The following is a 230,686-nucleotide window of genomic DNA, read 5'->3' as shown; positions in this document are numbered from 1 at the left end:
GGTGAGCGACAGGCCGCGCAGCGTGCCCTCCCGGGTGCCATGGACGAGCGACTCCTCCCGCACCCGGGTCATGAGGAAGATGTTGTAGTCGATCCCCAGAGCGACGAGGAACACGAAGGCGTAGAGCGGCACCGACGGGTCGGAGCGCTCCTGGCCGATGAGGTGGAACACGACCGCGCTGACGCCGAGCGCCGTGCCGAAGCTGAGCACGGTGGTCAGCAGCAGCACCACGGGCGCGATCAGGGATCGCAGCAGCAGGGCGAGCATGAGGGTGATCGCGACGAGGACGATCGGGATGATGAGGGCGCGGTCGTGGGCGGAGGTCGCGTTCGTGTCGAGGTCCACCGCGGTGGAGCCGCCCACCTGGGCGCCGTCGGGGCCGACGGCGTCGCGCAGGGCGGTGACCACCTGCTCGGCCGCGAGGGAGTCCGAGGGCGCGTCGAGGGTGACGGAGAAGAGCAGCTGTCCGTCGATCTCGGTGGGCTCGACTCCGGCGAAGGGTCCGGCGGTCGCCTCGGGGGTGACCTCCCCGTCGGCGCCGACGGGGATGCTCCCCGACGGCGTGTCCTGGGAGACGAGGGCGAGCGCGTCGACGCCGTCGGTCGCCGTGATCCCCTGGGCGACCTCGGCGCGGCTCTCCGCCGGGGCGAGGACGTAGGTGGGCGAGCCGGAGCCTCCCGCGAAGTGGCGGTCGAGGGCCTGCTGACCGTCGCGGGCCTGGCTCGCGCCGAGCACGAACTCGCTCTGGGGCACACCGTCGGCCTGGAGGAGCGTGAGCCCGCCGCAGCCGATGACGAGCAGCGCGACGACCGTGGCGGCGACCCGGCGCGGGGCGGCGGCGACGAGGCGGCCGGCGCGGGCGAAGGGTCCCCGGGCGTCGGCTCCGATGAGCTGGGGGTGGGGGCTCCCATGGCGGGGAGCGCGGGGCCAGAAGGCGGCCCGCCCGACGAGCGCGAGCAGCGCCGGGAGGAAGGTGAGCGAGGTGAGCATCGCGCACAGGATGCCGATCGCGGCCACCGGCCCGAGGGCGGCGTTCGAGCCGAGGTCGGAGAGCAGCAGGCAGAGCAGGCCGACGATGACCGTGCCGCCCGAGGCGAGGATCGGTTCGAGCACTCCGCGCAGTGCGCGCCAGGAGGCGCGGGCAGCAGAGGCGTGGTCGCGCAGCTCCTCACGGAATCGGGTGACGAACAGCAGCGAGTAGTCGGTGGCCGCGCCGATCACGAGGATGAACAGGATGCCCTGCACCTGGCCGTTGATGGTCACCAGGCCGGCCTCCGCGAGGCTCACGTTGAGGAGGATCGCTGCGCACAGCGCGGTCATCGAGCTGAGGAGCACGAGCAGCGGCAGCAGCGGCGAGCGGTAGACGATCACGAGGATCAGCAGCACCACGGCGAGCGCGACGACCAGCAGGATCCCGTCGATGCCGGCGAAGGCCGCCTGGAGGTCAGCGGTGAAGCCGGCGGGGCCGCTCACCCAGGCGCCGAGGCCCGGCAGGAGATCCTCGAGACCTGCCTCGAGGGCCTCGACGGCCTCGCCGGCGTCCTGGCCGGACGGGATGGACACCACGACCTGGGCGGCCTCACCGTCCTCGGCGGGGATGACCGGGGAGGCGGTGGCGCCGGGCACGACGTCGCCGGCGTCCCCGACGAGATCCTCGAGCGCGGTGAGATCCGCGTCCTCGAGACCGCCGTCCCGCTCGATCACGAGGATCGCGGGGACCGCGTCCGAGCCGGTGAACTCCGCGATGCGGTCCTGGACCGCGGTGGACTCGGCGCTCGCGGGGAGGAACGAGGCCCGGTCCTCGGTGGCGACGTCGCCGATCCGGCCGAAGCTGGCGCCTCCGGCGCCGAACACCGCGATCCAGAGCACGACGAGCAGGGCGGGCAGCAGGGTTCGCAGCAGGAGCGGAGGGCGGAGGACGGGTTCTCGAGTGGCCACGAGCCAACTCTCTCTTCAGGAAAGAAGAAAATCAAGTGAGAGATTGCCGCGCGCCCGGCGCGGGGCATCGGCGAGCGCCCGATCCGGCGACGCCGGAGGGGGCGGCGGAGCGGCCGTCCACCTGCCGGGGGAGGCGTCAGCCCTCGCCCTCCGTCGAAAGTCGGATCCCACGCCCGCCGGTCGTCGACGACCTGCTTTTTTGGTGCCCCCTTGACCCCGCATTGGTCGTAGGCTGACTCAGGCGCGGCACGAGCCCGCCGTTCCGGGCGGAGAGGGCAGATCGACTGATGCGGCAGGACCACGAGGGGCGCACCCGCCACCGTCACCTCAGCAGGGCGGAGCTGCGGCGCCGCCGATTCCTCGCCGGCTCGCTCGCGGCGCTCGGGCTGGGGGGCCTGGGCGTGGGCGGCGCCGCCCTCCTGCATCCGAGCGGCCCGCAGGGGCCCACGGGTGGCGGGCGGGATCGCGGGCACCGTGCGCACGGCCCGCTCACCGACCTCCCGGACCTCGCCGCGCACGTCCCGCAGGCGGCGATGCAGAAGCTCCCGGCGCTCGCGCCGGCCACCGTGGAGATCCCGCACCTGCCCACCGCGCCGGGCCTCGACGCGGCGATCGGCGTGAGCGTCGCGAAGCTGCTGCGCGAGCGTGCCGTGCGCGGGGAGGACGCGACGCTGCAGGTCACCGGGCGGATCATCGCGAGCTCCCCGCAGGCGCTCGGGGTGCTGCTGGACGTGCACGAGGAGGAGGGGATCTCCACGGCGCTGCTCTGGTACCGGGCCGAGGGCGACCGCGCCTTCACCTCCCCCGGCCTCGTGGATGCCGAGCAGTGGCCGGCGTTCGTGAGCGCCGTCCGCGACCTCGCGGGGAAGGAGCGGGGCGTGGACATCGAGGAGGTGACGGCGCTGCTGCAGGAGCAGCCGCGGCCGTGGGGCAACGGTCCCGCGCTGCTGCCGCGGGCCGACGGCACCCTCGACGTGCTCCTGCCGACGGTGGGCCGCGGGGACGGGGCCCGCGAGCTGCTGCTCACCGTGCCCGAGGAACAGGCGGGCGCGCTGCTGGCCGAGGACGGCCTCGCCGTGCGCGCGGCGATCGCGGAGCCCTCCGGCCACGACCCCGAGGCCGTCACCGTCCCCGATCCCGGCGGCTCCGTGACGACGACCGAGCACCCGGGCACGGGCGGCGCGGCCCGGGAGGCGGCCGCCCGCGGGCCGCGCACCCAGCTCGCCCCGCTCGCCCCGGAGGGCGAGCGCCCCTCCCCCGTGACCGCCCCGGACGCGCGGCTGCTGCGCTCGATCGCGCTGACCTTCGACGACGGCCCCAGCCCGAGACTGAACGCGACCCTGCGCGAGCACCTGCTCGCGGAGCGCGCGGCGGCGACCTTCTTCATGATCGGCCGCAGCGCGCACGGCTCCCCCGCGCTCGTCGCGGCGACCGCGGCGGCGGGCCACGAAATCGGCAGCCACTCCTGGTCCCACCGTGAGCTCTCGAAGCTGGACGGCTCCGCCCTGGGCGACGAGGTGGACAAGCCGGCGGCAGTGCTCGAGCAGGCGATCGGGAGGGCGCCCTCGATCATGCGGCCGCCCTTCGGCGCCCGGAACCGCACCACGGACCGCGCCGCCGGGGCCCTCGGCGAGGGCGTGGTGCTGTGGGACGTGGACACGCTGGACTGGAAGACCCGCGACGCCGCGAAGACCCTCGCCGCCGTGCAGGACACCGCGCACCGCGGCTCGATCATCCTCATGCACGAGATCCACGAGCAGTCCGTCGCGGCGGTGCCGAGCGTGCTCGCCTGGATCCGGCAGTCGGGGCTGACGACGCTCACCTGCCAGGAGATCGCGCAGAACAGGCTGCACCCGGGGCAGCGGATCTCGCACGGCGCGGAGCGGGACGGCGCCGCGCCCCGGAAGGACGCGGGGACGCCGACGGCGACCTCGGGCGCGGCGGCGCAGCTGCGGGGCGCCGCCCGCTGACACGGCCCCTCGGGGCGTGGGCGCCCGCCCCTACGGTGGGGCGATGACCCCTCCCCCGCCGATGCTCCCCGCTGATCCCCCGCCCGCCGATCCGTCCCGCCGCGTGGACCTCGTGCTCGAGGGCGGCGGGGTGAAGGGCATCGCGATCGCGGGCGCCCTCGAGGTGCTCGCCGAGCGCGGATACACCGTGAACCGGGTGGCGGGATCCTCCGCCGGGGCGATGGCCGGGGCGCTCGCGGCGGCCGGGGTGCCGGCGACGACGCTCGTGGAGATCCTGCGCGGCACCGACTACCGCGCCTTCCAGGACGGCGGCTGGTGGACCCGGACCCTCCCGGGGATGACGCTCGCGATCGCCCTGCGCAACGGCGTGCACCCCGGGAAGCGGCTCGAGTCCTGGACGCGGGAGCAGCTCGAGGCGCACGCCCCGTCACCGGTGCGCACGTTCGCGGATCTCGCCTATGCCGATCCGGACGGCGAGGAGATCGCCGGCCCCGCCACCCGGCTCACGGTGACCGCCTCGGACCTCTCCGCGGGGCGCCTGCGCTTCCTGCCGGAGGACGCCGCCGCCTACGGCCAGGAGCCCGGGGCGATGGACGTGGCGCAGGCGGTGCGGGCCTCGGCCTCGATCCCGTTCGTATTCCGCCCCGCCCGCTTCACCGATGCGCTCGGCCGGGCGGCGTGGCTCGTGGACGGCGGGCTGCTCTCGAACTTCCCCGTCGAGGTGTTCGACCGTCCCGGCGGCCGCGCGCCGCGCTGGCCCACCTTCGCCGTGAAGCTCTCCGAGCGGCCCACCGAGGCGGCGGGGCCCGTGCACCGGATCCGCGGGCCGCTGAGCTTCGCCAGGGCCGTGGCGGGCACCGTCACGGGCTTCTACGACCGGATGCACATCGAGTCCTCGCACGCGGTGGCGCGCACGATCTTCATCGACACCTCCGCCGTGAAGCCCACCGAGTTCGACCTCTCCGACGAGCAGCGGGAGGCGCTTTACGCGGAGGGCCGGGAGGCGGCGATCCAGTTCCTGGACGGGGACGCGACCCACGAGGCCTGGGACTTCGCGCGGTACGTGGAGCGGTTCCGCTCCTGAGCCGGGGAGACGGTGGCCGACGGCGCGCGATCACGGTGGCGGAGCCGGCTTGCCAGACCCGTCTGACGGCACCAGACTGCAGTCGGTGGAGCACAGCGGGGGCCTTGCTCCTCTGCCCCCCCCAGTCGTCGGAGGCCCCGGAGAAGGATGTGGCCGTGGACGTCGCCGCTTCGCTGTCCCGTCAGCTCGCGAAGGTGGTGTCCCCAGCCTTCGGCACTGCGGAGAAGCAGATCTACTTCCTCGCCTTCTTCCTGACGTTCACCGTCGTCGTGGCGATCTCCGGGGCGTCGCTGGTCCTGGCGCCGGCCTATCTCGCAGCGCTCGGGCTGCTGCTGGTCGCGACCCTCCTCGCCTACGTCGTGCCGTGGGACCGGGCCTCTCCCCTCGGCGTCGCGATCGTCCCGCTGCTCGACATCGCGGCGATCGGTCTGGTGCGCGACCTCATGCGGGAGATCGCGACGGCCACCTCGCTCCTCGCGCTCATCCCGGCGCTCTGGCTCGCCGCTCGCCTGAGGACCCGCGGAGCCGTCCTCGCGACCGTGAGCGTGGCGGCGGCGTTCACGGTGCCGACGCTTCTCCGCGCGCACCCCCTCGATTCCGTCACCCTCGCCCAGGCGGCGCTGCTCCCGTTCACGGTGCTGCAGGTGGGGCTCCTCGTCACCGGCGGGCTGGCGGTGCACGATCGACAGACCGAGCGGGTCACCACCGCTCTCGCGGAGAAGGAGGCTCTGCTCGACGCGGCCGACATGTGGAAGCGGCGTCTCGAGAACATCATCGACAGCGTCGACACGGGCATCGTGGTGGTCGATCGGGACGGGCACGATCTTCTGATGAACCGCACGCAGCGGACCATCCACAGGAGCGCCTCACCGCCCGGTCCCGGTGACCCGGACGAGTCGCAGCTGCTGCTGCACTACCCGGGGACGAACCGACCCATCCACCCTGACCGCAGGCCGGTGCGTCGCGCGGTGCAGCAGGAGTCCTTCAGCAACTACGTGATCTCCGTGGGGCCGGCGGGGCCCGGGAGCGCCGCCTACTCGACCTCCGCGCGGCAGATCATCGACGCCCACGGGGAGCGGGACGGCGCCGTGGTGGTGTTCACCGATGTCACGCAGTACATCGAGTCCGCACGGAAGCAGGAGCAGTTCGTCGCCACCGTCTCCCACGAGCTGCGCACGCCGCTCACGTCGGTGCTCGGCTACCTGGAGATCGCCCGGGACGACCCCGACCTGCCCCGCGAGACCGGATCCTTCCTCGACGTTGCGCACCGCAACGCCGAGCAGCTGCTCTCGATCGTCGAGGAGCTGCTGCGGGACCAGGCCTCGAGATCCGGCACCGACGCCCTCACCCTGCGCCCGACCCGCATCTCGGATCTCCTGCGCGAGACGGTCGAGTCCGTCGCCCTCCGCGCCGGTGAGCTCGGGCTGACCATCGAGCAGGACCTCGTGGAGACGCCGCTGCAGCCGATCGATGCCTCTCGGATGAGGCAGGCCATCGGGAACCTGGTGTCGAACGCACTGAAGTACACCCCGCGCGGCGGGACCGTGCGCGTGCACACGTGCTTCGCCGAGAGCAGCGTCGAGCTGGCCGTGACGGACACGGGGATCGGCATGTCGGATCAGGAGCAGACGGATCTGTTCACCGACTACTACCGCACCCGGACCGCGCTGGAGAGCGACATCCCGGGCCACGGGATCGGCCTGGCCCTCACGCTCCGCATCGTCCGGGCCCACGGCGGCCAGATCAGCGTGGTGTCGAGCCCGGGAGCGGGGTCCACCTTCACGATCAGGCTTCCGATCGGCGAGATCGCCGACGGTCTCCGTGCGTCCGCTCCCTCCACGTCCGGCGGGAGCGCCTCGGCCTGAGCCACCTCGACCCGGGGCGGGATGCGCGTCGCACGCATGCACCGGACACGCAGAACGGTTCAGGCGAGGTGCTCCCCGATCGCAGCGGTGAACTGCTCGAGGTCCTCCGGCGTGCGTGAGGTGATGAGGGTGAAGGACCCCGTGTCATCCACCGCGACCGGCTCGTCCACCCAGCTGCCGCCCGCGTTGGAGATGTCGGTGCGGAGGGAGGCGTAGGAGGTGAGGGTCCGCCCTTCGACGAGGTCGGCCTCGACGGCGAGCCAGGGCCCATGGCAGATCGCGGCGATCGGGGTCCCCGCCTCGGCGAAGCCCTTCACGAGACGGAGCGCGTCGGCGTCGAGTCGGAGGGAATCCGCGTTGAGGGTGCCGCCGGGGACGACGAGCACCGCGTGCCCTTCCACGTCGACGTCCGCGAGGGTCGAGGTCGCAGGGACGGTGGGCCCGGGGTCCTTGTCCGAGACGAGGGTCCGGATGTCCTCCGCGTCGGGGGTCGCGACCGTGACGGCGTATCCGGCGCCTTCGAGGTACCGCTGCGGGGCGAGGAGCTCATCCGCCTCCACCCCGTAGGACGTCGCGATGATGAGGGCGCTCTTCTGGTCAGCGTTCTGCTCGTTCATGACAGGGCCTTCCTTCCGGTTCGATGTCCGTCGACTCTAGGAGAGCGCCCCGATCGCGCAACCCCCGGCCTGCACCGAACGCACGGCGGCCCGCTCTGGGCTACCATCGCGCGAGGGCACAGGGCCCTCTCGGCGGAAGGGATCCCCCCGTGAGGTCTGCTCTGATCATCGTGCTGGCGTCGGCGTACGGCCTTCTCGCCGTCTTCGTGTTCGGCATGTCCGGGGCGTTCACGCAGTTCGGCACCATGCTGTGGAAGGACGTCGCCGTCCTGCTGCTGACGGTCGTCGCCGCCTGCGCTCTCACCTACGTGTCCTTGCTGCTCATGACCTTCCTGCGCGAGATCCGCGCACCCCGCAGCACGGCCGGCGATCCGGATGCGCTCTCCTGGCACCTGCTGGTGCCGTGCCGCGACGAGGAGAACGTCATCGCGGAGACCGTCTCCGCCGCGCGGACCTCCTTCCCGGGCGCCCACGTGTGGGTCATCGACGACGCGAGTGAGGACTCCACCGCCGCGGTGGTCCGCGATCTGATGGTGTTCGACCCGAAGGTCCACCTCATCTCCCGGGTCGCGCCCGAGGCACGCACGGGCAAGGGCGACGCCCTGAATGCCGCCTACCGGATCGTCTCCGAGCACGTCGGCGATTCCCCCGCGGACCGTCACCGGACGATCGTGGGCGTGCTGGACGCCGACGGCTTCCTCTCCGACAACACGCTGACGCTCCTGGCCGGGCCGGAGTCCTTCGGCGATGACGAGATCGGCGCGGTGCAGCTCGAGGTGTGGATGAAGAACCGCGGCGACCGCCGCCCGCGCCCCGAGGACGGGCGGCTGCTGAACCTCGTGGGCCGGATGCTCGTGCGCATGCAGGATCTCGAGTTCCGCACCACCAACTCGGCGATGCAGGTGCTGCGCGTGCGCACGGGGACCGTCGGCATGGGGGGCAACGGACAGTTCACCCGGCTCACGGTCCTGGACACCATCGCCGAGGAGCAGGGGCGGCCGTGGGGCAAGAAGCTCTGCGAGGACTACGAGCTGGGCCTGAACATCCTCGTGATGGGGATGCGGAACCACTATGTGCGGGATGCGCACGTCTCCCAGGAGGCGCTCCCGTACACGCGCCGGCTCATCCGGCAGCGCACCCGCTGGGCGCAGGGCAACATGGAGTGCGCCTCGGCGCTGCCCGCGCTGCGGAGGAGCCGGGAGCTGAGCGCGGCCGGGCTGCTGGAGATCCACTACTTCATGCTGCAGCCGCTGGTGATGATGCTGAACCTGGTGCTGGTGCCGCTGCTGCTCGCCGTGGGTGCCGCCCAGCACGGAGCGGACTTCTGGCGGGGGCTGGACCCGCTGCTCGTCCTCGGCGCGGCGCTGCTCTTCCTGGTGCTGCCCTACGCGGTGTGGGGGCTCGTCTACCGACGGGTGAGCGGCGGCGAGGTCTCGATCCCGGCGGCGGTGGGCCTGGGCCTGCTGAACCTCGTGTACGTGTACCTGACGTACGTCTACTACGCACGCGCGGCGTGGCGGGCCGTGACCGGGCGGACGGGGTGGGCGAAGACGCAGCGCAACGCCGATGGCCGGGTGCTCGCACCGGTCGAGCTGAGCCCGGAGCTGCAGGCGCTCGCGCTGATCCTCCCCTCCCGGATCGAGGATCTCGTCGAGGAGCTCGAGGGTCGCTCGGACCTCGGGATGGACTTCGTCTCGGGCTGGGCGATCATGTGGCCGACTCGGCAGTCACGTCTCGAGCGCGCCGTGGCGGCGGAGGTCCTGGCTCCCGCGCGGGACGCGATCGGCTCGATCAAGGTGTCCTCCGCGATGGTGGGCGCCGAACGTCTGGAGCGCGCCGCCGCGCAGCTGGAGGCGGCCCTCGTCGACCGCGACATGGAGGCGGCGCGCGCGCTCGTGCCCGTGGTCACGGCGATCGGCCGGGACAGCGTGGACGTGGTCCGTCAGGAGATCTCGGTGCGCCGTGCGCTGCAGAGCACGGCGCACACGGTGGCGCCGGAGACCGTCACCGAGACGCGGATGGTGCCCGTGCGGCGCCGGTGATCGGGCGTGGGCTAGGCGGGGTCGCCGCCCTCGAGGATCCGGCGGAGGTCCGTGCGCAGCTGCTGGGGGCGGAACGGCTTGGTGAGGTACGCGTCAGCCCCGGCCTCCAGGCCTGATCGGATGTCGGCGTCCTGGGTGCGGGCGCTGAGCATGACGATGCGGCCGGTGGTCTCCGCACGGGAGCGGCGCACCACCTCGTAGCCCTCCATGTCCGGCAGGCCCACGTCGACCAGGGCGAGGTCCGGGGGCTCCGCCTCGAGCGCCGCGATCCCGTCGGCCCCGTTCGCGGCGGCGCGCACGGTGAAGCCCTCCTGCTGGAGCACCACCTCCAGGAGCCGACGGATGTCGTCATCGTCCTCGATCACGAGCGCAGTGGGCACGGGCGTCCTCCCCCGGAAGTCGGCATCGGTCGGGATCGACCGTCTGGTCACAGCCTAGTTGCCGGGTCCGTCCCCGCGGGCCGCTCCGTGCGGTCCACGATCTCAGCCAGGGCGTCCCGGGCCTGCGCCTCCTGCCCCGCGATGATCGCGCGGGCGACCTCGCGGTGCAGGGCGAGGTCGTGGGGATCGGGCGGGAGGTCCGCCCGCTCGTGGAGGGCGCGGCTGCGCAGGGCCTCCTCGATCACGCCGCCCAGGCGCACGAACATGCCGTTGCCGGAGAGGGCGAGCACGGCGGCGTGGAGGGCGCGGTCCGCTGCGAGGAAGGCGCCGGGGTCGCCGGCCGCGGCCGCCGCCGTCATCGCCCCCGCGGCGCCGGCGAGCGCCGCGACCCGCTCCTCGTCGCGGTGGCCGACGGCGCCTGCGGCGGGCTCCGCCCCGTCGCGGCCGACGGCACGTGCGGCGGCGGCCGCGGCCTCCGGCTCCACCGCGCGGCGCAGGGCCCGCAGCTCGTCCACCTGGACGGCGCGGTCCGGCCCGTCGAGCCGCCAGCGGATGACATGCGGGTCCAGCAGCTCCCAGTGCTCCTGGCCGAGCACGCGCAGGCCCACGCGCCGGCCGGCGCTGAGCATGCCGAGCGCGGTGAGCACGCGCGTCACCTCGCGCACCACGCTGCGGGAGGCGCCGGTGCGGGTGACGAAGCCGTCCACGGTGTCCGCGTGGCCGGTGGGCAGGTCGCCGCGGGCGATCGCCCCGCCCAGCTGGTCGAGCGCGCGGGCGAAGGCGGTGCTCATGCCTGGGAGACGGGCGAGATCACGAGCTCGTCCACGCGCACGTGGGCAGGGGCGTCGAGCACGTGGAGCACGGCGGCGGCCACGTCCTCCGGGGAGAGCATGACGGCTCGGGCCTCGGCGCCAGGGACCTCGGGGCGCTGCTCGAGGAAGTCGGTGGCGACGTCGCCCGGGCACAGGTGGCAGGCGCGCACGCCGTGGTGGGCCTCCTGCTGGTTCAGGGTGCGCACGAGGGAGCCGAGCGCCGTCTTGCTCGCGGAGTAGGCGACTCCCGCGCCGGGCTGGAAGGACCATCCGGCGTAGGAGGAGATGACCACCGCGATCCCCGCGCCCGCGGCGCGCAGGTGCGGCAGCGCCGCGTGCAGCGCGCTCGTGACGGCGCCGAGGTTCGTGGTGAGCACGGCCTCGACCTCGCCGAGGTCCTGGTCCTCCCAGCGGCGACGGGGCGTGTTGAGCCCGGCGGCGAGCACCACGCCGTCGAGGCGGCCGCAGCGCTCCACGACCTCCTCCGCGGCGCGGGCCACGGCGGCGGTATCGGTGACGTCGAGCGGGAGGGCGATCGCGCGCCCGCCGGCCGCCTCGATCGCGGAGACGACCCCGGCGAGCTTCTCCTCGCGGCGGCCGGAGACCGCGAGGGTCCAGCCGCTGCGGGCCGCGGCGATCGCGGCCGCGGCGCCCATGCCGCTGCCGCCGCCGGTCACCCAGAGCACGCGGGCGGGGGTATCGCCGGCGGAGTGTGCGGCGGGTGCGGCGTCGGACTCGGGGGCGGGGCTGCTCGTCATCACGCGGTCAATAGTATGCTTTTTCCGCGGGGCGGCCACCAGGGCGCTCCGACTCATTCGACGGAGGGTGGAGCGATGGAGCTGGATCTGCGGGACCGGGTCGTGGTGGTGACGGGCGCGGCCCGCGGGATCGGCGCCGTGATCGCCGGGCGCTTCGCCGCCGAGGGCGCACGGGTCGTGGCCCTCGACCTCGCCTTCCCCGAGCCCGCCGCCGGCGCGGAGCCCCCCGACGAGGCGGGCGCGGATCCCGCGCGCATCGAGAACCTCACCGTGGACGTCACCTCGCCGGAGTCGGTGCAGGCCGCCGTCGGCACGATCCTCGAGCGCCACGGCACCATCGACGTGCTGATCAACAACGCCGGCATCAACGTCGACGGCCCCGTCGCCGAGCTCGAGTGGGACCGCTGGCGCGCCTGCTTCGACGTCAACGTGGGCGGCGTGTTCCTCATGAGCCAGGCCGTCGCGGAGGTCATGAAGACCGCCCGGCGCGGCCGCATCATCAACGCCGCCTCGTTCGCCGCGATCGTGCCGAGCGTGGGCAGCGCCGCCTACGCGGCGTCGAAGGCCGCCGTGGTGCAGCTGACCCGCGTGCTCGCCTCGGAGCTCGGCCCGTACGACGTCACCGTCAACGCCTATGCGCCCGGCATGGTCCCCACCGCCATGAACGGCTTCGCGGAGATGCCGCCCGAGGCGCAGGACCGCCTCCTGGACACCCTGTCCCTGCGGCGCTGGGAATCGGCCGACGACGTCGCCGACCTGCTGATCTTCCTCGCGAGCGACCAGGCGGGCTACATCACCGGCACCCTCGTGGACGTCTCCGGCGGCAAGCTCGCCACCCAGATCCCCGCGCGGGCGTACGGGCGGTGAGCGGGGCTGCGCCGCGACGACTCAGACTGTCGACGACCGCTCGATGACCTTCTGCATGATCTCGTCGTAGACGCTCTGCGCGTAGTGGAAGGGGGCGGAGCCCCATCGATGCTGGGGGTCGGCGATGACGTGCTCGTCATCGATCTCGATGAACCCGAACCCGAGTTCGGCGAGCTTCTTGTAGTAGCGCTCGAACTTCTCGTTCGCCTCGACGGCGTTGATGCCCATGCTCGGAGGCGTCGGCTCTCCGTCCAGGCCGATCAGTGCCCAGGGAAGACGGATGACCACGGACCTCGAGAAGAGGTCGAGCTCGACAAGGAGATCTTTGAACTTCGAGGCACGAGCAGACCAGGCTTCGAAGTGCTCCTCTGCCCCGAAGGGGAGGTGCTGCCCGCCCTCGGTCACCGCCAGCGCCTGCGGAACAGAGATGAGGTCGATGCTGCGTGTGATGACGGAGCCGTCGTCGAGGACGTAGACCCCGTGGCGCTCGTCGGTGAGGTCCCACATGAGCACGTCCGTGGTGGGGGCAGCGCGCCGCAGTCGGGCTTCAAGATCCCCGGCGAAATCTGCTTCGAGCATGCGGCGCTGGAACCGATGCGCCACGTCCGCGTCGACCGGGAATCTGTCGGAGGCGTCGTGTCCGGAGGAGAGGAGTGACTGACGGGCGACGTAGTCGGCCACCGTGACGGCGTTGCCACCGGAAAGATCCACGGAATCTCGCGCCACGCAGCTCCCGTACACGGTGACGCGAAGCGTCTCTCCGCGGGTCGGCTCCTCGGCCACAGGTCTCCTCCGGGTGCAGTGCTGGACGACTCCGGTGCGAAGCCATCGGTCACTCTAATGCGATGACGACCCTCGGAAGTCCCGAGCGTGGCCCGCACGACAGCGCCCAGCCGTCAGCCCCCGTCACACCGGACCCACCACGACCTACGATGAGTCGACCCCGGCCCCTTCCTCCTGGAGACCTCAATGCCTGGAATCGGCACGTCATTGCAGACCCTGCGCACAGGCCTCTGGCACCTGCGCACCGGTGGGGTCTCGCAGCTCCGCACCTGGAACTCCCGACGGAAGATCGTGCGTCATGGCGTGGGGGACGGCCTCGGCAGCAGAGATGCGGAGGGGCGCCTCAGCTTCCCCCCGAAGCGCCTGATGGCGGCCGCACCTCACCTGCCCGAGATGCGCGCCGCGGTGATCCTCGACGACTTCTCGATGCTCGCCTGGTCCCACGAGATGTTCACCGTCGCCGTGACCCCGCAGGGGTGGCAAGAGCAGCTCGCTGCCGCTCCGGTGGACCTGCTGCTCGTCGAATCCGCGTGGCACGGGAACAGCGACGCCTGGCAGTACCAGCTCACCGGATCGGCCGCACCGAGCGCGCCCCTACGGGAGCTCGTCGACCACTGCCGAGAGCAGGGCATCCCGACGGTGTTCTGGAACAAGGAGGACCCGCCGCACTTCGAGGACTTCCTCGAGACCGCCAAGCTCTTCGACCAGGTCTTCACCTCGGACGTCACCCTTCTCCCCCGTTATCGCGAGGAGCTGGGCCACGAGGGCGTCGCCGTACTCCCGTTCGCCGCGCAGAGCGCCGTGCACAACCCCGTCCGTCCCCATCATGGCCACCAGGTGCGGGATGTCGCCTTCGCGGGGATGTACTTCGCTCACAAGTTCCCCGAGCGCCGTGCACAGATGGACCTCCTCCTGGGTGGAGCGTTGGACGCCTCACGCACGATGAGAACCGGTCTCGAGATCTTCTCGCGCTTCCTCGGTGACGACGAGCGCTACCAGTTCCCCGGCGAGCTCGGTGAGCGGGTCGTCGGATCGCTCTCCTACGACCGCATGCTCACGGCGTATCAGGCGTACAAGGTCTTCCTCAACGTGAACTCGGTGGTCACGAGCCCCTCCATGTGCGCGCGGCGGATCTTCGAGATCACTGCCTCGGGCACTCCCGTGGTCTCGACCCCGTCGCCGGCCATCGAGCAGTTCTTCCCCCCGGACGAGGTACCCGTCGTCACCGACCGCGATGACGCCGCGCACGTGGTCCGAGCACTGGTCCGCTCCCCCGAGCTCCGCGATCGCACTGTGCATCGCGCTCAGCGGAGGATCTGGAACGAGCACACGTACACGCATCGGACGCGACAGGTGCTGGAGTCGGTGGGACTCGGTGAGCGCGCCGGCAGGCTTGGACTCTCCGGCGCAGCCGGCCTCCCCAGCGTCTCCGCTCTTGCGGCGACGAATCGCCCGGGACAGATCGACCACCTCCTCACGCAGTTCGCGGGACAGACGGGCGTTCAGCGACAGCTGATCGTCACGACGCACGGCTTCGGGGCGGAGCGGAGCATCCTGGACCGGGCGCGCGAGCTCGGGATCGAAGACGTCTCGGTGCGCGAGGCCCCGCAGAGCTGGACCCTCGGCGCCTGTCTCAACGCGGCGGTCGAGCGAGCGGACGGTGATGTGCTCTCGAAGATGGACGACGACGACATCTACGGCCCTCACTACCTCCATGACCTGCTCCACGCGCGGGCGTTCTCCGGCGCCGACGTGGTCGGCAAGCACGCTCACTACATGTATCTCGCCGGCACGGACGCGACGCTGCTCCGATTCCCCTGGATGGAGCATCGGTTCACCGACCGCGTCATGGGTCCGACGATCACCGCCGGGCGCGACGTGTTCGGGGCACATCCCTTCGCGGACATCTCGCGGGGCGAGGACTCGACGTTCCTCTCCGATGTCGTGGCCGCCGGCGGCAAGGTGTATTCCGCTGACAGGTTCAGTTTCACCCAGATGCGCCATGGCGAGAGCGGCGGGCACGCGTGGTCGGCGAGCGACAGAGAGCTGCTGGCGAGCGCGGACGTCGCCTGGTTCGGCCGCAACGACGCCCACGTGATGGTCTGAGGTCGCTGCGTGACCGCGCAGAAGGTTCGCCGACGCTCCCCCTGGATACTCGTCGCTGCGGTGGGAGCTGTGCTCGCACTTCTGGTCGGCGTCGCGGTCATCGTGCCCCAGATTCAACACAGGCTCGCCCCCGATGGGTCGAACCACGCCTCGGCGACGACGACCACCCCACCACCGGCGGAGAGGCTCGACGTCCCCGGCTTCGACCCTGCCCCCGAGAGCCTGACGCTCGACCTTCCGGATGACGACGGCTCCGAGCCGGTGACCGTCTCCTTCGACCTCCCCGAGAATGCCGTGCGCTCCGGAGGCGCCATCGGGCTCAGCTTCGATGCCACCGAACTCGCCAACCCTCAGTGGGGATCCGCCGATTCGAACCTGACGCTCACACTCGGAGAGCTCGACGCCCCCGTGCTCCGGTTCGGCGGGAACGGAGTCGACCGCCGAATGTGGTGGACGTCCTCCGAGGAAGACGCCCCCGACTGGGCGGAAGCGACCGTCACCCCGGAGTCCCTCCGCGCCGTGGAGCGCACGGCGGAGACCATCGACGCGAAGGTGACACTGACCCTCGATCTCGGACATGACGATCCGGCGCGGGCGGCGGACATGGCGTCCTACGCCCAGGACATCTTCGGCGATCGCCTCCTGGCTGTCTCCATCGGCAATGAGCCGAACGGGTACTTCCACGAGAATCAGCCACAGCTCGCCGTCAGGGACTCGGACTGGGACCCCGAGGCGTACCAGGATTCTCTCCGCGACTACGCCGAGGCCGTCGAGCAGACTGCCCCCGAGCTCCCCATCGCCGGCCCAGGAGCTTATGACGCCCCGTGGTGGCGGGCGTTCGCCGAGGCCGGCATCAGCGATGAAGCAGCATTGACGATGCACTGGTATCCGTTGTGGGACTGCTCCGGCCCTCAAGGCTCGATCGCGAATCCCACCGTCGAGGACCTCACGTCTCCCGCACTGCGTCAGCAGGCGAAGATAATCATCGGAATGGGCAAGGACGTGGCCGATGAGCACGATCTGCCCCTGTGGATGGAGGAGACCGGCCCCACCTCGTGCCCGGGGACGAACGAGACCTCGAGGACGCACGCCCAGGCACTGTGGACCGTCGACTATGCCTTCAGCGCGATGGAGTCCGGTGTCTCCAGGCTCGCCTTCCACTCGACGCTGCAATCGTGCAGCGGTGGCGCTCCGATGAGCTCGATCTGCGCCACCGGAAGCTTGGACTCCCCCGGCCTCATCGTCGAAGGACGTTCCAGCTACCTCGCCTTGATGCAGCTCGCGCAGATGCCGGAGGGTCAGGTCCTTTCCCCCTCCACGAGCGGGGATGGTCAGATCAGCGTGCACGGCGTCCTCACCGACGACGGGGCACTGAGCATCGCGATCGTCGACATGCGCGATCCGACTGAGGATTCGAGCACCCGCACGGTGCAGGTCAGTGCTCCCGGGGGACTGCCGGAAGGCGCCCCTCGGGCATGGGCGCTCTCGACTGGATCGAAGCTTGGTGCCGCGTCGCTCTCCGCCGAGGAGAGCAGTCTCGCGGCTCCGGCTCCGATCGCAGGGGATCTTGCTGCGGCCTCCCTGGCTCCGGCAGAGCCCGCCACCATCCCGAGCAGCCCGGGGGAAGTGGCCCTGCTCCGATTCGATCAGGTCACGACGACCAGTGATGGCACGTGAACGTCAAGCAACCACCACACCAACATCAAGGTCCTGCCACAGCATTATTCGGGGCATGTGACAAAAACCGTGTCCCACGGCGTCACGGCAGGTGACCATCCGTCGCGTGCGATTGGTCGCACCCGCTACCGTAGGACCGACCTCTACAACCAGGTCGCAAACTTTCCCCCTCCCCCTTAGAGGAGTCCCCGGATGAGCCCCAACGTCCCCCTCGACACCGTCGCCGTCATCGGCCTCGGCTACATCGGACTGCCTACCGCCGCCGTGCTCGCCCAGGCGGGCAAGACCGTCATCGGCGTGGACGTGAAGCAGGCCAACGTCGACGCGATCAACGCGGGCAAGGTCCCCTTCGTCGAGGAGGGCCTGGAGACCGTGGTCGCCGGCTGCGTCGCGCAGGGCAAGCTCTCCGCGCAGATTGAGACCCCGGAGGCGGATGCGTACATCGTCTCCGTCCCCACCCCGTTCAAGGGCGACCACGACGCGGACCTCTCCTACATCGAGGCGGCCGCGAAGGGCATCGCCCCGAAGCTCTCCGGCGGCGAGCTCGTGGTCCTCGAGTCCACCTCTCCCCCCGGCGCCACCGAGTTCATGGCGGACGTGATCCTCGGGATCCGACCGGAGTTCACCAAGGAGCCGAACCTCCCGAACTCCCTGTACTTCTCCCACGCCCCCGAGCGCGTGCTCCCGGGCCGCATCATGATCGAGATGGTCGAGAACGACCGCATCATCGGCGGCCTGTCGGCCGAGGCCGGCGAGCTGAACCGCGACCTCTACGCGAGCTTCTGCAAGGGTGAGCTGCTCGTCACCGACGCCCGCACCGCGGAGATGGCCAAGCTCACCGAAAACGCCTTCCGCGACGTGAACATCGCCTTCGCCAACGAGCTCTCGATCATCTCCGAGCGCCAGGGCATCGACGTGTGGGAGCTCATCGAGCTCGCCAACCACCACCCGCGCGTGAACATCCTCCAGCCCGGCCCGGGCGTGGGCGGCCACTGCATCGCGGTGGACCCGTGGTTCATCGTCTCCGCGGACCGTGAGTACTCGAACCTCATCCGCACCGCCCGCGAGGTCAACGACTCCAAGCCCGAGCTGGTGCTCGAGAAGGTGCTGGCGAAGGCCGACAAGCTCAAGAGCCCCGTCGTCGCGGCGCTCGGCATCGCGTTCAAGGCGAACATCGACGATCTGCGCGAGTCCCCCTCGAAGGACATCGCGGTGGCGCTCACGGACCGTCTGGACCATGGCACGGTGCTGGTCGTGGAGCCGAACATCGAGGAGCTCCCCAAGGAGTTCGCCGGCAAGGACAACGTCGAGCTCGCCGAGCTCGAGGACGCCGTGGAGCGCGCGGACATCGTGCTGCTCATGGTGGATCACGATCCGTTCAAGACCTTCGACCGCGAGAAGCTGCAGGAGAAGGTCGTCATCGACACCAAGGGGCTGTGGCGGTGACCGTCGGCGCGGAGTCGGGCTCCTCGTTCCGGTGGTTCCGGGGAGGCCAGTCGAACTCCTCGCGGGCCGCTGACGAGGCCGAGGCCTCTCGACGGCTTCAGGTCGAGCAGCTGCTCGACGACGCTCGTCAGGCGGCGGTGTCGGAGGACGGCACCGAGGTTGCTCTGTCCCGGTTCCGCGAGGCGGGGGCTCGGTCCGGCTTCGATGGTGCCGTGCTCCTGGAGTACGCGCGTTATCTCATCTCGGTGAACCACGGCAGCACCGCGGAGGAGGTGCTGGCGCTCTCCCTCGCCGGGAACGGCGCACAGGTCGACGCGCTCGAGCTCTACCTGGAGCTCGTGCGGGAGCTGGAGCTCCCCACCGAGCGGGCAGGCTGGTCACTGGGCCGGCTCTCGGCCGACATCGCCGCCCATCCGCAGGAGCATCGGGGCGCGCTCGACTACGCGATCCCGCATCGGCTCTCTCCCGTCCTCGACACGGTCGAGGCCGGATCGGACAAGGTCAGCCGAGCCATCGTCGGGATCAACCGTGCCTATGTGGAGAAGTCCGTGTCGGACGAGGTGCTGGCCGAGCTCACTTCTGAGCTCGGGGAGAACGACCGGACTCGCGCACATCTCACCGTGGTCCTCGCTCGCGGCAACCGTGGCGTGGCCGCCGAGCTGCTGAAGACTGCCGCGCCGCAGGCCGTCCCGATCAATGCCCTGCGGCGAGCGATCCGACGAGCCCGGACGGCCGGCAAGCAGAAGCAGCTCGTGCAGTACCTGGAGTCCTACCGCGCCCTGAAGCCGGACGACGCGTGGGCCAAGCGTCTGCAGCACGAGGTGCAGCGGAGCGCGGTCAGCAACTACCAGCTCGGGAAGACCGGCTTCCCCTTCCCCAAGATGAAGAAGGAGCCGGCCTACGAGGCGAAGCAGGACCACGTCTTCTACCTGCTCCACAACTCTCTCCCCCACAACTCCGCCGGGTACGCCACGCGTACTCACGGTCTGCTCTCCGAGCTCAACCGCATCGGGTGGGACGTGGACGGCGTCACGCGGCTGGGCTATCCCTACGACATGCCCGGCAAGGGCGATCTCCCCGATGTCCCCCTCCACGAGGTGGTCGGCGAGGTCGATTACCGCCGGCTGCTCAAGGGCCGTGAGATCGAGAAGAAGAATCCGCTCTACGACTACACCGAGCGGTACTCGAAGTCTCTGCTCGAGCTTGCGAAGCAGGAGCGCCCTGCGATCATCCACGCGGCGTCGAACCACTGGAACGGGCTCACCGCGGTGAAGACCGCTCGCCAGCTCGGACTGCCCTCGATCTACGAGGTCCGCGGCCTCTGGGAGGTCACGCGAGGGTCCCGCAATCCCGAGTGGGCGAAGAGCAACATGTTCCAGTACATCGCTCGCATGGAGGCCGACGCCGCGAAGGGTGCCACCAGGGTCTTCGCGATCACGGAGGCCCTACGCGCCGAGATGATCGATCGCGGTGTCGAGGCCGAGAAGATCAGCGTGGTCCCGAACGGCGTCGACACGTCCCGCTTCACGCCGATCCCCCGTGACGAGGAGCTCGCCAGCGAGCTCGGCGTCTCGGGGAAGACGGTGATCGGCTACGTCGGTTCTGTGCTCGACTACGAAGGCATCGAGCTCATGCTCGAGGCGGCCGAAGTTCTCAACCGCTCGCGCGAGGACTTCCACGTGCTCATCGTCGGCGACGGCGCGGAGCTGGAACGATTCCAGAACCATGTCCAGGAGCACGACCTCGAGCACGTCGTCACCTTCACCGGCCGCGTGCCGCACGAGGACGTGGAGCGCTACTACTCGCTCGTCGACATCACGCCCTTCCCGCGGCTCCCCCTGCCGGTGTGCGAAATGGTCTCCCCGCTCAAGCCCTTCGAGGCGATGGCAATGGGCAAGGCGGTCGTCGCCTCCGACGTCTCCGCGCTCAAGGAGATCGTCACGCCGGGCCTGAACGGCTACCTCCACGAGAAGGGCAGCGCCGAGTCGCTCATCGAGCAGCTCACGATCCTCCTCGACGATCCCGAGCACACGCGCCGCATCGGCGACCAGGCACGGGAGTGGGTCGTGGAGAACCGCGACTGGATGCAGCTCGCCCAGCTCATCGCCCGGACGTATGCAGAGCTGACTGACTGATCGCCCCGCGCCTCGGTCCGCTCGGCCCTCGCGGAGAACGCAAATGTGCGAGGATCGAGCGGATCATCCCTTGAAGGCACCTGCAAGCACCCTTTCCCAATTCTTAGATGCCGGGTCGATGAAGACTCGCTCCGCCACGAGGTAGTCCATGAGCACCCATATTTCCGTCGCCGCAGCGGAACGCCAGGCTTTCGGCGTTCACTTCAATCACTCCTCAAGAGACGCCACCCTTGCACGGAGCCTTAAGGAACGCGACCTCGAGCTCAAGCCGCACCCAATCTGGAATATTCCAGAAGTCATCGACTGGAATGCGGACCCCTTCGGCGACCTTAATTGGCGTGCGCAGTTCCATATGCTGCGCTGGATCGACCCACTCCGTCGCCGTGCAGAAAAAGGAGACACCGGAGCTGGCGCCGCGTGGCAATCGATCGCGAAATCCTGGGTGGATTGGGACAGCCGTAACAGTGCACGACTCAAGCCAGCATGGATGGACATGGTGGACGGCATTCGGGCGCTCGCCCTTTGCGCAGGCATCCCGTTCATGTCACGAAGGCAATCGACTACCCCCACATGGCTGACAGACAGCATCCGCACCCATGCCGACTGGCTGTCCGATGCCTCCCATCTGGGGCATTCGAATCACGCTCTCCATCAGCATCAGGGATTACTCGTCTGTGGCGCTGTCCTCGGCGACCAGGCGGCCATCGCACTCGCACAGAGCAGACTTGAAGAGCTCTACTCGACTGCTTACGACGACCAGGCGATCAATTCCGAAGGGGCCATCGCCTACCATCTGTCGAACTACAACTGGTGGAAGGACGCCCGCCGCCGACTCGAAGTCGAGGGGATCGAGGTCCCCGCCAAGATGGAAATGCTTGACTCTGTTCCCGTCGAGCTAGCACATGCGACGAAACCGGACGGCCGCTTCGTCGGCATCGGAGACACCGACGGCGGCTCACCGAAATATATCGACCATCCTGCGACCAGGTGGGTCAGCACTGCTGGCGCAGACGGAGAGCCACCGGAAGATTTGATCCGGATCTACGATGCTGGCTACCTCTTCGCGCGCAGTGGTTGGGGCGACCAGGAACGGGACTACGCCGACGAGACCTACTGGTCGGCTTCCTTTGGCTCCGCGAAACGGGTTCACGGTCACCCTGACGGGGGATCGATCACTTATAGCTCGATGGGCACCGAGTGGATCACCGACCCCGGCAAGTTCCAATACGGCTCCAGCGAGATGCGAGACTTCTGCGTCTCCCGTGCATCCCATAGCCTCCCGGCCATCGATCGACCGTACGATCCTGCATCGTTTGTCGCCTGCACCCGACGCGAGATCACCGACAGCTACTACGACGTGACCTTCACGGACTCCGGGTATCAGGGCGTCACAGTGACCCGAAGGGTCGTCTACTCGGTCACCGGGGAGTACCTCGTGGTCATCGACAACGTCGCATCCACAGACGAATGCACAGCGGTTCAGAACTGGCAGTGCGGTCCCGGCGTGAGCGCCACTCCCGTCCCCCGCGGCTACGCACTGAGCGCGGGCGATGCTCATGCAGCGGTTCTCTTCGCAGGGTCCGCTCCACGTCGGGAAGCGGTCAGCGCGCAAGAGCGCCCGACAGCAGGCTGGGTCTCGACGGGTTGGAAGCAGAGGGAAGCAGCACCTGCACTTCGTTTCACGAAGACGGGTCGGCGGTTCCGATTCATCACCCTGGTCGCCGCCGGATTCAAGGGGCATCAGCCGACCCTGGAGACGGTCGAAGGAACCCCAGCGGGTCAGATCCGTCTCCGCGTGGACTCCGGTAGGGTCGCCGAGCAGATCGTCATAGCGAAAGATGGCGTTAGTTTTGCTCCGTATACCGCGGACACGAATGTCAACGTGAAGGCGCCAACAGAGGCGAGCGATCTTCCTGAGCTTGACGCTCTGGACCATGAGACCCGCGCACGGGTTTTCACACTCACCCGACGCGCCCGGAAAACGGCATGGGACTCACCGGATGCCGCTACGCGAGGATCACTCGCGCGCGATCTGGAGAACTACCTTGGAAAGTATTCCGTCCCCCGCGGGATTGATCTCGGTCTCCGCGCGACGATCAGTGACCTTCGGTGCATCTCGCACGCCAAGGTCGATCGTCGCGAGGTGCTCAAGCATCGGCCGGGTCTCATCAACTGGGAAGCGAAGGACTCATTCCGAACCTCGCACGTCAATGCCCCGACGGCAAGCGTCTATGGGGCGATCAGTGATCTTCCGCCGCTGAACCGGCCCACCATGGTGACGTACGCACTCGGATCGCTCGTACTGCCTGCGCTGGTGACGCCTGCCTCCGGAGACACCCTCACAGTGATGCTGCAGACCGCTGTCGACCGGGCCAGGACTCATCTCCCCCTTTTCCAGCGGGTTCGCTTCCAGGGGGAGCTCGGCGCCGGCCCGTTTGTCGCATTCGCGGATCCCACGCTGGATCTCTCATCGGAGCTGCGGCTCGGATGGTACCTCGGGGACGAGGAGATCGACCTCCCCAAGTCAATCGCCAAAGCGATCGTTAAGCTCGGCCAGCATCTCGGGACAGAAAAGGTCGTCATCCAAGGCGGCTCGGGGGGTGGCTTCGCCGCACTTCAGATCGGCGCACATATCCCTGGAGCGCACGTCGTCGCGGCGAACCCTCAGACTGATCTTCGTCGATACAACGCCAAGGCGTACCGAGCGGCGATGGTCTCAGCTCTCGGCCGGAAGGATGTTGGCAACAAAAGTGAACTGATCCCACGGATCAGCGTCATGCGCCGCTTGCAGGACCTGAGCTCGCAGCTCGATGTCACACTTGTCATGAACAGCGGCGACGTCTACCACGAGCGAAACCATGCGGCCCCCCTTCGAGAGGCCGCGGAGCACCTCGACGGCGTCACCATACGGGACGTGTCGTTCGACTTGGGCCCCGGCCACAAGGGCCTCTCGAACGATCTCTACGGGCAGGTCATGCTCGCCGTGTACGAGAGGATCGGCACCGTTTCACCGGCCCTCAGTTCCCGTGCGGATGGATGAAGACTCCCCACTGCTTCAAGGGTTCACCACTAGGTCGTACCGAATCTCGTTGACCGCGTTCCCTGCGATGACCTGACGGATCTCGATCTTCCAGTTCGTCGATGCGGCGATCTTGAAGGTGACCGCCCAAGACCCCGACTCTGCGTCACAGATCGAAGTTCCGATCAACCGAGGCTCGCCTGCGCCGGACAGCCAGATCTCTATCGTCGATCCGGGGGTACCGGTACCGGTGAACTGAACCGATCCTGCAGTCAGTTCCGCTCGCGGCAAGGGGCGTCGCAAGTAGAAGAATGGGGTGCTTCGGTCGAAGATGTTGCTGTTAATCTTCACCATCTCGCGCTTCACCCGTGCGACATCTAGCCGGGCATCGGCGAGCCGGAGGATCTGGGGCTGAGTACGGCGCCACGTCAATCCGAGAGTGGGAGGGGCTTCACGAAGAAGCTCCACTGCAGAGACGAACTCCTGATGATCAATCCCGAATCGTGCGAGCTGATCGCTCGCAAGAGGGGCCAGGTCACCCGCCGCACCGATATCGCGACTCCGTTCCGCATAGCCTCCGTCTGCCTGCTCATGAACGAGATACAGCCAGGACGGGTGGGCGCTATCGGCAACTTCGTACGCACGGCCTCCGATCGAAGGTGCCCGTGACAGCCATTGCGTGTGAGAGGTCCGCATGGCTCGAAGGACGGATGCTGCAGTCCCGTAGAAGGTTGTGTTCACCGGGTAACTGGGCATCTTCCGCGACCCCATGCGGAGGCGCGGCGCATCGACAGCCAGGCCGATCAGGGTGCTCGCGATCTGAGGACCGGCGAACTCCTCGTCAAAGACGTCAAGGTGCGCGTCGTGAAGGTCCGTGGTGATCGCATCGTCATCATCCAAGAGCTGGACGTGAAGGCGAGCACTCGATGGCGCCGCCGTGATCAGAGCCTGGCGCATACCTCGAGAGATCTGTGTCGAGTCGGCGACGAAGATGAAGGTCGCGATGCCGCCCAGCCCTCGACGGCTAATGATCTCGTGCAGAGAGTCAAGAGCCTCTCCGGGCACGTCCTCATCGAGAATCAGGTACCAGACGATCGATCTTCCCCGCATTGCGGAGACGCTTGACGCCGTGACGACGTCAAAGATACTGAGACGCACCCGCCACCATTCCAGGTCGTAGACGCCTACGCCCATGCGGGTCAAGATGACGGTCTGCTGGGGAACGACAGGCATGAATAAACCCTTCGGAAGCACCGCAGAGCGGGCTGAATCGGAAGCGGACGTCGCATTCAACTAATGAGGACCAGGAGTGATCGCGGTCGGAGCGCTCACCCAGCGTAGCCAGCGCATCGCGTTGGTCGCGCACCCGTCCGGATGGCCGCCGTGCCCACGGCCAGCGTCCTGGTCGGCGCCGCAGTAGTAGACAAGAACAGTTCGCGGCCGATGCCGAGCTCCGTAGAACCGCTGCACCCACAAATCAAGGCAGGCGATCAGAACGCTGAGGCAGCAACCTCTCACTGTCCCCACTGACGAGCGACCGTTCATCGGCGTGGCGGGATAGCTCAGGAACGGGTCGATACTCACTCGTCCGCAAGAACCGCGATGAACGTCGAGCTCGTCCCGTGGACGAGCAGCGGCGCCGGGCCCTGGTTGTCGACCGCCAGGACGAACTGCACCCTGTCGCCGCAAGGCTCCTCGGGGAGGGTCTGCACCTTGTTCAGGGATCGAACGGCGTGATGGGTCGTCTGGTCCACGTGGGTGGCGTCGCGGATGAGATCAAGGCTGTCGCAGAGGTTCCCGTCCTCGTCGAGCAGGTCCGCGCGGAGGTCGATGTCGAACGAGCTCCCCCGCTCGTCGGTCTGGGACTCGGGGCACAAGGTCTGTCCACCTTCACGGGATCCGTTCACGATGGTGCAGGTCGTCACGCGTAGTGTGCTCATCACTCGCAGCACCTCACGGGAGTCGGCGGGCAGAGGCATGACATAGCGGAACGTGGCGCGACGTTCACCCGGTTGGATCACAACCGGGAGACGATCCTCGCTCGGCACACTGACCGCCTCGTCCACCGGCTTGGCGGTCCAGGTCACCTCCGCGTCAACTGTGGTGCCCGCAGCAGCTGCCGACTCATTCGGTGAGCTGAGCGCCACTTTGCATCGACGATCTCCTGTCTCCTCCGCAGCGAGCAGGAACTGATTACTCAACTCCACCGGCTCGCCGGAGACTAGGTTCTGTGTCCCTCCTACGCCTCTTGCCGTCTTCGGCTCGGGCCCGGTGCAATTGAGCGAGAAGCCGAAGTACATCGCGTCCCCCGGAGATCCGGACGGCTTCTCCGTCTTGATGTCGATGGTGAAGAGGTACTTCTTCCCCGACTCCACAGGCACTGCCTTCGCCGGCAAGTCGATCGTGTTCGGCACCGTCAGGCTGACTGAGTCCTCGACGACGACGGGCTCCTCCGAGGGGGAAGGAACCGTCGGGCTCGGAGTCGGAGGCTCCGGGGAATCCGGTCGTATCAGCACGAGCGATCCCACGATGAGCGCCACGACCGCGAAGGCACCCACCCACACCCATTTCCAGCGCACAGTGCGGGTTCGCTCGCTTCTCGGGCTCATTTCTTCCTTCCTGCGCGCGAGCCATGGCATTCGCCACGGGCTGTTGTCTACCGAGGGGAAGTATCGGCAGATGTCGGTACCTGAGCGTTCGCCAGCAGGAGCTCGTAGGGCGAGAGCGTCACGAGCCGCCCCTGGTCACGCAGCTCGACGATGTGGTCGAGAATCGCGATGACCTCGTCGAGCGTGATCTTGCCGTCCATCCCCAAGCGCGACGGATGCATCATCAGCTGGAGCCCGCGGCGCTTGCGGACCACGGCATCGATGCGCCGACAGATCTCGTCCACGCTCCGGGTGTCGAGGGTGACGTGCGCGAGACCGTCACGAACCTGGCCGTCCAGGATCCGTTGGGAGGTCCCGGCGACGTGCCCCGAGGCGACGGCATGGTGCGCGAGGATCATCCGCCCCGCCTCCGTCATCCAGTTCTCCGGCGTGGACCCCTTGTCGAAGCCGGCGTAGTCCTCGCCAGGAATGCCGGGAGGGTTGAAGCCCCACAGCTTCCCCTGCGCGCTCGGCAGCTGCTCTCCGATCTCGCCGATCGCCGCGACGATCTCGTCGTGCAGATCAGCCGTGGTCGTCACGCCTCGATGGGACGAGCTGTGGTTCCAGATCTCGACATGACCCTGACGGATCCAGTCGTCGATCTCCGAGTGGAGCACGCCCCGGTTCTCCTTGAGATCTCCGTTGCGCGGGTTGTACGCCTGCGACACGGTGATCCCGCGGTCCACGGCCAGCGGGAGGAGATGCTCCGCGAAGTTGACGAGTCCGTGATCGAAGCGAAGTGCCACCGCCGCGAGACCACCGGTGTCGATCGCGCCGCCGAAGGCATGGACGAAGGCCGTCCGGTGGATCTCGTGGCCGATGGCGGCAGTAGCAGCGTCGTACGCGCCCGTGGGCACCATTCGATCAGCGCTCCGCCCAGATCGAGCGCCGGATCGTCTCGAGATTCGCCACGTGGTCGGGGATCCCATCGAGGACGTAGGCCTTGTTCAGAGTCGATTCGTGACCGCCGTTCCCCTCCCCCGAGTGGACGATCCGCTCGAGATCGGCCATCACGCTCGGCTCGAACCACTGCTGCCACGCGGTGCGCTCGTGCAGCAGACGCTCCATCGCGCCGGGCGAGGTGTCCCAGGTGCGGATACCCCGCTGGCGGTTCGTCGTCGTGGACTCGGCGAGCGTCGCCTTGTAGTACGGCACCTCCTCCCATTGCGGAACGAGAGCACGGGACAGAGCCTTCTGCATCACCTTCCCGAGGCGCTGCTCCGGCGTGAGATCGAGCGAGGCGCGCACGAAGACAGGGTTGAGCAGGAGCACGAACGAGCCGTAGGTCAGCTGCGCGTTGATCCAACGGCGGAACTTCGAATGCATCTGGAACACGTTCAGCGCCGTCGCATCGGTATGCCCGAGACCGCGGGTGAAGTCGACCTGATGTGCAAGGAACTCCAGGACCGCGGGACGCGAGCGTTCGGTGTTGGAGCGACCGTTGAACGCGGTGCCCACACGATCAATGGGATGCGGGAGACCCCGCACGATCTTGAGGATCTGCTCCGTCGAGTAGTAGATGCCGTGCATCACCTCGCCGTTCGCCCCGCCGATGGTCAGCCGTGCCCGGGCCGGAGGCCGCCGGACAGCCGCCTTGAGATTGCCCGGCGCGAAATCGCCGTCCCACATCAGCATCGCCTGGGAGAGACGGTCCTCGATCGAGAACGTGGAGAGTCTGGTCGGGCTCGGCTCCGTCACCCTGTGGGTGAGCCCGCGCTCCTCCAGCGAGCGCTCCTCCTCGAGCGATGCGACGAGCTGCCGGGCGATGTCGACCTCGCCCTGCAGGGTCCCCACTGTTTGCACCATCGCCGGTTTGCCTCCCGCCGCCCAGGCGGCGGCGGTAACTCGGGAGTCCTGTCCACCGGACAGGTGGACCACCGGGGACTGGACGGCGATCTCTCCTCCGTTGGCGGTGAGCACAGCGAGGGAGTCGGCGACAGCTGCGACGTCCGGCTCGGTTTCTCGGTAGCCGTAGAACTCCTCGTCCGTCGCGTAACGGTGACGGTGCACAGCACCGCTCTCGGTCACCGTGATGACGTCCGCGGGCCCGAGGCGCCGCACTGCTGAGATCGGTGACGCGTCCTCCGGCCAGAAGCCGACCTGCGACAGCACGTCGCAGCCGTACATGTCGACCTCGAGAGGCAGATCCACGAACAGCGAGACCATCCCGATGTGGTTGCCGACGGCGAGGAAGTGCTGATTCTGGACGACGTAGGAACGGCCGAAACCGAACAGGTCGTTCCACGCCTGGAAGGTGCCGTCCCTACGCATCTCCATCCCGAAATACCCGGGCTGGACGGAGGCCCGCCCCCCGTCCGTGCGCAGGGTCCGGCGTGCCCACTCCTCCCACGCCGGCTCCTTGACCTCTTCGGTGAAGGAGACCGGGGGCTGGGAGAGGGAGATCGTCCCCTGATCGTCGTCGATCCAGGTCGGGGCCTTCCACGTCCCGGCCGCCGCCTGAGCGTTGACCATCGCGCGACCGTCGTCGACGTGCGTGACGGCACCGGTCATGTCATAGGCGTCACCGCCCAGTTCCAGAGCCTCCTCCCACAGCGACGGGAGCAGGTGCTTCCCTCGAGGAGACAGGGCGACGACCCCACAGTTGATGTTCACAGCGCGACACTCTCCGAATCCGTACTCGACGTTCTGCGCAGCAGATCCGCGCGCTCAGCACCCTGATGGGCCGGCCCTGTCACGGCATGTCCCGCCGTCCCCGAAGACTCCACGTCGACTCCGTGTGCGCAGCGGCAGCATCGCGCACGAAGTCGAGGTACTCGTCGGAGGGCGGCACCCGGTGGCCAGGTCCAAGATACGGCGTATGCGTGACCAGCCGGCTCGCCTTGTCCGAGGACTCGAAGGCCTTCACGAACGGCAGGAAGTGCTCCTGGTGGTGGTGGTCGTCGCCCGGATTCTGGATCAGCACCACGTCCTGATCGAACCCGATGCGCCGGTAGCGCTCGATGAGATCCATGCGGGGGGCGTTCACCGGATCGTCGCTGACCGTCTCTCGTCCGAAGAGCGCCCAGTGGGCTGTCTGCGCGATACGCGGTACGTAGTCGTCGATCCGGATCTGAGGATTGAAGCTCACCACCCGGGTGCCCTCGAGATACGCACCCTGCTGCAGCGCCGCGAATCCTCCGCCGGAGTTTCCGACGAGGAGGACCTTCTCGATCCCCTTGCTCCGGGCGTACGCCTCGATCATGCAGGCGATCTCCCGATGGACGTCGACCTCCTCGGTTCCGACGTACCAGGAGAGCATCATCCGTGAGTCCAGGTCCAGGCACGGATCGGAGAAGAACATCATCGGTCCGAGTCCCAGGCCTGCGAACGACCGCATGCGCTCGTACCGGGGCATCGACAGGCGCGAACGGTCGGTGGCGCCGTGGAAGTACACGGTCAGGATGTCCCCCGGGCCGTCCGTGAGGAACGCCGACGGGACGAGCTGTCCCAGATCGACGCTCCACACCGATCGCTCCTCGAGACCATCGGGCACGGTGGTGGAGTCGGTCGTGGTCCTCACGCGGACGCCGTACGCGGGCTGGACGAGGTCCTGACCCGGCCAGTCCACGAGAGCGGTGCGGCGGAGGTTCCCCACCTGGGGGTTCCCGGCGATCCTGTCCGCGAGATCGGTCCCGGCCACGTCGACCAGCGCCGCGCCGTAGCCATGGTCGCGAAGGCCCCGCACCTTCAGCTCGCCGCCCGCGGCCAGCAGCAGGTCCAGCCCCTGCACTCTGGCGAATACTCCGCCGCCCGCTTCACGAATCTGGCTCTTTACCTGGCTGATGACGTCCCGGACAGCTCGACGCTGTGCGAGCTGCTCCTCCTCGCTCAGGTCACCGGCAGCACCGAGCGCGATGGTCCTCTCGACAGCCTCGTCCGGATCCAGCCCGGCCGGGACGATTGCGGAGAGCTCCGGCGTGACGACCAAGGTCTCGTCGAGCTGCTTGTCCTTGATGTCGACGGTGAACTCCTTGCCCGTCCGCGGCACGCGCCGGGCACGGAAGACGCGAGGGTCCACGACGTCGGCGATCACGGCGACGGCACGATTGCTCGACCCCACCATGGGGACGCTGATCCTCTTGGCGACGACGTTCCCCGCGTCATCGTGGAGGTCGTCGATCGAGTGGTCCTTGAGCCCGAGCGTCGAGACGTTGAGCGCGACGGTCTTGCCATCGGCATGGAGGCGGAAGCCCTGCAGGGTGGGCTCGATCTCGACGTCGGGTGCGACGATCCACCGCTGCGCGGCGACGTACTCGGTCGAGGCTCGTGTCGTGTCGTCCACGACCAGGTAGTTTCCCGTCCGCGCGAACACCACGTGCCGCTGCCACTGGAACGCCTGGTGCACCGAGCACTTCACCATGAACCCGTCGACGCGATCGTCGCCGTACTGCCGCACGAGCTCCGCGTCCCCGTGGATGCGGTAGCGGACGTCGTCGACAGAGATCACCGAGTGCCCCTCGGGACCGGTCTCGACGGCGAGGGCAGGATCAATGAGCCAGGGGCGCCCCTGGGAGTGGTAGGTCACGCGCGCCACGTCGCCGTGGGCCTCCCGTCCACGGACTGGCCCCAGAAGCATTGTGACCAGGGTTTCCTCGCGAGCATCGCGCTCGGTCTCCCCCCAGCCGCTCCGGAGCGAGACGAGCCCTTCCGGATCCACACTCCTCACCTGCGTAGGAGGAGACCCCTCTTCGCCGCCGGTGAGGATGTAACGCATCCGCGGGTTCTCTGCCCCCGGGACGGAACGTGGGACACCCGAACCGATCGGCACGAGCTCCCCGTCCGGCGCCGTCACGTGCAGCCAGAACAGCTCCGAGCGGAGTCGATCGAACACGGCATCATCCGAGGGCACCTCGAGCGACTCCAGTCGTCCGATCCACTGCTCGGTGGCCTCCACAACTCCTGCGAGGTCCTCGGCGACGGTGTAGCCGGACTCGTGGAAAGCATTCTCCGCCGCGGCGATCGCCGCGGCGCGCAGGGCCTCGTCCGGATCGCCTCGCCGGACAAGCAGCCCCAGCTGGACGTCGAGGAGTCGCAGACGGCGAAGCGAGCTGACGGCCTCGACCGCATGAGAGACCACGGCGGTCACGTGCCGGTCGAGGATCCCCGGGGTCCCGGAGAGATCGCCGGTGCCGAGGGCGAGCGCGACACAGCGCTGCTCGAGCGGGGTGATGCCCCAAGCCACGGAGTTCCTGTCCGCTGCAGCCTCGGAGGCCGCCCAGGCGTTGACGATCCCCTCCCATGCCTGTTGAGCCCCAGGGACGGAATCTGCACGTCGCAGCACGTCAGCCCACCGCAGGGAGTGGAGCTCGAGCAGGTTGTTCCGCGGCAGGGGACCGGGCGCATCGAAGCTCCGGGGAACCCGCACGTCCAGGACCGCCTCGCCGAACTTCCGACGACCGGCGATCAAGCGGTCGGCGACCGCTCCATCATTGTCACGGGGAGCGAAGAACCCGATCTGAAGTCGCGAGAGGATGCGCTCTCTCGAGATCATGCCGCCACCTCGCGCACCCTGCGGTTCAAGGAGTCGGCGTGGGACTCCAGGTGGTCGACCCACATCGCGCGGTTGATCCACGACTCGTGCACGGGCAGTCCCTGGTCGCCGCGCGCGGTCTCCAGGAACTCGCGGATCTTCTCCTCGCGGAAGAACTCCGGCCAGCGACGAGGGTTCTCCAGGACGGCCGCGACATAGTCCGGGTCGGTGTCGTACGTCCCGAGCTTGCGCTTCATGCTGCGCCGGGAGTCGGTGACGACCGCCTTGTAGTAGGGGATCTCCGTCCACTCCGGGATCGCCCTGCGCACGATCTGGTCCGGGAAGATCTTGTCGATCCGATCCTGCGGGGTCAGGTCGAAGCAGGCCCGGACGTATGCCGGTCCGGAGAGCATGATCGCCGCCATCGACCCCAAGGCCTGGTTCCCCCACCGACGGAACTTCTCCGTCAGGTAGAGGTAGTCGAGCGATGCGACGTCAGGCCGGCCGTGGCGCACCGCACGCTCGTAGTTCAGATCGAAGAACCCCTCCATGGCGCCGGCCGCCTGCTCGGTGACGACAGCCCCGCGGAAGCTGCGCGCTGCGTACGCGACCGGATGGGGCTCCTTCGCCAGCCGCTCGAGATCTCCGTCCCGGTGGTAGTAGTAGCCGTGCATGATCTCACCGCCGACGCCGCCGATGCTAAGCCCTCCCCTGCCGCCGGGGATCCTCACGTTCGACTTGATGTTCGTCGGCGCCGCGTCGCCGTCCCACATGGCGAAGGCGTTGCGGAATCGTTCCTCGAGGGACATCGTGATCGAGGAGGGCTTCGGGATGACGACGTTGTGCTCGACCTCCTGTCCCTCCTGCTCGGATCCGGCGAACGCCCCGATCAGCTCGGTCGCGATCTCCGCCTCGGCCTCGAGCGTCCCCAAGGTCATCACCTTCGCGCTGCCCCCGCCCGAGAGCCAGACCGATGCGGTCATGCGCGAGTCCCGGCCGCCGCTGAGGTAGACGGTCGACGTGCGTACGCTCAGCGCATCGAGGTTGTGCGCGATCGTCCGGGTCTGCTCGACGACCGCGTCGTAGTTCGGCATCGAGCGCCGTGCCCCCACCAGCTCGGTGAGATCGGTGTGCTCTCGATGGGTCACCGACCCGTCCGCGCCGATGTCGAGGCAGCAGGACTCCCGCAGCCTCCGGATCCCCACGTACGGGGAGTCATCGAGGGTGAACCACCCGGCGTGCACGTATCGGCTGACTGCCGCCACGTCGACGCGGACCTCCTCTCCGAGGAAGTGGGCGAGCACTCCGATGTGGTTCGACGCGGCGACGAAGTCGTCGTTCTCGACGTAGTAGCACCGACCCAGCCCCAGGGTGTCCGCCCAGACGCGAACGGATCCGTCCGGGCGACGATGCACGCCGAAATGGTTGGGCAGGAAGCTCTTCAGGTCACCGTGACGCACCTTGCCGGCGACGTCGGGCCAGTAGGTCTCCGGTTCGCAGTGATCGTCGACAGGCACCGGCGGCTGGGACACCGCGAAGATGTCGCCGCCGTCCTCGTGCCAGGTGGGCACCGTCCAGGCGCCGTGCATGCGATCGGCGTTGAAGAGCGCCACCCGCCCGTCGCTCCAGCGATGGTCCTCCGCCTCGCCGAAGACGGATTGCGCATCCTCGACCGCAGCGTCCATGAGGCGGGGCAGTCGCTCTCGGGCGGAGGCCGTACGTGCGACGCAGACAAGATTGATGTTCACGGTCAGATCCTCTCGGGAAGGGGGAGGTCGGCCAGCTTCAGGACAGGCGAAGAGTGGTGTCGACAGAGGCGCGCGTATCGATGGAGAAGGCGAAACCGATCGACCACGTGGGCTCGAGAGAGCGGTCCTGCCGCGAGCGCCATCCGCGCAGCGGATTCTCCTGTCCGCGGACCGGCTCGAGGAGCCTCCCCTGGCCGATGATCGTGAGCCGCGTCGGCTCGTCACCGCTCTCGGAGACGAACACGAGGCCCTCTTCGCCGTTGTCCTCGAGCTCGAAATGGCCCGAGACGTTGAGCCAGAGGATGCCCTCCCTCGTCTCGGCGGACTGCGAGAAGACCGAGTCCTTCAGGAGCAGCTCCTCCCCGGGCCGGTAGACGACCCGGCGGCGATGGATGTAGTCCGCATGGTGCACCCGGGCGGAGAGGTCGAAGACGCCGTCGGCCTCCGTGCACTCCCCCAGACCGCTTCCGTACGGGGCGCGGGACCGGCGCTCCTGGTCCACGCCGTCCATCATCAGCGTGTTGTGCGCCATCGTCCCCTCGACGTACTGGCGCTCCGGCGCGGCGTAGTAGAAGCCCTCGGCCCGCTGCGGAGAGTCCGCGGCGAGGAGCTCGCCGTATCCGAAACGACCACCGTCGGTCAGGATCTGCTGTCCGCGGTCGAACCACACCACGTTCAGATCGTCCGCGTGCTTGTGTGCGCGGGAGTGGAACGCCGCGCTGAATGCGAGATAGCCGCTCTTCGCGAGCTCGCCGGGGCCCTTCGGCTGCGGGGACCGCACGAACGCATAGCCGCCGTCGCGGTAGGCCGCGAGTTCCTTCGTCTCCGGGGTCCCTTGGGCACCGTCGGAGAGCAGGAACTGCGTCGCCGGGTCGATGGAGACCGCGTCCGGCTTCACGATCCGGGTCTCGGGGGAGTCGCCGAACTGCACCAGTGCCCCATCGGGCTGGATCATCCAGCCCAGCACGTGCGCGGCGCGGTGGATCCGCCCCTTGACGTCCTCGTCCTCGATGAGGCCGTCGTTCACGGCGAGCTCGAAGGAGTTCAGGAGCATGCGGTGGTAGTCGGGCGAATGCTCAAGATGGACACCGTCGCGGGCGAACTGCGACGTCGCCATCTCTGCGAGCCGCTGCCGGCCCTCGACCGCCGTCGCCTCGGCGTCCGGGAACATCCAGCCGTACTTGGCGGCGTGCACCTGTGAGACCGCGGTGTAGAAGCCGTGGTTGTTGTTCGGGTTGTACGCACGGGGCTTGTGCAGCTCATCGAGATGCCAGGCGAATGCCTCGGCGAGGATCACGGCCTCGTCCCGCATGCTGTCGATCTCCGCGGCTCGACGCAGGAGCGAGAAGAGGCGAGGCGTCCGCAGGGACTGGGACATGTCGTACCACGCCATCGGGTCGGACTCGTCGTCCGCACCACGATGGATCGCGATCCACCCCAGGGCGATGCGCACGCCCTCGCGCAGCCAGTGCTCGTCGCGCGTCTCGTCGAAGGCCCGCAGCAGCGGGTCCATGAACTCCCAGGCGTGCAGATGGAATCCCCACGACCGGTGCTCGCTCCCGTAGTGCGCCCAGTCCTCGATGGAAGCCACCTTGACCGGCTCGAAGCTCGCGAAGCGCCAGCCGTCCTCCAGGATCGATGCTCCCGACTGTCGGATGTCCTGGATGGTGAACCAGCCCTTGAGGCCCGGTGCCGTCGCCGATCGCAGGCTCTCCAGGAGCTCACCGGGATTGGTACCCCGGTCGTCCAGAGCGAGCTCGGACTCGACCAGGAGGTTGTCCTCCCCCGCGAATCCGAGCTTCTTGTAGACGCGGTAGTACTCGTTCACGTTCCCGTCCCACGATCGATGGTTGCGGACCCAGCGCGCCGCACGTCGGCTCAGGTCGGCACGACGCTCGGGATCGTCGACCAGTGCGGCGATGCGACGTGCGAGGTCCTCGGCGTCTCCGGCCCGGAACAGCTCCACGGCATCGGACTGTCGCGCGATCTCCTTCAGGGCACCGACGTCGGAGAGGACGACGGCGCGTCCCGTCGAGAAGGCCTCGAAAGGCTTCAGCGGGGTCACGAGGTCCGAGACCTGCGATGCCTTCCGGGGAACGACGAAGAGGTCGATGAGCCCGTAGTAGTCGAGCACCTGCTCGTGCGGAACGCGCCCGGTGAAGAACACGTCCTGGATTCCCTGGGATTCCGCATGCGCCTTGAGCGTCGGGAGATAGTCGCCGTCCCCGACGAGGAGGAGGCAGATGGATCGCCCGGTGTGCGCCCTGGCCATGTGGTACGCGTCGAGCAGCGTGTCGATGCCCTCGTACTCGACGATGGAGGAGATGTAGCCGATGACGACTGCGTCGTCGGGGATCCCGATCTCTCGCTTGAGGTCGTCGTTCGGCGCCTGGACCGGGAAGTTCTCGGCCTCGACGGCATTGGGCACGATCGACACCCCGTCCCCGGGGATGAGGCCGTCGGCGGAGGTCAGGATGTGGTCGCGCATGACCTCGGCGAGCGTGAAGACGTGGTCGGGCTGGAGCCGTGCCACCTCCTCCGCGTGCTTCCGGAGCGTGTACGCGGCGGGCAGACCGTACATGGAGAAGAGGGAGTCCGCCTTCTCGCCCCACTGGTTGGCCGTGATGGTCCTGGAGAGCCAGGACTCCTCCCAGAAACCTCGGGATTCGTACACCGTGGGGATCCCGTATGCCTTGCCGACGACGTCGATGATCAGGGCATTGAAGAAGTCCGACTGGGCGTGCAGGATGCTGGGCTTCAACTCGCGCACGAGCTCCGCCAGCTCGAGCATGTTGCGCGCCAACCACTCGTCGATGAGCATCGTGTTCCGCGCCGGACCGGGCAGCAGGTAGTAGTCGATCCCCTGGAACTCATAGTGCTCCACGGACTCGACGGCGTTCTCCGTGATCCCGGCCTGGCCGACGATCGCAACGGGCAGGCCCTTCCGAGCCTGCGCCAGAGCCGTGTACTGGGTTCGGAGCGTGTAACCGGTCTGCGTCTCCGGCAGCACCCTGCCCACCATGTGGAGGATCGGGCCCGACGGATCGTAGGCGTCGCCCGGAGGAAGCGTCGGCCGCACGAGGGCCGGCCGAGAGAAGAGCTCGATCTCGTGCTCGATCTTCGCCACGGCCAGGGCGTCGTTCTCCCGCTTCGACTTGGCGTGCACCTGCGCGACAGCGAGCGCGGCCAGATCCCAATATCCGGACGAGCGGAAGAATCGGTACACAGCCCTCAGCGTCGTGAGGCTCTGCTTCTCCAGGACGTCGAAGTTCTCGATGAGCGGTCGCAGCCGGAGGAACTCCTCGCGATCGAGGTAGTCCTTGAACAGCCGATGCGCCAACCGCTCGGAGATCACCTCGCGGGGATCCCGTCCAAGCTGGACAGCGGACTCGAACGTCGACCGCAGGGCCTCACGCGACGTGCCGCGCAGGTCCATCAGCTGCTTCTCGACGGGATCGAGGAAACCAGCGGGCACTCGGGAGCGCAGGATCTGGACGTCCTTGCGGCTCCGCTCAGTCGTTGCCTCCTGCGCGTCGAGGCGGCCGGAGAGCTGGTCGAGGTCGCCGCGAGTTCCCGTGAGGCGCTCCTCCACGCTGTCGAGCAGGGCACGAGTGCCCTTCTCCCTCGCGGAGACCGTGCCCACCGTCCGAACCGCCCTGCCGATGCGCTCGTGCTGCTGATCAGCACGCCGCTCGAGGACCTGTGCCTGCGCGTCGAGAGTGCCGAGCCTTTCCCCGAGCTCGTCCGCCTTCCCGTCGATGCTCGCCGCGAAATCTTCCAGCGTTCCTGTGCGCGCTTCCCCGGCATCAGCGCGTTCCGCGAGCGTCCCGGTCCGTGCCTCGAGGTTCTTCGCCCGCGTCGACAGTCGATCGGTCGCCGCGGTGAAGGATTCGAGGATCCGGGGAAGGACGATGCATCCGGCGACGATGCCGATGAGTCCGAGGACCCCTGCGATCACGGCGACCGCGGCCGCGCCCGTCGCTGCTGCGATCACCAGCAGGACGAGCACGATCGCAGCGCCCGCTCCTGCCACCAGGGTCAATGTCCGAAGTCTTGCTCGCATGGGTCCTCGTTCTGCAGTTCGATCGTGTCTCGGCGGTCTCGGTCAGGCGATTCCGTCGCCGAAGTCCTCCGGTCGCTCACCACCGGTGAACTTCCAACGGATCGCGGCGACGGTGCGCTCCGATGCCTTGCCGTCGCCGTAAGGATTCACGGCGTTGGCCATGCCCGCGTACGCCTCCTCGGAGTCCAGCAGCAGAGAGACCTCGTCGACGAGACGCTGCTTGTGGGTGCCGATGAGCTTCACCGTGCCGGCGACGACGGCCTCCGGGCGCTCGGTGTTCTCACGCATGACCAGCACGGGCTTGCCGAGGCTCGGCGCCTCCTCCTGCACGCCGCCCGAGTCGGTGAGGACCACATCGGCGAGGCTGAGGGCGCGGGTGAACTCCGCGTAGGCCAGCGGTTCGATGAGCACGACGTTGTCGAGGCCCTCGACGGCGGGACGGATCGCGGCACGGACCTTCGGGTTCTTGTGGATCGGGAACACGATGGTGAGATCCGGGTACTTGCGCGCGATCTCCGCGATGGCCGCCCCGATGTCCTCCATGGCCGAGCCCAGGTTCTCGCGGCGGTGAGCAGTCACGAGGAGCACCCGACCGGCAGCACCCGCCTCCTTGTCCTTCTGCAGCCGCTCGAGGCGCAAATCCTCGAAGTGCACCTCGAGGTTCTCGGTCGCGAACATCAGCGTGTCGATGACCGAGTTGCCGGTGATGACGACGTCGTTCTCGCTCACGGCCTCGCGGGTGAGATTCGACTTCGAGGTGTCCGTGGGGGCGAGGTGGAGCGCCGCGATCTGGCTGGTGAGCTTGCGGTTCGCCTCCTCCGGGAAGGGAGAGTTGATGTCACCCGACCGGAGCCCGGCCTCGAGGTGGATGACCGGGATCTGGCGGTTGAAGGAGGCCACGGCGGCACCCATCACGGTGGACGTGTCGCCCTGGACGATCACCGCGTCGGGCTTCTCGGCCTCGAGGATCTCGTCGACACCGGCGATCACCTTGGCGACGATCGTGTTGAGGGACTGGCCCGCACTCATGATGTTCATGTCGTGGTCGGGGACGATCTCGAACATGGTGTTGACCTGGTCCAGCATCTCGCGGTGCTGGCCGGTGACGACGGTGACGGACTCGAGGTCGTCAGCGGCCTCGATCGCCTTGATGATCGGCGCCACCTTGATCGCCTCGGGGCGGGTGCCGTAGATGGTCATGATGCGGAGGGTCATGAAGAACTCCTGGGTCGCTGATGGGGGGAGGGATTGTCGTCGGGAAGGATGGTGGAGGGGAAGGTCCGTCTGGGCGACAGTGACTTCTTGTCGTAGACCTTGGTGAAGGGGTCGGGCTCCAGCTCGGGGACTCCGGCTGCGGACGGGCTCTCGTCAGACGGGGCGACGAGCAGCTGTGTGGCGCGCCGCTGTTCCTCCCCTTCGAGCACCGCATCCCTCAGGAGGGAGGCCGCCTTGTCCTCGTCACCCTGAGCGAGGTTGTGGGCGAACCAGCGGTACTTGCGGGCGACCTCCACCGCGTCGCCGTCGATGACCACCTGACCTCGTTCCATCCAGATGGCCCGCGAGCACATGTTCTCGATGGTCTGAGCGGCGTGATTGACGAGGAACACGGTTCCCGCACGTTCGAGCAGCCCGTCCATGGCACGGCGAGATCGCTCGGTGAACGTGGCGTCGCCTGTCGCGAGCGCCTCGTCGATCATGAGGATCGACGGATCAGCAGCGAGCGAGATCGCGAACTTCAGTCGCGCGCCCATCCCGGAGGAATACGTCTTCATCGGGAGATCGATGGATTCGCCGAGGGCCGAGAGCTCGACGACCGACTCGAAGATCTCATCGGCCCTGGCCGGCGAGAGGCCCATGGCGAGAGCCCCGAGCTTCACGTTCTCCGCCCCGGTCAGCTCCGGGATGAGAGCCGCGCTAACGCCGAGCAGCGCAGGCTTCGCGGAGGTCAGGACTGTGCCGGAGCTCGGTGCTTCCAACCCGGCGAGGGTGCGCAGGAGCGTGGACTTCCCCGAACCGTTCCGTCCGATGATCCCGATGAACTCGCCGGATCGCGCGACGAAGGAAACCCCTCGGAGTGCGGAGACGCTGACCCTCTGACGCCGGGTCAGAAGACCTCTCACCCCAGGACGCGGGGTGCGATCCGTGCGCAGAACCCGGTATCGCATCCGAAGATTCTGGGCGACCACTGTCACCGGCGTGTGATCCGGAGCGTGCCACCTCTCTTCAGGCGCCTCCGTCTGCTCACTGTCCGGAGCCATAGCTCTCCTCCCCCTGCCAGAAGAACAGGAAGCCGATCACCGTCAGCCCACATGCCCAGCCGCCCAGAATGGCCCAGTGCTCGGCGGGGGGAATGACGTGATCCATGAGCAGCCCCCGGTAGAGAGCGAGCATGTGATAGATCGGATTGGCCGTGATCAGCGCCATCGCGATCGGATGCGTCAGGAAGCGCTCGACGGGGAAGAGCACCCCCGACCCGTACATGAGGAATCGACCCGCGAACGTCATGAGTTGCGTCGTGTCGGGGAAGAGCTGCCCGATCCTCGCCATGCAGAAGGTGATCCCCAAATTCAGGAAGAACTGCATCAGGAAGACGACCGGCACCAGCAGCCAGGTGACCGCAGGGAAGACGTGCGGGGGGATGATCACGATCATCACGAGCATCGTCGCGACGGCATATGTCATCTGCAGCGCGTCCCTGATCTCCGCGGAGATCGCCAACGACGCGCGGGGGAACGAGAATGCTCTGATCATCGCCTTGCCGGACTGGAGGGTGTTCGCTCCCTGGCCGATGCTCCTCATCGTCGAGCGGAACATCATGACGCCGATGATCACGTATGCGGCGTAGTTCTCCATGTTGCGTGTGACGCCCAGGATCAGGACGAAGACGACGAAGTACATGACCGCGTCGAGCATCGGCTTGAGAACGAGCCACAGACTCCCCAGCCGGTTCCTGCTGTTCTGAGTCGCCACCCGGTGCCGGGCGTCCATCCAGATGAAGTGTCGACGTTCCCAGAGCTGGGCGAGATACTCGCCGATCCCGGGTCGGACACCGACCGGCGACAGGTTCTCGACCAGCATCCCTCTCGACTCGAGGGCGCCGGTGATCTGTTCAGCGGCTCGTGTGTCACCGCGCATCGGCCACACCTCCCGCTCTCATCAGCTCTGAATACAGCACGCCGTATCGTCCCATCAACGACGACCAGGTCCGAGAAGATGCCACCCGTTGGCCTTCCGCGGCAAGTGTCGCGCGGAGGTCCGAATCCTCGAGGAGCGTCAGGATCACCGCGGCCAAGGACTCCGGGTCCCCGGGAGGGACCATCATCGCGGCAAGAGCGCCGTCGCCGTCCGTCACCGTCTCTCGCAGAGCCGGCAGATCGCTCACGACGACAGGGCGGGGAATCGACATCGCTTCGACCGGCTTCTGCGGCGTGACGGATCGGGTCACCTCGCGATCGACGCGAGGGACGACGACCACGTCGAGGGCCTCGACCCATGCGCGTGCCTCCGCTCGCGGGATCCGGCCCGGCAGATGAACCCTCTCCGCAACGCCGAGGCGCGCCGACAGCTCGGCCAGTCCCGGGGCAGCGGTTCCGTCCCCGGCGATCATGACGTGCAGACGATCGACGACCTCGCGCGGAGCCGAGGACGAGTGGAGGAGCGAGGCGACAGCACGGATGAGCACGTCGAAGCCTTCGTAGTCGACGACGGCGCTCACCGCGCCGACGACGAGTGCATCGGCAGGGAACGGCACCTCGATCAGTCGACGCGCCTCCTGAGGGCTCGACGCGCCTCGCTCCGGAGACAGGTCGATACCGTTCGGGACCACCGAGATCTTCTCCGCGGGCACCCCCCGCTCCACGAGCACGTCCGCCATGGTCCGGCTGAGCGTCACCACGGCGCCGGCCTCGCGGGCGAGCGACGCCTCGGTCTCGGCGATGCGGCGCACCTTCTGCGAGCGGGCGGCCACGGCGCGGGTCCCCTCGCTGCGGTGGGAGGCGATCCAGGTCTGCTCCATGAGGCCGCGGACCTCGAAGATCCACGGGAGCCCGGTGGTCGCGCTGACGGCCTGGGCGACCAGGGCGTTGCGGTAGTCGGTGGTCGCGTGCAGCACGTGGGGTCGGAACTCGGCGACGAGGCGCAGCGCCTCGGCGACCTCCTGGTCCAGGCGCTCCTCCGGGGTGGTGCCGAGAGTCGCCGGCAGCGTGCGGCGGTAGCGGATCCCGTCGATCACGTCTTCGTCCTCGCACAGCGGCTTGCCCACCATGACGGGGTATCCGGTGCGGGTCAGGGCGAGCGACTCGATCCCCTGAGCGGCGAGGGCGGTGAGGATGTTGTGGGTGCGCAGGGCGTAGCCGGACTGCGTGTGCGGCAGGGAGTTCGTGATGAGGTGCAGCACCCGGAGGGGCTCACCCTGAGGGGAGAGGTCCTGATCGCCCAGGCAGGGAGCGTGGAGGCGGTGGCCGTCCTCGAGGAGCTCGAGCTCGCTGCGCAGGCGCCGCGCCTGGGGCGTGCCCCCACGACCTGCCGCATCGAGGGACTCCACGGCGCCGCTGAGGTCGCCCTCGGCCCACAGGGCGCGGGCTCGGGTGCTCGCGGGGGCGCTCGCGGGGAGCAGATCGGTGCGGTCCAGGAGCACCGCGACCTCGCCGGCGGTGCGGGATCCCTCGGCTCGGGCGGCGGTGAGGTGCTGCAGCGCGGCGGTCTCGTCCCCAGCCATGAAGGCTCCCAGGGCGGCCACGCCGTCACCGCGCGGCACCCGGGCGGCGGTGCTGCGAAGGCCCTGGCCGATCCGGCGCCGCGCTCCCATGGGGAGTCTCCGGCTCACCTGGATCGCGAGGAGGGCCGGGTCGTCGAGCAGATGCTGCGCCGCGGCCTGCACGAGGAGTCGTGCATTCCGAAGAAGGTGGCGCGAGCTCGGCACGGTCCTCCGATCCGGTGGGAAGTTTGCATACAAGGGCCTCCGGAAGCATACCTATCGCTCCCAGGCTCAACTCAGGCCCGGCGGCGGGGAGAGAGTATGACCACCCGGGTCACGCCATGTTTTACCTGGTCATGCCTCGTTGTCCATCCGGCGTTCACGCTCCCGCCGGCGAAGGCCCTCAGTGCTCGATCGCGCCGGCGATGCGCTCCCGCAGCTCGATGAAATCCGGCAGGCGTCGCATCTCCTCCCCCAGCTGGTGCCCGGCCTGGGCGGAGAGGCTGATCTCCTGGTCCAACACGACCCGGCCGGGGCGCGCGCTCATGACGAGCACGCGGTCGCCGAGGAACACGGCCTCGTCCACGTCGTGCGTGATGAAGAAGACCGTCCGGTGCTGCTCCCGCTGCAGGGTGAGCAGGTCCGCCTGCAGCCGGGCGCGGGTGATCGCGTCGAGCGCGCCGAACGGCTCGTCCATGAGCACCAGGTCGGAGTCGTTCGCGAGCACACGGGCGATCTGGGCGCGCTGCTGCATGCCGCCGGAGAGCTCGTACGGCTTCGCGTCGCCGAAGTCGCCGAGGCCCACGAGGTCCAGGTACTCCTGCGCCTTTTCGGCGCGGTCCCGCTTCTTCATGCCGCGGATCCGCATGCCCAGCGCGACGTTCTCGCGCACGGAGAACCAGGGGTAGAGGTTCGGCTGCTGGAACACGACGCCGCGCTCCGCGCCGGGCCGCGTGATCTCGGTCCCGCGGTAGGTCGCGCGGCCGCCGCTCGGGGTGAGGAACCCGGCGAGGATCTTCAGCAGGGTCGTCTTGCCGCAGCCCGAGGGGCCGACGACGCAGACGAACTGGCCGGCGGGGATCTCGAGGTCGGTCTCGGCGAGCGCGTGGACCACGTCCCCGGAGTCGGTGACGTAGCGCTGGGAGACCTGGTCGAGGGTGACCAGCGGGGCGGTGTCCTGGGCGGTCACTTCGCCGCCTCCTCGATCGCATCGGCGTAGGGCATGTCGGCGTAGACCTTCGGGTCGGCGACGGCATCGATCTCGCCCTGGTCGGCGAGGAACTCGGCGGTGCCCTGCAGGCTCGTCGCCATCCCGCCGCCGAAGTAGTCCTCACCGGCCTGCTCGGCGGCGGTCGGGTAGGTGTATCCCGCCAGGAGCGCCTTCGCGTCCTCGGTCCCCACCCCGAGCTGGACGGCCAGCGAGGTGGCGGCGGCGTCGGGATCCTCGCGGATGATCCGGGTCCCCTCCGCCTCGGCGATCGTCCACATCCTCATGAAATCGGGGTTGTCCTCCACGAAGCTCCCCGTCCCGGCGACGAGGTCGAAAGTCGGAGCGCCGGCCTTCGCGGTCTCCTCGCTCGAGGTGATCGTGTGACCGTCCTTGAGGAGCTGGGAGAGGGTCGGCTCCCAGATCCAGGCGCCGTCGATCTCGCCCTGGTTCCAGGACGCGAGGATCGCATCGGGTGCGAGGTTGATGACCTGGACCTTGCCGTCCAGGCCAGCCTCGCCGAGCGCGGTGAGCAGGGAGTAATGGCTGGTCGACCCGAAGGGGACGGCGATGGTGCCGCCCTCGAGGTCCTTCAGCTCGGTGACGTTCTCGTCCTTGACGACGAGCGACTCCGCCTCGCCGATCACGTCGCTGATCCACACAACCTTGAGGTCGCTGTTCAGCGGCGGGGACGCGGCCTTCACCGTGGGGCTCGACCCGACCTGCGAGATGTCCAGGGAGTTCGAGCCGAAGGCCTGGATCACGTCACCGCCGGAGTTCATCTTCGACCAGGCGATCTTGGCGTTCGGCATGCAGGTCTCGAGCAGCTCGAGGTCCTTCACGACGAGGTCGCCGTTGGGTATGGCCTGCCAGCCGATCCGCACGGACGTGGTGATCGACGGATCGGGATCCACCGGACAGGAGACCGTCCCCTCGAAGTTGTCGGGATGGCTGGTGCGGCCCGACTGCACGCAGCCGGTCACGAGCAGGGCGAGTCCGAGGGCCGCGGCGGCGGCGCGGAGGGTCGGGCGTGGGCGCTGAGGAGTCATGGGGCTCAGACCTTTCCGTGCCAGGGGGTCAGACGGTCACCGATCCAGCGGATGCAGCCGTCCAATGCCACGGCGACGAGGCCGATGACGATGATGCACGCGATGGTCAGGGAGGTGTGCAGCTGGGTGCCGGAGAGATAGGCGAGACCGCCGATGCCGGGGATGCCGTTGTTCAGCTCCGCCGCCACCACGGTGGTCCACGCGAAGCCGACGGCGAGGCGTATCCCCGAGAGGATCGGGGCGGCGGCGCCGGGCAGGACCACGTAGCGCAGCACGTGGGAGGTGCTCGCGCCCATGGACCGGGCGGCCGAGATGTAGTCCCCGCGGATGCCGCGCACCCCGTCGACGGTGGCGACGACTATGGGTGGGAACGCGGCGAGGAACAGCAGCAGCACCTTGGAGAGGTCCCCGATGCCGACCCACACGATGATCAGGCCGATGTAGCCCAGCGGCGGCAGCGCGCGGAGGAAGTTCAGGTAGGGCGCGAGCGCCGTGTTCGCCGGCTCCCACATGCTCATGAGGAAGCCCAGGACGATCCCGGCGACGGCCGCGAGGGCGACGCCGATGCCGATCCGCTGGAGGGAGGCGACGAGGTGCTCCCACAGGTAGTAGTTCTGGACGCCGCACACGGTGCGCCCGCTCGCCTCGTCGACCACGAGGCACCGGTTCGCGTCGATGAAGGCCGTCAGCACCGCCTGGGGGCTCGGCAGGTAGAGCGGGTCCACGAGCTTCACGGCGGTGATCAGCCACCACACCGCCAGGAGTGCCACGAGCACCCCGAGCTGGAGCGCGAGGTTCCGGCGGCGGCGTCGGGAGCGACCCTGACGGGCGCGGCGGGCGACGTTCCGGGACTGCTCGTCGGCGGGAGGTGAGGCGGTCGTCGCCGAGGTGTCTGTGCCGCTCATGGTTCCTTCCCCACGCGCACTGTGCGCCGAGTCACTGCAGGGGAGGGTACCCGAGCGGACGCGAGCCCCGCCTGCCCGGAGCGCCCGGGATGGGCGGAAGCGTCGGCTCCTGTTCACCTCGGCGACCGTGAGATCGCCGTCACGGGACGTCGGATGACCGATAGCCTGCTGCGCACCCCGCACTCCTGTCCCGTCGCGTCCCCACGGTCCACCACCCACCGCCGCCCCGGGTCCCTCCCCCTCGAGGAGCACTCCGTGCCCGCACTCTTCGGCCTCGCGCTCATCGGCGCCTTCTGCCTGCTGGGCATGGCGATCCGGCGCTGGATCCCGGCCTTCCGCACCAACATGGTCCCCGCCTTCGTGATCGCCGGGTTCCTCGGCATGACCGCGATGAACATCGGTCTCGACGGCCTGCTGCCGGGCGTCGACGCCGGCCTGTTCACGACGATCACCGCGCAGATGTTCACCCTGTCGTTCATCTCGATCGGCCTCACCCCGGCCCCGCCCCGGGCATCCGACGACTCGGGCCAGGGCGGCGGTCTGCTCCGCGGCGCCTGGACGATGGGCCTGACCTGGACCCTGGTGTTCGCCCTTCAGGCGTTGCTGGGGATCGGCCTTGTCGCCGTGGCGGGGCCGGCCGTGGGCATGGACCCGGTCTACGGGCTCATGCTCCCCTTCGCCTTCGCCCAGGGCCCTGGGCAGGCCGTGACCTTCGCCGGCATCTTCGAGACCCAGGGGTGGGGGGACGCGACCGCCGTGGGGCTCGCCTTCGCAGCCGCCGGCTTCGCCGCCGCCTTCCTCGTGGGCGTCCCGCTCGCACGCTGGGGGATGCGCCGCGGGCTCGCGACCCACTCCGTCCCGATCTCCGACTCCGTCGCGAAGGGCTTCTACCGGAACGACGAGGAGACCGACTCGATGGGCCGGGAGACCTCCTACGCCGGCAACATCGACACCCTCACCGTGCACGTCGCGCTCATGGGCATCGCCTACGTCCTCGCACACGGCATCGCCTGGGTGCTCTCCTTCATCCCCGGGTTCTTCGGCGACACCATCAGCGGCATGATGTTCATGAACGGCCTGCTCGCCGCCTACTTCGTGCGGTGGGCGATGCGCCGGGCCCGCATCGAGCACCTCATCGACCGCCGCCTGCAGACCAAGATCACCGGCTTCGCGACGGACTACGTCGTCGTCGCCTCCTTCCTCGCGGTGCAGCTCGCCGTGGTCGTCCAGTGGCTGTTCCCGATCCTGCTCACGATCCTCGTCGCCACCGTCGTCACGGCCGCCGCGACGATCCTCATCGGGCAGCGCTACGGCAGCGACCACGACTTCGAGCGCACGCTCGGCATGTACGGCACTCTCACCGGCACCACGCCCACGGGCCTCGCCCTGGTGCGGATCGTGGACCCTCGCTCGCGCACCACGACCATGGCGGAGATGGGGCTCATGAACCTCCCCGAGATGCTCTACCTGCCGGCGATGCTCACCATCTCCGCGGCATTCGCCGGCACCTACGGGCTCGGCGCCGCCGTCGGCATCCTCGCCGCGCTCACCGTCGGCTACGCGGCGATCATGCTGGTCACCCGCGGTGTGGGACGCCGCCGCACATGGACCCTTCGGGGCGACGACCTCGCATCGACCGACGGCGCCGAGGCCGCGGTCCCCGTCACCGACTGATCCCTGCCGCACCTCACCCCCGACCCCAGGAGTCCCCGTGGCCACCCTCTTCCACAGCGGCACCGTCCTCACGATGATCGACCAGGACGGCCGGCCCGAGGCCGTCGTCGTCGCCGACGGCGTCATCACCTTCGTCGGCGATCTCGAGACTGCCCGCGCGCGCCTCACCCCGACCGACGAGGAGGTCGACCTCGCGGGCCGCACGCTGATGCCCGCGTTCATCGACGCGCACGGCCATTTCCTCCAGCACGGAATGCTCCAGGCGCTCGTCGATCTCGAGCATGCCCGCAGTATCGAGGAGGTCGTCGCCGCGTTCCGGACCCGTCTGAACGAGCGGGATCCCGAGGACCGCTCCCCGCTGATCGGCGCCAAGTACGACCCGGCCCTGCTCGCCGAGCACCGTCACCCCACGCGCGACGACCTCGACACCGTGAGCACGGAGATCCCCGTCTTCGCCCTGCACCGCAGCATGCACGTCGCCGTCGGCAACTCGTTCCTCGTCGAGGCAGCCGGTCTCGACGCGAGCACGTCGGATCCCGACGGCGGCCGGTTCGGACGGCGCGCCGACGGCACCCCCGACGGCTACGTGGAGGAGCATCCCGCCATGGCGGCCTTCGCGACCGTCCTGGATCCGGACGGCAGTGGCGGTCTCGTCCCGGGCGCCGCGGCCGATCCCTCGCGGGCCGTGCGGCTCGCCGCCGAGGACTACCTCCGCCACGGCATCACCACCGTCCAGGAGGGGGCCGCGGACCCGGCGACCGTCGCCGGGCTCGTCTCCGCCGCCGATGCAGGAGAGCTGCCACTGGACGTCGTCGTGTACCCGGTGGTGCAGTGGGGCTCCCGGGCGTTCGCCGAGCACCCGGAGCTCGCCGGCGGATATCGCGATCGACTGCGCCTGGGCGGCTACAAGATGATCCTGGACGGCTCCCCGCAGGCGCGGTCGGCGTGGATGAGCGAGCCCTACGAGCCGGTGCCCGGCGACGACTGCCCCGGCTGCGCCTACCCGATCCACTCCCCCGCCGAGGTGGAGGAGCACGTCCGCCGAGTGGCCGAGGAGAACCGGCAGCTGATTGTGCACTGCAACGGCGACGCCGCCGCCGAGCTCTGGGTCACCACCGCGCAGAAGGTCGGCGAGGAGCATCCTGAGTGGTGGGCGACCCGGCCGGTGATGATCCACGCGCAGACCGTGCGCGACGACCAGCTCGACCGGATGGCGCAGATGGCGATGATCGCCTCGATCTTCGCCGTGCACACCTGGTTCTGGGGCGACACCCACATGACGAACTTCGGACCCGTGCGCGGCCGGCGGATCTCCCCCGCCCGCTCGGCCCTGGACCGGGGCGTGCGGGTGACCCTCCATCAGGACACCCCGGTGACGCCCCCGGACATGCTGCTCACGATCTGGGCCGCCGTGAACCGGATCAGCCGCACCGGCGCACCCATCGGCCTCGAGCAGCGGATCTCCACCTGGGAGGCGTTGCGCGCGGTGACCACGGAGGCCGCGTACCAGTACGGCGAGGAGGAGACCAAGGGTCAGCTGCGCCCGGGGATGCGCGCCGATCTCGTGATTCTCTCCGGGGACCCGCTGGCGACGCGCCCCCAGGACCTGCGGGACATCGAGGTGCTCGCGACGTACAAGGACGGCGAGGCGGTCTTCACCGCCTGACCCCCGCCCTCAGCCCTCCAGGTACTCCCGCAGCGCCTCGTCCTGGTCGCGGGCCGTGAAGCCGGTCGCCTCGATCTTCGCGAGGTCGAGCACGGAGCCGCGGGGGCGGGGTGCGATCGTGCCGTCGCCCTCGGCCCTGTCCTGGCCGGCGTAGTAGTCCGCGGTCGTCACGGGGGTGACGCGGGCGGGGTCGTGGCCCCTCAGCGCGAACACGGCCTTCGCCACATCCGCCCAGGAGAGCGGCTCCCCGCTGCAGGAGAGGTGGTAGACGCCGGGCGCGGGCCGCACGGTGAGCAGGTGCTCGATCGCGGCAGCGAGGTCGCTCGTGAAGGTGAGGCGGCCGGTCTGGTCGTCCACGACGCTCGGGTCGATGCCGCGCTCGGCGAGGCTCGCCATGGTGCGCACGAAGTTGCCGCCCTCGCCCACGACCCAGCTGGTGCGGAGGATGTAGTGGTCGGGCAGGGTCGCGACGATCCGGTCGCCGGCGGCCTTGGTCTGCCCGTACACGCCGAGCGGGCTCACCGGCTCGTCCTCGGTGTGCTGCGCGGCGGTGCCGTCGTAGACGTAGTCGCTCGAGACGTGCACGAGCGTCGCACGCTGGGCGCGGGCGCGCTCCACGAGCCGGGCCACGCCGTCGACGTTCACGGCCCAGGCCTGCGCGCGGCCCTCGGGCGTCTCCGCCGTGTCCACCGCGGTGTACGCGGCGGCGTTGACGATGGTCCCGTAGGGCGTGAAGTCGAAGGCCTCGACGGAGGCGGCGTCGGCCAGGTCGAGCCGGTCGCGGGCCACGAGGTCCACGTCGGCCCGCTCCGCCCAGCGCGCAGCGAGGGCGCGGCCCAGCTGGCCGTTCGCGCCCACCACGAGGGTGCGGCGCGGCGGCACGGGGGTGACGTCCGCGAGGCGCGGATGCGCCACGTCCTTCGCCGAGAGCTCCGCCTGCTCGAGCGGGATGGGCCACGGGATGGCGACCGTCTCGTCGGCCAGGTTGAGGAAGGTGTACTGCGCCTGCGCCCCCTCGGACCAGTGGTCATTGACGAGGTAGGTGTACGCGGCGGGCGCGCTGATCGTCTGGAAGGCGTTGCCCACGCCCCGGGGCACGAAGATCGCCGTCTCCGGCGTGATCTCGTGCCAGTACGCGGTGCCGAAGCTGGGCCCCTCACGCAGGTCCACCCAGGCGCCGAACACGGCGCCCGTCGCGACGGAGATGTACTTGTCCCACGGCTCGGCGTGGATGCCGCGGGTGACGCCCTCCGCCTGGTTGAAGGAGATGTTGTTCTGCACGGGGCCGAAGTCCGGCAGCCCCGCGGCGGTCATCTTGGCCCGCTGCCAGTTCTCCTTGAACCAGCCGCGGTTGTCCCCGGGCACGGGCAGGTCGATGGCGAGCAGCCCCGGGATCGGGGTCTCATGGACGGCGAGCGTGCGCTTCTGCGCCTGGTCGGTCACTGGCCCGCCTTCGCGTACTTCGCCTCGGTGGCGGCCTTCTGCGGGCGCCACCAGGCCTCGTTCTCGCGGTACCAGTCGATGGTCGCGGCGAGGCCCGCCTCGAAGTCCTGGAAGGAGGGCTTCCAGCCCAGCTCCTCGCGCAGCTTCGTCGAGTCGATCGCGTAGCGCATGTCGTGGCCGGGGCGGTCGTTGACGTGGTCGTAGTCGCCGGCGTCGTGACCCATGAGCCGCAGGATCGTCTCGACGACGTCCTTGTTGGACTCCTCGCCGTCCGCCCCGATGAGGTAGGTCTCGCCGATCTGGCCGGAGTCGAGGATCGTGAGCACGGCGGAGGAGTGGTCGTCCGCGTGGATCCAGTCGCGCACGTTCAGGCCCGCGCCGTACAGCCGGGGCCGCACCCCGTCGATGAGGTTCGTGATCTGCCGCGGGATGAACTTCTCCACGTGCTGGCGGGGCCCGTAGTTGTTCGAGCAGTTCGAGATCGTCGCCTGCACACCGAAGGACCGCGCCCACGCCCGCACCAGCAGGTCCGAGCCCGCCTTGGTGGAGGAGTAGGGGCTGGAGGGGTTGTACGGGGTGTGCTCGGTGAAGCGCTCCGGATCGTCCAGCTCGAGGTCGCCGTACACCTCGTCGGTCGAGATGTGGTGGTACCGGGTCCCGTGCTTGCGCACCGCCTCGAGCAGCGTGAACGTGCCGAAGAGGTTGGTCTGCAGGAACGGGCTCGGGTCCTCGAGGGAGTTGTCGTTGTGCGACTCCGCGGCGTAGTGCACGACGGCGTCCGCCTGCTCCACGAGCGGATCCACCGTCGCGGCGTCCGCGATGTCGCCCACGACGAGCTTGACGCGGTCCTCGGGCAGGCCGGCGAGGCTCGCCTCGTTGCCCGCGTAGGTCATCTTGTCCAGCACGGTGACGGTGTCATCCGTGTGCTCGACGACGTGGTGGACGAAGTTGCTGCCGATGAAGCCGGCGCCGCCGGTGACGAGAAGGTGACGGGACATCAGTGGGTTCCTCCGGGGGTGGTCTCACGGTCGAGGACGTCGAGCAGGTAGCGGCCGTAGCCGGACTTCACGAGGGGCTCCGCGCGCTCGCGCAGCTCGTCGTCGGAGAGGTAGCCCATGCGCCAGGCGATCTCCTCCGGCGCGCCGACGGACAGGCCCTGGCGCTTCTGCACGGTGCGGATGAACTCGCTCGCCGCGGCGAGGTCGTCGAAGGTGCCCGTGTCCAGCCACGCGGTGCCGCGGGTGAGCACCTCGACCTGGAGCGTGCCGTCCTCGAGGTAGGTGCGGTTCAGGTCGGTGATCTCGAGCTCGCCGCGGGGCGAGGGCGTCAGGGCCTTCGCGCGCTCGGGGACGGTCTCGTCGTAGAAGTACAGGCCGGGGATCGCGAGGTTCGAGCGCGGCTTCTCCGGCTTCTCCTCGAGGGACACGGCGCGACCGTCCTCCCCCATCTGGACGACGCCGTAGGCGCGCGGGTCGCTGACCCAGTAGCCGAACACGGCCGCGCCCTCGACGTCGGTGTAGCGCCGCAGCTGCGAGCCCATGCCCTGCCCGTAGAACAGGTTGTCGCCGAGCACGAGCGCCGCCTTCTCGCCGTCCAGGAACTCCTCACCCAGCACGAAGGCCTGGGCGAGACCGTCCGGCGAGGGCTGGACCTTGTACTGCAGGCTCACCCCGAACCGCGACCCGTCGCCCAGCACGCGCTGGAAGGCGGACTGGTCCTCCGGGGTCGTGATGACGAGGATGTCCTTGATCCCCGCGAGCATCAGCGTGCTCAGCGGGTAGTAGATCATCGGCTTGTCGTAGACCGGCATCAGCTGCTTGGAGACGCCGATGGTCAACGGATGCAGTCGCGAGCCCGTGCCGCCCGCCAGGATGATTCCGCGCATGCTGGTCATTATGGCAGTGCGTGGGGGAGAACCCCCGCCCGGACTCTGCAGGGCGCCCCGTCGCCCGCCCCTCCCCCGGCCTCGTACCCTCGAGCCCATGACCTTCGCCGGGATCCTCGCCTTCCTCGGGCTCGCCGTGGTGACGATGGACGTGCTCGGCGGCGTCATCGCCACCGGCGTGCTCCTGCGCGGCGGCGCCGTGCGCCACCTCCTCGCCTTCCTCGGCGGGTACACCGTCGTCGTCACCGCCGCGACCCTCGCGCTGCACCCCCTCCTCGCCTGGCTGAGCTCCGTGCTGCGGCCCGTGCTCGACTCGAACAACGCGATCGGCACCGTCGAGATCGTCGTGGGCCTCGCCCTCGCCGGCATCAGCGTCCACCAGTTCCGCGCCGTGACCCGGCCGCAGCAGAAGCACGGCCGCATCGAGGAGCGCTCCACCCCCACCCGCCTCGCCGCGACCCCGCTCGCCCTCGCCGGCGTCGCCTTCTCCGTCACCGCCCTCGCCGATCCCTCCTTCACGATCGCCGTGGGCATGGCCTCCCAGGAGCGGCACCTGTGGGCGCACATCGCCCTGCTGCTGCTGTGGAACGTCGTCTATCAGCTGCCGCTCGTCGCCGTGACGATCGCCGCCGCCTTCGGCAAGCACGAGCAGCTCGTGGAGCGGGTCATGGCGGTGGTCGGCCCGCGCCGCCACGCCCTGCAGACGGCCCTCGCGATCCTGCTCGCCCTCATCGGCCTCGCCGTCCTCGGTGACGGCGTCTATGCGCTGATCAGCGGGCACGTGCCCTGGCTGCGGCAGCTGATCATGCTGCGCTGAGAGAGGGGAGGGCGCCGCCGCGTCGCACAATGGTGCCCTTCCCCGTCGCTCGACCCGCACCCCAGGATTCCGGAGTCACCATGCCGCTCACCCCCGCGCAGATCCGCTCGCTCCCCACGGCGGTCCTCCACGACCACCTCGACGGCGGCCTGCGCCCCTCGACCGTGCTCGAGCTGTGCGCGGAGCTCGGCATCGACCCGCCCGCCGCCACCGCGGGCGCCGTCGCCGACTGGTTCTTCGACGCCGCGGACTCCGGCTCCCTCCCCCGCTACCTCGCGACCTTCGACCGCACCATCGCGCTCATGCAGCGGCCCGAGGACCTCCGGCGCGTGGCCCGCGAGTTCGTCGAGGACATGGCGGCCGACGGCGCCTGCTACGCCGAGACCCGCTGGGCGCCCCACCAGCACCTCGAGGGCGGGCTCAGCCTCGCCGAGGCCGTCGACGCCGTCCAGGCGGGCCTCGAGGAGGGCATGGCGATCGCCGCCGAGGCCGGCCGCCCGATCCTCGCCGGCCAGCTCCTGTGCCACCTCCGCCACCTCCCGCCCACCGAGGAGCTCGTGCGCCTCGCCGCCGACCGCCGCGACGCCGGCGTGTGGGGCGTGGACCTCGCCGGCCCCGAGGCCGGCTTCCCCGCCTCCCGCTACGCGGGCCCCTTCGCCCTCGCCCACGAGCTCGGCGTGCACGTCACCATCCACGCCGGGGAGGCCGACGGCCCCGCCTCGATCGCCGGCGCCCTCGAGCAGGGCGCGGAGCGGATCGGCCACGGCGTGCGCCTCATCGAGGACCTCGGGGCCGACGGCGCCCGCGGCCCCGTCGCCGAGGAGGTCCACGCCCGGCAGATCTGCCTCGAGGTGTGCCCCAGCTCCAACCTGCAGACGGGCGCCGCCGCCTCCCTCGCCGCGCACCCCGCGGGGCGCCTCCTCGCCGGCGGCTTCGCCGTCGCCATCAGCAGCGACAACCGCCTCATGTCCCGCACCTGCACGAGCCGCGAGCTCGAGCTCCTCGCCGACGCCCACCGCTGGGAGCTCCCCGAGCTCGAGCGGATCACCGTCAGCGCGCTCGGCAACGGCTTCGCCCCCGCGGAGCAGCGCGAACGGATCCTCGAGGAGATCGTGCGGCCCGCCTACGCCGCCGCGCGCGACGCCGGCTGAGCACGCCGCCCGGGGCGGTGACGGAGCAGACAGTCCACCGCGCCGCCGGGGGCTTGCGCCGGGAGCGAACAGTGGCAGGATTGCCGCTCGTGTCGAAGCACGCCCAGGGCGCCTCCCCCGTCGGAGAACCCGCACCGACCCCGTCGGACCCCTCCTCGGAGCAGCCCACCCCGGCCCCCTCCCCCGCGCACCACGTCCACGGCGAGCACGCCGCCGGCGGCCGCGCCGCCCTGGCCGGCACCACGCTCTCCCACCTCCAGCCGCGCTCCGCCCCCGGGCACGACCACGACGCGCACACCCACCGCGGCCTCGGACCCGGCGGCACCCCGCGCGGCCACAAGCCGCTGCCGCTGCTCATGCTCGGCGCGCTCGGCGTCGTCTTCGGGGACATCGGCACGAGCCCCCTGTACTCCCTGCAGACGGTCTTCTCCACCCACCACAACGCCGTCGCCCCCACCGAGGGGGACGTGCTCGGCGTGATCTCCATGGTGCTGTGGTGCCTCATCATCATCGTCACCGTCAGCTACATCGGCCTCATCATGCGCGCCGACAACCAGGGCGAGGGCGGCATCCTCTCCCTCACCGCCCTGATCCTGCGCAAGCTCGACTCCGGCCACCGCCGCGAGATCGCCGTCGCCCTCGTGCTCGGCGTGATCGGCGCGAGCCTGTTCTACGGCGACTCCGTCATCACCCCCGCGATCTCCGTGCTCTCCGCCTTCGAGGGCATCGAGGTCACCGGCTCCGTGCCCAACGAGGTGATCATCCCCGGCGCCGTCATCGTCCTCACCGCGCTCTTCGCCGTGCAGCGCTGGGGCACCGGGCGGATCGGCGGCGCGTTCGGCCCGATCATGGTGCTCTGGTTCCTCACCCTCGCCGCGATGGGCCTGCCGCAGATCCTCGGCAACCCCGCGATCCTGCGCGCCGTCTCCCCGCACTACGCGCTCGCCTTCATGATCGACCGCCCGCTCGTCGCGTTCATCGCCATGGGCGCCGTGGTCCTCACCATCACCGGCGCGGAGGCGCTCTACGCCGACATGGGGCACTTCGGCCGACGCCCGATCTTCCTCGCCTGGACCTGCCTCGTGCTGCCCGCCCTCGCCATCAACTACTTCGGCCAGGGCGCGCTGATCCTCGCGGACCCGACCGCCGTCGTGAACCCCTTCTTCTCCCTCGTGCCGGACGCCCTGCGCCTCCCGCTCGTGGTGCTCGCCGCCGCCGCGACCGTCATCGCCTCCCAGGCCGTGATCTCCGGGGCCTTCTCCGTGTCCCGCCAGGCGACCCGGCTGTCCCTCCTGCCGCGCCTGAAGGTCACGCAGACCGACAAGGAGCACGGCGGTCAGATCTACATCGGCCGGATCAACACGCTGCTGTTCCTCGGCGTGCTCGCGCTCGTGCTGATCTTCCAGCACTCCTCGCGCCTCGCCGCCGCCTACGGCCTCGCCGTCACCGCGACGATCATCCTCGTGCTCGCGCTGTTCCTGCTGCTCGCCCTGCGCATCTGGCACTGGCCGCTGTGGCGCGTGGTGCTCATGGCCGTCATCGTGGGCGGCCTCGAGCTGGTGCTGCTCGCCGCGAACATCGTCAAGGTCCCCGCGGGCGGCTGGCTGCCGCTGCTCATCGCCGCCGTGCTGACGACGATCATGCTCACCTGGAAGAAGGGCTCGAAGCTGCTCTTCGGGCGCCGCCGCGCCATGGAGGGCCCGATCGACGAGTTCGTCGGCGGTCCCGCCCGCGAGGCCCGTCGCGTGCCCGGCCTCGCCGTCTACCCGCACGGCGACCCCACCACCGTGCCCCTCGCCCTGCGCACCAACGTCGCGATGAACCACGTCATCCACGAGCACGTCGTCATCGTGACGATGAAGCACCGCGGCGTGCCCCACGTGCACCGCGACGACCGCGTCTTCGTCGACGCCCTCGGCGACGAGTCCGACGGCATCGTCCACGTCTCGTATCAGGTGGGATTCCACGACAGCCAGGACGTCCCCGAGGCCCTGCGCACCGCCGTCGAGCAGCTCGGCCGGCCCCATGCGCCGGACGAGGTCGACTGCTCCACCTGCACCGCCCACGCCCCGGAGCTCGCCGTCGACCCCGAGCAGGCGGTCTACTTCCTCTCCGTGTTCCGCATCGAGCCGGGGGCCGACGACTCCCTTCCCCGCTGGCAGAAGGGGCTGTTCCGCATGCTCGAGCGGGCCTCCGCGAACCGCACCCAGGTGCTGCACCTCCCGCCCTCCCGCACCGTCGTGATGGGCGCCGAGACCGAGCTCTGACCGGCCGGGGTGGCCAGTCGGGCCAGCCGACGGGGCGGGGCCGGGCGGGTCAGGCGGGGCGGCGGGCGGTGACGCGGTCGAGGATCTGGAGGTAGCGCTCGGCGAGGAGGTCGTCGTCGGCGTTGGCGGCGACCCAGGCGCGGCCCGAGTCGCGGACGGCGACCAGCGAGCGGTCCGCGGCGAGGCGGCGCCACAGCGTGACCAGCGCGGCGGTGTCCTCCGGGGCGAGGACGTCCCCGGCCTCGGCCGCGCGCACGACGTCCGCCGCCTCGCCCGCGACGAGCGCGGTGATGTGGCGGCCGGTGGCGAGCAGCTCGTAGAGCTTCGAGGGGATCGTCCAGGCGAAGGGCTCCCAGTCGCGCAGGGAGACGACGACCGTGTCCGCCCAGCGGTACTGCTCCCCCACCTCGTGGTGGCCGATGCGCGGCAGCACCTCGACGGGGGCGCCGAGCTCCGCGGCGAGCAGGGTCAGCCGCCGTGCCTCGACGCCGTGGCCGATCATCCGCACGCGCAGCGGCACGCCCTCCTCGCGGAGCACGAGCGCGGCGCGCACGAGGGTCTCGAGGCCCTGCGAGCGGCCCATGTTGCCGAGGTACAGCACCCGCAGCTCCGGATGGTCGCCCTCGGGGTGGTCCGTCATGCGGGGCACCCGGGCGAGGTTCGTGCCGTTGCGCACCACCTCGCTGTCCTCCACGCCCCGCTCGCGGAGGACGTCCGCGAAGCGGGAGGTGGTCGTGACGACGACGGCGGCCTGCCGCTGCCACAGGGTCACCCCGCGGTGCACGCGCCCCTTGGCCCGCGCGACCCCCCAGCCGACGATCTCCCGCGTCGTGCCCGGGTCCGGGGAGTGGGCGACGTCCTCGGGCAGCGCCGCCTTGGGCCCCACATGGGTGACGAGGTCGGGCCAGGCGTCGCGCATCTCGGCGACGAGCGGGACCTTCCACTTCGCGGCGAGCATGCGGCCCACCATGAGGGTGGGGATCGCGGGCGCCGTCGCGATGACGACGTCGGGGCGGTCCCCGGGGCGGCGGAACCGGTCCAGGGACCGGCGCAGGGTGTCCCCCGCGGTGACGAGGTGGTCGGCGGTGCGGGAGGCGATGTCCGCCCCGTGGAGCAGGTAGGCGGTGCGCACCACGGTCTCGCCGTGCGCGCCGCGCTCGACGGCGCCCACGCGATGGGCGCGGCGCTGCTCCGGCGTGGGCCGGCCGTCCGGGTAGTGCGGGACGGGGGCCATCACGGTGACCTCGTGGCCGGCCGCGAGGAAGCGCTCCACGAGCGCGCCCCATCGGCGCTGCGGGGCCCCGAACTCCGGGCCGTAGTAGTGGCTGAGCAGCAGGATCCTCATCCCTGCGGTGCCTCCTCGGAGCCGGTGGGCAGGAGGGCGAGCTCGGCGCGGCGCAGATCCTCCGGGGAGAGGTGCCCCGTGGCGGGCGGCTCCTCCGCGGCGCGCGCGGAGCGGGCGGGGACGCTCAGGCGGATCGGCGCCGTGTGCTCGTACTCGCCGGAGTGCGGCCGCAGCGTCTCCTCGAGGACGACGGCGGCGGGCACGAGCACGGTCGTCGTGGACAGGCGCCCGCGGGTCACGCCGAGCGCGGCGATCGAGCGGTCGCGGTCCATGAGGTACACATCGCGCACCCGGCCCACGGCGGCTCCGTCGGAGCCGACGACGTCGACCCCGCTGAGGGAGGCCGCCTCCGCGGCCGTCAGCATCACGCTGCCCATCGTGTCCTGTCCTCCCGGTGGGCGCCGAGGAGCACCGGGACCGGATGGTCGGGCACGACACGACGCAGCGGCCCCACTGATGGTCAGCCGTTCAGGAAGTGTTGCACAAAGGTGCGGACATCCTCCACCGGTTCGCCGCCGGATGAGGACTGCAGCGCCCGCACGGACCTCTCCCGCACAGCGAGGCTCAGGAGCAGCGAGAACACGGCGCGGGACAGGAACACCGGATCTGTGCCGGGCGTCAGCAGGCCGCGCTCCGCGTAGGCGGCGAGGACCTGCTTGAGGATGTGCTCGTGCACGAGGCGCAGCCGCGACATGCGGTAGCGACCTGGGTGCTCGGGGTCCACGATCTCCGCGCTCAACGTCGCGATGAGCGTGATCGGCGGGCGACCCGGGTGCCACGGTCCCGCGAGCGCGGCGAGCAGCTGGGCCGGTGAGGTGGACAGTGCCTCCACCGAGTCGAGCAGGCCCTGGGCATGCGCCTCGAGCCGGTCGATCACGGCGTCCAGGAGGGCGGACTTCGAGGAGAAGTGGTGCAGCATCCCCGGGTGGGAGATGGCCGCACTGCGGGAGATCTCCCGCAGGCTCGAGCCGTGGTAACCGCGCTCCGCGAAGAGCACTGAGGCGCCGTCGAGGATCTGCTCGCGGCGGGCGGCGCCCTGGGCGGTCTCGGCCGTGGCCTTCGCCTCGGGCTCTTCCGCCGCAGGATCGAGCGACGCGACGGTCTTCACGGCGGGGCCGTGCTCGTCACCCGCGGCGTCGGAGTCGACGGCGGCGTCGTCGGCCTCGGTGCGCGGGGCCTCCTGCACGGCGGCGTCGAGCGAGTCGAGCGAGCGGACCGCGTCCCACAGGGGGCCCGGGGCCACGGCGGCCGCGGTCGAGCGGGCGTCGGGGGACTCCTCGCCGGCGCGGTCGGAGAGGCTCAGCGCGAGCGGCGCCGGACCCTGCCCGGACACGCCGCCCTCGGGGCTCAGCATCTTCACGCCTCCGCGCCTGCCACGAGCAGCTCCGCGATCTGCACGGCGTTCAGCGCCGCGCCCTTGCGCAGGTTGTCCGCGACGGCGAAGAGCACGAGGCCCTTGCCGTCGGGCACGGACTGGTCCTGGCGGATCCGGCCCACGAAGGTGCCGTCCTTGCCGGCCGCGTCGAGCGGGGTGGGGACGTCCACGACGGTCACGCCGTCCGCCTGCTCGAGCAGCTCACGGGCGCGCTCCGGCGTGATCGGCCGATCGAACTCGGCGTGGATCGCGAGGGAGTGCCCGGACATGACGGGCACGCGCACGCAGGTGCCGGCGACGGCGAGGTCCGGCAGGCCCAGGATCTTGCGGGACTCGTGGCGCAGCTTCTGCTCCTCGTCGGTCTCGCCGGAGCCGTCGTCCACGAAGTTCCCGGCGTGGGCGAGCACGTTGAAGGCGATCGGCGCGGCGTAGACGCCCGGCTCGCCGAGGTCCACGGCGCTGCCGTCGAGGGCGAGCTCCTCCATCGAGTCGGCGCCCGCGCGCACCTGCTCCGCGAGCTCCTTCACGCCGGCGACGCCGGAGCCGGAGACCGCCTGGTAGGTGGCGACCTTGAGGCGGGTCAGGCCCGCCTCGGCGTGCAGCGCGCGCAGCGTGGGCATCGCGGCCATCGTGGTGCAGTTCGGGTTCGCGATGATGCCCTTGGGACGCTCGGCGGCGGCCTCCGGGTTCACCTCGGAGACCACGAGCGGCACCTCCGGGTCGCGGCGCCAGGCCGAGGAGTTGTCGACGACCACGGCGCCCGCCGCCGCGAAGCGCGGGGCGAGGGCCTTCGAGGTGGAGCCGCCGGCGGAGAATACGGCGACGTCGATCCCGCGGCCCTCGGAGGTGAGGTCCGCGGTCTCTGCGTCCTCGACGACGATCTCGAGGCCCGCGTAGCGCACGGTGCTGCCGGCGGAGCGGGCGCTCGCGAAGGCGCGCACCGCGGAATGGGCGACGGCGCGCTCGGCGAGCAGCGCGAGCATCACGCGGCCCACCTGGCCGGTCGCGCCGACGACGGCGATCACGGGGCCGCCCTCGACGTAGCCGGGGGTGCCGCTGAAGTCGACGGTGCTGGTGGTGCCGGTGCTCATCGTCCCGTTCCTCCGTAGACGACGGCCTCGGTCTGCTCGGCGTCCAGGCCGAAGGCCGTGTGGATCGCGCGGACGGCGGCCTCGAGGTCGCTCTGTGCGGTGACGACGGAGATGCGGATCTCCGAGGTCGAGATCATGTCGATGTTGATGCCCGCCTCGCCGAGCGAGCGGAACAGCAGCGCGGAGACGCCCGGGTGGGACTTCATGCCCGCGCCGATCAGGGACACCTTGCCGATCTGGTCGTTGTAGCGCACCTCCTTGTAGCCGATCGCCTCGTGCGCCTTCTCGATCGCGGCGAGGGCGGCGGGGGCGTCGGACTCCGGGAGGGTCAGCGAGATCGCGACCGTGTCATCGGTCGTCGAGGTGTTCTGCACGATCATGTCGATGTTCGCGCCGGAGTCGGCGACGACGTCGAACAGGAGCGCGGCGCGGCCGGGGACGTCCGGCACCTCGACGACGGTGATCTTGCCCTCGCTGCGGTCATGGGCGACGCCGGAGATGATCGGGGCCTCGAGGCCGGGGTCAGCGTGCTCGTCCACGGGGAGCTCCTTCGTGGGATCGGCCGCGTCGCGACGGGCGACGTCGGCGGCGGGGATGGTGACGGTCGGGTCGACGGGGACCACGCGGGTGGGATCGTCGGTGACGATCGTGCCCAGGCGGCCCGAGTAGGAGCTGCGCACGTGCAGCGGTACCCCGTAGCGGCGCGCGTACTCGACGCTGCGCACCATGAGGATCTTCGCGCCGTTCGCGGCCATGTCCAGCATCTCCTCGCAGGTGATGAGCGGGACGCGGCGGGCGGAGGGGACGATCCGGGGGTCTGCGGTGAACACGCCGTCCACGTCGGAGTAGATCTCGCAGACGTCCGCCTCGAGGGCGGCGGCGAGGGCGACGGCGGTCGTGTCCGAGCCGCCGCGGCCCAGGGTGGTGATGTCCTTGGTGCTCGCGGAGACGCCCTGGAAGCCGGCGACGATCGCGACGGCGCCCTCCTCCAGCGCGGTGCGCACGCGGCCCGGCGTCACCTTGAGGATGTGGGCGCGGCCGTGCTCGCCGTCCGTGATGAGGCCGGCCTGGGAGCCGGTGTAGGCGCGCGCCTCGACGCCGACGGCGTTCAGCGCCATCGACAGCACGGCCATGGAGATCCGCTCGCCGGCGGTGAGCAGCATGTCGAGCTCGCGGGGCGGCGGGGCGTCGGTGATCTGCTCGGCGAGGTCGATGAGCTCGTCCGTCGTGTCGCCCATCGCGGAGACGACGACGACCACCTGGTGCCCGGCCTTCGCGTACAGGGAGATGCGCTCGGCGACGCGCTTGATCGACGCGGCATCGGCCACGGACGATCCCCCGTACTTCTGGACGACCAGGCTCATCTGACGGACTCCTCGGGTTCGGGCGGCGCCCCGGGGGCGCGCCGCTCGGTCGGTGCGGCGGATAGCGTCGCACGGCGCGCGACGCCCCCTCGACCGTCCGTTCGGGACTGGACAGGGGCCGGTCCACATTGTATGGACGATGCGCCCTGCGCGCCGTGACGTCCGTCGCGACGCCGATCCCGGACGGGGGTGGTGACGGACGGCTCAGCCGACCACGGGGACGACGAGGGTCGCCCCCGCGAGCTCGGCGCCCACCTCGAGCGGCGCACCGCCCGGCGCCCGCACCGCGCGCGTGCCGTCCGGGCCGCCGCCGGGCCCGATCTCGAGCTCAGCACCGGGGACGACGCCCAGCTCCCGCGCCCGCTGGAGCACGGCCGGATCCGCGTCGCTCACCCGCAGCACCCGGTACGCGCCCGCGGCCTGCACGGCGGCGAGGGTCAGGGCGTCCTCGGGATGGGAGGAGCGGTGCCCGGCATCCGGGATCGGGTCGCCGTGGGGATCCGCCGTCGGATGGCCCAGCGCCTCGTCGATGCGGGTCACGAAATCGTCGCTCACGGCGTGCTCGAGGCGCTCGGCTTCGTCGTGCACCTCGTGCCAGCCGTAGCCGAGCTTCTCGACGAGATAGGTCTCCAGCAGGCGGTGCCGGCGCACCATGGCGACCGCGCAGCGCAGCCCCACCTCGGTGAGGGCGACCGGCTTGTAGGGGACGCGCTCGACGAGGCCCTGCGCGTCGAGGCGCTTGAGGGTCTCGGTGACGTTGGCGGCGCTCGTGCCGAAGTGCTCGGCGAGATCGCCGGTGGTCATCGGGTCCGCGCCCCACTCGGTGCGGGTCCAGATCACCTTGAGGTAGTCCTGGGCCACGGGGCTCAGCTGGTCCGGATGCACCCCGGCATCGTAGCCGGGGCGCCGGCGAGCGGGGACGGCACGGGCTCAGGCCCCGCCCGCGCCGAGCACCACGAGCGCGACGTTCAGGGCGACGATCAGCGCGACGACCACCCAGGCGATGATCGCGAGCGGCAGCGGGTTCGCCCGCTCGCCCAGCAGGGAGCGGCGCGAGGTGAGCACCACCAGCGGGATCAGCGCGAAGGGCAGGCAGAGGCTCAGCACGACCTGGCTCATGACGAGCGCGCCGGTGGGCTCGGCGCCCGCGGCGAGGACGAGCAGCGCGGGGATCAGGGTGAGGGCGCGGCCCAGCATGAGCGGCACGCGCACCTTCAGCAGGCCGCGGATGATCTCCGCCCCGGCGTACGCGCCCACCGAGGAGGAGGCGAGGCCGGAGGCGAGCAGGCCGATGCCGAACAGCACGCCGATCACGGGGCCCTGCGCGGCGGCTATCGCGGCATGGGCGCCCTCGATCGTGTCCGTCCCGGGGATGCCGGGGAGGGCCTCCGCGGCGAGGACGAGCATCGCGATGTTCACGAGCCCCGCGACGCACAGCGAGAGGACCACGTCGAGCCGGGCGCCGCGCAGCAGCAGCCCCACCCGCTGCGGGGACCCGCCGCCGCCGTGGCGGTCGCGCACGAGGCCCGAGTGCAGGTAGATCGCGTGGGGCATGACGGTCGCGCCGAGCATGGAGGCGGCGAGGAGCACGGTGCCGGGGCCGTCGAAGCGGGGCACGAGGCCGGAGGCGACGGCAGCGGGCTCCGGCGGGTCGACGACGAGGCCCGCGAGGAAGCCGACGGTGATCACGGCGAGCAGGCCGATGACGACCGCCTCGAAGGGGCGCTGCCCGCGCCGGGACTGCACGGCGAGCAGGGACAGGGAGACGAGGCCGACGATGACGCCGCCCAGCAGCAGCGGCAGGTCGAAGAGGATGTGCAGGGCGATCGCACCGCCCACGACCTCGGCGACGTCGGTCGCGATGGCCATGGCGGCGGCCTGCGCGAAGTAGAGCAGGCGGGCGCGGCGGCCCAGGGAGGCACCGAGCAGCTGCGGGAGGGTGCGGCCGGTGACGGCGCCGAGCTTCGCGGAGAGGTACTGCACGAGCATCGCCATGAGGTTCGCGGCGACGAGCACCCACAGCAGGAGGTAGCCGTGGCGGGCGCCCGCGGTGATGTTGGCGGCGATGTTGCCGGGGTCCACGTAGGCGATCGCGGCGACGAAGGCGGGGCCCAGCAGGCGCAGGACATGACCCCGTCGCGGCGCGGCGGCCGCACCGTCGGCGGGACCGACGGCGGCGGTCGCGGGGGCAGGCTCGACCGGGCGCGCGGCCCTCTCGACGGGGGCGGCGGGCGCGGGGGTGCGGGTCTCGTCGGCCATGCGGTTTAACGTACCTTAAACCTCTCCCGGGCGGGAGTCGCGACACGGCGCAGAACGCCCGCCCGGCGCAGGGCCGGACGGGCGTGGTGGTCGAGCGGACGTGCGGGGCTCAGCCCCGCCGGTGCGCGTGATGCGCGCTCAGAGCGCGGCGTCCTCGCGCTCCGCCTCGAGCTCCTCGGGCATGCGGGAGGCGCGCATCCTGCGGCGCAGCGCCTCGAGCGCCATCGGCAGCACGGAGACCGCGACGAGCAGCAGCACGGCCGCCTCGAGGTGGTCGCGGATCAGCGCCACGCCGCCCAGGCCGTAGCCGAGCATCGTGATCAGCACGACCCACAGCACGGCGCCCACCGCGGACCACGTGTAGAACACGCGGCGCGGCATCTGGCCCACGCCCGCGACGACCGTGATGAAGGTGCGCACGATCGGCACGAAGCGGCCCAGCACGAGGGCGCGGCGGCCGTAGCGCTCGAAGAACTCGATGGTCTGGTCGAAGTACTTGCGCTTGAGGAAGCGGCCGTCGCGCTCGTAGAGCGAATGGCCCACCCCGCGGCCGATCTCGTAGCCCACCACGTTGCCGGCGAAGGCGGCGACGATCAGGGTGATCAGCGAGATGCCCAGCGGCGTCGTGAGCTCCCCGCCGTGGGAGAACATGCCGATCGCGAAGAGCAGCGAGTCGCCCGGAAGGATCGGGAAGAACAGCCCGCACTCGATGAAGACGATGAGGTGCGCGACCCACCAGAAGGCGGTCCCGAACTGCGCGAGCAGCTGGGCGGGGTCCATCAGCATGTGGATCAGATCCATGGGGGCGTGGCCTTCGTTCGACGGGACGGGCGACGGGCGCGGGCGCCTGCCGGGCACGTCGGGTCGCGCCCTTCTCATCATCGCCCGGCGATCCCGATTCTGCGAGGACGCGTGGTGCAGACATCATGCGAGGCCTGTGGAGGTGCTGTGCGCGCGGGGCCGACGGGCCGCCGTCGGCCCCGCGCACGTCCGGATCAGGCGCCCGGGACGTCCCGCTCGATCTCCGCGAGCCACGCCTTCGAGGCGGCGTCCGAGGGCATCCGCCAGTCCCCGCGCGGCGAGAGCGATCCGCCCGCGAGGACCTTCGGCGCGTTGGGCAGGGCGGAGCGCTTGAACTGGTTGGAGAAGAAGCGCCTCGTGAACACCGTGAGCCAGTGCTTGATCTCCTCGCGGGAGTAGGCGCGATGGTCCTCCGCCTTGTAGCCCGCGGGCCACTCCCCTGCCTCCTGGTCGCCCCAGGCCTGATGGGCGAGGTAGGCGATCTTGCCGGGGCCGTAGCCGCGGCGCAGCACGTGGTAGAGCGTGAAGTCGTGCAGCGCGTAGGGGCCGATGGAGTCCTCCGTGGACTGCGCCTTCTCCCCCGCCTTGGTGGGGATGAGCTCCGGGGAGATCTCGGTGTCGAGCACCGCCTGGAGCACGTCGGCCGTCGAGGAGTCGAACAGCCCTTCCGCGATCACCCAGCGGATGAGGTGCTGGATGAGGGTCTTCGGGACGCCGGCGTTCACGCCGTAGTGGGACATGTGGTCGCCCACCCCGTAGGTGCACCAGCCGAGCGCGAGCTCGGAGAGGTCACCGGTGCCCACGACGATGCCGCCGTGATGATTGGCGAGGCGGAACAGGTAGTCGTAGCGCATGCCGGCCTGGACGTTCTCGAAGGTCACGTCGTAGACCTCCTCGCCCGCGCCGAAGGGGTGGCCCATGTCCTTCAGCATCTGCGTGGAGGCGGGGCGGATGTCGATCGTCTCGAAGGTCGCGCCGATCGCCGTGGAGAGCAGCTCCGCGTTCGAGCGGGTGTGCTCCGTCGTCGCGAAGCCCGGCATCGTGTAGGCGAGGATCTCGGAGCGGTCCCGGCCCAGGCGGTCCATGGCCTGCGCGCACACGATCAGCGCATGCGTGGAGTCGAGGCCGCCGGAGACGCCGATGACGGGCCGTGCGCCGCCGGGCTTGTCCCCGCCGATCGCGCTGAGCCGGCGCACGAGCCCCGCGACCTGGATGTTGTACGCCTCGTAGCAGTCCTGGGCGAGGCGGGCCGGGTCGTCGGGCACGAAGGGGAAGCGGTCCTGGTGGCGGCGCAGCGGGCCGGTCGCGGGCCGCGGGCCCGGCTCCCAGGCCCCCTCGGGGAAGACGCCCCCGGTGAGCGGGGCGTACGCGAACCAGCCCTGTCCATGGCCGCCCTCGACCTCGGCATCGTCGTCGGCGTCGGCCTCCTCGAGGTCACCCTCGAACGGGCCGAAGAGACGCACCTCGGGCCAGGTCGTGAACGTCTCGATCACCCCGGCATGCGTGCGGCGGTTGTCGTCGAAGGTGTTCTGGCGCCGACGCTCCGCGACGATCCGGTCGAGGTCGACGTCCACGATCGTGTGCCGCACGCCCTGCGGGAAGCGCTCGGACTCCCCCAGCAGGTCACCGCACTCGTAGACGAAGGTCTGGCCGTCCCAGGCGAGGTCGGTCGTCGACTCCCCCTCGCCCGCGGCTGCGTAGACGTACGCCGCCTGGCAGCGGGCGGAGGCGGAGCGGGCGAGCAGCTTGCGGTCCTCGGCGCGGCCGATCGTGATCGGCGAGCCCGAGAGGTTCACGAGCAGGGTCGCGCCGGCGAGCGCGGCCTGGGCCGAGGGCGGCACAGGCACCCACATGTCCTCACAGATCTCGACGTACAGGCGCAGACCCGGGACGTCCTCGACGGTGATGATGCCGTGCGGGGTGAGCGCGTGCTCGGTGCCGCCCAGGCGGACGGTCTCCCCCTCGGCGTCGTCCCCCGGCGCGAACCAGCGGCGCTCGTAGAACTCGCGGTAGGTGGGGAGGTTCTGCTTCGGGGAGATGCCGAGGACCTCGCCGCGGTGGATCGTCACGGCGCAGTTGAAGATCCGCGAGCGGTCCCGGGCGCGCAGCGGCACCCCGACCACGATGATCGGGAACAGCTCACGGCTCGCCTCGAGCAGCGTGAGCACGGCCCGCTCCGCGGCGTCCAGCAGCGGCTCCTGCAGCACGAGGTCGTCGAGCGAGTAGCCGGTGAGCGAGAGCTCGGGGAACACGGCGACGCCCACCTGCTGCTCGTGCAGGTCGCGCAGCACCTCGAGGTGGCGCTCGGCGTTGGTCGCCGGATCCGCGAGGGCGACCGGGAGGGTCACCGCGGCCACGCGCACGAAGCCGTGGTCGTAGATGCTCGCGTGGGGATCGCGGGCCCCGTCGGGCTCGGCGTCGGGGACCTCGATGGCGGGCACAGCACTCATGCGCCCGAGCGTAATGGACCTGCGGTGCTGCTGGACGGCGTCGTCGCCCCATGCGCGACGCTCGACTCTCGACGCTCGCGACGCTTTGTGCAATCATCTGCGCATGAACGCAGACAAGAAGATGTGCGGACTGGATCCGCAGAGCCCGTACGTCGAGCTCGCCGTGGAGGTCTTCGGGCTGCTCGCGGACGCCACCCGCGTGCGGATCATCCTCGCCCTGCGCGAGCAGGACGAGCTCTCCGTCAACCATCTGGCGGAACTGTTGGAGAAGTCCCCCGCCGCGGTCTCCCAGCACCTGGCGAAGCTGCGCATGGCCCGGATCGTCGCGACCCGGCAGCAGGGACAGCGGGTGTTCTACCGGCTCGAGAACGAGCACGCCTCCCAGCTCGTCTCCGACGCGATCTTCCAGGCCGAGCACTCCGTCGCCGGCGGCCGCACGCCCGCGCACCACCACGAGGAGGAGGCGTGATCGCGCAGCCCCACGAGCACGAGCACGGGCACGGGCACGGGCACGACCACGGCGAGCACGGCCACTCCCACCCGACCGGGCTCAAGGGCGTGCTGTACGGGATCTTCGTCCCACACTCCCACGACGCCGCCGACTCGATCGACGACGCGATGGAAGCCCATTCCGAGGGCATCCGAGCGCTCAAGATCAGCCTCGTGCTCATGCTCGCCACGACCGTCGTGCAGGCGGTCATCGTCGCGTTCTCCGGCTCGGTCGCGCTCCTCGCCGACACGATCCACAACCTCTCCGACGCCCTCACCGCCGTCCCGCTGTGGATCGCGTTCGTCCTGTCCCGCCGGGTCGCCACCCGGAAGTTCACCTACGGGTACAACCGCGCCGAGGACCTCGCCGGCCTCTTCATCGTCCTCATGATCGCGCTGTCCGCGGTCATCGCGGCCTACGAGGCCATCGACCGCATGATCACACCGAGGCCGATGGAGAACGTCGGCCTCGTGATCGCTGCCGGCATCGTCGGGTTCCTCGGCAACGAGGCGGTCGCGGAGTACCGGATCCGTGTGGGCCGCAGGATCGGCTCCGCCGCGCTGGTCGCCGACGGGGTGCACGCCCGCACCGACGGCTTCACCTCGCTCGCCGTGGTCGCGGGCAGCGTGGGTGTGCTGCTCGGATTCCCGCTCGCGGACCCGATCATCGGCCTGCTGATCTCCGCGATGATCGCCGTGCTGCTCATCGGTACGGTGCGCTCCGTCGGCCTCCGCCTCATGGACGGCATCGAGCCCGAGATCGTGGACCGCGCCGAGCACGCCCTCGCCCATGCCCCCGGCGTGACGTCGGTGGAGCGCGTGCGACTGCGCTGGGTCGGGCACCGCCTGCACGGGGACGCGGTCGTCCGCACCTCCGCGACGACGCTCGAGGCGGCGGACCGCCTCGCCGCGGAGGCCGAGGCCTCGGTGCAGGGGCACATGCCCAACGTCGACGAGATGGTCGTGCGCGTCGCCCGCGTCGCGCCCTGACAGGATGACTCCGCTCGGTCTCCCCGGCCCCGCCGGGGGGGACCGGCGCCCGTCGGCCCTGCTGGGATACGTTGTGGCGGTGAGAACCCGGACCGTGAGCGCCCCCGCGAGGGCCCGATGAGACCGCGCCGCTCCCTGCTGGGCTGGATGCTCGTGGCGCCCGCGACGATCGGCGTGGCCTGTTTCCTGATCCTGCCCGTGCTGCTCGCGCTCGGCGTCTCCTTCTTCGACTGGGACCTGCTGGGCACCCGCGACTTCGTGGGGCTCGAGAACTACCGCTCCCTGCTGGCCGACGGCGCGCTCCTGAACTCCCTGCTGGTCACGGCCGTGTTCACGCTTCTCTCGGTACCGCTGTCCCTCGCGCTGGGGCTGATCCTCGCGACCCAGCTCGTGCGCGCGCTGCCCGGCTCCGCCGTGGTGCGGGTGATCGTCGTGATCCCGTGGGTGTGCGCGCCGCTCGCGCTCGGCGTCGTCTGGACCTGGATCTTCCAGCCCTCCACGGGCGCGCTGAACACGCTGCTCGGCATCCGCGTCGAATGGCTCACCGACCCGACGCTCGCGCTGCCCGCGGTCGCCTTCGTCGCGATCTGGCAGAACGTCGGCTACATCAGCCTGTTCTTCCAGGCGGGCCTGGGCCGGATCCCCGACTCGATCTACGAGGCCGCGCGGCTCGACGGCGCCGGTCCGTTCCAGACGCTCCGGCACATGACGATCCCGCTGCTGCGCCCCACCACCTTCTTCCTCGCGATCACCCAGGTCGTCGCGAGCTTCCAGGTGTTCGACATGGTCTACGCGCTCACCGGCGGCGGCCCCCGGCACCGCACCGAGGTCATCGCCTCCCTCGTCTACCACGAGGCGTTCCAGAACTCCCACCTGGGCCGCGCGAGCGCCGTCGCCGTCATCCTGTTCCTCCTCCTCGTGGTGATCACGGTGGTCCAGCAGCGCTGGTTCTCCTCCCGCATCACCTACGACATGAGCTGAGCGGAAGCCCCGTGAAGAAGAACCTCGCCCGCCGCGCGCTCGGCCACGGCGCCACCTATCTGGTGCTGCTCGCCGCGGCCCTGCTCACGCTCGCCCCGTTCACGGTCTCCGTGCTCACCTCGCTCACCTCGCCGCGCCAGCTCGCCCAGCAGGGTCCCCTGCACCTGCCCGCCCCGCCCACGCTCGAGAGCTTCTCGACGCTGCTCTCCTCGGTGGACGGCTTCGTCACCCCGGTGGCGGTGACCGTGCAGATGGTCGCCGTGATCCTCGTGGGGCAGATCGTGTTCTCGGTGCTCGCCGCCTACGCCTTCGCGCACCTCCGCTTCCCCGGCCGCGACCTGCTGTTCTGGGTGTTCGTGGCGACGCTCATGGTGCCGCAGGTGGTCGTCGTGGTGCCGCTGTACCTGATGCTCAGCGAGGCGGGGCTGCGCAACACCTTCTGGGCGCTCGTGCTGCCCTTCGTGCTCGGCTCGCCCTACGCGATCTTCCTGCTGCGCGAGAACTTCCGGCAGATGCCGAGCGAGCTCATGGACGCCATGCGCATCGACGGCGCCGGCACCCTGCGCCTGCTGTGGAACCTCGTGGTGCCGCTGAACCGGCCGATCATCGTCACGCTCGTGCTGATCACGGTCGTCACCCACTGGAACAGCTTCATGTGGCCGATGGTCATCACCTCCGGCCCCGAGTGGCGCACGATCACCGTCGCGACCTCGGCGCTGCAGTCGCAGTACTCGAGCAACTGGACGCTCGTCATGGCCGGGACGACCCTCGCGATGCTCCCGCTCATGCTGCTGATGATCGTCTTCCAGAAGCAGATCACCCGCTCCGTGGGCGGCACCGGGCTGCGCTGAACCCTCCCGGGCGCCTCGCCCGTTCACACCCGCCCCGGCCGGGGGCGAGGCGACCATAATGGACAGGAGCCTCCCCGCGGTCCCCGTGGCCGCCTCCGTCGGACGAAGGAATCCCCCGTGAAGCGTCGCAGCCTCCTCACCTCCCTCGCCGTGACCGGCACCGTCGGTGCCCTCGCGGCCTGCTCGCCGTCCTCCTCCGGCGGCGGTTCCGGATCCGGGTCCGACGGCGGCGGCGACGGGAAGACCCTCACCTTCCGCCTCTGGGACGAGACCGCGGTGGACGCCTACACCGAGTCCTTCGCCGCCTTCGAGAAGGAGTCCGGCTGGACGGTCTCGATCGATCTCGTGCCGTGGGCCGACTACTGGACCCGCCTGCCGCTGGACGTCGCGAGCGGCGACGCGGCGGACGTCTACTGGATGAACTCCGCCAACTACGTGCTCTACAAGGACTCCGGCGACCTGCTCGACATCACCGACGTCGTCACCGAGGGCCGTGACAGGTGGGAGAAGGCGGTGGTGGACCTCTACACGCGCGACGGCGGCCTGTGGGGCGTGCCGCAGCTGTGGGACTCGATCGCCCTGTTCAGCAACTCCGACCTGCTCGAGAAGGCCGGCGTCGATCCCACGACGCTGAGCTTCGACCCGGCCGCGGACTCCGACCCGCTGCGCGAGGCCGGCCGCGCCCTCACCCTCGACAAGGCCGGCAAGCACCCCGGCGACGACGGCTTCGACGCGGACTCCCGCACCCAGTTCGGCGTGAACTCGCAGGCGGACCGGCAGGCGATCATCGGCCCGATGCTCGCCGCGAACGGCGCCCAGTGGCAGAAGGACGACGAGTACGTCTTCGCCTCGGAGCAGGGCATCGCCGCCTTCGACTACATGCAGGGCCTGGTCAACGACGCGCAGATCGCCCCCAGCGCCGCGGACACCAACGCGAACGGCGACGTCTCCCGGGACCTGTTCACGCAGGGCAAGCTCGCCCTGTTCCAGTCAGGCCCGTACAGCCTGAAGACGGTCTTCGAGGGCGTCGGCGACTCCTTCTCCTGGATCCTCTCCGCCCCGGTCGCCGGCCCCGAGGGCCCGAAGTCGCTCGTGCACGGCGTGGTCGCCGTCGGCAACGCGAAGGCCGACGACGCGAAGCAGGAGGGCATCGCGAAGCTGCTCACCTGGCTGGGCTCCGCGGAGGGCCAGAAGCCGATCGGCGCGCAGGGCGTCGCCTTCCCCGCCCACCAGGACGCGCAGGGCGAGTTCGTGGACTACTGGGACGGCCAGGGCGTGGACGTCAGCCCCTTCGTCGAGGCGGCGAAGGACGCCGCCGAGGCGGACACCGGCGCCAAGGCCAACGCGGGCCTCGAGGCCGCGATGCCGATCTTCCAGGAGATCTTCATCGGCCGCACCACCGCGGCCGAGGGCGTGCCGCAGGCCCAGGAGGAGGGCAACGCGGCGATGGCCTGATCCCTCCACCGGATCCGCCCGCCCGTTCGGGATCTTCACAGGGCGCACACGGGATACGTCCGGAACGTGCGCGCAGAAGCACTGGCCAGGACCCCGCGACCGGGGAAGATGGTGCCATGAGCGAGAACAGCAGCCTGGACCCCGCGGCGCCGGGGCAGCCGCAGCCACCGGATCCGTCGACACCCGCCGGACTCCCGCCGCTCGGGGGTGGGACGACGCCGGGGCCCGCCCCGCGGCGGCCCGAGGGCCCCGGGATCGTCGCCGAGGGCGTGAGCCGCGCGTTCGGCAGCGTGCAGGCGGTGCACGGCCTCGACCTCACCGCGCCGCGCGGCGCGGTGACCGCGCTCGTGGGCCCCAACGGCTGCGGCAAGTCCACGCTCATGCTCATGCTCGCCTCGCTGCTCGCCCCGGACTCGGGCCGCGTGCTCGTGGACGGCGTGGACCCGGCGGTCGACTCCCCCGCCGTGCGGGCGGCCGTCGGCTGGATGCCGGACCAGTTCGGTGCCTGGGACTCGCTGCGGGTCGCCGAGGTGCTCGAGACGATGGGCCGCGCCTACTTCCTGCCGACCGCGCAGCTGCGGGAGCGGGTAGCGCACCTGCTCGAGCTGCTCGACCTCGTGCCGCTCGCGCAGCAGCCCGCGCACGTCCTCTCCCGCGGGCAGAAGCAGCGCCTGGGCCTCGCCCGTGCGCTCGTGCACTCCCCGCGCGTGCTGATCCTCGACGAGCCCGCCTCCGGTCTCGATCCCGCCTCCCGCCGCCGCCTGCTGAGCGTGGTGCGGCAGGTCGCCGCGGAGGGCGCGACCGTGCTGGTCTCCAGCCACATCCTCGGCGAGCTCGAGGAGATGGCCGATCACGTGGTGTTCATGGACGCCGGCCGCGTCGTCGACGCCTCGAGCGTGCGCGAGCTCGCGCAGCGGCCCCGCCCCTGGCGGATCACGTCGCTGGACGAGGGAGCCCTGCGCGCCGCGCTCGGCACGCTCGGCGTGCGCCACGGCGACGTGGTGCCCGCGAGCGCGAGCACGAGCGGTCACGCGGAGGTCCTCGTGCACCTGCCGGACGAGTCCCGCGCCGCCCGCCTGCTCACGGACCTCGTCGCCCAGGACGCCCGCGTGGCCTCCTTCGCCCCTGCCACCGGCCGCCTCGAGGCCGCCTACCTCGCCTCGGACGCCGCGCGCCGGGAAGGAGCCCTCTGATGAACGCCACCCGCAAGAACGGCACCCTGCGACTGCGCGGCCGCGGGCTGTGGCTCGTCGCCTCCCTCGAGCTCAAGCAGCGCCTCCGCTCCCGCGCCTGGGTGGTCGCCCTCGCCGTGTGGATGATCGTGCTTCTGGGCATCGGCGCCCTGGGCCTCGCCCCGGTGCTGCTCACCGCCCAGTACGACGGCGTCGAGCAGGTCTCCTCGATGATCTTCAGCGCCCAGATCGTCTTCGTCATGTTCGCGATGCTGCTCGTGGTGCCCGCGCTCTCCGCGGGGGCGATCAACGGCGACCGCAGCGCGGGGACCCTCGCGACGCTCCAGGCGAGCCTGCTCTCCCCGGCGGAGATCGTGCTCGGCAAGCTCCTCGCCGGCTGGTCCACGGGCCTCGCGTTCCTCGTGCTCGCCCTGCCCTCGCTCGTGCCGATCGCGGTGCTGGGGCACGTGGACCCGCTGTACATGCTGCGCCTGCTCGCGGTGATCGTCGTGCTCACCGCCTGCGTGACCGCGCTGGGCCTGGGGCTCTCCGCGCTCACGCGGCGCACGCTGAGCTCGGTGGTCCTCGCCTATGTGCTGGTGATCGGTGTGACGGTCGTGCTGCCCGTCGCCTGGGGCGTCTCCGGCCTCGTCATCACCGATCAGAAGGAGGTCACGGTCTACTCCACGGCGTATCCGGCGGACGAGGACGTGGAGGCCGACAGCCCGATGACGTGCGAGGCCCGCAGGGAGACCCGGCAGATCTCGCGCCTGGACCTCACGATGCCGCTCATGTGGGGCAACCCGGTCGTGCTGCTCGCGGAGACCGCGCCGACGGTCACCGCGGACCGCTGGAGGACCGGGGAGGACGAGGGCCTCGACCTGCTCAGCACGCTGAAGTTCGGGATGCGCACGGCCGCGCACCCCCTCGCCCCGTCGAACTTCAACGAGTGCTGGATCGACGACCGGGGCTACCCGGCGCATCTCGACGACGGCTCCGACGGCGCCCCGCTGTGGCCGATGGGCCTGGGGCTGTGGGCGATCGTGGGCGTCGCCGCGGTGACCCTCGCGATCCGGCGCGTCGCCGTGCCGGTGCGCCACCTGGGGCGCGGCGAGCGCATCGCCTGACCGCGGCCGCGCTCCGACCTCCGCCCCCAACACCGGCCCCGGCCCCGATCACCGCGATCGGGGCCGGGGCCGACGGCCGCTCAGGGCCTCGGGAGGCGGGTGACGGTCTCGGGGATCTCGTAGGCGTCCTCGCCGGGCGCGGAGAACGGCGAGCCCTCGCCACCGAAGTCCGGGAGCAGCCCCTGCTCGACGTCCCCCGGCCGCACCTCCGCGGCCCGGGCGCCGGGCTGGGAGTCGTCCACCCAGAGCCGGTCCCCGGCCTCGGCGTCGAGGTCGCGCAGACCGAAGGGGTCCCCGCCCTCCGCCGCGATCCGTCGGCGCATCTCCGCCCGCACCGCGGGATCCGCGGCACGCTGGGCCCGCGTGCCGCGGGAGGGGGCGACGAGCCGGAACGGCGTGGCGCGCCGCGTGTACCGGCCCGCGGGGCCGTAGAGCACGGTACGGGCGTCACGGCGCAGGGCCGCGGCGACCGTCAGCCCCGCCATCGGCACCGCGAGCAGGAGCAGCACGACGGCGCCGGACCACGTCAGGGCGCTGTGAAGCCCCGTCACCGCGAGGATCGTCGTCGCGACGGCGATGCCCGCGGCCACGACGCCCGCGCCGAGCCAGCCGCCGACCGCGACGAGCCCGGACTCCCAGGGGTTCACGCGCGCGCGGTGCGACCAGTCCTCGTAGGTGCGCAGGTCGCTCACCGCGCCGCGCCGGCCCTCGACGAGCCGCGCCGCGAGGCCCGGCACAGGGGCGAGCGCGAGCGCCGTGAGCAGCGAGACGGGCAGCATCACGGCGGCCTGCACGGGGCCGAGCGGCGAGGGCACCGCGGTGAGCTCGGTCGCGGCGAGGCCGGAGAAGGTGAGGACCAGATCGGCGACGGAGAAGGTGAGCCAGCCGCCGGCCAGCAGCGCCGGCCAGAACCAGCGCCGGGACGCCCCACCGATCGCGACGAGGGCGCGCAGCATCCCGGCCCGGGTGAGCCCGGCGCCGTCGGCCTCCGAGCCCGGGGTGGGCGGGAGGTGGCGACGGTCCGTGGCGAGCAGCTGCGCCGCCGCCTCCCGGCGGGCATCGGGGTCCTGGCCGATGAGCGCGGTGCGCCGCAGCTCGCCGACGGGGTTCACGCCCAGCAGACGCGGGGCGCTCAGCCAGCGCCGCAGCCCCGCACCGGTCGCCTGCACGGCGAGGAGGGCCAGGCAGACGGCCATCAGCGGGCCGGCACCCAGGCCGTTCCACGGGATCGGACCGTCCACGGCGCCGAGCACCGCGGTGAGGGCGATGACGACGAGCACGGGGGCGAGCAGCGTCGAGCTGATCCGGGAGGCGACGGCGCGCTGGAAGTCCTGCTCGGAGAGCTGGGCGGCCGGGTCGAGCGCGGCGACCCGCCAGGCGGCGAGCGGCAGGGTCGCGAGGCTCAGCAGCGGGGCGAGCAGCGGGACCAGCAGCACGGAGAGCCCGAGCGCGCCGCGAGAGAAGCCGAGCGCGGCGACGGTCTGGCTCAGCAGCAGCGGCTCCGCGAGGCCGAACAGCAGCGAGAGGGTCCACATGGTCGGGGCGGAGCCCAGCACGAACAGGCACCACAGCACCAGCCACAGCGCCACGAGCAGCAGGGCGGGCACCCACGCGGCGCGCAGCAGGCGCAGGGTCAGCTCACGCCGGGAGTCGAGCATGATCTGCGCGGGCGGGACCAGCTCCGGGTCCTCGAGCGGGAGGCGCGGCGGGGCGGGGAGGTCCCTCAGCGGGGGCAGGGTCCGGGCGTAGGGGCTGGTCACGTCGGCTCCTGGTGGCGGGTCCGGCTGCTGGGCTCAGACGCTGCGACGGCCCAGGAAGGCGCGGCCCAGGGTCATCTCGTCGGCGTAGTCGAGGTCGCCGCCCACGGGCAGGCCGGAGGCGAGGCGGGTCACGGAGATCTCGAGGGAGGAGAGCAGACGCGAGAGGTACGCGGAGGTCGCCTCGCCCTCGATGTTCGGGTCCAGGGCGAGGATGACCTCCTGGGTCTCCCCCGTCCCGAGGCGGGTCATGAGCTCGGTGATGCGCAGGTCATTGGGGCCCACGCCGCCGATCGGGTCGATCGCCCCGCCGAGCACGTGGTACCGGCCCTTGAACTCGCGGATCCGCTCGATCGCGACGATGTCCTTGGACTCCTCGACCACGCAGATGACCTCGTCGGTGCGGCGCGGGTCCGCGCAGATCCGGCAGGTGGTCTCCGCGGAGACGTTCCCGCAGGTCTCGCAGAACGTCACGGTCTCCTTGACGGTCACGAGGACCTCGGCGAGACGGCGCACGTCGGACTCGTCCGCGTCGAGCAGATGGAACGCGATCCGCTGCGCTGACTTGGGGCCGATCCCGGGAAGCTTCCCGAGCTCGTCGATGAGGTCCTGGACGATGCCTTCGTACACCCCTCCACTGTAGTGGCCAGGCAGGACGCGCAGAGGTGAGGGCGGCGTGCGCTCGGGCACGCCGGATGGTCGGACTCAGGCGAGCTCGAGGTGCAGCGCGGGCCTGTCGCCGAAGATCTCGAGCACGGTGTCCATGTAGGTGGGGCCGCCCTCCGCGTCGAGCCGCTCGAGCCGGCGCGCGATGAGCGCGGTGTCGTAGCGCCCCGGCTGCGCGAGCTTCTCGAGCAGCTGGTCACGGGTGGCCTGCACGCCCAGCGCCGCGGCGGAGCAGGCGTGGTCGTGCCAGACGACGCGCGCCTCGTCGTGGCCGTGCAGGGCGCCGAACCCGCCGCGCAGCATGTCCTCGAGCGCGTCGAGGCTCGGCCCCAGCTGCCAGTCCATGCCGGTCATGAACACGCGGTTGATCTCGTCGTAGAAGCTGGGGATGTCGTGGACGCGGGAGCCGTCGATCTCGAGGGTGAGCACGCCGGGCACGCTATACCCGCCGGCGAGCGCGCCCCGGGCCCGCGACTCCCGGGCGGGTCACGGCCCCGTGGGTTAGCGTCGGCGCCGAGCAGGGGCCTCCAACCGGGCCCCCGGCACCACCACCGCTCCCAGGAGGATCCGACGATGACGACCCTGCCCCCGCCCTACGACGCCGCCGAGCCGATCTGCACGGGCACCGTCGCCGACGCGCCGCTCGTGCACACGGCCGTCGTCTCCCGCACCGACTTCCCCATGTACGAGATGCCCTCGCTCATGGACGGCACCTTCTCCCATCTGGTGCCCGCGCTGGAGGAGGTGGGGATCGCGCCGATCGGCCCGGCCTTCTCGCTGCACCGTCGGATGCCCGTGGACACCGCGGATCTCGAGGTGGGCTTCCCGGTGGACGGTCACCTCACGCAGACCCTCACCCTCCCCAGCGGCTTCGAGGTGCGCGCCTCGGTGCTGCCGGCGGGACGCGTCGCGGCGGCGAGCCACGTGGGCGGCTACGACGGGCTCGCGGAGGCGTGGGGCGCGTTCACCGCGCAGCTCGGCGAGGCGGGCGAGCAGATGGCGTTCCCGTTCTGGGAGTTCTACGTGACGGCGCCGACGCCGGACATCGATCCGGCCACGCTGCGCACGGACCTGTTCACCCTGCTCGCGCCGCGGGAGGACTGAGCGGCGCGAGGTGGCCAGGCGCCGCGGGAGGACGGAGCCCCGCGAGGCGGCCGGGCACCGCGGAGGGGCTCGGCGGCGCGGAGCCGGTGTGCTCCGCGGCGGGGCTCAGCGCCGGTCGCCGGTCTCGTCGATGACCTCGAGGACCCGGCCGCCGAGCACGGCCTCGATGACCTGGCGGCCCGAGCGGGTCGCGACCACGGCGTCCTCGTCGTCACGGGAGGCGCCGCCGGTGGGGTCGACCTCGGCCTCCGGCACGGGGGCCTCGTCGGGCCTGCGGCTCTGTGCCTGCTGGCGACGGTCGGCGGCCGCGGCGCGCGCCGCCTGCGAGGCATGCCGGGCGAGGGCCGCGCCGGTGCGCGGGGCGGAGTCGTCGACCGCCTGCTCGGCGGACGGCGCGAATCCTGCTGCAGGAGCGGCGGGAGCGGTGGTCGACTGCGGGCGCGGGGCCGACGGGGCGGCTGCGGGAGCGGCGTCACCCCAGGCGGTGGCCGGGCGGACGGCCTGCGAGGCGCCGGGTGCGAGCGGTGCCGCGACCCGGGTCCCTGCACCCTCGGACGGCCCGCCCGACGAGAACGCGTCGCCCATCGCCCCGGCAGGGCCGTCCGCGTCGGAGGCCGATGCGGGCGACGGCGCGGAGCCCGACGAGAGGGCAGAACCGGCGGACGGGGCACCCGGGTCGGAGGCCGACGGGTCCGACAGGGCGAAAGGGTCGTCCGCCGACGGGGCGGACGGCGCGGGACCTGACGGGGCGGACGGGTCGATGCCCGATGGGCCGCCCGGGGCGGGCGTCGACGAGGCGCCGACGTCGGTCGAGTCGCCGGCACCGGTCGTGGCGGCGACGATGTGCGCGGCCGGGCGGGAGCGCACCACGCGGCCCTCGGCGATGGCGCGCCGGATCGCGGCCTGACCGTAGGTGCGGGGCTCGCCCTCGGGCACGCTGTCCCGACCCTCGTCCTCGACGACCGGGGCCTCATCGGCGCTGCCACCGGGCGCGCTCGCCCCGGTGGTCGGTGCGTCGGCTCCTCCCGCGGAGGGCAGGGCATCGGACCAGCGACGGGAGGAGCTCCCGCCGCCGTTGCCGCTGCCGCTGCTGTGCGAGGCGTCGGGCGTGGACGCGGCGGACGCCGCAGCGGCGCCGCGGCTCGCGGACGGCGCGGCGGCCCGGGGCGCCGACGACGGGGCAGTGGACCGCTGGTCCTGAGGATCCGGCGGGAACGAGTCCTCCGGGTCCGGCGGGAATTCGTCGTCGTCGGGCTCCGGCGGGAGGTCGTGGTCGTCGACGGCGGGACGCTGTCGCCCGGACGGCGCGGCGGCCCCGCGCGAGGTCGACCCGGCGGAGGCGGCGAGGTCGCCCCACGGTCGGCTCCCGCCCCGGGCGGAGCCGGCGGGATCACTCTGCGCACGGGTGCCCTGCGGCCCGCCGGAGGTCGACTGCCCGGCGTTCCCGCCCTGAGCAGCGGCACCGCCCCGGCCGCCGTATCCGGCGTTGCTGCCGGCGCCTGCCTGACCATCGAGGCCCGCCTGGCGACCGGCGCCCACCTGGCCTCCGGACCCGCCCTGCCCGCTGGGGCCGCTCTGACCGCCGGGGCCGCGCTGACCGCCGGGCCCACCCGGACCGCCGGAGGGACCGGGCCCGCCGGAACCGCCGGGCCCGTCTCCCACGACAGCCTGGACGGTGACCTCGACGTGCATGATGCGGCGCACGGCGTCGGCGAGGTTCTCCGCCGCGGTGCCGCGATGGAAGGCCGCCACGAGCCCGTCGGTGCGGAACCCGATCACCAGGTTCGTCCCGTTCATGGCGTTGAGCTGGGCGTTCTGCGCGATCAGCGCCCAGCTGGGACGGCGGATCTGGGCGAGCTCGTCCATGATCGCGGACCAGTTGCCCTGCACGTCGGCCGTCGACGGGCCGCCCGCTGGGGCCGCAGGCGACGGAGCATCCTCCACGGGTGCCTGCGCCGCCGGGGCCTGTGCCGCGGACTCCTCGGCGACAGCCCCCTGGGCCGCGCCCTGGCCGGGATCCTCCTCGACGGGTGCGGCGCCGCCCCTGGCGGGAGCCCGGTCATGGTCCGCCGCCGGCGTCGGGTCCCAGGTCGTGGCGGGGCGGCTGCCGGTCGACGCCGCGAGGGCCTGGCCCGCCGACTGCTCCGCCGCGGCAGGCTGCTGCTGCGCGGGCGCCTGCGGCGCGGCAGGCGCCTGCGGCGCGGCAGGCTCCTCCCGCGCGGCGGGTGCCTGCTGGGGCGCGGGTGCCTGCGGCGCCGCGGTGCCGGTGGCCTCCCGCCGATCGTCGGGCCTGGTCGCCGCGGCGCTGCCGCGCGTGCGACGCGAGGCCTCCGCGCGCTCCTGCGCGATACGACGCGCCTCCTCCCGGCCGCTCCCGGCCGTCGGCGCGGCGTCGGCGCCCGGCGCGCCCTGACCGTTCTGCGGCGCCGGGGCGCCCTGACCGCGCCCGTTCGCCTGCTGGCCACCCCGGGGTGCGCCCTGACCGGGCTGCCCCGCCGGGCCGCCCTGGCCGCCCGGAGCCGGTGCGGCGGCGGCCCGCTCGTCCCGCAGCACCAGGCGCGCGGCGAGCAGCTCGAGGTGCAGCCGCGGGGAGGTGGCGCCGCTCATCGTGGAGAGCGTCTCGTGGATGAGGTCGCCGCAGCGGGAGAGATCCGCCGGGGCGATCGAGGCGGCCTGCTCCCGCATCGACGCGAGCTCGTCCGCGGGGACCTGGGGCAGGAGGTCCTCGGCGCGCTCGGGCACCGCGGCGAGCACGATGAGGTCGCGCACCCGCTCCAGGAGGTCCTCGACGAAGCGGCGCGGCTCGTGGCCGGTGGCGAGCACCTGCTCGACCGCGTCGTACAGGCTCGCGGCGTCCCGCGCGGAGATCGCGGTGATCGCCTGGTCCAGGAGCGCGGTGTCCGTGAAGCCCAGCAGCGCGATCGCGGTCGCGTGGTCGAGGCCGTCGTCCCCGGCGCCGGCCATGAGCTGGTCGAGCACGCTCATCGTGTCGCGCGCGGAGCCGCCGCCCGCCCGGACCACGAGCGGCAGCACGCCGTCGCCCACGTGCACGTCCTCCGCGGCGCACACCTGCTCGAGGTACGGGGTGAGGACCTGCGGCGGGATCAGGCGGAACGGGTAGTGGTGCGTGCGGGAGCGGATGGTGCCGATGACCTTGTCCGGCTCCGTGGTCGCGAAGACGAACTTCACGTGCTCGGGCGGCTCCTCGACGAGCTTGAGCAGCGCGTTGAAGCCTGCGGAGGTGACCATGTGCGCCTCGTCGATGATGAACACCTTGAAGCGGTCGCGCACCGGGGCGAAGGAGGCGCGCTCGCGCAGCTCACGGGCGTCGTCCACACCGCCGTGGCTCGCGGCGTCGATCTCGACGACGTCGAGGCTGCCGGCCCCTCCGCGGGCGAGGTCGCGGCACGAGTCGCAGGTCCCGCAGGGAGTGTCCGTGGGTCCTTCCGCGCAGTTCAGGCAGCGCGCGAGGATGCGCGCGGAGGTCGTCTTGCCACAGCCGCGCGGCCCGGAGAAGAGGTAGGCATGCCCGATGCGGCCGTTGCGCAGCGCGCGCCGCAGGGGCGTGGTGACGTGGTCCTGGCCGATCACCTCGGCGAAGGACTCCGGGCGGTATCGACGGTACAGAGCGGTGGCCACCCCCACAGGCTAGTGGAGGCGGCTGACGTCCACCGCCCCGAGCGGTGGACGAGCAGGCCGCGGGGAGGGATCGGCGACATCCCCTCCCCCGGGCGCCGCGGTCCACAACCTCCCGCTAACGGTTCACGGCGGGACGGGCAGCTGCAAGGATCGCGGGGGTGAGCACGAACCAGCCCCCGGACCGCGGGACCGGTGCGCCCTCTGCCCTCGGTTCCCGCTCCGGCTCCGACGTCGGCACGGTCACCGGCACCGGTGCGCCGTCGGAGGCCGCGACCGGCCCGGTCATGGTGCAGCGCACCGTGGTCGCCGCGCTCGTGCTGCTCGTGGTCCCGCTGCTCACCTTCGCGATCGCGGTGACGCTGGGGGACGAGACCGCGCTCGCCTTCGCGCTGATCTGCGTGGTCCACGTGCTCCTGCTGGTCTATGCAGGCATCGTGACCGCGGGCCAGCTGCGGGCGCGCACCCCGCCGCGACTGGTCGAGGCGGTGCCCCCGCTCGCCGCGTTCCTCGCCGCGCTCGCGACGCTCGGCCTCGCGCAGGTCCTCGCCGATGCCGAGGGGATCCGCACGAGCGCCGTGCCCCGGCTGCGGCACGGCATCCCACTGCCGGAGGACCTCCCGTTCGTGCTCTCGGTGCACCTCGCCGCTCTCGCCGCCCTGGTCGCGATCGCGGCGCTGCCGCTGATGATGCGGCGCACCCGCACGGTGCGGGCGCTGCCCGGGCGGATCGGCGAGGTCGCCGGGAAGCTCGGGGACACCGCCGACGACGCCGACTCCCCTCGCACCCCGAGACCCCCGGTGACGTCCGCGAAGGACCCGCTGCTGCGACGGCTGCTCTCCCCGGCATCGAGGGTGCTGCTCGTGCTCGGCTCGCTCGCCGCCCTCGCCGGGACCCTCGTGTTCGCCCTCGCGGAGCTTCCGCAGCCGACGGCCGAGGCGATGACCTTCGTGATCGTGCTGTGCCCCGCCCCCGCGATGCTGTGGGCGGTGCTCTCCTCGCTGTGGCGGCGCGACGCGGAGCTCGGCATCCTCATGGCGGCGCTCTACCGCACGATGGCGGTGCCGGTGCTCGGCGCGATCGTGGGACTGCTCCCGGCGTTCCTCGCGTTCCTCGTGCCGCCGGTCGGCCACGGGTTCGCGGAGCAGTACCGCGCGGCCGTCGGCGACAGCGGGATCGTCCCCGAGGGCTCGCCCCTGGTCATGTTCTTCGTCCTCGGCGCGCTGCTGTCCCTGCTGGTGGGCATGCTCGGCGGGCTCGCCCTGAGCATCGCGGTGATCATGCCGCTGCTCACGCTCTTCCGGCCCGAGCAGCTGGTCGGCGAGAACGGGCTCAGCACGAACCGCGCGGACCGCCGCCAGAACGTCGCGGCGATGCGCCTGATGTCGCTGCTCGTGATCCTGATCTTCGTCTTCGCCATCCTCATCGCCGACGCGGACGCGGGCGAGCCCCGCTTCACCTGGGCGATGGTCACGCTCGCGGTGCTCGTCGGCCTGACCGTCGCGATCAAGCGGCTCCAGCGGAAGAAGGGCGACCGCCGCCCCGACGTCCCCTCCCCCGAGGACGATTCCCGTTGACCGACGGGCCGCTCCCGATGAGACTCGCCTGACGAGCGTCCTCATCTCGCACACCACGATCGACTGCCACGACGCGTTCGCGCTCTCGGAATGGTGGCGGGCGGTGCTCGACTACGAGATGGATCCCGAGGACCCGAACCTCCCCGGCCACGAGGAGTGCCCGATCCACGCCCCGGCGACCGGGCACACGATCCTGTTCCTCGAGGTGCCCGATCCGGAGCTGCCCGAGAAGCGGATCCACTTCGACGTGCTCCCGCGCGAGCGCACCCCGGCGGAGGAGGTCGCGTGGCTGCAGGAGCGCGGGGCGAGGATCATCGCCGACCACCGCGGAATCCACGGTCCGGGAAGCGGCTGGGTGACCTTCGCTGATCCCGAGGGCAATCAGTTCTGCGTGCTCCTCTCCCCCGCGGAGCGCGAGGCGTACCTCTCCGCCCACCCGCGATGATCGGAACTGGCTGACCGGCGAGCTGGAACCGCCGTACGGCCGCGGGCTGAACCTGCAGATCTCCGTGGCGGATCTCGATCCGATCCTCGCCGAGCTCCGCGCGCACGGCGTCCCGCTGTTCATGGAGCCGGAGACCCGCTGGTACCGGATCGACGAGGAGGAGGCGGGCGTGCGCCAGTTCCTCGTCACGGATCCCGACGGATACCTGCTGCGATTCCAGCAGCCGCTCGGCCGCGGTCCCCTCGGCTCCCGGGACGCGTAGAGGACGCGCAGAGATGCGTGGAGGACCGGAGCAGGCGGCTGTCCATGTTCAAGAAACGCTGGTCATCATGTACATGATGACCAGCCTTTTCCCGGGAGGCCCTGTCCCCAGCGCGCTCTGCCCGTTCGCGCCGACGGGCCGACGGGCCGACCGATCGACGGGCGGGCGGTTCCTCCCGATGCCCCTCGCGTCCACATTCCTCAGCCTGCCCTCGTGAGCCCCGGGCCCCGGTGCGAGGCTCCGCGCATGGCCACCGTCTCTTGCTCCCGCTTCCGCACCCGGCTCAGCGAGCACCTCGAGCTCTCGCGTCGCGAACCCGTCACGATCTCGAGCCGCGGGGTGCGCCGGCGAGCGGTCCTCGTCTCCGCCGACTTCTACGATCGAGCGCTGGCCGCCCTCGGTGACGAGTCCTACGCCCCGCCGGCGAGGACACCGGAGCAGGAGCTCCGTGACGAGACCGACCGCTATCTGGGATTCTTCTGATCGTGTGCCGCGTCGGCGGATCGCTCCGGCGGCCGACGGGCCGTGGGAACCTCGGAGCCCGCCTCGGTCGACGCGCCGACGCGCCGGCGTCGCGAGCGAGCCGTCCGCGAGCATCGACGGTCAGGCGAACCGTTCGAACACCACGTACTCCTCGGTGCTCGGGTCGATGCAGGCCAGCAGCACGTCCTCGCCGTCCTGGACGAGCTTCTCCCGGCAGGTGAGCGACTCGAGGTCGAGATCGCCGTCGGGCACGGCCGCGCCCACGGCGACGGACTCCGCGGTGATGCGGTCCGCGCCGACGAGAGGGGCGGCGAGCTCCTCGGGGAGCCAGAAGCCCGTGCGCTCCGCGGCCGGCAGATCCAGCTCCCAGACCTCGTCCCTCTCACCGTGCGGACCGACCTCGCCATAGCGATGGGACACCACCCGGGCGTCGTGAGGCACGCCGATGCCCCAGGACTCGTGCAGCTCCTGCGGGTCGTCGCTGAGGGCCGGGGACCGCTCCTCCCGGGCCAGCTCCTCGACCACCTCTCTCGCACCCCGCACCGCTCCGACCACGACGGCGGCGATGACGAGGACGAGCACCCCCGTGACCACCGCTGCGACCCGCGTCGCCCTGACCTCCGACCTCACGATCCCCTCCCCCTGGCGCCCGACGGGCTCCCCGGGAACGACGCTACGCAGCCCCGCGCGGCGACGAGGCCGGCTTCACGGTGTCTCCACGGGATCCTCGCCATCGGGAGCATCGTCGCCGCCGTCCTTCTGCGAGGCCGCGGCCTTCTTCTCGCGCTCGTCCGGGGCATCGGTGGGCCCGCCGGGCTGCTTCCTCGCCTCCTCGAGCGCGGCGCTGCGCCGTCGGATGCCGCTGAGCGTCGCGCTGAACACCAGCAGGACCACGATCAGCGGGACCACGACGTCGGGCACCCAGTCCGGCACGGAGAAGGGCAGGGACAGATCCGGGATCCAGCCCAGCAGCAGGTCACGGAGCCAGTGAAGCGCACGGGCGACAGGACGCAGCACCGCGGCCAGCAGGTCCCGCACCGGGCGGAGGAGGTCGCCGATCACCTCGAGCACCGGGTTCACGACAGCGCCGATGGCCTCCACCACTGGTCGCAGCAACGACGCCACCCACTCGCGCACGGGGCGCAGGAGGTTCGAGAACAGGGCGCCGAGCCCCAGCAGCGGGATCAGGTAGCCGGCCGCCCGCCGCACCGCGGCGAGCGCCGCGAACCGCGTGGGGTGCGCGGCACGCTTCTCGTCCCGCAGCGCCGACGGGCTCCCCTCGGCCGGGATCAGCGGATCGGTGCGCAGCCCTCGCGAGACCTCCACCTCGCCCGCGCCGCCGAGGCCCGCGGTGCGGACGGTGACCAGCTCATGGTCGGTGTGCTCCCCGTCGGAGTCCCGACGGAGGACGGTGCAGCGCAGGGTCGCGAAGCCGTCGTCGATCCGGAAGCGGAGGTCGTCGGCGCCCGTCGGCCCGTCGTCCCCTTCCGCCGCCTCGTCCCCCTCGGGCCCGTCGGTCTTCTCCGTGGCCTTGAGGGCCTTCTCCTCGGCGGCGGGGTCGTGCGGCACGCCGTCGATCTCGAGGAGCAGGCTCGTGTCCAGCAGCCGGTGGCGCACCCGGGCCACGTACTCGTGCCCCTGGGCGCGGCCGCGGTACTCGACGTCCGCGCCGAAGCGGTTCGGCTCGCGCTCCCCGAATGCCGCCTCGCCCTCCGCGTCGGGGTCGCGGGGTGCGGCGTCGGCGGCGGTGCTGGCGGTCATGGGCCCAGCCTTCCAGGCCGTACGCGCCGCGCCCCTCCGCCTTCGGTGGACGTTCCTCTCCTCCGCTGGTCGGAGGGTCCCGGCGCCGCACGACCTATGACCCGCCACCGATGCCCTACGCATACTTATGTGACCGCATAGCCATCCTGTTGAAACCTCAACGGAGCCGCGCGTAGCGTCGAGACACGTGAGCACCTCGACCCCCTCCTCCCCCACCCGCAACCCGTTGCGCGCGCTGGGCCGGATCCCCTTCGGCTGGCAGGTCCTCATCGGCCTCGTGCTCGGTGTGGTCCTCGGCCTCGTCGCCGCGCAGATCGGCCCAGTCGCCGTCACCGAGGCGAACCCGGACGGCGCCAACTGGCTGACGACCATCCTCCACACCATCGGCACGATCTTCGTGACCCTGCTGAAGGCCCTGGTCCCGCCGCTGATCTTCCTCGCGATCGTCACCTCGATCGCGAACCTGCGCGGCGTCACCAACGCCGCCCGCCTCGCCGGCAAGACCCTGCTCTGGTTCGCGATCACCTCGCTCATCGCGGTCTCCATCGGCATCACGCTGGGCGCGCTGACCAGCCCGGGCGCGAACTCCGGCGTGGACGCCGGCACCGCCGAGGCCTCCTCCACCCAGGGCGGCTGGCTCGACTTCCTCGTGGGCCTCGTGCCCGCGAACTTCCTGGGCCTCGAGGGCTCCGCCGGGGACGACGGCTCGATCTCCCTGACCTTCAACGCCCTGCAGATCCTCGTCATCTCGATCGCCGTGGGCATCGCCGTGCTCTCCGTGGGCGAGAAGGCGGAGCCGTTCCTGCGCTTCACCGGCTCCGCACTCGAGATCGTGCAGAAGCTGCTGTGGTGGGTCATCCGCCTCGCCCCGATCGGCACCATCGGCCTGCTCGGCAACGCGGTCGCCTCCTACGGCTGGTCCGCGATCGGCCAGCTCGGCGTCTTCACCGCGGACGTCTACATCGGCATGCTGCTCGTGCTGCTCGTCGTGTACCCGGTGCTGCTGAAGATCAACGGCCTGGGCGTCGGCTCCTTCTTCCGCGGCGTGTGGCCGGCGACCTCGCTGGGCTTCGTGTCCCGCAGCTCGCTGGGCACCATGCCGATGACGCAGACCGTCACCGAGCGCATGGGCGTCCCGCGCCACTACGCCTCCTTCGCGATCCCGCTGGGCGCGACGACCAAGATGGACGGCTGCGCCGCGATCTACCCCTCGCTCGCCGCGATCTTCGTCGCGAACTTCTACGGCGTGCCGCTGAGCGTCACGGACTACCTGCTCATCGTGCTGGTCTCCGTGCTGGGCTCCGCCGCGACCGCCGGCATGACCGGTGCGACCGTCATGCTCACGCTGACCCTCTCCACCCTGGGCCTCCCGCTCGAGGGTGTGGGCCTGCTGCTCGCGATCGACCCGATCCTCGACATGGGCCGCACCGCCCTGAACGTCACCGGCCAGTCGCTGGTCGCCGTGATCGTCGCGAAGCGGGAGAAGATCCTGGACCGCGCGACCTACGACGCCGCGAGCCGCACCTCGTTCCAGGCCATCCAGGCCGAGCAGGCGGACACCGCGGCGGATGCCGCCGGCCCCGCGCCGGCCGGTGAGCGCGAGAAGGCCGGCGCCACCGCCTGACCTGCGCCGCCCTCCTCCTCGAGGCCCGCCCCGGATCCGTCCGGGGCGGGCCTCGCCCGCACGGGCAGGGGACGGCGACGTGTGAGGTCCGCGCCGTCACCGAGCGGAACGCTGGCACACCTGCGCGGGGATCGCTAGGCTCCAGGCGTCCCATCCCGCAGTGCATCTACCTCGGGTCCTCTCACGGATCGTCCAAGGCGGCACCACCCGTCCCGGAGGATCCCCATGACCTCATCGCATCTGGACCGGCAGCGCACCGGCGCCCACACCGACCAGGGGACGACGCCGGCCCCCTCACTGCTGCGGCTCGCGGGCCCCGCGTACTTCCCGATCGCCTTCATCGCCCGCTTCCCCTTCGCGATGATGGTCGTGGGCACCCTGACGCTCGTCGTCGCCGCGCGCGACTCGATCGCGCTGGGCGGGCTGAACTCCGCCGTCGTGGGCCTCGGCTCCGCGCTCGTGGGCCCGCTGCTGGGCGCCGCGGCGGACAGGATCGGCCAGCGCCCCGTGCTGCTCGCCTCCGGCCTCGTCAACTCGCTCGCCCTGCTCGCCCTCGCGGTCGTCGCCTTCAGCGATCTGCCCGACGTGGCGGTGCTCGCCGTGGGCTTCGTGCTCGGCGCGTCCTCGCCGCAGATCGGTCCGCTCTCCCGCAGCCGGCTCGTGCAGCTGATCCTGCACCGCATGCCGGCCGATCGCCGCGCCCGCAGCATGAACGGGACGATGGGCTACGAGTCCGCGGCCGACGAGACCGCCTTCGTCTTCGGCCCCGTCGTGGTGGGTCTGCTCGCGACGACGATGAGCCCGGCCGCCCCGATGATCGGCGCCGCGGTGCTCACGCTCGTGTTCGTCACCGCCTTCGCGCTGCACCCCACGGCGAGGGTCGAGGCGCCTGCCTCCCACGAGTCCGTGGTCCAGGCGCCCGCCCGGGAGCTGCGCGCCCCCGGCGTGCTCGTCATCGTCGCGGGCGCTCTCGGGGTGGGCCTGTTCTTCGGCACGGTCCTCACCTCGCTCACGGCCGTGCTCTCCGAGGCGGGCCACGGGGAGTCCGCGGGACTGGTCTACGGGGTGATGGGCGTCGGCTCCACGATCCTCGCGCTCAGCACCTCCCTGTTCCCGTCGCGGTTCTCGCTGCGCGCCCGCTGGCTGGTCTTCGGCACGCTCATGCTCGCCGCGATGCTCGCCTTCGGTCTCGCGGGCGGCGCGCTGCCCGTGATGGTCGGGGCGATGGCGGTCGCGGGGATCGGCGTGGGGCCGACGGTCGTCACGCTCTACAGCCTCGCGGCGGAGCGCTCCCCGCAGGGCCGCTCGGCGACCCTGATGACGATGCTCGGCTCGGCGACGATCGTCGGGCAGTCCGCGGCCTCCGCGCTGACCGGGTCGGTCGCGGAGAGCACCGGGGCGGGGACGGCCGTGCTGCTGCCGATCGCGGCCGCGTCGCTCGTGGTGCTCGCGGCGCTCGGCAACGCCCTGCTCGGTCGCGGGCCGCTCGCCGTCGAGGACGCCGTGACCTCCACCGAGGCACCTCCGGCCGCGCTCTGATCCGGGGCGCTCCGCTCAGGGAGGCACGGGTCCGGGACGCTCAGCGCCACAGCACGTGGTGCAGCGCCTCCTCGACCCGCGGGTGCTCGAACCGGGCGCCGGCCTGCTGCAGCCGCGTCGCGTCCACGCGCTGATCCGCGCGGACGAGCTCGCGCGCCGCCTCCGTGCCCAGCAGCAGGGCGGGGCCCGCCGCCGGCACGGGCACGACCGCGGGCCGGTGCAGGGTGCGACCCAGGGCGCGCACGAGCTCCGCCTGGGTGACGGGATGCGGGGCGACCGCGTTCAGCGGGCCCTCCGCGCTCGAGGCGAGGGCCACGGTCGCGTAGGCGCGCACGAGGTCGTCGAGCGTGATCCACGAGGTCACGGCATCGGGCGGGGCGAGGCGGCCGCCCACCCCGGCGAGCAGCAGGGGAAGCTGCGGGAGCAGGGACCCGCCGCCGTCGGAGAGCACCACGCCCGTGCGCAGCTGCGCGACCCGCACGCCGGCGCGGGAGGCGGGTGCGGTCGCGGCTTCCCAGTCCCGCACGAGGTCCGCGAGGAACCCGGTGCCGGCGGTGTCCTCCTCGGTGAGCACCTCCCCGGGCCGCTGCGGTCCGTAGACGCCGATCGCGGAGGCGGTCACGAGGGTGCGCGGGCCGTCCGTCATCCCGGCGAGCGTGCGGGCGATCAGCGCCGTGCCCTCCACCCGGGAGTCGCGGATCTCGCGCTTCGCGGCGTCCGTCCAGCGGGTCGCGATCGAGCGGCCGGCGAGGTGGACGACCACGTCGACGCCCTCGAGGTCCCCGGGGTCCAGCTCCCCCGCGCGCGGGTCCCAGCGGATCTCCCCGGGACCGGGGCGGTCCTTGCGCACGAGCCGGCGCACCGTGTGGCCGCCGCTCTCGAGGAGCGCCGCGAGCTGGGTGCCCACGAGTCCCGAGGCGCCGGTGATCGCGATCGTGCGGCGCGGGACGGCGGCGAGCGCGGTGTGCAGGGCGAGGTCCTCGCGCAGCTGACGTGCGCGGAAGGCGAGCAGGCGACGCACGCGGCGCTCGAGGGCCGCGCCCACGGGCGTCGATCTCTCGACCCCGCCGGGCAGCTCGACCTCGATGGTGTCGGTGAGCAGGGTGGCCGACGGATCCGCGGGATCGACGACGATGCCGTGCTCGTGCTGCCAGCTGCGCCACGGGCCGCTGACCTGCTGATCCACGAAGCGACCGGCCTCGGTGGCCTCCGCGTGCCGGAGCACCCAGGCGGGCCGCAGCGGCAGGGCGGTGGGGCCCATATGGGCGCCGACCACCCGTCCCGCACGCATGCCGCCCGCGGTGGGGTCGTCGATCGTGGCGACCCCGGGCGGGGTCAGGCGCACGAGGGCGCCGGGCCGCTCATGCCAGGCGAGCACGTCGGCGTGCGGGCTCTCGATGCGATGCGTGGCGACGATCCTCATGGCGGGCCCCTTCCGGTGGGTTCGCCTCGATCGTACCGACGCCCGTGGGGAGCGGGGCCGGTGCGCAGCCGGCTCGCCAGGCATCCGGGATCCGGGGGCTTCCCTCCTCGCGGGCATGAGACGACCCCTCGTGCACCTGCCAGAGCCCACCTGCCCTTGCTGCCGTCAGGCCCTGGGGGAGTTCAGCGAGATGACACCGCACGAGGGGTCGCGGACGAGTCTAGCGAAGTCCGGGCGCTCTGCCGAACCGCGGAGCGGTGATGTCACGGGCCTCACCCAGGGCGACACGCCGCATGGCGACAGCCGATCGAGCACGAGCGGCGCAGGGGCGTCGGGCCCGGCGGGGGCACCCTCCGCGCGGCCGGCGGGGTTGCGGTCGGATAACGGACGGCCCTCGACGGGGCGGGGAGGGCCGCTCCGCGCGCTACTGTTCCCCCCACGGCGTCGCGGGTGACCGTACTCACACCGCCGCGCCCCGACATCCGCTCCTCCTCGTTCCCTTCCCCGCTGGAGACCCCATGTTCTTCGACAACCTGATCACCGGGGCCAACAACCTCGTGTGGTCGCTCCCGCTGGTGGGCCTGCTGCTGCTCACCGGCCTCTACTTCTCACTGCGCACCGTGTTCCTCCAGGTGCGCTGCATCCCCGACATGCTCTCCCAGCTGAAGAAGGGCGAGTCCTCCCCGGACGGCACCTCCTCCTTCCAGTCGCTCATGATGTCGCTGGCCGGCCGCGTCGGCATGGGCAACATCGGCGGCGTCGCGACCGCGATCGCGCTCGGCGGCCCGGGCGCCGTGTTCTGGATGTGGCTGATCGCCTTCCTCGGCGCGGCCACCTCGTTCATCGAGTGCACCCTGGGCCAGATCTACAAGGAGAAGGACAAGGACACCGGCGAGTACCGCGGCGGTCCCGCGTACTACATCGAGAAGGCGTACAAGCACACCGCCGCCGCCCCCGCGTTCCTCGTCTACGCGATCGTCTTCGCGATCGTCACCGTCTTCGCGATGTGCTTCTTCCTCCCGGGCGTGCAGGCCAACGGCATCTCCTCCGCGGTGAACAACGCCTGGGGCGTGCCCCACTGGGTCTCCGCCGTCGCCGTCGTCATCGTGCTCGCCTTCATCATCATCGGCGGCGTGAAGCGCATCGCCCAGTTCGCGGTGATCGTGGTGCCGGTGATGGCGATCCTCTACATCGTCTTCGCGCTCATCGTGTTCTTCGTGAACTTCGACCAGATCGGCCACGTGTTCGGCCTGATCTTCTCGAGCGCCTTCGGCGCCCACGCGGTGTTCGGCGCGATCGTCGGCAAGGCGATCGAGATGGGCGTCAAGCGCGGTCTCTACTCGAACGAGGCCGGCCAGGGCACGGGCCCCCACGCGGCGGCCGCCGCGGAGGTCTCCCACCCGGCCAAGCAGGGCTTCGCGCAGTCCTTCGCGGTCTACATCGACACCCTGTTCGTCTGCACCGCGACCGCCTTCCTCATCATCTCCACGAACATGTACCAGGTGTTCGCGCTCGACGAGGAGACCGTCATCTACCAGGGCGACATCCCCGAGGGCACGGACTACGGCCCCGAGTTCGCTCAGTTCGGCTTCGAGACCGTCTTCCACGGCCTGGGCCCCACCTTCGTGGCTCTCGCGCTGTTCTTCTTCGCCTTCACCACGATCGTCGCCTACTACTACATGGCCGAGGTCAACCTGACCTACCTCTCGCGCTGGATCCCGAACGCGTTCGTGCGACGCACCCTCAAGCGCGCGCTCCAGGCGCTGATCCTCGTCGCGGTGGTCTACGGCTCGGTCACCACGACCGGCAACGCCTGGGCCCTGGGCGACATCGGCGTCGGCACGATGGCGTGGCTGAACGTCGTCGCGATCCTCATCCTCCAGAAGCCCGCCCTGAAGGCCTTCAAGGACTACCAGCGGCAGAAGAAGGCCGGGAAGGACCCGCAGTTCGACCCGCGCGAGCTGGGGATCAAGAACGCCGAGTTCTGGGAGCTGCGGGCCGACGGCCGCATCCGCCAGGGCGAGACCGGCGAGGAGCTGGCCGGCAAGATCGGCTGATCCCCGCCTCCCCGGAGCCTCTCCCCCAGGGACGACGAACGCCCGACCTCCTCGGAGGTCGGGCGTTCGTCGTGAGCGGCCCGTCGGCCGCGGCGGATCTCAGGCCAGGCGCCGCGCCGGGGAGAGCGTGAGCGCCGGGTCGGTCTCGGGGAGGTCGCCGAGCACCTCGTCGATCCGCGCCTTCACGTCGGCGTCGAGGGTGACGCCGGCGGCCTTGACGTTCTCGGTGACCTGCTCGGGGCGGGAGGCGCCGATGATCGCGCCCGCCACGTTGTCGTTGCCGAGCACCCACGCCACGGCGAGCTGCGCCGGGGTGAGGCCGAGCTCGTCGGCGATCGGCAGCAGCCCCTGCACGGCAGTGAGGGTCTCGTCGTCCAGGAAGCGCTTGATCATGTCCGCGCCGCCCTTCTCGTCCCGGGCGCGGGAGCCCTCGGGGACCTCGGCGCCGGGCTTGTACTTGCCGGTGAGGATGCCCTGCGCGACCGGGGACCACACGATCTGGGAGACGCCCAGCTCCTGGGAGGTGGGGACCACGCGCTCCTCGATGACCCGCCACAGCATCGAGTACTGGGGCTGGTTGGAGACCAGCTGGATGCCGAGCTCACGGGCGAGCTGGTGGCCGGCGCGGATCTGGTCCGCGTTCCACTCGGAGACGCCGATGTAGAGGGCCTTGCCGGCGCGGACGACCTCCGCGAAGGCCTGCATGGTCTCCTCGAGCGGCGTCGCGTAGTCGTAGCGGTGCGCCTGGTAGAGGTCGACGTAGTCCGTCTGCAGGCGGCGCAGGGAGCCGTCGATCGACTCGCGGATGTGCTTGCGGGAGAGGCCGGTGTCGTTGTGGCCCTTGGGGCCGGTCGGGAAGTAGACCTTGGTGAGGATCTCGAGGGATTCGCGGCGCTCGCCCTTCAGCGCCTCGCCGAGCACGACCTCCGCGGCCGTGTTCGCGTAGGTGTCCGCGGTGTCGAAGGTGCTGATGCCGGCGTCGAGGGCGGCGCGCACGCAGGCGCGGGCCCGGTCGTCCTCGACCTGCGAGGCATGGGTGAGCCAGTTGCCGTAGATGATCTCGCTGATCTTGAGTCCGCTGCGTCCCAGGTGGCGATGTTCCATGCGGTGGAGCCTAGGCCCGCCACCTCGGCGTCGTCTGCGGGGCGGGGGTATCGTGGTGACGCGCGCCACATGGCCGTGGCGCCTCGCCGCGCTCACCGCGCGGGAAGGAGGAGGACCCATGACCCAGCTCCCCACGAGCCCCGCCCGGCAGGGAGGACAGCCGCCGGCCCCGGCCCTGCCCGAGCCGACCGAGAAGGACGACGTCCTCGAGCTCGAGCCCACCGTCGAGGGCGAGGACTTCTCCCGCGTCGCCTTCACGCAGGCGGCGGTGGGCATGCTGCAGCGGCTCATCGACCGCAACGGCCCGCTCATGTTCCACCAGTCCGGCGGCTGCTGCGACGGCTCCTCCCCCATGTGCTACCCGGAGGGCGACTTCATCACCGGCGACGCGGACGTCCGCATGGGGCACGCGGAGGTGCCGCTGCCCCAAGGCGGCACGAGTCCGCTCGACTTCTGGATGAGCCGCGAGCAGTTCACCTACTGGCGCCACACGCACCTGACGATCGACCTCGTCGACGGGCGCGGCGGCGGCTTCAGCCTCGAGTCGCCCGACGGCAAGCGGTTCCTCACCCGGTCGCGGATGCTCGAGGGCTGAGCCCGAGCCCGGCAGCAGTCCCTCGACGGGATCCACCACGAGCGCCCGCGAGCCGCGATCAAAATCCGTGGCGCGGCGTCGCGTCCCCTGGCATCGTCGGGGCCCCAGGCGTCGTGGCCCCGTCGCGACGCTCCGCACCGGAGCAGGGAGTGACATGCGAGAGCTCGTGTACTACGTGGCCGTGAGCCTGGACGGCTGCATCGCCGGCCCCCAGGACCAGTTCGACGCCTTCCTCGTCGAGGGCGACCACATGGAGGGCATCAACGAGGAGTTCGGGGACGCGATCCCCACCGACATCGCCGCCCACCTCGGCATCCCCCAGAGCGGCGAGCGGTTCGGGACGGTGCTCATGGGGGCGACCACCCACGCGATGGGCCTGCCGGCCATGCCGAGCCCCTACCGCCACCTCGAGCAGATCGTGTTCACGCACCGCGAGCTCCCACCCGCGGAGAACCTCCGCACCACTACGGAGGACCCGGTCGCCGTGGTGCGCGCGCTCAAGGAGCAGCCCGGCGCGGACATCTGGCTGTGCGGCGGCGCGCAGCTCGCGACCCAGCTGCGCGGTGAGATCGACCGGCTCGTGCTCAAGCGCCAGCCGCTGCTGTTCGGCGCCGGCGTCCCGCTGTTCGCCCCGGGGGACTACGAGCCCGAGCCCTTCGCGCACGTGCGCACCCGGACCTTCGACTCCGGGGTGTCGCTGACGGAGTACGTGCGGGAGCGCTGAGCGCGAGCGCGCGGGGCGTCCGTCCGGCGAACCTCCGCGTCCGCCCCGCGCATGGTGGGGGCCGACGGCGGCTCCGTAGTGTCGAGCGCAGCCATGAGCTGATCGCCGCCCTGGACCGCGGCGACGACCCCACCTGGGACGCCGCCTCCGAGATCGCCATGGGCCGGGCGACCAGCGTCCAGCACCTGCACGACGCCCAGTTCCACGACGCCGCCTTCACCCGGCTGCTCGTCGACCCGCGCTTCACGGACGTCGCCGCGGCCGTCCTGCGCACCCCGAACGTGCAGCTGCACCAGACGAAGATGTTCATCAAGCCGCCGGAGAACGGCTCCCCGTTCCCGCCCCATCAGGACCACCCGTTCTTCCCTCACACCCATCACCGGGTGGCCGCCGCGATCTTCCACTTCGACGACGCCCCCGACGCGAAGGGCTGCGTGCGCATCGCGCCGGGCAGCCACCTCGCGGGACCGCGCGAGCACGACCCGAAGGGCAGCTTCAACCTCCCGGGCTTCCCCGTCGAGGAGCTCGTGCCGGTGGAGGCCGAGGCCGGCGACGTCCTGTTCTTCACCTACCTCACCGTGCACAGCTCCGGCGTCAACGTGAGCGACGAGGCCCGCACCACGTGGCTCGTGCAGTTCCGCGACCCGGCGGACCTCCCGCTCACGGACCACCACACGCACTCCCTGGGCCAGGGGCTCATCCTCGCCGGCCGTCTGGCGCAACACCCCCCACACCCACTCCTTCCACGAGGTGTGCCTGGCCTACGCGGGCTCCGGCACGTTCACCGTGGAGGGCGAGGTGCACGAGATCGTCTCCCGTCCCGAGGCCGGCCTCGGCATCGCCTTCTGGGGGTTCGCCCTGGACACCACCGCCCTGCCCGAGGGCCCCGGCTGGTGGGACGGCCTGCTGCGCCGCGAGCGCCCGCTCGTCTCGCCCCGCCTCGGCTCGCTGCCCGCGATCGTCTCCGCGCTCGCCGCGGAGGCCGCCAGTCCGCGCTCCGGTGTGGACGCGCAGGTCAGGGCGCTCGGCTCGGCGCTCGTGATCGAGACGGCACGGGCCTTCGCCGCCCCCGAGGACCTCGCGGTCACCCTCGACCCCGGGGCGCGCGCCACCTCCGCCGTCGCCGCCATGCGCGGCTATCTCGCGGACAACCTCGCCCGACCGATCCGCGTGGAGGACGTCGCCGCGGTCGCGCACCTCTCCGACCGTCACGCCGCGCGGCTGTTCGGGCAGGAGACCGGCACCCCGATGATCGCGGAGCTGCGGCGGCTGCGGCTCGAGCACGCGGCGCGGCTGCTGGAGTCGGAGCGGCCCGTGGCGCAGGTGGCCCGGGAGTGCAGCTACCCCGAGTCGCGGCCCTTCATCACCGCGTTCCGCGCCCTCGGCGGCACCCTGCACCTGTGAGCAGGGTGCCGCCGGGCATCACTCCGCGGCAGGTCGCTCCGGGGCCGGGAGATCGTCCCCGCTCACCGCGGCGAGTTCGCCGGTCACGGTCGCGGAGGCCTCGAGCACGGCCGCCTCCTCGTCGGGGTCGGTGCCCTCGGAGAACTGCGACCAGTACAGGCGGTGGTAGGCGCCCTCCGCCGCGAGCAGCGCCTCGTGGGAGCCCTGCTCGACGATGTCGCCGTGCTCCATCACGAGGATGACGTCGGCGTCGCGGATCGTGGAGAGCCGGTGCGCGATGACGAAGCTCGTGCGGTCGGTGCGCAGCGCCGCCATCGCCTCCTGCACGAGGACCTCGGTGCGGGTGTCCACGCTCGAGGTGGCCTCGTCGAGGATCAGCAGCGCCGGATCGGCGAGGAAGGCGCGGGCGATCGTGATGAGCTGCCGCTCGCCGGCGGAGACGTTCGCGCCCTCGTCCTCGATGACCGTGTCGTAGCCCTCGGGGAGGGTGCGCACGAAGCGGTCGACGTAGGTCGCGCGGGCCGCCTCGACCACCTCCTCGTCGCTCGCCCCGAGGCGCCCGTAGCGGATGTTCTCGCGGATCGTGCCGCCGAACAGCACGGCGTCCTGGAGCACCATGCCCACCCGGCTGCGCACCGCGCCGCGGTCCAGCGCCCGGATGTCCACGCCGTCGAGGCGGATCTCGCCGCGGTCGATCTCGTAGAAGCGCATCACGAGGTTCACGAGCGTGGTCTTGCCGGCGCCCGTCGGCCCGACGATCGCGATCGTCTGGCCGGGCTCCGCGACGAGCGAGAGATCCGTGATGAGCGGCTTGTCCGGGCTGTAGGAGAAGGCGACGTGCGCGAACTCGACGCGGCCGCGCACCTCGGCGGGTGCCGCCGCGGGGGCGATCGCCCGCTCGGCGACGGTGCCGTCGGCCTGCGCCTCGGCGACGGTGATCCCGCCGTCGGGCTGCTCCTCCTCCGCGTCGAGCAGCTCGAAGATGCGCTCGGCGGAGGCGACGCCGGAGATCAGCATGTTCGCCATGCCGGCGACCTCGCCGAGCGGCGCGTTGAACTCGCGGGAGTACTGGATGAACGCGACGACCGCACCGAGGGACATCTGGCCGCTCGCGACGCGCAGGCCGCCCACGACCGCGATGCCGACGTAGCCGAGGTAGGTCACCCACTGCATGATCGGCATGATCATCCCGGAGAAGAACTGGGCCTTGAAGGCGGCCTCGAACAGCTCCTCGTTGCGCTCGTCGAAGGTCTCCCGCATCGCGTCCTGGCGGTCGAAGACGGTGACCAGGTCGTGCCCGGTGAAGGACTCCTCGACGTGGCCGTTGAGGCGGCCGGTGTTGCGCCACTGGGCGGTGAAGAGCTTCTGCGAGCGGGAGCCGATGATCCCGACGACCACGCCGGAGATCGGCAGCGCCACGAGGGCGATGAGCGCGAGCTGCCAGGACAGCCAGAACATCATCACGGTGATGCCGATGATCGTCAGCACCGCGTAGACGAGGGAGGCGAAGGCCTGCTGGAGCGCCGTCTGCACGTTGTCGACGTCGTTCGTGGTGCGGGAGAGCAGGTCGCCGCGCTGGCGGGTGTCGAAGTAGCGCAGCGGCAGGCGGTTGATCTTGGTCTCGATGCGCTCGCGCAGGCGGAACACGATCCGCATGACGATGTCGTTGAGCACGCGACCCTGCAGCCAGTTGAACAGGGACGCGACGACGTACATCGCGAGGACGACCACGAGCAGGCGGCCGAGCGCCCCGAAGTCCACGCCGTTCCCGGAGGCGACGCCGTCGACGATGACGTCGATCGCGTCGCCGAGGATCGTGGGCGCCCACACGGTGAGCACGGTCGCGATGAGGCCGAAGGTGAGCACGACGGCGAGGCCGAGCTTGTGGTCGCTGAAGGTGGAGAACAGTCGCTTCGCGGTGGGCCAGAAGGCCTTCGCCTTACGGGGCGGGCCGCCGCCCCATTCGCTCTCCATGGAGCCCTGCATCTGGACGATCTCGTCGTCGGTGAGGTCCTGGGTCGCGGCGTCGGCCGGGGTGGGGGTCTTCTCGCTCATGCCGGCTCCTCCACGGTGATCTGGGAGTCGACGATCTCCCGGTAGGTCTCCGACGAGCCGAGCAGCTCCTCGTGGGTGCCGCGGCCGACGATCCGCCCCTGGTCCAGGACGAGGATCTGATCGGCGTCGGTGATGGTCGAGATGCGCTGGGCGACGATGAGCACCGTCGCGCCCGCGGTGTGCTCGGCGAGCGCCGCGCGGACCTTCGCATCGGTCGTGACGTCGAGCGCGGAGAACGAGTCGTCGAAGACGTACACGCGCGGCGCGGCGACGAGGGTGCGGGCGATGCACAGGCGCTGGCGCTGGCCGCCCGAGACGTCGGTGCCGCCCTGCGAGATCGTCGAGTCCAGGCCCGTCGCGGCGGCGTCCCCGCTGCCGGTGGTGCGATCGCGGACGAAGCCGGAGGCCTGCGCGACCTCGAGCGCCGCGTGCAGGGTCTCCTCGCTCGCCGCGGGGTCGCCGAAGCGGAGGTTCTCCGCGACGGTGCCGGAGAACAGGTAGGGACGCTGCGGGACGAGGCCGACGGCGGCGCTGAGCGAGGCCCGGGAGAGGTCCGTGACGGGCACGCCCTCGATGAGGACCTGGCCGGAGGTCGCGTCGTGCAGGCGCGGGACGAGGCTGACGAGGCTCGTCTTGCCGGAGCCGGTCGCGCCGATGATGGCGGTGGTGCGACCGGCGGGGGCGGTGAAGGAGACGCCGTCGAGCACCGGGGACTCGGCGCCGGGGTAGGAGAAGCTCACGTCGCGGAACTCGACGCTCGCGCCGACGGCGGCGCCGGGGGCGGGCACGGGCAGCTCGCGCGGGGCGGTGGGCTCGGCGAGGGTGGGCGTGGTCTGGAGCACCTCGCCGATGCGGCGCCCGCCGACGACCGCGCGCGGGAACATCATGACCATGAAGGTGCCCATCATGACGGCCATGAGGATCTGCAGGAGGTACTGCATGAAGGCGGTCAGCGAACCGACCTGCACGAGGCCCGCGTCCACGCGGTGACCGCCGAACCACAGCACGGCGGCGGTCGCGAGGTGGAGGACGACGGTGATCGCGGGGCCCATGAGCACGAACAGCCGGCCGATCCGGACGGAGGTGTCGGTGAGCAGCTGGTTGGCGTCGGTGAAGCGGGAGGACTCGTGCTGCTCGCGCACGAAGGCGCGGACGACGCGGATGCCCATGAGCTGCTCGCGCATGACGCCGTTGATGCCGTCGATGTTGTCCTGCATGCGCTGGAACAGCGGCATGAGGCGCACGACGAGCAGGCCGACGATGACGAGCAGGACGGGCACGGAGACCCACACGAGCCAGGACAGGCCCGGGTCCTCGCGCACGGCCATGACGATGCCGCCGATCGACATGATCGGCACCATGACCATGAAGTTCAGGCCCATGAGCACGAGCATCTGGACCTGCTGGACGTCGTTCGTGGCGCGGGTGATGAGGGTCGGGGCGCCGAAGCGGCCCATCTCCTCGGTGGAGAAGCGGTCCACGCGCGTGTAGACCGCACGGCGGAGGTCCCGGCCGATGCCCATGGCGGCGCGGGCGCCGAACCAGACGGAGGCGATCGCGGTGACGACCTGGACGAGGGCGACGACGAGCATCACGCCGCCCACGCGCCAGATGTAGTCGGTGTCCCCGGTCGCGACGCCGTGGTCGATGATGTCCGCGTTGAGGCTGGGCAGGTACAGGGTGGCGAGCACGGTCGCGAGCTGCAGCACGAGCACGGCGCCGACGTGCGGGAGGTAGGGCCGGCCGTATCGGCGCAGGAGGGTCCAGAGCATGAGGATCCTTGGGGTGGAGGGTCCGAGTGAGGGGTGTTCGGGGGCGTGGGAGAGAGCGGTGGGCCGTCCCGCCGTCCCGAGCGTAGGAGGGGCTGAGGACAGGTCCTGTCCTCGAAGCCGTGGGCGCCGCGCGGGGCGCGCGACAAGGCGTCCCATCCTGCACCGGGCAGGGCGCGGGGCGCACCCGACTTTCGGTGGAGATCGGGCGTCCGCCGCGGCGCCGCTTCGAGGGCGCGGCCGTCCCGTTCTCCTGATGACGGGGCAGTAGCGTTTCGACGAACAGTCCCCGATGTGCTGTCGGTGGGAGCGATCGTCGACCGAGGCTTCAGGAGTTCACGCATCGAGGTCCGATCACGGTTCGCCCTAACCGGTCGACGGCCCGATCACGACATCGACGGAGACCCCGCCATGACGAAGTCCCCCCTCCCTGCGCTCGACCGCCGCGCCCTGCTCCGCGGCGTCGGCGCCGCCGGCCTGCTCACCGCCGGCGGGCTGATCGTCCCCACGTCGGCCCACGCGCTGTCCACCTCCGGCGTCCAGAAGTCGCTGTGGGGCCTCTACTACTACAGCGGTGCGATCGACGGTCGACTCGGTGCGATGTCCATCGCCGCGGTCAAGTCCTTCCAGGCCGACCGCGCCCTCGTGGTCGACGGGAACGCCGGATCGATCACCCAGGCCGAGCTCGTGAAGGTCGTCAAGGCCGTGCAGAAGGCGCTGGGCCTCGTCGTCGACGGCGACTACGGCAGCGTCACGGTCGCCGCCGTGAAGAAGTACCAGTCCTCCAAGGGTCTCGTCGCCGACGGTCGATCCGGAGCGCTGACCATGTCGAAGCTCGGCGTGCGCCGCGTGGTCGGGACCTCCTCCTCGTCGGGGAAGCTCGTGGTGATCGACCAGATGGACACGGGACATTTCAGCGCCGAGAACTGCGGCCCGACGGCCGCGGTCATCGCGCTGGTCGCCGTCGGAAAGACCCCGAGCGGATACCGGGCATCGGTCACCGGCAACGCGAAGGTCGTGCAGAACATGCGCGTCTCCTGCGGTCTCTCCCCCGCCGGGCAGCCGATGAAGAAGAGCGTCAGCTACGTCGGCTCCGACCTCACCGACCTGGCCCGCGGTATCAAGGCCAACAAGGGGTCCGCCTCGCAGGTCACCTTCGCCGCCGCGGTCGACGCCGCAGCCGCCGGGAAGACGACCATCCTGCACGTCAACCACGGGAAGCTGCTCGGCATCTCCGGGGCGAACTACGGGCACTACGTCGTGGCGAAGGGGAAGGACTCCTCCGGGAGGATCCTGGTCTCCGATCCTGGCCGCGCCAAGAGCATCGGGATCAAGGGATACAGCCGCGCCGCGCTGCTGAAGGCGCTGCAGAAGGACCGGGGCCTGATCGTCGGCTGATCCCCGGGGTGCCGGGACGGGACCACGGTGGTCCCGTCCCGGCACGACCTGATCAGGGCGTTCGGGAACCCGAGAAGAACCTGCTCGTCCGCAGGGACCTCCACCGGCGATACTGACCCCATGAGCCTGAGCTTCCCCCTCCGCACCGCGCGCCTCGAGCTGCGCCCCTTCACGGTGCAGGACGTGCCCGCCGCGGCTGCCGTCTACGGGGACGCCGAGGTCATGCGGCATGTGGGTGAGGGCGGAGCGGTCGACGCCGACGAGGCGGCCGCGATGGTGGCCGCCTACATCGCTCATCAGCGCGAGCACGGCCTCGGATTCTGGGCGGTGGTCGACAGGGCCGATGGCGCACTGATCGGGGATGCAGGTTTCGAGCTCACCGAGCACGGGCTCGAGCTGGGCTACACGCTGCGTCGGGACCGCTGGGGCCAGGGGCTCGCGACCGAGGCCGCCCGGGCCTGCCTCGAGGCGGCAAGGGAGCTGGGCCATCGCGAGGTGGTGGCCCTCGTGGATGCGGCGAACCCCGCCTCCGCGCACGTGCTTCAGAAGCTCGGCTTCACCGAGGGCGCTGCCGACGGCGGGGGCATCGGCACCGTCGTGTCCTACGGCCGGCCCCACCGGCTCCTCCGCCTCACCCTGCGCTGACCGCGGGCGACCTCGGCACCGCCCGTCGGCCCCTCCAGCTCTCCCGCCTCACTCCCCGAGCATGATCCCGGTGCCGGGGCCCAGCGGGAGGCCGGTGAAGAAGAAGATCGCGAGGATCGCCGTCCACACCACCCAGAACGGGACCACGAAGGGCAGCATGCGCGCGAACATCGTGCCGAGGCCCGCGGCGGGCTCGTACTTCCGCAGCATGCCCAGCAGCACGACCATGTACGGGTTCATCGGGGTGATGACCTGGGTGGCGGAGTCGCCCACGCGGAACGCGGCCTGCGTGAACGCCGGCTCGTAGCCGAGCAGCGCGAACATCGGCACGAACACCGCGGCCATGATCGTCCACATGCCCGAGCCGGAGATGATGAAGAGGTTCAGGCAGCTCGCCAGCAGGATGAACCCGATGATCGCGGGGAAGCCCGTCAGGCCGATCCCCTCGAGGCCAGCGGCGCCCGTCACGGCGATCCAGGAGCCGATGCCGGACCAGTTGAACAGGGCGATGAACTGCCCCAGCACGAACGCGAGCACGATGAAGGGGAGCATCTCCTTCAGGGCGTCGGTCATCATCCGCACGCCGTCGGCGCTCGAGCGGATCGTGCCGACGACGATCCCGTAGGCGAGCCCCACCACCACGAAGTACGCGAAGACGAGGAACACGATCGAGTCCAGCAGCGGCGAGGAGGGCAGGAATCCGCCCTCCTCGTTGCGCCACGGGGAGGCGGGGACCAGCGTCGCCACGAGCACCACGGCCGTGAGCACCACGGCGGCGAGGACGGCGACGAGCAGGCCCTTGTTCTCCTGCGGGCTGAGGGCGGCGCGCATCTGCTCGGCGTCGGTCCCGCCGCTCCCGGACTCGCCGTCCTCCACGGTCTCGTCGCGCGGGACGTCGGTGCGCACGAGCCGCGGCTCGAGCACCCGGTCGATGACGAAGCCCGCGACGAGGCCCAGCACGAGCGAGGAGGCGATGTTGAACCACCAGTTCGAGACCGGGTTCACCGGGGTCGCGCCGAGGCCCGGCAGCGCCTCCATCACGGAGGTGGTGATGCCCGCGAAGAGCGCGTCGAGGCTGGTGGGGAAGATGTTCGTGGAGTAGCCGGCGCCCGCCGCGGCGAAGCCGCCGAGCAGGCCCGCGACCGGGTGACGTCCCGCGGCCTTGAACACGAGCGCCGCGAGCGGCGGGACGACCACGAAGGCGGAGTCCGCCATGATCGAGGAGATGACGCCGACGAAGCCCACGACGTACGGCAGCATCCAGCGCGGCGAGGAGCCGAAGGTCTTGCGGATGATCGCGGCGAGCATGCCGGAGTGCTGGGCCACGCCGATCGCGAGCAGGATCGGCATGACCGTCTTCAGCGGCGGGAAGCCGATGTAGTTCTCCCCGAGGTTGCTCGTGAGCCAGGTGAGTCCCTCCGCGGTGAACAGCCCCTTGATGACCGTGGCCTCCTCCGCGCCGGGCACGGAGACGGTCACCCCGGCCGCGGCCATCGCGGTCGAGACGATCCCGGTGATCGCGAACAGGATGAGGAACAGCATGAACGGCTCGGGGAGCTTGTTCCCGAGCCGCTCCACCCCGCCGAGGAAGCGGTCGGTGAGGGGCGGGCGGCCGGTGGGCGTCGTGGCGGTGCTCATGAGGGGGGCTCCAGACGGGCGTCGGGGACGGGGAGAGGAGAGGAGAGGGACGGGGAGAGGAGAGGGACGGGGTCAGTCGAAGTAGGAGGGCACGTCGATCGCGCCGCCGGCCGCCGCGAACTCGCCGGCGACCTCCGCCGCGAGCGCCGGGTCGTGGAGCACGTCGAGCAGCGTCGCGGCGAGGCCGTAGGCGCCGTCGGCCGCGGCGGCGCGCGCGATCGACCCCGTGGACTGGGCGGCGAACTCGCGCGTGTGCAGGGCGGCCTCGGCGTCGGAGGTCTGGATCAGCGGGTGCATGCCGGGCAGGCGGTAGCTGACGTTGCCGAAGTCCGTGGAGGCGGCGAGCGAGGGGGACACCACGCCGAGCGGCAGCGGGTCGCGGCCGCGGCGGCGCTGCGACTCGACCCAGCGGCCGGTGAGCGCCTGGTTGGTGCGCACGGGCAGCGAGGGCGGGTGCTCGTCCCAGTCGATGCTCACGCCCACGCCGGCCATGAGCGCGGCGCCGCGGGCGACGTCCTCGACGCGGCGCGAGAGGTCCTTGAGGGTCTCGGGCCGCTGCGAGCGCACGTACATCTCGACCACGGCGACATCCGGGATGACGCTCGCGCGGTCCCCGCCCTCGGTGATGATCGCGTGGAGGCGGTCCGACGGCGGCGTCTGCTGCCGCAGCAGCCCCACACCCTGGTACATGAGGCTCGCGCCGTCCAGGGCGTTGCGCCCCATGAAGGGCTGCGCGGAGGCGTGGGCGGTGTGCCCGTGGAAGGTGACCTTGAGGGTTCGCCGGCCGAGCCACACCTGGTCGGCGAGGTCGTAGGCGGGGTAGCCGTGCGCCATGACCGCGGCGTCGAGGCCGTCGAAGGCGCCCTCGCGGGCCATGTACTCCTTGCCGGTGTGGCCCTCCTCGGCGGGCGTGCCGAGGTAGACGACGGTGCCAGGGACGGCCGACGGATCCTCCTGTGCGAGCGCATGGATCGCGAGGAAGGCCCCGAGCCCCATGACGGCGATGACGTTGTGGCCGCAGCCGTGGCCCACGCCGGGCAGGGCGTCGTACTCGGAGAGCACGGCGAGCGTGGGCCCCTCGCCCTCGCCGTGGATCTCCGCGCGGATCGCGGTGTCCAGGCCGTGCACGCCGAGCTGCGCCTCGATCCCGTGCTCGGCGAGGATCGCGACGATCGCGGCGGCGGAGCGGTGCTCCTCGAAGGCGACCTCGGGGTGCGCGGCGAGGTCGAGCATGAGGTCCACCATCGCGCCGGAATCCGCCTCGACTGCCTGCTCGAGGCGGGTCAGCAGCGCCGCGGGCGCGCCGGCGAAGGCGGAGCCGGGGTGGCGCTCGGTGGCGACGGCCGCGGCCTGCTCCTCGTGGAGCTGGTCGAGGTAGGCGTGCGAGGGCGTGGTGGGGGTCGCCTCGTCGTGGGGCGCGCGATGGGAGGACATGCGCTCCAACGTATCGGTTCCCGGCCAGGTCACGCGCCGTTCCCGAGAGGTTCCCTGGACGGGGGCCGCGGAGCTGGGCGGATGCGCTCGCGGGGCCCGCGCGGGCGGGCCGTCCGTCGGGTCGGTCTCCTCCCCCGGCACCGCCGACGACGCGGGCCGCGGCGCGGTCCTACACTCGGCGCGGGCGTCCCCCAGGGCCGGTCCCCTCGACCCGCCGCCCGTCCCGCTCCGTCCCCGAGGAGAGTCCCGTGTCCCAGCTGAGCGATCTCGTCGACCCCGCCGCGATCAGCCTCCAGAACCCCGCCGCGACCTGGCGCGATGTGATCACCGCCGCCGGCGCCCTGCTCGAGTCCACGGGCGCCGTGGATCCCGCGTACACCGCGGCGATGATCCGCAGCGTCGAGGAGCACGGCCCGTACATCGTCATCGCCCCGGGCTTCGCGCTCGCCCATGCCCGGCCCGACGCCTCCGTGCACCGCACCGCGATGTCGGTGCTGCGCCCGCAGGCCCCGATCGTCTTCGGACACGAGAGCAACGATCCGGTCACGCTGGTCGTCGCCCTCGCCGCCGCGGACCCCTCCGCCCACCAGCAGGCGCTCGCGGCCCTCGCGGGGATCCTCGCGGATCCCGCGCGCCGCGCGGCGCTCGACGAGGCCGCGACCCCGGAGCAGGTTCTCGCGGTGCTCGGCGCGGAGCGCCCCACCGCCTCGGCCCCGTCGGCCGCGGCCGCCACGACCGCCACCGAGTCGGCCACGGTCGACCCCGACGAGCCGACGGTCCCCTCGAAGAACCTGCTGCTCACCGTGTGCGGCAACGGTCTGGGCACGAGCCTGTTCCTCAAGAACACGGCGGAGACCGTGCTCGGCACCTGGGGCTGGGGCTCGCTGCTCTCCGTCGAGGCGACGGACACGATCTCCGCGAAGGGCCGCGCCAAGGAGGCGGACGCGATCCTCACCTCCGGCGCGATCGCCCAGACCCTCGGCGAGGTCGGCGTGCCCGTCCACGTCATCGAGAACTTCACCTCGACCGCGGAGGTCGACGCCGCGCTGCGCCGCCTCTACGCCGTCTGACCCCTCCCTCTCCCCCGTCCCCACCGCAGCATCGGAGGCTCCCTCGTGACCGTCCTCGTCGCGATCGCCCAGTTCCTCGTCAACGAGATCCTCAGCGTCCCCGCGTATCTCATCGGCATCATCACCGCCATCGGCCTCATCGCCCTGCGCCGCAGCGTCGGCCAGGTCGCGGGCGGTGCCATCAAGGCCGTCCTCGGCTTCCTGCTCATCGGCGCCGGAGCGACCCTCGTCAGCGCCTCCCTCACCCCGCTCGGGGCGATGATCCAGGGCGCGCTCGGCGCCCAGGGCGTCGTCCCCACGAACGAGGCGATCGCCGGCATCGCCCAGGAGGAGTTCGGGGCGCAGGTCTCCTGGCTCATGATCCTGGGCTTCGTGGTCGCGATCCTGCTGGCCCGCTTCACGCCCCTGCGCTACGTCTTCCTCACCGGCCACCACCTGCTGTTCATGGCCACCCTCATCACGATCGTCATGGCCTCCGCGGGCATGCCCTCGCCCGTGGTGGTCGTGCTCGGCGCGGTGCTGCTGGGCGTGCTCATGGTGTCCCTGCCCGCGCTCGCCCAGCCCTGGACCCGCCGCGTCTCCGGCGACGACTCGATCGCGATCGGCCACTTCGGCACCGCCGGCTACATCGCCGCGGGCGCCGTCGGCCGGCTCGTGGACCCGAAGGGGAGGAGCCGCTCCACGGAGGACATCCACGTCCCCGAGGGGCTGCGCTTCCTGCGTGACTCGATGGTCGCGACGGCCCTGTCGATGGTGCTCATGTACGTCGTGGTCGCCGTGCTGTACGTGGTGCGCGCCGGCCAGGAGACCGCCTTCGGCGCCTTCGAGAACGGCGCGACCGGCATCGGCAACTACCTCATGCAGTCCGTGACCCAGGGCCTCCAGTTCGGCATCGCGGTCGCCGTGATCCTCTTCGGCGTGCGCACGATCCTCGGCGAGCTCGTCCCCGCCTTCCAGGGCATCGCCGCGAAGGTCGTCCCCGGGGCGATCCCCGCGCTCGACGCCCCGATCGTGTTCCCGTACGCGCAGAACGCCGTGCTCATCGGCTTCCTCTCGAGCTTCGCGGGCGGCCTGCTGGGCCTGCTGCTGCTCGGCGTGTGGCTCGGCCCGGCCCTGGGCCTCGCGCTCGTGCTGCCGGGCCTCGTGCCCCACTTCTTCACGGGCGGCGCGGCCGGCGTGTACGGCAACGCGACCGGCGGCCAGCGCGGCGCGGTCGCGGGTGGCCTGGTCAACGGCCTGCTCGTGACCTTCCTGCCCGCGCTGCTGCTCAAGGTGCTCGGCAGCTTCGGCTCGGCGAACACGACCTTCGGCGACACGGACTTCGGCTGGTTCGGCATCCTCATCGGCTACGGCGCCCGCACGGGTGTGGTGAGCGGCGTCGTGCTGCTCGTGCTCATCGGCGCCGCGATCCTCGGCGCCGCCCTGCTCGTGCAGCGTCGTGTGGTGGACGCCGGCTGGGACCCCGCCCCGGCGCGCGGCGCGGCCGGCGAGGGTGCGACCTCCGGCGCTCAGGCCGCGCCGAGCGACCGGTCGACGGGCTCCGCCACCGCCGGCGCCACCGCCCACCCGCGGGTCGCGCCGCCCGTCGGCGCACCCGTCCCGCCCCCGCCGCCGGAGTCCTGACCGGGCGGCGGGCGCGCCGGGGCACTAGCATTCCCCCACGGCCACACCCCGGCCGCCCGCCGCTCCCCCGTCCGGACCACACCCCGGCCCGACGGTCCCCGCGGCCCGCCGACGCCCCCGTCGGCCCACGACCCTGCCCCCGGGCAGGGCCCGCGCGATCCGCGAGAGCGGCGCCGCATCCCCGTCCCTGTTCCTCCTGCGCCCGCGGGCGCAGATCCTCCGGAGGCGATCTCCTTGAGCGCACACTCCCCCGCACCCGCCGAGGCCGGCGCCCGCCGCGCCGACCGCGGCGCCTTCTCGGGGCGCACCTCGTTCATCTTCGCGGCCATCGGCTCCGCCGTGGGCCTCGGCAACATCTGGCGCTTCCCCGCCGTGGCCTACGAGAACGGCGGCGGCGCGTTCATCCTGCCGTACCTCGTCGCCCTGCTCACGGCCGGCATCCCGCTGCTCTTCCTCGACTACGCGATCGGCCACCGCTGGCGCGGATCCGCCCCCGCGGCCTGGCGCCGGTTCCGCCGCTGGACCGAGTTCATCGGCTGGTGGCAGGTGCTCATCGCCCTGGTCATCGCGCTGTACTACGCGCTGATCCTCGCGTGGGCCACGAACTACATGATCTTCTCGCTGGACCAGCGCTGGGGCGATGACCCGAACGCCTTCTTCGGCCAGTACACGCAGGCCCTCTCCGGCACGGACGTGCACATCTCCTTCGACGTGGTGCCCGCGGTGCTGGTGTCGATGGTCGTCGTGTGGATCGCGACGATCGTCGTCATGGCGCTCGGCGTGCAGAAGGGCATCTCCGCGAGCTCGGTCGTGTTCATCCCGCTGCTCGTGATCATGTTCGTCATCCTCGTGATCCGGGCACTGTTCCTGCCCGGCGCGATCGACGGCCTCGAGGCGCTGTTCCGCCCGCACTGGGCCGCGCTGCTCTCCCCGGGCGTGTGGGTCGCCGCCTACGGCCAGATCTTCTTCTCGCTGTCCGTCGCCTTCGGCATCATGCTCACCTACTCCTCGTACCTCAAGAAGAAGACCGACCTCACCGGCTCCGGCCTCGTGGTGGGCTTCGCGAACTCGGGCTTCGAGATCCTGTGCGGCATCGGCGTGTTCTCCGCGCTCGGCTTCATGGCGCAGGCACAGGGCGTGCAGGTCTCCGAGGTGGTCTCCTCGGGGATCGGCCTCGCGTTCATCGCCTTCCCGACGATCATCTCCGAGGCGCCCGCCGGCGCCCTGATCGGCGTGCTGTTCTTCGGCTCGCTCGTGCTCGCCGGCTTCACCTCGCTGATCTCGATCGTCGAGGTCGTCATCGCCGCGATCCAGGACAAGTTCGGGCTCTCCCGCATCTCCTCCACGCTGTGGGTGTGCGTGCCGCTCGCGGTGGTCTCCACGGCCCTGTTCTCCACGACCATGGGCATGCCCCTGCTGGACGTGCTGGACAAGTGGGCCAACGAGTACGGCATCGTCGCGGCGGCACTGGTCTCCACCATCGTGGTCACCTACGTGGTGCGCGGCCTGCCCACCCTGCGCGACCACCTCAACCATCGGGGCACCTTCCCGATCGGCCGCTGGTGGCTCGTGTGCGTGGGCCTGATCGCACCGGTCGTCCTGGGCGTCTCGCTGGTCTCCTCGACGATCGACCTGATCACCTCGCCCACCACCTACTCGGGGTACCCGGGCTGGTTCATCGTGGTGTTCGGCTGGCTGATGGCGCTCGCGCTGCTCGTGGCGGGCATCGCCCTGTCGCTGCTGCCATGGCCCGCGACCTCGAACCTGTTCAAGGACGACTCCGACGGCGACCCGATCGCCCCGGAGGTCGTGGCCGGGCAGGGCCTCGAGACCCGGGCCGACGCCACCACCCCGCACGAGCTGCGCTCCGCGGCCCGTCGCTGATCGTCCCGCTCCGCCCGCTCTCGCCGCTCCGACCGAAGGAGGACCCCGTGTCCGCATCCGCCGTCGTCATGATGATCGTCGCGATCGTCACCGTCTGGGGCGGCCTCGTCGCCGCCGTGATCAACATCGTGCGCCACCCCGAGGCGACCGAGGACTGACCCTCGGCGGCGACCGGTTCCGGCGCCGCCGCCCCACGGAGGACGTGAGGAGCACCTGCCCTGTGCATGACAGGGCGCGTGCTCCTCACGTCCTTCTCGTGTGTCAGGACCGCGCACGGGCCGACCAGGCCGTATGAACCCCGTGGGGCCTTCTGCCGTCACAGACGTGACGCCACCCCACCCACCCCCTAGGGTTCCTTATGTCGCCCAAAAGCCTGACCATTGTCCGGGCGGCCCGTCCCCGAGGAACCCGATGAGCAGACGACACCCGTCCCCCGCCGGCCCACCGCTCCACCCGACCCGCCGCCACGCCCTCGCGCTCGGCGGGGTGATGCTGTCCCTCGCCGGCTGTGCCTCCTCCAGCTCGGACGCCGCCGGGTACTCCACCTCCGCGCCGATCCCCACCGGCGCACCGTCGGCCGACACCGTGCTGCGCATCGCCGGCCGCACCACCCAGCTGCAGCTCGAGGCCGCCGGGGATGCGATCGATGGCCCCGCCTTCACGATCGGCGAGTGGGTCAACGGGGGGGGCCGGCCCGGACGTCATCCAGGCGTTCCGCGCCCAGTCCCTCGACCTCGCCTCCAACGCGATCATCCCGCCGATCACGGCGCGCGAGATCGGCTTCGAGGCCCAGATCGTCGCCGTGCTCGAGCGGCCAGACCCCTCCTACGTGTTCGCCACCGCCACCGGCAGCGGCATCGCCGAGGTCGCCGACTTCACCGGGAGGCGCATCGCCTTCTCCCAGGGCCAGTCCCAGGGCGACACCGTGCTGCGCACCCTGCAGGAGGCCGGGATCGCCTACGCCGACGTGGAGCTCGTGGACCTCCCGAGCACGCAGTTCCTCACCGCCCTCCAGGGCGGGCAGGTGGACGTGGCCCCGCTCAGCGAGCCCCAGGTCACCAAGTACATCGACCAGTACGGGGCCGACGGCGCGATCGCGCTGCCCTCCGAGGTCCCCGATCTCCTCACCGTTCTGTGGGCGCCCACCACCGTGCTCGCCGACGAGGCGAACGTGCTCGCGATCCGCGACTACGTACGGGTCTGGGCGCAGAGCCAGGTGTGGGCCTGGGAGCACGCGGAGGACTGGAAGCAGTTCTACTACGTCGACACCGAGGGCGTGACCGCCGAGGACGCCGAGCGGATCTGGTCCCGGATCGGCGCCCCGCGCTTCCCGCGCAGCTGGGATATCGCCGTGGAGTGGGCCCGCTCCTCCCAGCAGCTGCTGATCGACGGCGGGTTCATCACGGGTGACTTCGACGCGGAGGACCTCTTCGATCGTCGCTTCGAGGACGTCGCGGTCCAGGCCGTCGGCGCCGACTACGTGGAGGACGCGTCATGACCGGCACGCTGATCCCCGCCCTCGCCCGCGGGCGCGCCGCCGCGCCGGCGGTCGCGGGCCCCGACCGGGTGGCGGAGGCCTCCGCCCCCGCGGCGCTCGAGGCCCCGCGCATCTCCCCGCAGTCCCGCCGGCGACGGCTCGGCCGCGGCCGCCTGTTCCCCGGCGCGCGGCTCGCCGGCCCGCTGCTCGTGCTGCTCGTGTGGCAGGTCGCCGCGAGCGCCGGGCTGCTCGACCCGCGCCTGCTCACGGGGCCCGACGTCGTCGCGGTCAGCGGCTGGGGGCTGCTGCAGGACGGCACCCTCGCCACCCACGTCGGCGCCTCCCTGGGCCGGGCGGTGCTGGGGCTCGCGCTGGGCACCGTCGCGGGCGTGGTGCTCGCCGTCGTCGCGGGCCTGACCCGCGTCGGCGAGTCCCTCGTGGACGGCACCCTGCAGGTCAAGCGCGCCATCCCGAACCTCGCCCTGATCCCGCTGCTGATCCTCTGGCTCGGCATCGGCGAGGAGTTCAAGGTGACGATCGTCGCGCTGGGCGTGCTCATCCCGATCTACATCAACACCTACAGCGCCCTGACCGGCATCGACACCAAGCACATCGAGCTCGCGGAGTCGTTGGGCCTGACCCGCTGGCAGTACGTGCGCTCGGTGCTGCTGCCCGGTGCGCTGCCCGGCTTCTTCGTGGGCTTCCGCCTCGCGGTCGTCGGCTCCTGGATGGCGCTGATCGTCGTCGAGACCATCAACGCCACCTCCGGGATCGGCTACATGATGTCGCAGGCCCAGCTGTACGCGCAGTCCGACATCATCCTCGTGGGGCTCGTGGTCTACGGGATCTTCGGCTTCACCTCCGACGCCCTGGTGCGTCTGCTCGAGAGGAGGGTCCTCTCATGGCGACGCACCCTCGCGAGCTGACCGCGCCCCCCGCCGTGCTGCGCACCACCGCCCTGCGCCGCTCCTTCGGCGAGCGCCACGTGCTCGACGGCGTGAACCTCGAGATCGGCCGCGGCGAGTTCGTCGCGCTGATCGGGCGCAGCGGCTCGGGGAAGTCGACCCTGCTGCGCGCCGTCGCCGGGCTCGACGACACCGTCGACGGCTCCGGGGAGGTGCTCGTCCCCGAGCGGGTCTCCCTCGTGTTCCAGGACTCCCGGCTGCTGCCGTGGCTGCGGCTGCTGGACAACGTGGTGCTGGGCCAGTCCGGCGCCGCCGCCCGGGAGCGCGGCCGGGCGATGCTCGCGGAGGTGGGGCTCGCCGGCCGCGAGCGCGCCTGGCCCCATGAGCTCTCCGGCGGCGAGCAGCAGCGCGCGGCCCTCGCCCGCTCCCTCGTGGGCGAGCCGCAGCTGCTGCTGGCCGACGAGCCCTTCGGGGCCCTCGACGCGCTCACCCGGATCCGGATGCACGCGCTCCTGCGCGCCCTGCTGCGTACCCACGGACCGGCCGTGCTGCTGGTCACCCACGACGTCGACGAGGCCGTGCTGCTCGCCGACCGGGTGCTCGTCATCGAGGACGGCGCGTTCTCGCTGGACCTGCGGATCGACCTGCCCGCCGAGCGCACCGCGGAGCATCCCGACGTGTCCCGGTACCGGGCGAGGCTGCTCGCCGCCCTCGGCATCGGCGCCCCCGTCACCTCCCCCGCCTCCCTCTCCGGAAGGACCTCGTCATGACCGCCTCACCCCGCCGACCCCGTTCGACCGGTTCACCCCGCCGGCTCCACCTCAACGCCTTCCTCATGACCGGCGGCCACCACGAGGCCGCCTGGCGGCTCCCGGGGGCGGATCCCCGCGCCGGAACCGACGTGGACCACTTCATCGACCTCGCCCGCACCGCCGAGCGCGGCACCTTCGACGCGATCTTCTTCGCCGACTCCCCGGTGCTCGGCGGGGAGGTGGGGCGCCGGCCCTCCGGCGGTCTCGAGCCGCTCACCCTGCTCAGCGCGATCGCCGTCGCGACCGAGCGGATCGGGCTCATCGCCACCGCCTCGACCAGCTACAACAGCCCCTACAACCTCGCCCGGCGCTTCGCCTCCCTCGACCACATCAGCCACGGCCGGGTGGGGTGGAACATCGTCACCACCGCGACCCTCGACGCGGCGCGCAACTTCGGTCTCGAGGAGCTGCCCGCGCACGAGGACCGCTACCGGCGCGCCGAGGAGTTCCTCGACGTGGTGCGCTCGCTCTGGTCCGGCTGGGAGGCCGACGCCGTGCTCGCGGACCAGGAGGCCGCCGTCTGGGGCGACGCCGCGAAGGTGCACGCCACGGACCACGTCGGGACCTACTACCGGGTCGCGGGCCCGCTGAACGTGCAGCGCAGCCCGCAGGTGCATCCGGTGCTCGTGCAGGCCGGCTCCTCCGAGGCGGGCCGCGACCTCGCCGCCCGCACCGCCGAGGCGGTGTTCACCGCCCACCAGCGGCTCGAGGACGCCGTCGACTTCGCCGCCGATGTGCGCCGCCGGGCGGTCGCCCACGGGCGGGACCCCGAGGGGGTGAAGATCCTGCCGGGGCTGGTGCCGGTGATCGGCGCGACCGAGGCGGAGGCGCGGGAGAAGGAGCGGGAGCTCGACGACCTGGTCCACCCCCGCTACGCCCTCACGCAGCTCACCCGCACCCTGCGCCTGCCCGAGGGGTCGCTCGGCCTGGACGACCGTCTCCCGGAGGACCTGCCGACCGAGGATCAGATCGAGGGCGCGAAGTCCCGCTACACCCTGATCGTCGACCTCGCCCGCCGCGAGGAGCTCACGGTGCGCGAGCTGATCGGCCGCCTCGCCGGCGGCCGTGGCCACCGCACCCTCGCCGGCACCCCGGAGCAGATCGCGGACGCCCTGCAGTCCTGGTTCGAGGCCGGCGCGGCCGACGGCTTCAACATCATGCCCGCCGTGCTCCCCTCGGGCCTGACCGAGTTCGTGGACCAGGTGGTGCCGATCCTGCGGGAGCGTGGCCTGTTCCGCACCGAGTACGAGGCCACCACCCTGCGCGGGCATTACGGCCTGGGACTGCCCGCGGAGCCCGAGCGCCGCGCCGCCCCGTCCGCCGCGCCCGCCGCACCTGGGTTCGGACGCCCGCTCGCCGAGGCCGGGACGCGGTGACGGCGATGTCCGAGGAGACCTACCTCTGGTACGTGCCCAACCAGATCGACCCGGGCCACCGCGGGGACGAGGTGCGCGAGGACCACGACAGCCTCGACACCCTCACGGAGCACGCCCTCGCCGTGGAGCGGGCGGGGTTCGGCGGCGCCCTGATCGGCACCGGCTGGCACCGTCCCGACACGCTCACGGTGGCGACCGCCCTCGCGGCCCGCACCCGGACGTTCCGCCCGCTCGCCGCCGTGCGCCCCGGCTACTGGGACCCCGCGCACCTCGCGGCGTCGGCCGCGACGCTCGACCATCTCTCCGAGGGGCGGGCGCTGCTGAACATCGTCTCCGGCACGGACTCCGTCGCCGAGTACGGCGACCCCGTGACCGCCCGGGCGGACCGCTACGCCCGCACCGAGGAGTTCCTGCAGGTGCTGCGCCGCCTGTGGACCGAGCCGTCCGTCACCCACCACGGCCGCTTCTACTCCCTGGACGGGGCGCGGCTGTCGCGGCGGCCCGTCGTCCGCGGCGAGCGCACCCACCCGACCCTGTACTTCGGCGGGGCCTCCGCCGAGGCCGAGCGGGTCGCCGCCGCGCAGGCCGACGTGCAGCTGTTCTGGGGCGAGCCCTACGACGCGATCTCCGCGCGGATCGAGCGGCTGCGGGCGCTCGGCGAGGAGGTGGGCCGCGAGCACGCCCCGCTCGAGTTCGGGCTGCGGATCACGGTGCTCGCACGCGACACCGCCGAGGAGGCCTGGCAGGAGGCGCGCCGCCGTGTGCGCGGGATGGAGGCCGCCGCGACGGTCGACGGCCACGACGGCGGCGGGACCGATGCCCTGTCCCAGGAGGCGTCGGTGGGCCAGTCCCGCCTCCACGCCCTCGGCGCCGGCGAGGACGTGCTCGACGACAACCTCTTCACCGCCCCGTCCCGGGTGGGCGGCCGCGGCGCCGCGACCACCTGGCTCGTCGGCTCGCACCAGGAGATCGCCGCGGCCCTGACCACCTACCGCTCCCGGGGGATCACCCACTTCATCCTCTCGGACACCCCGTACCTGCAGGAGGTCGCGCGCCTCGGCGAGCACCTGCTGCCGCTCCTGCCCGGGCGCTCCACCGCCACCACCACCGCATCGAGGAGGACCCTCCATGTCGCCTGAGACCACCACCATCACCACCGCACCGACCACGGCCCCCGCCGCCCGTCGGCCGACGGACGCCGACGGGCTCCTGGACCGCGAGACCTTCGCGGCCCTGTTCCGCCGGCACCCCGCGGGGGTCGCCGTCATCACCCTCACCGACGGGATCCGCCCGATCGGGTTCACCGCCACCTCGGTGATCTCCGTGTCCGCGCAGCCCGCGGTGCTCGCCTTCTCCATCAACGACACCTCCTCCGCGTGGCCCGCGCTGTCCCGCTCGGCGACGGTCACGGTGAACCTGCTCGCCGCGGACCAGCGGCAGCTCTCGACCGTCTTCGCGACCTCCGGCATCGACCGCTTCGCCCAGGTGGACTGGCACCAGCTGCCCACCGGGGAGCCGGTGCTCTACGGCACCGCCGGCTGGATCAGCGGCCGGATCCTGGAGCGGGTCCCCGCGGGCGGCAGCCACGTCGTGATCGTCGCCGCAGACAGGGCGCAGCTGTCCCACGAGGAGCCGCTGGTGTACCGCAACCGCACGTACCACCATCTCCTCGAGTACGAGATCTGAGGGAGCCGGGCGCCGGTCCCCGCCTGCCGGCTCGGGCTCAGAGGGGCAGCAGCGCCCCGAGCCGGTAGGCGGCGAGCACCGCCACGACGCTCACCACGAGCACCACCCAGTCGAGGCCTGCGGTGCGCAGGGAGGCCAGGCGCAGGCGCCGGCCCACAGGGTTCGCGGCGGCGTAGGTGAAGCCGCGGGTCTCGAGGGCCTCGACCGTGGTGCGCACGTTCTTCGCCGTGTTGAGCATGATCGGGTAGAACGCGGTGACCGCGAGCGTGCACCACTGCAGGATCACGCGCCATCCCAGCAGGCCCGGTCGCTCCACGGGGGCGTGGCGCAGGCGCTGCCCCTCGAAGACCGTCACGTACTCGTCCACGAGGATCGGCAGCATGCGGTAGCCGTAGGAGACGCCGAAGGCGAGCAGCTCCGGGGCGCGGAACCACAGCAGCGCGTCGGAGAGCTTCTCCGGGTCCAGGGACACGAACGCCGCCATCGAGGCCATGGACACGGCGCCGAGCTTGAGGTTCAGCTCCGCGAGCGCCACGAGGGTGCCCAGGTCGCCGCCGAACAGGAACGAGGCGGCGAACAGCCCCACGACGTTGCCCAGCAGACCGATGAGGAACAGGCCCAGCACGAGCGGGCCCACCCGGGCGAGGGCCACGGAGACCGCGCCGAGCGCGAACAGCAGGGCGAGCACCCCGGTGGAGTGGGTGAACCAGGGGGCGAGCGCCATGAGCAGGTACCAGGCGAGGACCACGCGCGGGTCCATGCGGGAGAAGAGGCCGCCGCGGGTGGAGTAGGCGGTGCGCAGCAGCTCCAGGCGCACCCATTCCACGCTGAGGACGTCGTGGGTCGTGCGGGCCATCAGTGCTCCTGGGTGGGGTCGGGGCCGACGGTGCGCAGGTGCTCGCGCAGCGCCGTCGCGGTGAGCGGCAGCGGGTCCAGGCCCAGCTCGAGGGCGATCCGGGCGGCCTGCGGCGGGGTGAGGCGAGCGCGGCCGGTGATCTCGCGCCGGGCGAACAGCGCCTGCGGGGCGGCGTCGGCGAGCACGCGCCCCTGGTCCAGGACGATCACGCGGGTCGCCCAGGCGGCGACGAGGTCCATGTCGTGGGTCGCGACGACGGCGCAGCGCACGGTCTCCGCGAGCGCGGCGAGCATGGCGGTGACGTCGTCGCGGGAGCGGATGTCGAGGCTCGAGGTGGGCTCGTCGAGCAGCAGCAGGCGGGGCCGCATGGCGAGGCCGATGCCGAGGGTCGAGCGGCGCTGCTGCCCGCCGGAGAGGGTGCGGCCGTCCCGCCCGGCGAGCTCGGTGAGCCCCACCTCGGTGAGGATGCGGTCCACGATCGCCTCGGCGTCGGGCACCTTGCGACCGCGCGGGAAGAGCGCGACGTCCTCGCGCACGGTGTCCTTGAGGAACATGCGCTGGGGGTGCTGGTCGAGGTAGGAGACGTGGTCCGCGAGGAGGGAGGCGGAGCGGGTGCGGGTGTCGATGCCGTCCACGGCGACGGTGCCGGCGCGGGGCACGATCAGCCCGGTCAGCAGGCGCATGAGCGTGGACTTGCCGGCGCCGTTGGTGCCCACGAGCGCGACCCGCTCCCCCGCGCGGAGCTCGAGGGAGAGGTCGTCGAGGACGGTCGAGAGGGAGCCGTCCACGCCCCGGTAGCCGTGGCTGACCCCGCGCAGGGACGCGACAACCTCTGCGGGGGCGGGCTCGGGAGCCGGGCCCGGGACGGGGGCCGACGGGCCGCTCCGCTCGGCCGCGGGCCGGAGGTGCTCGCGCAGCACGGTGACCGCGGAGGGGACGTCGAGGGCGACCCGCTCCGCGCCGACGGCCGCGGTGAGCGCGACCGCATCGGGGGCGGGGATGCCGTGGGCGCGGAGGTCGCCGTGGCGGTCCATCGCCTCCTGCACGGGGAGGTGCCAGACGGGGGCGCCGTCGGCCATGAGCACCACCGAGCGGGCGAAATCGGCGACGAACTCGGCGTGGTGCTCGATGGTGACGACGGTGATGCCGTGGCGCGTGTTCAGCTCCCGCAGGCGCAGGTAGATCTCGCGGGCGCGGGCGGGGTCGAGCTCCGCGACGGGCTCGTCGACGACGATCACCTCGGGGCGCAGGGCGAGCACCGCGGCGAGCGCGACGAGGTGGGCCTGACCGCCGGAGAGCTGCCAGACGAAGCGGTCCGCGAGGTGGGCGATGCCGAGCGCCGCGAGGGCCTCCTCGGTGCGCTCGCGGTGGTCGGCGTGGCCGAAGTTCAGGGGCCCGAAGGCGACCTCCTCCCGCACGGTGGGGCGCACGAGCTGGTTCTGGAAGTCCTGGTAGACGTAGCCGACGCGGCTCGAGAGCTCCGCGACGGAGGAGTCCCAGGTGTCCACGCCGTCCACGTGCACGACGCCGGCGAAGTCGCCGTTCCAGTAGTGCGGGACGAGGCCGTTGAAGGTCTTGCACAGGGTGGTCTTGGCGGAGCCGTTGCCCCCGACCACCGCGACGAAGTCGCCGCGCTCGATCGTGAGATCGACGTTGCGCAGGGCGTCGCGGTCCGTGCCGGGATACCGGAAGGACAGGTCCTTCACGACGATCGCGGGCGGCGCGGCGTCGGCCGATGGGGCGGCGGGGGCCGGCACGGCGAGGGTCGGGGGCAGGGCGGTCATGGCGCTCCGGGGTCGATGGCGAGGGGTCGAGCGCATCAGGAGCCGGCGGTCTCGGCGGCCCGGCGCGAGAGCCGGAACAGGAGCACGGCGACGGTGAGCACCACGGCGATCGCGGCGACGGCGACGAGCAGGAAGCCGCTGCCGAAGCGGTCGATGAAGTCCGGCTCGAAGGCCCCGGCGGAGATGTCGAAGGCCTCGAGGAAGGCGAAGCCGAAGCTCGCGACGCTCAGCAGCAGCGCGCCGCCCACGAAGAGCGGGGTGCGCGGGGCGGCGCCGGGGATCGGCTCCCCGGGGACGCGGGGGCGCATGCCCATGAGCGGCTCGATCTTCCCGTGCAGGGCGGGGATCAGCCACATGGCGGGGATCGCGCCGAGCAGCACGCCGCTCATGATCACGTCCACGCCGAGGCCGATCGTCTCGAGGGCGAGCATCGACTGCGGCAGGCCCTCGACGAGCTCGGCGTCCTCGACGCCGATCCACACCTTGGAGAGGTCCACGACGGCGGAGAGCACCTTGTCCACGAGCACCAGCACGACCGAGGCGATCGCGATCTGCACGCGGGAGCGGGGGTTGCGCACGAGGGAGCCGGCGATGAACACGGCGAGGAACATCTGCAGGAAGCCCTCGACCTCGGCGAGGCCGGAGAAGTCGCCCATGAGCAGGTCGGTGAAGACGATCTCGCCGAGCGGCGCACCGAGCGCCGCCCAGAACGGGGAGAACAGGGCGGCGACCGTGAGCGGCACGAACACCATGTAGGAGACGGAGACGTCGACAGGGCCGATGGAGGGGTCCGGGATGATCTCGAGGATGATGTTCGAGAGCCCGAACAGCGACATCGAGAGCACGAAGATCATGAGCTTCTGCGAGGTGGACAGCTCGGTGCGGCGGATGCCGTCGATGGTGCCGCGGAGGGCGCCGCGGCGCTCGTCCTCGGCGGGACGCGGGGGGACCTGGGTGGACATGGGGTGCTCCTCGGGGGTGGGGCGGACCGGATGCGGGGAGGGGAAGCTCAGGGGGCGGTGGCGGTGGTGAGGGCGAGGCGCGCGGCGAGCACGTCGATCACCTGCGCCGGGGAGTCGAGGACGTGGTCGGCGTGGCCGACGGCGAGGGCCCGGGCGAGGGCGGGCTCCTCGTCCTTCCCGCCGCGCAGCAGGCACACGGCGCCGATGCCGGCCTCGGTGCCGCCGCGGCCGTCGTTGACGGCCTTGTCCCCCACGTAGACGACGTCGGCGGGGAGGGTCTCGAGGCCGGCGAGCGCGGCCTCGAAGATCGCGCGGCCGGGCTTGCGCACGCCGACCTCGTCCGAGTACGCGGCGGGGCCGATCATCGCGGCGACCCCGTGGCGCTCGAGGATCTCCCGCACGCCGCGGCCGGAGATCGTGTTCGAGACGATGCCGACGACGATCCCGTGGTCGCGTGCCCAGGTGATGAGCTCGAGGGCGCCGGGGCGCAGGGCGGGCTCGGACTTCGCGCGGTGCAGCGCGAGGGAGAGCTCCGCGGCCTCGAGCCGCAGCGCGGGGCGGAGGGCCGCGGGGAGGTCCTGGCCCACGAGGTCGCCCCAGAGCTCGGCGGCGGGGATCTCGGTGTGGGTGCCGTCGCCTCCTGCGTCCCGCTCGTGCTTGCGGGCCCGGTGGCGGTCCCAGCCGGCCTCGACGGCGGCCGTCGCCTCGGACGGCTCGAGCGGCACGCCCACCTGCGCGGCGAGGGCGGCGATCCGCTCCCCCATCCGGGTGAAGCGGTCGGGGGCGGGGGTGGAGAGGGTGATGACGCCGCCGTGGTCGAGCAGCAGCGCGGGCCGGCCCGGCGACGGGGCGAGGGCGGACGGGGCGCCGGCCGACGGGGCGGCGGAGGCGGAGGGCGCGACGGAGGCGGAGCCGCCGTCGGCCGCGTCGCGCAGCGCCCGCAGCATCGGCGCGAGCAGCTCCTCGGGGCTGTCGAGCTCGAGGTCCGGGCGGTCCGTGACGGCGAAGGGCGGGTGGTCGGTGCGGTGGTCGCGCGTGATGACGAGGGCGCCGATCCCGGCGCGGCGGCCCGCCGCGACGTCGCGGTCGTAGGTGTCCCCCACGTACCAGGCCTGCTCGGGCCGCACGCCGAGGGCCTCGGCGGCGAGGAGGAGCATGCCCGGGTGCGGCTTGCGGATGCCGACCTCGTCGGAGTAGATCTGCACCGCGAACGCGTCCGCGAGACCGGCCTCGGCGAGGATCGCCCGGTGGGCGCGGCCGGAGTGGGCGTTGGAGACGATCGCGAGGCGCACGCCGTGCTCGCGCGCGGCCTCGAGCAGGGCGGGGATGCCGGGGCGCACGTGGTGGTCCGCGACGATCGGCGCCATGGCCTCGAGCAGCTCCCCCGCCTCGAGGGCGAGTCCGTGGCGGAGCGCGTCGGGGAGATCCGCGAGCAGCATCTCGGCGACGATCTCGCGGGCGGTGAGCTCCCGCGGCTCGGGGCGGCGGGAGGAGGCGTTCTTCCACAGCGAGAGCGCGGTGCGCCCCGCCCGCAGCGAGGCCTCGACCTCGCCCTGCTCCGCCGGGAGGCCCATCGCCTGGGCACGCCGGACCACCTCGGCGGCGAGCTCGCGCGCCCAGCCGGCCCGCGGGGCCGTCGTCACGACCACGCCGCCGAAGTCGAGCAGCAGGGCGCGGGGCGCGGGCAGGGCGGTCGCGGGATCGGCGGCGGCGAGCGCGGCGGCGTCCGTCGGGTCGGCGTCGGTCGCGGCGGGTCGGGTCGTAGTGGACACGGGGCTCCTCGGGGCGGGGCCGAGGGGCGGGTCCCCGATCGGCATGCCCGACGCTACGGAGGCCTCGCGGTCCCATCGTGAACAGCGGATGAACCGTCGCCCACCGTTCGGCCAGGAGATCTGAAACTCTTCAGACCCGGCTCTGACCTGGGCTCCCGCGGGTGTGGGATCGGGGCATGACCCATGGTCCCCACTCCTCCCGGCCCACGCTCGCGCAGGTCGCCCGGGCCGCGGGCGTCTCCCCCGGCTCCGCGTCGATGGCGCTCAACGACCGCCCCGGCGTCTCCCGGGGGACGCGGCTGCGGGTGCTCGAGGCGGCGCGGCACCTGGGCTATCGCCGGCGCGGGCGGGGCAGCGGGCTGATCGGCGTGCTCCCCACGGACCTCGGGAACCCGTACCACACGGACGTCATCGCGGGCATCGAGGGTCAGGCCGATGCGCTGGGCCTCGGTGTCGTCATCGCGCACGGGCGGCGGGACCCCGAGCACCTCGAGGCGCAGCTGCAGCGCCTGCTGGACCTCGGCGTGGACGGCATCGTCGCGGTGACCACGTGGCTGCGGCCGTCGGCCCTCGACCGGGCCGTGCAGGTGGTCCCCGTGACGGTGATCGGGCGGATGCAGGACGCGGTGCCCGGCACGGACGCGGTGCGCACGCACGACGAGGCCGGTGCGGCGCTCGCGGTGCGCCACCTCGTCGAGCTCGGGCACCGCCGCCTCGCGCACGTGACCCTCTCCTCGCGCCCGGGACCGGCGGGCCGCCGCACCGGCTTCCTCGCCGAGACGGAGCGGCGGGGGCTGAGGGGCACGGCGACGGTGATCGGCCCGGACCGTGCGGAGGACGGCATCACCACGCTGCTGCGCTCCGTGCGCCGCGGCGACGCGGACGCCCCCACCGCGGTGTTCACCGCGAACGACATGGCCGCGGTCTCCGTGCTGCACCGCGCGGCGGACCTCGGGGTGGAGGTCCCCGGACGCCTGAGCGTCGTGGGCTACGACGGCTCCGCGGTCGCGCTCACCGTGCGCCCGCACCTCACGAGCGTCCACCAGCCGCGCGGCGAGATGGGGCGGCTCGCCGCACGGATGCTGCGGGAGCGCTTCGAGGGCCGCAGCCACGACACCTCGAGCGTCGTGGACCCCGTGCTGCACGTGCGGGCGTCGACCGGTCCGGTGCACGCCTGAGCGGAGGGCCCCAGGACGCATGTGGTCATCTGGCGTCACGAACATGACGGCGGCGCGGCGCCGCTCCTACTGTCGACGGAACGCCCCCTGTCGACGGGTCCCGTGTCGACCCCTGCATCTCGCGTCCGCACGGCACCCGATTCCACGGAGCACCCGAGGAGAACCGATGACCACCGCGCCCCATCCGTCCGAGCCGGACCGCGACGTCGCCCATCCCGCCGAGGCCGCGTCGCTGGACGGCGCCCTGGACCGGGAGAGCTTCGGCGCCCTGTTCCGCCGTCACCCGGCGGGCGTCGCCGTCGTCACCCTGCTGGACGACGGCGTGCCCGTCGGCTTCACCGCGACCTCCGTCATCTCGGTCTCCGCGCAGCCGGCGGTGCTCGCCTTCTCGATCAACGACACGTCCTCCTCGTGGCCCGCGGTCTCCCGGGCGGAGTCGGTGACGATCAACCTGCTCGCGGCGGACCAGCGTCAGGTCTCCACCGTGTTCGCGACCTCCGGCGTGGACCGCTTCGCCCAGGCGGACTGGCAGCAGCTGCCCACCGGGGAGCCCGTGCTGCGCGGCACCTCCGGCTGGATCAGCGGGCACGTGCTGCAGCGCGTCCCGGCGGGCGGCAGCCACCTGGTGCTCGTCGCCGCGGATCGCGCGCAGGTGTTCGACGCGGAGCCGCTCGTGTACCGCAACCGCGCCTACCACCAGCTGATCGAGTATGAGATCTGAGCGCGGGGCGGCGCGAGCGGCGGCCGACGGCGGCGCGGATGTGACCTGCGCCCGCCCGGTTCGCCCCCGCCCCGGGCTTCGGGTACGCTGATGCCTGCTCTTACGAGCACTGGAGGATTCGCCTAGCGGCCTATGGCGCACGCCTGGAACGCGTGTTGGGTGCAAGCCCTCGGGGGTTCAAATCCCCCATCCTCCGCCGAATGATCGCCCTGGACCCGCACTGCGGATCCGGGGCGATCTGCATGTCCGCCCCGCCTGCGCACATGCGCGGCGATGGTCCGATTCCGTTCCGGATCGGTGCTTGCGAGGGAACGGAATCGGACCATCGCCCGCGGGGGGCACCACGTCCCCGGGTCACCATCCGGTCTCCATCTGCGCGGCGACGGTGACCTGCGCGACAGGCCCGGATATCCTTCCGCGAACGCCGGAATCGACGAATCACGGGGGCAAGGATGTCGCAGTCGGGCTGGGGCGGCCAAGGGCCGTCCTCTCAGGACGGATCGTCGCAGCAGGGCTGGGGCCAGAACCCGCAGGGCCAGCAGGGCTGGTCCCAGCAGCCGGGCCAGCAGCCCGGCCAGCAGGGCGGGTGGGGTCCCGCGCCGCAGCAGCCGTCCCCGCAGCAGCCACCGACATGGGGGCAGCCGTCCCCGGGCGGGGCGCCGCAGGGCGGCCCGTACGGCGGCTCCCCCGCCTACGGTGCGCCGCAGCCGCCCACGCCGCCGCGCAAGAAGTGGCCGCTGATCCTCGTGGCGATCGGCTGCGTGCTCGCGCTGTTCCTCGGGATCGGCATCATCACCGCGACCGTGCTGCTGAACCGCAGCGGCGGGGGCGACGATCCCACGGCCGCTCCGACCACCTCCGGGAGCCCCACGGAGGAGCCCACCACGGAGGCGACGACGGAGGCCCCCACGGTCTCCGGATCCTCCGAGGGCGCCGCCTTCGAGCCGGCCGATCCCTACGGCGAGTCGCTCAAGACCCCGGACGAGATCTGGTCGATCCTCGAGGACAACCCGATGACCTCCGGCACCGTGAGCACGATCGGCAGCTGTGAGCTGCCGGGCACGCCGAAGGAGCCCTCCGACGAGCAGCTGCAGGCCACGCTCGACGCCGCGGGCGGCTGCCTGAGCTCGGTGTGGTCCACGGCGAGCTCGGACCGCGAGCTCCCGTGGTCGAACCGCTCGCTCGTGGTCTACAAGCACCCGGACGTCCCCTCGAGCGCCGTTTGCGAGCCGGACACCTTCGACGCGGAGACCCCGCGCGTGTGCAACATCGACGGGACGATCTACTGGCCCTCCGGCTCCGGCATCGCCCACGAGATGGGCGCCTCGGGCGCGGTGGGTGACGAGGCGGAGCTCTCCACCGCCTACCTGTGGGACCTCTCCTACAGCTACGTGAACGCGGGCTGGTGGGACAGCACGATCGGCATCTACTACAGCCAGATGTCCCAGGGCCTCGAGGACGATCCCGACCGCCAGGCGGAGGCGAAGCGCCGCTACGCCTCGCAGAACATCTGCGTGGCGAGCCTGATGTCGATGCGCGTCCCGACCGCCGCGCAGCCCAGCGAGACGGTGCGCGGCATCCTCTCCGACCCGAAGACCTGGCAGGACGGCCCCGCGGTCACCGCGGAGACCCACGCCCGCTGGATCAAGAAGGGCCTCGAGGCCGACGGCGACCTGGCCGCGTGCAACGCCTGGAAGGCCCCGCTCGACGAGGTCGCCTGAGCTCGATCCGCAGGGGTGCCCCGGCCTCGTCCGCGAGGTCCCGGGCACCCCTGCGGGCGACCGGCGCCACAGGGGCTTGCGCACACCCTCAAAGTAGTTTAATTTCGAACTATCAGTCGGAGGGGCGCCGCCCACGGCACCGCAGACCCGCGGCACCGCGGCACGGCCCTCCCGCCGACGGCACACGACGAGTCGTCAGGAGCGCATCATGCAGTTCGGAATCTTCACCATCGCCGACATCACCCCGGACCCCACCACCGGGCGCGTCCCCACCGAGCACGAGCGGCTCGCGCTCATGGTCGAGGAGGCGACCCTCGCCGAGCAGGTGGGCCTGGACGTCTTCGCCCTCGGCGAGCACCACAACCCGCCCTTCGTGACCTCCTCCCCCACCACGACGCTCGCGTACATCGGCGCGAAGACCCGCGAGATCATCCTCTCCACCGCGACCACGCTGATCACCACCAACGACCCGGTGAAGATCGCCGAGGACTACGCGATGCTCCAGCACCTCACGGACGGGCGCGTGGACCTCGTCATGGGCCGCGGCAACACCGGCCCGGTCTACCCCTGGTTCGGCCAGGACATCCGCAAGGGCATCGAGCTCGCCGTGGAGAACTACGAGCTGCTGCACCGCCTGTGGCGCGAGGACGTCGTGAACTGGGAGGGTCAGTTCCGCACCCCGCTGCAGCAGTTCACCTCGACACCGCGCCCGCTCGACGGCGTCGCCCCCTTCGTGTGGCACGGCTCGATCCGCTCCCCGCAGATCGCCGAGCAGGCCGCGTACTACGGCGACGGCTTCTTCCACAACAACATCTTCTGGCCCATCACCCACACGAAGCAGATGGTCCAGCTCTACCGCGAGCGCTTCGAGCACTACGGCCACGGCACCGCCGACCAGGCGATCGTGGGCCTCGGCGGCCAGGCGTTCATGCGGAAGAACTCGCAGGACGCGATCACCGAGTTCCGCCCCTACTTCGACAACGCCCCCGTCTACGGCGGCGGCCCCTCGATGGAGGACTTCACGCGGCAGACCCCGCTCGTCGTCGGCTCCCCGGAGCAGGTGATCGAGCGCTACCTGACCATGGCGGACCACGTGGGCGACTACCAGCGCCAGCTGTTCCTGCTCGACCACGCGGGCCTGCCGCGGAAGACCGTCCTCGAGCAGATCGAGCTGCTGGGCACCGAGGTGGTGCCCGTGCTGCGCAAGGAGCTCGACGCCCGCCGCCCCGCGACCGTGCCCGACGCCCCCACCCACGCCTCGCTCGTCGCGGCGGCGGAGGCCGAGCGCGGTGCGTTCGACGCGACCTACAAGTTCGAGACCGGCGACAACTGGACCGGCCTGCGCGCCGAGGACGCGAAGGAGGGACGTCGATGACCACCCCGACCAGCACCGCTCCTGACTCCACCGTCGAGCCGCTGCGGCTCGTGGTGCTCTCCGCCGGGCTCTCCACGCCCAGCTCGACCCGCATGCTCGCGGACGAGCTCACCCGCGCCGTCACCGCGGAGGCCGGCCATCGCCCCGTCTCCACCGTCGTCGTGGAGCTGCGCGAGCACGCCCACGAGATCACCGACCTGATGCTCACCCGCTTCCCCGGGAAGCGGCTGTCCCCGGTGATCGACGCGGTGCGCCGGGCGGACGCCGTCATCGCCGTGACCCCGGTGTTCAACATCGGCCCGTCGGGCCTGTTCAAGATGTTCGTCGACGCCGTCGACAAGGAGATCTGGAACGGCCGGCCCGTGCTGCTCGGCGCGACCGCCGGCACCGCCCGCCACTCCCTCGCGATCGACTACGCCCTGCGCCCGATGTTCGCCTCCCTCAAGGCGGAGCTCGCGCCGACGGCCGTGTTCGCGGCCTCCGCGGACTTCGGCGCGGACACCGAGGGCCAGGGCGACGAGCAGCCGCTCGCCGCGCGGATCCGCCGCGCCGCCCGGGAGCTGCTGCTGCTGGTCGCGGGGACCTCCGGGGCCGACGGCGGTGACGCGGCCGACGCCGCCGGGACCCCCGCGGGCCCCGCCGCCCCCGCGCGCACCGTCGCGGTGGGCCTGGACGACGAGTTCGCTGACTTCGTGCCGATGGGCTCGCTGCTGGGGCGCTGATCCGCTGACGGCGACGGGCGCACCGCCTACGCTGGGCGCGGGACCCGCGGGGTCCCGCGCCCGGGGCCGTCCCGGGGCCCGCTCCAGGAGGAGATCCCCATGAAGTACATGCTGATCATGCGCGCGACCGATGCCGCCCTCGCCGCCTCCCAGGAGGTCGACTTCGAGGAGGTCGTCAACGCGATGGGCGCCTTCAACGAGGCGCTCCACGACGCGGGCGTGCTCACCGCCGGCGAGGGCCTCACCGACGCCGCCGCCCCGGAGAACTTCGTCCTGGACTTCGACCAGGACCCGCCGGCCGTCTCCACCGCGCCCTACGGTCCCACCGAGGCGCTCTTCAACGGCTTCTGGATCCTCACGGTCGCCTCGCGCGACGAGGCGCTGCAGTGGGCGAGCCGCTGCCCGCTCGGGAAGGGCATGAAGCTCGAGGTGCGCCGCATCCACGGCGACGAGGAGATCGCCTCGCTCGTCTCCGAGGACAACGAGTACGTCGCCAAGGAGAAGGTCTGGCGCGCCGAGCAGGCGCAGCGCGACGAGGCCCGATGATCCGCCCCGGCCTGTGCTCGGTGACGCTGCGCGCACTCGAGCCCCCCGCCGTCGTCGAGCTCGCCGCCGCGGCGGGCCTCGAGGCGATCGAATGGGGCGGTGACGTGCACGTCCCGCCCGGGGACGCGGAGCACGCCGCGCAGGTGCGCGCCCTCACGGAGGGGGCGGGCCTCGCGGTCGCCTCCTACGGCTCCTACCTGCGCTGCGAGGGCCCCGCCGCGGCCGCCGAGCAGGAGACCCGGGCGGTGCTCGACGCCGCCGCCGCCCTCGGCGCCTCGCGGGTGCGGGTGTGGGCCGGGACGGCGGGCTCCGCCGACGCCACCCCGGACGCCCGCGCGGACGTGGCGCGGAACCTGCGCCGGGCCTGCGAGCTCGCCGCCGCGCAGGGCATCGGCCTGGGCCTCGAGTTCCACGGCGGGACGCTCACCGACGAGGTCGGCTCGACCCTGCGCCTGCTGGAGGAGGTCGCCCACCCCGCGCTCACCACCTACTGGCAGCCCCACCAGGACATGCCGCGCGAGGAGGCGCTCGCGACGCTGCGCGCGGTGCTCCCCCGCACCTCGAGCATCCACGTCTTCTCCTGGTGGCCGGGCGCGCAGCGGCTCGCGCTGTCCGCGCGGTCGGACCTGTGGCGCGAGGCCTTCGCCACGCTCGCCGCGCACGGCGGGGACCACGACGCGCTGCTCGAGTTCGTGCCCGGGGACGATCCGGCGCTGCTGGCTCGCGAGGCGGGGACCCTGCGCGAGCTGCTCGCCGTATCCTGAGGCTCCCGGGACAGCGGTTGCCGTCCCGCGACCCGCGCCTGTCCCCGACCCCCGAGGAGCTCCCATGCCGGCGATCCGGCTCAGCGACGTCGCCGCGGATGCGGGCGTCTCCCTCGCGACCGCCTCCCGCGTGCTCAACGGCTCCTCCCGGGTGCCCGGCAAGGACGTCGCCGAGAAGGTGAAGGCCTCCGCCGCGAAGCTCGGCTACGTGCCGAACGCCCAGGCGCAGGCCCTCGCCCGCTCCCGCTCGGGGCTCATCGGCCTCGTCGTCCACGACATCGCGGACCCCTACTTCGCCGCGATCGCACGCGCCGTGCAGCAGCAGATCTTCGCCTCGGACTCGCAGGTGCTGCTCACGCAGACCGACCGCGACCACGAGACCGAGGTGCGGGCGCTGCGCTCGCTCATCGCCCAGCAGGTCGACGCCCTCGTGCTCGTGGGTTCGCACCGCTACGGCGGCGACGCGGACGCCGCGATCTCGACCCTGCTCGAGGGCTTCAGCCGCAACGGCGGCACCGTCGTGGGCCTCGGCCAGTCCCTCGGCGTGGGCCGCACGATCGTCCCGGACAACGCGGAGGCCGCGGAGGAGCTCGCGACCTCGCTCGTCGTCGAGGGCCACCGTCGCTTCGCGGTCGTCGAGGGCATCGCGGGGATCCCCTCCGCCGGGGACCGCACCGGCGGCTTCGTGCGCGGCCTGACCCGCGCGGGCATCGAGCCGGAGCTCACCCTGCGCGCCGAGCTCACCCGCAGCGGCGGGCACGACGCCGCCGCCCGGGTCGCGGACCATCTCGCCGCGGCGCCGTCGTCCTCGTCGGCCCCGTCGGACCCGCTGCCGCTGTGCCTCTTCGCCCCGGCGGACGTCATGGCCCTCGGCGCGCTCGGCGAGCTGCGCCGCCGCGGGCTCGACGTCCCCGGTCAGGTGGCCGTCGCCGGGTTCGGCGGCGTGCCCGACGCGGCCGACGTCGCCCCCACCCTCTCGACGATCGCGCTGCCGCTGGACGACATGGCCCGCACGGCCGTGGACTGGGTCCTCGCGCGCGGCGACGCGGGGCAGGAGGCACCCGCCGCGGCGGAGGTCCACGTGAGCGGCGAGGTGCTGCTGCGCGAGTCCACGCAGCTGACCGCCGCCTCCTGAGGGCGGCCTCTCAGACGCTCCCGCGCTCGACGACCCGGAAGCGCGGGGCGGCGCCGTCGAGCACGGCGCTCCCCCGCAGCGCGGACGGTTCGATCATCGCGAGCCCCTCGGCGAACACCGCACGGGCGAGGCCGGCGGGGTCGTGGTCGATCGTGGTGAGCGGCGGGTCGAGGTGCGCGGCCATCGGCTCGTCGTCGATCCCGATCACCGCGATCTCCCCGGGCACGGCCACGCCCTCCTCCCGGGCGGCGTGCAGAAGCGCGGCGGCCCAGAGGTCGTTGTAGCAGGCCACGGCCGTGACAGGCGGCTCCGCGGCGCGCCACTCGCGCAGCAGGGCGCGCAGGTCCGACAGCGGCGCCGCGGCGGCGATCCGTGCGCTCCGGGGCGCGGGCAGGGCCGCCGCCGCGCACGCGCGCTCGATGCCGGTGCGGCGCTGCGCGTCGAGCTCGGCGAGCTCCGGGTCCTCCGCGCCGAGGTGGGCGAGGTGCGCGTGCCCGGCCGTGCGGAGGTGCCGCACCTGGAGGTGCGCGACGGGGTCGCCGTCCTCACCTCCGGGGCACGCACCGGTGTCCGGCGTGGTGGGCGTGCGGGCCGCGTCGAGCACGGTCCGCTCGGGGGCGGTGAGCACGGCGAGGGCGAGCACGAGCTGCGGCTGGAGGTGCTGGAGCGCCGCCTCGAGCGCGCCCGCGTCCCCCGCGCGCAGCGACACCAGCGAGTAGCCGTGCTCGCGGGCGAGGGCGGTCAGCGTGTCCGTCAGGACGGCGAGGTTCCGCCCGTGCGGCAGCGCGGGGGAAAGCGCGAGGATCACGGGCGGGAGCTTGCCGCGCAGGGCCCGGGCGCTCGGGTTCGGCACGTAGCCGAGCGCCCGGGCGGCGTCGAGCACCTTGCGGCGCGTGGCCTCGGGCAGGGGCCGGTCGGGCCGGTCGTTGAGCACGTAGCTCACCGTCGCCCGCGAGACCCCGGCGTGCTGGGCGACGTCCGCGCTGGTCACGCGCCGGCCGCGCTCCGGGGCGCCCGGCCACTGCCCGTCGGTCACGACCGGCCGTCGCCCGCGTTGACGCGGTCCAGGAACTCCTGGATCTGCTCCGGGGCGAGCCCCGCGAAGCCGGTGAGGCGGCCCACCGGGATCTGCTCGAACATCTTCACCATCTCCGGGTCCTGGAAGAGCGGGCTGTCGCCCACGAGCTCCTGGAGGGCCTCGGTGCCGCCGGGGATCGCGGAGAGCTCGAGCGGGGTGGTGGAGAAGGTCGCGGGGATCCGCGGCTCGGTCCCCTCGAGCGCGACCTCGGCGGAGAGGGGCAGGTCCCGGCTCGAGGCGCCCACCTCGACGCGGTAGGTGCCGGCCTCGACAGCCCACTGCCCGGCGCGCGCGTCCCAGTACTGCAGCTCGGTCTCGGGGATGTCGATGCGCACGGCGGCGGAGGCGCCGGGGGCGAGGGTGACCTCGGCGAAGCCCTTGAGCTCGCGCGGGGCGCGGGAGATGGCGCTTCCGGGAACGGCGACGTAGGCCTGCACGACCTCGCGGCCCTCCCGCTCGCCGGTGTTGGTGACCTGCACGGTGACCACGAGGCCTCCATCCTGCTCGGCGACCTCGAGGCCCTCGTGGGAGAAGGTCGTGTAGCTCAGGCCGTGGCCGAAGGGGAAGGCGACCTCGGTGCCGCGCTGGTCGAAGCCGCGGTAGCCCACGAAGAGGCCCTCGCCGTAGGTGACGCGGCCGTGCTCGCCCGGGAAGTACGGGGTGGAGGGGACGTCCGCGAGGCGCAGCGGGATGGTCTCGGCGAGGCGGCCCGAGGGGTTCGTGCGGCCCAGCAGGACCTCCGCGGTGGCCTCGCCGCCGGCCTGGCCCAGCAGCCAGGCCTCGAGGATCGCGGGTGCCGAGCGGAGGGTCTCGGAGAGGCGGATCGCGGAGCCGTGGGTGAGGACGACGGCGGTGCGCGGGTTCGCGGCGAGGACCTCCTCGAGCAGGCGCTCCTGCTCCGCGGGCAGCTCCATGTCGGCGCGGTCGAAGCCCTCGGACTCGACGTCCTCGCCGAGGCCCAGGAAGAGGACGACGGTGCCGGCGGTGCGGGCGAGCTCGACGGCCTCGGCGCGCAGGGCGTCGGGATCCGCGGCCTCGTCGGCCCCGGCGGAGAAGCCGCGGGCGAAGGGCACCTCGCCGAGCTCCGTGCGCAGCGCCTCGAGGGCGGAGGTCACGCGGGTGGCGTTGACGTGGGAGGAGCCGGCGCCTTGGTAGCGCGGGGTCCGGGCGAAGTCGCCGATGACGGCGAGGCCCGCGGCGGCGTCGCCCTCGAGAGGCAGCAGGCCACCCTCGTTGCGCAGCAGCACGATCGCGCGGCGGGCGGCCTCGAGGGCCACCTCGTGGTGGGCGTCCGCGTCGTAGGTCGCGGCGGGGTCGCGGTGCGCGGCGCCCTGGCGCAGGAGCCGGGCGACCTTGCCGGCGGCGCGATCCACGGCGGCCTCGTCGACCGTACCCTCCGCGAGGGCGGCGGCGAGGGCCTGCTCGGCGCCCGGATCCGCGGGCATCTGCAGGTCCAGCCCGGCGGCGACGGCGGCGGGGCGGTCCACGACGGCGCCCCAGTCGGAGACGACGGCGCCCTCGAAACCCCACTGCTCGCGGAGCACCTCGGTGAGCAGGAAGCGGTTCTGGGAGACGAGGGTGCCCAGCACCGAGTTGTAGGAGCACATGATCGTCCAGGGCTGCGCGCGGGTGACGACGGAGCGGAAGGCGCGCAGGTAGATCTCGTGCAGGGTGCGCTCGTCGACGGAGACGTCCACGCGCATGCGGTCCGTCTCCTGGTTGTTCAGCGCGAAGTGCTTCACGGAGGTGCCGACGCCGCGGTCCTGCATGCCGTCGACGTAGGCGACGGCGAGCTCGCCGGCGAGGTGGGGGTCCTCGGAGAAGTACTCGAAGTTGCGGCCGCACAGGGGCGAGCGCTTGATGTTCATGCCGGGGCCGAGGACGACGGAGACGCCCTCGGCGAGGGCCTCCTCGGCGATCGCCGCGGCGACGGCGGCGGCGGTCTCGCGGCTCCAGGTGGCGGCGAGGCCGACGGCGGGCGGGAAGCACGTGGCGGGCACGGAGTCGTTCAGGCCCAGGTGGTCCGCCTCCGCCTTCTGGGTGCGCAGGCCGTGCGGGCCGTCGCTCGTCATGATCGGCTCGAGGCCCAGGCCGGGGGCGCCGTGGGTGCACCAGAAGTCCTGGCCGCCGGTGAGCGCGACCTTCTCCGCTGCGGGCAGCGGGGCGACCTCCGCCGCGTCGACCGTCGTGCTCGTGCCGTCCTGGCCCATGTCGTGCTCCTCTGCGAGATCCGTGCCTGCTCCGGGCAGGTTACTCGTGTCAGCTGGGTCGCGGGAGGACCTCCGGCGGCGATGCGCGGGCCCGCCCGGGGAGCAGGTCCACGCGCTCGCCTACTGGAAGCGCGGCTGAGTCAGGCGGAGGGCAGCACCAGCTGCTCGAAGCGCTCGCGGACGATCCGCACGGCGTCGTCCACCGGGGTCGCCCAGACGTCCTCGTTGAAGATCTCCACCTCGATCGGGCCGGTGTAGCCCGCGCCCGCGACGAGCCGGGTCACGGCGGGGAAGTCGACGAAGCCGTCGCCCATGTAGCCGCGGGAGTGCAGGGTCTCCGCAGCGAGCGGCAGGTTCCAGTCGCACACCTGGTAGCCCATCAGCCGCCCGCTCTCCCCCGCGCGCGCCACGGACGCGGCGAGCTGCGGGTCCCACCACACGTGGTACGTGTCCACGATGGTGCCGACGGCGGCCGATCCCACCGCCTCGGCGATGTCGAGCGCCTGCGCGGTGGTCGAGACGACCCCGCGATCGGCCGCGAAGATCGGGTGCATGGGCTCGATCGCGAGTCTCACGCCGGCCTGCTCCGCGTGCGGGGCGAGCGCGGTGATGTTCTCGACGACGCGCTCGCGGGCCGCGACGAGGTCCTTGTCCTCCCGGGTGAGCCCGCCGACGACGAGCACGAGCACGTCCGTGCCGAGGCCCACGGCCTCGTCGATCGCGCGGCGGTTGTCCTCGAGCGCGGCGGCGCGGTCGGTCGGGTCCGCGGCGGTGAAGAACCCGCCGCGGCACAGGCTCGTCACCGCGAGACCGGCGTCGTCCACACGCCGGCGCAGGGCGTCCAGGCCGATCTCCGCGACGTCCTGGCGCCACAGGCCGATCCCGCCGATCCCCTCGGCGACGCACGCCTCGAGCAGGTCCTGCAGCGGGGTGGTGCGGCAGGTCCAGCGGTTGATCGAGAGCCGCGGGACGGCGACGGGGGCGCTCATCGCGCGGCTCCGTCGACGGCAGTGACCTCGAACCCGTGCAGGGACAGCAGCGCATGCCAGCGCGCGGCCGCGAGCGGCGGGTCCTCGAGGTTGCCGGTCGCCGCGGCCAGCTCGACCGTGCGGGAGAGGTGGGGCAGGCTGCGGGCGGCGTGCATGCCGCCGACCATCGAGAACGCCTGCTGGTGGCCGTTCAGCCAGGACAGGAAGGCGACGCCGGTCTTGTAGTGGAAGGTGGGCGCGGAGAACACGTGCCGGGCGAGCCGCTCTGCGTCGTCGAGGATGCGGCGGGCCTCGGCGCGGCCCCCGCGGTCCAGGGCCTGCACGGCCGCGGAGGCCGCCGGGGCGGTCGCCGCGAAGGCGCCGAGCAAGGCGTGGGAGAAGGCCCCGTCCTCGCCGACGATGAGGTGGGAGAAGTGGAAGTCGTCCCCCGTGAGCATGCGGACCCCCTCGGGGAGCCGCTCGCGCACGGCGACCTCGGCGGCATCGTCGAGCAGGCTCATCTTCACTCCGCGCACGCGCGAGGGGTCCTCGCCGATGATCCGCAGCAGGGTCGCGGAGGCCTCGGCGGCGTCGGTGCTGCCGAAGTACCCCTCGAGCTGCGGGTCGAAGGCCGTGCCCAGCCAGTGCAGGACGACGGGTGCGGTCGCGGCGTCGAGCACCCGGCGGTAGACGCTCTCGTAGTCCGCGGCGGAGCGGGCCGCGCGGGCGAGGTGCCGGGAGGCCATGAGCACGGCGCCCGCGCCGGTGGCCTCGGTGGCCGCGAGCTGCTCGCGGTAGGCGTCGACGATCTCGTCGAGGCTCAGCTCCACCTCGGGGCGCTGGTCGGTGGAGACCCCGGCGACGACGAGGTCGCGCACCTCGGCGCCCGCGGGGAACAGCCGCGCGATCGTGGGATTGGCGAGGGCCTCGCGGGCGGCGCCCGCGGTGCGGGTGATGAGCTCGCGGGTCGCCGCGGGGTCCAGTCCCATGCCCCGCTGCGCGGTGTCCATGGCGTCGGCGACGCCGAGGCCGCGCCGCCACATGCTGCGACGGAAGGCGAGGGTCGCCTCCCAGTCGAGGTCCGCGGGGGCGCCGGGGGCGGTGTCCGAGGCGGGGCGGGGGATGACGTGCACGGCGGCGTAGACGGTGCGCGAGCGCAGCGGGCCGCACGGCGGGGCGAAGGCCGCCGCGGCGCCGAGCTCGACGGTGCGCAGGGAGCCGTCCTCGTCCAGGAGGTGGAGGTCCATGCCGCTCACGCCTCCGTGAGCGGGTCGAGGGCGATCCGGCGGCCCTCGGCCGCGCTCGCGAGTCCCGTCTCCGCGAGTCGCACGCCGCGCGCGCCGGCGAGCAGGTCGTAGGGGTACTCCGCCCCGCGGCCCTCGCCGACGTGGCGCAGGAAGTCCTCCCACTGGACCTTGAAGCCGTTGTCGAAGCCGGCGGGGCCCTGGTTGTCCGGGACCTCGATCCAGTCGTCGTGGTAGTTGTGCTCGTCCTTGACGTCGGGGTTCCACACGGGCTTCGGGGTCGCCTCGCGGGGCTGGATCCATGCCCCGTGCAGGCCCACCACGGCGGAGCCGTCGGTGCCGTCGATCTGGAACTCGACGAGCTCGTCGCGGTGCACGCGCACGTCCCAGCTCGAGTTCATCTGGACGACGGTCCCGCCCTCGAGGCGGAACACGCCGTAGGCGGCGTCGTCGGCTGTCGCGGTGTACTTCTCGCCGTTCTCGTCCCAACGCTCGGTGATGTGGGTGGCGGTCTGGGCGTAGACGTCCTCGATACGGCCGAACAGCTCCTCGATGACGTAGTTCCAGTGGGGGAACATGTCCGCGACGATGCCGCCGCCGTCCTCCGCGCGGTAGTTCCAGGAGGGGCGCTGGGCGGGCTGCCAGTCCCCCTCGTAGACCCAGTAGCCGAACTCGCCGCGCACGGAGAGGATCCGGCCGAAGAAGCCGGAGTCGATCAGGCGGCGCAGCTTGAGCAGGCCGGGCAGGTAGAGCTTGTCGTGGACCACGCCGGAGACGGCGCCGGCGGCCTTCGCGAGGCGGGCCAGCTCGAGGGCGTCCTCGAAGGTCTCCGCGGTGGGCTTCTCGGTGTAGATCGCCTTGCCGGCGGCGATGGCCTGCTTGAGGTTGTCCAGGCGCCTGCTGGTGACGAGAGCGTCGAAGTAGACCTCGTAGTCGTCGTCGGCGAGGGCGGCGTCGAGGTCGGTGGTCCAGTTCTGCAGGCCGTGGCGCTCGGCGATCTCCGCGAGCTTCTCCTCGTTGCGGCCCACGAGCAGCAGCTCGGGCAGCAGGCGGTCGCCGCCCGCGAGCTCGACGCCGCCCTGCTCGCGGATCGCGAGGAGGGAGCGGACGAGGTGCTGGCGGTAGCCCATGCGGCCGGTGGCCCCGTTGACGATGATGCCGATGCGTCGAGTGGCCATCGGTGACTCTCCTTCGAGTGCGTGGTGCGTGGTGCGTGATGCGAGGTGCGTGTGTGCGGTCGCGGTCGCGGCCGGCCCCATGGCCGGTAACCGCTTTCCGTGGGGCTCAGTAGAGCACGCGGACGGCGCATCTTTCAAGCACGGGTCATCGACGCGCCCCGGACGACCGCCCGGACGCCGCCTCCCCTAGGGTGGCGCCCATGCGCCGACCCTCCCGCCGTTCCCTGCTGCGCGGCACCGCCCTCGCGGCGGGCGCCGGCATGACCACCGCCGGCCTCGGCGCCTGCTCGCTGCTGCGCGGGGACGGGACCGTCCGCACGGTCGGCGACGTCCCCGCCTCGACGGTCCTGCCCGCGGGGGACGCCTCCGCGGGGACCCTCACGCTCTCCTCCGCGCTGCTCGAGGCGGCGGACGTCGTCGTCCTCGCCGACGAGGACTCCGCCCCCGCCCTCGCCGCGCTCACCGGCCCCGCCGGGATCCCGCTGCTGATCGGCACGGGCGAGGCCGTCGCGGCCGAGCTGGACCGGCTCGGCGCCGGCACGATCGGCGCGCCCGCCGGCCTGAACACCGGCACCCTCGCCGAGGGCCGCACCCTCCACGAGATCGACCTCGCCGCCGAGGACCCCCTCGAGGACCTCCCCACCCCGCGGCTCGAGCAGCCGCCCGAGGGGCTCACCGTGCTCGTGGACCCCGAGCAGTCCCCCGCCCTCGCCGCCGCCGCGGGGGCGCTCGCGCGCGCTGCCGGCGCCAGGACGCTCCGCACCCCCGGCGGGGACCCCGGCCGCAGCGCGCAGAGCGTCGCCGCCGTGAAGGAGGTCGCGGGCGAGGACCCGTCCACCGGACTGCTCGCCCTCGGGCCGGGCTTCGGCGCGGCCGACGCCTGGGAGGCCCGACTGCAGCGCGTGCTCACCGTGCCCGAGCTGCCCGGCGGCGGGCAGACCGTCTTCCCCGGCCGCCGCATGGTCGCCGCCTACGGCACCCCCGGGGTCCCGTCGCTGGGGATCCTCGGCGAGCAGGACGTCCAGGCGACCATCACCCGGGTCCAGGAGCTCACCGCGCAGTACCAGGCGCTCACCGACGAGGTCGTCGTCCCCGCCCTCGAGATCATCGCGACGCTCGCCTCCTCCCAGCCGGGGGCCGACGGCGACTACTCGCGCGAGCTCGGCATCGACGGCCTGCGCGAGTGGGTCGACGCCGCCGGCGAGGCCGGGGTGTACGTGGTGCTCGACCTGCAGCCCGGCACCGAGTCCTTCCCCTCCCAGGCGCAGCTCGTCGAGGAGCTGCTCACGGCGCCGCACGTGGGCCTCGCCCTCGACGCCGAGTGGCGGCTGGAGCCCGGCCAGAAGCACCTCGAGCAGATCGGCTCGGTGAGCGCCGCCGAGGTCAACGGGACCGCGCAGTGGCTCGCCGAGCTCACCGCCCGCCACGACCTCCCCCAGAAGGCGTTCGTGCTCCACCAGTTCACCCGCTCGATGATCACCGACCGGCAGGACCTGGACACCTCGCATCCCGAGCTCGCGATGATCGTCCACGCCGACGGCGCCGGCACCCCCGATGACAAGCTCACGACCTGGCGCGCCCTCCAGAAGGATCTGCCCGCCGGGATCGTCATGGCGTGGAAGAACTTCTACGACGAGGACGCCCCGATGTTCACCCCCGAGCAGACCTACGACGTCGAGCCGCGCCCCTGGTTCGTCTCCTACCAGTAGCCCGCCGGATTGAGCGCCCCCGCGGTCAGAGCCGCGCGGCGAGCAGCTCGAGGGAGCGCGCGCCTCGGAAGGCGTGGCCGCCCTCCTCGACGACGAGCTGCGGGGCGGGCCCGCCGGTCGCCTCCCACACGGGGCCCAGCGCGGCGAAGGCCTCCCGGGTCGCCTTGATCGGGAAGATCGGGTCCTGCTCGCCCGCCTCGATGACGAGCGGGCGCGGGGCGATGAGGGCGGCGATGTCGGCCATCTCGAGCTCCGGCAGCAGCCCGGGGACGATGTTGCAGGGGCAGTGCCGGATCGAGGCGATCGACGCCGCGAAGCTCGAGAAGTAGGTCGCGACCAGGGATGCTGCGATGCTCGGCTCCACGGCGGCGAGCAGCAGCGCGACCGCTCCCCCGCCGGAGCCGCCTGCCACGCCCACCCGCTGCGGGTCCACGCCGGGCAGGGTGCGCAGGGCCTGCGCGGCGGCGCGGGCGTCGGCCACGCGGGCCCCCATGACGGGGGCGCCGTGCAGCAGGTGTCGGGCGGCGTCGATCCCGCAGGTGCTCTCCGCCGGGTCCTCCGGCACCGCGCCGCCGGGGCGCGCGAAGCGGCGCCGGCCGAAGCTGATCATCTCCGGGCACAGCACCGTCATCCCGGCCGCGACGAGCTTGCGGGCGAGCGCGTCGTGGTAGCCGTCGGGCTCGACCAGGTCGTCGATGCCGCGGCCGTGACCGGCGACGAGCACCACGGCGGCGCCGCTCGCACGCGCCGGCTCGGGGCGCAGCAGGAAGGCGGGCACGCCCTCCTCCTCGCCGGGCACGCGGATCTCCACGGACTCCGCGCCGTCGGGCGTCCGGTCGTCGGGGCGGGGCGCGAGGTGCGCCGCGCCGGGGGTCCCCTCGGTCAGGCCGAGCAGCGCGCGCAGGCGGTCCCGGGAGGCGTCGGCTGCAGTCATGACCGAAGACTAGGCGTCAGTGGTTGCTCGGGATCCACCCCTCGCCGCAGGTGCCGCCCATCTCCGCGGCGTCGATGCGCACCTCCTCGCCGCGGGCGTCGAGCAGCGGCTGGTAGCTCGAGGCGACCTCGCGGCTGCCCTCGGGGATGTAGTGGAGGATCAGCGAGCGGCGGAACCGGTCCGTGCTCGTGTTCGGCTTCGAGCCGTGCACGAGGCTGCCGTGGAAGATCAGCATGTCGCCGGCGCGCATGTCCGTCTGCACCACGCGCAGGTGCTCGGGGATGGAGACGGTGATGGTCGTGAACGATTCGGCGGCGTCGGCCTCCTCGGGGCACTCGATGTCGTAGCGGTGGGTGCCGGGGACCACGCCCAGGGCGTCGTTCTCGCCGTCGCAGTCGTCCACCGCGATCCAGGCGGCGATGCAGGTCTCGGGGTGGGACTGCAGGAAGTAGTTGTCCTGGTGCATGGCCTGGCCGCGGGCGCCCGGGGGCTTGAAGTAGAACATCGACTGCGCGGCCCAGACGGGTCCGACGGCCTCCTCGACGCGGCCCATGACGCGCCGCTCGAGCAGCCACCGCCGGGCGAGGCGGCCGGGGGCGTGGTCGTCACGGTGCGGCTGGATCATGCGGGGGTAGGCGTGGAGGGGGTCGTCCTCGGGGGTCTCGTGGAAGGCGCCGCCGGTGCCGTCCTCCTCGATGTGGCGCGTGTACGTCTCCCGCAGCTCGGCGATCTCCTCGGCGTCGAGCACGCGGCGCAGGTGCACGGCGCCGCTGCGCTCGTAGGCCTCGGCGAGGACGGCGGGGTCGAGGCCGGCCGCGTCGAGGATCAGGAGATCGACGTCGGGGGCCGGGGTGCCTGTGCTGATGTCTGAAGGGCTGTCGGAGAGGGTCGTCATGGTGCGAGTCTTGTCATGGCGACCGTCGGCGACCAGGTGATCGGAGGGTGGGGACATGGATGATCCTGCTGCGCGCGCCCAGGCGCCTGCTGTCGAGGTGCCTCCGCCGGAGTTCGGCCGGGTCGTCGCCGGGGAGCACGACGAGGGCGCCGGGTACCACGTACGCCGTTCGCGGGGGACGCAGGACTGGCTGCTGCTGCACACCGTCGCCGGGGCGGGACTGCTGCGCCCGTCGGCCGGTCCGCCGCTGCGCCTGGGCCCAGGTGCCGCGGCGCTGATCGCGCCGGGCACCGTCCACGACTACGGCACGGATCCCGCGGGCGGGCGCTGGCGGCTGCTGTACGCCCACGTCCATCCGCCGGCGAGCTGGACGGCGCTTCTGGACTGGCCGGAGGCCGCGCCGGGGACGGGGCTCATCACGCTCGGGGCGGAGGTGGAGGCGCGCGTGCTGCCCTCGCTGCGCTCCGCCGCGCGGGCTACGCGCCTCGAGGTGGGGCGCCCGGAGCTGTTCGCGCTGAACGGGCTCGAGGCGGCGCTACTCTGGTACGACACGCAGAACCCGCGCCGGCACCGGATCGACGAGCGCCTGCTGCGCGTGCTCGAGCACATCGACGCGCACCTCGCGGAGGACCTCTCGCTGCGCCGGCTCGCCGAGGTGGCGCACCTGTCCCCGTCGCGGTTCTCGCACCTGTTCTCCGCGCAGGTGGGGTCGGCGCCCGCCGCGTACGTGGAGGCGCAGCGCCTCGAGCTCGCCGCGCACCTGCTCGAGCTCACCCCGGATCCGGTCGCCCGGATCGCGAGACGCGTGGGCTACGCGGACCCGCTGTACTTCTCGCGGCGGTTCCGCGCCCGGCACGGGGTGAGCCCGCGCGAGCACCAGTCGCGCCGACGCGCTTGACCCACGGCGCATTCCCGCGCATCCGTGCATCCGGTCAGAAGGGCGGTTCCTGGAACTCGGGGAACTCCGGTGGTGGAGGGTCGACACCGGGCGGACCGTCCCAGGCCGTGTAGTGCTCCTCGTGGAAGGCGTACCAACGCTGCCACATCGCCTCCTCCTCGGGGGTGGCGAAGCAGCACTCGCGCTCCATGCGCTCCCACACCGGGGCGTATCTCTTCTCGTCCAGGTAGAGGTCCCAGAGCCGCTGATACTCGGCGGCGAGGGTTGCGGTGACGAGGTCCCGGTTCGTGGTGACCTCACTCCAGGCGGTCCCGTCGACGGACCAGCGCGTGGCGCGGCCGCCGTCCGTGCGCTCGGGGTCGAGCCGGCCCTGCGTCTTCGCCGCATGGTGGCGCCGGCACAGGCCGTGGAGGTTCGCGGGGGTGGTGGGGCCGCCGCGGCACGGGTGGAGGTGGTCGAACTCCTCGATGTGGTCGACCTCCCCCGCGTCGACGAGGGTGCGGGTGCAGCCGGGGACGGCGCAGACGGTGTCGACGAGCTTCACGTGCTCGAGCATCGCCCGTGAGGGCCGGTACTGCTGCGCCGCGACGGGCAGGAACTCCCCGCTGATCGGATCGGTCAGCACGCGGTGCCACACCGGTGCGTCCCCGCACAGGGCCCGCGCCATCTCGGCGGGGATCGGGATCGTGCCGTCGAGCGTGCCGGGCGCATCGCTCACGCCGAGGAGGGACAGGACGGGGACGACGAGGTGCAGCCGCAGCGGCATCCGCGGCACGGGCACTCCCCCGGTGGCGATCGTCGAGCGGGTGAGGAGGAGATAGCGGATCGCGCCGAGCGTCATGTGCCGCCCCGCGGCGGCGGCGTCGCCGTCCACGTCCCAGGGGATCTCGACGTCCTGCGCCCCGGCGGCGATCCGTTCGAGGGCGTGGCGCTGCGCGTCCTGCACCGCACGGGCCGCCTTGTCCAGGCGCCGGCCGAGGCCCAGGATCTCTGGGATCGGCCCCGTCACGCTCAGGCATGCGGTCGCATCGGCGTTCACGTCGATCCGCACGTCCCGCTTCGACTCGGGGGAGCCGTCCGCTGCGGTGCGACCGAACCAGAGCACGAGTGTGCGCAGCAGGGTCCAGAAGCGGTCCGGGGACAGGGAGTCCAGCTGCCAGCCCGCGACCTGCTCGTCCACCAGATGCCGCTGCTCGGCGGTCAGATCCCGGACCGAGCGCAGGACGTGGTCGAACCATTCCGCGGGGAGCGCGCCGGCCTCGACCTCGGCGAGGCAGCGGGGCAGGTCGGTGACGCCGACGAAGGCATCGCGCTGACGGGTCGTGGCGCGGCCGATCCTGGCGCGCAGCACCATCCCCACCGCCGCCGCGTTCACGTCGCCGTCCTCCTCCCCCGCCTTCGCGTCCCACAGGGCGGCGAGGTCCCGCAGCTCAGCGACGTAGAGCGCCGCGAGCACGGTGCGCCGCCGGTCCAGGAGCCGACGGAGGACCACGGCCTCCTCGGACTCCTCCTCCACGAGCGCGAGGCCGGCGATGGTCCCCGCCGTCACCTCGCTCCGGCCCTTCACCGTTCCCCGCAGGACGCGCGGGAGCGCCTGCTCCGGCTCCCCCGGCCGGCGCGCAGCGGAAGCAGCCGACTCCTCAGGGAGGAGCGCGGGAGTGGGAGTGGGAGGCGGCGAGCCCTCCTCGCCGCGCGGCACGGGCTCGCGCGAGAGCGTCGACATCACCCACCACCTCCCTCGCACCGACCGGGATCTGCATGCGGAAGGACGGGGAAGCGTCAGCGATTCCCGCCCGTCACGTTCCCTCCATTTTAGAACAGTTGATCGATGATCACCAGGGCCCGTCGAGAACTGCCGAAGAATGTGGACAACCCTGCGCTGGGGAGGAACGATCGACATCACGACCTGCACAGATGCGCACACTCACCCGCCCACCATCGAGACGCAGGAAATCCCTGACGAGAAGAGGTCACGATCCGCGCCGATCACGATTCTCGGGAAGTACAAGATGTACATGATGTACGCGATTTTCTGGAGGGACCGTCGGCCGGTGCGCCACAGGAGCGAGAGACGGGGGCGCCGTCGACCGACGCGCCGCCGGCGAGGGGGGCGAGGTGGCGGGCAGAGGCGCTCCCCCACCGCCCTCACATGTCCGCGTAGCGGGAGCGCAGGATCGAGAAGACGCCGAAGAGGATGAGACCCACGCCCACGAGGATCAGCAACACGGTCCCGGCCGGGAGGGACGCCATCGTGGAGAGAGCGGCGTCGAGGCCGCCGGCCTTGTCGGGATCCGCGGTGATCGCCGCCCAGCCGAACAGGGCGCCCACGGCCACGAGCGCCACGCCCTTGGCGACGTACCCGGCGGTGCCGCTCACGGTCACGGCCCGGGAGACCGTGCGGTGGCGTCGGCCCTCGAGCTGCTTCTCGAAGCGGCGCGTCACCCCGGCGACGACGTGATAGATCCCGATCCCGATGATGACGAGGGCGACGACGCCCACGAGCAGCCGCCCGGCGGGGGCGGTCATGAGGGCGGCGGTCACCGAGTCCGTCTGCTGCTCGGAGGAGCTGCCGCTGCCGATCGCGAAGCGCAGGGCGGTCGAGGCGAGCGCCGCATAGACGATCGCCTTGCCGAGGGTCTTCACGACGTGCTGGGCGGCGTCCGCTCGACCGTCGGCCTGCCGGGCGCCGAACCAGGCCTCCGCGACGTGCCACAGGGCGAGGGCGATCATCGCGACACCGCCGGTCCACAGCAGCACGGGACCACCGGGGGCGGAGGCGATGGAGCGCAGGGCGCCGGACTGGTCCGCCTCACCGCCGGAGCCGAGGGCGATCCGCAGCGCGATCGCGCCGATGAGCAGGTGCACGAGCCCACTGACGATGAAGCCGGCGCGGGCGAGGCCCTCGAAGACGGGGTGCTCGGCGACCTCCTCGGCGGCGTCCTCGGCACGGCGCGCGGTGTCCTCCGCACGGCGGGCGGCGCGGCGGGCGTCCTCGGGCTGGGGCATGTCCATGGCGGCAGGATAGGGGCCCCGGACGGCGACGCGCCCCGCCACCGGGGACGGTGACGGGGCGCGTCGGGAACGTGGGGATCGTTCCCCAGGCCGCGGCGGTGCGGCGGGCGGTCAGGCGCCCGTGCGGATCTCCGCGACCGCCTGGTCGAGCTCGTCGATGGCCTCCTGCGGGGGCTTCGGCGTCACGAGGCTCACGAGCACCGCGACGGCGAGGCCCACGGCGAAGCCGGGGATGATCTCGTAGAGGCGGTCCGGCAGCAGCCCGAACAGGGTGCCGAGCTCCGTCTGCCCCCAGACGAAGGCGACGACGGCGCCGCTGACCATGCCGGCGAGGGCGCCCATCGCGGAGAGGCCGCGCCAGAAGAGGCTCAGCAGAACGACGGGGCCGAAGGCGGAGCCGAAGCCGGCCCAGGCGAAGCCCACGAGGTCCAGCACGGAGGCGTTCGGGTTCAATGCGAGCAGCAGCGCGAACACGGCGACGGCGAGCACGGCCGCACGGCCCCACCACAGCTTCGCCTTGGGCGAGGTGGCCTTGCCGGCGGCGCCGAGGAGGTCCTCGACGAGCGCGGAGCTCGTGACGATGAGCTGCGAGGAGATCGTGGACATGATCGCGGCGAGCACCGCGGCCAGCAGGAACCCGGCGATCAGCGGGTGGAAGAGGATCTGGGCCATGTCCAGGAACACCGACTCGGCGTTCTTGGTGTCCGTGAGGGACTGGCCCGGGTTCTGCTGCATGTAGGCGAGGCCCGCGATCGCGGTGAGGATCGCACCGATCACGCAGATGACCATCCAGCCGATGCCCACGGTCGCGCCGTACTTCGCATCGCGGGCGGAGCGCAGCGCCATGAAGCGCACGATGATGTGCGGCTGGCCGAAGTAGCCGAGGCCCCAGGCCACGTTGCCGACGATCGCGACGATGCTCGCCCCCGCGACGAGGGAGCCGAACTCGGGGTTCTCCGCGAAGGCGGAGTGGAACATCTGCGCGGGGCCGCCCGTGACGACCATCGCGACGATCGGCACGGCGATGAGGGAGACCATCATGATCAGGCCCTGGACGACGTCGGTGTAGCTCGCGCCGAGGAACCCGCCGAAGAGGGTGTAGACGATGGTCACGCCCGCCACGAGGAGCATGCCGACCACGTAGGAGCCGCCGAAGGTGGACTCGAAGAAGAGGCCGCCCGCGACCATGCCGGAGGAGACGTAGAAGGCGAAGAACACGAGGATCACGAGGCCCGCAGCGATGCGCAGCAGGCGCGTGCGGTCCCGCAGGCGGCTCTCGAAGAAGCTGGGGAGCGTGATCGAGTTGCCGGCGATCTGCGTGTGCTGACGCAGCCGCGGGGCGACGACGATCCAGTTCACGGCCGCGCCGACGGTGAGGCCGATCGCGATCCAGACCTCGACGAGGCCGGAGAGGTAGAGAGCGCCGGGCAGACCCATCATGAGCCAGCCGGACATGTCCGAGGCGCCGGCGGAGAGCGCTGCGGTGAACGGGTGCAGGTTGCGCCCGCCGAGCATGTAGTCCTCGCCGTCATCGGTCTTGCGGTACGCGTAGAGACCGATCGCGAGCATGGCCAGGAAGTAGATCCCGACCGCGATGAGCTTGAACGTCAGGTCCATGGGTCCTCCGAGGAGCGGGGTGGGGGAAGGGCGGGGAGAGAGGGGTGGAGCGCGGGGGGCCCGTCGACCGTAACGATCAGCGAGACGGGGCGCACATCGGCGCGGAGGGTTCAGACGGCGCCGATCGCACGGTCCGTGCGCTCCCGGATATCCGTGAGGACCTGCGCGATCGGCTGCTCGGCAAGCTCCTTCATGAAGGGCTCGACCTTGACCGGCCCGGTGTAACCGGCGTCACGCACAGCGTCCATGAATCCGTCGAGATCGATGACCCCGGTCGCGAAGGGCAGGCGCCGGTCGAGGTCCATCTGCTCGTCACGCTCGCGGTCGTCGCGGGCGTCATTGATGTCCACGGAGACGACGTCGGCGTCGGTGAGCCCGGCGAGGTCCTCGGCGCTCTCGCCGGCGGTGTACCAGTGGTAGCTGTCGAGGATGAGGCCGACGTTGCCGGCGCCGGTCTCCGCGATGAGCTCGCGGGCCTCGCGGATGCCGTGGATGAAGGGGAAGCGCTCGGTGGACCAGAAGGTCTTGGGGCCGATGTACTCCAGGCCCAGGCGGAGGCCGGAATCCGCGAGGAGCTCGGCGACGAGGGCGAGGCGGCCCACGTGGAGTCGCCAGTTCTCGCGGTGGTCGCGGTCCTCGTGCATGGGGCGGATCCAGGTGCCGACGGCGCTCACGCCCGCGGCGGTGAGCAGGTCGAGGGCGTCGGGGAGCTGGGCGAGGGCCTGGCGGAACTCCTCCGCGGGGGCGTCGAGGCCGATGGGCAGGCCCGCGATCCCCCAGCGCAGCCCCTTCTCGCGCACCGCGTCGCCGTGCTCGACGACGGCCTGACGGCTGGGGAGGGAGGAGAAGTACGAGGGATCGGGGTCGACGCCGCCGAATCCGAGGCTGGAGGCGAGGTCGACCGCGTCCGTGTGGTCGAGGGTCAGCCCGAGGGCACCGGGCGAGAGGCAGGAGAACATGCGCTCGAGCCTACGGGGCCCTGTGGCCGCGGTCACGTCTTCCGGAGGGAGAGGTCTTCGCTCGGAGGTCCGCACCCCACGGCGCCGCGGTCAGCACGCCGTTCCCGCACGAGCCGGCCGGGTACCGTCGTCGGCATCGACGTCGGCGCGCCACCCGCGCCGTCGACCACCCGCCCCCGGGTCCCGGTGATACCAGGGGCCCCGATCCCAGGAGCCCTCATGAGCATCCCCCGCCTGCTCGACCACGTCGTCATCGCCGGCCCCGACCTCGCCCAGCTCGTGGACTGGTTCCACGAGCTCACGGGGGTCACCGCCGCCCCCGGCGGCACCCACCCCACCGGGACCGCGAACGCGCTGGTCGCCCTCACGGTCGACGGCGAGCAGGGCCCGCGCTACCTCGAGCTGATCGGCCCCGATCCGGAGCGCGAGGGCGAGGAGCTGCCGAAGACCTTCAGCATCAACCGGCTGAGGAAGCCCACCCTCATCACCTACGCCGTGCACCCCGAGAGGATCGACGAGGTCGCCCGGCACGCCCGGGCCGGGGGCGTCGACCCCGGCGACGTGCAGGACCTCTCCCGCCGCACCGCGGACGGCGCCGAGCTGCGCTGGAGGCTGACCCAGGCGAAGGCCCCGCGCAACTACGCGATCCCCTTCCTCATCGACTGGGGCGACACACCCCACCCGGGGCTCGGCTCCGATCTGCCCGCGGTCGAGCTGGTCTCCTTCGAGCGCATCGAGGTGAACCCCGCACCCCAGCAGAAGGCGCTCGACGCCCTCGGTCTCGGGGACGGCGTCGCCGCGATCCGCGAGGCCCCGGGCTCCCGCTTCGTGCTGCACCTGCGCACCGCCGTGGGCCGCGACGTCGAGATCTGAGGCGGCGGCCCGCTCCGGCGCCACGATCCCGGCCGGCGCCTACCGCTCTCCGGTACCCTGCGCTGAGGTCACCGGCCCGGGCAGGAGGTGCGCGATGGCGCAGCGGATCACGATGGCGGCCGTCGCACGACGGGCCGACGTCTCGCCGATGACCGTCTCGAACGTCCTGCGGGGGAAGGCCAGCGTCGCCCCCGAGCTGCGGGCCCGCGTCGAGGAGGCCGTGCGGGAGACGGGCTACCACGTGAACGTCTCCGCGCGCACCCTGCGCTCCGGCCGCAGCGGCGTGATCGGCCTGCTCGCCCCGGGCACCGACTCCCCCTTCTCCTACTACGGGATGCTCGGCGGCCTCATCGCGCAGGAGGCCCGGCGCCACGGCCTCTCGCTCGTCACGGAGGCGCCCGAGGCGGATCTGCTCGCGGAGGTCGCCGCCGTGGAGCGCGCCCGCACGCTCGCCTACGACGGTCTGATCATCACCCCGCTCGCGCTGCGCCCGGAGGACGCGAGCCTGCTGCCCGCGGAGCTCCCCGTCGTCGTGCTCGGCGAGCGGCCCGCGCCGACGGGCACCGCCCACATCTCCCTCTCCAACCAGGAGGGCATGTTCGCCGCGACCACGCACCTGCTCGAGCGCGGCTGCCGGTCGATCGCCCTGCTGTGCGGGGACGGCCGGCCGGAGACGGATCCGCTGGCCCGGCGCATAGACGGCTACCGCGACGCTCTCGCCGCCTGGGGCGGGGTGGCCGACGAGCCGATGCTGATCCCGGTCACGGGCCTCACCGCGCAGTCCGGGCGCGAGGCCGCGCGGGACTCCGTGGACCGGGGGCTGCGCCCGGACGGCTACGTGGGCGTGACCGACTCGGTCATGCTGGGCGCCGTGCGCGGCCTCGCGGACAGGGGGCTGCGGGTGCCGGAGGACGCGCTCGCGATCGGCTTCGACGGCCTGCCCGAGGGCGAGTTCTCCCTCCCCTCGCTCTCGACGATCAGCCCCGATCACCGCTGGATCGCGCGCCGCGCCGTGGAGCTGCTGCGGGAGCGGATCGACTCCCCCGCCCCGGCGGAGCTCGGCGGCCTCGAGATCCGGGCGCCCTTCACCCTCGTCGAGCGCGAGTCCACGCGACGCTGAGGCGCGATGCCGCGCCGAGCCGCGCACCGACCACGCCCCGTCACCCCCTTGACTCTGCTCGTGTATCGATAAACGATGGTGCCGACGCGCGCGGGCCACCGTCGGCCCCGCGCTCCCGCAGCAGGCAGACCACCCCTTCAGACCGGCCCCGGCCGCCCTCCCAGGAGCCCCCATGACCAGCAATCGCCGCCGCTCGCTGTCCACAGCGCTGACCTCCGCGCTCGCCGCGCCCGCCGCCTCGGAGGTTCCCGCCCCGAGCGCCGCCGGCGCATCGGGCACCGCGACCCCGCCGCCCGCGCCAGCCGGCCCCGCGCAGGTGACCGTCGACCTCGACCAGGGCGGGGACACGATCAGCCGCCACGTCTACGGCCACTTCGCCGAGCACCTGGGCCGCTGCATCTACGAGGGCTTCTTCGTGGGCGAGGACTCCGACCTGCCGAACACCCGCGGCATCCGCGACGACGTCGTCGCCGCCCTGCGCGCCCTGCAGATCCCCAACCTGCGCTGGCCCGGAGGCTGCTTCGCGGACGAGTACCACTGGAAGAACGGGATCGGCCCCCGTGAGGAGCGGCCGCGCATGGTCAACTCCCACTGGGGCGACGTCGTCGAGGACAACTCCTTCGGCACCCACGAGTTCATGGACCTCGTGGAGCTGCTGGGCACCGAGGCCTACGTCAACGGCAACGTCGGCTCCGGCACCGTGCAGGAGATGTCCGAGTGGATCGAGTACCTCACCCGCTCCGACGACTCCCCCATGGCCGCCCTGCGCCGCAGCAACGGCCGCGACGAGCCCTGGACGGTGCCCTTCTTCGGCATCGGCAACGAGGCCTGGGGCTGCGGCGGCAACATGTCCGCCGAGGCCTACGCCGACCTCGCCCGCCAGTACTCGACGTACGTGCGCGACCACGCCGGCAACGAGGTCACCCGCATCGCGGCCGGCGCCCACGACGGCGACACCCACTGGACCGAGGTGCTCATGCGCGCCCTCGGCGAGGACCTCGGCCGGCAGGCCGACGGCGACCCCGCGCCCTTCCAGGCCGTCTCGCTGCACTACTACACGATGACCGGCCCCTGGACGGACAAGGGGTCGGCCACCGAGTTCACCGAGGACGAGTGGTATCGGGCGCTCTCCCGCGCCTCGTACATCGACGAGCTGCTCGCCCGCCACAGCACCGTGATGGACCGCTACGACCCGTACCGCAAGGTGGGCCTCGTGCTCGACGAGTGGGGCACCTGGTGGAACGTCGAGCCGGGCACCAACCCGGGGTTCCTGTACCAGCAGAACACCCTGCGGGACGCGCTCGTCGCCTCGATCCACTTCGACGCCTTCCACCGCCATGCGGGACGCCTGCTCATGGCGAACATCGCGCAGACGGTCAACGTCCTCCAGGCCATGATCCTCACGGACCCGGAGACCGGGGAGCTCGTGCTCACGCCCACGTACCACGTGTTCGCGATGAACGCGGGGCACCACGACGCCGCCGCCCTCCCGGTGCACGTGACCCTGCCGGAGGCCGCGGCGAGCGTGGACGGCCGCGACCTGCCGCTGCTCTCGGCGAGCGCCTCGACGAAGGACGGCTCGGCGCTCATCTCGCTGTCGAACCTCCACGCGACCGAGGCCCGCACCGTGGTCCTCGACCTGCGCGGCGCCGAGGTCACCGCGCGCCGCGGGCAGGTGCTCGCGGCGGAGTCCACCGCGGCGCACAACACGCCCGCCGCGCCGGATGCCGTCGCGCCGCGCGAGCTGACGACGATCCGCCCGCACGCGCGCGGCCTCGAGGTCGAGCTGCCCGCGGCGTCCTACGCGACGATCAGCCTCGACCTGGCCTGACCCCGCCCGGAGCACGCAGCGGCCGCCCCTCGCAGGAGGGGCGGCCGCTGTGCGTCAGGGGGTCGGCCCGGCCGGGGGACGCTCACCCGGCCGGACCGCGTCGGGGGTCAGGCCCGGCGGGCGAGCCGGACCAGGGTCCAGGAGATCGCGGGCAGGTCACCGGTGAGGTGGCCGTCCGTGAGGGTCACCGAGCCGTTGGCCGCGGGGACCACGGTCTCGGGGGCGTCCTGGGTGTTGGCCGCGTAGGGGTCCTCGTGGTGCAGGGTGAGGGCCTCGACGAGCTCGAGGTCGCCGAAGCCGGTGAGGTCGGCGTCCAGGGCGAGGGAGTCCTCCGCACCGCGGTTGACGACGAAGAGGGAGAGCGCGCCGCTCTCCTCGTCCCAGGTGGCGACGGAATCCGCGGTCGAGCTCTCGCCGAACCGGGGGTTCTCGAAGTTCGGCGCGGTCAGGCGCACGTCGAGCACCTGGCCCACCGCGTGCTTCGAGGTGAGGGCGAAGGGGTGGAAGGTGGTCTGCTTCCAGGCGGGGCCGCCGGGCGCGGTCATGATCGGGGCGATCACGTTGACGAGCTGGGCGAGCGAGGCGGAGGCCACGCGGTCGCTGTGGCGCAGCAGGGAGATCAGCAGGTTGCCGAACACCACGGCGTCCATCGCGTTGTAGGTGTCCTCGAGCAGCACGGGGGCGACGGGCCAGTCGTCGCCCTGCGGCGGGCGGGACTCGGCGCGGTGCTGGTACCAGATGTTCCACTCGTCGAAGCTGATCATGATGCGCTTGTCCTTCTTGAGCTTCGCGCGCACGTGATCGGCGGTGGCCACGACGGAGTCGATGAAGTGGTCCATGTCGTCGGCCGAGGCGAGGTAGGAGGCCTGGTCGCCGTCCTTCTCCGCGTAGTAGGCGTGCGCGGAGATCATGTCGACGTAGTCGTAGGCGTCGGTGAGGACGATGTTCTCCCACGCGCCGAAGGTCTCCATCGAGGAGCTCGAGGAGCCGCACGCGACGAGCTCGAGGTCCGGGTCCTCCTGGCGCAGCAGGCGCGCGGTCTCGGTCGCGATCCGCGCGTACTCCTCGGGCGTCTTGTGGCCGGCCTGCCAGGGGCCGTCCATCTCGTTGCCGAGGCACCACATGCGGATGCCGTAGGGGTCGGGGTGGCCGTTGGCGGCGCGCTGGTCGGAGAGGGCGATGCCCTGCGGGGCGTTCGCGTACTGGAGGACGTCGAGCGCCTCCTCGATGCCGCGGGTGCCGAGGTTCACGGCGTACATCGGCTCGACCTGGGCCTTCTCCGCCCAGGTCATGAACTCGTCGAGGCCCACGGTGTTGGGCTCGGTGGAGTGCCAGGCGAGGTCGTGGCGGGCGGGGCGCTCCTCGACGGGGCCCACGCCGTCCTCCCAGCGGTAGCCGGAGACGAAGTTGCCGCCGGGGTAGCGGACGCTGCTCACGCCGAGCTCGCGGGTCAGCTCGAGCACGTCGCCGCGGAACCCGTCGGCGTCGGCCGTGGGATGGCCGGGCTCGTGGATGCCCGTGTAGACGCAGCGGCCGAGGTGCTCGACGAAGGCGCCGAAGGTGCGCCGGCGCACGGGGGCGACCGAGAACGCGGGGTGGAGGGTCAGGGTGACGGTGGCGGACATCGGTGTGCGCATCCTGTCTGCAGTGGGGTGGGGGCACAGGGGTGCCGTCCGCGGGTGCGGAGCGTTTCTACAACGTTGCAGATATCCCACCACGTCCGCCCCCGCACGTCAATGCACGCCGGTCGGTGCAAGAATCTGCCCATGCCGACGCCGCCCCGACCGCTCCCGCAGCGTCCCCCGACCCTGCGCGACGTCGCCGAGATCGCCCAGGTCTCCATCAAGACCGTCTCCAACGTGGTCAACGACTACCCCTACGTGAAGCAGGCGACCCGCGATCGGGTGCTCGCCGCGATCGCCCAGGTGGGCTACCGCCCCCAGGCCGCCGCCCAGCAGCTGCGCACGGGCGCGAGCGGGCTCATCACCCTCGCCCTGCCCTCGCTCACCTTCACCTACTACTCCGACATCGCCCAGGCCTTCATCGACGAGGCCCAGCGCCGCGGGCGCACCGTCGTCCTGCACACGACCTCCGCCGGGCCGGAGGCGGAGCGCACCGTGCTCCAGGGCTTCGAGCGGGTGCTCGGCGACGGCGTCATCTTCAACCCGCTGCAGCTCTGGGAGGAGGAGCTCGCGCGCATGGAGCGCACGAGCCAGCCCACCGTCTTCATCGGCGAGCACCTCCCCGAGCAGCTGCCCCGTGGCTGCGACTACGTGAAGATCGACAACGAGGGCGCCTCCTTCGAGGCCACCTCGCTGCTGCTGGACCAGGGGCGCCGGCGCCTCGCCTTCCTCGGCGCGATCCCCTCCGCGCACGGCGTGCAGCCCCACAGCTCCGGCACGCTGCGCCGCGACGGCTTCCTGCGCGCGCTCGCCGCCCACGGCCTCGACCCCTCCGCGGCGACGATCCAGGAGGTGGGCGACTGGCACCGCCAGGACGGGGCCGACGGCGCCGAGGCCCTGCTCGAGCGCCTGCCCGAGGTCGACGGGATCGTGTGCGGCAACGACGACCTCGCGATCGGCGTGCTCTCCCGGCTGCGCCGCCACGGCCGCCGGGTGCCCGAGGACGTCGCGGTGATCGGCTACGACGACACGCCCGACGCCCCCTTCACCTCTCCCCCGCTCACCACCGTCTCCCCGGACAAGCAGGCCCTCGCCACCACGGTGCTGGACCTCCTCATCGAGCGGATCGGCGGCTACGACGGCCCGCCCCGCACCGTCATGACGCCCTACGACCTCGTGGTGCGCGAGAGCACTGCCCTGCTCCCCGCCTGAGGGGAGAGAATGGACCCGATGAACATCGCGACCCCGTACGAGGACCTCCTGCGCGACGTGCTGGCCACCGGCACGCACAAGTCGGACCGCACCGGCACCGGCACGCGCAGCGTGTTCGGCCGTCAGATCCGCTTCGACCTCTCCGAGGGGTTCCCGCTGATCACCACCAAGCGCGTGCACTTCCGCTCGCTCGCGATCGAGCTGCTGTGGTTCCTGCGCGGCGACACGAACGTGCGCTGGCTGCAGGAGCGCGGCGTGAGCATCTGGGACGAGTGGGCGGATGCCGACGGCGAGCTGGGCCCCGTCTACGGCGCGCAGTGGCGCAGCTGGCCCACCCGCGACGGCGGCGTCATCGACCAGATCACGCAGGTCGTCGAGCAGATCCGCACGAACCCCGATTCGCGCCGGCACATCGTCACCGCCTGGAACCCGGCCGACGTCCCCGACATGGCGCTCGCCCCCTGCCACGCCCTGTTCCAGTTCGAGGTGCACGAGGGGAAGCTGTCCTGCCAGCTCTACCAGCGCAGCGCGGACATGTTCCTCGGGGTCCCCTTCAACATCGCCTCCTACGCCCTGCTCACCCATATGGTCGCCCAGCAGGCGGATCTCGAGGTGGGCGACTTCGTGTGGACCGGTGGGGACGTGCACATCTACGACAACCACGTCGAGCAGGTGGAGCGGCAGCTGGCGCGCGAGCCCTTCGCCCCGCCGCAGCTGCGGATCACCCGCCGCCCGGACTCGATCCTCGACTACGAGTTCGAGGACTTCGAGGTGGTGGGCTACGAGCACCACCCGGGGATCAAGGCCCCGGTCGCCGTCTGATGGCGGAGCACGCGCCGCGCATCGGCATGATCTGGGCGCAGGCCCGGGGGGGCGTGATCGGCGCCGGCGGCACCATGCCCTGGCACCTCCCGGAGGACCTCCAGCACTTCTCGCGCACCACCGCGGGCGCCCCCGTCGTCATGGGCCGCCGCACCTGGGAGTCCTTCCCGCCGCGCTTCCGGCCCCTGCCGGGGCGCACGAACATCGTCATCACCTCCGATCCCGGCTTCGCGGCCGACGGCGCGCTGCGCGCGGGCTCGCTGGACAAGGCGCTCGACCTCGCCCGGGAGGACCTCGCGGCGCGGGCCTCCGCGGCCGAGGGCACGGCCGCCGAGGAGCCCAGCACGATCTGGGTGATCGGCGGCGGTCGCGTGTACCGCGAGGCGATGGACCGCGCGGACCTCCTCGTCGTCACCGAGATCGACCTGGACGTCGAGGGCGACACCCTCGCCCCCGCGATCCCCGCGGGCCTCACCCTGCGCGCCTCCGAGCCCGCGGAGGGCTGGTCCGTCGGCGCGTCGGGACTGCGCTACCGGGTGCTCACGCTCCGCCGCTGAGCACGGCCCCGGCCACCTCGGGCGACCCGGGCGAGCACCTCGGCGAGCAGCCCCAGGACCGCGCCGAGCACGATCCCCGTCACCAGGCTCGAGACGATCGCCGCCGAGCGCAGCACGAGCTCCTGCACGAGGGGATCGAGCCCTGCGAGCCGCCCGCCGAGCCGCGGGGCTGCGCCCGCGAAGGCCGCGCCCCACAGCAGCTGGTGCACGAGGGCCAGGAGCAGCGCGTGGACCACCCCGATCGCGAGGAGCGTGACGAACGGCCGCCGCACGCCGGCGAGCAGCGCGGTCGCCACCCACACGAACGGCGGGGCCACGACCAGCACGAGGTTCAGCGCCGTCCCCGGAGTGAGCACCCCCAGGTCGTGGAGCACCACCCGGGGGACGGCGAGCAGGGCGAGGCCCACGACGGCGATCACCGGCAGGCCGAGGGCACGACGGCCCCCCGGGGGCGCGGACGTCGGCTCTCGGGGGCGACGCGGCCGTACGTCGGGAGGCGACGTCGGCCCCCGGCCGGATGCCACTGGCCGTGACTTCTGCAACGTTGTAGATTGCTCGTGGCAGCGACGCCGACGTCCTGCCGCAGTGCCCCGTGCGACCACTCGCACGCACCCCTCCCCCGGGCCCGCAGCACCGGCGACCCCGTCACCGGCGCCGGCCCGGACCGACGAAGGAGTCACCATGAGCACGCTCTCCCGCCGCACCCTGATCGGCTCGACCGCCGCCCTCACCGCCGCCGGGGCCGCGGCCCTGACCGCCCCGGGCGCGACCGCCGCCCCACCACGGCGCACGCTCCCCGACCCCACGTTCGCCGAGATCTCCGTGCACGACCCCTCGATCGTCGCCGCCGGCGACGAGCTGTACGTCTTCGGCTCCCACCTCGCGGCCGCCCGCACGCCGGACCTCCTGCGCTGGACCGGCGTCGCGGATCTCGTCACCCCGGAGAACCCGCTCTTCGAGGACGTCACCGTCGAGCTCGCCGAGGCCTTCGCATGGGCGAACACCACCACGCTCTGGGCACCGGACGTGCACCGGGCCGACGACGGCCGCTTCCGCATGTACTACTGCGCGTGCGAGGGCAGCTCCCCGCGCTCCGCGCTCGGATCCGCCGTGGCCGACGAGATCACCGGCCCCTACCGCGACGAGGGCATCTTCCTGCGCTCGGGCCAGTGGGACCAGGAGAGCGAGGACGGCACGATCTACGACGCGCTCGTGCACCCCAACGTCGTGGACCCGCAGGCCTTCGTCGACGCCGAGGGCGTGCTGCGCCTCGTCTACGGCTCCTACTCCGGCGGGATCTTCCTGCTCGAGCTGGACCCCGCGACCGGCCGGCCCGTCCCCGGCCAGGGCTACGGCGTGCACCTCGTGGGCGGGAACCACTCCCGCATCGAGGCGCCGTACATCCTGCGCTCCGAGGAGAGCGGCTACTACTACCTCTTCGTCACCTTCGGCGGGCTCGACGCCGATGGCGGCTACAACGTGCGCGTGGGCCGCTCCCGCTCCGTCGAGGGCCCCTACCTCGACCATGCCGGGCACGACCTGCGCGAGTGCCGCTCCGACCCCTCCCTGCCGCTGTTCGACGACGCCTCGATCGAGCCCTACGCCGTGAAGCTCCTCGGGAACCACCGCTTCACGCAGCGCGACGGCGCCGAGGGCCAGGGCTACGTCTCCCCCGGCCACGTCTCCGCCTGGACCCGGCCGGGGACCGACGAGTCCTTCCTGATCCTCCACACGCGATTCCCGGGCCGCGGCGAGGAGCACGAGGTGCGCGTGCACCGCCTCCACCTCACCCGCACGGGCTGGCTCGTCCCCTCCCCGCACCGCTACGCCGGGGAGCCCGCCGCGACCGCCCGCGAGGCCCGCCTGCGCCGCGACGAGATCGTGGGCGACTGGCAGCTCGTGGACCACGGCCGCGCGATCTCCGCGGAGGTCACCGACTCGGTCCCCGTGACCCTCGGGGCCGACGGCACCGTCACCGGCGCCGTGCAGGGCCGCTGGCGCGCGGAGGGCTCCGGGCGAGCCGTGATCGAGCTGGACGGCGCGCGCTTCGACGGGACCTTCACCCGCGGCTGGCACGACGGCCTCGACGCCTGGACCCCGACCTTCACCGTGCTCGGGCCCGACGGCCGCGCCCTCTGGGGCAGCCGCGAGGTCTGAGCGGGCCGGACGCACGGCGGCGGCGCTCCCCGCGTGGGGAGCGCCGCCGCCGCATGGGAGGACCGGGGATCAGGTGCCGGCGATGCCGGTCGTCGAGATGCCCTTGATGATCTGACGCTGGAAGAACAGGAACACGATGATCAGCGGCAGCGCCGCGAGCATCGCCTGGGCCATGTTCTGCGCGTACTGGATGCCGTAGGCGCTGATGACCGTCTGCAGGCCCGTCGGCAGGGTCATGAGGTCTGCGTCGTTGACGACGATGAACGGCCACAGGAAGTTGTTCCAGGCGCCGATGAACACGAAGATCGAGACGGCGCCGAGGATCGGCCGCGACAGCGGGAGCACGATGCTCCACAGGATCCGCAGGCGGCTCGCGCCGTCCATGAGGGCGGCTTCCTCGAGCTCGCGCGGGATCTGGTCGAAGAACTTCATGAGGATGAAGACCATCGGCGCCGCGACCACCTGCGGGAGGATGATCCCCCAGTAGGTGTCCACGAGGTTCAGCCCGAGCATGAGCTGGAACAGCGGGACGATGAGGATCTGCCCCGGGATCATGATCGAGGCGAGGATCAGCGCGACGATCGCCTTGCGGCCCACGAACTCCATGCGGGAGAGCGCGTAGCCGGCGAGCGCCGAGATCACGACCGTGATGAACGTGATCGCGGTGGAGGTCAGAAGGCTGTTCCACGCCCACCGCGGCACCTGGCCGGAGGTCAGCGTGGTGATGTACGCGTCGAGCGTGAAGCCGCTCTCCGGCACGATCGTCACCGGCAGCGCGGCCGCCTCGGCCTCCGTCTTGAAGGAGGTCAGCGCCGCCCACAGGACCGGCACGAGCCACGCCAGGGCGAGGACCAGCAGGATCACGAAGGCGACCACGCGGGCGGGGTCGGTGCGGCGCCGTCGTCGGCCGGCGGCGGTGGTCGCCGCGGTGCGCTCGGCGGCGTCGGCGCGGCGCTTCCCGCGGGTCGCGGGGAGGGCGGGGCTGGTGGTGGGGTTCGCGGCGCTCATGCCTTCACGCTCCGTCGGGAGGAGATCACCATGTACGCGAGCGAGACGATGATGATCATGAAGAAGAAGATGTAGGAGATGGCGGAGGCGTAGCCCAGGCGGTAGCCCGTGAAGCCCACCTCGTAGATGTACAGCAGGACCGGGCGGGTATCGCCGCCGGGGCCGCCGGAGGTCATCTGGTAGATCTGGTCGAAGACCTTCAGCGAGGAGAGCAGCTGCAGCACGAGCACCAGCACGGTGGTCGGGGCGAGCTGCGGCACCGTGATCGAGCGGAACTTCCGCCAGCGGCCCGCGCCGTCGAGGCTCGCGGCCTCGTAGAGCTGGTCGGGGATGTTCTGCAGCGCGGCGAGGTAGAGCAGGAAGTTGAAGCCGATGGTCCACCACACGGTCGTGATGACCACGGAGATCATCGCGGTGCTCGGATCCTGCAGCCAGGCCGGGCCGGTGATCCCGAACCAGCCCAGCACCGTGTTCACGAGGCCCAGCTGCGGGTTGTACATCCAGTTCCAGAACTTCGAGACCACCGTCGAGGCGAGCAGGAACGGCAGGAAGAACGCGAGGCGCCAGAACCACTGCCCCGGCAGGCCCACGTTGACCAGGATCGCGAGCCCCATGGCGATGAGCACGAGCGGGATCGAGGAGAGCACGGTGAACACGGCGGTGTTGGCGAGCGACGTCCACACGTTCGCGTCGCCGAGCGCCTCGGTCCAGTTCGCGAGGCCCACGAAGCCGGTCTTGGTGCCGGCGAGGCTCGTGCCCGTGAAGCTCATCCAGAGCCCGTAGATCGTGGGCCAGATGAGGAAGAGCCCGAAGGCGATGAGGAAGGGCAGGCAGTAGACCCAGCCCCGGATGTTCTCGGCGCGGCGGCGCCGGCGGCGCCCCTCGCTGATCGGGCCGCCCGTGAGGGCGGCGTTCGGGCGGGGGCTGGTGCGGGGGACGGTCACGCCGTCAGCGGTCGTCATCTCACGTCTCCTTCGACGAGGCGGATCACATCGGGCTCGGCTTGGCGAGCAGGTCGTTGATGCGGGCGACGAAGGCGTTCCAGCCCTCGAGCGGGGAGGTGCGGCGCGCCCACACGTTCTGCATGTCGTTGCCGAAGTAGGTGTGGAAGTCGCTGCCCGAGCCGGTGAACCAGGCGGGCGGGTCGTAGACGAGGTGGTCGATCGCGTCCGCGTAGTGCGACTGCGGGATCAGCTTCGCGTAGGCCGGGTCCTGCACGACCGGGGAGTACGCCGGGATGTGACCGGCGCCCGCCCAGGAGATCGAGTTCTTCAGGAGGTAGGCGACCATCTCGTGCACGGAGCGGCGCTTGGCCTCGTCCGGGCTGCTCTGGTGGGGCAGCACGAAGGAGTGGGAGTCGGCGTAGGCCGCGGGCTCGCCGAACACGCCGGGGATGACGGTCATGTCGAAGGGGACGCCCTCGTTGCGGTAGCTGCCGGACTCCCAGACGCCGCCGTAGAAGGCGCCGGTGCTGCCGGTCGCGAACTCGGAGATCGCGGTGCCGCCGTCGTTGCCGGGGTTGCCGACCTCGCCGTCGATGAGCGAGAGGATCCACTCCGCCGTCTGCACGACGAGCTCCTCCTGGTACTGCATGGTCCCGCCCTCGGGAAGCTCGATCGTGCCGCCGAGCTGCGTGTAGTAGGTCGAGAACATGCGCCACTGGTTGGAGCCGTCACCGAGGTAGCCCCAGGAGAGGCCGTAGCCGCTGGGGGACTTCGCGCCGAGCTCGAGGGCGAGCTCGCGGAAGTCCTCCGGGGTGTTCGTCGGCAGCAGCAGGCCGTCGCTGCCGAGCACGCCGGCGGCGTCCGCGATGTCGGTGTTGTAGTAGAGGACGAACGGGTGGGAGTCCAGGGCGATGCAGGTGAGCTTGTCGTCCACGACCATCTTGTCCCAGATGAGCTCGGGGAAGTCCTCCTTCTTCACCCCGAACTCGCCGAGCAGGTCGAGGTCCCACTCGTCGAGCAGGCCGCCGGGCGCGTAGCCGGGCACGCGCGCGGCGTGCATGACGGCGAGGTCCGGGGCGCGGCCGCCGGAGGAGGCCATGGCGAGCTTCGTGTAGTACGGCGCGCCCCAGGCGAGCACGGTCTGCTTGACGCCGGGGGCGCCGTCGGTCGCCGTGTAGCCGTCGACGAGCTCGGTCATGGTGACGCCGTCCGGCCCGGAGAGCAGGTGCCAGTAGGCGAGGTCGCCGACGCCCTGCGCGCCGGCGCTGCCGCAAGCGGCGAGGGAGCCGGTCGCGCCGAGGGCGCCCAGGCCGCCGAGGCCCTGGAGCATCGAGCGGCGGGTCATGCGAGGACGAGGTCCTCCTGCGGCCCTCCGTGGGGAGCCTTGGTTCATCGTGTCCACCTCTTCGTGGGGCGCCGTGGGGGAGCGAGCTGCTCCGCCCGGTCGACGCGGGGTGTCAGGTGCGGCGTGTCGAGCGGGGAGCCGCGCGCGGTCGTCGTGCACGGCGGTCCCTGCACCGCGTGCGAGAATCTACATCGTTGTAAAGTGACGGTCAACACCCGCGCGGATCTCCCGCACGGGCCAGCGGCGACCCCGCGGGCGGGCCGTCACCCGGCCGCGCCCGTCGGGGCGCCGACGGGCCCGCCCACGCGCAGCCCCGGACCCACCGGGTCCACCTCGAGCTCGCGCAGGTGCATGAAGCGCGCCGTGCCCGCCGCGTCCCACGCGTGGAACGCGATGACCGCGGCGCCGTCCGGCCCCACGGTGCACGAGTCGTGACCGGGGCCGATGAGCTCGGCGTCGGTCGCGAGGAGCACGTCCTCCCCCGCCGGGGGCACCGTCCACGGTCCCTCCGGCCCGGAGGCCCAGGCCCACGCGGTGCGATAGCCGGGGCCCTGCCACGACCCGCCCGAGAAGGTGAGCAGCAGCCGCTCCCCCGCGAGCACCGCATGCGGCCCCTCGAGCGTGTGCCAGTCCAGCACCTGCCCGTACATCTCGCGGTCGTGGGCGAAGACCTGCCAGTCCGCGTACGGGGCGAGCACCTCGCGCACGGGGCCGAGGGTCGTCGGCGTCAGCAGCTCCGCACCCGCGAGGTGCGTGCCGGGCCGCTCGTGGTCCAGCACGTCCCGCGCGAACCACAGCCACCAGCGGCCGTCGGGCAGGCGGCACGGGGAGGCGTCGATCGCGAAGCGCTCGTGCGGGGTGAGCACGAGGCCCTGGTCCCGGAACGGCCCCTGCGGGACCTCCGCCCGCGCCACCCGGATCAGGTGGCCGCGGTCGCCGTGGCCCACGGAGTAGTACATCCACCAGGCGCCGTCGCGCTCGCACACCTCCGGCGCCCAGTAGGACTCCCCCGCCTCCGGCGCGAGCGCCTCGAGGACGTTCCCGATCCCGCGCCAGGTGACGAGGTCCGTGCTGACGGCCGCGGGCACGGCGCGGCCGTCCTCGACGGGTCCGGTGCCGTAGGCGATCCAGCCGCCGGGCACGCGGACCACGTCGGGGTCGGCGAGCGGCACGTCCCAGGCGGGGACGGCCGCGCTCATCCCTTCAGCCCGGTGGCCGCGATGCCGGCCACGAGGAAGCGCTGCAGGATGAAGAACACCAGCAGCACCGGCAGCAGGCTGATCGTCGCGGCCATGAACAACCCGCCGTAGTCGAAGGTCTGCGCCGTGAGGAACGAGGACAGGTAGATCTGCACCGTCATCGCGCCCTGCCCGTTGCCCGCGACTACGAGCGGCCACAGGAACGCGTTCCACGAGCCGATCAGCCCGAGCACGGTGAGCGCGGAGGCGAAGGGCAGCGTGTTGGGGAAGACCACCGTGAAGAAGGTGCGGAAGAAGCCCGCGCCGTCGATGTACGCCGCCTCCTCCACCTCGCGCGGGAAGCCCAGGTAGAACTGCCGGAACAGGAATACGTTGAACGCGCTGAACAGGCCCGGGATGATGAGGCCGCGCAGGGTGCCGATCCAGCCCAGGCTCGCCACGATGATGAAGTTCGGGACGAAGGCCGTGGTCGCCGGCACCAGCAGCACGATGATCACCAGCATGAACATGGGCTTCGCGGCCCGGTGCGGGATCCGCGCGAGGGCGTACCCGGCGAGCGCCGCGATGAGGATCGACAGCGAGGTCGAGACCGCCGCCATGATCGCGGAGTTCCGCAGCGCCGCGAGGAACAGCGGATCGGCGAACAGCTCCGGGATCCGCTGCCACTGGGGGTGCGCGGGCCAGAGCGTGAACTCGCTCGTGTAGATCTCCTCGTTCGTGGACAGCGCCGTCTTCACCATCGCGTAGAACGGGATGAGGAAGACGAGCGCGAGCACCGAGGCGACCACGTAGCGCAGCACGAGGCCCGTGCTGCGGCGGCCGGAGCCGACGATGTGCATCTGGGCGGTCATCGTGAGCTCCTCCCGCCGCGGCGCAGCCGCAGGGCGAACCGCCGGCGGCCCTCGTCGTTGCTGCCGAAGCCCAGGAGGCCCGTCTGCAGCAGGCCGGCGACGACCATGATCGCGGTGAGCACGAGCGCGCCCGCCGAGCCGGTGCCGAAGTCCTGCTGGGACCCGAGCGCGATGTTGTAGAGGTACACGAGCGGGGGCCTCGTCTCGGGGTTGTTGCCGGTGAGGTTGTAGAACTCGTCGAAGGCCTGGAAGGCGGCGATGAGCAGGAGCAGCAGCACCGCCGCGAAGGTCGTGCGCAGCTGCGGGAGGGTGATGAGGCGGAACATCCGGAAGCCGCCGGGGCTCAGGCCGTCCACCGCGGCGGCCTCGTAGAGCTGCGAGGGGATCGCCTGCAGCCCCGCGAGGAACAGCAGCATGTAGAAGCCCACCTGCAGCCACAGGCGCACCGAGACCAGCACGATCCACCAGTACGGCGAGGCGGAGAGCCACTGCGAGATCGCGTCCAGGCCGAACGCGCCGAGGATCTGGTTGACGATCCCGGACTCGAGCCCGTTGAACAGCGACAGCCGCCACACCACGCAGGCCACGACGTAGCTGCACGCCGTGGGCAGGAAGAACACCGAGCGGTAGAAGGACTGGAAGCGCGGCAGCCCGTTGACGAGCACCGCGAGGCCCAGGGAGCAGACCATCGTCACCGGCACGATGAACAGCGCGAAGACGGTGAAGGTGCGCAGGGACTTCAGGAAGGCCGTGTCCACGAGGAAGTGGCGGAAGTTCGCGAGGCCCACGAAGTCCGTGGGCAGCACGGTGCCCTTCGCCTCGAACAGGCTCAGCGTGGCGCCCCAGATCAGGGGCACGATCGTGAAGACCACGAGGCCCACGAGGAAGGGCGTGAAGAACAGCCAGAAGGCGAGGCCGTTGCCCTTGATGCGCGTGGGGCCGGTGCGGTCCGGCGCGCGCCCGCGGGCGCGCGCCGGGGCCTGGACGCTCACGACGCCATCGCCTCGTTGCTCGCCTTCTCGGCCTTCGCGAGCTCCTCGGCGGGGTCGGCGCCGTTCTTGAGGATGTTCGAGACGGCGTCGAGGCGCGGGGTGTCCATGGCGCCCGTCCACTCGGGGGTGCCGGTCACGCCGATCTCCTTGGCCATGGTCGCGATCTCGAGACCGTTGCCGGTCTTGAGCGCCTCCGCCTGGTCCGCGGTCGCGGTGACCGGCGGGATGTGGAAGCCGTAGCTGAGCGACCAGTCCGTCTGGTGCTCGGTCTGGTCGATCCACAGCCACTTCACGAACTCCTTGGCCGCCTCGATGTTCTCCGAGTTGCCCGCGACCTGCGCGTTCCAGCCGCCCATGAAGGCGACCTCCTTGCCGCCGGAGCCGACGGCCGGATGCGGGAACACGCCGATGTCGTCGTGCGCGGCCTCGAGGGCCGGCAGCGCCCAGCAGCCGCCCCAGGTGATCGCGGAGAGACCGGAGGAGAAGGCCGCCGGGTCGGTCCAGTCCGAGGGGGCGCCGGTGAGGAGCACGCCGTCCTTCTGCATGGTGTGGATCGAGCCCAGGCCCTCGGCGTAGCCGGGGGTGTTGTAGGCGACGGCGTCCTTCGCCTCGTTCAGCGGAGAGCCGCCCGCGGCCCAGACCATCGCCCAGGCGTTCGCGTCGAAGTTGTTCCCGAGGAACAGGCCCTTCTGCTTGTCCGTGGTGAGCTCGGTGGCCGCGGCGACGAGGTCCTCCCAGGTCGTGGGGACCTCGATGCCGGCGGCCTCGAAGAGCGACTTGCGGTAGTAGAAGTGCTGCGGGTCCACGATCATCGGGACGCCCCAGATCTTGTCCCCGATGGTCACGGGGCCCAGCGAGGCCTCGTTGAAGGAGCCCTTGGCCGGCTCCATGATGTCGGTGAGGTCCACGTAGCGGCCCTGCTCGGCCTGGTCCACGGCGATGCCGTTGTTCTCGAAGACGTCGACCCCGCCGCCGGAGAGCAGGGCGGTGGAGAGCTTCGTGGCGTAGTCGCCGGTCACCCAGTTCACGGTGACCTTCGCGTCGGGGTAGTCCGCGGCGTAGGAGTTCGCGGCCTGCTGCGTGCCCTCCTCGCCGTACTGGTGGTACCACTGCGAGAGCGCCCCGCCCCCGCCGTCGCTGCCGCCGCCCCCGGTGAGGCCACCGGTGTTGCCGCCGCAGGCCGCGAGGCCCGCCGCCGCCATGGTCGCGCCGCCCAGGGCGAACGCGCTGCGTCGGGTGATCCGGTTCTTCGTGGACATGGCCATCTCCTTTGATGAGTTCCCACTGCCGCGACCCCGCGGCTGGGGCGAGTTTCTCACGTTGTCATCGCTTCTGCCGTCACGATCGGATCACGGTGCGTCGCGCCTGGTCACCGGCCACTCCGGCGCGTCATCCGCGCACGACGGAGCCCGCCCGTCGGCACCGGGGGTCCGATGCCGGCGAGCGGGCTCCGAGGGGACCGTGCGGGGAGTGCTCCCCGCACGGGTCACGCACCGCTCTGCGAGCGCTTCTTGTTCCAGACGTCGAAGGCCACGGCGATCAGCAGCACCACGCCGCGCACCACGGACTGCGTGGACTGGTCGATGCCCATGATCTGCATGCCGTTGGACATGACGGCCATGATCAGGCCGCCGATGATCGCGCCGTGGACCTTGCCCACGCCGCCCGTGACCGCCGCGCCGCCGATGAACGCGGCCGCGATCGCGTCGAGCTCGAACATGTTCCCCGCGCCCGGCTGGGCGCTGTTCGAGCGGGCCGAGTAGACGATGCCCGCGACCGCGGAGAGCAGGCCCATGTTGACGAACAGCCACATGTTCACCCGCCGCGTCTTCACGCCGGAGAGCTGCGCGGCCTGCAGGTTGCCGCCCATCGCGTAGATGTGCCGGCCGAAGATCGTGCGCTGGCTGACGAAGCCGTAGATGAGGATCAGCGCGGCGAGCAGGATCAGCACCACCGGCAGACCGCGCGAGTGCGCGAGCTGCCAGGCGAAGGCCATGACCACGAGCGCCACGGCCGCGGTCTTGATCCAGAAGAGGAACTGCGCCTCGACCTGCTGCTTGTACGTGAGCTTCGCGAGGCGGCCCCGGTACTGCTGGACCGCGTAGACGACGATCAGCGCGGCCGCGAGGAACAGGGTGAAGGCGTCGAAGCCGTTGCCGCCCAGCAGCCCGTTGAGGAAGCCGCCGGAGATGTACTGGTACTCGCGCGGGAACGGCGAGAGCGAGACGTTGCCGAGCACCTGCATCGTGAGGCCCCGGAAGATCAGCATGCCGGCGAGGGTGACGATGAACGCGGGGATGCCCACGAACGCGACCCAGAAGCCCTGCCACAGGCCCACGAGGGCGCCCGTGCCGAGCGCGGCGAGCACGCCCACCCACCAGGGCAGGCCGTTCCCGATCACGACGACGGCGGCGACGGCGCCCGTCAGCGCGACCACGGAGCCCACCGAGAGGTCGATGTGCCCGGCCACGATGATCAGCACCATGCCGATCGCGAGGATGAGGATGTAGGAGTACTGCAGCACGAGGTTCGTGAGGTTGCCCGGGCTCAGCAGCTGGCCGCCCGTGAGGATCGTGAACAGCACGATGATGAACACGAACGCGATGTAGATGCCGCTCGAGCGCATGTTGCGCGTCAGCAGCTCCCTGATGTCAGAAGTTCCGGCCATGAGGCGCGCTCACTCCCTCTCCATGGTCATGAGCTCCATGAGGCGCTCCTGGGTGGCGTCGCGGGCGGCGACCTCTCCGGTGATCCGGCCCGCGGACAAGGTGTAGATGCGATCGGCCAGGCCCATCACCTCGGGGAGCTCCGAGGAGATGACGAGGATGGCCTTCCCGGCGGCGGCGAGCTCGTTGATGATCGTGTAGATCTCGAACTTGGCGCCCACGTCGACGCCGCGCGTGGGCTCGTCGAGGATGAGGACGTCGGGCTCCGTGTAGAGCCACCTGCTCAGCACGACCTTCTGCTGGTTGCCGCCGGAGAGCTTGCCGACGGTGGCCATCACCGTCGGGGTCTTGATGTTGAGCGAGGAGCGGTAGCGCTCGGCGATCGCGATCTCCTCGTTGCCGTCGATCCAGCCGCCCCGGGTGACCTTGTCCAGGGCCGCCGCGGTGACGTTGGTGCGGATGTCCTGGATGAGGTTCAGCCCGTACTGCTTGCGGTCCTCGGAGACGTAGGCGATGCCGGCGTCGATCGCGTCGGCGACGCTGCGCAGGGCCACCTCCCTGCCGTGCACGAAGGCGCGGCCGGTGATGTCGCGGCCGTAGGAGCGGCCGAACACGCTCATGGCGAGCTCGGTGCGCCCGGCGCCCATGAGCCCCGCGATGCCCACGACCTCGCCGGCGCGCACGTGCAGCGAGGCGCCGTCGACGACCGTGCGGCCGGCCTGCGTGGGATGGCCGACGTGCCAGTCCTCGATCCGGAGGACCTCCTCGCCGATCTCCGCGGTGCGCTCGGGGTAGAGGTTCCCGATGTCGCGGCCCACCATGCCCTTGATGATGCGGGGGACGAGCGTGGAGCGCTGCTCGTCAGGGACGTGCATGTCGATGGTCTCGATGGTCGAGCCGTCGCGGATGACGGTCGTGGCGTCCGCGACCGCGGCGATCTCCCCGAGCTTGTGGGAGATGATGATGCTGGTGACGCCCTCGTCGCGGAGCCCGCGGATGAGACCGAGCAGGTGCTCGGAGTCGTCGTCGTTCAGGGCCGCGGTGGGCTCGTCGAGGATCAGCAGGCTCACGTTCTTCGTGAGCGCCTTCGCGATCTCGACGAGCTGCTGCTTGCCCACTCCGAGCTGGCCCACGGGGGTCACGGGCTTCTCGCGCAGGCCCACGCGCTCGAGCAGCTCCGCCGCGCGCGCGTTGGTCTCGTGCCAGCTGATGATGCCGCCCCGGGCCTGCTCGTTGCCGAGGAAGATGTTCTCCGCGATCGAGAGGTGGGGCACCAGGGCGAGCTCCTGGTGGATGATGACGATCCCCTCGGCCTCGGAGTCGTTGACGCCGGAGAAGCTGACGGGACGGCCGCGGTAGCGGATCTCGCCGTCGAAGCTGCCGGCCGGCTCGACGCCGGAGAGCACCTTCATGAGGGTGGACTTGCCGGCGCCGTTCTCGCCGCAGATGGCGTGGATCTCGCCTTCGTCGACGGTGAGGGAGACGTCCTTGAGGGCGACGACGCCGGGGAATCGTTTGGTGATGGACCGCATCTCGAGGATGTGCTCGGCCACGGGACCTCCTGGGGTCGGGGGTCCCGGCGCGGGGCGCGCCGGGACCCCGTCGGATATCGCGGGGCTGCGGCTCAGAGCTGGCCGGAGCTCACCTGCTCCTCGGTGTAGTAGCCGGAGTCGACGAGGATCTCCTTGTAGTTGCTCTCGAGCACCATCTGGACCTCGAGCAGGTACGAGGGCACGACCTTCACGCCGTTGTCGTAGGTCTCGGTGTCGTTGGCCTCGGGGTCCTCGCCCTTGAGGATGGACTCCGCGGCGACGATGGCCTGCTCGGCGAGCTGGCGGGTGTCCTTGAAGATCGTCGAGGACTGCACGCCGTCGGCGATGAGCTTGATCGAGGCGATCTCCGCGTCCTGGCCGGTGACGACGGGCAGGCCGTCCTCGAGGGTGGGGCCCAGGCCCGCGTTCTGCAGGGCGTTGATGATGCCGCGGGAGAGCGGATCAGCGGGGGCGAGCACGCCGGCCAGCTCCTGGCCGCCGTTGTAGTGCGTGGTCAGCAGGTTCTCCATGCGCTTCTGGGCGGTCTCCTGCTCCCAGCGCTGGGTGGCGGCCTGCTCGATGTCCATCTGCCCCGAGAGGACCGTGAGGGTCTTGTCGTCGAAGTAGGGCTGGAGGGTGTCGATCGCGCCCTTCCAGAACAGGTGGGCGTTGTTGTCGTCGAGGGAGCCGGCGAAGAGCTCGACGTTGAGCGGGCCCTTCGGGGCGTCGGCGGCCTTCTCGAACTTCTCGTCGAGCAGCCCCAGGCCGAACAGCAGCGCGTTGGCCTGGTTCACGCCCACCTTGTAGTTGTCGAAGGTGACGTAGAAGTCGACGTTCTCGCTGTCGGTGAGCAGGCGGTCGTAGGCGATGACCGGGATCCCGGCCGCGGCCGCGGCGTCGAGCTGCGAGGACAGCGAGGCGCCGTCGATCGAGGCGATGAGCAGGGCGCTCACGCCCTTGTTCACCATCTGGTCGATCTGCTGCTGCTGGGTGGGGATGTCGTCGTCGGCGTACTGCATGTCGACGGTGAACCCCTTCTCCTCGAGGCCCTTCTTGATGTTGTTGCCGTCGGCGACCCAGCGCTCGTAGGTCTGGGTGGGCATCGCGACGCCCACGGTCTGGTCGCTCGGGGCGGCGTCGGTGTCGGGGCCGCCGGAGCCGGCTCCGCTGCCGCCGCACGCGGCCAGTCCCAGGACGGCCGCCGCGGCCGTCGCCCCCACCAGGAAGTCTCTGCGGTTGTACATGGCTTCTCCTCGTTGATTCGCCGTGTGCTGCTGTCAGCAGGTCCGTCCCTCCGCCGCTGCGCGGTTGTTGCGCGGCGCCTGTGCCGGGGCGGGGAACGCCTGAATGCTAACGTTCACATCGACGCACGTGTCAAGAATCGCCGCCCCGGTCGGTCACGGGTCGGCAACGGTTCCTGGTGCCGACGACGGCGCCGCCACCGGGCACGGCTCGCTGTCCGCACAGGTCAGCGGTATCTTTGCGGGGTTCCCGCAGCCCGAGGATTCGCCCTGGACGAGGAGGACTCCCCATGAGCACTGCCCCGCGCCGCCCCTCGATGGGCGATGTCGCCGCACGCGCCGGCGTCTCCTACCAGACCGTCTCGCGGGTGCTCAACGAGCCCGGGATCGTCCGCCCGGACACCCGCGACCGCGTGCTCGCGGCGATCGCGGACCTGGGCTACGCGCGCAACCGGGCGGCGCGGGCGCTGAAGACCTCCCGCTCCTCGCTGATCGGCGTGCTGACCGACGGCTCCTCGCTGTTCGGCCCGGCGGAGACGACAACGGCCGTCGAGATCGCCGCCCGCGAGGCGGGCTACTCGGTGCTGCTGACCTCGATGCCGCCCGGGGGTCAGGGCGCGGACCAGGTCGGCGCGGAGCTGCTGGGGTCCGGGGTCGACGGCATCCTCGTCATCGCCGCCCACGCGGGGATGGACCCGGCGGTCGGGGCCGTCGCGCAGGCGGCGCCGGTGGTCGCGATCTCCGCGCAGACCTCGGCGGAGGCCGGCGTCGAGGTGGTCGGCATCGACCAGGGCCGCGGAGCCTGCGAGGTGGTCGCGCACCTGCGACGCACGGGGGTGCGCTCGGTGGTCCACCTCGCCGGGCCGCCCGACTGGTTCGACGCGCGGGCCCGCCGCTGCGGGTTCGAGGCGGCCGTCACCGCCGAGGGTCTGGACGCCGAGGTGCTGGGCTCGGAGGACTGGACCCCGCGCTCGGGCTACGAGCTCACGTTGCAGGTGCTGGAGCGCGGCCGGCCGGAGGCGATCTTCGCGGCGAACGACATGATGGCGATCGGGGTGCTCCACGCCCTGCACGAGCGGGGTCTCCGCATCCCCGAGGACGTGGCCGTGGTGGGCTTCGACAACACGCTCGGCGCGGAGTTCCTGCTCCCCTCTCTCACCACGGTCGCCCAGCCCTTCGCCGAGGTCGGGCGCGCCGCGCTGGGCCACCTGGTGGAGCTGATGGACGGGGCGACCGAGGCCGCGGAGACCCCGCGGGCGCTGCCGCCGCGGCTCGTGGTGCGTCGCTCCACGCGGCCCGAGCGCACGCACTGAGCACCGTCGTCGGGCACTCTCATCGGGCACCCGGGAGCACCATCGGGAATCCCGATGTGAACGTTGACATCACCGTGGCGGGATGATGGGATGACTCTATGACGCACGACGCCGTGACCTCTGCCGACCATGCCGCGCCGGCCGCCCTCATCGCCGACGGGCGCGCCCATCTCGGCATCGAGCTCGGCTCTACCCGCATCAAGGCCGCCCTCGTGGACGACGCCGGCACGGTCCTCGCCACCGGCTCCCACGCCTGGGAGAACGCCCTGGTCGAGGACAACTGGACCTACGCCCTCGAGGACGCCGAGGCCGGGCTGCAGGCCTGCTACGCGGACCTCGCCGAGGCGGTGCGCCGCGAGCACGGCACGGAGCTCACGCAGCTCGCCTCGATCGGCATCTCCGGCATGATGCACGGCTACCTGGCCCTCGACGCGGAGGGCGAGCAGCTCGTCCCCTTCCGCACCTGGCGCAACACCTACACCGAGGACGCCGCCTCGCTGCTCTCCTCCACGCTCGGGCTGAACATCCCCCTGCGCTGGAGCGTCTCCCACCTGCTGCACGCGGCGCTCGGCGACGAGGAGCACGTGGACCGCCTCGGCGCGATCACGACGCTCGCCGGCTGGGTGCACCGCCGCCTCACGGGCCGCCACGCGCTCGGCGTGGGCGACGCCTCCGGCATGTTCCCCATCGCCGCCGACGGCAGCGACTACGACGCGGACCTGCTCGAGAAGGCGCAGGCGCTCCCTGCCCTCTCCTCCCGTCCCTGGACCCTGCGCGATCTGCTCCCCGAGGTGCTCGGCGCGGGCGAGGAGGCGGGAGAGCTCACCGAGGAGGGCGCGCGGCTGCTCGACCCGAGCGGCACCCTGCGCCCCGGCGCCGTCGCCGCCCCGCCCGAGGGGGACGCCGGCACCGGCATGGTCGCCACGAACGCGGTGGGCCCGCGCACCGGCAACGTCAGCGCCGGCACGAGCGCCTTCGCGATGGTCGTGCTCGAGGGGCCGCTCTCCGGTCCCCGCGAGGAGATCGACCTGGTCACGACGCCCGCCGGGGACCCGGTCGCGATGATCCACACGAACAACTGCACGGGCGACCTCGACGCCTGGCTGGGCGTCTTCGCGCGCTTCGCGGAGCTCTCCGGCTCTCCGGTCCCCGCGGAGGAGCTCTACTCCACGCTGTTCCGCGCGGGCGCCGAGGGCGAGGCCGACGCGGGCGGCGTGCTGAGCTACAACTACCTCGCCGGCGAGCACCAGACCGGCGTGCCCTCGGGCCGCCCGCTGCTCGTGCGCGAGCAGTCCGCCCGCTTCACGCTCGAGAACCTCATGCGTGCCCAGCTGCACGGCGCCTTCGGGGCGCTCGCGGTGGGCATGCGCGCCCTGCTCGTGGACGAGGGCGTGCAGCTCGACGTCATGCACGCCCACGGCGGCATCTTCCGCACCGCGGGCGTGGCCCAGCAGGTCCTCGCCGACTCGATCGACACCCCCGTCGCGGTCGGCGCCTCCGCCGGCGAGGGCGGCGCCTGGGGCATGGCCCTGCTCGCCGCCTATGCCCGCCGCCGCCGACACGGCGACGGGGACCTCTCCCTCGCGGACTTCCTGGATCAGGAGGTCTTCGCCGGCGCGGACCAGAGCGTGCTCGAGCCCTCCCCCGAGGGCGTAGCCGGCTACGCCCGCTGGCTCGAGGCGTACACCGCCGCGCTGCCCGTCGAGCGGCTCGCCGGCGAGACGCTCGGCTAAACCTCCCCTCCCCCGACGGGCGCTCCGCGCGCCCGTCGGATCCCCCGCACGTCCTGCTACAACGTTGAAGGAGAGCCCCGTGCCCCTCGTCCTCGCCGACCTCCCTGCGCCCGTGCGCGAGGCCGTCGCCGCCACCCGTGAGCGCGTCGCCGCCCTCCACGCCGAGCTGCCCCGCAACGGGCTCGTCGTCTGGACCGCCGGCAATGTCTCCGAGCGCGTGCCCGACCTCCCTGCCGATCTCCCGGGCCTGTTCGCCATCAAGCCCTCCGGCGTCTCCTACGACGACCTCACCCCGGAGTCGATGGTCGTGTGCACCCTCGACGGCGCGAAGATCCAGGACGGCACGCCCGACTCCCTCTCACCCTCGTCGGACACCGCCGCCCACGCCTACGTCTACGAGCACCTCGACCACGTGGGCGGGGTCGTCCACACGCACTCCACCTACGCGACCGCCTGGGCGGCGCGCGGCGAGGAGATCCCCTGCGTGCTCACGATGATGGGCGACGAGTTCGGCGGCCCGATCCCCGTCGGCCCCTTCGCCGTGATCGGCGACGACTCGATCGGCCGCGGCATCGTCGAGACCCTCCGCGGCTCCCGCTCCCGCGCCGTGCTCATGCAGAACCACGGCCCCTTCACGATCGGCTCCGACGCGAAGGACGCGGTCAAGGCCGCCGTCATGTGCGAGGAGGTCGCCCGCACCGTGCACGTCTCCCGCCAGCTCGGGGAGCCGCTGCCGATCCCCCAGGATCTCGTCGACTCCCTCTTCGACCGCTACCAGAACGTCTACGGCCAGAGCGCCGCGACCCCCGCCGACGACCAGCCCCAGGAGGCCTGAGCACCATGCAGAACCCCTTCGAGACCCGCGAGATCTGGTTCCTCACCGGCAGCCAGGGGCTGTACGGCCCCGAGACCCTCGACCAGGTCGCCGAGCAGTCCCGCACGATCGCCGAGACCCTCGACGCCGCCTCCGACATCCCCGTGAAGGTCGTCTGGAAGCCCGTCCTCACCGACCGCGACGCGATCCGCGAGGTCGCGCTGGCCGCGAACGCGGACCCGGCCTGCGTCGGCGTCATCACCTGGATGCACACCTTCTCCCCCGCCAAGATGTGGATCCAGGGCCTCGACGCCCTGCGCACCCCGCTGCTGCACCTGCACACGCAGGCGAACCTCGCCCTCCCCTGGGGCACGATCGACATGGACTTCATGAACCTCAACCAGGCCGCCCACGGCGACCGCGAGTTCGGGTACATCGCCACGCGGCTCGGCGTGGACCGCAAGACCGTCGTCGGCCACGCGAGCGACGCGGGCGTGCAGGCGAAGGTGGGCCGCTGGGCCCGCGCCGCGACCGGCTGGGCGGAGATGCACTCCCTGCGGCTCGCGCGCTTCGGCGACAACATGCGGGGCGTCGCCGTCACCGAGGGCGACAAGACCGAGGCGGAGCTGCGGCTCGGCGTCTCCGTGAACACCTGGGGCGTCAACGACCTCGTCGCCGTGGTCGACGCGATCGAGGACTCCGCGGTCGACGCCCTCGTCGCCGAGTACGAGGAGCTCTACGACGTCGTCCCCGAGCTGCGTGCCGGCGGCGTGCGCCACGAGTCGCTGCGCTACGGCGCCCGCCAGGAGCTGGGCCTGCGCCGCTTCCTCGAGGAGGGCGGCTTCGGCGCCTTCACCACGAACTTCGAGGACCTCGGCGGGCTGCGCCAGCTGCCCGGCCTCGCCGTGCAGCGCCTCATGGCCGAGGGCTACGGCTTCGGCGCGGAGGGCGACTGGAAGACGGCGATCCTCGTGCGGGTCGCCGCCGTCATGGGTCACGGCCTGCCCGGCGGCGCCTCCCTCATGGAGGACTACACCTACGAGCTCACCCCCGGGAAGGAGAAGATCCTCGGCGCGCACATGCTCGAGGTCTCCCCCTCCCTCACGACCGCCCGCCCCTCGCTCGAGATCCACCCGCTCGGGATCGGGGACCGCGAGGACCCGGTGCGCCTGACGTTCTCCGCCGACCCCGGCCCCGCGGTCGTCGTCGCGCTGTCCGACATGCGCGAGCGGTTCCGCCTCGTCGCGAACGTCGTGGAGGTCGTCGAGCCCGACGAGGAGCTCCCGAACCTGCCCGTGGCCTGCGCGGTGTGGGAGCCCGCCCCGGACTTCGCGACCTCCGCCGAGTGCTGGCTGACGGCCGGCGCCGCCCACCACACGGTCATGAGCTCCGCGGTGGACCTCGAGACCTGGGAGGACCTCGCGACCATCGGCGACCTCGAGCTCGCGATCATCGACGAGACCACCACGGTGCGCTCCTTCGCCCAGGAGCTGCGCACTAACCAGGTCTACCACCGCCTCGCTCAGGGCTTCTGACATGGCCTTCTCCGCACCGGGCCGCAGCTGGTCCGGGACCGTCGACTACGGCCCCGGCCCGCTGCACTCCCCCGCCTCCGTCGCCGAGCTGCAGCAGCTCGTGGCCGCCTCGCCGCGACTCCGGGCGCTCGGCACCCGCCACTCGTTCTCCGAGGTCGCGGTCTCGAGCGGTCCGCTCGTCACCCTCGCCCGGATGCCGGCGGACATCGAGGTCGACACCGCCGCGCGCACCGTGCGCGTGGGGGCGGGGGTCCGGTACGGGGAGGTCGCCGTCGCCGCCCACGAGGCGGGGCTCGCGCTCGGCAACATGGGCTCGCTGCCGCACATCTCCGTGGGCGGCGCGAGCGCGACCGGCACCCACGGCTCCGGCGACGGCCACCGCTCGCTCGCGAACGCGGTGCGCCGCATCGAGCTGGTCACCGCGGGCGGGGACCTGCTCACCCTGGACCGCGAGGCGGATCCGGAGGTGTTCGGCGGGGCCGTGCTCGCGCTCGGCCTGCTCGGCGTCGCCACGCACCTCACCCTCGACCTGGTCCCCGCCCACGACATGGCGCAGACGGTCCACCTCGACCTCCCGGCCCCGGCGCTCGCACAGGAGGAGCTCTCCGCGATCCTCGGCGCGGGGGACAGCGTGAGCCTCTTCCACCACTGGGACGGGACGATCGCGCAGGCCTGGGTGAAGCGTCGGCTCGGCCCGGACGGACAGCCCGCGCTGCCCGAGCGCTGGCACGGCGGGACCCGGGCCCCGCGGCCCGTGCACCCGCTGCCCGGCATCGGCGCGGAGCCCTGCACCGACCAGAGCGGCGAGCCGGGGCCCGCGCACGAGCGGCTGCCGCACTTCCGTCTCGCCTTCACCCCCTCGAGCGGGGAGGAGATCCAGTCGGAGTACTTCGTGGCCCGGGAGGACCTCGCGGCCGCGCTCTCGGCGGTCATGCCGCTCGGCGAGCGGATCCGGCCGCTGCTGCACGCCTCCGAGGTGCGCACCGTCGCCGCGGACGAGCTCTGGCTCTCCCCCGCCCATCACCGCGACAGCGCCTGCGTCCACTTCACGTGGAAGCAGATGCCGCGCGCGGTCGACGCGCTCCTGCCGGAGATCGAGGAGCGCCTCGCGCCCTTCGCCCCGCGCCCGCACTGGGGCAAGGTCTTCACGACCGACCCGGCTGTGGTGCGCGTCCAGTACCCGCGGCTCGCGGACTTCCTGGCGCTGCGCGACCGCCTGGATCCCGGCCGCACCTTCGCCAACGACTTTGCCGACCGTCTGCTCGGGGAGTGACATGACCGTATCGACCGCCGCCGTCCCGCCCCGCGGCTGGAACTCCTGGGACTCCTACGGGACCACCGTCACCGAGGAGGAGGTGCTCAAGAACGCCCGCTTCCTCGCCGAGCACCTGCTCCCCCACGGCTGGGACACCGTCGTCGTCGACATCGACTGGGCGGATCCGTCGGCCCGCTCCCACGGCTACAACGCGGACGCCCCGCTGGTCATGGACGGCCACGGCCGTCTCCAGCCGGACCCGGGCCGCTTCCCGAGCGCCGCGGGCGGCGCCGGCTTCGGCCCGCTCGCCGAGCAGATCCACGCACTCGGCCTGCGGCTCGGCATCCACGTGATGCGCGGGATCCCCCGCCGCGCCGTCGCCGCGGACCTCCCCGTGGCCGGCTCCGCGCTCACCGCCGCGCAGATCGCGGATCCGACGAACGCCTGCGAGTGGAACCCGGACATGGTCGGCATCGACCACTCGGTGCCCGGCGCGGGCGCCTACTACGACTCCGTGCTCGCCCAGTACGCCGCGTGGGGCGTCGACTTCCTCAAGGTCGACGACATGCTCTGGCCCTACCAGGCCTCGGAGATCGAGGCCTTCGCCGGGGCGATCGCGCGCAGCGGCCGGCCGATGCAGCTGAGCCTCTCCCCCGGCCGGGACCTGTCCCTCACCCGCCTCCCGCACCTGCGTGAGCACGCGACCATGTGGCGGATCTGCGACGACCTCTGGGATTCGTGGGAGGACGTCGAGGCGAACCTCGCGCGCTTCGCCCGCTGGGCCCCGCACGCCGGCCCGGACGGCTGGCCCGACGGCGACATGCTGCCGCTGGGCCGGATCGGACTCCGCGCCGAGCGCGGGGAGCCCCGCGACGACCTGCTCACCCCGGAGGAGCGCCGCACCCTGCTGACCCTTTGGGTGATCGCCCGCTCCCCGCTCATGGTGGGCGGGGACCTGCCCACCTCCGATCCCGCGACGATCGCCCTGCTCAGCAATGCCGAGGTGCTCGCCGTGCAGACGGAGGCGACCGCGAGCCGGGAGGTGTTCCGCGAGGACCCGCTCGTGCTGTGGACGGCCGACGCCGCCGACGGCCGCACCTGGATCGCCGCGTTCAACGTGGGCGAGGAGGAGCTCGAGGTGTCGATCGACAGCCAGGACGTGGGCCTGCCCCGTCGCGGCCTCGGCGAGGTCACCGAGCTGTGGAGCGGGGAGCCGGCGCCCCTGCGGGAGGTGGCCGTGCAGTCCGACGACGCCCGCGGCGTCGCCCCCGGCTCCACCGCGATCGACGTGCGGATCCCCCGCCACGGAGCGGTGCTGCTGCGGCACGTGCCGCGGGGCTGAGGCGAGGCGGGTCGGGCGGAGGTCCGACACCGCCCCTTCCCCTGCGCACGATCCTCGTCTACGGTAGATGAAACCCCTTTACCTAAGGGGTGAGAAAAGGGTGACCGGAGCACGCGGACGTGCCCGGCGCCCGTCGGCCCCGCGACAGCGCGGGCCGCTCCCGCACGACTCGACGAGGAGTCCCCGTGCCCGCTCCCCTACCTCCCCTCCCCCGCCGCCGCATGCTCCCCCGCCGGCGCAGCGTCCTGACCGCCGCCCTCGCGGCGCCGCCCCTGGCCGCGCTCGCCTCCGCCCCTGCTCTCGCCGAGGGCACGACCGCTGAGGAGGACGCCGACGCTCGCACCGCGTTCACGCCCGGCGAGCCCTGGCTCGACACCGCCGGCAACGTCATCCAGGCGCACGGCGGCCAGGTCGTCGTCTCCGAGGACGCGGAGGGCCCGCTCTACCTCTGGTACGGCGAGGACCGGACCAACGGCTACGGCTCCTCCCCCGGCGTGCACGTCTACACCTCCCGCGACCTCTACTCCTGGACCGACGAGGGCCTCGCCCTGCGCGCCCTCACCACCGCGGAGGAGATCGACACCGACCCGTACTTCACGGCGCTCTACGAGGGGTACACCGAGGAGCAGAAGGCCGCCGTCGTGCGCGACCTGCAGACCACCGCGACCCCCGGCAGCAGCGCCTCCGCTGCGATCCTCGAGCGTCCCAAGGTGCTCCGCAACGCCGCGAAGGGCACCTGGGTCATGTGGGTCCACGCCGACGGCCCCTCGGAGACCTCCACCGCCCAGTACGCGAAGGCCCGCGCCGGCGTCGCCGTCTCCGACTCCCCCACCGGCCCGTTCCGCTGGATCGACAGCTACCGCCTGCACCACGCCCCCGAGGGCGAGCCCGACTGGCAGCCGGACAACCCCGGCATGGCCCGGGACATGACCCTCTTCCTCGACGACGACGGCACCGCCTACATCATCTACTCGAGCGAGGAGAACTACTCCCTGTTCATCTCGAGGCTCGACGCGGACTTCACCCAGCTCGCGACCCCCGCGGAGGACGCCGTCAAGGGCGTGGACTTCATCCGCCCCTACATCGGCGCCCACCGCGAGGCCCCGGCCCTGTTCAAGCGCGCGGGGACCTACTACCTCATCACCTCCGGCGCCACCGGCTGGGACCCCAACCCCGCGAGCTACGCGACCGCGACGGAGATCCTCGGCGAGTGGACCGACCACGGCAACCCCGTCACCGGGGACGGCGCCGCAACCACCTTCCGCTCCCAGTCCACGAACGTCATCCCCGTGGACCCCGAGCGCGGCACCTACATCTACATGGGAGACCGCTGGACCCCCTCCGACCTCAGGAACGCGCCGTACATCTGGCTGCCGCTGCGCTTCGGCGAGGGCACGCAGACCTCGCTCGTGTGGGAGGACTCCTGGCGCTGGGAGGACCAGCCCGCCCAGCCCGCCTTCACCGTCGACGTCGCCCTGCCGGGGTCCGTGCGGATCGGCGAGACGCAGCGCCTCCCCCGCCACGGCACCCTCCGCCTCGCGGGCGGCACGAGTGAGAAGCGCAAGGTCACGTGGGAAGCGAGCCTCGACCGCCCCGGGAAGGTCGCCGTCACGGGCACCCTCTCCGGGTCCGAGGGCCTCACCGTGCGCCGCGAGGTGCTCGTGGTCCCGCAGCACATGGTCTACCTCGTGAACGCGGGCGGCGAGGAGACGAGCGACTACCTCGCCCTGCGCGAGCACGCCCGGGGTCGCGGCCTGCGGAACTCCGTCGCGGACCAGCCCTACGGCGCGGATCCGGCCACGGGGAGCGTGTGGGGCTACGAGGGCCGCTCGAAGAGCGCCGGCAGCGGCACCGACTCGATCGACCGCACGCTGCGCTACGCCACGGACCACGACGACCTCACGTACCGCTTCGCGAACCTGCCCGCCGGCTCGTACACGGTGCACGTGGGCTACTACGACCCGTGGCCCTGGGCGAACCGCGCCGCGCAGGTGAGCATCAACGACGAGGTCGTCGCGGCCCAGCAGCTGTTCACCGCGACCCCGGAGGCCGCGGCCTACGGCGGGGTCGAGGTGGGCGACGCCGGGGAGATCCGCCTCGTCCTGCATCCCACGCGCTCGCCCGACGTGCAGGTCAGCCGGGTGGCGGTCGTCGCCGAGTGACGGGAGCGGGCGGCCGACGGGGACCCCGTCGGCCGCTCAGCCCTCGCGCTGCGGGACCGCCCAGCCGGTGCGCGGGCCGCGCCCGGCGGCGGGCACCACGGGGGTCGGGGGGCTCGACGGGCTCGGCAGGCCCACCCGCTCGAGGAAGCCCTCGAGGGCGAGCACCGCCATGCCGAGGCTCACGCCCTCGCCGTCCGCCTCGGTGAACTCGATGCTCAGCGCGGCGGAGGGGCCCGGCAGGCACTCCTGCGCGATGCGCTCGCGCACCCGCTCCTGCAGCTCCCAGCCCGCGTACCGGGTGATCCAGCCGAGCACCGAGACGTGCTCGGGGTTCAGCAGGTTCACGAGGTTGCCGACGGCCGCCGCGAGGTAGTCGCCCGTGCGCAGCAGCGCCTCGCGCGCCGTCGGGTCCCCTGCGGCCTCGGCCCGCATGAGCCGCTCGACGAAGTCCCGGTGATGGGGCACGGCGAGCAGCTCGTGCTCGGGGTCGATCTCCGCGACCGTGGCGCGGATGCCCTCGACGCCCACGTACGCCTCGACGCAGCCGGAGCGGCCGCAGCGGCAGGCGCGCCCGCCCCAGACGAGGGTCGTGTGCCCCCATTCGCCGGCGGAGTTCCCGGGGCCGCGCAGCAGCTGGCCGTCGACGATGATCCCCGCCCCCACACCGGTCCCGAGGTTCACGGCGACGAAGTGGCGGAAGCGCCGCCCGGCCCCGAACCACAGCTCACCGGTCGCGAGCGCCATGAGCGGGTTGTCGATGCGGACGGGCACGGGGACGGCCTTCTCGAGCTCCTCCATGAGCGGCACCTCGTGCCAGTCCCAGTTGGGGGCGAAGACGTCCACCCCGCGCGCCGGGTCCACCTGCCCGGGCAGCGAGATGCCCGCGCCGAGCACCTCCCCCTCGAGCTCCGGGTGCCGCGCGAGGATCACGGTGATGCAGACGCCGATCCGCTCCGCGATGGTGGCGATGCTCTGCGTCCCCGGGGCGAGGTCCACGCGCTCCTGGTCCACCCGCACGAGGGACGCGTCGAAGAGGTCGACGCGCACGTAGGTCTCCGCGACGTCGACCGCGAGCAGCGCGCCGCGCGCGGGATTCGCCTGGAACGTCGAGGTGGGCCGCCCACCCTGGGAGGAGATCCGGCCCGCCTCACGCAGCACGCCCTCCTCGACGAGCTCGCCGACGAGGGTCGTGACCGTCGCCGGGCTGAGCCCCGTCTCGGCGCTCACCTGGGCACGGGTGACCGTGCCGCGCGCGTAGACCGTGCGCAGCACCATGAAGCGGCTCTCGCTGCGGATGTCCTTGGACGTCTTCGTGGCCACGGCTTCCCTCCCGGTCGTGGGGCCTGCGGGGCGACCCGCTCGTGGCCGTCCGGTGACCGCTCAGCGCGGGACGGCGGCGCGGCGGGCGCCCCCGAACATACCGCCTCCCGCACCGAGCGCCTCGACGAGCAGGAGCACGTCGTCGGGATCACCGTCGGACCATCCCGCGGGGATCCACGACCGGTGCGCGTCGCCGCCGGAGACGGCCGGGGCGCCGAGCACGTGGCGGGAGACCCGTCGGCCGCCGACGAGGACGGTCACCTCCACGTCCTCGCCGGCGAGCTCGAGGAGGCGCCCCGGTCCCGCGGTCGCCGGGGCGGCGTCGAGGCGCACGAGCAGCCGCTCCCCCGCGTCGAGCCGCAGCCCCTCCCGCGGCAGGGGCGCGCCGGCGCCCGCCGCGGGCGCCCGTTCGGTGAGGCGGGCGGCGAGATCCTCCTCGCGCACGGTGCGCAGGGCGGTCACGCGCGGCGGCCGCACCGCGAGCAGCTCGACCCGCTCGAGCAGGCCGCCCGGCACGTGCGGGGCGAGGACCTCGACCTCCGCGGGAGCGCCGGTGGGCAGGAGGACGACGGGCGATCCCGGCGTCACGAGCTGCTCCGCCGCACCCCCGACGGCGACCCGCACCGGCTCGGTGAGCCCGTGCAGGACGAGCACCTGCGCGCTCCCCCCGTCCGGGGCCGGGACGGTGCGGCCGTAGCGGACGGGACGGCCGGGGTTCGCGCTCGACCAGCCGCCGAGGCCGCGCAGGGGCGGCTGGTCGAGGCGGCCCCGGGCGCGACGGTCCGGCAGCTCCCGCACCTCCCAGAGGTCGGTGAGGTCGGTGCTCCCGTGGATCGCGAGCACCGTGCCGAGGCCGCGGCCCGCGCCGAGGCGGAGGGCGGGCAGGCGGGCGTCGTCGAAGTTCGCGCGGCCCCAGATCTCGGCCGTGACCTGCACCCGGTGCGCAGAGGCGGGGCCGAGGGGCACCCGGATCGGGGCGCCGTGGGTGCCGTGCACGCCGCGATGACCGCCGGCGCCGTCGGCGCTGTCGACCGAGACGCGCACGAGGTCCGCGGCGCCGAGCAGCAGCAGCCCGCTCGCCCCGGCGGGCACCTCGAGCTCCGCGGCGACGCGGCCGTCGGCCAGTCCGAGCGCCTCGGCGCCGGGCAGCGCCCCCTCCGGCACGGGGCGCGCGTCGAGGAGGTCCTCGACCGCGGGCGCCGGGAGCAGCTCCCCGCCCGCGGCGTGCAGGACGGGCTCGGGATCGGCGAGGCGCGGACCGGGCTCGCCGATGCGGATGCTCACCGCGGTCGCGGCCTGCAGGGTCGCGGCGCGGCCGGGGCCCCGCAGCTCCAGCAGCTCCTCGCCGCCGCCCGCGGTGGGCACGGCGAGACGGACCTCCGAGGAGTCGCCGCCGGTGAAGGTGAGGGAGAGGCCCTCGGGGCCGGACTCGACCCCGGTGAGCTCTGCGGTCGCGACGCGCAGGGTGCCGGGGGCGCCCCACGGGTCCAGGGGCACGTCGAGCGACCAGAACGGGCAGGCCCCCGCGGGGACGCTCGCCGCCAGCTCGATCCCGCTCGCGGAGCGCAGGCGCACGGGCAGCTCCTCGGCGCCGAGGGCCGCGGGGCCCACGATCGTGCCGCCGCCGGGCAGGGCGAGCGCACCGCCCACGACCGGCCCGCCGGTCGTGTCGGCGACGGCGGCGGGGTCGAGCGGCACCGGCGCGGCGGCCGCGAGGCGCCCGCCCCAGGCGGTCAGGGTCGCGGTGAGGTCCCGGGCCTCGTCGTACTCGGGGCGGCGGCGGCCGTCGGGCGTGAGGTAGCCGTCGAAGTCGTAGTCGTGGGTCATGAGGTTGCCGGGATCGCCCCAGTTCCCGGCGGAGGGCAGCACGAGGTGGTCGAAGCCGGAGGTCTGCAGGTACGGGGCGACGAGCCGGGCGCCGGCGAGGATCTCGCGGCGCAGCGTGCGATGCACGCGGTTGGTCTCCGTGACCAGCAGCGGGAGGTCGCGGTCCCCGAGCTCGCGGGCGTAGTGGCGGGTCTCCTCGTCGAAGGTCGTCGAGGAGTCCGCGGGGTAGAGGTTCACGGTCGGCACCACGCCCGGAGCGTCGCCGGAGGCGCCCGCGAGGTCGCCCTGGCCGGCGCAGGCGATGAGCGGCACCTCGATGCCGGCTCCGCGGGCGCGCTCGGCGAGGTGGGTCATGTACGCCTCGGGGTCGGGGCAGTCGAAGAAGTCCAGCTCGTTCTCGATCTGCACGAGCGCCACCGGGCCACCCCGGGTGGTCTGGGCGTCGGCGAGCACGGGCATGACCGCCGTGAACCAGCGGTCCACCGCGGCGAGGTAGTCCGGGTCGGTCGTCCGCAGGGCCGACGGCGCCGTCGGCGCGTCCCCGTGCAGCCACCAGGGCAGGCCGCCGCCGTCGGTCTCCGAGCAGATGTACGGCCCCGGTCGCGCCATGACGAGCAGCTCCCGCTCCTGGGCGAGGGCGAGGAAGCGGCGCAGGTCCCGCTGCTCGGAGTCGAGGTCGATGACGCCCGGCTCCTGCTCGTGGAAGCCCCAGTGCACGTAGAGGTCGATCATCCGGTAGCCGGAGTCGCGGACGAGGTCCAGGCGGTGGGCCCACTGGTCCGCGGGGAGGCGGAAGGGGAACACCGAGGAGCACAGGAGCACCGCGGGCGTGCCGTCGAGCTCGAGCCGCGACGAGGAGAGGTCGATCCGGGAGGTCATCACTTGACCCCCGCGCTGCCGGCGGAGAGGTTCATCTCGTACATGTATTTCTGCCCGAAGTAGTAGATGACGATCATCGGCAGCGACAGGAAGATCGAGCCGACCATGATGAGGTTCCACGGGGGCGTCTGCAGCTCCTGGCTGGTGGAGGTCAGGTACTGCACGCCGAGGGCGAGCGGCATCTTCTCCTCGGAGTTGATGTAGATGAGCGGCCCCATGAAATCACCCCACATCGCGGTGAGGGTGAAGATGGCGATGGCGATCAGGATCGGAGACATCATCGGCAGGATGAGCCGGACGTAGATGCCGAAGAACCCCAGGCCGTCGATCGACGCCGCCTCGTCCATCTCGTAGGGGATGCGCGTGACGAACTGGCGCACCAAAAAGATGTTGAAGGCGTTGGAGAAGAACTGCGGGACGATGAGCGGGAGGAACGTGTCCACCCAACCCAGCTCACTGAAGATCCAGAACTGCGGGATCATCGTGATCTGGGCGGGGACCATCATCGTCGCGATGACGATGAGGAAGAGCCCCTTCTTGCCCGGTGCCCGCAGCCTCGCGAACGCGTAGCCCACGAGGGAGCTCGAGAGCACCTGGCCGATCGCCGAGGTCACGGCGATGATCACGGAGTTGATCATGAAACGGCCCACGGGGAGGCTCGTCCGGAAGATCTCGACGAAGTTCGAGAACTGCCAGTCCCTCGGCAGGATCGTCAGCTGACCGGTGGACACCGTGGAGTCCGAGGCCAGGGCGATCGAGACGACGAACACCAGCGGCACCATGAAGATCGCCGAGAGGATCACGAGCATCCCGTAGGTGAACGGGCCGCCGCGGAACGCGCTGAGGGTGCGCGGCCGCGTACGCCGGGCGGCGCCGCTCGCCGCGGGAAGAGTGGTCGTGGCGCTCATGAGCGCACCTCCGATTCGTAGAAGACCCAGCGTCCGGAGGTCGCGAAGGCGATCGCGGTGAAGATCATGATGACGACGAAGAGGATCCAGGCGATCGCCGAGCCGTAGCCCATGTGGTAGAAGCGGAACGCCTCGTCGAACAGCATGGGGACGGCCATCTGGCTCGCGTTGTCCGGCCCGCCGCCGGTGAGGATGAAGACCTGGGCGAAGACCTGGAACGACCCGATGATCCCCATGATGAGGTTGAAGAAGATCACCGGGGTGAGCTGCGGGAAGGTCACCGACCAGAACTGCCGGAACCCGGATGCGCCGTCGATCTCCGCCGCCTCGTACAGCTCCTTGGGGATGCCGTTCATGCCGGCGAGCAGCAGGATCGTGCCGCCTCCGGCCTGCCACAGCGACATGAGGATCAGAGCCGGCTTCACCCAGCGCGCGTCCATGAGCCAGTTGGGCCCCTCGATGCCGATGAGGGCGAGCGCCTGGTTCAGCGGCCCCGCCTCCGGGGCGAACACCATCTGGAAGATGAGTGCGACGGCCACGATCGGGATCAGGTGGGGCAGATAGACGAGCGTGCGGAACAGCTTTCGGAAACGCACCTTCTTGTTGAGCAGGTTCGCGATGAAGAGAGAGACCACCATGCCGAGCGGCACCGAGATCAGCGAGTAGAACGCGGTGTTGCCCATGACCTTGAGGAAGATCGGGTCGTCCGTGAGCAGGGTGATGTAGTTGTCCAGGCCCACCCACACGGGAGCGGTGAACGAGTCCCAGTCGGTGAACGAGAGATAGAACGAGAAGATCATCGGGCCGAGCAGGAAGACCAGGAACCCGATCGCCCACGGTGAGATGAACAGGTAGAAGAAGAGGGCCTCGCGACGACGGTGCGGAGCCAGACGGGGACGGGGCCGGCGCCGGCCGGGAGCGGACTCCCGACCGGCGGCATCAGCGGCCACAGGGACGACGGCGGTGGTCACAGGGTGCTCACTTCGTCGGCTTGATGACGCGCTCGAGGCGTCCCTGCAGGTCGTCGGCCGTGGCCTGGGCGTCGGACTCGCCGAGCCAGAAGGAGGCCATCGCGTCCTCGATCGCCTTCTGCATCTCGTTCCACTCGGGGATGAACTTCGGGGTGAAGATCATGTCGGCGGAGTCAGGGAACGCCTGGAGGTCGACGTCGGCCTCGAGCCATTCGGGGTCCAGGAAGGTGTCGCTCTCCTGGAGCTCGAGGTTCGCTGGGACGTCCTGGCCCTTGTCCGCGATCGGTGCCTGCCCCTCGGCGGAGGTCAGGAACTGGATGATCTCGAAGGAGCCCTGGGGGTTCTTCGCGGCCGTGGGGATGACCAGCGCGGAGCCGAAGGCGCTCACGGCCTGCTGCGCGCCGTGGAAGAACGGCGCGATGTCCCAGTTGAGGCCCTCGATGGCGGCGTTTCCGCCCACGCCCCAGAACCCGGTCGCGTTCATCGCGACGAGACCCTGCTGGAACGCGCCGTCGGCGCCCATGTCGGGGCCCATGTTCGAGTAGTCCACGGAGGTCGGGGCGACCTTGTGGGTGAAGTAGAGGTCGTAGGCGAACTGCAGCGCCTCGACGGCCTCCGGCGAATTCACACCCGGTGCGCCGGACTCGGGGTCCAGGACGTTCCCGCCGTTCTGAGCGACGAGGGAGAACCACTGAGGCCACCAGCCCACCCCGCCGAAGCCGAACTGGCCCTTGGCGGGATCGGTGAGCTTCTTCGCGGCGTCGAGGAACGCGTCCCAGTCCCAGTCCGCGCTGGGGTAGTCCACTCCGGCCTCATCGAAGAGGTCCTTGTTGTAGTAGAGGACCATCGCCCCTGACCGGTCCGGCACGCCATAGGTCGCACCGTCCCAGGCATAGTTCGCGCCGACGGGACCGAAGGTGCTCTCGAGATCGAGCCCGCCCTGGCTCAGGTAGTCGTCGATCGGGACGAGCTGCTTCTTGGAGGCGTAGACGTTCACGTTCTCCGCGACCTGCATGATGTCCGGCCCGGTCTTCGACGAGATCATCGTCTGGACCTTCTGCTCGTAGTTCTCCGAGGGGATGAGCTGGAGCGTGATCGTGTAGTCGGGGAACTTCTCCTTGGCCAGGTCGATGCGCGCCTGGTAGGCGGCCTTGTCCGCCTCGCCGCCCCAGACGGTCATGACGAAATCCTTGTGGCTCTCGTCGGACTTCGGGGTCGCACCGGATTCGCTTCCGGACCCGCAAGCGGCCAGGCCGAGCGCTGCGCCGGCGGCACCCATGCCGGCGAGGAGTCCACGACGGGGGAACGGGGAGGAGGTGAGGCTCATCATCGCGCCTTTCATCTGGTCACGGCTTCAGCCCTGCTCGACATCAGTGATCGGAGAGGTGGCGGGCTCCGCTGCCCGCCGTTCGTGACTCACTTACCGTAACCCTTGCAATAAGAGGTGTCGAGATCTGCTCCGGACACGGAACGGTCACGTTGCGCCGCCGCGACCCTCCTGCCGCGGCCGAGGCCTGGCCGCGTTGCCCCGTGCTGGGCTAGCGTTTTCCCACCTGGCCCCGCTCCCCAGCGCCGCGGCCCGGATGCACAGCACCGTCGCTCATCCACCGGGAGGCCCCATGTTCACCCGTCGTCAGACGCTCGCCCTGCTCGTCGCCGCCGGCGCCGTGCCCGCCCTCGCCGCCTGCGGCCCCAACGCCTCCCGCGGCGGCTCCGGGGAGGACGGCGCGGGAGGCGCCGTGCGCATCTACTGGTGGGGCGGCGACCTCCGACTGGGCCTCACCCAGGATGCCCTCGCCCTCTTCGAGAAGGCCCACGCGGACATCCCCGTCGAGCAGGAGTACAGCGAGTGGACGGGCTACTGGGACAAGCTCGCCACCCAGACCTCCGGCGGCGACTCCCCGGACCTGCTGCAGATGGACGAGGCCTACATCGACTCCTACGGCACCCGCGGGGCGCTGCTGGACCTCGAGACGATCTCCGACGTCCTGGACCTCTCCGCGATGGACGCGAAGGTGCTGGACACGGGCCGCCTCGCGGACGGCACCCTCGTCGGCGCCCCGCTCGGCATCGGCATCTTCTCCGTGGGCGTGAACGAGGACCTCCTGAAGGAGTCCGGCGTCGAGCTGCCCGAGGACACCGCCTGGACCTGGGAGCAGTTCCAGGAGGCGGCCACTGAGATCAGCACCTGGGGCAAGGACCAGGGGATCGTGGGCCTGGACGGCTTCGGCCAGGGCGCCGCGGAGCTCGCCGCCTGGGCGCGGCAGGCAGGCCAGCAGCTCTTCCCGCGCGAGGACGAGACCCTCGTGGACGTCGCCACCATCCAGAAGTACCTCGAGTTCAGCGCCTCCCTCATCGAGTCCGGTGCCGCCCCCGGCCCGGACGCCCAGATCGAGGACGCGGGCGCCGGCGTCGAGCAGGGCCGCTTCGGCACGGGGAAGTCCGTCTTCCACTTCCAGTTCCACACCCAGCTGCAGACCTTCGCGAGCGCCGCGGGCGCGACGATGACCCTGCGGCGGCTGCCCGCGATCACGAGCGGCGACCACCAGATGGTCAACAAGGCCTCGATGTACTGGTCGATCGCCGCGAAGACCGCGGTCGCACAGAACGCGGGCACCCTCATGAGCTTCCTGCTCACCGACCCCGAGGCCGCGAAGGTGCTGAAGATCGAGCGCGGCGTGACCGCCTTCCCCGAGGTGCAGACCGCGATCGAGGGCGAGCTCGACGATGTCGAGACGATCTGCCTCGACTTCGCCCGCGACATGCAGGCCGAGGTCGCCCCGGCCCCGCGCGTCACCCCCGCGGAGGGCGTCGGCTTCGGCGACGAGCTCACGCGCATCGCCCAGGACGTCTACTTCGGCAAGAAGGAGGCGGCGGCCGCCGCGCAGGAGATCCTCACGGCGCTCGAGGGCATGCAGCCGGCGCAGTGACACCGCGGACCGGCCCGCGGTCGGGCCGGCCCGTCCCGACCCCGGTCGACCGCGGCAAACCACGGCAACTGTGAGCGGCGTCACCGGGCGCGGGCTTTCCTGACGGGACCCTGCAGCCGACGCCCTGACATGCGATGGCCACCCCCTCGGCCCGGTGCCGGAGGCGCGCCCCCGCGCGACCTCCCCACCGGCCGGGGAGGGCGGGCCCGGTCGCGACGAGGCGACCGGGGACCGTCGAGAGGACAACGATGCCCGTCTCCCGCCGTACCCTCCTCACCGCCTCCGGGGCGATCGCCGCGGGCGCCGCGACGCTCACCGCCGCCGCCTGCGGCTCCGGGGGCGAGATGGACCCCGAGGAGCCCGTGGACCTCGACGTCCCCGACTCCGCGTTGACCGGCTCCATCGGCCTGCTCACCCCGGACTTCGTCGGCGACGCCCGCGCCCCGCTCGACGAGGAGATCATCGCCCCGTTCACCGAGCGCACCGGCGTCTCCGTCTCCGTGGACCAGGTGGACTGGAACAAGCTCAACGAGAAGATCTCCACCGGCATCGCCGGCGGGATCATCGCCGACGTCATCATGACCGGCGTCGGCTGGACCCAGCCCTTCGCGGAGAAGGGCATCTTCGCGGAGATCCCCGCGGACTTCATCGAGAGCCTCGGCTTCGACGAGAGCGTCCTGGTCTCCACCCGCTTCGAGGGGAAGTACTACTCCCTCCCCCAGGCCCTGGACCTGCGGTTCCTGGGCACCCACCCGGACCTGCTCGCCGCCCGCGGCATCACCGAAAGACCTGCCTCCCTCGACGAGCTCGCCGCGATGGCGCTCGAGCTCACCGGCGACGGCGTGGTGGGCCTCGACTACCTCTCCGGCAGCGCCGGCAGCGCCCGCCAGGCCTTCGTGTTCCTGCTCTACGCGTTCGGCGGCTGCATGTTCAGCGAGGACGGTCTCACCCCGATGCTCCACGAGGAGCCCGGGCGCCTCGCCCTGCAGTGGATGCTCGACCGGATCTCCGAGGGCTCCATCGACTACGACCTGCAGGCCGCGGAGGGTCAGCCCTCCCCCTTCCAGCAGAGGAAGGCCGCCATCTCCCTGGTGTCCACCGGGAACTGGGTGACCTGGACGCAGATGACCCCCGAGCTGTGCGAGGAGGGCGCTGTCGACCTCCACCTCATGCCGTCCGGGGCGGGCGGCGACCCCGTCATGTTCCAGGGCGGCACCTTCCTCTCCCTCTCCAGCCTCTCCAAGAACAAGGACGCCGCAGGAGCCTTCATGAAGCACATGCTCGACCCCGAGATCCTCGGCATCGCGAACGCCGCCACCGGCAAGGTGCCGCCCACACCGGACGTGCCGCCGAACGAGCAGATCGAGTCCAGCCTGCTCACACAGTTCGGCCTGCAGAACCTGCCCTACGCGGGCGCGACGGAGGGCGGCTCCGCAGCGTACATGGAGGTGCGCACGAACCTCGACGGCATCGTCGAGACCTGCCTGACCGGCCGCGCGAGCGTCCAGCAGACCCTCGACGACATGAAAGCGCTGTGCGACGGCGCGATCAGCAGGATCTGAGCCGATGACCACCACCGACCGTCTCCCCGCCGCCGCGCCCGCCGGCCGCACCGCCCCGCGCGGGACCCGCCGCCGCGCCTCCGTCCGCACCGCCGAGCGGCGCTGGGGCCTGCTCCTCGCCGCCCCCGCGACCCTGCACACGCTGCTCTGGATCGGCGTGCCGATCGTCGTCGCGTTCGTCCTCAGCTTCACCGCCTACGACATCATCCACACGCCCGAGTTCGCGGGCCTGGACAACTACGCCACCATCCTCGGCGACGGCCTGTTCTGGCGGTCCGTGCTGCACAACGTGATCATCGCGGCGATCGGCATCCCGGTCTCGATGTTCCTTGCGCTCGTGCTCGCGGTGATGCTCAACCGCGCCGTGCCCGGCCGCGGGATCTTCCGCGTCATGGTGTTCCTGCCCCACATCACCGCGACCGTCGCCGTCGCGATGATCTGGCTGTGGATCTACAACCCCTCGGAGAACGGGCTGCTGAACATCGTCCTCGGCGTCGTGGGGATCGGTCCGCTGCCCTTCCTCACGAACCCGGACCTCGCCCTGGGTTCCGTCATCCTCGTGACGATCTGGCAGGGCATCGGGCTGAAGATGCTCATCTACCTCGCCGCGCTGCAGGGGGTCGACGGCCAGCTCTACGAGGCGGCGGACCTCGACGGCGCGGGCGTCGTCCAGAAGTTCCGCCACGTGACCGTGCCGATGCTGCGCCCGGCGACCTTCTTCATCCTCATCACGTCGCTGATCGGCAACTTCCAGACCTTCGACCTCATCTACATCCTCACCGAGGGCGGCCCCGCGAACTCGACGTCCGTGGTCACCTACCGCATCTACCAGACGGCCTTCCAGGAGTTCCGCGTGGGGCTGGCGAACGCCCAGTCCGTCGTCCTGCTGCTGATCCTGGTGGTCCTCGCATTCCTCTCCCGCCGGATCGTCGGAGGCACCGATGGCGACTGACACCCTCTCCCCGCGCACCCCGGCCGCCCCGGCCGCGCGCCCGCCCCGCAGCACGAGCCTGCGGCGCCAGAAGCGCCTCGCCTCCGGCGGTGTGCTCGCCGTGCTGATCATCGCCTCGCTGCTCATGGCGGCGCCGTTCCTGTGGATGGCGCTGTCCTCGATCCGCGACCCCACGGAGCTCGCGAAGGTGCCGATGCCGCTGATCCCGCAGGACCTCCGGCTCGAGAACTACACCGAGGCGCTCTCCCGGGCCCCGTTCGGCATCTACGCGCGCAACAGCCTCATCCTCGCGACGGCCGCGGCGGTCCTCAACGTCGTCTTCGGCTCGGCGTGCGGCTACGCGCTCGCGAAGATGCGCTTCCCGCTCGCCCCCGCGGTGTTCGGCTGGATGGTCGCGTGCATCATGATCCCGTTCTACGCGACGGTCATCCCGGTGTTCCTCATGGTGCGGCACATGCCGCTGTTCGGCGGGAACACGATCCTCGGCGCGGGCGGCACCGGCTGGATCGACACCTGGTGGGCGCTCATCGTCCCCGGGGCGATCTCCCCGTTCATGGTGTTCCTCTTCCGCCAGTTCTACGTCGCGACCCCCACGGAGCTCATCGAGGCCGCGCGGCTTGACGGCGTGAGCGAGTTCGGGATCTACACCCGGATCGTCACCCCGCTCATCAAGCCCGGGCTGCTCACGGTCGCCCTGCTGAGCTTCGAGGCCGGCTGGAACAACTTCCTGTGGCCGCTGCTCGTGACGACGTCGGACAGCCTCCGCGTCATCCAGGTGGGCATCTCCTCGTTCCGCCAGGAGGCGGCGACGGACTGGCACCTGCTGATGGCGGGGACGACCCTCGCGGCGGTGCCGATGATCATCCTGTTCCTCGTGTTCCAGCGGTACTTCGTCGAGGGCTTCGCGGCCTCGGGGATCAAGTGACCGCGGACCGGGCGGAGCGCCCCGCCGGCATCCTGCGCTTCTTCGTGGTGCCGGGGGCGGTGATCGCCGCGAACACGGCGGCGCTGCTCGGCGTGGCCTCCGTGGTGCTCGCCGTGCCGGTGCTCGCGGGCTGCTCCCGGGTGCTCGGGGACCTCGACGGGCACGGGGACGAGGCCTTCCGCTCGGTGCTGCGGCACGCCCGTCGCACGTGCCGGCGGGACCTGCCGGTCACCGTGCTGCTGTGGCTCGTGCTCGCGGCGGTCGCGGGGAACGTCCTCGCGCTGCCGGCGCTCGCCCCGGGCGCGCGGACCTTCGCGGTGGGGATGCTGGTGCCGCTGGGCTGGGTGGTGATCGCGTGGCTGAGCGTCTACGTGGTCCTCGCCGCCCGCACCGGGGCGGAGCGCGGCGACCTGGTGCTGGGGGCGACCTCGCGGCTGCTCCGCTCCCCCGGGCGGACGCTGCTGGCGCCCCTCGCCGTGATCGCCCTGTCCCCGCTGTGGCTGCTCGCGCCGCTCACGATCGCGGGCGGTCTCGCCGTCCCGCCGTTCCTGCTGCGGGGCCTGTGGGGCGCGGGTCCCGGCGACGACGCGGCGTCCGACGGCGGACCAGCCGACGGCGCCGTCTCGTCCGACGGCACCGCCGACGGTGCCTGAGCCCGCGCCGCTCCTCAGGCGGCGGTCGCGGGATCCGCGGCGCGCAGCACGGCGAGGGCGTCGCGACCCTCGGCGGCGATGTCCTGCCAGATGAAGCACTCGATCGAGACGTGACCGCCGTAGCCGCCGTCCCGCAGCGCGGTGAGGAAGCCGGCGAGCGGCCAGTCCCCCTGGCCGGGCGGGCGGCGGTCCGTGTCCGCGACGTGCGCATGGCCCACCCGTCCCGCGTGCTCGCGCACCACGGCGAAGGGCTCCTCCTCGAGCATGACGTGGAAGAGGTCCGCGACGACCCGCACCTCGGCCAGGTCGTGCGCGTCGAGGAAGGCCACGGCCTCGGCGATCGTGGTGACGAGGTCCGTCTCCCCGCGGTGCAGGGGCTCGAGCAGCACCTCGAGGCCGTGCTCGGCGGCGAGGTCCCGGGCGAGGCGCACCGTCGCCGCGAGGCGCTCCTCCCCCGCGGCGCGGTCGACGCCCTCGGGCAGGCGACGCGCGGCGCCGCTGCCCAGCACGATCGTCGCCTCGGGCCGGGCGTGCGGGGCGAGGGCCGCGAGCGCGGTGCGCAGGTGCTCCTCGGTCTCCGCGAGCGGCACCGACGGGTCGGAGATCCGCACCGTCGCGGGGAAGAGGATCGCGAAGGAGGGCGCCGGGGCGAACTCCGGGACCTCCGCGGCGCGGTGCCAGGTGCCGCCGGTCCCCTCCTCGAGCAGGGAGCCGACGATCGTCGCCTCGAGGTAGTCCGCTCCCGTCGCGCGGACGGCGGCGGCCTGGGCGGCGGGGGCGATGATGCCGTGCTGGATCGTGGTCATGCGCTCCTCCTCAGAGCTCTCGGAGCTCGCCGAGGATCGCGGCGAGGCGGTCCCAGGACCGGGCGGCCTCGGCGAGGCCCACCTTGTTGAGGTGGCCGTGCGTGACGCCGGGGCGCACCGCGTACTCGACCTCGACGCCGGCCTCGGCGAGCTGCTCGGCGTAGCGGCGGGCGCCGAGGCGCAGGTCGTCGAACTCGTCCGCCTCGAGGTAGGTGCGGGGCAGCACGGCGAGCTGCTCGGCGGTGCCCAGGCCCGGGAAGTCGTGGGCGGTGGCCTGCTCGAGTGGGCCGCCCAGGTAGTTCTCCGCCATGCGGCGCATGCCCGCGGGGGTGAAGCGGAAGCGGTCCGGGACGCCCGCGAGGGCCTCCGCCTCCTCGGTAGTGGCCTCGGGGTTCAGCGGGTGGGTGACGGGGTACATGAGCAGGGACGCGGCGGGCGCCCGGCCGGACTCGGCGAGGCGCAGGCTCGCGGCGGCCGCGAGGTTCCCGCCGGCGCTCGCCCCGCCGAGGGCGAGCCGGACGGGGTCGATGCCCAGCTCCTCGGCCTGGGCGCGGGTCCAGTCCACGGCGGCGATGACGTCGTCGCAGGGGATCGGGGCGCGCACCTCGAGCGCGGGATCGGTGCCGGGGATGACCCGGGCGGGGTTCCCGCCGGGCGGCTCGTCGCACAGCCGGTAGTCGACGGAGACGACGACGGCGTCCGCACGGCCGGCGACACCGCGGGCGGTCGCGTCCCCCTCGGGCATGTCGAGGTCGCCGTGCTGGAAGCTGCCGCCGTGGCAGAACACGAGCACCGGGCGGGGCCCGGTCGCGGGGGCGGCCGGGGTGTAGACGCGCACGGGGACGGGGCCGTGGGGTCCCGGCGCCTCGCGGTCCTCGACGTGGAGGTCCCACGCCTCGGCCGGGCCGTAGGGGGCGTCCCAGGCGGCGTCGTCCTCCGCGGTGAGGGGGCCGCGCGCGGCGGCCTCGACGAGGGCGGCGAGGCGGCGGGCCATGGTGCCGGGGTTGTCGCGGCCGACGACGGCCGCGGACTCGGTGCCGGGCTCGATGCTGTGCTCGGTGCTGGACTCGATGCTGTTCACGGTGCTCCGTATCAGGGGGTTCAGGCGAGATGGAAGTAGGCGGGCAGGATCTGCTTCTCGCCGCCGCCGGGGGCGAAGTACTCCCCCATCGCGGCCTCCCAGCGGGGGCTGATCGCGGCCTCGGCGATCGCCCGCTGCGCGGCATCGACGTCGTCGGCCTCGAAGTATCCGACCACCATGCCGTCCTCCGCCCGCAGGAACAACGAGTAGTTGCGCCAACCGGCCTCGCGGAGCGCCTCGCGCATCTCCTCCCACACGTGCTGATGAGCCTCGACGTAGTCGGCGAGGCGCTCGGGCCGCACGTGCAGCAGGAAGCAGCAGCGGTGCGGGCTGTGCGCGTCCGTGGTGGCGAGGAGGGTGTCGAGCTCGGGGGTGGTCATCGCGCCGCCGCCTCCCCGTAGCGCTCGCGCTCGATCTGCTCGAGCGTCTTCCCCCGCGTGTCCGGGGCGCCGATCACGCCCACGAGGAGGGACACGACGAGGAATCCGATCATGAGCACGCCGACGAACGGGACGCCCCGGGACTCGAGGAGCACCGGGAAGAAGTAGCTCAGCACGCCGACGAGGATGCGCGCGACGAAGAACAGGACGCCCTGCGCGGTGGCCCGGTACTGGGTCGCGAACATCTCCGCCGTCCACAGCGCGTAGAACGCCTGCGCGCCGATCCCGGCGGAGGCTCCCCACAGCACGGCGAAGAGGATGAGCAGCGGCATGGTCACATGGGCGAAGACGAGCACGAGCCACGCGGCGATGCCGAGCGCGGCGCCGATGCCGTACAGGACGCGGCGGTCCATGCGATCACCCAGCAGCATGAAGCCGACGTAGGTGACGATCACCGTCACCGTCCACAGCAGCACCTGCAGGAGGTTCTGGCTCGCCGGGCTCTCCACGCCCGCCGTGGCGTAGACGCGGGGCATGAAGATCCCCATCTGCCCGGCGACGAGGTTCCACAGCGAGTAGACGCCGACGAGGAACAGCAGCGCCGTGACGTTCCGCCGGTTCGAGAGCAGCTCGCGCACGCCTCGCCGCTGGACGGGCCCGCCGGCGGCGACGGCCTCGTCGTGCCGTCGGCGCTGCGCGGTCCAGATGTCCGACTCGGCGAGGCCGCGCCGGACCCACCAGGTGATGAAGGCGACCACGAAGAGATGGGCGAAGACGATCCGCGAGCCCAGCAGGCCGAGCGGGACCAGCGCGGTCGCGATCGCGAAGACGATCGCCGGACCGAGCGACCAGGCCAGCTGGGCGGTGCCCACGTGGCGGGCGCGCTTCTCGTGCGGCGCCTGCTCGGCGATGTACGTCCACGCGACGGGGACGCCGGCCCCGACGGCGATGCCGGTCAGCACGACGCCGATCACGAGCATCGCGGCGTGGGTCGCGAACACGACGAGCAGCGTCCCGAGCATGTAGAGGACGAGGTCGTAGGTGTAGATGAACTTGCGCCCGTAGCGGTCACCGAGCGGCCCGCCGATCATGGCGCCGATCGCGGCGCCGAAGGCGTTGGCGGAGATCGCGGCGACGAGGCCGACCATCCAGCTGGAGAAGCCGAAGAGCTCCTGCCAGAAGGTCAGGCTGGTGGCGAGGGCGATGATCGAGCCCGCCTCGATGTAGTTGGACATGGCGACGGCGATCGTCGCCTTCCATCCGCGCACACGTCCGCGCGCGGGTGCTGCGGGGTGAGTGGACATGGGATGCGGTCTCCTTCGACGTGCATCGGGACGGGCGGTCACCGTTCGACGCCACGCCCCCCTCGGGCGCTTGTCGACCGGCACGACTGATGCTAACGTTTCAATTGAGTCGTTTCAAGGTCACGGGCCGCGTGAACCTCTTCGACGTCGAGGCCAAGGACATCGGCGAAGCCCAGATCGAGCTCATGGCCCAGGGCCATCGCCGGTACGCCCCGGCCGCCGCCCCCGGGCCTGACCCCCGTCCCCGAATCCGCCTCCCCCGGCGCCGAGCCGGGCCCTCCCCAAGGAGCACCCCATGCCCCCGCTCACCGAGCTCCCCTCCGACATCGCGCGCGACCTGCGCGAGTTCACGATCGAGGTCCCCAGCTGGGCCTACGGCAACTCCGGCACCCGCTTCAAGGTGTTCGGCACCCCCGGCACCCCCCGCGACCCCTTCGAGAAGATCGCGGACGCCGCCCAGACCCACGCCTTCACCGGCTCCTCGCCGCGCGTGTCCCTCCACCACCCCTGGGACAAGGTCGAGGACACGGCCGCCCTGCGCTCCTACGCCGAGGGCCTCGGCGTGCAGCTGGGCATGATCAACTCCAACACCTTCCAGGACGACGAGTACAAGTACGGCTCGCTCACCCACTCCGACCCCGCGGTGCGCCGCCGCGCGATCGACCACCACCTCGAGTGCCTCGCGGTGATGCGGGAGGCCGGCTCCCACGAGCTGAAGATCTGGCTCGCGGACGGCACCAACTACGCGGGCCAGGACTCGATCCGCGCCCGCCAGGACCACCTCGCCGACTCCCTCGCGGAGATCTACGCGGGCCTGCAGGAGGGCGAGCGGATCGTCCTGGAGTACAAGTTCTTCGAGCCGGCCTTCTACCACACGGACGTCCCGGACTGGGGCACGAGCCTGCTGCACTGCCTCGCCCTCGGCGAGCAGGCGATGGTCGTGCTCGACACCGGCCACCACGCGCCGGGCACGAACATCGAGTTCATCGTCGCGCAGCTGCTGCGGCAGGGGCGCCTGGGCGCCTTCGACTTCAACTCCCGCAACTACGCCGACGACGACCTCATCGTGGGCGCCGCGGACCCGTTCCAGCTGTTCCGCATCCTCTTCGAGATCGTGCAGCAGGACGCGCACCGCCCCGCCTCGGGCGTGAACTTCATGCTCGACCAGTGCCACAACCTCGAGTCCAAGATCCAGGGGCAGATCCGCTCCGTGCTCAACGTGCAGGAGACCCTCGCCAAGGCGCTGCTCGTGGACCGCGAGGCGCTCGCGGACGCCCAGGCCCGCCACGACGTGCTCGAGGCGAACGCGATCCTCATGGACGCGTTCTGGACCGACGTGCGGCCCGCGCTGGCCGCCTTCCGCGAGGAGCAGGGCCTGCCCGCGGATCCGTTCGGGGCCTTCCGCGCCTCGGGCTACGAGGAGAAGGTCGCCGCCGAGCGCGTGGGCGGGAACCAGATGGGATGGGGAGCCTGAGCATGAGCACCGCACGTCAGACCGTGGACGCCCTGATCGCGCGATCGAACGCGCTCGGAGCGGATCCGACGACCACCAACTACGCCGGCGGCAACACCTCCGCCAAGGGCACCGACACCGATCCCGTCACCGGGCAGGAGACCGAGCTGCTGTGGGTCAAGGGCTCCGGCGGCGACCTCGGCACCCTCCAGGAGAAGGGCCTCGCCGTGCTGCGCCTGGACCGCGTGCGCGCCCTCGCGGACGTCTACCCGGGCGTCGAGCGCGAGGACGAGATGGTCGCCGCCTTCGACCACTGCCTCTTCGGGAAGGGCGGGGCCGCGCCGAGCATCGACACGGCCATGCACGCCCTCGTGGACGCCGCGCACGTGGACCATCTCCACCCCGACGCCGGCATCGCGATCGCCACCGCAGCCGACGGCGAGCGCCTCACCCGCGAGATTTTCGGCGAGGCCGTCGTGTGGGTGCCCTGGCGCCGCCCCGGCTTCCAGCTCGGCCTCGACATCGCCGCGATCAAGGAGGCGAACCCCGAGGCCATCGGATGCATCCTCGGCGGGCACGGGATCACCGCCTGGGGCGCGACCTCCGAGGAGGCGCAGGAGCGCTCCCTGCGGATCATCCGCGAGGCGCAGACGCACCTGGACGCCCACGGCGCCGCGGAGCCCTTCGGCCCCGCCGATCCGGGGCGCGCCCCGCTGCCCGAGGCGGAGCGGCGGGCCCGGGCCTCCGCCCTCGCCCCCGTGGTCCGCGGGCTCGCCTCGACCGACGCCCCGATGATCGGTCACTGGACGGACTCCGAGGACGTCCACGAGTTCCTCGCGGGCGAGAAGCTCGCGCAGCTCGCCGCGCTCGGCACCTCCTGCCCCGACCACTTCCTGCGCACGAAGATCCGCCCGCTCGTGCTGGACCTGCCGTCGGCCGCCGGGGTAGAGGAGCAGATCGCCCGGCTGCAGGAGCTGCACGCCGCCTACCGCGAGGAGTACAGCGCCTACTACGCGCGCCACGCGACCGAGGACTCCCCCGCCCTGCGCGGCGCGGATCCCACGATCGTCCTGGTGCCGGGGGTCGGCATGTTCTCCTTCGGCAAGGACAAGCAGACGGCGCGCGTGGCCGGCGAGTTCTACGTCAACGCCATCCACGTCATGCGCGGCGCGGAGGCCGTCTCGACCTACGCCCCGATCGACGAGGCGGAGAAGTTCCGCATCGAGTACTGGGCGCTCGAGGAGGCGAAGCTGCAGCGCATGCCCGCCGAGAAGCCGCTCGCGCGACGGATCGCGCTCGTCACCGGCGGCGGCTCCGGGATCGGCAAGGCGACCGCGACCCGGCTCGTCGCCGAGGGCGCGTGCGTGGTCATCGCGGATCTGAACCTCGAGAACGCGCAGCAGGTCGCCGAGGAGCTCGGCGGGCCCGACCGCGCCGTCGCCCTGAGCGCCGACGTCTCCGACGAGCAGGCCGTGATCGACGCGGTCGCCGAGGCGGTGCTCGCCTTCGGCGGCCTCGACCTCATCGTCAACAACGCGGGACTGTCGCTGTCCAAGCCGCTGCTGGAGACCACCGCGAAGGACTGGGACCTCCAGCACGACGTCATGGCGCGCGGCAGCTTCCTCGTCTCCCGGGAGACGGCGCGGGTGATGATCGCCCAGGACATGGGCGGGGACATCCTCTACATCTCCTCGAAGAACTCCGTGTTCGCCGGGCCCAACAACATCGCCTACTCGGCGACGAAGGCGGACCAGGCGCACCAGGTGCGGCTGCTCGCGGCGGAGCTCGGCGGGCACCAGATCCGCGTCAACGGCATCAACCCCGACGGCGTGGTGCGCGGCTCCGGCATCTTCGCCGGCGGCTGGGGCGCCTCACGCGCGAAGGTCTACGGCGTCGAGGAGGAGAAGCTCGGCGAGTACTACGCCCAGCGCACGCTGCTCAAGCGCGAGGTGCTGCCGGAGACGGTCGCGAACGCGGTGTTCGCGCTGACCGCCGGGGACCTCTCGCACACGACCGGCCTGCACGTCCCGGTGGACGCCGGCGTCGCGGCCGCGTTCCTGCGATGACCGGCCCCGGCACCACGGCCGACGGGGGCGCCGCCGCGAGCGGCGCCCCCCGGTCGCTGGCGGGCGCATCGGTGGCCGTCGCCGCGGTGGACCTCGGGGCGACCTCGGGCCGGGTCATGCTCGGCCTCGTCGAGGACGGGCGGATCTCGCTGCTGCCCGCGCACCGCTTCGAGAACCGCCTCGAGCAGCGAGACGGGCACCTGAGCTGGGACATCGGCGCGCTCTGGGCGGAGATCCGCCACGGGCTCGCCCAGGCCTCCGTCCTCGCCCGCGACCAGGGCCTGCCCGGACTCTCCTCGATCGGCGTGGACTCCTGGGCGGTGGACTACGGGATCGTCGGGCCGGGCGGCGAGCAGGCCGGCGAGGTGATCGCCTACCGCGACCACCGCACCGACGGCGTGGCCGACGCCCTCGCCGCGCGCGTGCCCCGCGAGCGGCAGTTCGCGCTCACCGGCATCGCGCAGCAGCCCTTCAACACGCTCTACCAGCTCGCCGCGGAGGACCGCCTCACCGGCCTCCCCGCCGGCTCGGGCGTGCTCCTGGTCCCGGACCTCGTCGGCCTGCTGCTCACCGGCGAGCGCCGCACCGAGCGCACGAACGCCTCGACCACCGGGGCGCTGCTCGCCTCCGGGGACGGCTGGGCGAGCGAGCTGCTCGACGCGGCCGGGGTGGACCCGGCGCTGCTCGCCCCGCTCATCGCCCCGGGCGAGCAGCTCGGCACCGTGCGCCCCGGGCTCGCCCGCGAGCTCGGGATCGGCGAGGTGCCGGTGGTCGCCGTCGGCTCCCACGACACCGCCTCCGCGGTGCTCGCCGTCCCCGCCCGCGAGGAGGACGCGCCGGTCGCGTTCATCTCCTCGGGGACCTGGTCGCTGATCGGCCTCGAGCTGCGCGCCCCCGTGCTCGACGAGGCGGCGCGGGAGGCTGGGTTCACGAACGAGGGCGGGGTGGACGGCACCGTCCGGTTCCTCAAGAACGTCTCCGGGATGTGGCTGGTCAGCGAGGCGATCCGGCAGTGGGAGGAGGACGGCGCCCGTGTGGAGCTCGAGGGGCTCCTGGCGGCCGCGGCCCACGCGCCCGCCGACAGGTTCCGGATCGACCCCACCGATCCCGCGTTCCTCGCCCCCGGGCGGATGGCGGACCGCGTGCGCGCGGCCGCGACGGTGCTCTCCGGGGACGACCGCTCCCCATCCACGCCCGCGGAGCTCGTGCGCTGCATCCTCGAGTCCCTCGCGGAGACCTACCGCGACGAGCTCACGGCCGCGTGCCGCCTCGCCCGGGCGCCGCTCCCCCACCGGCTGCACGTGGTGGGCGGCGGCTCCCGCAACGCCCTGCTGAACCAGCTCACCGCCGATGCCCTCGGCGTGGAGGTCGTCGCGGGGCCGATGGAGGCGACCGCGCTCGGGAACGTCGCCGTGCAGGCGCGGGCGCTCGGCGCGATCGGGCAGGAGCCCGGCGGCATCCGTGCCGTCATCCGGGAGAGCACCGAGCTCGAGGTGTTCGCACCGCGAGGCTGAGGACGTGACAACCGACGAAGGACCACCGAGGGCAGTTGCGCCACTACGACTGGGGCGTTCTCTGCAGAGCCAAGCCACTCGAGCAGCAGGAGATCAGGCCTCATCGCCCTGGACGGTGCACGCTCGCGCGACATCCAGGATGCCGCCGCTACGCGTCCGGTGGTGGTGCAGCAGCTTCCACGTCGACGCTCGTGCTCACTTCCAGAGTTCTGTCTCCGACGACGAGCACGAGCACGTCCCCTGACCACGTGCCGCCGCCGGGAACAGGGCGGTAGGTCGCGCGCTCCTGGCGGGCGTGCTGAAGCACGCCCTCGGCGAGCACGGTGTCGTGGTCGCTCACCGTCACAGCTCGCCCGATGAGCGGCCGGATGAGGTCGATCCGCATGCCGGAGAGCGTACGGCTGCGCCCGGCGGCCAGGCCTCTTCGGGACCTACCGGTCGGCTCCCCACCACTCCGTGATGGGCGCCATTCCTGCCCGAGGCGGCGACGTGTGTTCCCGTCACCGATCCTTCTCACCCGGTCCATGCACAGCGGATCAGGCTCCGGTGCCGGCGTGCGATCGCACGGACCGGCTGAGGACGCCTCTGCGAGGCACGACCGCCCGATGCCCGGCCACGCGACAGAGCTCAAGCGCCCCGGCCGTCAGGCGCGCTCTCACTGGCAGAATGTCTGGTGTTGAGCTGCCTTGGTTCGGGAGGCCGAGACGCCTCAACCGGATGGTCGACAACGCGACACAGTCCGCGTACTTCGAAAGGGGACATCGACATGACTGCGGATGTGCACCAGGACCTCGCGCGGAGCTTCGGGAGCCTGAGCAGTTTCCTCTTGGCGGGTGGCTCACCGGTGGACGCGCGACAACGTCTGGTGGAACTGGCCAAGACCTCGATCCCGGCCTGCGACTGGGCCTGCATCACGATGCGCCCGGACGATAAGCCGCCGCGGACGATCTGCGCTTCCGACTCCACAGCGAGTGAGGTCGATCAGATGCAGTACGCGGCCGGGAACGGCCCCTGCCTGGACGCTGCGCGTTCCCGCCAGCCTGTGTGGAGCACGGATCTCACCGAGGACCAGCGCTGGCCGCAGTTCCGGGCGCTCGTCGTCGCGGACGGGCGGGTCAAGAGCGTGCTCTCGTTCCATCTTCTCGACGAACCTGCGCCGACGGCTCTGAACATGTACTCGGCCACCCGGGGGGCCTTCGACGACTCCATCGCCGCCGGAACGCTGTTCGCCATCCACGCGACGACGCTGATGTCGCACGCGGACAGCGAGCGCCGGGCGCAGAGCCTCGGTGACGCCCTGACGACGAGTCGACAGATCGGTGCGGCCGTCGGCATCCTCATGAGCGCGCACAAGCTCACCGAGGAGCAGGCATTCCAGTTGCTGCGTACGGCGAGCAACCACCTGAACCGCAAGCTTCACGACGTCGCGCGGGAAGTCACCGAGCTCGGAGAAGTCCCCCGCACCACCCCGAGCGACCGCACGCGCTGACCCCCACGTCACGGAGAGCGCGCGGTCGCTGTCGTGCGGCCTCACGGCCCGGGCTCGGGCTCAGCCCCGGCCCGCCTGCCCACGGGCGCTGACCGTTCTTGCGTCGTCGTCCTCACTGCGCGCGGGCGCGTCCCACGCGGCGAGGACCTCCGCGACGGTCGCGAGCTGCGCCTGGCGGTCCGCGGCGAGCAGGGAGAGAGCAGGCTCCTGGTGCGCTTCGTCGTGGTCGGCAACGGCGTCCGTCACGACGGTCGTGCGGACGTTGTTCGCGAACGCGTCGCGGGCTGTCTGGGTGATGCAGGCGTGGGTGGAGACGCCGGCTAGCACTATCCGATGGATCCCGAGGTTGCGGACCCGCAGCAGCAGGTCAGTTCCGAACCACGCACTGTCGCGGGTCTTCTCGAGGTGCGTGGCACCCGTGGTGTCGAGCTCGTGGAGGATCTTCGTTCCCGGGTCGCCGTGGAAAAGGAAGCCCTTGTCGTCATCGAACATGGTGAGGGTCCAGGTGGATCGGTCGCGGCTGTGCTCGGTCGTGACCACGATGATGGGGATGTCGAGGCGCCGCGCCGCCGCCATGAGCGTCGTCGCAGCGTCCACGAGGGCGGGTCGCGCGCGATCCAGCGTGGGGTCCGTGAAGAAGGCCTCCTGCAGGTCGACGAGGAGGAGCGCGTCCGTGGTCTTCTCAATGCCCATGACGAGATGATGCCCGATCAGGGTCGAGAGCCCTGCCGGTCGCGTGGCGGCCTGGCCCGTCGAAGGGCGGCGCTGTCGCGGTTGCGCGTGAGGCACATCGATTCGAGGCTGGCCGGGTCATTGCTCCGGGTCTTCTGTCACGAGGAACAGGTGCAGAGCGCGGCGGAGATCGTCGCGGGGCGCGTCGGCGTGGTCGTCCTGCTGCATGAGGCGGACCGTCTGCTCTCTGGTGGCGCACCCCATGACGAAGGACAGGAACGTGCGCGCGGCGAACGCCGGGCACAGATCGGAGCGCAGCAACCCCTGCTCTCCCAGACGTATTAGGGCCTGCTCGACCAGGAACTCGTGGACCCGCCGTAGTCGCGCGCTGCGCACCCGGCCGGGGAAGTCCTCCATCCTGCCGTCGCAGTCGAGCATGGCGAGCAGCTGGATGCTCTCGGACCCGGGATCGTAGAGGTCGACGAGCTCATCGACCGTTCGGGTAAGACCACGCCGAAAGATGGTCGCGTCGTCGAGGACGGCCTGCGCTTGGTGCTCGAGACGGTCCAGCACTGCACCAAGGAGGTCGGCTTTCGAGGGGAAGTGGTGAAGAAGCCCAGGGTGGGAGAGACCGGCCAGCTTGGCGACCATCCTGATGCTCACACCGTGGTAGCCATGCTCGGCGAATGCCGTCGAGGCCACCTCGAGGATGACCTCGCGTCGCTTCGATGCGACCATGCGGACGTAGTCGTCTACGTCCCGCCGGGGGCGGACCTTCCGCGGCGCGGTCGGCGGGAGATCAGGACCTGTTCCTCCATCTCGAGCCGGGATCGTCGAGGCGCTCATGAGACCACCTCACCCGAGGCGGCGCCGGACGAGCGGAGCGAGAGGGACGGCGCGCCCACGATCTCGACCCGGCCACCATGAGCGAAGGGATCGGTGCTCGTGGACTTGGTCAGCGCGTAGAGAGCCCCGTAAACATCCGTGTCGATGGGGTGCGCTGTTGAGAGGTCGACCCTGACCGGGGCCGCGGGATCCAAGGCACGAGCACGCTGGACCTGGCACTCGAGGGTCGGCATGGTCTCGATCGACACGTGTCCGGAGACTTCGAGGGTGATGTCCTCTCGCGAGACATCAGCATGAACGAGGATGGATATTTTGTGCGGCACAGAGAGCCTCCGGTCACGACGACGTGACGGCCACTGGCTGGACCACTCATCACACTACCGCACGACGCCGCGGGACGCACGAGCGCCCGGTGGGGCACTCCTGCACCCCGCGGCGATGTGGTGTGGCGGCTCAGGAGCTCTGGCCACCCTTGCGGCCGGCCTCGCTCGGATCCGCCGAGTTGGCGTCACCGAAGCTGCCGGAGCTCTCGTGGCCGCCCTGACGGCCCTCCTCGCTCGGGTCAGCCGCGTTCGCCTCTCCGAAGCTGCCGGAGCTCTTCTGCCCCGCCGCGCTCGGGTCAGCCGCGTTCGTGTCGCCGAAGCTTCCCGTGCTGGCCTCGCCGCCCTTCTGGGCCTGCTCCTCGGTGTCGCTGCGGTTTCCGAACTGTCCAGAATTGTTCTTGTCAGCCATGACGAACATCCTTCCTTCGGTGCCGGTCGAGTAATCGACCGGCGGAGCGATCTGCTCGTGAACCGACCGTAGGCACGCGGGTCGCGGACACTGAAGCTGATGACCAAGTGGAAGGGAACGCGACCCGTTCACCGCCGGGCAGACGTCGTCGAGAGCTGCCGCATCGCACGACGCGGCATCGGCACCAGTACGCCACATCGACCAGTTCTGCAGGAGAAGAAGCCGCTGCACCAGATGAGACCCGCCGCGCACACCTTCACGATGACGGACTGAAACGGCCTGCTGAACGTTGCGGTGCGCCGGTTCCTACCGGCAGCCGCACGTCTACTCAGACCGGCCCGACGTGCCGGGAGCGCCGAGCGTGCGCGCAGTCGGGGCTAAGGTCGTGGGCTCCACCATCGTTGACCGGAGGTATTCGCCATGTTGGTCTCCGCGCATCACATTGTCCGGGCCGCTGCTGCATCGGTCGCGGCGGCGTTGCTGGTGTCCGGGTGCTCCGGCCCGTTTCCCGCCGACAGCCAGGGCTCGCTGGCCCACGCGACCGGAGGGACGATCTCTGTCGGGGCGACGACCAACCCACCCTGGACCGAGATCTCGCCGGATGGTGCGGTCACCGGTGTCGAAGCAGACCTGGTGACGGACTACGCCGAGAGCATCGACGCGGAGATCACCTGGGTCCCGGGCTCGGAGAGTGTGCTCGCCGACCGCATGAAGGACGGCGAGCTGGACATCATGATCGGCGGGTTGACGTCGAAGGCGCCGTGGACCGACAAGGTCGCGCTGACCCGCCCGTACACGACCGTCCGCGGGGAGGACGGGACAACGGAGAAAATGGTGATGGGCGTGCGGCCCGGCGAGAATGCCCTGATGGTCTCCCTGGAGACGTTCCTCGACGATCAGGACGCCGAGCGATGAGCCCCACCGTCCAGTCCGAGACGGCGGCCGTCTCGGGGCACGACGCGTTGCCCCACGACGTCCAGCAGGTCCTTCACCAGGCGATCCGCCTGGAGTGGATCACGATCGGCGTCATGGTCGTGACGATCGCAGCCGTCGGTCTCGTGACGGGTCAGTCGCAAGCGATGAAAGCCGCTTGGGCAGAAGACATGCTGACGCTCCTTCCGCCCCTGGCGTTCTTGATCGCCGCACGCCGGCTCCGCAAGGCTCCCGACCGGGACCACCCGTACGGGCATCACCGATCGATCGGCGTCGCGCATCTGGTCGCCGCCCTCGCGCTCCTGGCGATGGGTACCTTCCTCGTGGTCGACTCCGTCATGAGCCTGGTCAAGGTGGAGAAACCGCCGATCGGGACCATGGCACTGTTCGGGCACGCCGTGTGGGCGGGGTGGCCGATGATCATCGTCATGGCGCTCTCCGGCATCGCGCCGGTGATCCTGGGTCGCAAGAAGCTGCCGCTCGCTGAGAAGCTCCACGACAAGGTCCTGTTCGCCGACGCGGACATGAACAAGGCGGACTGGACCACGGCGATCGCCACCATCGTCGGCGTCCTCGGCATCGGATTCGGACTGTGGTGGTTCGACGCTGCAGCAGCCCTGGTGGTGTCGATCTCCATCCTGCGTGACGGGTTCAAGAACCTGCGCGCGGCGATCGGCGGCCTCACCGACACCCGTGCCCGCACCGTCGACGACAAGGAACCGCATCCCCTCACGCGCGACGTCGAGACGCGCGCCCTGGCGACCCCGTGGGTCGCCCAGGCCGTCGGTCGCGTCCGCGACGAAGGGCACGTCTTCCACGTCGAGATGTTCGTGGTCCCTCGCCACGGCAAGGCACCTTCCCTCGACCAGCTCGTACAGCTACGCACCGCGTTGCTCGACCTGGACTGGAGACTCCACGACGTCGTCATTGCGCCGGTGCCGGCGATTCCCCAGATCCCGGCGCGGGACTGATACGCGATCAGGGGTCAGCGGGAGCTCGGCCGCCAGGCTGGCGGCCGAGCTCACGACCTCTCCGTTCCGGCACCTTTCAGGCGTTGGCCGGGAACCGTTCCCAGACGCGATGGCTCTCCAGCAGGTTCCGGATCTCGCCGAGGACGGCCTGTCCGTCCTCGCCGAGCACGATCCCGGCCCCGCCGGGCGCCGAGCGGGCTTCCAGGGCCGCGCGCCCCTCACCCCAGGCGCCGATCGCCTTGGCATGGCGCCAGCACTCGTCGATCAGCTTGCCGACGCGGGGCTCGACCTCGCCGGCACCGGGGGCTCCTGCCTTCGGATCGACCGAGGGCCGTGAATCCGGTGCCGTGAGGGGATTGCCCGCCAGCAGCAGGGCGTCGAACTCCACGGAGGCAGCGGTGCCGAACGTCCGACCGACCGGCACGCCCGCCACCTCGCCGCCGCGCGGCGCGATCACGACCGGGGTCATCGAGGCCGCCACGATGGCTTGGTGCAACGCGAGCAGAGCGGAGTTGTCGCCATCGGGGTCCACCACGATGCCGATCACCCGCCCGTCGGTCGGCCACCGACCACCCAGCTGGGACAGCGGAGCACTGGAGTCCGCCGCGCCGTCGGACTCCTCCTCGACCGGGACCGTCGACGCGGGGGCGGGCATCCCGAGTGCCGAGGCGACCCTCGCGCACAGGTCCTCGTCGATGTTCGCCAGGGACTGCAGCTGCCGCTCCCGGATCGTGGCCTCGTAGCATTTGCCGAGCTCGAAGGAGTAGGCGTCGACGATGTGGTCCTGCTCGACCGGCGTCATGCTGCGCCAGAACAGACGTGCCTGGCTGAAGTGGTCCTCGAACGTGGCCGAGAGCGCTCGTTCCTTCACCCCCTCGGGGACCCGCACCGGGAGGTCCTCGAAGGCACCATCCATCTCGCCCGCCATGAACGGGCACCCGCCGTCCAGCGAGTTCGGGTGGTACGGCGCGACACCGGAGTGGTCGCCCTGCTGACCGTAGCCGTCACGCAGCATGTCGTTGACCGGCGCATGGGCACGGTTGATCGGCAGCTGGGCGAAGTTCGGCCCACCCAGGCGGGTCAGCTGGGTGTCGACATAGGAGAACAGGCGCACCTGCAGCAGCGGGTCATCCGTGACGTCGATCCCGGGCACCAGATGGCCCGGGTTGAAGGCGACCTGTTCGGTCTCGGCGAAGTAGTTGCGGGGATTACGGTTCAGCGTGAGCCGTCCGATGGGTTGCACCGGCGCGAGCTCCTCGGGGACGAACTTCGTGGGGTCCAGGAGATCGATGCCCTCGAAGCTCTGCTCCTCGTTGTCAGGGAAGACCTGGATGCCGAGCTCCCAGCTGGGATAGGCGTCGGCCTCGATCGCATCGGCGAGGTCCCGACGGTGGAAATCAGGGTCCGCACCGCCGAGGATCTGCGCTTCCTCCCAGGTCAGCGAGTGCACGCCGAGTGCCGGTTTCCAATGGAACTTCACCAGCGACGTCTCCCCGTCGGCGTTCGAGAGCCGGAAGGTGTGGATCCCGAACCCCTCCATCATCCGGTAGGAGCGCGGGATGCCGCGGTCACCCATGGACCACAGCGTGTGATGCTGAGCCTCGGTGTGGAGGGAGACGAAGTCCCAGAAGGTGTCGTGGGCGCTCTGTGCCTGTGGAATCTCCCGGTCCGGGTGCGGCTTCACCGCGTGCACGACATCGGGGAACTTGATGCCGTCCTGGATGAAGAACACCGGGATGTTGTTGCCGACCAGGTCGAAGGTGCCCTCATCGGTGTAGAACTTGGTCGCGAACCCGCGGGTGTCACGCGCGGTGTCCATCGAGCCGCGGGAGCCCACGACGGTCGAGAACCGCGTGAACACCTCGGTGCGCTTGCCCTTCGCGAGGAATCCGGCCCGGCAGACGCTCTCTGCGGTGCCGTAGCCCTCGAACACCCCGTGCGCCGCCGCGCCGCGAGCGTGGACCACTCGCTCCGGGATCCGCTCGTGATCGAAGTGGGTGATCTTCTCGCGCAGGTGATGGTCCTGCAGCAGCACGGGGCCACGCCTGCCGGCCTTGAGCGAATGGTCGGTGTCGCGCAGTCGGGCGCCCTGCGAGGTGGTCAGGAACTCGCCCTGCTGCGCGGTGGTGGCCTCGTCCGGGCTGGGTTCGGCGCCGGTGGGCGTTCGGGGCTGGACGCCCTGCTGATCCGGCTTCGGAGAGAGCGGCGCGGTGGGCTCCGTCGGTTCCTCGAGCGACGGGGGTTCGCTGTTCGGGCGACCGGGGGCTGGTGTGGGTGCGTGCTCGGTGGATGCCATGACGTGCTTCCTCCTCAGGGACGGACGTACCGCGTGTGATGCCCCTCACCGTACGGCGGCACCCATCGGAGGAGAAGTCGTGCCCTCTCTGACCACAGCCGGAACACGCGAACCGACCGGTTCGTCTGCCGCAGCCGGGGAGGGGCCTCCTCGTCGCGTGCACATCGGACGATCACCGACATATCCGTTGCCGGACTCACCGGGGGCCCGGAACTGACCTTCCGTGCGCCGAGCATCGCGATGACCGCGACGGACGACCGCGTCCCTCAGCCCCGCGTCGACTCCCGCTCCACGAGCGAGGGCCGGAAGCTCACGTGGCGGCGCGGCGCGTCCGCCTCGGCGATCTCCTCCTCGAGGAGCGCGAGGGCCGTGCGTCCCATGAGCTCCGCGGGCTGGGAGACGGAGGTCAGCGGCACCACGGTGGAGCGGGCGAAGGCGATGTCGTCGTAGCCGACGATCGCGATCTGCTCCGGCACGGCGATCTCGTGGCGGAACGCGAAGGCCTGGAGCACGCCGACGGCGAGCAGGTCGTTCACGCAGAACACGGCGTCGGGCCGCTCGGCGACGCTGCGGGCGACGATCGCCTCGCCGACGGTGCGGCCCGCGAGGACGGTGAGGTCCTCCGCCTCGATCACCTCGACCTCCACCCCGGCCTCGGCGGCGGCCCGCTGGGCGCCGCGCAGGCGGTCCGCGACCTGGCGGAGGTCCTGACGGGAGACGACGACCCCGATCCGGCGGCGGCCGATGCCCGCGAGGTGGCGCACGGCGATCTCGCCCCCGGCGACGTCGTCCACGCTCACGGAGGAGCCGCCCTCGGTCTCCCGCTCCACGAGCACCACGGGGGTGCCGCGGCCGCGGATCGCCTCGATGAGCTCGGTGGTGCCGCCGGTGGAGGCGAGCAGGATGCCGCGCGCCCGCTGCTCCTCGAACAGCTGGAGGTAGAGCCGCTCGCGCCGTTCGCGGTTGCCGGAGCTGCCGGAGATCACGGCGAGGCCCGAGGCCTCCGCGGCGGCTTCGATCCCGCCCACGAGCTGGGTGTAGAAGGGGTTGCCGGAGTCGAGGACGACCGCGCCGACGGTGCGGGAGCGGCCGAGCTTGAGCTGGCGGGCGGCGTCGTTGCGCACGTAGCCGAGCTCCGCGATCGCCTGCTCGACCCGCTCGCGGCGGTCCGGGGAGACGACGTCGGGCCGGTTGAGGACGTTGGAGACGGTGCCCACGGAGACCCTCGCCGCGGCCGCGACGTCCTTCATGCTCACCAGGCGCCCGGAGGCCATGCCTCTCCCCTCGTCGTGCCGGTCGGGACCGCTTCCCGCCTGCGGTGACTGTATCGTGCGGCGGCCCGCGCTCAGCCGAGCGCGCCGGACGCCTCCTGGAGCACGGAGCTCGCGGCGTCGGCCGCCTCGACGCGTCCGAAGAGCACGTCCTCCATGCCCCGCTGGAGGACGTCGCCGACGGCGCTCCCACCGGGCGGGGTGATCGAGGGCTGCTCGCCGAGCTCCTCCGCGATCGCCTCGATGAAGTCCGCGGCCTTGAGATCGGCCTCGGTGAGCTCGGGGAGGATCGCCTCGCGCACGTCGAGGTTCGCGGGGACACCCCGCTCGGCGAGCAGGATCCTCCCCGCCTCCTCGCTGTTGACCAGCCAGTCCACGAGGGCGACGGCGGCCTCCTGCTGTCCGGAGCGGGCGGAGACGGCGAAGTACATGGAGGCCTTGTACCAGAGCTGGGCCTGGTCGGCGGCGCCGGCGAGGGAGGGCATGCGCAGCACCGTCACGGCGCCGTCGAGCGAGGCGTCGAAGGTGACGACCTGGTTGGACCACTGCGACTGGAGGCCGCACTTCCCGGTCGCGAAGAGCGTCTGGTCGACGGCCTGCCCGGCCTCCTCGACGGCGACGTCCGCGGGCGGCGCGGCCTTCGTGTCCTGCAGGCGGAGGGCGAGCTCGAACCAGGCCAGGAGGTGCTCCTCGGTGAAGCCGAGCGCGTTGCCGTCGAACTTCTGCGCCCCCTGCTGGCGCAGGTGCACGGAGAAGGTGGGGTCACCGGCGATGCCGAGCTGCTGGACGCCGTAGGTCCCCTCCTCGGTGCCCTCGGTGATGCGGGTGGCGATGTCGACGAGGTCGTCCCAGGTCCACGTGGTGTCGTCGGGGAGGTCCACGCCGGCCGCCTCGAAGACGGCGGGGTTCGCGAGCAGCACGGGGGCGTTGATGCCGGCGTTGACGGCGACGAGCGAGCCCTCGACCGTCCCGGCGTCCAGGGCGGTGGGGTCGAAGCCGTCGGTCGCGAGGCCGCTGTCGCCGAGGTCCGCGAGGATGCCGCGGGAGCTGTACTCGGCGAGGTAGCCCTCGTCCATCTGGAGCACGTCGGGCACGTCGCCGCCGGCGACCTGGGTGGCGAGCTTGTCCCAGTAGCTGCTCCAGTCGGTGGTCTCGGGGCTCACGGCGGCGCCGTCGTGGGCGGCGCCGTAGGTCTCGAGGGCGGTCTTCGTGAGCTCGTCGCGCTTGGCATTGCCCCACCAGGCGAAGCGGAGCGCGGCTGCGTCGGAGGCGCCGGAGCCGCCGGGGGCGTTGGGGCCGCAGGCGGCGAGACCGCCCAGCAGCAGGGAGGCGGTGAGGATGCTGCGGCGGGGAGCGCGGGGGCTGCGCATGGGGGCGATCTCCTTCGATCGGTGTCACTGCGCGGCGAGCGTAGGCCGCAGGGCTTGAAACGTGCAAGCGCTATCCCGCTGCCGTGGACACCTGGGCCGGTGCGATGCGCGGATCACCAGGCGAAATCACCCCTGGATTCGTTGAGTCGTTTCATCTAGATTCGATCGCGCAGCACCGGACCCACCCGCCTCACCCGCAACACCGAACCCGATGACGAGGATCGACGTGACCACCTCCCCCACCGCGACCACCCCCGCGACGCCCTCCACCACGGCGGGTCCCGACACCGCCGCCCGCTCCCTCGAGACGGCGACCGCCATCACCGCCGCCGGGACCGACGGCCGCACCCCCGTGCTCGCCACCCGCTTCACCGCCGGCGCCGACGCCGCGGGCTCCGGCGCCCCCGCGATCGCGCGCGCCGAGCTGATCGCCACCGCCCACGGCGTGTACGAGGCCCGGATCGACGGCCGCCCCGTGAGCTCCTCCGTGCTCGACCCGGGCTGGACCGTCTACGAGTCCCGCCTGCAGGTCCAGCGCTTCGACGTCACCGAGCTGCTGCGCCCCGGCACTGAGCAGGAGCTCGCGGTGACCCTGGGCCGCGGCTGGTGGAACGGAGACCTCGGCTTCGAGAACGCCCACGCGAACTACGGCGACCAGCAGGCGCTGCTCGCCTCCCTCGAGATCACCTTCGCGGACGGCACGGTCCAGCGCATCGACACGGACGCTTCGTGGACCGCGACGGACTCCCCCATCACCTTCGCGACCCTCTACGACGGCCAGCGCGAGGACCGCCGCCTCACCCCGGGCGACCCCCGGCCCGTCGAGACCGCACAGATCGACCGCGGCACCCTCATCGAGCAGGCCTCGCCGCTGATCGTCCGCCACGAGTCCCGCCGGCCCGAGAAGATCTGGACCTCGCCGTCGGGGAGGACGCTGCTGGACTTCGGCCAGAACCTGGTGGGCTGGCTGCGCTTCACGGTCACCGGGCCCGCGGGCACCGAGATCACCCTGCGCCACGCGGAGGTGCTCGAGCACGACGAGCTCGGCACCCGCCCGCTGCGCGCCGCCGAGGCCACGGACCGGATCGTCCTCGCGGGAGACCCGGCCGGGGAGACCTTCGAGCCCACCCTCACCTTCCACGGCTTCCGCTACGCGGAGATCACCGGCTGGCCCGGGGAGCTCGCGCCGGAGGACGTCGAGGCGGTCGTCGTCGGCTCCGACCTCCGCCGCACCGGCTGGTTCGAGTCCTCCCACGCGGGCGTGAACCAGCTGATCAGCAACTCGATCTGGTCCCAGCGCGGCAACTTCCTCGCCGTCCCCACGGACTGCCCGCAGCGCGACGAGCGCCTGGGCTGGACCGGGGACATCGCGGCCTTCGCGGCGACCGCCGCCTACCAGTTCGACGTCCAGGACTTCCTGCACAACTGGCTGCTGGACCTGCGTGCGGAGACCGCCGCGAACCCCGACGGCTGGGTCCCCTTCGTCATCCCGGACCTGCTCAAGCTCGCCTCCTTCCCGAAGGAGGCCGACGTCGAGGCGGCGGAGGCCTGGAAGGGCGCGACCGCCATCTGGGGCGACGCCGCCGTGTGGGTCGCGCAGGCGCTCTGGACCGCCTACGGCGATCTCGACCAGCTGCGCGCCCAGTACCCCGGCATGGTGCTGCATCTGGAGTCCGTGGAGAAGGCGCTGTCCCCGAGCGGGCTCTGGGACCAGGGCTTCCAGTTCGGCGACTGGCTGGACCCGGACGCCCCGCCGGAGGACGCGGCCGCCGCGAAGGCGGACAGGTACGTCGTCGCGACCGCGTGCCTCGTGCGCTCGGCCCGCTTCGCCGCGGAGGCCGCCGCGCTGATCGGCGAGGAGGCCGGCGCCCGCCGCTGGCAGGAGCTCGCGGACCGCACCCTCGCGGCGTTCACCGAGGCATACGTGCAGGAGGACGGCACGATCACCTCGGACTGCGCGACCGTCTACGCGCTCGCGATCGCCTTCGACCTCCTCGATCCCGCCACCCGGGAGAAGGCCGCCGCGCGCCTCGTCGAGGTGGTCCGCGCCGCGGAGTACAAGGTCTCCACGGGCTTCGCGGGCACCCCCTTCGTCACCTGGGCGCTCTCGGAGACCGGCCACACGGAGGACGCGTTCCGCCTGCTGCTCGAGGAGGGCTGCCCCTCGTGGCTGTACCCCGTCTCGATGGGCGCGACGACGATCTGGGAGCGCTGGGACTCGATGCTGCCGGACGGCACCATCAACCCCGGCGAGATGACGAGCTTCAACCACTACGCCCTCGGCGCGGTCGCGGACTGGATCTACCAGGTCGTCCTCGGCATCCGCCCGGCGGCCCCCGGCTACGCGGAGGCGCTGCTGCAGCCCACTCCGGGCCCGGGCATCGACTGGGCGACGGGCGCGTACGACTCGGCCCACGGCCGGATCGAGGTCGAGTGGTCCGCGGCCGAGGGCGGCTTCTCCCTCGCGGCGACGATACCCGCGGGCGTGCCGGCGCGGGTCGTGCTGCCGGACGGCTCCGAGCAGCAGGTCGTCGGCACCGGGGAGCGGGTCACGCTCGCCTGAGCAGGTAGGGAGGGCGCCCATCGGCGCCGGGTCTCAGTCCCCGGCCCGGCGGGCGCGGCCCGTGGAGCCGCGGGCCACGAAGGCGGATTCGAAGCGCCAGGTGAGACCGTCCTGGTGGGCGGCCGGGTCCTCGACGAGCGCGTCGATCGCCGCCGCGCCCATCTCCCGCCGCGGCACCCGGATGGTGCTGAGCGGAGGGTCCGTGACGGCGGCGGACTCGATGTCGTCCCAGCCCACGATGCTGATGTCCTGCGGGACGCGGAACCCGGACTCGCGCAGCGCGGCGAGCAGTCCGATCGCCATGACGTCGTTGTAGACGAGCACCGCGCCCAGCTCGAGCACGAGCACGCTCTCCGCGGCGGCGCGCCCGCCCTCGACGGTGGGCGCGAAGTGGCCGACGTCGACGACCTCGACGTCGAGCTCGTCCGCCGCGCGGGCGATGGTCCGACGGCGGCGTCCCTCGGACCAGCTGCGGGCGGGACCGCCGACGACCCCGATCCGCCGGTGCTCGAGCGAGCGCAGGTGCCGCAGGGCGCCGCGCACGCCGCTCAGCGCGTTCGGGGCGACGGCCTCGAGATAGGTGTGGGTGCGGTTGACCAGCGCGATCCGGGTGAGCCGGGCGGCGGCGTCGAGCTCCTTGGCGCCCATCCGCGGGGAGCACAGCAGGATGCCGTCGACCTGCGGGGCGAGGGTGCGCACGAGCGGCAGCTCCCCCTCGGGGGTCTCCTCGGCGTCGGCGAGCAGGAGCTGCACGCCGTGGTGGCGGGCGCGCTCCTGGGCGCCCTTGAGCAGCGCGGGGTAGAAGGGGTTCAGGAGGTCGGGGACGACGACGCCGAGCACGCCGGTGCGGCCCGTGATGAGCGTGCGGGCGCTGCGGTTGGGGCTGTAGCCGAGCTCGTCGACGGCCTGCTGGACCCGCTCGCGGGTGGCGGTGCTGACCATGGCGGGCTTCTGCAGCGCCCGGGAGGCGGTCGCCACCGAGACGTCCGCCCGGGCGGCCACGTCGCGCAGGGTGATGCCCACCGCGCCTCCTCTCCTGGGCCCGTCGTCCCGGGTCCCGACTCCGCCGGGTCGCCGTCCAGCGGGACCTCGTCGCCGCCGGTGCGGACCGGGCGGAGCCCCATCGTGCGGTGCGGGGCCCCAGGAATGCAACTGTTTCACCGCCGCTGACCCGGAAACCTGGAGGGAGAACGCTTGCCGGGCAGGCGTCCGCGTGCAATCGTTTGCAGCATGGCGGGCGGCATCGGCCCCCGCCCTCCGCTCCCCCGATCGGGAGCACGGAACGCTCGAGGAGGAGCCCCGTGGGACGACCGCTGACCCTGCACCCCCACCGCGCCCTGCCCGCGGATCCCGCTGTGCGCGCGATCGCCGTGCGCATCCTCGAGCAGACGGCCCCGCTGCCGCTGATCTGCATGCACGGCCATGTCGAGGCGGAGGCCTTCGCGCGTGACACGCCCTTCGCGGACCCGGCCCAGCTGCTCATCGTCCCCGACCACTACGTGACCCGCATGCTCGCCTCCCAGGGGATCGACCTCGCGGACCTCGGCGTTCCGCGCACGGACGGCGGCGCGGTCGAGACCGACTCCCGCACCATCTGGCGCCGCTTCTGCGAGAACTGGCACCTCTACCGCGGCACCCCGTCCCGCTACTGGCTCGAGCACGAGCTCGTCGAGGTGTTCGGGGTCGACGAGGCGCCGTCGGCCGACTCCGCCGACCGCCTCTACGACCGCATCGCCGAGACCGTCGCCGATCCCACCTTCCGGCCCCAGCAGCTGCTGGACCGCTTCGGCATCGAGATCATCTCGACGACCGACCCGGCCTCCTCGGACCTCTCCCACCACGCCTCCCTCGCCGAGCAGGGCCTCGGCGAGCGGGTCGTCCCGACCTTCCGCCCCGACGCCGCGCTCATGATCGGCCGCGACGGCTGGGCGCAGGAGGTCGAGGCCCTCGGCGCCGCGGCGGGCAAGGAGATCAGCGACCTCGCCGGCCTCCTCGACGCGCTGCGCATCCAGCGGCGACGGTTCGTCGCCGCCGGGGCGCGCGCCACCGACCACGGCCACCTCAGCGCCGCCGCCGCACCGATGGACGAGGCCGCCGCCGCGTCGCTCGTGGCCTCCGCCCTCGCCGGCACCGTGCCCACGCCGGAGGAGGCCGCCGCCTTCGAGGCGCACATGCTGCTGCAGATGGCGGCGATGAGCTGCGAGGACGGCCTCGTCATGCAGCTGCACCCGGGTGTGCTGCGCGACCACGCGAGCGGGATCCTCGCGCGCCACGGCCGCGACAAGGGCTACGACATCCCCGTCGCGACCGAGTACACGCGATCGCTGCGCCCCCTGCTCGAGCGGTTCGGCCACGACCCGCGCTTCCACCTCGTGCTCTTCACGGTGGACGAGACCGTCTTCTCCCGCGAGATCGCGCCGCTCGCCGGGGCCTACCCCTCGGTGCGCTACGGCGCGCCCTGGTGGTTCCTGGACTCACCCGACGGCATGCGCCGCTTCCGCGAGGCCGCGACCGAGACCGCGGGCTTCTACAACTCCTCCGGCTTCGTGGACGACACCCGCGCCTTCGCCTCGATCCCCGCGCGCCACGACCTCGCCCGCCGCATCGACGCCGGCTACCTCGCCCGCCTCGTCGCCGAGCACCGCCTCGAGGAGGACGAGGCCACGCAGACCGCGATCGACCTCGTCACCACGATCCCCCGCGCGGCCTACCCGCCCCTCGCCCGCTGAGGGGGCGCGGTCAGCCGCGGCGGAGGACCGGCACAGCGCCGAGGCCGAGGGCGACCCCGTCGAGCATGCGCGGCAGCTCCTGCTGCTGGAAACGCTCCCCGTAGGCCTCGTGCGCGGAGGTGATCTCCTGCGCCGCGGCCTGCGCGTTCACCGGATCCGCTGCCGCAGGGGCGGTGGTGCCGCGCACCTCGAGCCGAAGGGTGCTCGTCCCCTCCCGGAGGCGGCCGGTGAGGTCCAGGCGGAACGGCGCGCGCCACAGCAGGCCGGCCCCCTCCCCGTCCACGCTCACCGTGGCGATCTCCCGCACGGGCGGGGCGAGCAGGGCCCGGTAGCCGCTGCCGGCACCGTCCGCCGGGAGCACCGTGCCCGCGCCGAGGTCCAGCACGAGTGGCCCGCGGGCCTGCTCCGCGTCGAGGGTGACGGTGCACTCGTAGGAGAGCCAGGGCAGCGCCGCGGCATCCTCCCCCGGGATCAGGTGCGGCAGCGTGACGGGTCGCGGGTCCTGCCCCGGCGCGTGGAGGGTCCAGGGCCCGTCGAGCGGAAGCTCCGTCCCGGCGGGCTCCGCAGCCTCGTCGGACTTCGTGGTCCCGGCGGGCTCTGCGGTTCCGGCGGGCTCCGCGGGCTCCGTCGTGGCGTCGGCGCCGGTCACGGCGAGGTCCGGGTCGTCGGTCGCGAGGAGCAGGAGCGCCTGGTAGGGGTGCAGCTCGTGTGTCCCGCCAGTAGTGGGGAGCGCGCGGCGCTCCCCCGTATCCGGGTCCACGAGCAGCAGGGCGGCGCGCGGCTCGCGCACCGCGAGCTCGATCGTGCGCAGCTGCGGGCCGGTGTTCGCGAGCAGGAACAGGTCGCCGTCGGCCAGCCGCCGGCGCAGCACGCCCACCTCGCCGCCGGAGCCGGTGAGCGTGAGCGGCGGCGGCATCACCGATCGCAGCGCGGCCTCGAACCCGTCCTCCGTGATCGGAGCGGAGCCGGGAGACGACTCCGCGGACGGAGCCGCGGTGGTCATCCGTGCACCGGCCGGCGAAGTGACGGTCGGATGTGCGGCGCCGCCCACGGCGATCACGTGGCCGCCCGCCTCGCGCACCCGGTCCAGCCAGGCGGCGGTCGCGGCGGGCAGGCGGGTCACGTGCGGGAGCACCACGATCGGATAGGCGGCCGGGTCGAGCCCGGCGCTCCCCTGCTCGCCGGCGAGCGCGTCGTCGTCGACGAGGTCGAGGTCGTAGCCCGCGCGGCGGATCGTCTCGGGGATCGCCGGCCCCACGTGGTCGCGGCAGGCGCGCCACAGGTCGTGGCCGGCGCCGTGGGCGGCGCGCACGTCGCCGTAGGGGAGGTAGAGGGCGACGTCGGCCCCTGGCTCCCCGCGGCGCAGCACGGCGCTGAGGCGCGTCAGGTGCGCCATGAGCTCCGGCATCGCGGGCCACCAGGCGTTGCGGTCGTCCAGCGCGCCGGCGGCGTAGAACGTCCAGCCGAGCCCCGCGGCGTCCGGCGCGGTGTAGGGCCAGCCGTGACCCACGAGGTGGGTGATGCCGAGCAGCAGGTGCTCGTGCGCCTCGCCGAGGAGGTCCAACGGTGCGGCGCGGAAGGAGGGCGAGTGCACCCAGGTCCACACCTCGCTCGAGACCACGTCGCGGCCGTCGAGGTGCGCCGCGGAGGACGCCCAGCGGGTCTGCGTCATCCCCGTCCAGCCGGCACCCTCGCCCTCGATGAGGTGCACGCCGCGCTGGGCGGAGAGCGTGATCGGCGGCTCCCCGTAGCCCTGCAGGCGGAACCGGGTGCCGTGCTCCTCCGCCCAGTCCCGGCAGGTCGCCATGAAGCCCTCCGCGACGAGCTCGGAGAGGGTCAGGCCGTAGTCCTCGCGCAGCTGCTCCGCGCCCTCGCCGCCCACGTGCAGCAGCGGGAGGCGCTCCAGCAGGTCGTAGCCGCGGCGCTCCGCGAAGTGCGCGGGCAGGCCGGCGGTCCATCCGGCCTCGTACACCTCGAGGCTGTCGCTGAACACGGAGCCGAGGAGCTCAGCGGGCACCGCCTCGAGGATCGCGCCGCCCACCACGTCGAGGTGGTGGCGCACGGCCTGTGCGCTCAGGTGGTCCACGACGGGCCCCTCGCTGCCGGCCGCGGCGCGCTTGACCTGCTGCCCGGTCACCTCGGACCACGCGAGCAGCACGGTGCGCGGGCCGCGCCCGGCGGGGAGGACGAGCGGACCCTCGTCCGGGACCTCGATCCGCTGCCAGGCCGAGGGCGGCAGGCCGTCGCCGAGGTGCACGGCGATGAGCTCGCCCTCCGGCCAGCGCGGGGTGAGGTCCACGGCGAGGGGCTGCGGGCCCCGGTCGCGGCGCTCCCAGCGGATCCGCCGCGAGGCGTGCTCGGGGCCCACGTGCGCCCCGCCGTAGGACCATCCGCTGCCGAGCGTCACGTCGCAGCGCAGGCCGCGCGCCCGGGCGGCCTCCGCGGCGAACCGGAGGTGGCCCTGCACCTCCGGGGAGAGGTAGTCCGGGGCGCCCGGGCGCAGCGGGTAGACGAGCGCGATCTCCACCCCGCCGATCCCCGCCGCGGCCATCGCGTCGAGCTCCCGCTCGAGCTCCCCGCGGTCCACGTCGGGTCCGAACCACCACCAGCGCATCATCGGCCGGGCGGCGGGATCGGGGCGGGCGAGGTCGGCGAGCACCTGTGCGGTGGTCATGGATCTCCAGGATCGGCGGGGCGGGGACGTGCTGGCGGGGAGGGCCGCCCTCAGGCGGAGGGCGGGGTCCAGCTGCTGACGGCGTCGGCGCGGGCCCAGGGCACCGCCCCGTCCCCGTCGAGCTCGCTGAAGGGACGGCCCTCGTCGAGGGAGCGCAGCAGCACCGCCTCGATGTCGTCGACGACGGGGTGCGCGGCCTCCCCCTCGCCCTCCCAGGTCACGCCCGCCTCGATGGGCAGCGGATCGGGGACGGACTGGATCGCCTCGAGCACCGCGGAGAACGCGCCGGAGTCCTCGAGCGGGCTGATGAGCGCCACCGAGCGGTCCCGCACGTGCGCGAGCAGGTTCTGCACGAGATCCGTGCGGGCGTACTCGCTGCGGGTCACGGTGCCCGCCGCGTCGACCCGCTCGGAGCGGTCCGCCGTGTACCAGAGCCGCACGCGGCCCTTCTCGGCGAGCACCTCGACCCACGGGTCCGAGGAGTCGGGGGCGACGGTCGTGAGCGCGGCGAGGACGGGCGGGCCGTCGCCGGCGGGGGCGACCCGCAGGAAGGTCGTGTCGTCGGCCTCGATGTCGTGGGCGCGGCGCAGCTCGGTGGTCACGCCGGCCACGTCCTCGATCCGGCGCAGCCCCGCGATCGCGAGGGCCGCGTGCACGGAGTGGGCGAGGGGGTTGGTGGCGACGCCGTCGGCCACACGCCGGCCGTCGAGGCGGCGCCGGCCGGCCCAGCGGGAGCGGTGGTAGTAGGCGCGGTCGCGCACCCAGGCGCCGTAGGCGCGCACCGCGGTGACCTTCCCCAGCGTCGCGGCGCGGACGATCTCGCGGAGCTCGTCGATGCCGGCGCCGCCGCGGGCCTGGAAGCCCACCTGGATCGTGCGGTGCGCGGCGTCGGCCGCCTCCGCGAGCATCCCGAGGTCCGTGAGCGCGGGGACGGGCGGCTTCTCGAGGTAGACGTGGCTGCCGGCGGCGAGCGCCTCGAGGGCGAGCGGCACGTGCGTGTCGATCGGGGTCGCGATGATGACGACCTCGGGGCGCCGCTCCTCGCCGAGCGCCGCGAGCAGGCCGCCGAGCGTGGGGTGGTGGATGGCGGCGAGCTCCGCGGGCGGCTCGGCGACGTCGACGACGCCCACGAGCTCCGCGAGCCCCTCCCCCACGAGGCGGTCGAGGTTCACCAGGTGGTGGGCGCCGAAACCGCGGGTGCCGACGAGAGCGACCCGCACGGGCGCCGCCCCGGCCGTCCCCTCCTCGGTCGTGACGGGCGCGCCGGCCGTGCGGACGCTCATCGTGCCGCTCCTGCCGGGGCGGGCTCGCGCGAGAGGTCGAGGCCCAGGAACGCGGCGACGTCCACCGGGGCGCCGGTCGCGAGGGACTCGTTGCCGCAGATCCCCACGCTGATCGCGCGCAGGCCGTCGGTGTGGTCGGAGGGCCGGCCCAGGCCGCCGGCCTCCTCCTCGGTGGGGCCGACGAACACGTCCCGCAGGAGCAGGGCGTCGCCGCCGCCGTGGCCGCCCACGCCCTCGGGGATCTCGACCTCGCGGGCGGGTGCGAAGTGGTGCTGGACGACGAGGCGCTCGCCGCGCTCGCGCACGCCGGAGTCCTCCGTGGTGACGGCGACGGCGCTCGGGTCGACGTGGGCACGGCCGTCCTCGTCCTTCGCGACGACCTCGGCCCGCTCGACGACCTCGAGCTCGGCGCGGCCGCGGGTGCCGTTGACCGCGACCCGGTAGCCCTCCCAGGGGCTGTGCGCGTTCAGGGCGTAGGTGAGGACGGGCCCGCCCGCGTAGTCGACGATCGCGGTGAGGTTGTCCTCGGCGGTGATGCCCTGGTCGAACACGGAGCGGTCGCGCTGGTAGCCGTCGTGCTTCTCGGCCTCGAGGTACAGGGCCTCGAGCCGCTCGTCGGAGCGGAGGTCCAGCTCGAAGGGGTCGTGCGGGCCGTCGTGGGTGCCGCGCTCGGGGAGGGCGGCCTGGCCGCGCTCGGCGGCCGCGTCGGCCCCGTAGAAGCGCAGCCCGCCGCGGGCGTAGACCCGCGCGGGGACGTCGGCGATCCACCAGTTGACGAGGTCGAAGTGATGCGCCGCCTTGTGGATGAACAGGCCGCCGCTGTTGGTCTTGTCGCGGTGCCAGCGACGGAAGTAGTCCGCGCCGTGCTGCGTGTCCAGCACCCACTCGAAGACCACGGAGACCACGTCGCCGATCTCGCCCGAGGCGATGACCTGCTTGAGCGCCGTGTTGCGGGGGCTGTAGCGGTAGTTGAAGGTGACGACCACGCTGCGGCCGGTGCGGTCGATCGCCTCCTGGATCGCGCGGGCCGAGGGGGCGTCGATCGTCAGGGGCTTCTCGACGACGACGTCGGCCCCGGCGTCGAGGGCCCGCACCACGTGCTCGGCGTGGAGGCGGTCCACGCTCGTGACGATCACGCGGTCCACCGCGAGATCGGTGATGACCTGCTCGAGCTCGTCCGGCCCCGCGAGGCGCACATCGGCGAAGGCGGGGACGCGGTCACGGTGGAACTCGCGCCGGGCGGGGTTCACGTCGAGCAGGGCGACCAGCTCGGCGACGTCAGCATGGGGGCCGGCGATCGCGTCGAGGTACATCTGGGCGCGATGGCCGGATCCGATGAGGGCGTAGCGGGTACGCATGGGGCTTCTTCCCTGGGTCGCGGGGCGGGGGTGCGGGGTGGCGGACGGGGCGGTGGAGGACGGTGTCATTTGATGCCGGTCGTGGCGAAGCCTCGCACCAGGAACTTCTGGCCGAACAGGAACACCAGGAACAGCGGCACGAGGGACACGATCGACATGGCGAACATGGCGCCCCAGTCGGAGGAGCCCTGGCTGTCGAGATAGGACTTCAGCGCGAGGGGCACCGTGAAGTGGTCCGGCGTCGTCAGGTAGATGAGCGAGCCGAAGAAGTCGTTCCAGGTCCACATGAAGGTGAAGATCGTGGTGGTCGCGAGGGCCGGCGTCATGAGCGGCAGCACGATGCGGAAGAAGATCCGCAGGTGGCCGCAGCCGTCGATGCGGGCGGCCTCGTCGAGCTCCCGCGGGATGCCGCGGATGAACTGCACCATGAGGAAGATGAAGAACGCGTCCGTGGCGAGGAACTTCGGCAGGATGAGCGGCAGCATCGTGTTCACCCAGCCGGTCTGGGAGAACATGATGTACTGCGGCACGATCACGACGTGGATCGGCAGCATGAGGGTCATGAGCATGACCGCGAAGGCGATGTTCCGGCCCCAGAACCTGAGCCGCGCGAAGGCGTAGGCGGTGAGCGTGCAGGCGAACAGGTTGCCGATCACGCAGCCCACCACGAGCAGCGTCGAGTTCAGGATGTAGTGGCCGAAGTCGAAGGACTGCGCCGTCCATCCACGCACGTAGTTGTCGATGTCGAAGGACAGCGGCCACAGGCTCGCGTTGCGGAAGATCTCCTCGTTGGGGCGCAGGGAGGAGACGACCATCCACAGCAGCGGGTAGATCATGATGATGCTCGCGACGATCATCGCCGCGTGCTTGAGCACGGCGCGGCCGCTGCGGCCGGCGCTGCCGCCGGCGGCCTTGCGGCGGGGAGCGGTGGGGGCGGGGGTCGCCGGGCGGCCCGGGATCTCGGGGGCGGCGGTGGAGAGGTCAGTCATCGTAATGCACCCAGAACTTGGAGACGAAGAAGTTGATCGCGGTGAAGATCGCGACGATGACCAGCAGCAGCCAGGCCATCGCGGAGGCGTAGCCCATGTCGAACTGGGTGAAGCCCTTCTGGTACAGGTACAGCGTGTAGAAGAGCGTCGAGTCCGACGGCCCGCCCGTCCCACCCGAGACCACGAAGGCCTGGGTGAAGGTCTGGAACGCGTTGATCACCTGCAGCACGAGGTTGAAGAAGATGATCGGCGTGAGCAGCGGGATCGTGATCCGGAAGAACTGCGACACCTTCGAGGCGCCGTCCACGCTCGCGGCCTCGTAGTACATCTGCGGGATCTGCCGCAGGCCCGCGAGGAAGATGATCATCGGCGAGCCGAAGGTCCACACGTGCAGCAGGATGATCGTCCACAGCGCCGTGTCCGGATTGGACACCCAGCCGGGCAGGTCGGTGAATCCGAGCATCCCGAGGAAGCGGTTCACGAGGCCGTCGGCGCCGAACATCTGACGCCACAGGATCGAGATCGCGACGGAGCCGCCCATGAGCGAGGGCAGGTAGAACACCGAGCGGTAGAAGGACAGGCCCTTCATTCCCTGGTTGAGCACCACGGCGAGCAGCAGCGCGGCGATGAGCTGCAGCGGCGTCCCCACGATCACGTAGGTGAAGGTGACCACGAGCGAGTGGTGCAGGCGGGTGTCGCCCAGCATCTCGCGGAAGTTCGCGAGGCCCACGAACTCGGGCGGGGCCAGCAGGCTGTAGTCCGTGAACGAGAGCGCGAAGCTCGCGATCATCGGGATGATCGTGATGCCCAGCAGGCCGATCAGCCACGGGGCCATGAACACGAGCGAGATCTTGTTGTCCGGGTGCTTCTCGCGCACCCCGCCCTTCTTGCGGCGGGACACGATCTGGGTGAGCTCTCCGACAGCGCTCATCGGGTGTCTCCCTTCTGTGGGGCCGGGCTGCGGGGCGCGTCGCCCCGCAGCCCGGCCGGGTCGGTCAGGACAGGGCGGAGTTCAGCTCGTCCAGCAGGCGCTGGCCGGCGTCGGCGGGAGTGATCGTGCCGAAGAGCATGTCCTGCCCGGCGCGGGTGAGGATGTCCTCGAACTGGCCGCCGCCCTGCGGGGTGATCTCGGGGGCGTCGCCCAGCTCCTTCTCGATCGCGTCGAGGAAGTCCACGGCCTTCTTGCTGGACTCGTCGAGGTCCGGGGTGATCGCCTCACGGACCTCGAGGTTGCCGGGCACGCCGCGCTCCACGGAGAGGATCTTCCCGGCGTCCGGGGAGTTCACGAGGTAGTCGACGAAGGCGACGGCGGCCGCGGAGTTCGCGCTCTTCGCGGAGACGGCCCAGTACATCGACGCCTTGTACCAGAGCTGCGCCTCGGCGGCGGAGCCGGCGGTCGACGGCGGCCGCAGCACCGTGAGCTTCCCGTCGTGCAGCGCGTCGTTGGCGACGACCTGGTTGGACCAGGCGACGGTCATGGCGATCTTGCCGGTGCCGAAGAGGGACTGGTCCATGGCGGCGGTGGAGTCCTCTACGGAGGCGTCCGCGCCGGGGCCGGCCTTCGAGTCCTGGATCTTCTTGGCCCACTCGAACCAGCTCGTGGCGGCGGCCGCGTCGAAGCCGGCCTTTCCGTCCTCGTACTGGTCCTGGCCGGCCTGGCGCACCCAGAGCTGGAAGAGCCCCTGCACGGTGCCCATCTGGGTCATGCCGTAGGTGCCGTCCTCGGTGGCCTCGGTGATCCGCGCGGCGGTCTCGATCATCTCGTCCCAGGTCCACGTGGTGTCGTCCGGGACGTCCACCCCGGCCGCCTCGAAGACGTCCGGGTTCACGAGCACGGTGAAGGCGTTCAGCCCCGCGTTGATCGCGGCGAGGCCCACGTCCTTCACCTCGCCGACCTCGACCGAGCCGTCCACGAACTTCGAGGTGTCCAGCCCCGCGCCGGCGAGGTCGAGGAGGGCGCCGCGGCCCGCGTACTCGGCGAGGTACTTCTCGTCCATCTGGACGACGTCGGGGAAGTCGCCGCCGGCGGTCTGGGTGGCGAGCTTGTCCCAGTAGCCGCTCCACTCGCCGGGCTCCGGGGAGATCGTGACGTCGGGCTTCTCCTCCTTGTAGGCGGCGATGGCGTTCGTGGTGTTCTCGTTGCGGGTGGGGTTGCCCCACCAGGCGAGGCGGAAGCTGCCGGAATCGGCGGAGCCGCCGTCGCTGCCGCCGGAGCCACCGCCGGAGGTCGCGTTCGGGCCGCATGCGACGAGGCCGGCGAGGCCGGGGACGGCGAGGCCCAGGGTGAGGGCGGTGCGTCGGGTGAGCATCAGATCTCCTTTGATCCTGTGGGCGGGTGCTGCCCTGCTGCTGAAGCGTGGGCGGGCGGTGGTGGGGCGCCGGTCTGCTGCGATCGGCGCACGCCTGTTTCTGAAAGGTTTCATTCGCGTGTTGCAGTGCGCGGGTGATCCCTCGACGACGAGGGGGCACCCTGTGGTGCGGCACACATAGGAAAGCGCTAACCGCCGTGGATGTCAATGCCGTCCACGGCAGCGGCGCCGGATCGACGCCGGGTCGTGACCTCCGCGGCGGACGCCGCCCGTTCACCCCCTCGCCATGCGCGGGCGCTAGCCTCGCCGCGCACGGCCCGGGCGGGGCCCGGCACGGGCAGGGCGGTCGAGCACGGAGGGGGAGCCATGGACATCGCCGGATTCGCCATCCACCTCATGGAGCTCCTCGGCGGTCCCGGGATCGCGCTCGTCATCGCCGCCGAGGCCCTCTTCCCACCGGTCCCCGGCGAGGTGCTGCTCCCCTTCGCCGGCGTGAGCGCCGCGGCCGACGGCCAGCACGTGCTCGTGCCGATCGCGTGGACCACCGCCGGCTCCGTCCTCGGCGGGCTCGGCGTCTACGCCGTGGGCCGCACCCTGGGCCTCGAGCGGACGCGGCGGCTCGTGCGGCGCCTCCCGCTGCTCGAGGACAAGGACGTCGACATGGCGGTGCGGTTCTTCGACCGCCACGGCTTCCCCGCCGTCGCCCTCGCCCGCTTCGTGCCGATGGTGCGCACCTTCATCTCGCTCCCCGCCGGCATCGAGCGCATGCCCGTGGCGCTGTTCGCCCTGGCCACGGGACTCGGCTCGGGGATCTGGAACGCCGTCTTCGTCGTCGCCGGCTACCTCTTCGGCACCGCGGGCGGGGAGACCCTCGAGGCATTCGTGCGGACCTACTCCTCGATCGTGGCCGGCATCGGGATCCTCGCGCTGCTGGGCCTGCTCACCCAGCGCCTGCGATCGCGCCGCCGCAAGGACGGCCCGCCTACGCTGGAGGGATGAGCATCCCCGCCGACGGCCACCGTGCCGGGCCCGCGGCGGACGTCGGCCGCTGGTTCTCCACCGCGGCGACGCCGGCGCCCGCCCGGTCGCTGCCGCGCACGCCCGCCTGGGGCCCCGTGGACAGCGCCGAGTACGGCCGCATCAGCGGGCCCGACGAGCTCGGGGCGGCGCTCGACCTGTTGCGCGAGGGCCCGGTCGCCGTGCTCACCGGGGCGGGCATGTCCACCGCCTCGGGCCTGCCGGATTACCGCGGCCGTCACGCCGTGCCCCGCTCCCCCATGACCTTCCAGGAGTTCGCCGGCTCGGACCTCTCGCGGCGCCGCTACTGGGCGCGCTCCACCGTCGGCTGGACGCAGTTCGGCCGGGCCCGCCCCAACCGCGGCCATCTGCTGCTCGCGCGGCTCGGCGCCGGCCCGCTGCCGCAGAGCGCGGTCATCACCCAGAACGTGGACGGCCTGCACGGCCGCGCCGGCTCCGATCCCGTCATCGACCTGCACGGACGCCTCGACCGGGTGCGCTGCCTCAGCTGCGGCGCGCTGAGCTCCCGCTCCGCGCTCCACTCCCGGATGCTCGCCATGAACCCCGAGCTCGCCGCCCGGATCGAGGAGCTCGCGGCGGATGCCGCGCAGGCGCCCGACGGGGACGCCGAGGTGGACCGCACGAGCAGCTTCCGCTACCCGCCGTGCCCGCTGTGCGGCGGGATCCTCAAGCCCGACGTCGTGTTCTTCGGCGAGGCGGCCCGCCCCGAGACCGTGCAGGCGGCCTTCGCTGCGCTCGCCGCCGCGCGGTCCCTGCTGGTGCTCGGCTCGAGCCTCACCGTGCAGTCCGGGCTGCGGTTCGTGCGCGCCGCCCACCGCGCAGGCCAGGGGGTCGTCATCCTCAACGACGGCCCCACCCGAGGGGACCCTCTCGCGACGGTGCGCCTGCACGGCCGGATCGAGGACGTGCTCGGCACCTGGGCGGAGCGGCTCGGGCCCGACGTCGCCCCCTCCGGACCCGCCGTCGGCCCCACCCCCGATCACCACCCCCGACGCAGCACCGAGGAGACCCGAGCGTGAGCACGATCGACCTGAACGCGGACCTCGGCGAGGGCTACGGCGACTGGCGCCTCGGCGACGACGAGGCGCTGCTCGACGTCGTCACCACCGCGAACGTCGCCTGCGGCGGCCACGCCGGGGACCCCACGACCATGCGCGCCGCGCTGAGGGCGGCGGCCGTCCGGGAGGTCGCCGTCACCGCCCACGTGGCCTACCCGGACCTGCAGGGCTTCGGCCGGCGCTTCCTCGACATCGCCCCCGCGGAGCTCACCGACCAGATCCTCGCGCAGACCGGCGCCCTGCAGGCGCTCGCAGCGGCCACCGGCACCCGTGTGCGCGGGGTGAAGCCCCACGGCGCGCTCTACAACGCGATCGCCCACCACGAGGCGCAGGCCGCGGCGGTGGTCACGGCGCTGCAGGAGCTCGGCGGGGAGCCGGCGCTGCTCGCCGCCCCCGGGTCCGTGGTCGCCGCCCTCGCCGAGCGCGCCGGCCTGCCCGTGCTGCTCGAGGGCTTCGCGGACCGCACCTACACCCCGGCGGGCACGCTCACCCCGCGCCGCGAGGCGGGCGCCGTGCTCTCCACCGCGGAGGAGGTCACCGCCCAGGCGCTCTCCCTCGCCCGCGACGGGCAGGTGCGCACGACGGACGGCACCGTGATCGACCTGCCCGTGCGCACCCTCTGCCTGCACGGGGACACACCGGGCGCGGTGACCCTGGCCCGCGCGGTGCGCGAGCGGCTCGAGGCGGAGGGCATGACGATCCGGGCGGCGCTGTGAGCCCCGGGGAGCATCTCCCGCCGCCGCAGGATCTCCGCCCCGCCGGGGAGGCCGCCGTGCTCGCCGTCTACCCGGACACCGCCGACGTGCTCGGGGCCGCGAGCGCGGTGCGCGCCCTCGCCCCCGCCGCGCTCGCGGACCTCGTCCCCGCCGAGCGCACCCTGCTGCTGCGCGGCACGAGCGGCGCCGACGCGCGCACCCTCGCGGCGCTCCTCGAGCACCTCCCTCCCGCCCCCGCCGAGGACGCGGCGGCGCAGGAGGTCGAGATCCCCGTGGTCTACGACGGGGAGGACCTCGCCGAGACCGCCGCGCTGCTGGGACTCGAGGTCCCCGCCCTGGTCACGGCGCACACGGGGACCCTGTGGACGGCGGCCTTCGGCGGCTTCGCGCCCGGCTTCTCCTACCTCGTGCCGCAGGCGGAGGGCGAGGGCCCGCGCTGGCAGGTGCCGCGCCGCTCCTCCCCGCGCACGGCCGTCCCGCCCGGCTCTGTCGCGCTCGCGGCCGGCTACTGCGGCGTCTACCCGCGCTCCTCCCCCGGCGGCTGGCAGCTCGTGGGCCGCGCCGACGTGACGCTCTTCGACCCCGAGCGCACACCGCCCGCCCTGCTCGCGCCGGGCACGCGCGTGCGCTTCCGGGCCCGGCGCGACCGCCTGCTCGCGGGATCGGCGGCGGCGCCGGCAGGTGCGCGCCCCCGCGGCCTCGCCGGCACCCCGGTGGGTGCGGCGGCGACGAGCGGCGCCGCCTCCGCGCTCGAGCTCGCCCGGCGGGAGGCGGCCGCCGCCCGCGAGCGCCTCGCCGCCCTCCGCGCCGCTCCGCGGAGACCGGAGGCGGGCGACCCCGGGAGCCGGGGCGTGAGTGGCCGGGAGGCCGCGCGCGAGAGATCTGCGGGCCGAACCGGTGTGCTTCCGGTCGCGGCCGGCCGGTCGCTCGAGGTGCTCGCGCCCGGGCCGCTGCTGCTCGTCGAGGACGCAGGACGACCCGGCCGCGCCTCGATCGGCGTGAGCAGCTCCGGGGCCTTCGACCGGGGAGCGCTCGTCAGCGCGAACCTCGCCGTCGGCAACCCTCCGCACGCCGCGGCGCTCGAAGGGCTGCTGGGGCCGCTGCGGCTGCGGGCGTCCGCCCCGCTCGTGATCGCCCTCGCGGGGGCGCCGGCACCGGTGACGATCCTGCGCGGCGACCCGGACGAGGAGGACCGCGAGGTCCCGGCGGGCGTCTCGGGCGGGCGTGCGTTCGCGCTGGACGCCGGGGACGAGCTCACGATCGGTCCCGCCGCCTCGGGCCTGCGGATCGTGCTCGCCGTGCGCGGCGGGATCACGGGGGTGGTCGGCGCCGGGGGCATCGGGCAGGACGACGGCGCGCAGGGTCGCGACGCGGACGGCGGCGGTGTGCAGGGACCCGTGCTCGGCTCGCTCTCCCGGGACACGCTCTCCGGGCTCGGACCGGCGCCGCTCGGCGCAGGCGATCAGCTGGGGATCAGCCCCGAGCACGGCCTCGACGCCGTGCCGGCGCAGGGCCCGGGACCCGTCGCCGGGCCCGACGCCGACTCCGCCGTCGGCCCCGCATCCGGGACCGAGCACGATGACGACAGCGACAGCGACGACCCTGCTGCCGACCCCGCCCCGGCACCCCGCCCGCCGCTCGAGGTGCCCGTCGTCCTCGGCCCCCGGGACGTGCTGCTCGGCGAGGCCGCCGTGAGGGCGCTCCGCACCACGACCTGGAGGGTGCGCAGCGACTCGGACCGGGTGGGCGTGCGCCTGGACGGGCCACCGCTGCCCGTCCCCGAGGGCGCCGCGACCCTGCCCAGCGAGGCGATGCTCCCGGGTGCCGTGCAGGTCCCGCCCTCGGGCCTGCCCGTCGTGTTCGGGCCGGACCATCCCACGACCGGCGGCTACCCCGTGATCGGTGTGGTCACCCGGGCCGGGCTCGATCAGCTCGCCCAGGCCGCGCCGGGCACGCGGCTGCGCCTCGTCGCGGTGGATCCGCTCAGGGTGCGAAGCCGTTGATCCGGGCGCGCGCCTCGTCCCGGGTCGCGCCCACGCCGCGCTCGGGCAGCGCCGCGCCGGGCAGCGCCTCCGCGAAGGGCACGCCGGCGCCCACCATGCCCCGGTGCATCACGGCCAGCAGGTCCTCCGGCCGGCCGCGGTAGGCGAAGGCCCACAGCTTCCCACCGCGCACCGTGTCCGGCGGGGAGTCGAACATCGACGCGAGCGCACCGCTGCGACGGCGCACGGCCTTCGCGGGCGGGCCGTCGAACAGCAGCCCGCGGCGCGACTGCGGGAAGTAGAACAGGGTCGAGCCGAACTCGCGGCCCGAGACCTTCGAGAAGCGGCCGACGTCGCTCACGCACGTGACCCCGCGCGGCTCGATCGCCCCGTACGGGATCACCGACGGGGACAGCAGCGGGAAGAAGCGGCCGATGACGACGCCTCCCTCGCACAGCACCAGCCGCACGTCCGTCAGCAGCCACCACAGCACCAGCCCCACGAGCAGCGGGATCGCCGCGCCCCACGCCTTCGTCAGCACGTCGAGGTTCTGGTTCACCCCCACCGAGACGAGGATGACCAGCGCCATCGCGATCCACAGCAGGTGCCACCACAGCGGGAAGGACTGCCGATAGGTGCGCAGGGGTCGACCCAGACCGTGACGGCGGGCCAGTCGGGCGGCCTTCCCCACGCTCAGCCCTCCTCCGCCTCGACGAGCCAGGCGGCGAGGCCGAGCAGCTCCTCGCGGGAGAGGCCCTTGACCGTGATCTCCGGGGCCTCCGCCTCGGGGTCGTCGACCTGCTGGGCGAGCAGCTCGCTGCTCGTCGCGTACAGCATCAGCTGCTTCACGGCGTCGGAGCGGGTGGAGAGGGAGGAGAGGATCGTGATCGCGCGGGCGTCGGCCAGACGCTGCGCCATCGACGCCCCCTCGCGGAGGTCCGCGTCCTGCAGCACGACCGGCTCGGTGGGGCCGGAGGCCACCTGGTCCTGGTCCACGAGGTGCGCGATCCGGGCGGGCACCGCCTCCTGGCGCAGGGAGCGGAAGTGGTGCAGGCCGGAGCCGGTGACCTCCTCCTCGAGCACGCCCTCGGGGTGCACGAAGTAGTACAGGCGATGCGTCTGGAGACCCGCCTCCTCGCTGCGCACCTGCGTCTCCGCGGAGGCGATCAGCCGCGCGGTGCGGCGCAGGACGAGCACCCCGTCGATCGCCGGCTCCACGAGCCAGCGCCGCTCCCCGGTTCTCTCGTCCTCCCCGACGGCGACGGTCCCCGCGGCGAGCAGGCTGCGCACGCCCGCGGTCGCGAGCAGGGCACGCTGCTCCTCGTGCTCCTCCGCCCACGGGAGGGCGACCGGCTGGGTGCGCAGGTGACCGTCGAGGCCCAGCAGCTGCTCGTCGCTGAGGGACACGATCTCCTGCGGCTCCTCCGCCTCCTGGGAGCGCTCCAGGACGGCGAGCGCGCTCGCGACGTCGTAACGGCTGTACTCGATGGGCGCGTCCGGGCCGGAGCTGCGGCCCACGCCGTAGGGGAAGCCCTGGTCGGGCCCGGGGGCGGTGGTCGTCTCGGTCATGGGGAGTCCTCGCGATGGTGGGGCTCGAGCGTCGGGCGGTCCGCGCTCAGGATGTCAGAAGATCGATCCGAT

The 230,686-nt window shown here is 72.0% G+C and carries 184 protein-coding genes, 1 tRNA gene, 1 other RNA gene and 1 pseudogene (2 of these 187 cut by a window edge); 89 read left to right on the top strand and 98 right to left on the bottom strand.

The genetic code is table 11. The features are described 5' to 3' along the window. A protein-coding gene (locus tag C1N80_RS04920) for an efflux RND transporter permease subunit (protein WP_240811237.1) crosses the window boundary here: on the bottom strand, positions 1 to 1,938 show its 5' portion. The gene continues 225 nt to the left of window position 1, outside the view; 1,938 of the gene's 2,163 nt are visible here — the first part of the coding sequence; its start codon is at positions 1,936 to 1,938; its stop codon lies beyond the left edge, outside the window. Positions 1,939 to 2,225: 287 nt separating this feature from the next. Here C1N80_RS04920 and C1N80_RS04915 point away from each other — a divergent pair, with 287 nt between their 5' ends. The 3 genes from C1N80_RS04915 to C1N80_RS04905 all read left to right on the top strand — a co-directional run bounded on the left by C1N80_RS04915 (position 2,226) and on the right by C1N80_RS04905 (position 6,857). Then, positions 2,226 to 3,908 carry a polysaccharide deacetylase family protein gene (locus tag C1N80_RS04915; RefSeq protein ID WP_137769760.1) on the top strand — a complete coding sequence of 561 codons (1,683 nt, stop codon included), beginning with the start codon at positions 2,226 to 2,228 and terminating at the stop codon, positions 3,906 to 3,908. Between the two features lie 43 nt (positions 3,909 to 3,951). Then, positions 3,952 to 4,992: a patatin-like phospholipase family protein gene (locus C1N80_RS04910; RefSeq protein WP_240811236.1), complete on the top strand. Its 1,041-nt coding sequence runs from the start codon at positions 3,952 to 3,954 to the stop codon at positions 4,990 to 4,992. A gap of 155 nt (positions 4,993 to 5,147) precedes the next feature. Then, positions 5,148 to 6,857 (top strand): cell wall metabolism sensor histidine kinase WalK, encoded by a 1,710-nt coding sequence (locus C1N80_RS04905; RefSeq protein WP_137769759.1) that lies wholly within the window; start codon positions 5,148 to 5,150, stop codon positions 6,855 to 6,857. A 59-nt stretch (positions 6,858 to 6,916) separates the two neighbouring features. On the opposite strand, the gene C1N80_RS04900 is transcribed toward C1N80_RS04905, so the two are convergent. Then, a complete protein-coding gene (locus C1N80_RS04900) occupies positions 6,917 to 7,474 on the bottom strand; it encodes a DJ-1/PfpI family protein (RefSeq protein WP_137769758.1) in 558 nt (185 codons plus the stop codon). Positions 7,475 to 7,623: 149 nt separating this feature from the next. Between C1N80_RS04900 and C1N80_RS04895 the strand changes: the two genes are divergently transcribed. Further along, the gene (locus C1N80_RS04895) at positions 7,624 to 9,516 is read left to right on the top strand and encodes a glycosyltransferase (protein WP_137769757.1); all 1,893 of its coding nucleotides are present in this window, start codon (positions 7,624 to 7,626) and stop codon (positions 9,514 to 9,516) included. A gap of 11 nt (positions 9,517 to 9,527) precedes the next feature. Here C1N80_RS04895 and C1N80_RS04890 read toward each other — a convergent pair whose 3' ends face one another. From C1N80_RS04890 to C1N80_RS04880, 3 genes are read right to left on the bottom strand one after another with little or no spacing between them, the layout of a single operon-like run. Further along, entirely contained in the window at positions 9,528 to 9,896 is a 369-nt protein-coding gene (locus tag C1N80_RS04890) for a response regulator transcription factor (RefSeq protein ID WP_137769756.1), read from the bottom strand. A 47-nt stretch (positions 9,897 to 9,943) separates the two neighbouring features. Then, complete coding sequence (locus C1N80_RS04885; protein ID WP_137769755.1) at positions 9,944 to 10,687, bottom strand: FadR/GntR family transcriptional regulator; 744 nt, start codon at positions 10,685 to 10,687, stop codon at positions 9,944 to 9,946. Next, positions 10,684 to 11,466 (bottom strand): SDR family oxidoreductase, encoded by a 783-nt coding sequence (locus C1N80_RS04880; protein WP_137769754.1) that lies wholly within the window; start codon positions 11,464 to 11,466, stop codon positions 10,684 to 10,686. Before C1N80_RS04880 ends, C1N80_RS04885 begins: the two co-directional genes overlap by 4 nt. Positions 11,467 to 11,541: 75 nt before the next feature. Between C1N80_RS04880 and C1N80_RS04875 the strand changes: the two genes are divergently transcribed. Beyond that, entirely contained in the window at positions 11,542 to 12,333 is a 792-nt protein-coding gene (locus C1N80_RS04875; RefSeq protein ID WP_137769753.1) for an SDR family NAD(P)-dependent oxidoreductase, read from the top strand. A gap of 21 nt (positions 12,334 to 12,354) precedes the next feature. Here the strand turns inward: C1N80_RS04875 and C1N80_RS04870 are convergent, their stop codons facing one another. After that, positions 12,355 to 13,116: a DUF6270 domain-containing protein gene (locus tag C1N80_RS04870; RefSeq protein ID WP_137769752.1), complete on the bottom strand. Its 762-nt coding sequence runs from the start codon at positions 13,114 to 13,116 to the stop codon at positions 12,355 to 12,357. Between the two features lie 186 nt (positions 13,117 to 13,302). On the opposite strand from C1N80_RS04870, the gene C1N80_RS04865 reads away from it, so the two are divergent. The 5 genes from C1N80_RS04865 to C1N80_RS04845 all read left to right on the top strand — a co-directional run bounded on the left by C1N80_RS04865 (position 13,303) and on the right by C1N80_RS04845 (position 23,520). Continuing rightward, entirely contained in the window at positions 13,303 to 15,222 is a 1,920-nt protein-coding gene (locus tag C1N80_RS04865) for a glycosyltransferase (protein WP_137769751.1), read from the top strand. 9 nt (positions 15,223 to 15,231) lie between these two features. Further along, a complete protein-coding gene (locus C1N80_RS04860; RefSeq protein ID WP_137769750.1) occupies positions 15,232 to 16,899 on the top strand; it encodes a hypothetical protein in 1,668 nt (555 codons plus the stop codon). A 192-nt stretch (positions 16,900 to 17,091) separates the two neighbouring features. Then, positions 17,092 to 18,345 carry a UDP-N-acetyl-D-mannosamine dehydrogenase gene (wecC, locus tag C1N80_RS04855; RefSeq protein WP_137769749.1) on the top strand — a complete coding sequence of 418 codons (1,254 nt, stop codon included), beginning with the start codon at positions 17,092 to 17,094 and terminating at the stop codon, positions 18,343 to 18,345. A gap of 212 nt (positions 18,346 to 18,557) precedes the next feature. Then, positions 18,558 to 20,480 carry a glycosyltransferase gene (locus C1N80_RS04850; RefSeq protein WP_137769748.1) on the top strand — a complete coding sequence of 641 codons (1,923 nt, stop codon included), beginning with the start codon at positions 18,558 to 18,560 and terminating at the stop codon, positions 20,478 to 20,480. A gap of 148 nt (positions 20,481 to 20,628) precedes the next feature. Further along, a complete protein-coding gene (locus C1N80_RS04845) occupies positions 20,629 to 23,520 on the top strand; it encodes a heparinase II/III family protein (protein ID WP_137769747.1) in 2,892 nt (963 codons plus the stop codon). 15 nt (positions 23,521 to 23,535) lie between these two features. Here C1N80_RS04845 and C1N80_RS04840 read toward each other — a convergent pair whose 3' ends face one another. The 14 genes from C1N80_RS04840 to C1N80_RS04775 form a co-directional block, all read right to left on the bottom strand. Further along, positions 23,536 to 24,732 (bottom strand): hypothetical protein, encoded by a 1,197-nt coding sequence (locus C1N80_RS04840; protein ID WP_137769746.1) that lies wholly within the window; start codon positions 24,730 to 24,732, stop codon positions 23,536 to 23,538. Between the two features lie 347 nt (positions 24,733 to 25,079). Further along, entirely contained in the window at positions 25,080 to 26,108 is a 1,029-nt protein-coding gene (locus tag C1N80_RS04835) for a hypothetical protein (RefSeq protein ID WP_137769745.1), read from the bottom strand. Positions 26,109 to 26,155: 47 nt separating this feature from the next. Beyond that, entirely contained in the window at positions 26,156 to 27,007 is an 852-nt protein-coding gene (locus tag C1N80_RS04830; RefSeq protein WP_205750677.1) for a hypothetical protein, read from the bottom strand. A 4-nt stretch (positions 27,008 to 27,011) separates the two neighbouring features. Continuing rightward, positions 27,012 to 28,760: a hypothetical protein gene (locus C1N80_RS04825; RefSeq protein ID WP_137769743.1), complete on the bottom strand. Its 1,749-nt coding sequence runs from the start codon at positions 28,758 to 28,760 to the stop codon at positions 27,012 to 27,014. A 79-nt stretch (positions 28,761 to 28,839) separates the two neighbouring features. Beyond that, positions 28,840 to 31,719 carry a hypothetical protein gene (locus C1N80_RS04820; RefSeq protein WP_137769742.1) on the bottom strand — a complete coding sequence of 960 codons (2,880 nt, stop codon included), beginning with the start codon at positions 31,717 to 31,719 and terminating at the stop codon, positions 28,840 to 28,842. Beyond that, positions 31,635 to 33,365: a hypothetical protein gene (locus tag C1N80_RS04815; protein ID WP_137769741.1), complete on the bottom strand. Its 1,731-nt coding sequence runs from the start codon at positions 33,363 to 33,365 to the stop codon at positions 31,635 to 31,637. Before C1N80_RS04815 ends, C1N80_RS04820 begins: the two co-directional genes overlap by 85 nt. 37 nt (positions 33,366 to 33,402) lie before the next feature. After that, positions 33,403 to 37,374 (bottom strand): glycosyltransferase, encoded by a 3,972-nt coding sequence (locus tag C1N80_RS04810; protein WP_168198023.1) that lies wholly within the window; start codon positions 37,372 to 37,374, stop codon positions 33,403 to 33,405. Positions 37,375 to 37,470: 96 nt separating this feature from the next. Beyond that, positions 37,471 to 38,643 carry a non-hydrolyzing UDP-N-acetylglucosamine 2-epimerase gene (gene wecB, locus C1N80_RS04805; RefSeq protein WP_137769739.1) on the bottom strand — a complete coding sequence of 391 codons (1,173 nt, stop codon included), beginning with the start codon at positions 38,641 to 38,643 and terminating at the stop codon, positions 37,471 to 37,473. Continuing rightward, on the bottom strand, positions 38,640 to 39,593 hold the full coding sequence (locus C1N80_RS04800; protein WP_240811282.1) for an ABC transporter ATP-binding protein: 954 nt from the start codon (positions 39,591 to 39,593) through the stop codon (positions 38,640 to 38,642). Before C1N80_RS04800 ends, wecB begins: the two co-directional genes overlap by 4 nt. Before the next feature lie 76 nt (positions 39,594 to 39,669). Next, on the bottom strand, positions 39,670 to 40,506 hold the full coding sequence (locus C1N80_RS04795; protein ID WP_205750676.1) for an ABC transporter permease: 837 nt from the start codon (positions 40,504 to 40,506) through the stop codon (positions 39,670 to 39,672). 46 nt (positions 40,507 to 40,552) lie between these two features. After that, the gene (locus C1N80_RS04790; RefSeq protein WP_205750675.1) at positions 40,553 to 42,145 is read right to left on the bottom strand and encodes a glycosyltransferase; all 1,593 of its coding nucleotides are present in this window, start codon (positions 42,143 to 42,145) and stop codon (positions 40,553 to 40,555) included. Between the two features lie 382 nt (positions 42,146 to 42,527). Beyond that, positions 42,528 to 43,313, bottom strand: coding sequence for an ABC transporter ATP-binding protein (locus C1N80_RS04785; protein WP_137769735.1), 786 nt, complete (start codon positions 43,311 to 43,313; stop codon positions 42,528 to 42,530). Continuing rightward, positions 43,310 to 44,380 (bottom strand): ABC transporter substrate-binding protein, encoded by a 1,071-nt coding sequence (locus C1N80_RS04780; protein WP_137769734.1) that lies wholly within the window; start codon positions 44,378 to 44,380, stop codon positions 43,310 to 43,312. The genes C1N80_RS04785 and C1N80_RS04780 overlap by 4 nt, the downstream gene beginning before the upstream one ends. 5 nt (positions 44,381 to 44,385) lie before the next feature. Further along, the gene (locus C1N80_RS04775; RefSeq protein ID WP_137769733.1) at positions 44,386 to 45,285 is read right to left on the bottom strand and encodes an ABC transporter permease; all 900 of its coding nucleotides are present in this window, start codon (positions 45,283 to 45,285) and stop codon (positions 44,386 to 44,388) included. A gap of 255 nt (positions 45,286 to 45,540) precedes the next feature. On the opposite strand from C1N80_RS04775, the gene C1N80_RS04770 reads away from it, so the two are divergent. Both C1N80_RS04770 and C1N80_RS04765 read left to right on the top strand, forming a co-directional pair. After that, positions 45,541 to 46,959, top strand: coding sequence for a sodium:glutamate symporter (locus tag C1N80_RS04770; RefSeq protein WP_137769732.1), 1,419 nt, complete (start codon positions 45,541 to 45,543; stop codon positions 46,957 to 46,959). Positions 46,960 to 46,996: 37 nt separating this feature from the next. After that, positions 46,997 to 48,625 (top strand): amidohydrolase, encoded by a 1,629-nt coding sequence (locus tag C1N80_RS04765; RefSeq protein WP_137769731.1) that lies wholly within the window; start codon positions 46,997 to 46,999, stop codon positions 48,623 to 48,625. Between the two features lie 9 nt (positions 48,626 to 48,634). Here the strand turns inward: C1N80_RS04765 and C1N80_RS04760 are convergent, their stop codons facing one another. From C1N80_RS04760 to rfbA, 3 genes are read right to left on the bottom strand one after another with little or no spacing between them, the layout of a single operon-like run. Beyond that, positions 48,635 to 50,068 (bottom strand): bifunctional dTDP-4-dehydrorhamnose 3,5-epimerase family protein/NAD(P)-dependent oxidoreductase, encoded by a 1,434-nt coding sequence (locus tag C1N80_RS04760; RefSeq protein ID WP_137769730.1) that lies wholly within the window; start codon positions 50,066 to 50,068, stop codon positions 48,635 to 48,637. Next, positions 50,065 to 51,066, bottom strand: coding sequence for a dTDP-glucose 4,6-dehydratase (gene rfbB, locus C1N80_RS04755; RefSeq protein WP_168198021.1), 1,002 nt, complete (start codon positions 51,064 to 51,066; stop codon positions 50,065 to 50,067). The genes C1N80_RS04760 and rfbB overlap by 4 nt, the downstream gene beginning before the upstream one ends. Further along, positions 51,066 to 51,953, bottom strand: a complete 888-nt coding sequence (rfbA, locus tag C1N80_RS04750; RefSeq protein WP_137769728.1) for a glucose-1-phosphate thymidylyltransferase RfbA — start codon at positions 51,951 to 51,953, stop codon at positions 51,066 to 51,068. Before rfbA ends, rfbB begins: the two co-directional genes overlap by 1 nt. Before the next feature lie 97 nt (positions 51,954 to 52,050). On the opposite strand from rfbA, the gene C1N80_RS04745 reads away from it, so the two are divergent. The 3 genes from C1N80_RS04745 to C1N80_RS04735 all read left to right on the top strand — a co-directional run bounded on the left by C1N80_RS04745 (position 52,051) and on the right by C1N80_RS04735 (position 56,188). Continuing rightward, positions 52,051 to 52,770, top strand: coding sequence for a hypothetical protein (locus C1N80_RS04745; protein WP_137769727.1), 720 nt, complete (start codon positions 52,051 to 52,053; stop codon positions 52,768 to 52,770). An 80-nt stretch (positions 52,771 to 52,850) separates the two neighbouring features. Further along, positions 52,851 to 53,921 carry an adenosine deaminase gene (locus C1N80_RS04740; protein ID WP_137769726.1) on the top strand — a complete coding sequence of 357 codons (1,071 nt, stop codon included), beginning with the start codon at positions 52,851 to 52,853 and terminating at the stop codon, positions 53,919 to 53,921. Positions 53,922 to 54,010: 89 nt separating this feature from the next. Further along, entirely contained in the window at positions 54,011 to 56,188 is a 2,178-nt protein-coding gene (locus C1N80_RS04735) for a potassium transporter Kup (protein WP_240811235.1), read from the top strand. 49 nt (positions 56,189 to 56,237) lie between these two features. Here C1N80_RS04735 and C1N80_RS04730 read toward each other — a convergent pair whose 3' ends face one another. From C1N80_RS04730 to C1N80_RS04690, 9 genes are all read right to left on the bottom strand, one after another. Next, complete coding sequence (locus C1N80_RS04730; RefSeq protein ID WP_137769725.1) at positions 56,238 to 57,533, bottom strand: glycosyltransferase family 4 protein; 1,296 nt, start codon at positions 57,531 to 57,533, stop codon at positions 56,238 to 56,240. Continuing rightward, on the bottom strand, positions 57,530 to 57,898 hold the full coding sequence (locus C1N80_RS04725) for a PRC-barrel domain-containing protein (RefSeq protein ID WP_240811281.1): 369 nt from the start codon (positions 57,896 to 57,898) through the stop codon (positions 57,530 to 57,532). The genes C1N80_RS04730 and C1N80_RS04725 overlap by 4 nt, the downstream gene beginning before the upstream one ends. A 95-nt stretch (positions 57,899 to 57,993) precedes the next feature. Beyond that, complete coding sequence (locus tag C1N80_RS04720) at positions 57,994 to 58,887, bottom strand: TetR/AcrR family transcriptional regulator (RefSeq protein ID WP_137771650.1); 894 nt, start codon at positions 58,885 to 58,887, stop codon at positions 57,994 to 57,996. Between the two features lie 2 nt (positions 58,888 to 58,889). Next, entirely contained in the window at positions 58,890 to 59,999 is a 1,110-nt protein-coding gene (locus C1N80_RS04715) for an aspartate-semialdehyde dehydrogenase (RefSeq protein WP_137769723.1), read from the bottom strand. Beyond that, positions 59,996 to 61,363: an aspartate kinase gene (locus tag C1N80_RS04710; RefSeq protein ID WP_137769722.1), complete on the bottom strand. Its 1,368-nt coding sequence runs from the start codon at positions 61,361 to 61,363 to the stop codon at positions 59,996 to 59,998. The genes C1N80_RS04715 and C1N80_RS04710 overlap by 4 nt, the downstream gene beginning before the upstream one ends. A gap of 204 nt (positions 61,364 to 61,567) precedes the next feature. Further along, positions 61,568 to 62,248, bottom strand: a complete 681-nt coding sequence (locus C1N80_RS15935) for a metal-dependent transcriptional regulator (RefSeq protein ID WP_137769721.1) — start codon at positions 62,246 to 62,248, stop codon at positions 61,568 to 61,570. Between the two features lie 45 nt (positions 62,249 to 62,293). Beyond that, on the bottom strand, positions 62,294 to 63,622 hold the full coding sequence (locus tag C1N80_RS04700) for an Nramp family divalent metal transporter (RefSeq protein WP_137769720.1): 1,329 nt from the start codon (positions 63,620 to 63,622) through the stop codon (positions 62,294 to 62,296). A 138-nt stretch (positions 63,623 to 63,760) separates the two neighbouring features. After that, the gene (locus C1N80_RS04695) at positions 63,761 to 64,423 is read right to left on the bottom strand and encodes a DedA family protein (RefSeq protein WP_137769719.1); all 663 of its coding nucleotides are present in this window, start codon (positions 64,421 to 64,423) and stop codon (positions 63,761 to 63,763) included. A 194-nt stretch (positions 64,424 to 64,617) separates the two neighbouring features. Beyond that, positions 64,618 to 66,873, bottom strand: coding sequence for an NAD(+) synthase (locus C1N80_RS04690; RefSeq protein ID WP_137769718.1), 2,256 nt, complete (start codon positions 66,871 to 66,873; stop codon positions 64,618 to 64,620). A 103-nt stretch (positions 66,874 to 66,976) separates the two neighbouring features. On the opposite strand from C1N80_RS04690, the gene C1N80_RS04685 reads away from it, so the two are divergent. The 7 genes from C1N80_RS04685 (at position 66,977) to C1N80_RS04655 (ending at position 73,938) form a co-directional block, all read left to right on the top strand. After that, entirely contained in the window at positions 66,977 to 67,342 is a 366-nt protein-coding gene (locus tag C1N80_RS04685; protein ID WP_168198019.1) for a metalloregulator ArsR/SmtB family transcription factor, read from the top strand. Then, positions 67,342 to 68,352, top strand: a complete 1,011-nt coding sequence (locus tag C1N80_RS04680; protein WP_370297276.1) for a cation diffusion facilitator family transporter — start codon at positions 67,342 to 67,344, stop codon at positions 68,350 to 68,352. Before C1N80_RS04685 ends, C1N80_RS04680 begins: the two co-directional genes overlap by 1 nt. 117 nt (positions 68,353 to 68,469) lie before the next feature. Then, positions 68,470 to 69,333 (top strand): carbohydrate ABC transporter permease, encoded by an 864-nt coding sequence (locus C1N80_RS04675; RefSeq protein ID WP_137769716.1) that lies wholly within the window; start codon positions 68,470 to 68,472, stop codon positions 69,331 to 69,333. Positions 69,334 to 69,344: 11 nt separating this feature from the next. Beyond that, complete coding sequence (locus C1N80_RS04670; protein ID WP_168198018.1) at positions 69,345 to 70,184, top strand: carbohydrate ABC transporter permease; 840 nt, start codon at positions 69,345 to 69,347, stop codon at positions 70,182 to 70,184. A gap of 117 nt (positions 70,185 to 70,301) precedes the next feature. Next, on the top strand, positions 70,302 to 71,639 hold the full coding sequence (locus tag C1N80_RS04665) for an extracellular solute-binding protein (protein WP_137769715.1): 1,338 nt from the start codon (positions 70,302 to 70,304) through the stop codon (positions 71,637 to 71,639). Positions 71,640 to 71,755: 116 nt separating this feature from the next. Beyond that, the gene (locus C1N80_RS04660) at positions 71,756 to 72,832 is read left to right on the top strand and encodes an ABC transporter ATP-binding protein (RefSeq protein ID WP_137769714.1); all 1,077 of its coding nucleotides are present in this window, start codon (positions 71,756 to 71,758) and stop codon (positions 72,830 to 72,832) included. After that, a complete protein-coding gene (locus C1N80_RS04655) occupies positions 72,832 to 73,938 on the top strand; it encodes an ABC transporter permease (protein WP_137769713.1) in 1,107 nt (368 codons plus the stop codon). Before C1N80_RS04660 ends, C1N80_RS04655 begins: the two co-directional genes overlap by 1 nt. 80 nt (positions 73,939 to 74,018) lie before the next feature. Here the strand turns inward: C1N80_RS04655 and C1N80_RS04650 are convergent, their stop codons facing one another. From C1N80_RS04650 to C1N80_RS04640, 3 genes are all read right to left on the bottom strand, one after another. After that, positions 74,019 to 75,698, bottom strand: a complete 1,680-nt coding sequence (locus tag C1N80_RS04650) for a hypothetical protein (protein WP_137769712.1) — start codon at positions 75,696 to 75,698, stop codon at positions 74,019 to 74,021. 33 nt (positions 75,699 to 75,731) lie between these two features. Then, the gene (gene recR, locus C1N80_RS04645) at positions 75,732 to 76,325 is read right to left on the bottom strand and encodes a recombination mediator RecR (RefSeq protein WP_137769711.1); all 594 of its coding nucleotides are present in this window, start codon (positions 76,323 to 76,325) and stop codon (positions 75,732 to 75,734) included. Positions 76,326 to 76,400: 75 nt separating this feature from the next. Then, positions 76,401 to 76,790, bottom strand: coding sequence for a barstar family protein (locus C1N80_RS04640; protein WP_137769710.1), 390 nt, complete (start codon positions 76,788 to 76,790; stop codon positions 76,401 to 76,403). Between the two features lie 144 nt (positions 76,791 to 76,934). On the opposite strand from C1N80_RS04640, the gene C1N80_RS04635 reads away from it, so the two are divergent. Continuing rightward, positions 76,935 to 77,465 (top strand): GyrI-like domain-containing protein, encoded by a 531-nt coding sequence (locus C1N80_RS04635; protein ID WP_137769709.1) that lies wholly within the window; start codon positions 76,935 to 76,937, stop codon positions 77,463 to 77,465. 105 nt (positions 77,466 to 77,570) lie between these two features. Here the strand turns inward: C1N80_RS04635 and C1N80_RS04630 are convergent, their stop codons facing one another. Then, complete coding sequence (locus tag C1N80_RS04630) at positions 77,571 to 81,104, bottom strand: DNA polymerase III subunit gamma and tau (protein WP_137769708.1); 3,534 nt, start codon at positions 81,102 to 81,104, stop codon at positions 77,571 to 77,573. 158 nt (positions 81,105 to 81,262) lie between these two features. Between C1N80_RS04630 and C1N80_RS04625 the strand changes: the two genes are divergently transcribed. The 4 genes from C1N80_RS04625 (at position 81,263) to C1N80_RS04610 (ending at position 83,868) form a co-directional block, all read left to right on the top strand. After that, positions 81,263 to 82,678: a hypothetical protein gene (locus C1N80_RS04625; protein ID WP_137769707.1), complete on the top strand. Its 1,416-nt coding sequence runs from the start codon at positions 81,263 to 81,265 to the stop codon at positions 82,676 to 82,678. Positions 82,679 to 82,781: 103 nt separating this feature from the next. Further along, positions 82,782 to 83,123 (top strand): VOC family protein, encoded by a 342-nt coding sequence (locus C1N80_RS04620; RefSeq protein WP_370297212.1) that lies wholly within the window; start codon positions 82,782 to 82,784, stop codon positions 83,121 to 83,123. Positions 83,124 to 83,187: 64 nt separating this feature from the next. Further along, positions 83,188 to 83,385, top strand: coding sequence for a hypothetical protein (locus C1N80_RS04615; RefSeq protein WP_137769705.1), 198 nt, complete (start codon positions 83,188 to 83,190; stop codon positions 83,383 to 83,385). 246 nt (positions 83,386 to 83,631) lie between these two features. Next, entirely contained in the window at positions 83,632 to 83,868 is a 237-nt protein-coding gene (locus C1N80_RS04610; protein ID WP_137769704.1) for a type II toxin-antitoxin system prevent-host-death family antitoxin, read from the top strand. Between the two features lie 120 nt (positions 83,869 to 83,988). On the opposite strand, the gene C1N80_RS04605 is transcribed toward C1N80_RS04610, so the two are convergent. Both C1N80_RS04605 and C1N80_RS04600 read right to left on the bottom strand, forming a co-directional pair. After that, complete coding sequence (locus tag C1N80_RS04605) at positions 83,989 to 84,498, bottom strand: hypothetical protein (protein WP_137769703.1); 510 nt, start codon at positions 84,496 to 84,498, stop codon at positions 83,989 to 83,991. A 75-nt stretch (positions 84,499 to 84,573) separates the two neighbouring features. Continuing rightward, entirely contained in the window at positions 84,574 to 85,629 is a 1,056-nt protein-coding gene (locus C1N80_RS04600) for a hypothetical protein (RefSeq protein WP_137769702.1), read from the bottom strand. A gap of 187 nt (positions 85,630 to 85,816) precedes the next feature. Between C1N80_RS04600 and C1N80_RS04595 the strand changes: the two genes are divergently transcribed. Both C1N80_RS04595 and C1N80_RS04590 read left to right on the top strand, forming a co-directional pair. Then, complete coding sequence (locus C1N80_RS04595) at positions 85,817 to 87,253, top strand: dicarboxylate/amino acid:cation symporter (RefSeq protein WP_137769701.1); 1,437 nt, start codon at positions 85,817 to 85,819, stop codon at positions 87,251 to 87,253. Between the two features lie 225 nt (positions 87,254 to 87,478). Further along, positions 87,479 to 88,792: an MFS transporter gene (locus tag C1N80_RS04590; RefSeq protein ID WP_137769700.1), complete on the top strand. Its 1,314-nt coding sequence runs from the start codon at positions 87,479 to 87,481 to the stop codon at positions 88,790 to 88,792. Between the two features lie 40 nt (positions 88,793 to 88,832). Here the strand turns inward: C1N80_RS04590 and C1N80_RS04585 are convergent, their stop codons facing one another. After that, positions 88,833 to 90,215, bottom strand: a complete 1,383-nt coding sequence (locus C1N80_RS04585; RefSeq protein WP_137769699.1) for a TIGR01777 family oxidoreductase — start codon at positions 90,213 to 90,215, stop codon at positions 88,833 to 88,835. 116 nt (positions 90,216 to 90,331) lie between these two features. Next, an RNA gene (ffs, locus tag C1N80_RS04580) (signal recognition particle sRNA small type) lies at positions 90,332 to 90,428 on the bottom strand. A gap of 305 nt (positions 90,429 to 90,733) precedes the next feature. Between ffs and C1N80_RS04575 the strand changes: the two genes are divergently transcribed. Further along, positions 90,734 to 92,272, top strand: a complete 1,539-nt coding sequence (locus tag C1N80_RS04575) for an alanine/glycine:cation symporter family protein (RefSeq protein WP_137769698.1) — start codon at positions 90,734 to 90,736, stop codon at positions 92,270 to 92,272. A gap of 99 nt (positions 92,273 to 92,371) precedes the next feature. Here C1N80_RS04575 and C1N80_RS04570 read toward each other — a convergent pair whose 3' ends face one another. Continuing rightward, positions 92,372 to 93,376: an aldo/keto reductase family protein gene (locus tag C1N80_RS04570; RefSeq protein ID WP_137769697.1), complete on the bottom strand. Its 1,005-nt coding sequence runs from the start codon at positions 93,374 to 93,376 to the stop codon at positions 92,372 to 92,374. Between the two features lie 118 nt (positions 93,377 to 93,494). On the opposite strand from C1N80_RS04570, the gene C1N80_RS04565 reads away from it, so the two are divergent. The 4 genes and pseudogenes from C1N80_RS04565 to C1N80_RS04550 all read left to right on the top strand — a co-directional run bounded on the left by C1N80_RS04565 (position 93,495) and on the right by C1N80_RS04550 (position 96,099). After that, positions 93,495 to 93,971 carry a DUF779 domain-containing protein gene (locus C1N80_RS04565; protein ID WP_137769696.1) on the top strand — a complete coding sequence of 159 codons (477 nt, stop codon included), beginning with the start codon at positions 93,495 to 93,497 and terminating at the stop codon, positions 93,969 to 93,971. Between the two features lie 154 nt (positions 93,972 to 94,125). Continuing rightward, the gene (locus C1N80_RS04560; protein WP_137769695.1) at positions 94,126 to 94,695 is read left to right on the top strand and encodes a dihydrofolate reductase family protein; all 570 of its coding nucleotides are present in this window, start codon (positions 94,126 to 94,128) and stop codon (positions 94,693 to 94,695) included. A gap of 158 nt (positions 94,696 to 94,853) precedes the next feature. Next, positions 94,854 to 95,255 (top strand): annotated as a pseudogene (locus C1N80_RS15750) (phytanoyl-CoA dioxygenase family protein); the annotation flags it as partial. Positions 95,256 to 95,445: 190 nt separating this feature from the next. Further along, positions 95,446 to 96,099, top strand: coding sequence for a helix-turn-helix domain-containing protein (locus tag C1N80_RS04550; RefSeq protein WP_137769694.1), 654 nt, complete (start codon positions 95,446 to 95,448; stop codon positions 96,097 to 96,099). Positions 96,100 to 96,117: 18 nt separating this feature from the next. Here the strand turns inward: C1N80_RS04550 and C1N80_RS04545 are convergent, their stop codons facing one another. Together C1N80_RS04545 and C1N80_RS04540 are read right to left on the bottom strand one after the other, a co-directional pair. Then, on the bottom strand, positions 96,118 to 98,154 hold the full coding sequence (locus tag C1N80_RS04545; protein ID WP_137769693.1) for an ABC transporter ATP-binding protein: 2,037 nt from the start codon (positions 98,152 to 98,154) through the stop codon (positions 96,118 to 96,120). Continuing rightward, a complete protein-coding gene (locus C1N80_RS04540; RefSeq protein WP_137769692.1) occupies positions 98,151 to 99,926 on the bottom strand; it encodes an ABC transporter ATP-binding protein in 1,776 nt (591 codons plus the stop codon). The genes C1N80_RS04545 and C1N80_RS04540 overlap by 4 nt, the downstream gene beginning before the upstream one ends. A 408-nt stretch (positions 99,927 to 100,334) precedes the next feature. On the opposite strand from C1N80_RS04540, the gene C1N80_RS04535 reads away from it, so the two are divergent. Continuing rightward, entirely contained in the window at positions 100,335 to 101,321 is a 987-nt protein-coding gene (locus tag C1N80_RS04535) for a peptidoglycan-binding protein (protein WP_137769691.1), read from the top strand. A gap of 120 nt (positions 101,322 to 101,441) precedes the next feature. Next, positions 101,442 to 101,966, top strand: coding sequence for a GNAT family N-acetyltransferase (locus C1N80_RS04530; RefSeq protein ID WP_137769690.1), 525 nt, complete (start codon positions 101,442 to 101,444; stop codon positions 101,964 to 101,966). Between the two features lie 48 nt (positions 101,967 to 102,014). Here the strand turns inward: C1N80_RS04530 and C1N80_RS04525 are convergent, their stop codons facing one another. Both C1N80_RS04525 and C1N80_RS04520 read right to left on the bottom strand, forming a co-directional pair. Next, positions 102,015 to 103,604 carry an AbgT family transporter gene (locus C1N80_RS04525; protein WP_137769689.1) on the bottom strand — a complete coding sequence of 530 codons (1,590 nt, stop codon included), beginning with the start codon at positions 103,602 to 103,604 and terminating at the stop codon, positions 102,015 to 102,017. Between the two features lie 72 nt (positions 103,605 to 103,676). After that, on the bottom strand, positions 103,677 to 105,038 hold the full coding sequence (locus C1N80_RS04520) for a M20 family metallopeptidase (RefSeq protein WP_137769688.1): 1,362 nt from the start codon (positions 105,036 to 105,038) through the stop codon (positions 103,677 to 103,679). A gap of 248 nt (positions 105,039 to 105,286) precedes the next feature. On the opposite strand from C1N80_RS04520, the gene C1N80_RS04515 reads away from it, so the two are divergent. The 10 genes from C1N80_RS04515 (at position 105,287) to C1N80_RS04470 (ending at position 115,871) form a co-directional block, all read left to right on the top strand. After that, the gene (locus C1N80_RS04515) at positions 105,287 to 106,108 is read left to right on the top strand and encodes a PTS sugar transporter subunit IIA (protein ID WP_137769687.1); all 822 of its coding nucleotides are present in this window, start codon (positions 105,287 to 105,289) and stop codon (positions 106,106 to 106,108) included. Positions 106,109 to 106,153: 45 nt separating this feature from the next. Further along, positions 106,154 to 107,731 (top strand): PTS ascorbate transporter subunit IIC, encoded by a 1,578-nt coding sequence (locus C1N80_RS04510; RefSeq protein ID WP_137769686.1) that lies wholly within the window; start codon positions 106,154 to 106,156, stop codon positions 107,729 to 107,731. 234 nt (positions 107,732 to 107,965) lie between these two features. Beyond that, positions 107,966 to 109,615 carry a sodium-dependent transporter gene (locus tag C1N80_RS04505; protein WP_137769685.1) on the top strand — a complete coding sequence of 550 codons (1,650 nt, stop codon included), beginning with the start codon at positions 107,966 to 107,968 and terminating at the stop codon, positions 109,613 to 109,615. Between the two features lie 47 nt (positions 109,616 to 109,662). After that, positions 109,663 to 109,773, top strand: a complete 111-nt coding sequence (locus C1N80_RS04500; RefSeq protein WP_137769684.1) for a methionine/alanine import family NSS transporter small subunit — start codon at positions 109,663 to 109,665, stop codon at positions 109,771 to 109,773. A 488-nt stretch (positions 109,774 to 110,261) separates the two neighbouring features. Further along, entirely contained in the window at positions 110,262 to 111,113 is an 852-nt protein-coding gene (locus C1N80_RS04495) for an ABC transporter substrate-binding protein (RefSeq protein WP_205750674.1), read from the top strand. Further along, a complete protein-coding gene (locus C1N80_RS04490; protein ID WP_137769683.1) occupies positions 111,110 to 112,018 on the top strand; it encodes an ABC transporter permease in 909 nt (302 codons plus the stop codon). The genes C1N80_RS04495 and C1N80_RS04490 overlap by 4 nt, the downstream gene beginning before the upstream one ends. Then, complete coding sequence (locus C1N80_RS04485) at positions 111,994 to 112,767, top strand: ABC transporter ATP-binding protein (protein WP_137769682.1); 774 nt, start codon at positions 111,994 to 111,996, stop codon at positions 112,765 to 112,767. The genes C1N80_RS04490 and C1N80_RS04485 overlap by 25 nt, the downstream gene beginning before the upstream one ends. Further along, complete coding sequence (locus tag C1N80_RS04480; RefSeq protein WP_137769681.1) at positions 112,764 to 114,185, top strand: LLM class flavin-dependent oxidoreductase; 1,422 nt, start codon at positions 112,764 to 112,766, stop codon at positions 114,183 to 114,185. The genes C1N80_RS04485 and C1N80_RS04480 overlap by 4 nt, the downstream gene beginning before the upstream one ends. Positions 114,186 to 114,190: 5 nt before the next feature. Beyond that, the gene (locus tag C1N80_RS04475) at positions 114,191 to 115,324 is read left to right on the top strand and encodes an LLM class flavin-dependent oxidoreductase (RefSeq protein WP_137769680.1); all 1,134 of its coding nucleotides are present in this window, start codon (positions 114,191 to 114,193) and stop codon (positions 115,322 to 115,324) included. After that, entirely contained in the window at positions 115,314 to 115,871 is a 558-nt protein-coding gene (locus C1N80_RS04470; RefSeq protein ID WP_137769679.1) for a flavin reductase family protein, read from the top strand. The genes C1N80_RS04475 and C1N80_RS04470 overlap by 11 nt, the downstream gene beginning before the upstream one ends. 37 nt (positions 115,872 to 115,908) lie before the next feature. Here the strand turns inward: C1N80_RS04470 and C1N80_RS04465 are convergent, their stop codons facing one another. From C1N80_RS04465 to C1N80_RS04450, 4 genes are read right to left on the bottom strand one after another with little or no spacing between them, the layout of a single operon-like run. Further along, on the bottom strand, positions 115,909 to 116,727 hold the full coding sequence (locus C1N80_RS04465) for an energy-coupling factor transporter transmembrane protein EcfT (protein WP_137769678.1): 819 nt from the start codon (positions 116,725 to 116,727) through the stop codon (positions 115,909 to 115,911). After that, complete coding sequence (locus C1N80_RS04460; RefSeq protein ID WP_137769677.1) at positions 116,727 to 118,511, bottom strand: ABC transporter ATP-binding protein; 1,785 nt, start codon at positions 118,509 to 118,511, stop codon at positions 116,727 to 116,729. Before C1N80_RS04460 ends, C1N80_RS04465 begins: the two co-directional genes overlap by 1 nt. A gap of 35 nt (positions 118,512 to 118,546) precedes the next feature. Beyond that, positions 118,547 to 119,473 (bottom strand): cell division protein FtsQ, encoded by a 927-nt coding sequence (locus tag C1N80_RS04455; RefSeq protein WP_137769676.1) that lies wholly within the window; start codon positions 119,471 to 119,473, stop codon positions 118,547 to 118,549. Between the two features lie 47 nt (positions 119,474 to 119,520). Further along, positions 119,521 to 121,245: an HAD family hydrolase gene (locus C1N80_RS04450; RefSeq protein WP_240811233.1), complete on the bottom strand. Its 1,725-nt coding sequence runs from the start codon at positions 121,243 to 121,245 to the stop codon at positions 119,521 to 119,523. Between the two features lie 176 nt (positions 121,246 to 121,421). On the opposite strand from C1N80_RS04450, the gene C1N80_RS04445 reads away from it, so the two are divergent. The 9 genes from C1N80_RS04445 (at position 121,422) to C1N80_RS04405 (ending at position 129,407) form a co-directional block, all read left to right on the top strand. Next, positions 121,422 to 122,423: a LacI family DNA-binding transcriptional regulator gene (locus C1N80_RS04445; RefSeq protein WP_137769674.1), complete on the top strand. Its 1,002-nt coding sequence runs from the start codon at positions 121,422 to 121,424 to the stop codon at positions 122,421 to 122,423. Between the two features lie 166 nt (positions 122,424 to 122,589). After that, positions 122,590 to 123,144, top strand: a complete 555-nt coding sequence (locus tag C1N80_RS04440) for a flavin reductase family protein (protein WP_137769673.1) — start codon at positions 122,590 to 122,592, stop codon at positions 123,142 to 123,144. 111 nt (positions 123,145 to 123,255) lie between these two features. Then, positions 123,256 to 123,340, top strand: a tRNA-Ser gene (locus C1N80_RS04435). 256 nt (positions 123,341 to 123,596) lie between these two features. Then, complete coding sequence (locus C1N80_RS04430; protein WP_137769672.1) at positions 123,597 to 124,865, top strand: hypothetical protein; 1,269 nt, start codon at positions 123,597 to 123,599, stop codon at positions 124,863 to 124,865. 208 nt (positions 124,866 to 125,073) lie between these two features. Beyond that, on the top strand, positions 125,074 to 126,240 hold the full coding sequence (locus C1N80_RS04425; protein ID WP_137769671.1) for an LLM class flavin-dependent oxidoreductase: 1,167 nt from the start codon (positions 125,074 to 125,076) through the stop codon (positions 126,238 to 126,240). Next, a complete protein-coding gene (locus tag C1N80_RS04420) occupies positions 126,237 to 126,962 on the top strand; it encodes a CE1759 family FMN reductase (RefSeq protein WP_137769670.1) in 726 nt (241 codons plus the stop codon). Before C1N80_RS04425 ends, C1N80_RS04420 begins: the two co-directional genes overlap by 4 nt. A gap of 99 nt (positions 126,963 to 127,061) precedes the next feature. Continuing rightward, a complete protein-coding gene (locus C1N80_RS04415) occupies positions 127,062 to 127,508 on the top strand; it encodes a YciI family protein (protein WP_137769669.1) in 447 nt (148 codons plus the stop codon). Continuing rightward, on the top strand, positions 127,505 to 128,272 hold the full coding sequence (locus tag C1N80_RS04410) for a sugar phosphate isomerase/epimerase (RefSeq protein WP_137769668.1): 768 nt from the start codon (positions 127,505 to 127,507) through the stop codon (positions 128,270 to 128,272). The genes C1N80_RS04415 and C1N80_RS04410 overlap by 4 nt, the downstream gene beginning before the upstream one ends. Before the next feature lie 64 nt (positions 128,273 to 128,336). Continuing rightward, positions 128,337 to 129,407 (top strand): LacI family DNA-binding transcriptional regulator, encoded by a 1,071-nt coding sequence (locus tag C1N80_RS04405; protein ID WP_137769667.1) that lies wholly within the window; start codon positions 128,337 to 128,339, stop codon positions 129,405 to 129,407. Between the two features lie 10 nt (positions 129,408 to 129,417). On the opposite strand, the gene C1N80_RS04400 is transcribed toward C1N80_RS04405, so the two are convergent. The 5 genes from C1N80_RS04400 to C1N80_RS04380 form a co-directional block, all read right to left on the bottom strand. Then, complete coding sequence (locus tag C1N80_RS04400; RefSeq protein ID WP_137769666.1) at positions 129,418 to 130,443, bottom strand: LacI family DNA-binding transcriptional regulator; 1,026 nt, start codon at positions 130,441 to 130,443, stop codon at positions 129,418 to 129,420. Beyond that, positions 130,440 to 132,695: a glycoside hydrolase family 3 C-terminal domain-containing protein gene (locus tag C1N80_RS04395; RefSeq protein WP_137769665.1), complete on the bottom strand. Its 2,256-nt coding sequence runs from the start codon at positions 132,693 to 132,695 to the stop codon at positions 130,440 to 130,442. The genes C1N80_RS04400 and C1N80_RS04395 overlap by 4 nt, the downstream gene beginning before the upstream one ends. Before the next feature lie 140 nt (positions 132,696 to 132,835). Continuing rightward, the gene (locus tag C1N80_RS04390) at positions 132,836 to 133,684 is read right to left on the bottom strand and encodes a sugar phosphate isomerase/epimerase (RefSeq protein ID WP_137769664.1); all 849 of its coding nucleotides are present in this window, start codon (positions 133,682 to 133,684) and stop codon (positions 132,836 to 132,838) included. Further along, the gene (locus C1N80_RS04385) at positions 133,681 to 134,910 is read right to left on the bottom strand and encodes a DUF993 family protein (RefSeq protein WP_168198017.1); all 1,230 of its coding nucleotides are present in this window, start codon (positions 134,908 to 134,910) and stop codon (positions 133,681 to 133,683) included. Before C1N80_RS04385 ends, C1N80_RS04390 begins: the two co-directional genes overlap by 4 nt. Before the next feature lie 5 nt (positions 134,911 to 134,915). Continuing rightward, complete coding sequence (locus C1N80_RS04380) at positions 134,916 to 136,085, bottom strand: Gfo/Idh/MocA family protein (protein ID WP_137769662.1); 1,170 nt, start codon at positions 136,083 to 136,085, stop codon at positions 134,916 to 134,918. Between the two features lie 200 nt (positions 136,086 to 136,285). Between C1N80_RS04380 and C1N80_RS04375 the strand changes: the two genes are divergently transcribed. Further along, positions 136,286 to 137,794 carry a hypothetical protein gene (locus tag C1N80_RS04375; protein ID WP_240811232.1) on the top strand — a complete coding sequence of 503 codons (1,509 nt, stop codon included), beginning with the start codon at positions 136,286 to 136,288 and terminating at the stop codon, positions 137,792 to 137,794. Positions 137,795 to 137,819: 25 nt separating this feature from the next. On the opposite strand, the gene C1N80_RS04370 is transcribed toward C1N80_RS04375, so the two are convergent. Together C1N80_RS04370 and C1N80_RS04365 are read right to left on the bottom strand one after the other, a co-directional pair. Further along, positions 137,820 to 138,728: a S9 family peptidase gene (locus C1N80_RS04370; RefSeq protein WP_137769661.1), complete on the bottom strand. Its 909-nt coding sequence runs from the start codon at positions 138,726 to 138,728 to the stop codon at positions 137,820 to 137,822. A 16-nt stretch (positions 138,729 to 138,744) separates the two neighbouring features. After that, positions 138,745 to 139,623 (bottom strand): phytanoyl-CoA dioxygenase family protein, encoded by an 879-nt coding sequence (locus tag C1N80_RS04365; protein WP_137769660.1) that lies wholly within the window; start codon positions 139,621 to 139,623, stop codon positions 138,745 to 138,747. A 55-nt stretch (positions 139,624 to 139,678) separates the two neighbouring features. On the opposite strand from C1N80_RS04365, the gene C1N80_RS04360 reads away from it, so the two are divergent. Beyond that, a complete protein-coding gene (locus C1N80_RS04360) occupies positions 139,679 to 140,521 on the top strand; it encodes a helix-turn-helix domain-containing protein (protein WP_137769659.1) in 843 nt (280 codons plus the stop codon). Between the two features lie 34 nt (positions 140,522 to 140,555). Here the strand turns inward: C1N80_RS04360 and C1N80_RS04355 are convergent, their stop codons facing one another. The 4 genes from C1N80_RS04355 to C1N80_RS04340 all read right to left on the bottom strand — a co-directional run bounded on the left by C1N80_RS04355 (position 140,556) and on the right by C1N80_RS04340 (position 146,109). After that, entirely contained in the window at positions 140,556 to 142,070 is a 1,515-nt protein-coding gene (locus C1N80_RS04355; RefSeq protein ID WP_137769658.1) for an HNH endonuclease signature motif containing protein, read from the bottom strand. Positions 142,071 to 142,666: 596 nt separating this feature from the next. Beyond that, the gene (locus tag C1N80_RS04350; protein ID WP_370297205.1) at positions 142,667 to 143,533 is read right to left on the bottom strand and encodes a DUF1206 domain-containing protein; all 867 of its coding nucleotides are present in this window, start codon (positions 143,531 to 143,533) and stop codon (positions 142,667 to 142,669) included. A gap of 111 nt (positions 143,534 to 143,644) precedes the next feature. Next, on the bottom strand, positions 143,645 to 145,150 hold the full coding sequence (putP, locus tag C1N80_RS04345; protein WP_137769657.1) for a sodium/proline symporter PutP: 1,506 nt from the start codon (positions 145,148 to 145,150) through the stop codon (positions 143,645 to 143,647). 110 nt (positions 145,151 to 145,260) lie between these two features. After that, positions 145,261 to 146,109, bottom strand: coding sequence for a sugar phosphate isomerase/epimerase (locus C1N80_RS04340; RefSeq protein WP_137769656.1), 849 nt, complete (start codon positions 146,107 to 146,109; stop codon positions 145,261 to 145,263). A 219-nt stretch (positions 146,110 to 146,328) separates the two neighbouring features. On the opposite strand from C1N80_RS04340, the gene C1N80_RS04335 reads away from it, so the two are divergent. The 3 genes from C1N80_RS04335 to C1N80_RS04325 all read left to right on the top strand — a co-directional run bounded on the left by C1N80_RS04335 (position 146,329) and on the right by C1N80_RS04325 (position 149,933). Beyond that, entirely contained in the window at positions 146,329 to 146,982 is a 654-nt protein-coding gene (locus C1N80_RS04335) for a VOC family protein (protein ID WP_137769655.1), read from the top strand. A gap of 94 nt (positions 146,983 to 147,076) precedes the next feature. Next, positions 147,077 to 148,102 (top strand): LacI family DNA-binding transcriptional regulator, encoded by a 1,026-nt coding sequence (locus C1N80_RS04330; protein WP_137769654.1) that lies wholly within the window; start codon positions 147,077 to 147,079, stop codon positions 148,100 to 148,102. Between the two features lie 172 nt (positions 148,103 to 148,274). After that, positions 148,275 to 149,933: an alpha-N-arabinofuranosidase gene (locus tag C1N80_RS04325; protein ID WP_137769653.1), complete on the top strand. Its 1,659-nt coding sequence runs from the start codon at positions 148,275 to 148,277 to the stop codon at positions 149,931 to 149,933. 107 nt (positions 149,934 to 150,040) lie between these two features. On the opposite strand, the gene C1N80_RS04320 is transcribed toward C1N80_RS04325, so the two are convergent. Next, positions 150,041 to 151,558, bottom strand: a complete 1,518-nt coding sequence (locus C1N80_RS04320; RefSeq protein WP_137769652.1) for an alpha-N-arabinofuranosidase — start codon at positions 151,556 to 151,558, stop codon at positions 150,041 to 150,043. A 141-nt stretch (positions 151,559 to 151,699) separates the two neighbouring features. Between C1N80_RS04320 and C1N80_RS04315 the strand changes: the two genes are divergently transcribed. From C1N80_RS04315 to C1N80_RS04305, 3 genes are read left to right on the top strand one after another with little or no spacing between them, the layout of a single operon-like run. After that, positions 151,700 to 152,767, top strand: coding sequence for a LacI family DNA-binding transcriptional regulator (locus tag C1N80_RS04315; RefSeq protein ID WP_137769651.1), 1,068 nt, complete (start codon positions 151,700 to 151,702; stop codon positions 152,765 to 152,767). Positions 152,768 to 152,785: 18 nt separating this feature from the next. Further along, on the top strand, positions 152,786 to 153,589 hold the full coding sequence (locus C1N80_RS04310) for a thymidylate synthase (protein ID WP_137769650.1): 804 nt from the start codon (positions 152,786 to 152,788) through the stop codon (positions 153,587 to 153,589). Continuing rightward, positions 153,589 to 154,146 carry a dihydrofolate reductase gene (locus tag C1N80_RS04305; protein WP_137769649.1) on the top strand — a complete coding sequence of 186 codons (558 nt, stop codon included), beginning with the start codon at positions 153,589 to 153,591 and terminating at the stop codon, positions 154,144 to 154,146. Before C1N80_RS04310 ends, C1N80_RS04305 begins: the two co-directional genes overlap by 1 nt. On the opposite strand, the gene C1N80_RS04300 is transcribed toward C1N80_RS04305, so the two are convergent. Continuing rightward, positions 154,119 to 154,565, bottom strand: coding sequence for a hypothetical protein (locus tag C1N80_RS04300; RefSeq protein ID WP_240811231.1), 447 nt, complete (start codon positions 154,563 to 154,565; stop codon positions 154,119 to 154,121). The genes C1N80_RS04305 and C1N80_RS04300 overlap by 28 nt on opposite strands. A gap of 262 nt (positions 154,566 to 154,827) precedes the next feature. Between C1N80_RS04300 and C1N80_RS04295 the strand changes: the two genes are divergently transcribed. After that, positions 154,828 to 156,303 carry a glycoside hydrolase family 43 protein gene (locus C1N80_RS04295; RefSeq protein WP_137769648.1) on the top strand — a complete coding sequence of 492 codons (1,476 nt, stop codon included), beginning with the start codon at positions 154,828 to 154,830 and terminating at the stop codon, positions 156,301 to 156,303. Positions 156,304 to 156,372: 69 nt separating this feature from the next. Here the strand turns inward: C1N80_RS04295 and C1N80_RS04290 are convergent, their stop codons facing one another. From C1N80_RS04290 to chvE, 10 genes are all read right to left on the bottom strand, one after another. Then, on the bottom strand, positions 156,373 to 157,311 hold the full coding sequence (locus tag C1N80_RS04290) for a carbohydrate ABC transporter permease (protein WP_137769647.1): 939 nt from the start codon (positions 157,309 to 157,311) through the stop codon (positions 156,373 to 156,375). Continuing rightward, a complete protein-coding gene (locus tag C1N80_RS04285) occupies positions 157,308 to 158,273 on the bottom strand; it encodes a carbohydrate ABC transporter permease (RefSeq protein WP_137769646.1) in 966 nt (321 codons plus the stop codon). Before C1N80_RS04285 ends, C1N80_RS04290 begins: the two co-directional genes overlap by 4 nt. Positions 158,274 to 158,298: 25 nt before the next feature. After that, entirely contained in the window at positions 158,299 to 159,600 is a 1,302-nt protein-coding gene (locus C1N80_RS04280; RefSeq protein WP_168198016.1) for an extracellular solute-binding protein, read from the bottom strand. A gap of 263 nt (positions 159,601 to 159,863) precedes the next feature. Further along, a complete protein-coding gene (locus C1N80_RS04275) occupies positions 159,864 to 160,799 on the bottom strand; it encodes a glycoside hydrolase family 43 protein (RefSeq protein WP_137769644.1) in 936 nt (311 codons plus the stop codon). Next, positions 160,796 to 161,650, bottom strand: a complete 855-nt coding sequence (locus tag C1N80_RS04270) for a carbohydrate ABC transporter permease (protein WP_240811230.1) — start codon at positions 161,648 to 161,650, stop codon at positions 160,796 to 160,798. The genes C1N80_RS04275 and C1N80_RS04270 overlap by 4 nt, the downstream gene beginning before the upstream one ends. After that, positions 161,647 to 162,642 (bottom strand): sugar ABC transporter permease, encoded by a 996-nt coding sequence (locus C1N80_RS04265; RefSeq protein WP_240811229.1) that lies wholly within the window; start codon positions 162,640 to 162,642, stop codon positions 161,647 to 161,649. Before C1N80_RS04265 ends, C1N80_RS04270 begins: the two co-directional genes overlap by 4 nt. After that, positions 162,639 to 163,901 carry an ABC transporter substrate-binding protein gene (locus C1N80_RS04260; RefSeq protein ID WP_168198015.1) on the bottom strand — a complete coding sequence of 421 codons (1,263 nt, stop codon included), beginning with the start codon at positions 163,899 to 163,901 and terminating at the stop codon, positions 162,639 to 162,641. The genes C1N80_RS04265 and C1N80_RS04260 overlap by 4 nt, the downstream gene beginning before the upstream one ends. Positions 163,902 to 164,128: 227 nt before the next feature. Further along, entirely contained in the window at positions 164,129 to 165,310 is a 1,182-nt protein-coding gene (gene mmsB / locus C1N80_RS04255) for a multiple monosaccharide ABC transporter permease (RefSeq protein ID WP_137769642.1), read from the bottom strand. 9 nt (positions 165,311 to 165,319) lie between these two features. Beyond that, complete coding sequence (gene mmsA, locus C1N80_RS04250) at positions 165,320 to 166,861, bottom strand: multiple monosaccharide ABC transporter ATP-binding protein (RefSeq protein WP_137769641.1); 1,542 nt, start codon at positions 166,859 to 166,861, stop codon at positions 165,320 to 165,322. A gap of 71 nt (positions 166,862 to 166,932) precedes the next feature. Further along, complete coding sequence (chvE, locus tag C1N80_RS04245) at positions 166,933 to 168,084, bottom strand: multiple monosaccharide ABC transporter substrate-binding protein (protein ID WP_137769640.1); 1,152 nt, start codon at positions 168,082 to 168,084, stop codon at positions 166,933 to 166,935. A gap of 287 nt (positions 168,085 to 168,371) precedes the next feature. Here chvE and C1N80_RS04240 point away from each other — a divergent pair, with 287 nt between their 5' ends. The 7 genes from C1N80_RS04240 to C1N80_RS04210 all read left to right on the top strand — a co-directional run bounded on the left by C1N80_RS04240 (position 168,372) and on the right by C1N80_RS04210 (position 178,235). Next, positions 168,372 to 169,394, top strand: a complete 1,023-nt coding sequence (locus C1N80_RS04240) for a LacI family DNA-binding transcriptional regulator (protein ID WP_137769639.1) — start codon at positions 168,372 to 168,374, stop codon at positions 169,392 to 169,394. A 98-nt stretch (positions 169,395 to 169,492) separates the two neighbouring features. Further along, positions 169,493 to 171,127: a xylulokinase gene (locus C1N80_RS04235; RefSeq protein WP_137769638.1), complete on the top strand. Its 1,635-nt coding sequence runs from the start codon at positions 169,493 to 169,495 to the stop codon at positions 171,125 to 171,127. 79 nt (positions 171,128 to 171,206) lie between these two features. Further along, positions 171,207 to 171,962, top strand: coding sequence for an L-ribulose-5-phosphate 4-epimerase (locus C1N80_RS04230; protein ID WP_137769637.1), 756 nt, complete (start codon positions 171,207 to 171,209; stop codon positions 171,960 to 171,962). Between the two features lie 5 nt (positions 171,963 to 171,967). Beyond that, positions 171,968 to 173,476, top strand: coding sequence for an L-arabinose isomerase (gene araA, locus C1N80_RS04225; protein ID WP_137769636.1), 1,509 nt, complete (start codon positions 171,968 to 171,970; stop codon positions 173,474 to 173,476). 1 nt (position 173,477) lies between these two features. Further along, the gene (locus tag C1N80_RS04220; protein ID WP_137769635.1) at positions 173,478 to 174,749 is read left to right on the top strand and encodes an FAD-binding protein; all 1,272 of its coding nucleotides are present in this window, start codon (positions 173,478 to 173,480) and stop codon (positions 174,747 to 174,749) included. Between the two features lies 1 nt (position 174,750). Beyond that, positions 174,751 to 176,073: a glycoside hydrolase family 27 protein gene (locus tag C1N80_RS04215; RefSeq protein ID WP_137769634.1), complete on the top strand. Its 1,323-nt coding sequence runs from the start codon at positions 174,751 to 174,753 to the stop codon at positions 176,071 to 176,073. Positions 176,074 to 176,258: 185 nt separating this feature from the next. After that, positions 176,259 to 178,235 (top strand): glycoside hydrolase family 43 protein, encoded by a 1,977-nt coding sequence (locus tag C1N80_RS04210; protein WP_137769633.1) that lies wholly within the window; start codon positions 176,259 to 176,261, stop codon positions 178,233 to 178,235. Positions 178,236 to 178,271: 36 nt separating this feature from the next. On the opposite strand, the gene C1N80_RS04205 is transcribed toward C1N80_RS04210, so the two are convergent. The 5 genes from C1N80_RS04205 to C1N80_RS04185 are packed head-to-tail and all read right to left on the bottom strand — an operon-like array spanning position 178,272 to position 185,320. Then, the gene (locus C1N80_RS04205; RefSeq protein WP_137769632.1) at positions 178,272 to 179,555 is read right to left on the bottom strand and encodes an ROK family transcriptional regulator; all 1,284 of its coding nucleotides are present in this window, start codon (positions 179,553 to 179,555) and stop codon (positions 178,272 to 178,274) included. A gap of 60 nt (positions 179,556 to 179,615) precedes the next feature. After that, positions 179,616 to 182,261: a beta-galactosidase gene (locus tag C1N80_RS04200; RefSeq protein WP_137769631.1), complete on the bottom strand. Its 2,646-nt coding sequence runs from the start codon at positions 182,259 to 182,261 to the stop codon at positions 179,616 to 179,618. Next, a complete protein-coding gene (locus C1N80_RS04195) occupies positions 182,261 to 183,169 on the bottom strand; it encodes a carbohydrate ABC transporter permease (protein ID WP_137769630.1) in 909 nt (302 codons plus the stop codon). Before C1N80_RS04195 ends, C1N80_RS04200 begins: the two co-directional genes overlap by 1 nt. Next, positions 183,166 to 184,140, bottom strand: coding sequence for a carbohydrate ABC transporter permease (locus tag C1N80_RS04190; protein WP_240811228.1), 975 nt, complete (start codon positions 184,138 to 184,140; stop codon positions 183,166 to 183,168). Before C1N80_RS04190 ends, C1N80_RS04195 begins: the two co-directional genes overlap by 4 nt. A gap of 7 nt (positions 184,141 to 184,147) precedes the next feature. Next, positions 184,148 to 185,320 carry a sugar ABC transporter substrate-binding protein gene (locus tag C1N80_RS04185; protein ID WP_240811227.1) on the bottom strand — a complete coding sequence of 391 codons (1,173 nt, stop codon included), beginning with the start codon at positions 185,318 to 185,320 and terminating at the stop codon, positions 184,148 to 184,150. Positions 185,321 to 185,759: 439 nt separating this feature from the next. Between C1N80_RS04185 and C1N80_RS04180 the strand changes: the two genes are divergently transcribed. From C1N80_RS04180 to C1N80_RS04160, 5 genes are all read left to right on the top strand, one after another. Then, positions 185,760 to 187,070 carry an ABC transporter substrate-binding protein gene (locus C1N80_RS04180; protein ID WP_137769628.1) on the top strand — a complete coding sequence of 437 codons (1,311 nt, stop codon included), beginning with the start codon at positions 185,760 to 185,762 and terminating at the stop codon, positions 187,068 to 187,070. A gap of 248 nt (positions 187,071 to 187,318) precedes the next feature. After that, the gene (locus C1N80_RS04175) at positions 187,319 to 188,632 is read left to right on the top strand and encodes an extracellular solute-binding protein (protein ID WP_168198014.1); all 1,314 of its coding nucleotides are present in this window, start codon (positions 187,319 to 187,321) and stop codon (positions 188,630 to 188,632) included. 4 nt (positions 188,633 to 188,636) lie between these two features. Then, positions 188,637 to 189,584 carry a carbohydrate ABC transporter permease gene (locus C1N80_RS04170; RefSeq protein ID WP_137769626.1) on the top strand — a complete coding sequence of 316 codons (948 nt, stop codon included), beginning with the start codon at positions 188,637 to 188,639 and terminating at the stop codon, positions 189,582 to 189,584. Then, positions 189,574 to 190,509, top strand: coding sequence for a carbohydrate ABC transporter permease (locus tag C1N80_RS04165; protein WP_137769625.1), 936 nt, complete (start codon positions 189,574 to 189,576; stop codon positions 190,507 to 190,509). The genes C1N80_RS04170 and C1N80_RS04165 overlap by 11 nt, the downstream gene beginning before the upstream one ends. Next, complete coding sequence (locus C1N80_RS04160) at positions 190,506 to 191,162, top strand: hypothetical protein (protein ID WP_137769624.1); 657 nt, start codon at positions 190,506 to 190,508, stop codon at positions 191,160 to 191,162. The genes C1N80_RS04165 and C1N80_RS04160 overlap by 4 nt, the downstream gene beginning before the upstream one ends. A 14-nt stretch (positions 191,163 to 191,176) precedes the next feature. Here C1N80_RS04160 and C1N80_RS04155 read toward each other — a convergent pair whose 3' ends face one another. Genes C1N80_RS04155 through C1N80_RS04140 form a run of 4 tightly spaced genes read right to left on the bottom strand, consistent with a single transcriptional unit; the run spans position 191,177 to position 194,733 of the window. After that, positions 191,177 to 191,968, bottom strand: a complete 792-nt coding sequence (locus C1N80_RS04155; protein WP_137769623.1) for a sugar phosphate isomerase/epimerase — start codon at positions 191,966 to 191,968, stop codon at positions 191,177 to 191,179. 10 nt (positions 191,969 to 191,978) lie between these two features. Continuing rightward, the gene (locus C1N80_RS04150) at positions 191,979 to 193,049 is read right to left on the bottom strand and encodes an alpha/beta hydrolase (protein WP_240811226.1); all 1,071 of its coding nucleotides are present in this window, start codon (positions 193,047 to 193,049) and stop codon (positions 191,979 to 191,981) included. Between the two features lie 20 nt (positions 193,050 to 193,069). Next, positions 193,070 to 193,429, bottom strand: a complete 360-nt coding sequence (locus C1N80_RS04145) for an L-rhamnose mutarotase (RefSeq protein WP_137769622.1) — start codon at positions 193,427 to 193,429, stop codon at positions 193,070 to 193,072. Beyond that, positions 193,426 to 194,733, bottom strand: coding sequence for an MFS transporter (locus C1N80_RS04140; protein WP_137769621.1), 1,308 nt, complete (start codon positions 194,731 to 194,733; stop codon positions 193,426 to 193,428). Before C1N80_RS04140 ends, C1N80_RS04145 begins: the two co-directional genes overlap by 4 nt. 295 nt (positions 194,734 to 195,028) lie before the next feature. Here C1N80_RS04140 and rhaI point away from each other — a divergent pair, with 295 nt between their 5' ends. From rhaI to C1N80_RS04125, 3 genes are read left to right on the top strand one after another with little or no spacing between them, the layout of a single operon-like run. Continuing rightward, positions 195,029 to 196,207, top strand: a complete 1,179-nt coding sequence (gene rhaI / locus C1N80_RS04135) for an L-rhamnose isomerase (RefSeq protein ID WP_137769620.1) — start codon at positions 195,029 to 195,031, stop codon at positions 196,205 to 196,207. Between the two features lie 2 nt (positions 196,208 to 196,209). Next, positions 196,210 to 198,252 (top strand): bifunctional aldolase/short-chain dehydrogenase, encoded by a 2,043-nt coding sequence (locus tag C1N80_RS04130; RefSeq protein ID WP_168198013.1) that lies wholly within the window; start codon positions 196,210 to 196,212, stop codon positions 198,250 to 198,252. After that, on the top strand, positions 198,249 to 199,766 hold the full coding sequence (locus tag C1N80_RS04125; protein WP_137769618.1) for a rhamnulokinase family protein: 1,518 nt from the start codon (positions 198,249 to 198,251) through the stop codon (positions 199,764 to 199,766). Before C1N80_RS04130 ends, C1N80_RS04125 begins: the two co-directional genes overlap by 4 nt. A 148-nt stretch (positions 199,767 to 199,914) precedes the next feature. Here the strand turns inward: C1N80_RS04125 and C1N80_RS04120 are convergent, their stop codons facing one another. Next, a complete protein-coding gene (locus C1N80_RS04120) occupies positions 199,915 to 200,151 on the bottom strand; it encodes a hypothetical protein (protein WP_137769617.1) in 237 nt (78 codons plus the stop codon). Between the two features lie 381 nt (positions 200,152 to 200,532). Here C1N80_RS04120 and C1N80_RS04115 point away from each other — a divergent pair, with 381 nt between their 5' ends. Continuing rightward, a complete protein-coding gene (locus C1N80_RS04115; RefSeq protein WP_137769616.1) occupies positions 200,533 to 201,255 on the top strand; it encodes a GAF and ANTAR domain-containing protein in 723 nt (240 codons plus the stop codon). Between the two features lie 60 nt (positions 201,256 to 201,315). Here C1N80_RS04115 and C1N80_RS04110 read toward each other — a convergent pair whose 3' ends face one another. From C1N80_RS04110 to C1N80_RS04100, 3 genes are all read right to left on the bottom strand, one after another. After that, entirely contained in the window at positions 201,316 to 201,948 is a 633-nt protein-coding gene (locus tag C1N80_RS04110) for a cysteine hydrolase family protein (RefSeq protein ID WP_137769615.1), read from the bottom strand. Between the two features lie 117 nt (positions 201,949 to 202,065). Beyond that, positions 202,066 to 202,665 carry a TetR/AcrR family transcriptional regulator gene (locus C1N80_RS04105; protein ID WP_168198012.1) on the bottom strand — a complete coding sequence of 200 codons (600 nt, stop codon included), beginning with the start codon at positions 202,663 to 202,665 and terminating at the stop codon, positions 202,066 to 202,068. A gap of 561 nt (positions 202,666 to 203,226) precedes the next feature. After that, a complete protein-coding gene (locus C1N80_RS04100) occupies positions 203,227 to 203,505 on the bottom strand; it encodes a stress protein (protein ID WP_137769613.1) in 279 nt (92 codons plus the stop codon). Between the two features lie 99 nt (positions 203,506 to 203,604). Here C1N80_RS04100 and C1N80_RS15405 point away from each other — a divergent pair, with 99 nt between their 5' ends. From C1N80_RS15405 to C1N80_RS04090, 3 genes are all read left to right on the top strand, one after another. Continuing rightward, positions 203,605 to 203,778 (top strand): hypothetical protein, encoded by a 174-nt coding sequence (locus tag C1N80_RS15405; protein ID WP_168198011.1) that lies wholly within the window; start codon positions 203,605 to 203,607, stop codon positions 203,776 to 203,778. A 147-nt stretch (positions 203,779 to 203,925) separates the two neighbouring features. After that, entirely contained in the window at positions 203,926 to 204,420 is a 495-nt protein-coding gene (locus tag C1N80_RS04095; RefSeq protein ID WP_137769612.1) for a transporter substrate-binding domain-containing protein, read from the top strand. Further along, a complete protein-coding gene (locus C1N80_RS04090; protein WP_137769611.1) occupies positions 204,417 to 205,409 on the top strand; it encodes a cation diffusion facilitator family transporter in 993 nt (330 codons plus the stop codon). Before C1N80_RS04095 ends, C1N80_RS04090 begins: the two co-directional genes overlap by 4 nt. 76 nt (positions 205,410 to 205,485) lie before the next feature. Here C1N80_RS04090 and C1N80_RS04085 read toward each other — a convergent pair whose 3' ends face one another. The 3 genes from C1N80_RS04085 to C1N80_RS04075 all read right to left on the bottom strand — a co-directional run bounded on the left by C1N80_RS04085 (position 205,486) and on the right by C1N80_RS04075 (position 210,346). Next, positions 205,486 to 207,705 (bottom strand): catalase, encoded by a 2,220-nt coding sequence (locus tag C1N80_RS04085; protein WP_137769610.1) that lies wholly within the window; start codon positions 207,703 to 207,705, stop codon positions 205,486 to 205,488. Between the two features lie 266 nt (positions 207,706 to 207,971). Beyond that, a complete protein-coding gene (locus tag C1N80_RS04080; protein ID WP_137769609.1) occupies positions 207,972 to 208,979 on the bottom strand; it encodes a LacI family DNA-binding transcriptional regulator in 1,008 nt (335 codons plus the stop codon). 71 nt (positions 208,980 to 209,050) lie between these two features. After that, complete coding sequence (locus C1N80_RS04075) at positions 209,051 to 210,346, bottom strand: ABC transporter substrate-binding protein (protein WP_137769608.1); 1,296 nt, start codon at positions 210,344 to 210,346, stop codon at positions 209,051 to 209,053. 226 nt (positions 210,347 to 210,572) lie between these two features. Between C1N80_RS04075 and C1N80_RS04070 the strand changes: the two genes are divergently transcribed. Beyond that, positions 210,573 to 212,909 (top strand): family 78 glycoside hydrolase catalytic domain, encoded by a 2,337-nt coding sequence (locus C1N80_RS04070; RefSeq protein ID WP_240811225.1) that lies wholly within the window; start codon positions 210,573 to 210,575, stop codon positions 212,907 to 212,909. Between the two features lie 33 nt (positions 212,910 to 212,942). On the opposite strand, the gene C1N80_RS04065 is transcribed toward C1N80_RS04070, so the two are convergent. Then, positions 212,943 to 213,932 carry a LacI family DNA-binding transcriptional regulator gene (locus C1N80_RS04065; RefSeq protein ID WP_137769606.1) on the bottom strand — a complete coding sequence of 330 codons (990 nt, stop codon included), beginning with the start codon at positions 213,930 to 213,932 and terminating at the stop codon, positions 212,943 to 212,945. Between the two features lie 278 nt (positions 213,933 to 214,210). Here C1N80_RS04065 and uxaC point away from each other — a divergent pair, with 278 nt between their 5' ends. Continuing rightward, on the top strand, positions 214,211 to 215,638 hold the full coding sequence (gene uxaC, locus C1N80_RS04060; RefSeq protein ID WP_137769605.1) for a glucuronate isomerase: 1,428 nt from the start codon (positions 214,211 to 214,213) through the stop codon (positions 215,636 to 215,638). A 10-nt stretch (positions 215,639 to 215,648) separates the two neighbouring features. Here the strand turns inward: uxaC and C1N80_RS04055 are convergent, their stop codons facing one another. The 6 genes from C1N80_RS04055 to C1N80_RS04030 all read right to left on the bottom strand — a co-directional run bounded on the left by C1N80_RS04055 (position 215,649) and on the right by C1N80_RS04030 (position 224,251). Further along, positions 215,649 to 218,312 carry a glycosyl hydrolase gene (locus C1N80_RS04055; RefSeq protein WP_137769604.1) on the bottom strand — a complete coding sequence of 888 codons (2,664 nt, stop codon included), beginning with the start codon at positions 218,310 to 218,312 and terminating at the stop codon, positions 215,649 to 215,651. Between the two features lie 50 nt (positions 218,313 to 218,362). After that, a complete protein-coding gene (locus tag C1N80_RS04050; RefSeq protein WP_137769603.1) occupies positions 218,363 to 219,595 on the bottom strand; it encodes a Gfo/Idh/MocA family protein in 1,233 nt (410 codons plus the stop codon). Beyond that, entirely contained in the window at positions 219,592 to 220,953 is a 1,362-nt protein-coding gene (locus tag C1N80_RS04045; RefSeq protein WP_137769602.1) for a Gfo/Idh/MocA family protein, read from the bottom strand. The genes C1N80_RS04050 and C1N80_RS04045 overlap by 4 nt, the downstream gene beginning before the upstream one ends. A gap of 65 nt (positions 220,954 to 221,018) precedes the next feature. Beyond that, positions 221,019 to 221,942: a carbohydrate ABC transporter permease gene (locus tag C1N80_RS04040; protein WP_137769601.1), complete on the bottom strand. Its 924-nt coding sequence runs from the start codon at positions 221,940 to 221,942 to the stop codon at positions 221,019 to 221,021. Next, positions 221,935 to 222,873: a carbohydrate ABC transporter permease gene (locus C1N80_RS04035; RefSeq protein WP_137769600.1), complete on the bottom strand. Its 939-nt coding sequence runs from the start codon at positions 222,871 to 222,873 to the stop codon at positions 221,935 to 221,937. Before C1N80_RS04035 ends, C1N80_RS04040 begins: the two co-directional genes overlap by 8 nt. Positions 222,874 to 222,937: 64 nt before the next feature. Continuing rightward, on the bottom strand, positions 222,938 to 224,251 hold the full coding sequence (locus C1N80_RS04030; protein WP_137769599.1) for an ABC transporter substrate-binding protein: 1,314 nt from the start codon (positions 224,249 to 224,251) through the stop codon (positions 222,938 to 222,940). A 366-nt stretch (positions 224,252 to 224,617) separates the two neighbouring features. Here C1N80_RS04030 and C1N80_RS04025 point away from each other — a divergent pair, with 366 nt between their 5' ends. From C1N80_RS04025 to C1N80_RS04010, 4 genes are read left to right on the top strand one after another with little or no spacing between them, the layout of a single operon-like run. Next, positions 224,618 to 225,250 (top strand): DedA family protein, encoded by a 633-nt coding sequence (locus C1N80_RS04025; protein WP_137769598.1) that lies wholly within the window; start codon positions 224,618 to 224,620, stop codon positions 225,248 to 225,250. Next, positions 225,247 to 226,308: a Sir2 family NAD-dependent protein deacetylase gene (locus C1N80_RS04020; RefSeq protein ID WP_137769597.1), complete on the top strand. Its 1,062-nt coding sequence runs from the start codon at positions 225,247 to 225,249 to the stop codon at positions 226,306 to 226,308. The genes C1N80_RS04025 and C1N80_RS04020 overlap by 4 nt, the downstream gene beginning before the upstream one ends. After that, positions 226,305 to 227,063 (top strand): LamB/YcsF family protein, encoded by a 759-nt coding sequence (locus tag C1N80_RS04015; RefSeq protein WP_137769596.1) that lies wholly within the window; start codon positions 226,305 to 226,307, stop codon positions 227,061 to 227,063. Before C1N80_RS04020 ends, C1N80_RS04015 begins: the two co-directional genes overlap by 4 nt. Next, complete coding sequence (locus tag C1N80_RS04010; RefSeq protein WP_137769595.1) at positions 227,060 to 229,066, top strand: carboxyltransferase domain-containing protein; 2,007 nt, start codon at positions 227,060 to 227,062, stop codon at positions 229,064 to 229,066. The genes C1N80_RS04015 and C1N80_RS04010 overlap by 4 nt, the downstream gene beginning before the upstream one ends. Here C1N80_RS04010 and C1N80_RS04005 read toward each other — a convergent pair. The 3 genes in view from C1N80_RS04005 to C1N80_RS03995 are tightly spaced (at most 54 nt apart) and all read right to left on the bottom strand, a layout consistent with a single transcriptional unit that may run on beyond the window. Continuing rightward, a complete protein-coding gene (locus C1N80_RS04005; RefSeq protein ID WP_137769594.1) occupies positions 229,047 to 229,736 on the bottom strand; it encodes a hypothetical protein in 690 nt (229 codons plus the stop codon). The two genes, C1N80_RS04010 and C1N80_RS04005, sit on opposite strands and share 20 nt — an antisense overlap. 2 nt (positions 229,737 to 229,738) lie before the next feature. Further along, positions 229,739 to 230,614, bottom strand: coding sequence for a hypothetical protein (locus C1N80_RS04000; RefSeq protein WP_137769593.1), 876 nt, complete (start codon positions 230,612 to 230,614; stop codon positions 229,739 to 229,741). 54 nt (positions 230,615 to 230,668) lie between these two features. Next, positions 230,669 to 230,686, bottom strand: the 3' portion of a protein-coding gene (locus C1N80_RS03995; RefSeq protein ID WP_137769592.1) for a WXG100 family type VII secretion target. Its footprint extends 918 nt past the window's final position; only the last 18 of its 936 coding nucleotides appear in the window; its start codon lies beyond the right edge, outside the window — the gene reads right to left on this strand; its stop codon occupies positions 230,669 to 230,671.

Source organism: Brachybacterium sp. SGAir0954 (assembly GCF_005490785.1).
GTDB classification, from domain to species: domain Bacteria; phylum Actinomycetota; class Actinomycetes; order Actinomycetales; family Dermabacteraceae; genus Brachybacterium; species Brachybacterium rhamnosum.
Note: the sequence above shows the minus strand (reverse complement) of the source record. Positions and strands in the feature narration are given on the sequence as shown.

Bases quoted from the DNA above. Each gene is read 5' to 3' on its own strand.
- C1N80_RS04075 (WP_137769608.1), bottom strand. From the start codon at position 210,346: ATGCGCAGCCCCCGCGCTCCCCGCCGCAGCATCCTCACCGCCTCCCTG.
- C1N80_RS04455 (WP_137769676.1), bottom strand. From the start codon at position 119,473: ATGTCCACCCAGGTCCCCCCGCGTCCCGCCGAGGACGAGCGCCGCGGC.
- C1N80_RS04350 (WP_370297205.1), bottom strand. From the start codon at position 143,533: ATGGACATGCCCCAGCCCGAGGACGCCCGCCGCGCCGCCCGCCGTGCG.
- C1N80_RS04095 (WP_137769612.1), top strand. From the start codon at position 203,926: ATGTTGGTCTCCGCGCATCACATTGTCCGGGCCGCTGCTGCATCGGTC.
- C1N80_RS04800 (WP_240811282.1), bottom strand. From the start codon at position 39,593: ATGCGATACCGGGTTCTGCGCACGGATCGCACCCCGCGTCCTGGGGTG.
- C1N80_RS04025 (WP_137769598.1), top strand. From the start codon at position 224,618: ATGGACATCGCCGGATTCGCCATCCACCTCATGGAGCTCCTCGGCGGT.
- C1N80_RS04120 (WP_137769617.1), bottom strand. From the start codon at position 200,151: ATGCGGATCGACCTCATCCGGCCGCTCATCGGGCGAGCTGTGACGGTG.
- C1N80_RS04575 (WP_137769698.1), top strand. From the start codon at position 90,734: ATGTTCTTCGACAACCTGATCACCGGGGCCAACAACCTCGTGTGGTCG.
- C1N80_RS04775 (WP_137769733.1), bottom strand. From the start codon at position 45,285: ATGAGCGGCACAGACACCTCGGCGACGACCGCCTCACCTCCCGCCGAC.
- C1N80_RS04235 (WP_137769638.1), top strand. From the start codon at position 169,493: ATGACGCACGACGCCGTGACCTCTGCCGACCATGCCGCGCCGGCCGCC.
- araA (WP_137769636.1), top strand. From the start codon at position 171,968: ATGCAGAACCCCTTCGAGACCCGCGAGATCTGGTTCCTCACCGGCAGC.
- C1N80_RS04495 (WP_205750674.1), top strand. From the start codon at position 110,262: ATGGCCCCGCCTTCACGATCGGCGAGTGGGTCAACGGGGGGGGCCGGC.
- C1N80_RS15405 (WP_168198011.1), top strand. From the start codon at position 203,605: ATGACCAAGTGGAAGGGAACGCGACCCGTTCACCGCCGGGCAGACGTC.
- C1N80_RS04780 (WP_137769734.1), bottom strand. From the start codon at position 44,380: ATGACTCCTCAGCGCCCACGCCCGACCCTCCGCGCCGCCGCCGCGGCC.
- C1N80_RS04360 (WP_137769659.1), top strand. From the start codon at position 139,679: ATGGATGATCCTGCTGCGCGCGCCCAGGCGCCTGCTGTCGAGGTGCCT.
- C1N80_RS04115 (WP_137769616.1), top strand. From the start codon at position 200,533: ATGACTGCGGATGTGCACCAGGACCTCGCGCGGAGCTTCGGGAGCCTG.
- putP (WP_137769657.1), bottom strand. From the start codon at position 145,150: ATGGACCTGACGTTCAAGCTCATCGCGGTCGGGATCTACTTCCTGGCC.
- C1N80_RS04395 (WP_137769665.1), bottom strand. From the start codon at position 132,695: ATGGGCCAGGACGGCACGAGCACGACGGTCGACGCGGCGGAGGTCGCC.
- C1N80_RS04880 (WP_137769754.1), bottom strand. From the start codon at position 11,466: ATGACGAGCAGCCCCGCCCCCGAGTCCGACGCCGCACCCGCCGCACAC.
- C1N80_RS04390 (WP_137769664.1), bottom strand. From the start codon at position 133,684: ATGAGCGCCCCCGTCGCCGTCCCGCGGCTCTCGATCAACCGCTGGACC.
- C1N80_RS04610 (WP_137769704.1), top strand. From the start codon at position 83,632: ATGGCCACCGTCTCTTGCTCCCGCTTCCGCACCCGGCTCAGCGAGCAC.
- C1N80_RS04410 (WP_137769668.1), top strand. From the start codon at position 127,505: ATGATCCGCCCCGGCCTGTGCTCGGTGACGCTGCGCGCACTCGAGCCC.
- C1N80_RS04600 (WP_137769702.1), bottom strand. From the start codon at position 85,629: ATGACCGCCAGCACCGCCGCCGACGCCGCACCCCGCGACCCCGACGCG.
- C1N80_RS04915 (WP_137769760.1), top strand. From the start codon at position 2,226: ATGCGGCAGGACCACGAGGGGCGCACCCGCCACCGTCACCTCAGCAGG.
- C1N80_RS04535 (WP_137769691.1), top strand. From the start codon at position 100,335: ATGACGAAGTCCCCCCTCCCTGCGCTCGACCGCCGCGCCCTGCTCCGC.
- C1N80_RS04215 (WP_137769634.1), top strand. From the start codon at position 174,751: ATGACCGTATCGACCGCCGCCGTCCCGCCCCGCGGCTGGAACTCCTGG.
- C1N80_RS04655 (WP_137769713.1), top strand. From the start codon at position 72,832: ATGAACGCCACCCGCAAGAACGGCACCCTGCGACTGCGCGGCCGCGGG.
- C1N80_RS04590 (WP_137769700.1), top strand. From the start codon at position 87,479: ATGACCTCATCGCATCTGGACCGGCAGCGCACCGGCGCCCACACCGAC.
- C1N80_RS04110 (WP_137769615.1), bottom strand. From the start codon at position 201,948: ATGGGCATTGAGAAGACCACGGACGCGCTCCTCCTCGTCGACCTGCAG.
- mmsB (WP_137769642.1), bottom strand. From the start codon at position 165,310: ATGGCCGGAACTTCTGACATCAGGGAGCTGCTGACGCGCAACATGCGC.
- C1N80_RS04910 (WP_240811236.1), top strand. From the start codon at position 3,952: ATGACCCCTCCCCCGCCGATGCTCCCCGCTGATCCCCCGCCCGCCGAT.
- wecB (WP_137769739.1), bottom strand. From the start codon at position 38,643: ATGACCCTCCGCATCATGACCATCTACGGCACCCGCCCCGAGGCGATC.
- C1N80_RS04475 (WP_137769680.1), top strand. From the start codon at position 114,191: ATGTCCGAGGAGACCTACCTCTGGTACGTGCCCAACCAGATCGACCCG.
- C1N80_RS04320 (WP_137769652.1), bottom strand. From the start codon at position 151,558: ATGTCCGCCACCGTCACCCTGACCCTCCACCCCGCGTTCTCGGTCGCC.
- C1N80_RS04660 (WP_137769714.1), top strand. From the start codon at position 71,756: ATGAGCGAGAACAGCAGCCTGGACCCCGCGGCGCCGGGGCAGCCGCAG.
- C1N80_RS04285 (WP_137769646.1), bottom strand. From the start codon at position 158,273: ATGACGACCGCTGACGGCGTGACCGTCCCCCGCACCAGCCCCCGCCCG.
- C1N80_RS04730 (WP_137769725.1), bottom strand. From the start codon at position 57,533: ATGAGGATCCTGCTGCTCAGCCACTACTACGGCCCGGAGTTCGGGGCC.
- C1N80_RS04465 (WP_137769678.1), bottom strand. From the start codon at position 116,727: ATGGCCCGCACGACCCACGACGTCCTCAGCGTGGAATGGGTGCGCCTG.
- rfbA (WP_137769728.1), bottom strand. From the start codon at position 51,953: ATGCGCGGAATCATCCTGGCGGGCGGCACGGGCTCGCGACTGCATCCG.
- C1N80_RS04530 (WP_137769690.1), top strand. From the start codon at position 101,442: ATGAGCCTGAGCTTCCCCCTCCGCACCGCGCGCCTCGAGCTGCGCCCC.
- C1N80_RS04480 (WP_137769681.1), top strand. From the start codon at position 112,764: ATGACCGCCTCACCCCGCCGACCCCGTTCGACCGGTTCACCCCGCCGG.
- C1N80_RS04720 (WP_137771650.1), bottom strand. From the start codon at position 58,887: ATGCTGAGCCCCGAGGGCGGCGTGTCCGGGCAGGGTCCGGCGCCGCTC.
- C1N80_RS04830 (WP_205750677.1), bottom strand. From the start codon at position 27,007: ATGGTGCCCACGGGCGCGTACGACGCTGCTACTGCCGCCATCGGCCAC.
- rhaI (WP_137769620.1), top strand. From the start codon at position 195,029: ATGCCCCCGCTCACCGAGCTCCCCTCCGACATCGCGCGCGACCTGCGC.
- C1N80_RS04695 (WP_137769719.1), bottom strand. From the start codon at position 64,423: ATGGATCTGATCCACATGCTGATGGACCCCGCCCAGCTGCTCGCGCAG.
- C1N80_RS04560 (WP_137769695.1), top strand. From the start codon at position 94,126: ATGCGAGAGCTCGTGTACTACGTGGCCGTGAGCCTGGACGGCTGCATC.
- C1N80_RS04585 (WP_137769699.1), bottom strand. From the start codon at position 90,215: ATGAGGATCGTCGCCACGCATCGCATCGAGAGCCCGCACGCCGACGTG.
- C1N80_RS04570 (WP_137769697.1), bottom strand. From the start codon at position 93,376: ATGGAACATCGCCACCTGGGACGCAGCGGACTCAAGATCAGCGAGATC.
- C1N80_RS04460 (WP_137769677.1), bottom strand. From the start codon at position 118,511: ATGACCGCCCTGCCCCCGACCCTCGCCGTGCCGGCCCCCGCCGCCCCA.
- C1N80_RS04195 (WP_137769630.1), bottom strand. From the start codon at position 183,169: ATGAGCGCCACGACCACTCTTCCCGCGGCGAGCGGCGCCGCCCGGCGT.
- C1N80_RS04130 (WP_168198013.1), top strand. From the start codon at position 196,210: ATGAGCACCGCACGTCAGACCGTGGACGCCCTGATCGCGCGATCGAAC.
- C1N80_RS04385 (WP_168198017.1), bottom strand. From the start codon at position 134,910: ATGGACCTCCACCTCCTGGACGAGGACGGCTCCCTGCGCACCGTCGAG.
- C1N80_RS04035 (WP_137769600.1), bottom strand. From the start codon at position 222,873: ATGAGCGCTGTCGGAGAGCTCACCCAGATCGTGTCCCGCCGCAAGAAG.
- C1N80_RS04165 (WP_137769625.1), top strand. From the start codon at position 189,574: ATGGCGACTGACACCCTCTCCCCGCGCACCCCGGCCGCCCCGGCCGCG.
- C1N80_RS04180 (WP_137769628.1), top strand. From the start codon at position 185,760: ATGTTCACCCGTCGTCAGACGCTCGCCCTGCTCGTCGCCGCCGGCGCC.
- C1N80_RS04545 (WP_137769693.1), bottom strand. From the start codon at position 98,154: ATGAGCGAGAAGACCCCCACCCCGGCCGACGCCGCGACCCAGGACCTC.
- C1N80_RS04315 (WP_137769651.1), top strand. From the start codon at position 151,700: ATGCCGACGCCGCCCCGACCGCTCCCGCAGCGTCCCCCGACCCTGCGC.
- C1N80_RS04380 (WP_137769662.1), bottom strand. From the start codon at position 136,085: ATGGCCACTCGACGCATCGGCATCATCGTCAACGGGGCCACCGGCCGC.
- C1N80_RS04185 (WP_240811227.1), bottom strand. From the start codon at position 185,320: ATGACCGTCTGGGGCGGCGAGGCGGACAAGGCCGCCTACCAGGCGCGC.
- C1N80_RS04565 (WP_137769696.1), top strand. From the start codon at position 93,495: ATGACCCAGCTCCCCACGAGCCCCGCCCGGCAGGGAGGACAGCCGCCG.
- C1N80_RS04335 (WP_137769655.1), top strand. From the start codon at position 146,329: ATGAGCATCCCCCGCCTGCTCGACCACGTCGTCATCGCCGGCCCCGAC.
- C1N80_RS04900 (WP_137769758.1), bottom strand. From the start codon at position 7,474: ATGAACGAGCAGAACGCTGACCAGAAGAGCGCCCTCATCATCGCGACG.
- C1N80_RS04415 (WP_137769669.1), top strand. From the start codon at position 127,062: ATGAAGTACATGCTGATCATGCGCGCGACCGATGCCGCCCTCGCCGCC.
- C1N80_RS04040 (WP_137769601.1), bottom strand. From the start codon at position 221,942: ATGACTGACCTCTCCACCGCCGCCCCCGAGATCCCGGGCCGCCCGGCG.
- C1N80_RS04525 (WP_137769689.1), bottom strand. From the start codon at position 103,604: ATGAGCACCGCCACGACGCCCACCGGCCGCCCGCCCCTCACCGACCGC.
- C1N80_RS04100 (WP_137769613.1), bottom strand. From the start codon at position 203,505: ATGGCTGACAAGAACAATTCTGGACAGTTCGGAAACCGCAGCGACACC.
- C1N80_RS04340 (WP_137769656.1), bottom strand. From the start codon at position 146,109: ATGTTCTCCTGCCTCTCGCCCGGTGCCCTCGGGCTGACCCTCGACCAC.
- C1N80_RS04635 (WP_137769709.1), top strand. From the start codon at position 76,935: ATGACGACCCTGCCCCCGCCCTACGACGCCGCCGAGCCGATCTGCACG.
- C1N80_RS04145 (WP_137769622.1), bottom strand. From the start codon at position 193,429: ATGACCACCCCCGAGCTCGACACCCTCCTCGCCACCACGGACGCGCAC.
- C1N80_RS04020 (WP_137769597.1), top strand. From the start codon at position 225,247: ATGAGCATCCCCGCCGACGGCCACCGTGCCGGGCCCGCGGCGGACGTC.
- C1N80_RS04445 (WP_137769674.1), top strand. From the start codon at position 121,422: ATGACCCATGGTCCCCACTCCTCCCGGCCCACGCTCGCGCAGGTCGCC.
- C1N80_RS04710 (WP_137769722.1), bottom strand. From the start codon at position 61,363: ATGAGCCTGGTCGTCCAGAAGTACGGGGGATCGTCCGTGGCCGATGCC.
- C1N80_RS04715 (WP_137769723.1), bottom strand. From the start codon at position 59,999: ATGAGCACCGGCACCACCAGCACCGTCGACTTCAGCGGCACCCCCGGC.
- C1N80_RS04745 (WP_137769727.1), top strand. From the start codon at position 52,051: ATGACCTTCGCCGGGATCCTCGCCTTCCTCGGGCTCGCCGTGGTGACG.
- chvE (WP_137769640.1), bottom strand. From the start codon at position 168,084: ATGTACAACCGCAGAGACTTCCTGGTGGGGGCGACGGCCGCGGCGGCC.
- C1N80_RS04125 (WP_137769618.1), top strand. From the start codon at position 198,249: ATGACCGGCCCCGGCACCACGGCCGACGGGGGCGCCGCCGCGAGCGGC.
- C1N80_RS04700 (WP_137769720.1), bottom strand. From the start codon at position 63,622: ATGGCCGACGAGACCCGCACCCCCGCGCCCGCCGCCCCCGTCGAGAGG.
- C1N80_RS04275 (WP_137769644.1), bottom strand. From the start codon at position 160,799: ATGAGCGCGGCCGTCCCCGCCTGGGACGTGCCGCTCGCCGACCCCGAC.
- C1N80_RS04270 (WP_240811230.1), bottom strand. From the start codon at position 161,650: ATGACCGCCCAGATGCACATCGTCGGCTCCGGCCGCCGCAGCACGGGC.
- C1N80_RS04085 (WP_137769610.1), bottom strand. From the start codon at position 207,705: ATGGCATCCACCGAGCACGCACCCACACCAGCCCCCGGTCGCCCGAAC.
- C1N80_RS04220 (WP_137769635.1), top strand. From the start codon at position 173,478: ATGGCCTTCTCCGCACCGGGCCGCAGCTGGTCCGGGACCGTCGACTAC.
- C1N80_RS04090 (WP_137769611.1), top strand. From the start codon at position 204,417: ATGAGCCCCACCGTCCAGTCCGAGACGGCGGCCGTCTCGGGGCACGAC.
- C1N80_RS04045 (WP_137769602.1), bottom strand. From the start codon at position 220,953: ATGCGTACCCGCTACGCCCTCATCGGATCCGGCCATCGCGCCCAGATG.
- C1N80_RS04290 (WP_137769647.1), bottom strand. From the start codon at position 157,311: ATGAGCGCCGCGAACCCCACCACCAGCCCCGCCCTCCCCGCGACCCGC.
- C1N80_RS04520 (WP_137769688.1), bottom strand. From the start codon at position 105,038: ATGTCCTCCCATCGCGCGCCCCACGACGAGGCGACCCCCACCACGCCC.
- C1N80_RS04305 (WP_137769649.1), top strand. From the start codon at position 153,589: ATGGCGGAGCACGCGCCGCGCATCGGCATGATCTGGGCGCAGGCCCGG.
- C1N80_RS04080 (WP_137769609.1), bottom strand. From the start codon at position 208,979: ATGGCCTCCGGGCGCCTGGTGAGCATGAAGGACGTCGCGGCCGCGGCG.
- C1N80_RS04330 (WP_137769654.1), top strand. From the start codon at position 147,077: ATGGCGCAGCGGATCACGATGGCGGCCGTCGCACGACGGGCCGACGTC.
- C1N80_RS04840 (WP_137769746.1), bottom strand. From the start codon at position 24,732: ATGCCTGTCGTTCCCCAGCAGACCGTCATCTTGACCCGCATGGGCGTA.
- C1N80_RS04740 (WP_137769726.1), top strand. From the start codon at position 52,851: ATGCCGCTCACCCCCGCGCAGATCCGCTCGCTCCCCACGGCGGTCCTC.
- C1N80_RS04030 (WP_137769599.1), bottom strand. From the start codon at position 224,251: ATGCTCACCCGACGCACCGCCCTCACCCTGGGCCTCGCCGTCCCCGGC.
- C1N80_RS04140 (WP_137769621.1), bottom strand. From the start codon at position 194,733: ATGTCCACTCACCCCGCAGCACCCGCGCGCGGACGTGTGCGCGGATGG.
- C1N80_RS04155 (WP_137769623.1), bottom strand. From the start codon at position 191,968: ATGACCACGATCCAGCACGGCATCATCGCCCCCGCCGCCCAGGCCGCC.
- C1N80_RS04790 (WP_205750675.1), bottom strand. From the start codon at position 42,145: ATGGCTGGGGACGAGACCGCCGCGCTGCAGCACCTCACCGCCGCCCGA.
- C1N80_RS04000 (WP_137769593.1), bottom strand. From the start codon at position 230,614: ATGACCGAGACGACCACCGCCCCCGGGCCCGACCAGGGCTTCCCCTAC.
- C1N80_RS04875 (WP_137769753.1), top strand. From the start codon at position 11,542: ATGGAGCTGGATCTGCGGGACCGGGTCGTGGTGGTGACGGGCGCGGCC.
- C1N80_RS04795 (WP_205750676.1), bottom strand. From the start codon at position 40,506: ATGCTGGTCGAGAACCTGTCGCCGGTCGGTGTCCGACCCGGGATCGGC.
- C1N80_RS04425 (WP_137769671.1), top strand. From the start codon at position 125,074: ATGCAGTTCGGAATCTTCACCATCGCCGACATCACCCCGGACCCCACC.
- C1N80_RS04490 (WP_137769683.1), top strand. From the start codon at position 111,110: ATGACCGGCACGCTGATCCCCGCCCTCGCCCGCGGGCGCGCCGCCGCG.
- C1N80_RS04375 (WP_240811232.1), top strand. From the start codon at position 136,286: ATGCGCCGACCCTCCCGCCGTTCCCTGCTGCGCGGCACCGCCCTCGCG.
- C1N80_RS04240 (WP_137769639.1), top strand. From the start codon at position 168,372: ATGAGCACTGCCCCGCGCCGCCCCTCGATGGGCGATGTCGCCGCACGC.
- C1N80_RS04325 (WP_137769653.1), top strand. From the start codon at position 148,275: ATGACCAGCAATCGCCGCCGCTCGCTGTCCACAGCGCTGACCTCCGCG.
- C1N80_RS04050 (WP_137769603.1), bottom strand. From the start codon at position 219,595: ATGAGCGTCCGCACGGCCGGCGCGCCCGTCACGACCGAGGAGGGGACG.
- C1N80_RS04170 (WP_137769626.1), top strand. From the start codon at position 188,637: ATGACCACCACCGACCGTCTCCCCGCCGCCGCGCCCGCCGGCCGCACC.
- C1N80_RS04845 (WP_137769747.1), top strand. From the start codon at position 20,629: ATGAGCACCCATATTTCCGTCGCCGCAGCGGAACGCCAGGCTTTCGGC.
- C1N80_RS04540 (WP_137769692.1), bottom strand. From the start codon at position 99,926: ATGCTCTGGACCCTCCTGCGCCGATACGGCCGGCCCTACCTCCCGCAC.
- C1N80_RS04440 (WP_137769673.1), top strand. From the start codon at position 122,590: ATGACCACCGCGCCCCATCCGTCCGAGCCGGACCGCGACGTCGCCCAT.
- C1N80_RS04430 (WP_137769672.1), top strand. From the start codon at position 123,597: ATGTCGCAGTCGGGCTGGGGCGGCCAAGGGCCGTCCTCTCAGGACGGA.
- C1N80_RS04885 (WP_137769755.1), bottom strand. From the start codon at position 10,687: ATGAGCACCGCCTTCGCCCGCGCGCTCGACCAGCTGGGCGGGGCGATC.
- C1N80_RS04835 (WP_137769745.1), bottom strand. From the start codon at position 26,108: ATGAGCCCGAGAAGCGAGCGAACCCGCACTGTGCGCTGGAAATGGGTG.
- C1N80_RS04405 (WP_137769667.1), top strand. From the start codon at position 128,337: ATGCCGGCGATCCGGCTCAGCGACGTCGCCGCGGATGCGGGCGTCTCC.
- C1N80_RS04200 (WP_137769631.1), bottom strand. From the start codon at position 182,261: ATGACCTCCCGGATCGACCTCTCCTCGTCGCGGCTCGAGCTCGACGGC.
- C1N80_RS04370 (WP_137769661.1), bottom strand. From the start codon at position 138,728: ATGACTGCAGCCGACGCCTCCCGGGACCGCCTGCGCGCGCTGCTCGGC.
- C1N80_RS04470 (WP_137769679.1), top strand. From the start codon at position 115,314: ATGTCGCCTGAGACCACCACCATCACCACCGCACCGACCACGGCCCCC.
- C1N80_RS04055 (WP_137769604.1), bottom strand. From the start codon at position 218,312: ATGACCACCGCACAGGTGCTCGCCGACCTCGCCCGCCCCGATCCCGCC.
- C1N80_RS04675 (WP_137769716.1), top strand. From the start codon at position 68,470: ATGAGACCGCGCCGCTCCCTGCTGGGCTGGATGCTCGTGGCGCCCGCG.
- C1N80_RS04295 (WP_137769648.1), top strand. From the start codon at position 154,828: ATGAGCACGCTCTCCCGCCGCACCCTGATCGGCTCGACCGCCGCCCTC.
- C1N80_RS04280 (WP_168198016.1), bottom strand. From the start codon at position 159,600: ATGACCCGCCGCTCGATGCTCCAGGGCCTCGGCGGCCTGGGCGCCCTC.
- wecC (WP_137769749.1), top strand. From the start codon at position 17,092: ATGAGCCCCAACGTCCCCCTCGACACCGTCGCCGTCATCGGCCTCGGC.
- C1N80_RS04725 (WP_240811281.1), bottom strand. From the start codon at position 57,898: ATGCTGACGGCCGCGGAGGCGGCCTCCCTCAGCGGGGTCGACGTCGTC.
- rfbB (WP_168198021.1), bottom strand. From the start codon at position 51,066: ATGTCCCGTCACCTTCTCGTCACCGGCGGCGCCGGCTTCATCGGCAGC.
- C1N80_RS04485 (WP_137769682.1), top strand. From the start codon at position 111,994: ATGGCGACGCACCCTCGCGAGCTGACCGCGCCCCCCGCCGTGCTGCGC.
- C1N80_RS04865 (WP_137769751.1), top strand. From the start codon at position 13,303: ATGCCTGGAATCGGCACGTCATTGCAGACCCTGCGCACAGGCCTCTGG.
- C1N80_RS04175 (WP_168198014.1), top strand. From the start codon at position 187,319: ATGCCCGTCTCCCGCCGTACCCTCCTCACCGCCTCCGGGGCGATCGCC.
- C1N80_RS04365 (WP_137769660.1), bottom strand. From the start codon at position 139,623: ATGACGACCCTCTCCGACAGCCCTTCAGACATCAGCACAGGCACCCCG.
- C1N80_RS04310 (WP_137769650.1), top strand. From the start codon at position 152,786: ATGAACATCGCGACCCCGTACGAGGACCTCCTGCGCGACGTGCTGGCC.
- C1N80_RS04420 (WP_137769670.1), top strand. From the start codon at position 126,237: ATGACCACCCCGACCAGCACCGCTCCTGACTCCACCGTCGAGCCGCTG.
- C1N80_RS04260 (WP_168198015.1), bottom strand. From the start codon at position 163,901: ATGTCCACGAAGAACCGGATCACCCGACGCAGCGCGTTCGCCCTGGGC.
- C1N80_RS04690 (WP_137769718.1), bottom strand. From the start codon at position 66,873: ATGAGTGCTGTGCCCGCCATCGAGGTCCCCGACGCCGAGCCCGACGGG.
- C1N80_RS04685 (WP_168198019.1), top strand. From the start codon at position 66,977: ATGAACGCAGACAAGAAGATGTGCGGACTGGATCCGCAGAGCCCGTAC.
- C1N80_RS04105 (WP_168198012.1), bottom strand. From the start codon at position 202,665: ATGGTCGCATCGAAGCGACGCGAGGTCATCCTCGAGGTGGCCTCGACG.